This is a genomic window from Haloplanus aerogenes (assembly GCF_003856835.1).
GTDB lineage: Archaea > Halobacteriota > Halobacteria > Halobacteriales > Haloferacaceae > Haloplanus > Haloplanus aerogenes.
The window spans coordinates 769,518-998,350 of record NZ_CP034145.1; the positions used below are offsets into that span (position 1 = coordinate 769,518).

Sequence of the window (228,833 nt, forward strand, 5' to 3'; positions counted from 1 at the left end):
ACACTACTCTCGGTGAAACTATTGGTACATCGGTCGTGTGTAGTCACCGTTACACCGGTGAGATAGTTATTAGTCGTTCGTCGTCTAATTGAGAGATATGATACTCCCCCTTCAAACAGGGATTCAAAGTGGACCTGAACCGTGGACCAGCCTCGTCATGTTCATTGGAGTCTTTGTCGTGGTGTACCTTCTTGGCCGGTTCACGCTCCTTCGCGTAACCAATTCCTTTACCGCTAAGTATGCACCATGGACAGGAGATATGAGTAATCTTGCCAGCCGAGTATTCCTTATCCTGTTAGCCCTTTCGGCTGGTCTTATGGGTGCTGGTTGGTACTCGGCTCGTTTCCTGCTAATACTGCTTGGTGTCCTACTCGTTGGAATCCTTCTCGGTGGTGTCGTTTGGTTTGAGTCCCTACTTGGCCGCAACAATATGAACACGCAATAGGTCTTTCACCTGCATCTACCAATTAGAGTGATCGGTCAATGTTATGAGTAAAACAGGCGATAGTGAGTTCCCGAAACTGTTTCCACCAGTGCCTTGAGCGGACGAATGCCCCGTATTTCCGTTTGAGCCGGGAGTTTACCGTCTCGTTCTGACTACGCTGACCGTAGAGATCAGCATCCATCCGAGCATTCCACGCTTTGTGAAGTGACGAGAACTCTCGGTGTTTGATAAGCGGACGAAGATTCTCCTCACGGGCTAACGCGCGAATCTTCTGGTCGTCATATCCCTTGTCACCGAGGAGAATAGCCACTTCACCAATATTCCGCTTGATGAGCGACGGCGCGATTTTCGAGTCGTGTTTTCTGGTCGTCGTCACGTGGAGATCAAGGATAGCATTCGCTCTCGTGTCCACGAGAAGTGTGACTTTCAACTGCTGAATCGTCAACTTCGTTCGCTTCGTGTAGTGTTTCGAGGCGTGACTCCGGTCGAAACCGGATGCATCGATACCGACGACACCGTTGGTTGGAAGGAGTGCAACCGAGAGGTTGAGCAGTACGCGCCATACGGTCATATCAAGCTGATTGAACGCCTTGCACAACGTCGAAGGGGACGGGAGTTCCTCCAAATCGAGGGCACTCCGAATCCGGGGCATCTCGATAAGTTCGTCGAGAAGCGTCCGATACGTCGTATTCTTCCGAACTTTGAGGCAGAGCAGGGCAATGTGTTGATGGAGTGTGTACCGCCGTTTCGAGAACTTCGAGGAGTAGCGAGCAACCGCTCGCCGGGCTAAGTGCATTGCTTGTTCGACGAACCGGAGTAATCGTGACTTCGGGAGGGCCTGCATTCGGTCACACTACCGGGCGAACCTGTAACTCTCTGAGGATTTCAACAGAGCCGATCGTCCTACAATCGCATGGATTTCACTCCCGCTCGTCACCGCAAGAGCATGTTCGTCAACGACGATAACACCGGTCAAATAGTCATAGAACACACATCATGCGACGATTCACCACACACGCTCTGTTGATCGTGGTCGGTCTCATCAGTGGGTTGCTCACCGTTGCCGCTGGGCCACGAATCGGAGATAGTCCGCCTGAGCAGCTGGCGATCGTTTGTACGCTTCTCGCTAGTGGTGCCTTGCTCATTACGGGCGGAGTTTGGTTCGTCGATCGAGAGTCGGATACAGAACGATATATTCGGGTCCCCGCAACGATGCTCCTTCTACTCGGGGGCGGCGTAATCGTCGTTGCAATCGTGGCATCGCAACCGCTCCAAGGAGGGATAACGCAGGGACTCAGAGCCATTCTCATGGGGCTAGTGGTTCTCGCGGGGGGCAGCGTCGCCTTTGTGGGCTGGCGGTGGCTTCAGCGACGGAACATTCGATATCCGCTCGCTCTCCACACGGTCGTGCTGGGACTCGGACTGAGTTATGTGCTGTTCAAACTGGTTGATCAGGCTATTGCACCAATCCCGACACCTGTGCTCATCCTCATTCCGCTCGGTGCCGTTGCCCTTGGGCTGGGGGTGCTGTTTCGGTTCCCTGTTCAATCCAAACCCAGTGAATAGGCCGTTCGAAAGTTCATTATAGAGGTGGCGGGTATCACATCGTGAAAGAAGGAAACAAAGAATGCCCACAAAGCAGTTAATGCGACATCACCTGTAATTTAACGTGAATAAGCAAGCCTTCGTATTATCGAGCGTAGGTCTTGTACTTTTGTGTGTTTCTATTGCTATGGGAGGTCTTTCTACAGGTTATGGAAAGGGAGCAATCCCGATATTACTCCGAATCGGTGTTGGATACACCGTACTCGGCGTTCTGACCGCTCTTTTGCAGCCAATCTCCGTACGGAAAGGATATTTGAATGCGTTGGGGACAGTAATTGTTCTCTTCGTCGTCGGTGTTGGAGTCATGTACTATGATTTGGGGATACAACCGCCCGAATATGGTACTCCACTGACGATACCTCTATTGGTGGGGAATCAAATTCAATTATCCCTCATTATGCTCCCAATTCCAGCAGGCTATATCTCAGGGAGACTCATTAGTGAAGAAAAACACTCGATGTCAATGCTCCTCCTTTCGAGCGCAATTGTGGTAGGCGCGCTTGGAAGTACAAAAGTCGCGTTAGCGCAAGGGTCTGCACCCGGATTCACCACCGTGTATTTCTTCGTATCTACGCTCGCTGTAGGGATATTTTCGCTACTCCCACTAAGTGTGATGTCGCGGTTCGACCCGAACAGCACAGTCTTTGAGCGAGACAGTTGAGCCACCAGCCTGAATATTTGATTACAGATTGAATCAGTAGATTCGCACATCTACTGAGCGGCTGTTGCACGCTATGTTATGTCTGAAGAATAGGATTTCCACAGAACCGGCGAGTTTACATTCATCAACAAGGTTCCGGCTTACGCACCTACACCTGGGGAAAATAGGGGCACAAAGTAGGTGAAGGGACACTACGTTTCACTCTGGCTGTGAAGTAGGTCGTCTATACTTAGCGTTCAGGGGTTCGTCTTCACTCACTAGTCTCTTCGGCTTGATCGTCCGTGATGGGCTCAAGAGATTCTTCCATCCGTTCGAACTTGGCTTCACGGCGCGCTTCCTCTGACGGCTCTTTCTGCACGAGAGATGCACCCTCTGGCAGGTCTACGTCCATGTCCTCCAAGGGGTCCATGTCGAGGACCATCTTGCGGATCTCCATATCCCGACTGAGTTTTCCGACCATTTGCTCGAATGTTGTCTCTCGCTCGTGGCGCACACGCCGCAACTCTCTGACTTTCCGGTCAAACTCCGTCTTCTGTGCCCAATCATAGATCCGACGCCCAAGCAGCGTCAGCTCATACCGCTTTTCCGTTCCGTGCTCAGTTGGCCGATGACTCACCACAAAAATATCGTGTTCGACACCTTCTGAGAGCCGTGAGGACACCGTCGACCCGCTCACTGAAACCGCATCATCGAGAGCGTTGAATGTCGCTGTTCCCGTCCCGATCTCCGTGATTAGTTCGGGCGCACCCTTTTTCCGCAGAAACGCCTCGAGTTCGTCCAAGCCCATCGTACTCCCGGTTCGCCCCACATCACTATAAACCCAACTGAAATTTGACTCAAACTGATTCTTGATCTATATCGAATTGAAGCTACAACCGATTCTCTAACTACAGCACGCATACCACTTGATATGTCGCCCGGTACAAGCTTAGAGCAGATAATCGACGATAATGCTCAACTATATTTCCACTCTACTCTATACTGTTCTTCGCTCCTACTCAGCAGATATATCTATACAGAATCACTCCAGTATTGGGTCGATCACGACTCAGAAGCGGAGTGGTTCGCCCTGGAGGTGGCTCAATGGCGACTGATCCATCGGCTGTCGCTGACTCAATCATTGTCCACGCGGAGACGCTCTGTGAACGTGAAGACCACCTCTGGGACGTTATTCGTCAGCTATCGATCCCCGTCGCCAACCTCGGGGATACCCGCGATCAGAACCGCGTAACCTTTGGAACTGACGAGATGTTCCGCACGCTCCTGTTCAGAGGAATTCGAGGCATCTCACAGAACGAATTAGCGCAACGGCTCGGTCGGGAGCCGAGCTTAGTCAAGAGCTTCCACCTCGACATTACCGATCTCTCGAATACGCCCACCCAGCAACAACTCTCGTACACGCACGCGCAGTTCAGCGAGGACACTCAGGAAGTCCTCAATCGGACGGTTGCTGGCGTCCGGCAAGTGGCTCTTGATAATGATGTTCTCACGGAAGGCCTTGTTCCGTCAGTCTCCGTAGAAACCGAGGAAGGGTCACAAAGTGCGAATGAGTACAAAAAGGAGAAGGCCCAGAAGACACTAACGCTTGCTCGAAAGCACGTCATCCCTGAGTTCGACACCCACCGAGCGGCCCACAAGACGTACTCCGACGAGGTGATGCTGGATATGTTTGCGAGTATCTGCGCGAACAACGGCAGTGCCCACTCAGAAGCCGAGTACGGCTGGCTCACCGACGACGAACTCATCTGTGACGACTCGACGTTCCTACGCACAATCAAGAAGATTGCGACGCCCGAAGCGTCCGACGGGCAGCTCACGTTCGAAGATTTCGAGGACGATGATTCGATGCCCGAGATCGACCAGATTCGGGACGCGATTATGACGGCGTTTAACGCCGCGACGGAAAACATCATCAACTCGATCCGTGGTGACGATCCCTTCGACTCTCGTGAGACCGTTGCAGCCATCGACATCACCCACGAGCAGTTTCACGTCTGGCCGTGGGAGGACAAGGAGGCGGGGATCGCGAAGCCAGACTACCCGAAGATGGTGAGCGGGTACAAGAAAGACGGCGAGTACAAGCGTGGGTACAAGTACGCTACTATCACGCTGGTTGGCGACCATGCACCGATCGTCCTCGGTATTGAGCCGGTCAAAGAAGACTCTACGTGGGAGCGCGACGGTTCGCCGTCGTACTCGAAAGCTGACCTGGTGAGTCGATTGCTCGACCGAGCAGAGCAGTTCGTTGACCTGGACATAGTGATGTTCGACCGTGGGTTCTACGCCAATCGTGTGTACGCGAACGTTCACGAGCGTGGGCTCACGTATCTCTCCCCAGTGCCGACGTACGAAGATGACTTGGCGGCGATTCAGGATATCCAAGCGCATCCGACGGCGGACAAGGCCGTCAAACACGATGTCCCGCTAGGGATCGACGGCGAAATCCATCACGAGGCGGAGTTCCTCTACACGCCGAGTACGAGCGACGATGCTGACGGGAAGTACGCGGTGTTCGTGACCAACGAGGACCACGTCGAACCCAAGGAGATTGCGAGCGTGGTGAACAGCTACAGTCGGCGGTGGGACATCGAGAACCAGTACAAGTCGATCAAGGACTTCCTGCCGAAGACCTCGTCGACGGACTACCGGCTGCGCCTGTGTAACTTCGCGCTGTCGACGCTGATCTATAATCTGTGGCGGCTCACAGACTATTTGATCAAGGTCGCGCTCGATAAGCCGATTCGGTCGCCGCCAGTGATCACGGCGAAGACGTTCGTGCGAGCGTTGGGCGACTTCCTGCGTGAGTTCGGGTAACGCTTTTCTCACGCCGGGTCCACTGATTCGGTAGCGGCTGCGCTATTCTTTTTCGCGTGTTTTCGAGGTATCTGTCAGTAGATAAAGCAATAGTCAGTCGGTGAGTCGATCCCGCTCGGTATTCGCGCCGGTTGTGGACTCACCAGCTCCCAGAATTTCCAGTTTCGTTTGTAGCCTTAAAAGAACGCGAAGAATGTGACGCCTGTCGACGGTGCTCGTCGCTGGGACATCCCTCGTAGACGTGCGTACTCCCGTCGTGTGGCTCTCGATGTCGTCCCAGTCGTACTCGACGCCCAGTCCGGGGCCCTCGGGTATGCGCACCCGCCCGTCGTCGTCGACGCCGACGTTGTCGAGCGGATACTGGGACTCTGTACTCTCGATCCGCGTGATCTGCGGTGCCATCCCTGTCGGTCCAGAGAAGACGGAACGGCTACCGCCCGGCGCGGTACTCGCCGTGTTTCATCCCGAGGACGAAGGCGACGACGGCGAAGACGATCATCGACGGCAGCACCATCATGAAGACGGTTCCGGGTGCCATCATCCCGCTCCCGGCGAGGCCGACGGTAGCGAGGGCCGTGACGGCGACCAGTATCCCCACCGACCGGACGAAGTCGAAGTCCATGTGTAGACGACGGCACCGCGCGGCAAAAAGGACGGCGGGTGCGACGGGTGTGTTTCGTTTAGTAGCGATTGGTCCCGAGAATGCGGGGGCTTTCTGGCTATCAGCACGCTGATTCTCTCAACTAGATACACCGTGCGACGACCGACAAACGATTAGTGCGCGGAGCGTCGACTCCTACCCATGCACCGTACGACCACCGCGGCTACCCGGCGGGCCAGCCCGCCAGCGGAGGTGTAGCGTGCCCGACCTACCGCCCGTCTACGGTGGGCGTATCCTCCACGTCCACCTCGATACCGGCGAGTCCGAAATCGAATCCATCGACCCCGACGACACCCGTCGATTCCTCGGGGGTAATGGCTTCGCGGCGAAGGCGGTCCACGACCACGTGCCGCCCGACGCCGACCCGTTCGACCCCGAGAACGTCCTGACCTTCGCCGTCGGGCCGATGAACGGCACGCCCTTCCAGTCGACGAGTCGGGGTGTGGTCGGCTTCGTCAGCCCACAGACGAACGGCTTCTTCGACAGTACCTTCGGCGGCACCTTCCCGCGTGCCCAGAAGACGACTGGCTTCGAGTTGATCGTCCTCCACGGCGCCGCGGACGACCTCTCGTACGTCCACGTAGACGAGGACGGCGCGAGTGTCGAACCCGCGGCCGACCTCGCGGGGATGGACACCTACGAGACGTGCGCCGAAGTCGAGGACCGCGCCGGCGACGACGCCGCAAACGACGTACACGTGATTGCCGCGGGTCCGGCAGGCGAGAATCAGGTGCGCTTCGCCTGCCTGCTTCACGACTCCGAGATGCGCGAGGGGGTCGCCGGCCGCGGCGGCGCGGGCGCCGTCCTCGGCTCGAAGAACGTGAAGGCGGTAGCAATCGAGGAAGGTGACTTCCGCCCGGAACCCGCCGCAGACGGTGATCTACGGGATCTCGTCGGGAGTCGGATGAAACCCCTGATGGAGGAGACGCAGATGCTCCAGAACTACGGCACCAGCGGCCTCGTGGGGCCGATCAACGAGATGGGGAAACTCGGCCGGCAGAACAACCGGGTCGAACAGGCGCCGGACGACCTGGCCGAGGCGATCAGCGGCGAACGCATCCGCGAGGAGTTCGTCACCGAGGACACGACGTGTGCGAACTGCGCCGTCGCCTGCGGCAAACACGTCACCGTGGAGAGCGAGGGCGTCACCGACGGGAAGATTCCCGAGTTCGAGAGTCTGTTCGGCACCGCGACCATGACCGACACCTTCGACGCCGAGCGGGTGATGAAGGCCAACGACCTCTGTGACCGCCTCGGCATGGACACCATCTCGTGGGGTGTCTCCGTCGCCTTCGCGCGCGAGTGTTACGACGAGGGGCTCCTGACCGACGACGACTCGCCACACCTCGCGTTCGGCGACGCCGATGGCCTCGTCGAACTCGCGCGTCTGACCGCCCACCGCGAGGGCTTCGGCGACCGCCTCGCGGAGGGGTCGTTCCGTCTCGCGGACGAACTCGGTGACGAGGCCGACCGGTATCTCCACGGCACCAAGGGGCTGGAGTACGCGGCCCACTCCCCGCGCGGCCTGAAGGGCATGAGCATCGGCTACGCCACCGGGACCCGCGGTGGCTCCCACCACGACACCCGCCCGACGCTCCAGTACGAGGGTGAACACGCCGAGACGACGGCGGGGACGCCGGCGTTCGCCGCGCGCACCCAGCATTTCACCGCGCTCGGCGACTCGCTCACACAGTGTCGGTTCGTGAGCGAGGCCGGGTGGGGCAAGCGCGTCACCGACCGCTACCGCGACGCCATCAACGCAGCGACGGGGTGGGATCTCTCGACCGACGAAGTCGAGCGCATCGGCGAACGGATCTACAACCTCGAACGCCTCATCAACGTCGAGCGCGGCGTCGCCCGCCGCGAGACGGACACCCTCTCCCACCGGGTGATGCACGAACCCATCCCCGAGGGGCCGAGCGAGGGGATGTACTGCCCGCCGGACGAACTGTCGTCGATGCTGGACGAGTACTACGACTTCCGCGGGTGGGACGACGACGGGATTCCGACGCCGGAACGGCTGGACGCGCTGGATATGGCGGAACTGGCGGACTAGCTCGCCCCGGCGTCGCGGTAGCCGGCGACGAACCACGCGCCGAGGGCGACGACGGCGGCGACGATGACGAACACCCAGAACGCGACCCACGCGGCGACGGCGACGTTCCCGACGTAGATGCCGGTGGCGACGACAGCGACGCCGGCGGCGACGAACGGCGTCAGGAAGGGCAGATCGGTCCACGACCCGCCGGTGTTGTAGTATTCGACTGCGTACCCCCACACGTTGCCGACGGTGAACTGGAAGACGACGAGGCCGAAGAGGCCGGACAGGACAGCGCGTAGTATCGCACCGCCAGTGACGGTGCCGGCGCGCAGGAGGGCGAGTCCCGTCCCGGCGACGAAGACGACGAGCATCACGCCGTGCCAGGGGCGGAGGCGGTTGTGGAGGGCCATAGCCGTGACTCGTCGGGTAGGGTAAAGAGACCGGCGACGTACTGGTGGGATGTATCGAAGTGCCCGATACACGTCAGTTGCATCCCTGGACCCGATAGAGGATGTACGTTCCCCCTCCTCGATCGGTTCCCTTCGGAAATCGGCTCACTTCGGTGAGAGTGAGCTCGGATTCGACATCGCGGACGTACCCTTGGGGATCAAGAATGTACGCGACGTTTCTCTCACAGATGTAGTCACTGATCTCGCCGCGTTCGTTGGCTCGATAAGTGGCCGGATTCATAACTCCGTCCAGATTTATCACGTCGTGGTTCGGGGTGTAATACTGATAGATGCCGGTGTTGAACGATCCGACAGTCGCCTCGCGAGGTATCTCATTCTCGATATAGTTCGCTCCTTCCCATTTCGTGACTTCTTGCGGATACGTTCCCCCCGGGTAGTGGGCAACTCCTGAGGCGACGAACAGGCCGCTGAACAGAAGCACGACTACCGCAGCCCGTGGGATAGACACCGATTTCGGAGGCGATACGTTCACCAGCTCGGCCAGCGCGATGCCCAACAATATCGACAGTATCGACAGCGTAAACAGACTGTACCACGGCCGCATGCCCAGTTCGTAGAACCAGTAAAACGGATAGTACAGCAGACTGCCGACGATCAAGAAATCCAGTCGAACGACGAGCGTCCTGACCTGTTCACCCCGGACCAGCACCAAGAGAATACCTCCCAGAATGAGGAGGGCAACCAGCGGTCCGAACGCGAACAGGTCGTAAAAGAAGTAGTTCCAGACGAAACGGCCGGTGTCTCGCATCGCTTCCCAGACCAGGATCGAGTAGGGCGTACTGCCTTCCAGCCGTATCACTCGAAGCGCTGCACCACTAACCGGCGTGAGCCGTCCCACGGTCAGCACACTCCAGAGGAGCCACGGGGCCACGAGAACACTCGCTACGACTCCGCTCTTGAACACCGGTCGGAGGCGAGTCAACAGGTTCATCGGATTGCCGAAGTCGTCCGTATCTTCGAGTATACGGAGCGCGAGAGCGCCGAAAACGCCGATACCGGCGAGTACGCTACTCATCCTGCTCATGAACGCCAGTGCGACGAGTGCTCCCACGACCACTGCCTGTCGATGTGTCGGGATCGGCCGATTTACTCGCGCTACCAGATACCAGATTAGCGTGGCGATAAACAGCATCTGTAGCGGCGATTCGAGTCCGCTGAGTGAGACGAACAGGATGTACGGGTTAAAAAGCCAGAGAAACGCCGTCAGCACCCCTGCAGTCGTCGAATGTAATTCATCTCCGATTCCGTACAGTGGGACGGCTGTCGATACGGTAACTACCGAGAGGACGATCAGTGACGCGTACACCGGCACGTTGACGCCGAAGGAGTAGCCAACTTCGAATATCGGCACGAGCAGTGCCGCGTAGAGCGGGTGGAACCCGTTCGTCGGCACACCCTGATTAAATACTACTCCATGTCCGTGTGAAATATTCCGTGCCAGGGCGTAGTAGTAGAAAGCGTCGTCCGCAAGGAACTTGTGGAGCAGTATTTCGATGGGCTGGAAAATCAGGACGAGTCGCATTCCCAGTGAGACCGCGAGCAGCCCGATCAGCAGTCGATGCGGGCGCGAGATTGACCGTCGCACGAATTGCATCATTGCTCGACGCTCAGAACTGCTGCAACGCGGCCTTCGCGATGCGAAGCATGCCTTGGTCCCGGGCGACGCGGTGATCCTTGGCGTCGTCCCACAGTGGCAACGCCGCCGCGGTGTGTACGACCGCGTCGGCATCGGCTCGTTCGAATATCTCGGCGCCCGCGTCTTCGTTGCGGACGGCCGCCTCGATGAAGTCGACGCCCTCCGTGTCGTCGGACGGCTTCGGGTTGAGGGCCGCCACGCCCCAACTTCGTTTGAATAATTGATGATATGTATGCAGTCCGACTAATTACGGTGCCGCTCGCCACGACCACGAAATCGTGTTCACTTCCCTGCGGAGTCTCTCGTTTCGATCCGCCCATAGCACTGAACAGGTTAACGAAGTGTCTTTATTGTTCCTCTCTTCGTCTCGTCGTACTGGAATAACCACATGGCACGACACGTCGTATTCACGAGTGAGAAACGCTTCTCGGTTGGAACTGTGCTCTTGGAATAACCCTCCCCTCGACAATGATCGAGATTTCCGTCGCTGTCGGTATCGATATTCGACTGGGGCGATATCTGGTGGGACGTGCTGGTTGCGTTCCCTCATGACGGTGCTCCGGTCACCCTTCGGCCAGTGAGTCGGGACCGGGCCTGCAGCACTCTTGCAATCGACGCTCCACTGACCGCGAACACGAGACGGATACGTGTCGGCTTTCGAGTCGACAGTCGAACCACCGGTAATGACTTACAATAACCGTATGAATGGGCGGGATCTCCAGTTCGATCGATCCAGTAATACTGTCCGGGGTTACTCTACGTAATTCCTCCCTAGGAGTGGTACAAACGGGGTGTAATCTCCTGAACGTCGGCGCGTGGATCTCCCCTCTCATCGGCACCGTCGCGTTCACGGCCGTCGCACGCGCGCCCTACATTTCTCAACGATCTGGGGGCGGATCGAGATCACCCCGAAAAACAGCACCGATCTCTCGCCAGCGGACGGGTGTCAGTCCCCATCATTGTCGTCTTCGGTTAGCGTCCTCGGCGTCGTCGGCCTCGCTGCGGCGTACGGCCTCGTCCCACTCTTCCTCACTGTTCTTCTCGCTGATTTCGGTCAGAACGCTCCTACTCGCTCTATCTCAAACAGGTCATCCTCGTCGACATCTTGGTCGTTGCGAGCGGGTTCGTCCTCCGCTCGATCGCAGGGGTCGTCGCGGTCGGCGTGCTGTACGGCATTCCGAAACTCGCACTGCAGGTGATCGGGTGATGTACGACTCGTAAGCGCGTGCCGGCACCGTTGCGGGCTGCATCGGTCGATACTGGCGAGAGACGATCCGCGAGTATCGCTCGAGGGACCGGCTACGAACCCTCTCGCTGCAGTGGTTCGTCGAACTCTGCTCGAGGGGCCCACACATTTCGTATCGCGATATGCAGTTCATCGTGGTTCGGTACGCCGACGCACGGACAACGCGGATTTATCCGCCTCGACCTCCGAGCATCGAGTATGAGTGGACTCTCGCTGGACGCCACGCAACTGGACCGCTACTCCCGGCACATCATCATGGACGACGTCGGGCCGGAGGGGCAGAAGCGCCTGCTGGATTCGAGTGCACTCGTCGTCGGCGCTGGCGGCCTCGGGGCACCCGTCATCCAGTATCTTGCGGCCGCGGGCGTGGGCACTCTCGGCGTCGTCGACGACGACGTAGTCGAGCGTTCGAACCTGCAACGACAGGTCATCCACGGCGACGACGACGTGGGTCGACCCAAAGTCGACAGCGCGGCGGAGTTCGTCGCCGGCCTCAACCCCGACGTGGACGTGGAGACCTACGAGACGCGACTCGACCGCGACAACGCCGATATCCTGACCGACTACGACATCGTCGTCGACGCTTCCGACAACTTCCCGACACGCTATCTCGTCAACGACACCTGCCGTCTCGCCGGAATTCCCGTCTCCCACGGCGCCATCTACAAATTCGAGGGACAGGTGACGACGCTCCACCCAGACGGCCCCTGTTATCGGTGCCTGTTCCGCGAGGCGCCCGAACCCGGTACCGTTCCGGACTGCGCGACGACGGGCGTCCTCGGCGTCCTCCCCGGCACCGTCGGCTGTATTCAGGCGACTGAGGCCGTGAAACTCCTCCTCGACGCCGGCGAGCCGCTGATCGGCCGCCTGCTCTTCTACGACGCGATGGATATGACGTTCGAGACGGTGCCGTACGCCAAAGATCCCGACTGCCCCGTCTGTGGCGACGACCCCATCGACTCCATCGACGAGATCGAGTACACCGACGGGTGTGCGATCGACGCGGACTGACCGAACGAAATCCTTTAGCGCCCGCGAGGTGCAGATGAGGGTGCGGGACCGTGGGTTAGCCTGGTATACTTCGGGCCTTGGGTGCCCGTGACCCCGGTTCGAATCCGGGCGGTCCCATTTCTGTGCGACGAGCGTACGCGAGGAGCCAGAAATGAACAGCGACCGGATTCGAAGCAGGGAGTGGAGCGACCGTGGTACGAATCCGGGCGGTCCCATACCCACTTTTTGCTCGGTCGTTTCACTCTCTCGCAAAAACTTGGGGAAAAACCGCAGGGACGGATTCGAACCCGGCGAGACTGGGCGTGACGAGGGTCTTGACACGAGTCACGCTCGGGGACGCCGGAACGATGCTCCGCGCTCACCACGGTAAGGGCGACAAGTACGTGAGACTCGTGACTTGGCGATAGCCATCTGCACGGTCGATCGGCTGTAGCTGACAAAACTACTCACCGCTGAATTCACGATGAATTCGCATGAGTCGAACGTCGATCCCGGTCGATTCGTCGACGAAGGATCTGCTCGACGACCTGAAGCGTGACGACGAGACGTGGGACGAGTTCCTGACGCGTATCGCTGCCGACGAGGAACCGATCAAGGCTGGCGCGTGGTCGACTGACGAGGCCGAACAGGCGAAAGAGCGGGTCCGCGAGTCCCGGAAGAACTGGGACGACCGATGACGTTTCTCGACTCGTCGGCAACCATCGACTACCTACGCGGCGTCGACACCGTCATCGACTACCTCGACGTCGGGAACCGTTCTTCACCTCGACGCTCGAAGCGGCGCGACTCCAGGACCGGACGATGAGCGACGGCGTTCGGCTCTCGACGCCCGACGCCCTGGTCGCCGCGACCGCCCGCTCGACGAGCGACGAACTCGTCGTTGCTGACGGCGATTTCGAGACGGACGTGCTCGAATCCTACCTTCGGGTGACGAACTTGCGGTGAGACTCACCCGTCCGACCCACTAATCGAACCGCACCTCCCCGGTTAGCGTCGCTGGCCTGCGGGGACGCCTCGGATGGCTCGCAAACGCCCCGCGACGCGCTTCGCTCGTTGCGAACCGATCGCTTCGAACTGATCCTCGACCCACGATAAACCACTATCAGCGATATCGTTTTCATCCGCCCGGCGCGCGTCGTCGGTTATCGCACCACGACGAGGTTCCCTTCGATATCGGTCACGTAGCAGCAGTCGCCGGCGACGGCGAGCGTTCGGGGAACGAGCCCGACATCGTGGCGCCACTGTACTGTCTCGGTGTCTGCGTCGAGGGCGACGAGGTACCCCGCATCGGGTACCGGGAGCTGGCTGAACGTCCACTCCGGAGCGACGCCGACGTAGACGGTCCCGTCGGCGACGGCGGGCGCCGTGAGCGCGGGCGCTACGCCGTCGAGGTTCTCCGCGACGGCGATGTCGACTTCGTGATTCCAGCGCCGGCTGCCGTCTGCGATGTCGACGGCGAACACCGTCGCGCGCTGGGTCGTCGTCTCGTCGGGCGAGACGAGTTCGCACACGTGGGCGTGGCCGTCGGCGACGGCCGGTTCCGTGACGTACGTACATCCCGGTGTCGACCCCGCGGTGGCCGTCGAACTGCCACGCTGGCTCGGCGGTGTCCGAGGCCGACGTATCGTCGGCGACGGTGAAGCTGTCGGGGTCGTAGGCCGCCATCGTGTACGCCGGTCGATCGGCCATCTGTCCGCCAGCCGTCACGAGGATGCGGCCGTCGTCCAGTGCGGCCATCGCGGGGAAACCGATTTCCGGAAGCGGGAGCATCGAGACGCCGGCAGCGGTGAGCCGATAGACCACTTCGCCGACGACCGTCCAGACGGCGTCCGGCCCGACTGCGGCGCCGAGGAGGATGCTCCGATACCCCTCCGGAAACGCAACGCGCCACTGTTCGGTGCCGTCGGTCGCGGCGAGCCCGTGGAACCCGTAGTCGCTCAGCACGTACACCGTCCCCGCCGTGGGGACGAGTCGGACGTCGAAGGCGCTCCGCTCGCCGGGCAGGTACGCGCTCCCGACGGACCCGGACAGGTGGCCGTAGAGGTCGGTCCGCCACCGTTCGTCGCCGTCGACGCCGAGGGCGGTGATCCGTCCGTCCTGCTCGACGTAGAGTCGGCCGCCGGTCGCCACGGACGGATCGCCGGCAAAGTCGTGGTGCCACTGCTCCACCCAGTCGGCCGTCGCGAACGCTCGGACCGTCGCCGCGCCGCGCTTCTCGCTCTCGTGGACGACGTACGCGGTGTCCGGGGTCGCGGCGACGACGGAGCGGGCCGTGTCGTACTCCGGGTCGGTGTCGGCACGCCGGAACGCGATTGCCGGCGCGCCGGTCGCCCCCGCCGCATCCACCGTGCGTCGGCGTCGCGGACCGCCGCCCGACAGCGCCCACGTTCCGGCGGGCGGGTGCCAGTCGCTCCCGACGGTTGACGGCGGGTGCTCGTTCGCGTCCCGGCCGAGGATGCCGGTGCACCCGGCTAGCGCGGTGCTGGCGCCGACGAGCGTCGAGAGGACAGTTCTACGAGGGAGTGGCGACATAGCCGTTCTCGGTAGGGTGCTGGAATCGTTTTTGTGGCTCTGCTGTCACGAACCTCCTCCGATCCGGATCCCAGACGATTCGACGATTGGACGACGATTCGACGCTTGGACGCGAACGCACTACTGTACGATCGTCGTCGATTCGACCGTGATGTCCCCGAGTGACGGTATCGCGTTCGGAATCGACCGCTTGACCGAGACGACCGACGGGGGTGACTGACCGTGCGCTCCCCTCTTCCGACCAATCGCCTCGTGGCGTTCGCTCTGGCCGGGGCGCTGGTGACGGCAGTCGTCGCCGTCGGCCTCGCCGTCCCCGGAATCGGTCTCGCGTCGCTTTCGGACGACGACGCCACTCCGCCGACCGATGGATCGGCGTCAGTCGCGGCCGACGCACCGACGCCCAACCCGAACTTCACGCCGGCCGTCCAGACGCAGTCCGGGTACGAGGAGGAAGCACACGAGGAACACGAGAGAGACGACGGCGAGGATGGCAACGACGACCATGCGGAGTACGACGACGACGACCACGACGACGATGAGGACGACGACTACGGCGACGACGACGACCACGAGGAGGACGACTGATGATTTCGTCGGCGTACGAACGACTCGGCGACGCCAGACGCGAGTTCCGCTGCTGTGATACAGCGTTCGTCGTCCGGGCGACGGGTGTGCGGGCCGACACGGCCGCCTGCCGCGCCCGACGGACGGCCGAGACGCTCGAAGCCCAACTGAACGCCTTCGACGACGCGAGCGCCGTGGCTCGCCTCAACCGCACGGGCGAAGTCACGAACGAACACGTCGCGCGGCTGGTTCGTCGCGGTCACGAGTACCGCGACCGGACCGACGGCGTCTTCGACATCCGGCAGGGGCGAACCGAACACGCCCTCAAGGAGTTCCTGCGCGGTGAGACGGACGCGCCCCCGGGCGCGTTCGAGGCCGGCGAGGTTCGGACGGACGGCGACCGGGTCACCGCCGACGCGGCCGTAGATCTGAACGGCCTCGCCAAGGGCTACATCGTCGACCGGGCGGCCGCCTCCCTCGCGGGCCCCGGGCGGCGCGGATTCGTCAGCGGCGGTGGCGACATGTCACCCCCGACCGGCCCCATCGCCGTCGAGAGCCCGTACGGCGACGAGACGCCGCTGAAGGTGCTCGACACCGACTGGAACGTGGCCACCTCCGGCGGCTACCGGCGCACGCGGGCGGGCGTGGATCACGTCTACGACCCGACCGCCGAGCGGTTCGGCGCGCGCCACGAGTCGGTGACGGTCGTCGCCCGCCGCGACTGCACGGAGGCCGACGCCCTCGCGACGACGCTCGCGGCCCTCCCACTCGACGACGTCCTCGCTCTCGCCGAGGACTGGGGCGGCCTCGAAGCGTTGCTCGTCCACGGCGGCGTCTTCCACACGACCACGGGGTTCGACGCCCATGTCCGAAACTGACCGACGGATTACGGTCGTCGCCGTCGTCGTCCTCGTCGTGGCCGTGCCCCTGCTCTGGGGGGTCGCCGACGTGCGCACGGCACAGGCGGCGGACGCGAAGCAGGCCGATCTGGTCGAGACGACGGTGTCGACGCGACAGGCGCCGGCCGACTACGACGGTGACGGCGTCTCGGATTCGACCGACCGGTGTCCGACGCGCCCCGAGACGACGAACGGGTTTCAGGACGGTGACGGCTGTCCGGACGTGGTCGAGACGACGGGGGCGTCCTGATGGAAGTCGTCTGGTATCTCGACCGCGCGGCCGCCCTCGTCGCCTACCCGTCCCTCTATCTGGCGACTCTGACCGGCATTCTCGCCACGACGGACGCCTTCGGCGTTCTCCACGACGCGGCGAGGCGGATTCACGTCGAGATTTCCGTCTTCGCACTGTTGCTCACGCTGTTGCACGCCGGCCTCGGCGTCCTCGACGCGTGGCTCGTCGTCTCCGGGCAGGTGCCCCAGCCCGCGTACTCGCAGTCGTATTTCCTCGCGGGGCTCGTCGTCGGCGTCGGGGCGCTGTTCTTGCTCGTCGTCGCGGTGCTCGGCTTCCTCGACGCGCGACGCTTCGAACGCCCCTGGGGGCCGCGGGTCGTCCACGCCTTCGCCTACGGTGGCTTCGCGTTCGCGACGGTCCACGCCGCCGCCGTCGGCACGGATATCGTGGGCCTGATCCGGCCGCTCGTGGGGCCGACGACCGCCTTCCTTGCTTACCTCCTCCTGTTGCGGCTGCTGATCCAGCGGGGGGTCCTCACCGACGGGTCAGTATCCGTCCCAGAGGCCGAGTAAGCGGTCCACGACCCGGTCGGTGAACGTCCGCTGGTGGACGGTGTAGAGGTACTTCACGCGCTCGGGATTGACGAGTTCGTATCGCACGCTCCGGCCGTCGCGCTCTTTCGTGACGAGTCCGGCGTCTTCGAGCCGCGAGAGGTGCCACGAAATCGTCGAGGTTGCCTTGTCGATCCGGTCGCCGAGTTCCGTCGTCGACAGCGGGCCGTCGGCGAGGAGGTGCGCGAGGATCCGTCGGCCGTACGTTCGACGCAGCGCGTTCATCGCCGTCCGATCCACGTCGTCGAACGTCTCGGCGGGGTAGTAGCGCGTGAACTTGCCGTCGTCGGAGACGTCGACGAACCCCTCGTCGGCGAGCCAGCGGAGGTGGTACTGGAGCGTCCCCTGTGCGTAGTCGAGGTCGTCGAGGAGGGCGCGAAAGTGGATGCCGGGTTCGTCGCTGACGCGCTGGAAGATGCGCCGGCGCGACTCCAACTCGAGTTCCGGGCCCGACATCACTCTCGGGTGAGGGCGAGGAAGAACACGACGAGGCCGCCGAGGATGAGCAGTGCTGCCCCGTGTTCGAGCATCTCCACGACCGGGTAGGTGAGATACGGGAGCAGGGCGTACTCCAGAAAGACGATCAGCCCGTACATCGCGAACAGCGCGTAACCGCTCGTCACGACGAGCATCCGACGGTCGCGCTCCCGACGCCACGCGAGGTAACTGAACCCCGCGAGCGCCGTGGCGACGACGAAGATGCCGAGGCTGACGTACTGTTCGAGCAGTTGGGCGGTCGTCGCGAGCGTCATGAGGCGACCGGGAGTGGGTGACCCTGCGTCCTCCAAGCCATACGGCCGTATCGTCGGCGTAGCGGCGAAAAAGGGTTGTCGTCCAACCATCGAATCCGCCGGCGGCGGACGACCGTCCGCCGCACCGAGACGTAACCGCTTAGTGACCCGCTTCCGACCGCACAGTCGATGCCCTCCACCAGACTGCTCGCCGGTAGCCTGAGCGCCCTCGCCGCGTGCTCGTTCGCCGGTGTCGCCGTCGCACAGTCCCCGATGGCCGACTCCGAGTTGGGCCTCGCGACTCGCGTCGCCCTCCGGTTCGGCGTCGTCCTGCTCATCAACCTCGTCCTCGGCGGGGGACTCTACCTCCTCGCCCCCGAGTACGCCCGGCGGATGGTGGCGGAGATCCGTGACGACGCCGGGTCCGCGTTCCTGTGGGGCCTGCTCGTCGGGATCGCTCTCCCCATCGCCCTCGTCTTGCTCGCCATCACGATCATCGGCCTGCTGATCACGATTCCGGGCCTGATCGCGCTGTTTTTCGTCGGCCTCGTCGGCAACGCGGTCACGATCTGCTGGCTCGGCACGGTCCTGACGGGGAACCGCGAGCCCAGCGGATCGGCCGTCGGCATCGGCGCGCTGGTACTGGCACTCGTCGGCGCCATCCCGCTCCTCGGCAACCTCGTCACGACGATCCTCGGCTTCTTCGGCCTCGGCGTCGTCGGGCACGACCTCTACACGTCGTGGCAGGGGTAGGGTGCCGCGGAGGTTTTTGTGGCCTGCGCTCCACCGACGCGTATGCGAACACGGACGGTCACCGGCGGCGACGGGGTCGAGATTCACGTCGAGGAGCGCGGGCCGGCCGACGCCCACCCGCTCCTCCTGATCCACGGCTTCTCGCAGTCCCGCCTCGCGTGGACGCCGCAGTACGACTCCGCCCTCACTGACGACTACCGCCTCGTGGCGATGGACCTTCGGGGCCACGGCGCCTCCGGCACGCCAAGCGATCCGGACGCTTACCGCGACTCGACGCTGTGGGCCGACGACGTGCGGGCGGTAATCGAAGGGCTGAATCTCGACGCTCCCACGCTCGTCGGCTGGTCGTACGGCGGCCTCGTCGTCTCGGACTACCTCGCCACTCACGGCGGCGACGCGGTGTCGGGTATCGTCCTCGTCGGCGCCATCACGGAGAAGGGGACCGACGACGCCGACCGCTTCGCGGGCGACGAGTTTGTCGCGCTCGATTCGGGGTTCCGGTCGACCGACGTGGAGGAGAGCGTCGATACCCTCGCCCAGTTCGTCCGTCTCTGTGTCGAGGAGTCGCTCGACGACGCCGACTTCTACCGCGCGCTCGGCTACAACGTCGCGGTGCCGCCCTTTGTCCGCGCGGCGATGCAGGACCGGGCCGTCGAACACGAGACGGCGCTCGCCGGCGTCGAGACGCCGATCCTCCTCGTCCACGGCGAAGACGATCCGGTCGTTCGCTCGGACGCGGCGGCAAAACACGCCGACCTGTTCCCGAACGCCGAGCTAGAACTCTACGCCGACGTGGGTCACTCACCCTTCTTCGAGGCGCCGGACCGCTTCGAGGCGGATCTGCGCGCGTTCCTCGGTTAAGGAGCGGCGCGGAGTCCGGGGTGGCCGTCGACGACGGCGGCTCCGAGTGTGCGGGGGTCGTCGCCGTCGTCCGTGTAGAACGCCTCGAACGCGGCGACGAACTCGCGGGCGCGTTCCCGTGGCGGGCCGCGGGGCACGGCTTCGACGATGGGGTCCGAACCGGCGAGGAGGCGCAGGCGCGGATCGGAATCGGTCGGGGGCGTCGTCTCGACGCGCAGGTCGTCGTCGGTCCGGTCGAAGACGGCCGCGGTGGCCGACGGCGTGTGGGTCCACGACGCCGGCAGGTCGACGCTCGCGTGCAGGTCACCGAGGAAGGTGGCGAACACGTCTTCACAGCCGCGACAGAGCGGGTAGGTTCCCTGCGAGACGACGCGGTCGTCGACGATACTCGCGAGGGCGACTACTCCCGTCTCGTCGGCGGGGCGGTCACAGAAACCGCAGGCGTCGGTTCCCGGTTCCCGTGGCTGCCAGTGTCGGGTTAGCTCCACCACTTCCGGCCGACAGCCGTCACAGACGAACGCCGTGTCGGGGAGCCGCATGCCTGACCCCACCGTCCGACGCACCCGTATCCGACCGTGGCGACGGTCCGGCGACGGGCGGAAGTGACTCCCGCAGACGTGACAGCGCCGGATGGGACACATACTCGAAACTCGCGTCCTGACGAGCATAACCGTTTCCCGGATCGTCGGACGGGCGTCGGACGGGAGCAAACGTGAAGTGACCGGCACGGGTCCGGGGAGACGAATGACTGACCAAGCCACGGAGTTCACGCCCGAGGCAGCCATCGCCCACCTTCAGGCGCAGGGCGTCGTCCCCGCGGACGCCGACGCGACGGCGCGGTCGCTCGGCGGCGGCGTCTCGAATCACGTCTACCAGGTCACCTGGGACGACGACTGTCTCGTCGTGAAACGCCCACTTCCGAACCTCGCGGTCGAAGACGACTGGCCGGCGGACGTGGACCGCGTCCACAACGAGGCCGACGCTATCCGCGCCTACGACACCGTCCTCCGGGAGACGAGCGTCGCGGCGCGGGTGCCGCGTGTCGTTCACGAGACGCGAGACCCGGATCACGTCGTCGCCATCGAGTGCGCGCCCGCGGACGCGGAGATGTGGAAGACGGACCTGCTCGCCGGCCGTGTCGACGCCGGCGTCGCCGCCACCGTCGGCGAAGTGCTCGGCGTCGTCCACGACGCCACTGCGACCGACGACGATGTACGGGAACGCTTCGCCAGCAAGCGTCCCTTCGATCAACTTCGCGTCGATCCCTACCACCGCACGACGGCGGAGCGAAACCCGGACGTGGCCGACGCCATCCACGACGAGATCGACCGCCTCATGGACACCTCCCGCGCCCTCGTCCACGGCGACTACAGCCCAAAGAACGTCCTCGTCGGCCGCGATTCCGTCCCGTGGATTCTCGATTTCGAGGTGGCTCACTGGGGCGACCCCGCCTTCGACACCGCGTTCATGCTGAATCACCTGTTCATCAAGTCCATCTACAACCACGGGAAGCACGCGGCCTACGCCGACGCAGCCGACCGGTTCTGGACGGCCTACGACCGCGCGGTCGACTGGGACATCGAGCGCGAGACGGTGGCCGAACTCGCCGTCTTGATGCTCGCGCGGGTCGACGGCAAGTCGCCCGTCGAGTACGTCGAACGCGAGGCCGTGGCCGAGGCGCTCCGCCGCGTGGCGAAACGGACGCTCCGCGGCGACGCCGACACGCTCGACGACTTCGCGGCGCTCGCCCGCGAGGAGGCCGAGGCGCTATGACCGACATCACCGCTGTCGATGCGTGGGAAGTCCTCGACTCGCGCGGCAATCCCACGGTCCGGGTTCGCGTGGACGCGGGCGACGCGACCGGCCAGTTCACCGTCCCCGCCGGGGCCAGTACGGGTGCACACGAGGCCGTCGAGCGCCGCGACGGCGGCGACCGCTACGGCGGACGCGGGGTGCGCGAGGCCTGCGCGGCCGTCCGCGACGACCTCGCCCCCGTCGTCGTGGGCTGGTCGGTGACGGATCAGGTGGGCGTCGACGAGGCGCTGGTCGACTGCGACGGCACGGAGAACCTGTCGACCCTCGGTGCCAACGCGGTCCTCGGCGTCTCGGGGGCCGTCGCCCACGCCGCGGCCGACGCGACCGACCGCCCGCTCTACGACGTGCTGGCACCCGATTCGGGACCGGGCGCGATGCCGATGCCCATGATCAACGTGCTGAGCGGCGGCCTCCACGCCGCGGCCGACCTACCGATTCAGGACTTCCTCGCCGTACCTGTCGGAGCCGACACGTATCCCGAGGCGCTGGAGACGGTGTGGGAGGTGCGGCGGGCGGCCGGCGCCCGGATCGGTTCGGGTGAGCACCCGCCACCGGTCGCCGACGAAGGTGGCTTCATCCCGCCCGTCGCCGACGCGGACGCGGCGTTCGAACTGCTGGTCGACGCCATCCGCGACGCGGGCTACGACCCCGGTCGGGAGGTCGCTATCGCCGTCGACGTGGCGGCGACACACTTCTACGACGCCGACCGCGACCGGTACGACCTCGCCGGCGAGACGCTGGATCGGGCGGCGATGATCGACCGTGTGGTCGAGTGGGTCGACGCCTATCCCGTCCGATCGGTCGAGGACCCGCTTGCAGAGGACGACTGGACGGGGTGGGAGCGACTGGCCGACCGCATCGGCGACCGGGTCCAGTTGCTGGGCGACGACCTGTTGGCGACGAACGCCGGGCGACTGGACCGCGCCGTCGACGCCGGCGCCGCGAACGCCGCGCTCATCAAGCCGAATCAGGCAGGAACGATCACCCGGACGCGGCGAGTCGTCGACGCCGCCCAAGCGGCGGACTGGGCGCCCGTCGTGTCGGCACGCTCGGGCGAGACCTGTGATGCCACCATCGCGGATCTGGCGGTCGGCCTCGACGCGGGCCAGATCAAGATCGGATCGCTCGCGCGTTCGGAACGCCTCGCAAAATACAACCGGCTACTCGGGATCGACCGCGCCTACGACGGCGATTTCGCCGGGTGCGACGCGCTCGCGCCGTGGTGAACGACGCCCCCAGATACCGGGCGCGTCGCGGCCCGACGCCCCCCCGGGAGACGCGGTCGATCCGGACCGCTTGTGGCGGTCCGTCCGAGGCACCCCATCGCCGCCACCGGATCACGTCCGGTGGCACGAGGAACGTCGTTCCTCGCTGAGCCGCGACGCACGTGCCGTCCGTCGCGGGCGTCGTCCCCCTGTACACCGCGAGTGCGGTGTACATATCAAATCAGCCGCCGACGGTAATTGAGTATTTGTACGTTACTTACGTTACAACCGTTACGTAATTCCGCTCGCCGCGCGATAGGGTGGGTGTGAACGTCGCCGAACGCGTCCACGTGATGCCGCTGGGGTTCGAACACGACCGGATCGTCGAGCCCGCGCGGGAGTACCGGGCCGACCGGGTGATCCTGCTGGACTGGCTCGCCGACGACATCGAGCGGCCGGCGTACCACGACGACGTGCTAGCAGATCTCGACGCGGCCGGAATCGACGCCGAGCGGCGCGACTGCGATCTGTTCGACCTGTACGACTCTATCGCGGTTATCGCCGAAATCGTGACCGACGAAGCGACGCCCGACGACGCGGACGACGTGGCAAACGACGTGTACGTGAACCTCGCCACGGGGAGCAAGATCACCGCCATCGGCGGGATGATCGCCTGTATGGTCACGGGTGCGGCGACGCCCTACTACGTCCGCGCCGAGCGCTACGCCTCGGGGACGGAGCCAGTCGGGTACGGGATGGAACTCGCCATCGACCTCCCGACGTATCCGATGGATCGCCCCGACTACCAGCAGATCGCCGTCCTCGACCGACTGGCCGACGAGGGGCCGTGTTCGAAGAAAGAACTGATCCGGTTCGGCGCCGAGTGGGAGCTTCCGTTCGTCGACGACTGCGACCGGCCGTTCGACGCCGCGGGCAAGCCGACCAAGCAGTCCTACGCCCGGCTCCGCCGGCACGTCGTCGAACCGCTCGAAGAGCGCGGCTTCGTCACGGTCGAATCGGTCGGCACGACGCGGCAGGTCCGGGCAACCGAGGCCGGTCGGAACGCTCGCACTGCGTTCGGGTACGTGCTCGATTAGAGTCGTTCGTCGTCCTCGATTAGAGCCGGTCGAGCAACTGTTCGAGCCGTTCGTCGTCGTCGAACGCCTTGAGCAGCGTCGTCCGGTCGAGCGCCGGTTCGTACTCCGGTCGACCCTTGCCAACGGGGGAGTCGCTTCCGTCGGTCGCCATCCGGACGAGACCCTCGGCCTCGAGTTCGTTGAGCGCACGCGTGGTTGCCGCTTCGGAGACCGAGCCAATCACGTCGGCGTCGACATCGTCGACTCGCCGGGAACAGGCGCGAGCAATCTCGCCAGCGTGGGCCGGTGTCTCCCCGTCGGTCGCCAGTTGGGTCACACTGATCAACGTGAGCCGCTGCGTGAGCGTCGTCGACTCGAGGTCAGCCATACTGGTAGTTCAACGCCCATCCCTCAAAATCGTACCTGATTTGATCGCTCGCTTACGAGTCTCGTCGTCGCGACGCCGCCCACGTAACGACCAGCCGAATCCCGTCCTCGTCGTCGGAATCGAGCGCCGCGTCCCAGCCGTGGACCTGGGCGAGCGTCCGGACCATGGGGAGGGCGGTCCCGCTCGTCGCGTTGGAGACGGCGTCGCCGTAGTCGAAGTAGCGCTCCGGATCGCCCGCCGGTGGCTCCCCGTCGCCGGTGATCGTGACGCCGTCGTCGCGGCGCTCTACGACCACCGTCGACGCGCCGCTATCGAGTACGAACTCGAACGCGCGGGTGAAGAGGAGCTCGAACCGGGCGGGGTCGGCCTCGACCGATCCCGAGCCGTCGACGGTGAGGGTGGCGTCAGCGTCGTCGGGCCAGGCGGCGTCCACCACCTCCCGAAATTCGACTGGTGTGGAGTCGGTTACCGTTCGACCGTACTGCGCCAGCGTCGCGAAGTCGTTCATCAGGCGCGTGGTCCGGTCGGTCGTGTCGGTCGCCTTCCGGAGCGCGCTCCGGGCGTCATTCACGTTCCCCGCTTCGAGTTGCTCGATCGCCCAGCGGACGTTGCCGCGGATGATCGTCACGGCGTTGCGGAGTTCGTGGCGCATACCGTCTGAGAGGTTCTCTAACTGCTGGTTGTGGCGTTCGAGTTCCCGCCGCTGGTGTTCGAGCTGTGTCACGTCCAAGAACACGACGATCCGGCCGAGCGTCCCCTGTCCGATCTCGAACGCGTTCTCGCTCACCACGTAGTGACGCCGTTCCCCATCGACGGTGACCGTGACTGTCTCCTCGTCGTCGGCCAGTACCGCGGCCAGTTCTGGCACGGTGTCGGCGGGATCGCCGACCGCGTCGTCGAGGCCGGGAAACAGGCGGCGGGCCGCGTGGTTGTACTCTCGGATTCGTCCACTGTCGTCGAGGAAGATGGTCGGCCCCTCGACGCCCTCGGTGAGCTGAATGGCGAGAAATCGATTCTCGAAGACGAAGAGGACGCCGAGGGTGAAGGCGGCCACGCCGAGTGGCGCGTGGATCATGTCGAGCAACAGCGGTGTCGCGTAGCCGACGACGTCGAAGACGACCGGGAGGCCGGCGAGTCCGACCAGCACCGCGAGCGGCGTCGCGTCGTACTCGGAGTTGGCGAACATCTCGAAGAGGGCGAACATCCCCACGGCCGCGAGGGTGTAGGAGAGGCCGGTGACGACCCAGTGGAACAGCCCCTGCCGGATCGCCAGGTGGGGAAACGGCGTCGAGACCATCGCGGTGGTGAAATAGAGGTGGTGGATCGGGTTGGTGACTTTCACCGCGACGACGAGCAGGTACAGGGCGACCGCGGCCCGCCGGTAGGCCGGCCGCCGGTGGTACTGCCGGCCGGTGTACGCCGAGCAGAAGTAGAGCCAGGCGAAGACGGTGCTGAATCCGAGGATCAGCCCGACGAGATAGACGGCCGTCTTCAGCTCCGTCGAGGGAACGAGGAGGAGGACGGCGTGGGTGATGGCCCAACTGCCGCTCGTCGCGAGAAGCGCGACCAGTCCGCGACGGGTGTCGGCGTCCTCGATCAGGCGGGCGTGGACCGTCCCGACGGCACAGACACCTCCGGCCAGCGCGAACGCCAGCGCGTACGCGACGGCGGGCGACAGTATCGGCACGTACCCACGGCGTCATCACGAGTGCTAACCAATGCTTCGATCCGTGGTCCGGAGCGGCCGATCGACGGCCCGAATCGGCCGCCCACGCCGCATTCGACGACCAGTGTGGCGTGAGCGTCCCCATCACGGAAGCCTTATCCGTCGAGGGGGCCTCTGTTCAAGTGCAATGGCAACTGGTACGGTTGATTTCTTCAACGACACTGGCGGTTACGGCTTTATCGAAACTGAGGACGCGGACGACGACGTGTTCTTCCACATGGAAGACGTGGGCGGCCCGGACCTCGAAGAAGGACAGGAACTCGAATTCGAAATCGAGGACTCTCCCAAGGGTCCCCGCGCGACGAACGTCGTTCGCCTTTAAAACGGCGAGCGTTTTTCGTTAGCGATTTTTCCCGGCGCATCGACCTCGTAGCGGCGGCTATCCGATTCTCAGCACTGAGAAGGTAGCCCACATCTTGAAACCTCGTGGCGACGCAGGGGTGGGTAATGGACTCGACCGTCGTCCGGTTCGTGTGTGTGGCGCTCCTTGTGGCGGCGGTCGCGCCCACCGGAACCGCCGCGACGCCGCCGGCGATCACCCTCACCGTCGACGGGACGACGGTCGACGACGGCGGCGCCACGCTCGTCGAATCCGATCCGACCGTCGACGTGCAGGTGGACGCCGACCGCTCGATCCGAGTCGTCTCCGTCCGCCTCGACGGGACGACCGTCCGGCGGGCTACGCCGAACGCCACGACGTTCGACGAGTCGTTCGACCTCGACGTCGCGAGCGGCGAGCACACGGTCACGGTCGTCGTCAAGACTGACCGCGTCACCACCCACGAGGTGACGGTGACGAAAGACGCCGAACGGCCGTACGTTCAGTACACCGCGCCGTTCGAGACCGACACGTACGCCCCGCCGCCGGAGTCGGCGTCCGTGAACCGCTCCCGGATCGTCCTCGCGGGCAACTTCACCGACGTGACCGGCGTCTCACACCTCCGGATCGTCCGCCGAACCGAGTTCTCGGTTGGCTCGGACACGCGGACCGACCGCGAAATCTACACCGCCTCGGGACTCGACGGCTCGTTCTCACAGCCACTTTTCCTCGGTGTCGGCCGGAACAACGTCACGGCGCAGTACTACGACGAACTCGGCCACGTCCGGAAACACAACTTCCAGATCGTCGTCGAGGATACCGCACCGCCGACGCTGTCGAACCTCTCGGCGATTCGGACCTCGCCGTCGACGCTTCGCCTCCGTGGCCGTGCAATCGATAACGGGCAGATCCAGAGCGTCTCGATCCGCCCGGCGACCGGGTCGAGCACCACGTATCTCGTCGAACCGGGGCTCGGTCGGCCCGATCCGACGCGCGGCCACGTCTCGTTCGAGATGAACCGCACCCTCTACCCCGGCGCCACGGCCGTCGTCGTCGAGGCGACCGACACGGCTGGCAACTCCGTCGAGCGGACCGTCACCGTCCGCCGGACCGTCGCTCCCGACCTCCGTCTCGACCCCACCGGCACGCAGTACGTGAACGAGTCGACGGTCGTCGTCCGGGGGCGCGCGACCGACGGCGAGATCGCGTCCGCGAGCGTCGAGACAGTCGTTGACGGCGACGTGGTCGACATCACCACCGTCCACGACGGCGGCATCGTGACCGACCTCGCCGTCGAGGGTCGCCTCGACGCGCCCGACGGGCGGGACGTGACCGTCCGCCTGCGCGTCATCGACTCTGCCGGCACCGAACACGTCGTCTCGCTCGATCGGCGGCTGACGGTCGACACGCCGACGGCGACGGCGACGCCCGAACCGACGGCGACACCGGCGGCTACTTCGACACCGGCGCCCGGACCGACGGCGACACCCGTCACGCCGACCCCGGCGCCAGACCCCGAATCGAGTGGGTTGACGATCCCGCTGATCGGCGTGACGATTCCCGTGCCCTCGGTGCTCGGTACCTCGGTCTCCCTCCCGGTGCCTATCGTCGGGCCGTTCGATGTCCCGGTCGTCCCCGTCGTGGGTATCGTCGTCCTCGGCCTGGGGGCCGTCGCCCGCGCACGATGATGGCCGCTGCCACAGGCGTTAATTGTCGGGACTAACTACGATACGCGAGGTGATGGTATCCCGCCAGACGCCCTCCCGGTGAGTACGCTCCACCTCACCGAGAGGCGGACTGCGATCGGGGCTCGACAGTGTGCTCGCGCCGTCCCCGAACCGAATGGGGCGGACGTGCTCGTCGTCGCCTTCGCCGGCTCACCAGCCCGGTGGCTCGACGGCTGGCAGGCCGCTGTCGGCGCTCCCCCGCGGGCAACGTTCGTCGTGAACGACGCTGCCTTGTGGATCGCCGGCGACCCACGGGAACGGATCGAGTCGGTCGCTGCTCCCGACACTGCCGTTCGAACCGAACTCGTCGATTCGCCCGGCAACCTCACCGATCTCGGCGTCACGCTGACGGAGGCGCTGGAGGCACACGCGGCGCGTGATCGCCGGACAGTTCTCTGTCTCCAGTCGTTGACTGTCCTCCTGCAGTACTCGCCGCTCGAGCAAGTGTGTCAGTTTCTGCACACGCTCGTCGGCCATCTGAAGCAGTTCGACGCCACGGGTCACTTCCACCTTCACGAACACGCCCACGACGAGGAGGCGGTCGCCACCCTGCGCTCGATGTTCGACCGGATTCAGTGACGCCTATCCGAGCGCCGTGTAGCCGAAGTAGAGGCCGAGGAGGAGACACCCGCCGCCGAGCGCCTGCACTAGCCGCCGCCAGCGTCCCGGCACGGCGTCGGTGCCGTACTCGCCGCCGTGGCCGTCGGGTCGTCGGCCGACCGTCTGCGTGCGGACGACAGCCTCGGGCGCGAGCAGACAGAGGAGGCCGAGGAGGACGCCGAGCACTGCGGCCAGCAGCGTCCGGGTGTCGGTCATCGACTCCGGAGGCGTTCGATCCGCTTCTCGACCGGCGGGTGCGTCGAGAGGAGGTTGGCGAGGCCGCCGCGGTCGTCGAAGATACACAGCGCGTTCACCTGCGTGTCGACCTCACCCTCCCGGCGCTGGGCACCCCGACTGATCTTCTCCAGTGCGCGGGCGAGGGGTTCGCCGCTTCCGATTTCGTCCGCCGCGTCGCTGTCCGCGACGTACTCGCGGTAGCGCGAGATGGCGAAGACGAAAAGCATCACCAGCATCTGGGTGAGTTGGCCGACGACGATGGCGAGGAAGAAGTCCGCGATGTCGTTGTCGCCGGTCAGGAGGACGGCCCACTGGGCGACGATGGCGACGATGGAGGCGACGCCCTGCCCGAGTACCATCATCACCACGTCGCGGTTGCGGATGTGGGCGAGTTCGTGGGCGAGGACCCCCTCGACTTCGTCGTCGTCGAGGGTCCGCAGGAGTTCCTCGCTCACGACGACCGTCCCCGCGCCCTTGCGGCCGACGGCGAAGGCGTTCGGGACGCCCATCCGGGCGATCATGAGTCGGGGTTTGTCGATGCCCATGTCGCGGGCGAGCGATTCGACGCGGCGGTGCAGGTCGGGCGCGCGCTCTTCGGGCAGGTCTTCGGCGCCGACGCTCCGAAGCGCCATCCACTTGCCGATCTTGTACTGGACGCCGACGAAGAGGACGCTCCCGAGCAGAACGAGTGCGAGCGGCCACTGGAAGACACCCATCACGACGACCGCGGCGACCGCGTAGAACGCGAAGAGGATCGATCCGACGACCGCCATCCGGGCTTTGAGTCCGACGTGGCGCATGGGCGAGACTGGGGCGTCGAGACACTAAGGGTCGGCGGTTCGCGGTGAGACGAACGCACGTGGGTACTGTGCCCCTCGTCACACCACGACCGAGCGTTCGAGCAACCAGAATTGAGTGCGCTGTTGCGTCGCAGTGATCGCGTCGGCAGACAGCGGGCTAAAATTCGCTGAGCTGCCTATTGTGCAGAATCTCGACTAGACACTGGAGTTTTGGCATTCCGGAATCCGCACACATCTCTTCGACCTGTTGCAGCGAAAAGATGTTCCCGTACTTTCCGATCGCCTCACCCAGGTTGTATGTGTAGTAATACTCGGCCGTTTTCTCCCGTTCTACGTATTCGACCGAGCCGCTGTCGTCCCTTTGGAACGTTCCGGATTTTGTGTGTCGGCCGAGACATCCCTCTTTAACGAGCGTCTCTAACGTTCGTCTGAACGTTTCCAAATTCTCGTACGCTGGATGGTCTTCGACCCACTCGGCCTCCCGTTCTACGAATGCGTCGTGAATCTCGTGCGCGTGAAAATCGACGCCGTCGATCCAGTCCTCGTACGTCATATCGTATAAGAAGTCGTGAACGAATCTCTCCTCCTCGCCCGACGGATACGATGACGGGCCGTCTTCGTTCCCCACCGCAATACGGAGGGCTTCCGACAACACGGGATACGGTTCCTCGTCTACACTTGCTCGATCCACCACCGTCAGTTCGGTCGACCCCATACCATTCGCATTATATGTCGGATACTTAATTTCTTCTGAGCGGGCACGTTTCGTCCCGTACTCACGGGTGGTTCGCCGGGCCGTCGTGGCGAACCGTCGTTACCGACGCCGTACTGGTGGCCGAACTCCTCCACGACCTGGTGAATGTCTGACGTACCTTTATAGGTCCGGGGCTACCCCATAGAGCTATGAGCAACAGGGTGGAGGAGCTCGAATCCCAGGTCGCGGAACTGCAGGCCGCCGTCGACGGCCTCACCGAGGAACTCGTCGAGACGCGGGAACGCCTCCGACAGCTAGAGGAAAACGAAGGCGTCGACAACTCGCGAGCGCCCGCACCCCGCGATTCGGCCCACGCCGAGGTCGAACACGCGGACGCCGAATCGGACGCCGACCCGGCGTCCGAGGCGGACGCTGACGTCGACGCTGAGGCCGAGGCAGCAGAAGCCGACGCCGAAGCAGAAGCGGAAGACGACGACGGCTCCGACGGGAACGACATCATCGTCGCCTGATCGGGGTCACCACCCCCATGCACATCTCAGAGCTGGTACTGGACGACTTCAAGAGCTTCGGCCGGAAGACGCGCATCCCCTTCTACGAGGACTTCACGGTCATCACCGGCCCGAACGGCTCCGGCAAGAGCAACATCATCGACGGCGTCCTCTTCGCCCTCGGCCTCGCGCGTACTCGCGGCATCCGCGCGGAGAAACTGACCGACCTCATCTACAACCCCGGGCACGAGGACGGATCGGAGCGCTCCGGTCCTCGCGAGGCGAGCGTCACCGTCGTCCTCGACAACGCCGACGGTACCCTCGACCGCTCGCAGGTCGTCAACGCCGCCGGCACCGAGGACGTGGGCGACGTGGACGAGATTTCGGTCAAGCGCCGCGTCAAGGAAACCGAGGAGAACTACTACTCCTACTACTACCTCAACGGTCGCTCGGTCAACCTCTCCGACATCCGTGATCTGCTCGCGCAGGCCGGCGTGACGCCGGAGGGGTACAACGTCGTCATGCAGGGCGACGTGACCGAGATCATCAACATGTCGGCGGGCCAGCGCCGCACGATCATCGACGAGATCGCGGGCGTGGCCGAGTTCGACGCGAAGAAGGAAGACGCCTACGAGGAACTGGAGACCGTCGAGGAGCGTATCGACGAGGCCGACCTCCGCATCGAGGAGAAGGAGGACCGCCTCGACCAGTTGGAAGACGAACGCGAGACGGCGCTGGAGTACCAGTCGCTCCGCGAGGAAAAGGAGGAGTACGAGAGCTACCTCAAGGCCGCCGAGCTGGAGGAGAAGCGGACGGCGCTGGAGCGGACGCGGAAACATATCGGGGCCAAAGAGCAGGAACTCGCCGACCGGCAGGCGACGTTGGACGAGAAGGAAGCCGCCGTCGACGAGTTGGAGGACGAACTCGACGACCTCACCCGCGAAATCGAGCGGAAAGGTGAGGACGAGCAACTGCGGATCAAGGGCGAAATCGAGGAGATCAAGGGCGAGATCGGTCGGCTGGAGGCGACCATCGAGAATCAGGAGGAGAAGATCGAGGACGCCGAACAGGAACGCCGCGAGGCGTTCGTCACGCTCGATCGCAAGACCGAGGAACTCGACGACCTCGAAGACGAGATTCGCTCGATCAAAGTCGAGAAGGCGTCGGTGAAAAGCGACATCGAGCAAAAAGAGCGGGAACTCGCCGACGTCGAGGAAGAGATCGAGAGCGTCGACACCGAGTTCGACGAACTCAAAGACGAACTCGCGGAGCAGAAGGGCGCGTTAGAGGAGAAAAAGACCAAGCGAAACGACGCCCAGCGCGAGAAAGACCGCCTGCTCGACGAGGCGCGGCGTCGCTCGAACCGGATCAGCGAGGCCCAGGAAGAACTGGAGGCGGCCCACGACCGGGTGCCCGATCTGAAGGCCGACCTCTCGGATCTGCACGGCGAACTCGACCGTGCCGAGAAGAATCGGGAGAAGATCGAGTCGGCCATCGAGGATCTGCGCGAGGAGAAGGCGGACCTGCAAGACGAGTTGGACGAAATCGAGGACGACCTCCGCGCGAAACAGAACGAGTACGCCGAACTGGAGGCGCGTGCCAGCCGCGACGGCGACGACTCGTGGCCTCGCTCGGTGACGACGGTCCTCAACGCCGGTATCGACGGCGTTCACGGCGCAGTCGGGCAGTTGGGGAGTGTCGACGCCGAGTACGCCACCGCCTGTGAGACCGCCGCGGGCGGCCGACTGGCGAACGTCGTCGTCGACGACGACGGCGTCGGGGCGAGCTGTATCGATTACCTCAAATCCCGCAACGCCGGCCGGGCAACCTTCCTCCCCATCACCGAGATGGACCGCCGTGGCCTGCCGAGCAAGCCCGCGCATCCCGGCGTCGTCGACTTCGCGCGCAACCTCGTCGACTACGAGGATCGCTACGCCGGCGTCTTCTCCTACGTCCTCGGCTCGACGCTCGTCGTCGAGGACATGGACACCGCCCGCGACCTGATGGGCGATTACCGCCTCGTGACGCTCGACGGCGATCTGGTGGAGAAGAGTGGCGCGATGACTGGCGGCTCCGGCGGCGGGTCGCGTTACTCCTTCACCAAGAGCGGGAAGGGGCGGCTCGAACGCCTCGCGGAGGAGATCGAGAGTCTGGAGGACGACCGCCGACGCGTCCGCGAGGAGATTCGGGACGTGGAGTCCCGCCTCGACGACGCCCGCGACCGCAAGAGCGACGCGACCGACCGCGTCCGCGACCTCGAATCGGAGATCGAGGACGTGCAGGGCGAGGTCGAGGCGGCCTCGACCGAGATAACGGAACTGGAGGAGGAACTCGACGACCTCCGTGCCGAACGCGACGAGGTGGACGCGGAGATGACCGAGTTGGAGGAGCAGATCACCGCTCTCGACGCCGAGATCGAGGCGATCGAGGGTGAGATCGCGGAGTTAGAGGAAGAACTCGCGGACTCTCGCGTCCCCGAACTCACGGCGAAAAAGGAGGAGATCGAGGGCGAGATCGAGGAGTTGGAGGATCGGATGGACGACCTCGACGCCCGTCTCAACGAGCGGCAACTCGAAGTCGAGTACGCCGAGGAGTCCATCGACGACCTCGAATCGACCATCGAGGCGGCCCAGAATCGGAAGGCCGAGGCCGAGGAGCGCATCGAGGAGGTGCGGGCCGAAATCGAGGATCACGAGGCCACGCTGGAGGAGAAACACGCCGCCATCGAGGATCTGGAAGACGAACTCGCGGACCTCAAGGCGGAGCGCCGCGACCTCCAGTCGGACCTGCGCGAGGCGCGGGAGGCGCGCGACACCGCCCGCGAGCGCGTGGCCGCGGTGGAGTCGAAGATCGACGACCTCGACGAGAAAGCCGAGCGGCTGGAGTGGGAGATCAGCGAACTCGAAGGAGAGGTCGGGGAGTACGACCCCGAGGAGATTCCGGACCACGACGAGGTGGAAGCGAACGTCGAACGGCTCGAATCCGAGATGCAGGAGTTAGAGCCGGTCAACATGCTCGCCATCGACGAGTACGACGAGGTGGAGGCGGCGCTGGAGGACTTACAGGAGCGCCGCGACACCCTCGTCGACGAACGCGACGCCATCGCGGAGCGGATCGAGGGCTACGAGGCGCGGAAGAAGGAGACGTTCATGGAGGCGTTCGACGCCATCGACGCCCACTTCCAGGACATCTTCGAACGCCTGTCCGCCGGGACAGGCGAGTTGCACCTGGAGAACGAGGACGACCCGTTCGACGGTGGGCTGACGATGAAGGCCCAGCCGGGCGACAAGCCGATCCAGCGACTGGACGCCATGAGCGGCGGCGAGAAGTCGCTGACGGCGCTCGCCTTCATCTTCGCCATCCAGCGGCACAACCCGGCGCCGTTCTACGCGCTGGACGAGGTGGACGCCTTCCTCGACGCCGCCAACGCCGAGCGGGTGGGCGAGATGGTCGACGATCTCGCCGGCGAGGCGCAGTTCGTCGTCGTCTCGCACCGCTCGGCCCTGCTGGACCGCTCGGAGCGCGCCATCGGCGTCACCATGCAGGGCGACAACGTGAGCGCCGTGACCGGTATCCGGCTGGACGGCGAACCGGAGGTGCCAGCCGATGACTGACCGCGTTCCCGACGACGTGAGCCTGCCCGGCACCGACGACGACGAGGTGGAACCGGTCGAAGTGCTGGTCCAACTGGCGGAGGACGGCGAAATCGACCCGTGGGACATCGACATCGTCGACGTGACCGACGCGTTCCTCGACCGCCTCGACGAGACGGACCTCCGCACGTCGGGGCGGGCGCTCTTCTACGCGAGCGTGCTCCTGCGGATGAAAAGCGACGTGCTCCTCGACGACGGCCCGGACGAACCGGAACCGGAGCCGTGGGAGGTGGCGATGGAGGGTGGCGATCCGGATGCGATGGCGAACGGGCACGACCCCATCGACGCGCTGGACGCCGAACTCGACCGGCGGCTGGACCGGAAACACGCCCGGGGGTCGCCGGAGACGCTGGACGAGTTGGTTCGGGAACTCCGCGAGGCCGAGCGCGACTCGTGGTGGAAGGAGTCGCGGTCGTACGACACCTCGCGGTCGCCCAAGGGGTACGACCGCGGGACACAGACCCTCGACTACCACGCCGCGGACGACTTCCGCGAGGGCGGTGAACCGACCGAGGGCGACGTGACGGGCACCACCCACACCGAGGACATCGAGACGACTATCGACGCGGTGCGGGAGACGGTGCGCACCCACTACGACGCCGGGCGCGCAGAGGTGCTGTTCGCGGAGGTGCGCGAGTCGGGCGGCGCGCCGGTCGACACGTTCCTCGCCCTGCTTTTTCTGGCCCACCGCGGCGAAATCAAACTCCGACAGGACGACCTGTTCGGGGATCTGTGGATTCGTGATCCGTCGGCGCCGACGGTCGGCGACGAAGCGGTGGCAGATTGAGGCCGTCTCGCAACTCGCGAGACGGCCGAGGAGACCCACCGGTTCGTCGTCGTTGGGCGACGAAGCCGTGGCAGATTGAGGGTGCCTCGCAACTCGCGAGACGGCCGAGGAGACCCCCCGGTTCGGCGTCGTTGGGCGACGAAGCCGTGGCGGATTGAGTCCGTTTCGCGAACCGCGCCCTCAGCCGAGGATTCCCAGTATCCACCGGAGGACTTCGGAGCCGGCGAACAGCGCCCCTTCCGGGCGTGAGAGTTGCCGTTTCGTCCAGAGGGCGGCCACCATCAGCACGGTGACGACCGCCAGCCACGCCAGTGTCTCCAGCGCCGTCCCGCTCACGGCGAGCGGTCGGACGAGCGCTGCGACGCCCAGGATTCCCGTGATGTTGTAGACGTTGCTCCCGACGACGTTGCCAACGGAGACGCCGAGGCTGCCCTGGCGGATCGCCACCAGCGAGACGGCGAACTCCGGCGTGGAGGTTCCGGCGGCGACGATGGTGCCGCCGATGACCCACTCCGAGATACCCGCGTCCCGTGCCAGTTCGGACGCCGCGAGCACCATGTAGTCGCCGCTGACGAGCACTATCGCCAGCCCACCGACGAGGAGGGCGGCGTCCCGGCCGTAGAATCGCACTCGCTCCGTAACCGTCGTTGTCACCGCATCCGCTGCGGACGGGTCGCTCGTCGACGCAGGCGATGGGGACTGTGAGCTCCGAAGCAGGTACGCGGTGTAGACGACGAACAGGCCCGCGATGATGCCGCCTTCCAGCCGACTGACGGTCAGATCTGCGAGGACGAGGCCGGCGACGACCGTACTCGCGAGCAGTGCTGCCCCGTCCCGGTGAACCAGTGACTCGGCGATGGGAATCACCCTGATCAGCGAGATGATCCCGAGGATGAACGCCAGGTTGTAGATGTTCGACCCGAGGACGTTGGCGACGGCGATATCACCGAGCCCTTTCAGCGTGGCATCGACGGAGACGGCGAGTTCCGGCGTCGACGTGCCCATCGCCACGATAGTGAGTCCGATCGTGAGATCGGAGAGGCCGAACCGTCTGGCGAGTCGCACGACTGCGTCGACTAGGGCGCGAGCACCGATCCACAGTCCCAGAATCGTCGCTACGATTACGCCGAGCTGGACGGCTGGGCCGCCCTGTACCATTCTACGCGGACCGTTCGAGTGACTACGGCATGGTTCTTTCGGGGAGAACGGTGACGGCGTGCCATGGTTCGGATTCGCGTTCGCGCGGTCACCGCGTCGGCACGTTGTCCGTGACGACGAGCAAGATAGCGAGACCCAAGACGGCGAGCAGAACCACCGCGACCCGGATATCGAGCAACAGATTCGCGGCGGCGACGATGCCGGTCTCGTGGGCGATTTCGACCGTCTCACGCTTGGCGACCTCGTACGGTGGGATGTGGACGGCCGCCAGAATCGCGACGACGACGACGAGCAGATAGTCGAGACCGTCTCTCTGTCGCATCTCCCGAGGCTCTGTCGCGGGGTGGCTTAAGCGTCGTGGCCCGATTATCAGGCGTGGTTCACGTGGCCGGTCGTTCGTCCAGCAGGAGTCGCAGGCCGAAGCCGATCAGGACGCTCCCGCTCACGTACTGCACCACGCGCTGCGCACGCCCCGAGTCGAGCAAGACGTGTCGCACGCGCCCGGCGAACAGCGCGACGCCGGCGAGATAGACGAGACTCAGTCCGGCGTAAATCAGCCCGAGGATCGACATCTGAACGGGGGCGTCCGCCGCGGCGGGGACGAACTGCGGGAAAAAGGCGAGGACGAACACCGCGACTTTCGGGTTGGTGACGTTGATGGTGACGGCGCGGCGGTACGAATCGGCGAGCGACTGCGATGTCGTGTCCGCCACGTCGAACGTCTCGTCGCTCCGGAGGAGTCGCACGCCGAGATAGCAGAGGTAGGCGGCGCCGACGTACTTGACGAGGGTGTAGGCAGTCGCGCTCGCGCGCAGGAGCGCGGACAGGCCGGCCACTGCGGCGGCGGTGTGGATCAGGACGCCCGTCGCCGTCCCGGTGGCGGCGACGACGCCCGCGGTACGGCCGTCACCGAGGCTCCGCGTCACGGTGTACATCGTGTCGGGGCCGGGGGCGAGGACGATGAGGGCGGCGGCGGAGACGAAGGCGGCGAGGGTCGCGGGCTCCAGCATTCGATCCGAGGTGTCGGCGGGAGTAGGTAAAGGCTGTCGCCAGCGCTCAGACCAGAATCCCCGACTCCAGCACGGCGATGAGCACGGTCAGCACGGGCACGCTCAGGAGCGTCGTCACGAGGACGGTCGTGCTGACGTACTCCGCGACGGAGAGGCCGCTATCGCCGGCGGATTCGCCGCCGAACTCGACGACGAGGAGGAGTGGCGTGATGGCGGCCGGCGTCGCGCATTCGAGGACGAACGTCCGCCCGACGGTGGGGTTCTCGAAGCCGACGAGGAGGGCGATGCCGGCGCCGACGAGGGGGGCGACGGCCATCTTCAGGACAGTCGGAATCCCCACTTTCGAGAGCGCCGTCCCGTAGTCGGTGTCGGCAAGCTGGATGCCGAGGATCAGGAGCATCACGGGGATGGAGGCGTTGCCGACGAGTTCGAGCGTCGTCATCGCGGTGCTGCCGGCGGGGGGGACGAAGCCGAGGTAGCGGGCGAGGAGCGCGGCGACGACGGCGTAGACCAGCGGGATCTTGAGCGCGCGTTTCATGCCGCCGAAGCCACGGGTTCCGCCACTGCGCTGGGCGACGTAGATGCCGCCAGTGTAGAGCAGGACGGCCTGCACGGTCAGGTAGACGACGGCCGTGCTCCGCCCCTCGGGGCCGAACGCGAACTCCGAGAGCGGGATGCCGTAGTTGCCGGAGTTGGGGAAGGCGCTCACGAGGACGAGCGCGCTCAGGATGGGTTCGCTCTGGCCGAGCAAGCGGCCCACTACCTCGGCGACGACGACCATCGTGAGCAGGTAGGCCGCGGTGGCGACGCCGATGCGAACGAGCGTCGCGCCGCCGAAGGACGCGGTGGCGATGCTGTGGAAGATGAGCGCCGGGACGAGGACGTAGACGGTGACGGTGTTGAGCGGGCCGATGTCGACGTCGCGGAAGCGTCCCAGCGTGAACCCGACGCCAGCGAGGGTGATGATGGGGAGGATGGCCGTCGCGAAGATGGAGAGCAGGGAGGTCACGCTCCGCCTCCACGCGAGACTCGGCGGGGCCGCTCGCCCGTCGTTGCGGTAGTTCGGAACACGTTACGCGAGTCGCCAGTTGTCGGTGCCGGCCGGTTCGATCACGTCACGACGCTCCATCTCCGTGAGGACTTCGTCGAGGCGGTCGGGCTGGGCGATCTCCATCTCGATACGCTGGATGTCGTGTTCGGCGGCGAGACGTTTGCGGATCGTCTCGCGGTCGAACGTCTCGGCGTCCGCCCGCTCCATGACGCCCGCGATCAGGTCGATCATGTCCTCGATGAAGTTCCACGGGTAGACGATCCACGCCCACTCGTCGAGGCGTTCGCCCACGAAATCGGGTTCGAACTCGCTGGTGTGGAGCAGTTGGAGCGTGGCCGTCCGCACTTCGTCGGCGTCGCGGTCGGTGACGTACTCGTAGGCGTGGTGGAGGGATTCGCCGGTGTCGGCGATGTCGTCGACGATCAGCACGTCCTTCCCCTCGACGCTCCCCTCGGGCATCGGGTAGCGGACTTCGGGGTCTGCTCCTTTCGCGGCCGTCCCCACGTAGTGTTCCATCTTGAGGCTGGTGAGGTCGTCGAGGCCGAGGAAGTCACAGCAACAGCGGCCGGCGAACCAGCCGCCGCGGGCGAGGGCGACGATCACGTCGGGGTCGAACTCCGCGGCGTGCACCTCGTCGGCCACGTCCCGGCAGAGCCCGTAGATGTACTCCCAGTTGGTGATCGTGCAGGTAAAATCGTCCGGGAGGTCGCTCATGACCGCGACTCCGACGGCCGACGGGTAAGGGCTTACGGGTTCGGGCGGGACGGCCCCCACGTCTATAGGCCCCCTTCCCCTCCAACGGTCTATGGACGACTCCGACACGCGACGCACGCTCCTCGTCGACGCGTTCGCGGACGAACCGCTCGCGGGCAACGCCGCGGGCGTCGTCCCCGACGCCGACGGCCTCGACGCCGAGCGGATGGGCAAGATCGCGCGCGAACTCAACGCGAGCGAGACGGCCTTCCTCTTTCCGGACGACGAGGTGGACCGCCGCATCCGCTATTTCACGCCGGCACAGGAGGTCGATCTCTGCGGACACGCCACCATCGCCAGCCTCGTCCACCTCCACGACGAGGGCGAACTCGACGCGGGCGAGGGTCGACTGCGGACGAACGCGGGCGTCATCGACGTCGAGGTGACCGACGAGGGTGTCGCGTGGATGGGGACCGGCGAGCCGAGCGTCGAGGTGGTCGACCTCGACTACGAGCGCGTGGGGGCGGCGCTGGGAATCGACCCCGCGGCGATGCAGGACGTGGGTGCGGACGTGCCGGCCGCCGTCGCGACGGTCGGGCTTCCCTTCCTGATCGTCCCGGTCAACTTCCTCGAACGGCTGGGTGAGGCGGAGCCGGATATGGACGCCGTCGAGGAACTGGCAGCCGAGTACGGTGCGACCGGCGTCTACGCCTTCACCTTCGACGCGCTGGACGCGGCGTCGACGCTCCACGCGCGGATGTGGGCGCCGGGTGCGGGCGTGCCGGAAGACCCCGTGACGGGGACCGCGAGCGGCGCCTGTGGCGCGTATCTCCACGCGGTCGACGCCTTCGACGACCCGCCCCGCGAGATGCAGTTCGAACAGGGGCACTTCGTCGACCGGCCGGGGGTGGTCCGGGTCGCGGTCGAGGGAAGCGAGGAGCCACGCTCCTCGGACAACCGGTCGGAGACCGGTGATGTCGACGTGCGCATCGGGGGCCGGGCGGTGACGGCGCTCGATGGCTCACTCGCCGTCCCGCCGGCCGACGACGACGACATCCTCGAAGCCTGATGGGGGCGTACGTTCCACCCGATCCAACCCACTTAGCTCACGCGAGGGAGTTTGCGGCGTTCGTTCGTTCGTTCCGCCGGCTCTCTCACGACCGCGCAGCTGTTTCTGGACGAGACGACCCGCGATTCGACGTCCGCCGGGATCGATACCTCCTCCTCGTCGATCAGACAGGGGAGTAGCTGATCGACGATGAACCGCCACGCGTTTTTCCCGTCCTTCAGCGAGAAGTGGGGCTCACTGTCCCAGTAGAAGCTCAGCAGGCCGACGTCGAAGAAATCGAGGATGTCGGGGCGGAACATCACGTTCTGGAAGCCGTCGTGCTCGCAGTGACACAGGCCCAGATAGTGGCCAATCTCGTGAGCCAACACGTACTTGAAGATATACTCGGGGTAGACGTCACGGTAGATGACGCCCGAACTCCGTCGCCAGTCGATGGTGTTGCAACATCGGTCCGTTCTGTTCGGGGTCGAACAGTCGTCCGGGAAATCCTCGCACTCTCGAATGTCACGCCCCGCCACGCGCCCGAAGTTGTCGAGTTTGAAGCCGGCGAGCGCGACCAGCGTGCAGTTCACCCCCGGCGGACGGTCGTACTCGGGCTGACCGAGGAGCGTCTCGAGTTGTCCCGAGGGGAAGTCGTACTCGATTCCGGCGATTTCTTGGGTCGTCTCCGCCCGAAACCCGTCGAATTCGTCGCCGTCGTTCCAGTCGAGGATGACACCGATTTCGTCGAGTTTCCGGGACGTAAGCGCCTGTCGTTCGACGGCGACGCGGTGGGACATGGCGTAGACGCGCAACCGCTTTGCCTCGCCGTTGCTTTCGAGATATTTGGATATCGTCCAGCGGGTGACCGGCCACCAGTTATCCGTCCCGTCGTCGCCGACGGATTTGACGACGGTGTTCGGATGGTCGCTCCCGAGCGCGAACGAATCGAAGCTCAACAGTCCCGCCATCGCGTAGAGGTCGAGTTCCTCGTCCTCGTGCATGCGCCACAGGTCGACGTCCTCGGAGTCCATCACGCACACGCGGTGTTCGGCCGGCAACTGAAACCCGAAGCGCCCGCCGTCCAGACCGATTTTACTGCGGACCTCGGCGAGACGGTCCGGATCGTCGCCGAAGCGCTCGGTGACGAGCCGGTCGACGAACCGGATGAGGGCGGAGCGTTTGAACTTTTTGACGATGCCACCGACGATGTACCCACCGGTGGCCATGCGGACGAAATCGATGCCGAAATCGAAGATACTGATGAATAGGTCTCCCAATCCCTTCAGTACGCCCGGGAAATCGAGCCGCAGGAGCGATCCGACGATGCCGAACACGTCCCTGAGGATGTTGAAGTAATCGTTCAGGAGGTCCTGAAATCCCTGTAGAACCCCGTCCAACACGCCGCCGAAGAAGTTCCCGACCGCGCAGCCGACTACCCCGCCGTGTTTGCACAACCAATCGGTCGCGGACCCGATACCGTCCTGTACCGTATCGACGACGCCGTCGACGACGTCCTCGACCCCGTCAATGACGGTGTTCGCCGCCCCTTCCACGGCGTCCCCCACGGCACTCGCTGCCGAGGAGACGGCGTCACCGATGTCGCTGAGCCATCCCATAGGCTACCCAATGACGCACATGTGAATAAATAATCATGTTCATTCAATAGCGGGTCAATCGCGGGTTTTCTCGGGATGGTCCGTCGAGCGAAAGCCGGTGGGACGCCAGTCCACGGCGCTCAGGTGGTGTCCGTCGGTGACGTCGGCTCCACGTTGTGATTCAGCCGGAACAGATTCTCCGGGTCCCAGGTGTCTTTGATTTCGACCAACCGGTCGTAGTTCTCGCGGTAGGCCGCCTGCTGATCGCCGACTTCCTCCGGGACGAAGTTGGCGTAGACGCCGCCGGTCGCATGGGGTGTCATCGCTTCGTGCACCTCGCGGGCCCACGCGATGCACTCCTCGTCCCGTTCGGCGTCTTCCCACTGGGTGTGAAGGACCATCGTGAACTCGGCGTCGCGGTGGGGATAGGCCGTCGCGTCGACCGGCCGGTCGTTTATCGCTCCGCCGAGTTGGGCGCAGGCGATCTCCGTGTGTTCGGTGGGGATCGTCTCGCCGTACTCGACGAAGGTGTCGATCATGCCGTCGGTCATCTCGACGAAGTTGTGGGACTTCCAGTAGTTCCGGTTTCCGGCCGGGGCTAGCCCGTCGAACGCGCCTTGCCAGCCGGCGTACGGATGTGGTCCAACCGCGTCGGCGATTGGTTCTCCGATGTCGCGTAACGGCTGGAGCACTTGCTCGCCCTCGCTCATCTCGCCGACGTAGAACGCCGCGAGGATGAGGACCTTCCGACCGTGCCACTCCTCGGGAATGAACGGGAGCGGGGGTGCGTGCCGGATGACGAACCACACCGTTGCGTCGTTCGGTGCCTCCGCGGTGAACTCCCGGTACGCCGAAAGGACCGCCGCGGCGTCCTCGAACGGATGGACGATCGGTCCGGACAGTACCGTCGGGCCGACCTCGTGCAGTTCGAACTCGAAGGACGTGACGATCCCGAAGTTGCCGCCGCCGCCTCTGAGCCCCCAGAAGAGGTCCTCGTTTTCCGTCTCGCTCGCGTGGACGAGTTCGCCCTCGGCGGTGACGACGTCGGCCGAGACGAGGTTGTCGACGGTCAATCCGAACTTTCGCGAGAGCCATCCCCAGCCACCGCCGAGCGTCAGTCCGGCGATGCCGGTCGTCGAGTTGTACCCCACGGGCGTCGCGAGGCCGAACGCCTGCGTCTCGTGGTCCAGTTCGCTGAGGACGACGCCCGGTTCGACGCGGGCCGTCTTCGCGTCGGGATCGACCCGAATCGAGTTCATCGGCGACAGATCGATCATGAGAGCGTCGTCTTCGACGGCCCTGCCTGCGATGTTGTGGCCGCCGTCTTTCACCGAGATGGGCACGTCCTGTTCTTCGCGAACGCGACTGCGTCGATGACGTCCGCGACGCCCGCGCATCGGACGACGAGCGCGGGACGTTTGTCTATCGTCGCGTTCCAGACCGTCCGTGCCTCGTCGTACCCCTCGTCGTCCGGCCGAAGGAGGGTGCCACGAAGTGTTCCTGCGAAGTCTGCGATCGCTTCGTCGTCCGTCGATATTATTCCAGATGACATTTCGTTAGTATGATTCCCTAACCCTGCGAATACACTTATATTATTGACATTTTCACGGGGCGCATATGTGTTGAGTATCCGAGTGACTGGCGTCGATGATTCTACCACCAGGCGTACGCAGTCCCCCGATCTGATGGATGATCCGACCCCACACGCGGATGGCCGTAGTTGCGCGCTTCGAAACCTTCTTTATCGTACTGGTGGGATTCGTGCGTACGAAATGGCTGTAGCTTGGCTGGAGGACGTACGTTCTGCCGATCTGGGGACGGTCGGTGGTAAGGCGGCTTCGCTCGGCGAACTCACGGGGGCGGGACTCCCCGTCCCTCCGGGATTCGTCGTGACGGCCGGCACCTACCGGACGTTCATCGAGGAGGCGGGTATCGACGAGGAACTGTTCTCGGCTGTCGACGTCGACTCCGAGGACTCCGAGGCGCTCGAAGCGGCCCACGAGCGCGCGCACGAACTCATCGTCGAGACGGAGGTCCCCGAGAACGTACGTGAGGAAATCCTCGAGGCGTACCGGTCGATGGGCGACGGCAAGACGTTCGTCGCCGTCCGCTCCTCCGCGACGGCGGAGGACCTGCCGGACGCGTCCTTCGCCGGCCAGCAGGAAACGTTCCTCAACGTCACCGAGGACGACCTCGTGGACCGCGTGCAGGAGTGCTGGGCGTCCCTGTTCTCTCAGCGAGCCATCTACTACCGCAATCAGAAGGGCTTCCCGCACGACGAGGTCGACATCGCGGTCGTCGTCCAGACGATGGTCGACGCCGAGAAAAGTGGCGTGATGTTCACGAGCCACCCGTCGACGGGCGACCCGCGCATCATCATCGAGGCGGCGTGGGGCCTCGGCGAGGCGGTCGTCTCCGGCGCCGTCTCCCCCGACAACTACGTCGTCGACCGCACGACGGGCGAGGTCGAACAGGCCACCGTCGCGACGAAGAAAGTGATGCACGTCAAGGACGACGAGACGGGCGAAACCGTCGAGCGCGAGGTGCCCGAGGACAAGCGGGACCAGCGCGTGCTCACGCAGGAAGAGATCGACCGCCTGATCGAACTCGGGCGGAAGGTCGAGGATCACTACGGCGAACCGCAGGACGTGGAGTGGGCCGTCGCGGGCGGCGAGGTGTACATGCTCCAGTCCCGGCCGATCACGACCATCGACGACGGGGCGAGCGGGAGCGAGAGTGACAGCGAGAGCGAGGAAGACGACGGCGACAACGAACACCTCCTCTCCGGTCTCGGTGCGAGTCCGGGAATCGCCTCCGGCGAGGTCCGCATCGTCACCAAACTCGACCACCTCGACCAGGTGAGCGAGGGCGACGTGATCGTCACCGAGATGACGATGCCCGACATGGTGCCCGCGATGAAGCGCGCGGCTGCCATCGTCACCGACGAGGGGGGGATGACCTCCCACGCGGCTATCGTCTCGCGCGAACTCGGCGTGCCCGCCGTCGTCGGCTGTGGCGGCGCGACCCACACGCTGGAGAACGGACAGATCGTCACCGTCGACGGCGAGATGGGGACGGTCCGCGAGGGACGGGTCGCGGTCGACGAACCCGCCGCCAACCCCAGCGCAGACGACAGCGCGCCGGTCGGCTCGCGGCCCAAGCCGGTCACTGCGACCGAGGTGAAGGTGAACGTCTCCATCCCGGACGCGGCCGAGCGCGCCGCCAACACCGGCGCCGACGGCGTCGGCCTCCTGCGGATCGAACACCTCGTCCTCTCGCTGAACAAGACGCCCGAACGGTACATCAAGGACGAAGGCGCCGAGGCCTACATCAAGGAGATCATGAGCGGCGTCCGCAAGGTGGCCGAGGAGTTCTACCCCCGGCCGGTTCGCGTGCGCACGCTCGACGCCCCCACCGACGAGTTCCGACAACTGGAGGGCGGCGACGAGGAACCCAACGAACACAACCCGATGCTCGGGTATCGCGGCATCCGCCGCAGTCTCGACCGGCCGGAGGTGTTCAAACACGAACTCGAGGCGTTCAAGCGCCTCTACGAGCAGGGGTACGAGAACCTCGAGATCATGTTCCCGCTCGTGACCGACGGCGACGACGTGGCCGCGGCGCGTGATCACATGGAATCGGTCGGTATCGACCCCGAGAAGCGCGAGTGGGGTGTCATGATCGAGACGCCGGCCAGCGCGTTCGGCGTCGAGGACATCATCGACGAGGACGTCGACTTCGTCTCCTTCGGGACGAACGACCTCACGCAGTACGTCCTCGCTGTCGACCGCAACAACGAGCACGTCTCGGACCGGTTCGACGAACTTCACCCCGCCGTCCTCGACATCATGGGCGACACCATCGACGCGTGCCGCGAGGCTGGCGTCGACACGAGTATCTGCGGGCAGGCCGGCTCGCACCCCAAGATGGTCGATTTCCTCGTTCGCAAGGGAATCACCTCGATCAGCGCCAACATCGACGCCGTGGCGGACGTGTTCGAAGAGGTCGACCGCATCGAGGAACGACTGATCCTCGATTCGGTGCGCTAGTCGGAACGCAACGGCTAAACCGACCCGTCGGTTCTGTGGGGACATGGAGCCGGCGGTCCCCCAGCCGCAGACGTTCGACCGCGTGCTCTCCAGCATGTGTACCCGGCCCCACCCCGCTGCGCGGGCGGCGGCCGAGCGGTTTCTCGCGACGAATCCCGGCGACCCGGAGACGTATCGCTCGGTCGCCGGACTGGAGCAGGACGTGGTCGACCGGCTGGGCGAGGTGACGGGGCTCGATTCGCCCCACGGGTACGTCGCCAGCGGAGGGACCGAGGCCAACATTCAGGCGATGCGGGCGGCGCGCAACCGCACCGAAGCCGCCGATCCGAACGTCGTCGCCCCCGAGAGCGTCCACTTCAGTTTTCAGAAGGCCGCGGAAGTCTTGGGCGTCGACCTCCGGATCACGCCGGTCGACACCGACCGCCGGGCCGACCCGGACGCGATGGCCGACGTTGTCGACGCGGACACCGCGCTGATCGTCGGTATCGCGGGGACGACGGAGTACGGCCGGGTCGACCCGATTCCGGCGCTCGCGGATCTCGCCGCGGACGCCGACGCCCTCCTCCACGTCGACGCCGCGTGGGGTGGGTTCGCGCTTCCGTTCACCGATCACGAGTGGAACTTTTCGCACGCCGCCGTCGACACGATGACCATCGACCCGCACAAACTCGGGCAGGCGGCCGTGCCAGCTGGCGGCTTCCTCGCCCGCGAGGGGGCGACGATGGACGCGCTGGCGGTGGAGACACCGTATCTGGAATCCACGTCGCAGGCGACGCTCACGGGCACCCGGAGCGGCGCCGGGGTGGCGAGCGCCGCGGCGGCACTGGACGAACTCTGGCCGGCGGGATACCGGCAGGCGTACGAGCGCGCGCAGGCGAACGCCGAGTGGGTCGCGGCCGCACTCACTGATCGCGGCTTCGACGTGATCGACCCCGTCCTGCCCCTCGTGGCGGTCGACCTCCCCGAACCCCTGTTCGACGCGCTGACCGAACGCGGGTGGCGACTCGCTCGGACCGCACGGGGCGAACTCCGGATCGTCTGTATGCCCCACGTCACCCGCGAGATGCTGACTGCCTTCGTCCGTGACCTCGACGACTGCCGATCGGCGGTCGACGGAACCTGAAAGACTTACGTCGCCCCCGTCAGAGGGAGGTGGTGTGGAGACACTGGTCCCCCTCCTCGTGCTCGACCTTCCCGGACTCGAGTGGCTGACGCGCCTCGTCGAGACGGCGACGGGATGGTGGGGACTGGTCATCATCTTCGTCTACTCCTTCCTCATCGCGTTCGCCCTCCCCGGTGTCAGCGAGGTGGTTCTCCTCGCACCACTGGATCTCGGCCTCTCGACCGAGTTGCGACTGGCGGTGATCATCCTCACCTCCGCGGCCGGCAAGGCCGCCGGGAGCGTCTTCGCGTTCCACATCGGGCAGGAGGCCAAGGAGGCGGGACCGATCATCAAGGCGCTCCGGCGCTCCCGGTTCGACGTGATCGGCTGGTCGGAGCGCCGCACCGTCGAAATCGCGCGTCGGTGGGGGTACGCGGGGCTCGCGCTCGCGCTCTCGGTTCCCTTTTTCCCCGACACGCTCTCCATCTACGCCTTTGCCGTGCTGGAGGAGGATTACTATCGATTCGCCGCTGCGACGTTCGCCGGGAGCGTCGGGCGGTTGCTGGTCACGTTGGGGCTGAGTGCGGGCGTGCTGGCGGTGCTGTAGCCTGCCTCGGTACCGGCCATCTCGCGCTCATCCGAATTTGGTGCCACACTTCGGACAGTACTCTTCCGACGAATGCTGTCGGTGACCACAGACGTCACACTCCTCTTGGATCGCGGTGCCGCACTCCGGACAGTACGGCTCGTCGGTCACGCCGCGCCCACAGACTGGACACTGTCTGAACAGGGCGGTCCCGCACGCCGCACAGAACTGCTGGTCGCTCTCGACGGCCGCGCCGCAGACGGGGCAGTCGTCGACTTCGATTTCGATTTCGACTTCGTCTTCCTCTTCGGGTTCGGTCTCCTCCACTTCGGGCTCCGGTTCGGGGACCGACACGGTGTCTCCGGTGAACAGCGCTTCCTCCGTGGGCACGTCGGGCACGCGTGACTGCTCGACGTACGTCGCGAGCCAGTCCTCGAGCCCGTGACCGACGACGTTTCGGATCGCTGTTTTGAGCTTGCCGTGAGTCAGCGACCCGTCGACGCGGTTGATCCGTCGGAACACGTCCTCGAACGTCTTCGATCCACCCGTCTCACGACGGATTTTGGCGTCGAGTGCGGCCGTGACCCGACGGCCTTTGGTGTAGTACGCGTTCGGTGAGGTCCACCGACCCGGATCGACGAGTACCGAGTTGGCGTGCCGGTCGGTTTCGAGATACCTGTGAAACGCCGAAAACGAGACTCGTCCGTCGAGAAACGTCAGTAACGCGGCGTAGTAGTTCGTCGTTCCCTCGATGAGCCACCGCGTCGACTGGTCCCGGTCCCACTCTTGACGCGTGTGGACGTACTCGTGTATCCACGTGTTGTTGGCGTGGTCGACGTAACTCGAATCGACCGCCCAGAAACCGTTGACGCCGCTCTGTAAGCCACCCCAGCCCCAGTTGATGTTCGACGGCGCGACGACGACGATCACCTCGTCGTTCTTGCCGCCCACGTCGAGATTCTCGGCGGCGAAACTCAACGACGCGCAGACGTCGGCGAGCGAAGCTCGAAGTGACGCGTTCGTCGGGATCGCTATCCGAAATCGCTGGCCGCCCGCCCGAAACGATTCCTCCCGGTGCGGCCCGAGATAGACGATACTCCCGTCGGAACTCACGATGCCGTCCTGTCTGATATCGTACTGTCGGTCGAGTTCGACACGTCCGCCGGTGTACTTCCACGAGGTGTTGATCGGGGGGTATTTGAGTAGCGCCCAGCTTCCCGTGTCGACGAACTCGTATCCGCCGGCGTTCGTCCGGTTCACGTCGTACCGAAACCGAATCCACGGGTTCTGTGTCGCTCCGTCCCATTCGCACTGGTGTCGCTGTGACTGCGAGAACCCCCGTAACTCCTCCGCACCGAGGTAGTCGGGAAACGAGAGTGTGATCGACCGCAGATTCGAGTGCAGAGAGAATTCGGCGTAGAGGTGGACGAGGCCTTCGGCTGTAGGATCGAGTTCCGCAGAGAGTTTCTGCGTGAACGTACGCGCCATCGGTATCCTATCACGGCGGGATGTATTTATGTCATGCGATCGGACATACTTGTCTCGGCGTCGACCCGTCATCGTGGTTGCCGATGCGATGGTTCTCCTACAGACGTATCGAGATTGGAGCGGTCACGTCTTGCGAACTGCGCGTGTTTCTCGGCAGCCTCGTCTGCGGAAAAACACATCAAATAATCTTCATACCCTAACGTAGATTATAAGTGTGAAACGTGTGAGCGTTTCAACCACGATGGCCCGATTACCGAACTCACTCAGTCGGACGAGTCAGCTCGCACTGCTGCTCGTCGTGCTCTTGACCGCAAGTGCCGGCGTCGCCTCGGCAGCGGTTGCCGGTGACTTCACCAGCAGTTACGATGGCTACAACGACGACAGCGATACGAGCGTCCCCGGGCACGAAATCCAGGTATCGGGCTCACTCGAATTCAGTGGCGAGAACGCAGTCGACGCACGGATCGTCGTCTACTCGTCACAACACACCGTCCTCGAGGACTCGTCCGTAGAACTGCTCCAGCCCGGAGCATCGTCGGTCGACTTCACCCGGGATTACGTGAACCGAGGCGTTCGGTACTCCGCGGACGAGGTGCCGTCCGGTACGCGTCTCGAACTCGAATTCGTCGTCTACCCCGTCTCGGGATTGACGCAGTCGGAGCTCACGAGCGCCGAAGTGGTGGTTCGATACGACACGCCGGCCGGGGACCAAGAAGAGTCGCGGATGGAAGTTACCACGGCGATGAGCAACACGCCGGCACAGGTGATCAATAGCCAAGGGAACGATCAGCAAGTCCACATCGCCGTCTGGGTCTTCGCCGGTATCGGGGCGCTCGCCGTGGCGCTCGTCGTTCTCATGGCGCTTTACTCGGTGATCGGTGGTGGCGGCGGCGGTCCCCCGAAAAGCTGAGGCGCCGACGGCCCTCGCTCGATCTGTCAGAATTGTGTTCTTCTTCCCGCTCGGACGAGCCAACCGTCGCCGAACCGTAACTGTCGCCATGTCGATGTGTCGGGCCATCGGAACCAATTCATTCGGAGCGAGTCCCCGACGAGTCGTCGGCCGGTCTCGAAAAAAGACGTATTAGCTGGTTGACTCTCTGGTTCTCTCACACCGCTGAACCATCCCGTACAAATAAGTGTATCTCTGGCAAGTAGAAATTATGGGTGCCGAAGACAGCCTGACACATCCGACGTACATCATCGGGGTGGGACAAGCGGGGATCAACGTGATGAACACGCTTCACGAAGTGGCCCAGGAGAACGACGACGGGCACAAGTTCCAGTTCGCGGCGATAGACACCGACGTCGACGCGCTCAGTTCGACGCCGCGGGAAGCGCTCAACTTCCAGCTCGAAATCGAGGACGACTTCATCGACGAGGATCGGGCGAACTACCCGTATCTCACGGGCCGGATGAACCTCGAAGACAAGGGGGCACGGCGGCAACGGCCGGTCGGCCGGTACAAACTCGACAACAAGAACGAGTTCGAGAGCACGTTCGAGCAGATCTGGTCCGAAATCGAGTCACACTACGAGGACCACTCGGCCGATCTGGGGCCGCAACAGGCGTCGTTCGACATCTTTCTGATCCACTCGCTCGGCGGCGGGACGGGGAGCGGGACGTTCCCCCTCCTGTTGATGATGTTGGACATGATCGCCGAGGATCTCGACAGTGACTACGTGTACACGGCCGGGATGGGCGTCGTCCCCGAAATCCCGATGAACGAGGACGGGCAGGGGCCGATTCCGCTTCCCGGCTCGCCGATCTACTACCCGAACGCGCACGCCGCGCTCCACGACCTCGAGAAGTTCGAACTGCTCGAAATCATCAACAACACGAGCTACGACCGGCACATGCCGAGCGACGTGGTCGAGGAGAACCGCACCCTCGAACTCCCGGTGCATTCCTCGCGGCTGCAGGGAGCAGGGCCACGGTCGCACGTCACCCAGTTCTCGCTGGACGGTGGACCGCCGTTCGACGACTACTGGCTGATGGGCGTCGACGAGGGGGACATCGACGGTCGGATCGCCGGCCAGACCGGACCGGAGACGTATCGGCAGGAAGTCAATCAGATCATGGCTCGGTCCCTGTACGCCATCACGCAGTTCAGCAGTGGCGCGGAAAACTGGACGCAGGGGAAGTCGGTGCTGGGGACCCCCGATCAGGCCGAAGTGTACGTCGCGAACGACGAGGTGGAGGCGTACGCGGAGCTGAAAGCGGAGAAAGAGGCGAAAGAACGGCGCAAGAACGAGGAGATCCCCGAAGAGATCGAGGAGTTGGAGGCGCAGATCGAGTCGCTGAAAACGCGGAAGTCGAACCTCAACCTCGACGACATCGACGACGAGGAGCTGATTCGGGAGATTCGGAACTACCTCGGCAAGGAGGGCTTCCGGAAAGGATCGGCCATCGTCGAGAGCAAGTCACAGTCCGACATCGAGGCGATTCTGGACGAGGTCGCGGACGATTACGACATCGAGGGACAGATCATCGCGGTCGACGTCCTCGACGAGAAACTGAGTCAGCAGGAAGGGGGCGCACCCGAAGTCGAGGAAGAACACAAGGACATCGTTCAGGACATCTGGTCGACGTACAACCTGCAGACGCTTCCGGGTAACAGCGGGATCAAGACGACCACCGGGAAGGCACAGGAAGCGCGAGCGTATCTGGACGACGAGATCAGCGAGTACAAGGAGATCAAAGAGGAGTGGGACCCGGACCTGCTCGGCCAGATTCAAGATACGCTCCCCCCGCTTATCGGCATCTTCGAGAGCGAGCGGGAGAACGCGGAGGCGTGGCTCGCTGCCCTCCAGTCCGACTACGACGACCTCGAACGCATCATGGGAACGTGGGGTCGGGTGACGTCGATGCAGCAGGCCATCTCCGACCGGCGGAGCGACATCCGCAGTCAGATCACGGCCAAGATGAACGAGCTAGAGCAGGAGATCGACTCCCTGCGCGACGAGCAGGACGAATTGGCCGACCAGATTCGATCGAAAGAGCGGGAGATGTCGTCGAAAATCGAGACGCTCACGACCGCTCAGACGTCCATGCGGCAGGTCGATCTTCCGCTCGTTCAGTCGGAACTGCGGGACATCGACCTCGACCTGGTGCAGAACCACCTCAACAGCCTCGCAGACTACGTCGACGAAGGACTGATCGACGAGACGAAGGTCCGCCGCGCGCTCTCTCAGCGCATCGACTTCGCCGCTTCGTGGAAGAACAACGTCATCGACGGCGACACCAACAAAACCGAAATTCCGGTGTACGCCGACGACACGGACGAGTTCTGGTATCTCTACCACCCGGACAACCGCGAATTGCTCGATCTGATCGACAAAGCGACGGACGCAGACGAGCAGAAGGAACCGGGCGGCGAACTCGAATATCTGGACGATCCGTACCGCATCGAGTACGTCACCTTCACCCGTCGGGGGCCGGTGTCGCGGCTCAAACTCTACCAGATGCTCAACAACCTCGCCGACAACGGTCGGCTCGAACGGCTGGGGGCCCAGTACGAGAACTACCTGCAGGCCTTCGCGTACGTCGAGTGGTACGGCCGAGAGGTGAAAAACGCCTTCGACGCCGACCTGCGCGTCACCGTTTCCCGTCCACCGGAGATGGACCACACCCGGGTCGACAAGCCGGAGCTCTCGGAAGGCGAACTGAAGAACTTCGTCAAGGTCAGCGGTCTGGACAGCTACATCTGGCAGGGAATGATGTGGGACGCCTACGAGCCGACGGACCAGCGATTCACGGGGTGGGAGAAGAAACTGCGCCGTGAGGGGATCGGCTGGAACCAGCTCCAGACGTCGACGCCAGATTCGGATCTGAAGGCGCAGTGGCTCGCCGGACAGGCCGACTGGGAGGATATCGTCGACGCCTACCAGCAGAACCTGATCGAGAAGACGGGCATCAAGGTCCAGTTCGAGGACGACTGAGCCGTCGGGGGTGTGTCGACCCCCCGTCGTCCGGCGGAAACGCTAAATGTCGCCTCCGAAACAGTGTTCGTATGCCCGGGGTTCCGACCTTCGTCGTCGGCGCCGGTGCGGCGGGGGTCGACGTCGTGTGTCGGCTGGCCGCCCGCGGCGAGCGACGTGGCGCCACCCATCTCGGCTATCTCGCCGTCGATTCCGATCCCGAGACGCTCGATCGGGCCGCGGACGCGGTGCCGACGCTCCACCTCGCGAGCGATTCGGGCGTCGTCGGCGACGGGCGCGACGCCTATCCGTATCTCGCGACCGACGTGACGATCCCCGACGCGGGCGCGAACCGGCTGCGACACGTCGGCCGATACAAACTGGACAACGCCGTCTCGCCAGATTTCCTGACCCACTACAACGACATCCGGGACCGGGTGACGGCGTTCTACGACGATCGACAGGCGAGTCTGGACGCCCGGCTCGGCCGATACAACCTCGTCGTCGTCAGCTCCCTCGCAGGGGGTACTGGAAGCGGTGTCTTCCCGCTCCTCACGGCGCTGTTGACCCACGTGGCGACCCACTCGCTGGCAGACGCCGACGTGCGTCTGCTCGGTGTCGGTATCGTCCCGCCGTTACACATCGATCCCACGTACAGCGCCCCCCCCGTCGAACCGGTCGCGTATCCGAACACGTACGGCGCGCTCCGGAACCTCGCGACGCTTCTCGACGGGTCGGTTCGCATCCCCACGTACGCCATGTCGGACTCGCTGGTGGAGACGACCGACGACGACAGCGAACGGCCGATTTCCTTCGAACTGGACGACGCCCCGTTCGATAGCTACTGGCTCGTGGGCACGGACCACGCGGACGACAGCCACTCCCCCGAGACGGTCGCCGAGATGGTCGCGGACGCGCTGTACGCGACGACCGCGTACGTCTCCCCGACACACCGCGCCTCGCGTCCGGCACCGATCTCGCCGCTTGGCACGATCGGCTACGCCGCCGTCGCGGTCCCCCATCGGTCGCTACGCCGGTTTTGCGAGCGAAAACGCGACCGCGCTCGTGCGAAATCGCGCCTCGAGGAGATGGTCGCCCCGAAAATCGAGGAGCGACGAAACACGCGTGACGATCTGTCGTCGATACTGAACGATGTGGCCGACGAGTCGGCGTCGGCACGTATCGAGCGGCTCGAACGGGTTCGCGACCGCCTCGACGGACGGACCGATCTCGATGCGGGATTCGTGACCGAAAACGAGCCGCGGGAGATCGGTGAGGTACTCGAAACCATCGCGACCGACGAGGATCTGGAGTCGTGTCTGGCCGCCGCAAGAGCCGTCGAGTGGGCCCTCGCGGACGGTCCCGTTGGAACCGACCTCCGGCAGGACCTCGAACGGACGTGGACGGAGATTCACGACAGCTACGAATTTCCGGTCGTCGCCGACGGTGTCGGCGATGCGGCACCGCTCGCTCGCCGACTCGACGCTCTCCATCGAGGGCTGACCGACCGTCTCGACTACTTCCAGGGGGACTACACGGAGACCGATCCGAGCGTTCGTGACATCTTCCCACCCACCCACGACCTCTTCACCAGCGAGCGTGAACGGCTCGCGCAGTTGATCGACCGTCTCGACGCGGACGTGGATCGGGTTTCGACGGCTATCGACCGCCTCGACACCCTTCGCGCCGCCGAGTCGCTCGTGGACGAGTACGTACAGGCCGCCCGCGAAGAGATTCACTCTCGTCTCGACGACGTGAAAGCGGAGCTCGCGCTCTTCCGGCGCGAGCGTGACGATCTCACGGACCGGATTCGGGAACTCGACCGCGAGGTGGCCGATCTGCGTGACTCGCTCACTCAGCCGTCGGACGACGGCCCGGTCTTTTGGCTCCCGCTCGACTGGGAGGCGCTCGACGGTCTGACGCTCGACGACGTGGATCGGCACCTGACGAGCCTCGACGACTACGCGGACCGTGATCTCCTCGCCGTCGACGATCGGGGCATCGAGCGAATCCTCCAGCGTGGCTACGACTACAGTCGGGCGTGGCCCGACGGCATCGCGCGACACGACGTGTCGGTGTCGTCCGCGGCGTCCCACGACGACGTGGTGGTTCTCTCCCACCGTGCCAACACCGCTCGGACGGCGGCGTTCGTCGAATCGCTGACGGGACCGGACACGCTCTACACTGCCGGCGACGGCTCGTACACGCACACTGACGACCCCTATCGGATCGAATTCGTGTCGCGGTCTCACGGCGGAACGTCCGACTCCCTCGCTGGTTTCCAGCGGTTAGCCGAGATGGCCCAAGACGGAACGCTCGACGCGATGGCGGGGCCGTATCGGGATTTCCGGCGAGCGCTCGCCTATCCCGAGTGGTACGACGAGTCCGTTCGCGAGTCGTTCTAGTGCGTCGGATGCCGTGTCTCGTCGGAGTCGTCGCCCTACTGTAGCGCCTCGGGCGGCCCGCCCGGTAACCGGTCCCGGTCGTGGCCCTCCGTGAAGTCGATGTCGGGGCCGGTCGGCACCAGTCGTTTGGGGTTCAGGTCGGCGTGGCTCACGTAGTAGTGGCGGACGATGTGGTCCATATTCACGGTGCGCTCGATTCCGGGCGTGGTGTAGAGGTCCTTCGTGTACTCCCAGAGGTTGTCGTACTCGTGGATGGCCCGGCGGTTACATTTGAAATGGGTGTGGTAGACGTGATCGAACCGCACCAACGTCGCGAACATAGCGAGGTCGGCCTCGGTGAGTCGGTCGCCCGCGAGGTAGCGCTGGTCCGCGAGCAGGTCGTCGTAGTGATCCAGCGCGTCGAAGAGGTCGTCGACGGCACGGTCGTAGGCCCCCTGTGACTCCGCGAAGCCGGCGCGATAGACGCCGTTGTTGATTGGCTCGTAGATGTCGTCGATCAGCCGATCAACCTCGTCGCGATAGCCCTCCGGGTAGAGGTCCACGTCGCGGGTGGCGAGTTCGTGGCCTGCCACGTCCAGCATTCGCATGATCTCCTCGGATTCGTTGTTGACGATACGCTCCGTCTCGCGGTCCCAGAGGACGGGCACGGTCGGCCGCCCGGTCACGTCGGGGTCGGCGCGGACGTAGAGTTCGCGCAGGTAGTCGGCACCGTACAGGGGGTCGGGATGCGCGTCCGAGAACTCCCAGCCCTCGCCGTAGCGCTCGGGTTGGACGATCGAGAGCGAGATAGCGTCGTCCAGCCCTTTGAGCGCGCGCGTCATGGCGACGCGGTGGGCCCACGGACACGCCCGCGAGATGTAGATGTGGTAGCGGCCGGCCTCGACGGGGAAGTCACCGTCCGGGCCGATCCGGTCGCGGAACGCTTGCTCCTGCCGCTGGAACTCGCCCTCGTCGTCCGTCTCCAGATCGGCATCTGCGACCCACTCGCCCTCGACGAGTCGACTCACTGCCCGCTCACCTCGTGCATACCGTTCGGTGGGCACCGACGGCGAAAAGCCTTCGCCGGTGTGGCGCAAGCTATATCAACTACTCAGTAGTAACACTGAGTGGTATGTCTTCATTCGGTGAATTCAGCCAGGTCGGCGAAGCGGACGTAACGCGCGCAATCGGGCAGGAGTGGACCGAGGAGTTCATGGACTTCTCGGACTCGGACGTACTGATCGTCGGCGGCGGCCCTTCGGGGCTGATGGCGGCGAAGGAACTCTCCGAGCGTGGCGTGAAGACGATGGTCGTCGAGAAGAACAACTACCTCGGCGGCGGCTTCTGGCTCGGCGGCTTCCTGATGAACAAGGTGACGGTCCGGGACCCCGCCCAGGACGTACTGGAGGATCTGGAGGTGGACTACAAGCCCGCTTCTGACACGGAGGGGCTGTACGTCGCCAACGGGCCGGAGGCGTGTTCCGGCCTCATCAAGGCCGCCTGTGACGCGGGCGCGAAGATCCAGAACATGACGGAGTTCACGGACATCGTGATCCGCGAGGACCACCGTGTCGGCGGCATCGTGATGAACTGGACGCCGGTCCACGCGCTGCCCCGCGAGATCACCTGCGTCGACCCCATCGCCGTCGAGGCGGACCTCGTCATCGACGCGACGGGCCACGACGCCGTCGCGGTCACCAAACTCGACGAGCGCGGCGTCCTCGACGCGCCGGGCATCCAGCACGCCAAAGAGCACAACACGGGCATGGACAAGACGGACGACGACTCCTACGGCGCGCCCGGTCACGACTCACCCGGTCACGACTCGATGTGGGTCGGCGAGAGCGAGGACGCCGTCGTCGAACACACGGGCCTCGTCCACGACGGCCTGATCGCGACGGGCATGGCCGTCGCTACCACGTACGGCCTGCCGCGGATGGGGCCGACCTTCGGCGCCATGCTCGTCTCGGGCAAGCGCGCCGCGCAGGTCGCCATCGACGAACTCGGCGTCGACGCCTCGGACGTGGAACTCACGTCGCGGGCGCCGGCGGACGACTGATCGTGATCGTCGTGACGAATCACCGGATCGGCCGCCCCGTTCCGGGCGGTCGATCCGCCACCGACTCACGACTATCACGATGAGCGACATGGTCGAGACGGTCACCCTCTATCGCGCGCCCACGTCGGTCGCGGACGCGGACGCCCTCGCCGCGTGGCTCCGCGACCGGATCGACGCCGAGGTGCGGGTGTGTGACCGGCTGCTGGGGGGTCTGACCGACGACGAGGAACGACGTTCCTCGGGGAGTCGGACCGGGTCCGACTCCCTCGCCGAGGAACTGGCCGCCGCCCGCGTCACCGACCCGTACGACCCCGACACGGGCAACACGATGCTCGGCATCGTCCGCTACGAGGAGCGAGCGCTCGAGAATCCGGAACGCGCTGGCGGCGTCGTCTACGACGGGCAGGCCGTCCAGCGAGCGCTGAATGCGCGCTTGCCCGACACGCAGGGACTCGACCACCTCCACGTCCCCTTGCTCGACCGTGTGATCGGCACTTGGGGCGACCACGACGGCCGCTGGCACAAGCGGGTGGCTGTCCTCGGCCAACCCACACTGGTCTCCGTGCCGGGATTGTACGAGGCGCCGGCCAAGCCCGAGGCGTACTACGAGGCCAAGAGCAAACACGCGCTGCTGACGGGCGACGCACCGCCCCGGGAGGTGCTGGAGGCCGAAATCGAGGGCGACTTCCTCGTCGCCGACGACCCGCGGACGACCGACGCCCTGAAGGGGTACCTCCTCGCCGCCGTCGACTTTCTGGAGACGGGGACGGCCTTCTGTGACGACGAGGGGTGTCGGCTGTACGACGCACACCGACAGTCCGGGGTGGTGCGGGCGCAGTTGCGCGACCCCGAATTTTGCGAGGCGCACGCCGAGCGGTACGGGTAGCTACCGTCGTCCGGCGCTCAGGTAGGCGAACCCCCCGGCACGCGTCTCGTGGGTCGTCGTCGTACACGCGTCCAGCACCGCTCGGTGTGCCGCGGCGACCCGCCGGTCGAGGACGTGCGTCGGCGATTCGCCGTGATGATCACTCGTTCCCGGTGGCGCCGACGCACGGACGGCGAGTCGAAAGAGCGGGTTGAGTGGTCGCCCCGGGAGTCGGTGGCTCCGCGCGAGATCGAGCAGCGCGATCCGATCGGGGTCGAGGCCGTCGAACCACTCCCGAACCGTCGCCGTGGGGTCGGGGAGCATCCCCATCAGGAACGTGGCGACGACGGCGTCGGCGTCGGTCAGGGGGAGTCGGGTGGCGTCGCCGCGACAGACGATCACGTTCTTCCAGCCCGCGCGGTCGACGCGCCCGTGGGCGCGCGAGACTGCGCCGGGGGCGAAGTCGACGCCGACGACCGTCCCGCCCGGGCCGACACGCTCGCGGAGATACGGGAGCGTCGCACCCGTCCCGCATCCCACGTCGACGACGGTGTCGCCCGGCGCGGGGTCGAGCGTGTCGACGAGGTCGGTCCGGAGGCGGCGAATGCCGGGAGCGTGACGCGCGAGGTAGTCGTAGCCGGGCGCCCACCGCGAGTAGAAATCGCGCGCGGCGGCCGCGCGGTCGGGGTCGGGTGTCGTCATCCGACGAGGTCGCGGACGATCCGGGCGACCGTCGACGCGTCCGATCCGAGGACGTAGGTGATCGCTTCGATGCCGAAGCCGCCGGTCTGGTAGAGGACGAAGGGTGGGTCGGGGTCGGCGTCGCGAACGGCGTCGACGATGGTCGGCCGGGTGGCGTCGTGGCCCTCTGCGTCGCGGTCCACGTCGAACTCGACGGTCGGATAGCCCGCGTCGCGCAGACCGTCGACGAGGGCGGGATCGTAGCGGACGTTCACGGCGCCGCGGACGGGGACGCCGGCGGCGCGGGCCGACAGGAGGACGGACGCGACGTGTGCGCTGACGCCGAACTCGGGGTCGGAGGGTACCGTCGCCGTCCCGCGCACGTCGAAGATGCGGCCGGGGATGCCGGCCACGTCCTCCACGTCGGTCGCGTCCGGCAAGCACTCGACGAGGTTGGATCCGACGTTGGGAACGAGATCGGCGAAGCCCGAGGTGTTGCGGAGGATGCGCAGGCCCCGCCGGACCGACGAACGGACCTGTTCGGTCGTGCGTGCGCCGCTCTCGGGGTCGTGTACGTCGAAGGAGGCGTCGTACTCGCGGAGTTCGGGCATGAGTTCGCGGTGGCGCTCGGCGAGCAGGTCGCCGTCCTCCAGTTGGCGGATCAGCACCTCGATCTCGATGAGTGCCTGCACGCGGCTCATATCGCCCGTCGCTAGCCCGTCGCCGATCCGCTCGACGAGCGCCTGGACGCGGTCGTCCTCGCTGATGGCGTCGCTGGTCGCCACCTCGCCGTGGGCGTACTTCGAGACGGCGGACTGGGAGATACCGAGTGCGTCGGCCACCTCGCGCTGGGTGAAATCGCGCTCGCGGAGATCCGCCGCAAGCATCGACCGGACGGTCGGGAGGAACTCCTCGACTACGATCTCCTCGACGAACTTCATGACTCGAACTCGGGGTCGTCCCCGATTCGGGAGGCCTGCGGACCGTGCTGGTCTTGGTACTTCGAGCCGCGCTCGGTCCCGTAGGGGCGGTCGGCGGGCGAGGAGAGTTCGGTGAAGACGAGTTGGGAGACGCGCATCCCGGGCGTGAGCGCGACGGGGGCGGTGCCGAGGTTGGAGAGTTCGAGCGTCACCTGCCCGCGGTAGCCGGGGTCGACGAAGCCGGCGGTGGCGTGGACGACGACGGCGAGGCGGCCGAGCGAGGAGCGACCCTCGACGTTGGCGACGAGGTCGGCGGGCATCTCGACGCGTTCTTTCGTGGTGCCGAGGACGAAGTCGCCGGGGTGGAGGATGAACTCCCCGCCTTCCTCGACGACGGTTTCCTCGATGTACTCGCTGACCTCCCGTTCCCGTGTGGGGTGGATGCAGGAGATGTTGGTACGCTGGAACTCCAGAAATTCGGTGCCGAGCCGGAGATCGACGCTTGCCGGCTGGACTTGTTGATCGACGTCGTCGAGGGGGTCGATCACGAGATCACCCTCACGGAGGCGCGCGAGGATGTCGGTGTCCGACAGGATCATACCTAGGCGGGGGGTGTCGAGGGGTAAAATCCCCCCGGTCGTCGTCGTGACGTGGTGAATCCCCCGTCTCCTGTCGAATCGTCGATTCGTCGTCCGTTGTGACGAGAGGATGAGTAGAACGGCAACGCTTTTTTGAGACGGTCCGAAATCGATACGATATGTCTGATGAGGTCAAGCGGGGGCTGGAGGGTGTCGTAGTCTCCGAGTCCCGGCTGAGCTACATCGACGGCGACGCCGGCGAGTTGGGCTACCGCGGGTACGCCATCGAGGACTTCGCGCGCGAGGCGAGCTTCGAGGAGGTGCTGTCGCTGCTCTGGAACGGTGAGTGGCCGACGCCCGACGAACACGACGAGTTCGCCGCTCGACTGGCTGCCGAGCGTGACCTCGACACCGCCGTCTACGACCTCATCGAGGAACTCGCCGCCCAGGACGAGAACCCGATGGCGATGATGCGGACGGTCACCTCCGCCCTCTCGGCGTACGACGAGGACGTTGACGCCGACCCCGACGACCGCGAGGCGAATCTGGCCAAAGGCTGTCGCATCACGGCGAAACTCCCGACGGCGCTGGCGGCGTTCGACCGCCTGCGTCGGGGTGACGGCCCCGTCGCGCCGCGCGAGGACCTCGGCCACGCCGAGAACTTCCTCTACATGCTGAACGGGGAGTTGCCCGACGACGTGGCGGCCGAGGCGTTCGACACCGCCCTCGTCCTCCACGCCGACCACGGCCTGAACGCCTCGACGTTCTCGGCGATGGTGACCACGTCGACGCTCTCGGATCTCCACAGCGGCGTCACGAGCGCCATCGGCACCCTCGCCGGCGGCCTCCACGGCGGCGCCAACCAGAACGTCATGCGGATGCTGAAAGAGATAGACGAGAGCGAGCGGGGACCGGACGAGTGGATCGAGGAGGCGGTAGCCGAGGGCCGACGCATCCCCGGCTTCGGCCACCGCGTCTACAACGTCCGCGACCCCCGCGCGGCCATCCTCGCCTCCTACTCGGAGCAACTCGGCGAGACGTCCGGCGAGCGCAAGTGGTACGACTACTCCGTCGCCATCGAGGAGCACATGGCCGAGGAGACGAAGTTCGCGCCCAACGTCGACTTCTACTCCGCCTCGATGTACTACCAGATGGGCATCCCGATGGACATCTACACGCCCATCTTCTCACTGTCGCGGGTCGGCGGCTGGATCGCCCACATGCTCGAACAGTACGAGGACAACCGACTCATCCGCCCCCGTGCCCGCTACGTCGGGGAACGTGGCCGCGAATTCGTTCCCCTCGACGAGCGGTAAGATAAACACCACGGCGACCCCACGGGTCCTATGGACGTCTTCGTCTACGGGACGCTCACCGAACCCGAACGCGTGTCGGCGGTGGTCGACTCCTTCGTCTTCGTCGGTGCCGCGGTACTAGAGGGCTGTCACCCCGTCACCGGCCGGTATCCGACGCTCGCGCCCGGCGGCGAGACGGCCGGTCGCCTCCTCCGCACGGACGACATCGAGGCCCTCGACGCCTACGAGGGTGTCGATTCAGGCCTCTACGTCCGTGTCTCGGCCCAGCGCACCGACGGCGGGACGGCGGCCGTCTACGTCGGTGATCCCGACCGGCTCGACACCGACGAGTCGGTCGAGTGGCCCGGTGACGGTCCCTTCCCCGCCCGTGTCCGCCGCTACTTCGACGCCGGACCGGCGGTCGTTCGGCCGGAACACTCTTGATGGCTCGCCGTCACCCCGGTCACCACCTCGACGCTGTCGTCTACTTTCACTTTCACCGCGCCTTCATGACGTTTATATCCCTCCACTACAATCGGATAGACGCACGTCACACGCGTGCATTCCCCCTTCCTCACACTCCGGAGCCGTAGCGCTGCGCCGGACTACATAAACCGTTAACAGCCACCGACGGGTATGGGTGGTATGATCTCGTACGAGGACGTACTCGACGCCCGAGACCGGGTCGCGGGCGTCGCGCGTCACACACCACTGGAGTATTCGTTCGCCTTCTCGGAGATGACCGGGGCGGAGGTCCACCTCAAACTGGAGAACTTTCAGCGCACGGGCGCGTTCAAGATCCGCGGCGCGATCAACCGGATCGAGACGCTCTCCGACGAGGCGAAGGCGGCGGGCGTCGTCACCGCGAGCGCCGGCAACCACGCGCAGGGCGTCGCGCTCGCGGCCACGCGGGCGGGTGTCGATTCGAAGATCGTCATGCCCGAACACGCGCCGGTGTCGAAGGTGAAAGCCACCGAGCGCTACGGGGGCGAGGTCGTCCTCCACGGAGCGGACTACAGCGAGGCGCAGGCGGAAGCCCACCGGATCGAACGCGAGGAGGGGCGCACGTACGTCCACGCCTTCGACGACGAGATGGTGATGGCCGGGCAGGGGACCATCGGCCTCGAAATCGTCGAGGACTGCCCCGAAGTGGACACCGTCATCGTCCCCATCGGCGGCGGCGGCCTGATCTCGGGTATCGCGACGGCGGTGAAGGCTCACGATCCGGACGTGCGCGTGATCGGCGTACAGGCCGAGGGCGCCTCCAGCGCCGCCGAATCGCTGCGGAAAGGCGAGATCTACGAGCGCGAGAGCGTCGACACCATCGCGGACGGTATCGCCACCCGGCGCATCGGTGATCGCACGTTCGAGGTGATCAAAGAGCGCGTCGACGAGGTGGTGACCATCGACGACGAGTCCATCGCCATCGCGCTGACTTACCTGCTCGAACGCGAGAAGGCGCTCGCGGAGGGTGCAGGGGCGATTTCGCTCGCCGCTCTCCTGTCTGGCGCCATCGAGTACGAGGAGGGCGAGGTCATCGTCCCCGCGCTCTGTGGCGGGAACATCGACCTCAACGTGCTGACGACGGTGGTGATGCGCGGGCTGGTGGCAACGGGCCGCTACCTCCGCTTCCGTACCATCCTGAAAGATCAGCCGGGCGCGCTGGTCGAACTCGGCACGATCATCGCGGACCTCCGCGCGAACATCACGGCCTTCCACCACGACCGCACGTCGCGGGACGTGGCGATGAACGACGCGCGGGTCGAACTCGAAGTCGAGACGCGGGGGCCGGAGCACGTCGACGAACTCCTCTCCGCACTCCGGGACGCGGGCTACGAGGTCGAAATCGTCAACGGCTACCAGATGTCGGTCTGATACGGATTATTGCAACTGTTTACCGGTAGTTCGCCGAGACGGTCCGTCGAACTACCGGTACTGACTTACAGTAAACCGTATGAGTCGGACACCACGCTTAATCCTCCACCGACTCACCTTCGACCATGGCCGCCGGCATCGAAGCCGAACTGCTGGATCTGCTCGGCGTGTTCATTCTCGCGGCAGGTGTCGGCGTCGGCGTCGCCAAAGTCGGGAAGTTCCCCTACACCATCGCGCTCCTGCTCGCGGGACTCACCGCCTCGGTGCTCGGCGTCGAATTCGGCATCGCACTCTCACACGACATCATCCTCTTCGTTCTCCTGCCGCCGCTGTTGTTCGAGGGCGCTGCCACGACCGACCTCGAACAGTTCCGGACGAACCTCTCGCCGATCCTCGCGCTCGCCGTCGTCGGGCTGATTCTCTCGGTGCTCGTACTGGGCTACGTCGGCCAGTACGCGTTCGGGTTCCCGCTGCTCGTCTCGCTCCTGTTCGCCGCGATGGTGTTGCCGACGGACCCGGTGTCGGTGCTCGCGCTGTTCGACGAACTGGGCGCGCCGGATCGCCTCGCGACGCTCGTCGAGGGTGAGAGCCTGCTGAACGACGGGGTCGGCGTCGTCGTCTTCTCGGCGCTTCTGGCGCTCGTTCAGGAGGCAGGCGGCGGCGCCGTCGCGTTCACACCCGGCCTGATCGTCGAGGTGAGCGTCGGTATCGTCGTCGCCAGCGCCGGAGGGACGGTCGTGGGCCTCGCCGCCGGCTACCTCGTCTACCGGGTGATGATCAACCTCGACGAGCACATGACCGAAATCGTCCTCACGGCGATTCTCGCGTACGGGAGTTTCCTGGTGGCCGAACACTACCTCGGCGTTTCGGGCGTCATCGCCACCGTCGTCGCGGGGCTGTTCATCGGCAATCGGGGCGCGGAGTACGCGATGACCCCCCGGACCAAGATTTCGGTCTTCAACACGTGGGAGACGGCGGCCTTCATCGTCAACACGTTCATCTTCGTGGCTATCGGGACGACGACGCCGGTCCAGCAACTCCTCGCCCACGGTCGGTTAATCGCGCTCGCCGCCGTCCTCGTCCTCGTGGTCCGTGCGCTGGCGGTCTATCCGATCACGGCGCTCGTGAACTGGCTCCGGCCAATCGACGTATCTCTCGACTACCAGCACGTGATGGTCTGGGGCGGCCTCCACGCCTCCATCCCCATCGCGCTCGTCCTCGGCCTGCCGCGGACGCTGCCGTCCGGCGCGCCCTTCCCCTACCGCGAGGAGTTGCGCGCCATGGTGTTCGGCGTCGCCGCGTTCAGCCTCGTCGTGCAGGGGCTCTCGATGGGGCGGCTACTCGACCGGCTGGGTATCGTCACGCGCGCCCCGGCGACCGAGGTGTACGAACTGCTGGTCGGGCGGTCGAAAGCCGTTTCCGGCGCGCTCGACGCCGCCGAGGAACTCTACGGCTTGGGCCAGCTCTCCCGAACGACCTACGAGGACTTCACCGCGGAGTACGAGCGCGAACGGGGGGACCTCGACGAGGCGATCCAGAAACTCCTGAACGAGTACCCCGAACTCAGGCACGAGGAGTATCTCACGGGCGAGCGTCAGGTGCTTCAGCGGGAGAAAAGCGCCGTCATGGACGCGGTACGATCGGGGGCCATCGCCGACGACGTGGGGGACCGCCTCATCGACGAAGTCGACCTCAAACTCGATCGGGTGCGGTCGGGTGAATCCACCGTCGGCGAGGACGAAGAAGCCTACGAGGAGTTCTGGCGGACCCGCGCGGCGGAGTTCGGCCTCGACGTGGCTGAACTCGACGACGAGGACGCGGACGAGGCGTAGGCCGTGCGTACCGACCGCCAGACGAACGAATCGACCGACGGCGATGGCGACTACGGCAGGAATTCCGCGGACCTGTGCTTTTAAACGCGTCCCCCGCGACCGACTCACCGTGAAACGAACCATCAGCACCGACGACGCTCCCGCCGCGGTCGGCGCGTACAGTCAGGCAACCACGAACGGCTCGCTGCTCTTCACCGCGGGACAGCTCCCGCTGACGACGGACGGCGACCTCCTCGACGACGAGAGCGTCGCCACCCAGACCGAGCAGTCCCTCGACAATGTGATGGCGATTCTCGCCGAGGAGGGTGCGGACGCGAGCGACCTCCTGAAGGTGACCATCTTCCTCGACGACATCGAGGACTTCGACGAGATGAACGAGACGTACGCGACGTATTTCGACGACGAGCCACCGGCCCGGAGCGCCGTCGAGGTAGGTAACGTCCCGAAGGGCGCGGCGCTCGAAATCGAAGCCATCGCCGACGTGGAGTGAACCTGTCGGCGGTCGCTGTTTCGGGATAGTCGTTATCCCAAGACGACTATCGGTATCGACTTACAGCCGGCAGTCCGAACGACCGGCAGGTAAATCCCCGATGAACGCGCGACACAAATCCAGCCTCCTGTGGGGGCTCGTTGGTACGCTCGCTTTCCTCGTGCTCGTACAGGGCTACCACCTGCTCGTCGCGCCACTGGCCGTCCGTGCCACGATTATCGGTGGTCTCGCGCTCCTCGTCGGCGCGGTGGCGGCCGGGGTCACCCACGTCCTCGAACCGCGACTAAACGGAAGGAGTTAAAAGGTCGAGCGGTTAGTCGTAACTGCGAGCCGGGATGGCCGAGTGGTAAGGCGCACGCCTGGAAAGCGTGTTCCCTCAGGGATCCAGGGTTCAAATCCCTGTCCCGGCGCTTCTCTCGCGAACTGATGCCGGATAGCCGTGGCTCCCGGTGCGACGCTAACTCATCGCGTCTCTGGGCATGATCAGGTGACCGCCGCAGGCCGGACAGCGGTCCAGCGACCCCGTCACGCCCGTCGTCGTCCGGAACTCGTCGTAGTCGCAGTCGGTACAGACCCACTCGGCAACGTGTTTCTCGATCGGACTCGGGGCTGGTTCCACGGCAGGGTCGGTGCGGCCCTCTTTGAGGGACATGGTAACGCCTCTCACTCCACCTACTTAACACACACGCCAATTATAGTCGAAAAGGTGCCTCATCGGATGAAATTGGGGCAAATAGTGAAATACATCGCCGATAAGTGATGTATCGAGTGATTGTTCACTCGATTATCTTCTCGTCGACGTTCACACCCCGACCCGTTTCCGTCTGCCGATACTGTTCACGCCGCTGAGAATCGGAGAAAGGTTCATGTGTCGGGCGCGCGTGGGTTTGCGTGACAATGCCTGACACGAAAAGTGGCCGCGAGCGGAACGGCAAGAACAAGCGCCAACAGCTACGCCAGCGGCTGTACGAGCAGGAAATGGAATCCCTCAACGAGGACGCGGACCTGCCGGAGTTCGGCGAGGGTGAGGAGGACCTCGCGACCGACGAAGTGTAGTAGTCCTCGACCGCCCGACTGCAGTCCACCCACCGCGCGGTCGGCGCTCTTATCACGGCCCCGCCCGAATCCGTCGGTCGTGCCACTCCGTGCGAACTACGCGACGATGTACGTCGGCGCGCAACTCGCGCCGGAGACGCGGGAACTCGACCTCGATTGGGCCACCAACGTCGGCGACGAGACCGAACTCCACGAGTTCGACGTGCCGACCGACGACGCCACCGACGGCTACGTCGGGATTCAGGCGTTCGACGTGGGTGAGTACGGCCACGAGATCCTAGTCAACGGTGAACCGATGAGCGGGTTCGACATCCCACCGAACGACGGCTGGCAGTACTGGGTCGACACGTTCGGCGACAGCGTCGGCCTCGTCGAAGGCGCCAACACCCTCCAGATCGTCCGCGACACCGACACCCGCGACGCCTTCGCCGTCGGCACCGTCACCGTCCACTGGAAGGAACCCGACGGCGCCTGATCGATTACTTAAACCCGTCCGACGCCCGATTCGTTTTCGTCGTCTCGGTTCGTGATAACAGTTGACAATCGACTCGACGAGGCGCTCACGTCTGGGGATTCTTCGGAACTGCGCGCGCTCTGTGCCTGCTCCCTCCGGGCCCGACATCACTTACTTTTATATAGAAGGACAAACAATCGTTCGGTGAACTATGAGTCAGCGAATGCAGCAGGGTCAGCCGATGATCATCATGGGCGAGGACGCCCAGCGCGTCAAGGACAAGGACGCACAGGAGTACAACATCTCGGCGGCCCGTGCCGTGGCGGAGTCGGTACGCTCGACGCTCGGCCCCAAGGGGATGGACAAGATGCTCGTCGACTCGATGGGGACCGTCACCATCACCAACGACGGGGTGACCATCCTGCAGGAGATGGACATCGACAACCCGACGGCCGAGATGATCGTCGAGGTTGCCGAGACACAGGAGGACGAGGCCGGCGACGGCACCACCACCGCGGTCGCCATCGCGGGTGAACTCCTGAAAAACGCCGAGGACCTCCTCGAACAGGATATCCACCCGACGGCGATCATCAAAGGCTTCAATATGGCCTCGGAGCAGGCCCGCGCAGAGATCGACGACATCGCCACTCGCGTCGACCCCACCGACGAGGACCTCCTCCGGAAGGTCGCCGAAACGTCGATGACGGGCAAGAGCTCCGAACTCGACAAGGAACTGCTCGCGCAGCTCGTCGTCGACGCGGTGCAGGCCGTCACCATCGAGGCCGACGACGGCTCCCACGTCGTCGACCTCGAATTCGTCGAGATCGAGACCCAGACGGGACAGTCCGCCTCGGAGTCCGAACTCCTCCACGGCGCCGTCGTCGACAAGGACCCCGTCAACGACGACATGCCTGTCGACTTCGACGACGCGGACGTGCTCCTCCTCAACGAGCCCATCGAGGTCGAGGAGACCGACGCGGACACGTCGGTCAGCATCGACAGCCCCGACCAGCTCCAGCAGTTCCTCGACAGCGAGGAACGCCAGCTCCGCGAGAAGGTCGATCAGATCGTCGCGACGGGTGCCGATGTCGTCTTCTGCCAGAAGGGCATCGACGACCTCGCGCAGTACCTCCTCGCCAAGGAGGGCATCCTCGCCGTCCGCCGGACGAAGAAGTCCGACATGGGCTTCCTGCAGGAGATTCTGGGCGCCGAAATCGTCTCGGATCTCGACTCTGCGACCGACGCCCACCTCGGCCACGGCTCGATCAGCCGTGACGCCGACGCGGGCCTGTTCTACGTCGAAGGCGAGAACTCCCACGGCGTGACCATCCTCCTGCGCGGCTCGACCGAACACGTCGTCGACGAACTCGAACGCGGCATTCAGGACGCGCTTGACGTGGTGTCGGCCACCGCGTCCGACGGCCGCGTCCTCGCCGGCGGCGGCGCCATCGAGGTCGAAGTCGCCAGCCGCCTGCGCGACTACGCCGACGACATCAGCGGGCGCGAACAGCTCGCCATCAACGCCTTCGCCGACGCCGTCGAGATCGTGCCGCGCGTCCTCGCCAGCAACGCCGGTCTCGACAGCATCGACACGCTGGTCGCGCTCCGTGCGGCCCACGAGGACGGCGACATCCACGCCGGCCTGAACGTCTTCTCGGGCGACGTGGTCGACACCTACGAGGCGGGCGTCGTCGAACCCGCCCACTCCAAGGAGCAGGCACTCTCCTCGGCCACCGAGGCCGCGAACCTGGTCCTGAAAATCGACGACATCATCGCCGCGGGCGACCTCTCGACCTCCGGTGACGGGGACGAGGGCGGCCCCGGCGGCGCTGGCGGCATGGGCGGCATGGGCGGCATGGGCGGCATGGGCGGCGCGATGTAAGTTCGGCCACACACGCTCTCTCTCTCCCGAATCGACACAAAGCCCTTATTTTTGCCGGCGGTACGACGTGCCATGCCCTCCAGCAGACGCGCCCTCCTGACCAGCGTCGGCGCCGCCCTGACCGGACTGGCCGGGTGTCTCGACGGGTCCGACGATGGGCCGACGGATTCGACGGCGACGACGACACCGACACCAACGTCGACGGCAACGCCGGACTCGACGCCAACAGACACGCCCGCCGGCGAACGTCTCACGCTCGGCGAGTCCCTGTCGCTCGACGGGGTGACGCTCACCGTCTCCGACCTCGTGACTGCTCACTCGGCCCGCTACCTGACCGCACCCGACGCCATGGGAGTGGCCACCACGAGAAGCAACCAGTTCGTCTTCGTCGATGTGTCGGCCCGCGGCGAGGGTCTGCCACCCGCGCCACACCGGTTCGCGCTCGTCGCCGACGGCGACTACTACGGCTCCGGCATCGCGTTCATTGGCCCCGCCCGCGTCGACGCGCCCGTGACCGGCCGCCGGTACACCGACTCGAACCCGGATGGCCACGTCGGCTTCCGCGTCCCCTCTCCTCTCGACGCCGAGTCGGTGGCGGTGATCCTCGGTGGGGGCCCGGAGGTGACCGATATGCAGCCGGACGACGGCACCGTTCGCGCCCGGTGGCAGATCCCCGAATCGGCGCTCGCCCCCCTCCGTTCCCCACCCCCCACGTTCGAGACGACGATCACCGTCCCCGACAGCGTCGCCGCCGACGAGACGATCACCGTCCGCCTCGACGTGACGAACACGGGCGACGGCGACGGCACCTTCTACGGCGCGCTCAACCACCAGGGGCCGCTCTACGCCGCCGATCCGTTCACGTTCTCGCTCCCGGCCGGCGAGTCGACGACACACGAAATCCCGGTCGGTTACTACCGCGGCAGCGACTTGCCGCCCGAACGCGTGCAGTTCAGTGTCGTCGGGTACGCCCTCTCGGAGTCCTTCGACGTGCGGATCGAGGGTGGTGGGACGCCCGACGGGACGACGACGGACGTTCCCGGATAAGCCTGTTGCATAACTGATACCTTCGTCGAGGGGCTAGTCGCTCGTATGGAGACCCTGCTCCTCGACGCCGACGTGGTGGCGTCGCACACCCCGATGACGGCCGTCGTCGACGCCGTCGAGACGGCGTTCGCGGCCCACGCCCGCGGCGACGCGGTGATGCCGCCGAAGTCGTACGTCGATCTCCCGCAGTACGACGGCGACTTCCGGTCGATGCCGGCGTATCTGCAGGCAGCGGACTGGGACGCGGCGGGCGTGAAGTGGGTGAACTCCCACCCGAACAATCGGGCACGCTACGCCCTCCCGACGGTCATGGGGACGATGATCTACTCCGACCCCGAGACGGCGTTTCCGCTGGCCATCATGGACGGGACGACGCTGACGACCCGGCGGACGGGCGCGGCGGCGGCCGTCGCCACCGACCACCTCGCCGTTCGGGATGCCAGCACGCTCGGCTTGGTCGGCGCGGGCGTCCAGTCGCACGCCCAACTCGACGCCATCCTGACGGTCCGGCCCATCGAGACGGTGGTCGTGGCCGATGCCGACGCCGACCGTGCCCGGGAGTTCGTCGAGGCGGTCAGTGACCGGGTGACGGCGCGTGTCGGCTCCATTCCCGAGGCGGCCGCCTGCGACATCCTCTCCACCGTCACGCCCGTCGAGGAGCCGATCGTCGACGCCGACGTGGTCGGCGAGCACACGCACGTCAACGCCATCGGCGCCGACGCTGCGGGCAAACACGAACTCGCCGACGACCTGCTGGCCGCCGCGAAAATCGTCGTCGACGACCGGGAACAGTGCACTCACTCCGGCGAGATCAACGTCCCCTACCGCGAGGGACGGCTCACCGACGACGACATTCACGCCACGCTGGGCGAGGTGGTCGTCGGCGAGGCGACGGGGCGAACCGACGCGGACGGCGTGACCGTCTTCGACAGCACCGGCCTCGCGATTCAGGACGTGGCGGCCGCCCACGTCGCCTACGAACGCGCCGCCGCGGCCGGGGCGGGCGTGTCGTTCGACCTCCTCGGGCTCTAGTCCGCCGCGACCAGGTGCTCTCGCATCCAGTCGGCCGCCCGCGGCCGGTAGCGGGTGACGCGGTTCTTGCAGACGTGGTCGCCGTCGGGGTAGTACAGCAGTTCCCCGTTCGGCGCCCGTTCGGCGATGCGCCGGGTCTGCTCCGGCGGGACGACGGTGTCGTTGCCGCCGGCGATCATCAGCGCCGGCGCGGTCAGGTTCTCGATGTCACCCCGCAGCGTCATCTGCTCCGTAATCTCGTCGGCCTCGACGAACGAGTCCGTGTGGCAGGCGTGGAGGAAGCCGTCGCGCATCGACACCGAACTGTACAGCGAGGCGGGGCCGACGCTGAACGGGCCGGCGAGGCCGACGCAGGCGTCGAACCGGTCGTCGTTCGCGGCGACGTGCGGGGCGTAGAACCCGCCGATAGAGACGCCGTAGATGCCCAGACGCGTGGCATCGACCCCGTCCGTGCCCTGCATGTGGTCGACGACGGCCGAGATGGCCTCGTGGTAATCCGGCGTCATCGGCCGATCGTACCACATCTCGCCCTGCCCGGGGCCGTCGACGGCGAGGGTGGCGATGCCGCGAGCGTGGAAGTCCGACGCCCGCGTGTGCTGTTCTTCCTTCGTCGAATCCAGCCCGGACAGCACGAGGACCAGCGGTGACTCGTCGAGGCCGTCCGGGGTCGCGTCGGGCACGCGCAGGTAGCCGGGGATGTCGCTCCCGCCGGGGAACGGCACTTCGATGCGCTCCGCCGGTGGGTCGAGATGCGGTGCGGCCTTCCCCCACAGTTCGACGGCCCGGCGGTGGGCCTGCTCCCGTCGGCTCTCGTCGGCGAACCACGCGAACGAGCCGAAGTGGCAGTACATGGATGCGCGCAGGAAGTGTTCGCCGGCGCTCGTCGAGTTACCCGCTGCCTCGGCCTCGTGACCGAGTTCGGCGTGGTCCTCCCCTACCGCGGCGAAGGCGTCACACCACTCGTCCCACGTCTCGATCTCTGCCCGCAGGTTCTGCAGATCGTATCGGTCCAGCCCCTTCGCGAGGAAGCGCGTCCACCAGCGGTCGAATCGATCTTCGACGAACTCGCGGCCGCGGTCGTCGTCGGTCATCGGTTCCTCCGGTCGCAGTCTCTTGGTCGAATTCGCGACGCTACCGCCGTCCTCGTCTCCTGTCGGGCGTACACGTTGATCGCACAGTTGGAGACGATTCTGTTAAACGTTTCTCCGGAACGATTATACGATACCCGCGGCGGTTCAGTCTTCCGTCGGTGCGACGGCGTCGAGCACTTTCGTCACTAGCCAGATCAGGAGCAGAAACGGCATCAGCGGGAGCAGGAGGATCATCATGCCCAGAAAGATGCTCCAGCCGATAGCGTCCATCTCGGCGTCGGCGTGCGCCCGAAACGGCTTGCCGAGGGTGCGATAGACCGTCTTCGCAGGATCGAGTGCCGGTTCGTCGGCCGATTCGGCGTCGCTCATGCGCCGTACGTACGGCCCCGACTGCAATAACTGTTGGCTGGACAACTATTCGATGTGGATCGCCGGCCGGAAGGGGACGGCGTTGCCGGCGCGGTCGCCGGGATCCGGCGGGTCGGCGTCCTCGGCGTACACCTCGACCGTGGCGTCGAACTCGCGTTCGAGGAAGGGGACGGCCGCCTCGTAGACGGCGAGTTCGTCCAACTCCTCCAGCGTGTCGACCGTCTCGTCGTCGAGGTCGCGCACGAGTTCGACGAGGTCGCCCACGAGGTCGTTGACCGCCTCGCCGCGTTCGCGCAGGTCGGGATCGCTCATCGCCTCGCTCATCGCCGCGCCGACATCCGGCCCGGCCTCGACGACGGCGTCGAACACCTGCCGTTTCCAGTCGGCGGCGACGTACACCCGGATCGTCTCGGGATCGGTCCCCGTCACGTCGACGATGTCGTTCACGTCCTCGGTGAGGCGTTCGATCTGTCGCTCCTGCACCTCGACGGCGGGTCGTTCGAGGGCGGGGTCGGCCTCGGGCCACGGGGCGTCCTCCGCTGGTGTCCCCGTCAACGTCTCGTGGAGTTCGTTCGTCATGAAGGGGACGAAGGGCGCGAGCAGTCGCAGGCGCGTCTCCAGCGCGTGCCGGAGGGTCCACTGTGCGCCCGGTCGACTCCGGTCGGTCCGGCGGCGGTACCACCGGAGCGCCTCCTCGAAGCCGTAGAAGGCGGTCTGGCTCGCCCCGCGCGTCTCCGAGTTCTCCATCGCCTCGGTCACCTCACGAATCGACCCCTGCAGTTTCGAGAGGAGCCACCGGTCGACGTGTTCGAGGTCCTGCGACTCGGGGTCGTCGTCGAACGTCGATCCCGGTTCGTCGGGGAGCAACTCCTGTGCCCGGTTCCAGAACCGCTCTAGCTGGTTGCGGACGCTCTCGACCTGTCCCGCCCGCCAGTCGTAGTCCTGCCACGGCTCCGCGGAGTTGAGCAGGAAGAAGCGCACGGTGTCGGCGCCGTAGCGCTCGATGGCCTCGCCCGGCAGGACGACGTGGCCCTTCGAGGACGACATCTTCTCGCCTTCCAGCAGCCCCATGCCCATGATGACGATGCCCGCTGGCCACTGGGGCTGGTCGAACAGTTCCGCGTGGTGGAACAGGTAGAAGGTGAGGTGGTTGGAGATGAGGTCGTTCGCGGAGAAGCGGTAGTCGACGGGGTACCAGTAGAGCCACTCCTCGCGCAGGTCGAGGGCGCGCGGATCGGGGTCGTCGACCGCGCCGGGGCCGTAGAAGAGGGCGTCGAAGAAGTCGCGGTCGAGATCCTCGACCGGAATCTCGCGCAGGCGGGGCGCGATGGTGTAGTACGCCATGTAGATGGTCGAGTCCGAGAGGGGTTCGATGACGAAGTCGTCGTCCCACGGCAGGCGCGTCCCCAGCCCGTAGTTGCGGATACAGGGCCACTCGTTCAGCCAGTCGATGGTGTGGTCGTACTCGTCGCGGGTGTTCTCGGGGATACACTCCATGTTCTCGACGACCCGCTTCGTCGCTTCCTTCCAGTCCTCGTCGTTGTACCGGAGGAACCACGTGTCCTGTTCGGCCACCTCGACGTCGCCACCACACCGGCAGACGACCTCCTCGGAGAACTCGTACATCGTCCCGAAGTGCCCGGCGTCGACGCCCTGATCGCGGTAGGCCTCGCGGATGTCCTCGATGACTTCGCCCGCGAACTCGCCGTACGCGTCGTGGAGGCGGCCTGCGTGGAACTCACGGTTGTAGAGTTCCTTCGTCACTTCCTCCAGTTCGGGATCGTTCGAGGACGTGACGCCCGCCCGCTCGACGGCGTCTTTCGCCGGCACCTCGCCGTAGTCCTCGATGTCGAGGATCGGCACGGGTTCGATCCGGTCGACGACCGCGGGGTCGACGCCGTAGCGCTCCATCCGCTCGTCGTCGGCTTTCGCCTCCTGCAAGGCGAGGTAGTCGTCCGGCGAGTGAGCCGGCACCGACATGACGACGCCGGTGGCGTTGTCGGGGTCGACGAACGTCGCGGGCAGGATGGGCACCTCGTCGCCGGTGACGGGGTTGGTGACCGACTCGCCGACGAGATCAGCTCCTACGAACGTCTCCTCGACAGTCACGTCGTGGGCTTGCAGGCGGAGCTTCTCGGTCGCCTGCTCCGAGACGATCCACGTCTCGCCGTCGACGGTGGCGCGGGCGTACGTGCCCTCGGGATCGACGTAGGCGTTGGTGACGCCGCGCACCGTCTCGGGGCGGAGCGTCGCCATCGGAACCACCGCGTCGTCGAGGCCGAATCGGATCAGGGTGTACTCCTGATACTCGGCCTCCTCGCCCTCCAGCAGATCGTGGGTCGTGACCGGCTGTTCTTCGTTCGTACAGTATTTGACAGGGTGGAGACCCTTCTCTAGCCGGTCCCGCTCCCGCAGCGTCTCGTACTGCCACGTGATGAACTTCGAGTAGCGGTCGTCGTTGGTAGTGAACTCGCGGCGCCAGTCGATCGAGAGGCCCAGCGACTTCATCCCCCGCTTGTAGTGTTCCTCGATGAAGTAGCGGGCGTACCCCATCGGCGTCTCCAGATCCTGAAGGGTCTCCTCTGGCACCTCGTAGGTGTCCCGAAGGACCGAGAGCTGTTCTTCCTCGCCTTTCTTCAGGCGCTCGACGGCGCCGATGATCGGCGTGCCGGTGACGTGCCAGGCGATGGGAAAGAGGACGTTGTCCCCCCGCTGTCGGCGGTAGCGGGCGTACACGTCCGGTACCGTGTACGTCCGGGCGTGGCCGATGTGCATCCCGCCGCTCGGGTAGGGGTACGGGACGGTGATGAACGTCACGTCCTCGTCGTCGGACGCTGAGGTGCCGGGATCGGCCTCGTACTGGCCCGTCTCGGCCCAGCGCTCCCGCCAGCGCTCCTCGATGTCCTGCGGGTCGTAGTCCATATCCCGGGACAGGGATTCCCGACCTAAAATAACTCCTATCCCGCCGGCAGAGCCACGATTATCGCCGCTGATCACCGCCGATAAGGGCTCATTATCCACCGACCGCGCCCCGGTAAGGAACCATTATATATGCCTCTCCGGATCTACTTGCCCTGGTGAGCATATCGTGAGGGTATCGTCGCTCGGTCGCCTGATCGGCACGGCCGTCGTCGGTGGGCTCGGCGTCGCGTTGATGGCGGTCTGGTACGCCGAGATCAGTGGCCAGCCGTGGTGGTCCCCGGTTACCGTCGCCCCCTTCGGGCTCGCCGTCCTCCTCCTCGCTGCCGCCGTCTGGCTCTTCCGGAGCGACCTCGACGGCCGGATCGCGCTTCGCGTTCCCCTGACGACCGTCGTCGGCATGCTCGTCTTCGGCTCGTTCGGCGTGTTCGTCGCGTTCGACCTCCTCTCCACCGTGACCGACGTTCGGTCCACGCTGGTCGTGTTGCACTTCGTCAGCGTCGGCGGCGCTGTCGGCGTACTCGTCGGCCTGTTCGCAGCGAAACAGGCGACGACGATCCGGACGCTCCGCACCCGTGAGGTGTCCCTCCGTCGATCCCGCGACGAGTACCAGGACCTCTTCGACGGGATCGGGGATACGGTGCTCGTCCACGACACGGACGGCGTCATCATCGCCGCCAACGACACGGCACACGACCGGTTGGGATACGACGCCGGCCAGCTCGTCGGCCGCCGGATCGATGTGGTCGAAAACGGGAGCGTCGACGAGACGGACGCGGACGATGCCGATTCCGGAGACGAGGCCGACGTGGACGACCGCCCGACCGCCGACCGTCTCGTCTACGAGACGGTCCATACGACTGCCGACGGCGACACGATTCCGGTCGAGGTGAGTGCCACGTTCATCCGTTACGACGGTGCGCCGGCGGTGCTCTCGGTCGCCCGCGACATCGCCCAGCGTCGCGCGTCCGAACGAGAACTGGAACGCAAGCGCGATCAGCTTCGGGCGCTCAACCGCGTCCTCCGCCACGACATCCGCAACGACATGCAGATCGTCCTCGGTCTGGGGCGCCTCCTCCACGACCACGTCGACGACGAGGGCGAGGAGTATCTCCGGACGATCATCGACACCGGCGAACACGTCGTCGAACTCACGCGGAGTTCGCGTGACCTCGCGCGGACGGTCGCCGGCGAGACGGAACTCCCGCTGGAGTCGGTTTCACTGGCCGACACGCTGCAGGCAGAGATCGACCGCCGACAGGAGGCGTTCGGTCACGCCACCATCTCGCTCGAGGGCGACGTTCCGGACGTGAACGTGCAGGCGAACGATCTACTGGCGTCGGTGTTCCGGAACCTGCTGAACAACGCCATCCAGCACAGCGACCGGGACGAACCGGAGGTGGAGGTCACCGCCGACATCACGCGTGGTGACCACACGGCCATCGTTCGCGTCGCCGACAACGGTCCGGGAATCGTCGCCGATCGGCAGGAGACGGTGTTCGGCAAGGGGGAGAAAGGCATCGAGAGCGAAGGGACTGGTCTCGGCCTCTATCTCGTCCAGTCGCTGATCGACCACTACGGGGGCGAGGTGTGGATCGAGGACAACGAGCCACGGGGAACCGTGGTGGTCGTCGAACTACCGATTGCGGAGGAGTAGCGGAACCGGAACGGGAGGGAAAATACAGCAACGCGACAGATCGTGGCGCAGTCGCTTACTCGACGTCGATGTGGCGCACGTCCACGTCGGCTTCGACGGGGATCGACACCGTCAGCACGCCGTTGCGGTAGATCGCGTTTGCGCCTTCACCGTCGACGTCGGCGGGGAGACGGATCGTGCGGCGCATCGTGTGGTGGCGGCGCTCGCGGCGGACGTACGCGTCCTCGTCGACGCTCGACTCCACGTCGGACTCGGCGCGGATCGTCAGGAGGTCGCCGTCGACGGAGATGTCGAAGTCCTCCTTCTCGAAGCCGGGTACGTCGGCCGTCACGACGATCTCGTCGTCGTGGTGCGCGATGTCGACCGCGAAGTCGGCCTCGCCGGACTCGTAGCCGGGCCGGTTGTATCGCCCGAGGACACCCCATCGGTCCTGAGTCATGCGGTCGAAGAGGTCGTCGAAGTCACTGAAGTAGTTGTTCGGTTGCATTGGTAATCGCCACTTCCATAGAGGCTCGCTGAGGAGATAAATAGCGCTGGATCTGAGTTAGCTATTTGCACGGTAGCGGAACCGAGCAACCAGTATTCGGCGATTCAGACGACGTGACGTGTGTCGTAGGACCCGAGGCGACGCACCCAGCCGTCGGCGGCAATCGCCTCTACCTCCTCGACGGCCTCGCGGGCGGGGCGCTCGTAGAGTCCCGCCTCGAAGTCGATGTGGAAGAGATAGTCACCGAGGCGGTCGCCGGTCGGCCGGGATTCCACGCGCGAGAGGTTGATGTCGCGGTCCGCGAACGCCTCCAGCAGTTCCAAGAGGAGGCCGGGGTAGTTCGCGTTCGGGTTGACGATGATCGTCGACTTCCCGCCGGCGTCGGAGCGTTCATCGGCGGGCGAGATGGCGAAGAATCGGGTGGCGTTGGAGTCGCGGTCCTGAATGTCCTCCGCGAGCACCCGGAGGTCGTCGCCCGCGTTGTCCGGGTGGGCGATGGCGGCGACGGACGGGTCTTCGCGGGCGTGTTCGACGCCACGGGCCGTGCTCGCGACGGCTTCCAGCGTCACGTCCGGATATTCGGCTTCGAGGAAGGAGCGACACTGGGCGAGCGCCTGCGAGTGGCTCGCGACCACGTCGAACTCCTCGGACTGGGCGATCAGTGCGTGGCGGATCGGGGTGACGACCTCCTCGACGACGCCCACGTCGTAGTTCGCGAGGGCGTCGAGCGTCTCCGTCACACTCCCCTCGATGCTGTTCTCGATGGGGACGACACCACGGCGATACTCGCCGTTCGCGACCGCCTCGACGATAGTGGTCACGGACTCGCTGAAGGTCACCTCGTCGGCAACCGACCGCGCGGCGCGGTGGGAGTACGTCCCTGCCGGGCCGAGCGTGATGGCTTCCATGCCACCCGGTTGCGCGGAGAGGGGCAAAAGCGCGTCGGGTTACCGGCGGACGGTCGCCGGTCTCACGCGAGTCGGAGGCGGACGTTGAACACGCTCCCCCGTGGCTCGTTGTCGTTGATCCAGACGGCCCCGCCGTAGTGGTCGACGAGCGTGTACACCAGATAGAGGCCGAGGCCAGTCCCCTCGCTGTCGATGCCTTTCTTCCCCTTGCCGAACACCGTCTCCCGCCGGCCGGGGTCGATGCCCGGCCCGTCGTCGGCCACCTGAACCAGCACCCAGCCGTCCTCGACCTCGGCGGACACCTCGACGGTGGGTTCGTCCCGGTCGTGGTGCTGGATGGCGTTGTTCAGCAGGTTCCGGAACACCGACCGGAGCATGTCGTTCGCCGTCACCTCGACCAGCGGGACGTTCCCTCGGGTTCGGATCGTCGCGTCCGGGTAACTGGACGACGCCTCCCGAACCTCGCGGTCGAGGACGAACGACAGGTTCGTCGGTTCGAGGTCGTCGTCCGCCTCCGAGACCAGCGCGTCCATCAACTCGTCCATCAGATCGGTGAGTTCGACGACGTGTTCGACTCGCGTCTTGATCGTCTCCAAGTGCGGTTGCTCCGCGTCGTCCGAGAGGTCGTCCAGCAGGTCGGTCATCCCCTGTACGAGCTGCATATCGTTGCGGATGTCGTGTCTCACGATCCGGTTGAGGAGTTCCAGCCGCTCGTTCTGTTCTTCCAGCACCTGCTGGTACTCCCGCGTCTCGGTCACGTCCTTGATCGCGCCGTCGAGATACGTCTCGCCATCGGTCCCCTCGAAGCGACAGACGGTGATCAGCCCCCAGAACGTGTCGCCGGTCAGCGTCCGAAGGCGGATCTTCTCGGTCACCATGTCCCGTTCGGCCAGCGCGTCGAAAAACGCCCGGAAGTCGTCCGCGTCGTCGTAGATCTCCTCCACGGGCGTCGACAGCAGGTCGACCTTCGCGTCGGCGTCGAACAGGTCGACCATGGTCGGGTTGGCCTCGACGAACGTGCCGTCCCGTTTCGCCCGGAAGATACCCGTCGGGACGTGTTCGACCAGTTCCTCGAACCGGCCGAGTTCGTCCCGGCGGCGCTTGCGCTCGGTCACGTCACGGACGGTCGTCAGCACGCACTCCTCGTCGCCGAGTTCGGCCAGCGACGCGGAGAGTTCCACCCAGAACGGCTCCCCGTCCCGCCGTCGGAGTCGCCACTCGACGGTCGCGCCGTCGTCGCGGGCGGTCGCAACCAGTTCCCGCATCGCCGCGTCCGGCTGCCACCCGTCGCTCAGCAGGTTGCCGACGTGCCGTCCGACGAGGGTGCCGTGGTCGAAGCCGCTCATCGACGCGAACCGATCGTTGGCGTCCCGGACGGTGCCCGTTTCCGGATCGAACACGAGCAATCCGTCCGAGACGTGTTCGAAGAGGGCACGGTATCCCGGTCCGGCGTCGACCGTGGCCCGGTTGTTCACGTTGGGCGTGAGATGGAGGGGAGTATAAACGTACGCCCCCGGTTATCAGTTCGTATAACAGATGTCGACGAAGTTGCGGAGGATCGTCAGTCCCGTCTCGCCGCTCTTCTCGGGGTGGAACTGCGTGCCGAACACGAGGCCATCCTCACTCGCGATAACGGCGGGGAAAGTGCGGCCGTGGTCGGCCGTGGCGACGACCGCCTCGTCGTCGTCGGGGACGGCGTAGTAGGAGTGAACGAAGTAGGCGTACTCGCCGTCGACGGAGCCACCGCTCCCGTCCTCGCGCTCCGGTGCCGCCGCCGGGTCGACGCCCGAGACGAGCGGGTGTTCCCGCTCGACGGCCAACTGGTTCCAGCCCATGTGCGGCACTTTCTGCCCCTCGTCGAAGCGGACGTTCCGGCCGGGGACGAAATCGAGGCCGACGACTTCGCCCTCGCCAGCGTGGTCGGCCTCCTCGCTCGACGTGAGGAGCATCTGCATTCCGAGACAGATGCCGAAAACTGGCTGACCGCGGTCGACTGCCTCCGCGAGGGCCTCGCGGTACGGGCCGGCGTTCTCCATCCCTTCGCGGAACGCGCCGACGCCCGGGAGGACGATGCCGTCGGCGGCGGCGAAGTCGGCCGGGTCGTCCGTGATCGTCACGCTCGCGCCGGCGCGTTCGAGGCCGCGCGTGGCCGATCGGAGGTTACCGAGGCCGTAATCGACGATGACCACGTCCGCCAGCGCCTCCGATGGCGGTTGGGACAGGCTCATACGTGTAGTCGGACGGCGGGGTGCAAGTGGTTTTCCGTTGCAGTCAATAGTCGCCGAGTCGCGACTGTCCGCCGCCGTCCGCCGAGGCGCCTCCCAGATCGGCCGCCTTCGCTATCGCGTCCTCGAACCCATCGCGCTGACTCCGGTCGTACAGCGTCGCCGCCGGGTGGACACAGATCAGAACGCGCCGCGACTCGCCGCCGAGGCGGGCGTCGACGACCGATCCGGCTTCCTTCGTGACCGCCACCGACCGATCCAGCAGGCGTTCGCCCGGCACCTTTCCGAGTGTGACGATCAGATCCGGATCGACGTGGGCGATTTCGGCCTCCAGAAACTCGGCACAGTTGTCGAGTTCGTCGGCGTGCGGGTCGCGGTTCTCCGGCGGCCGACACCGCACGCAGTTGGTGATGCGAACGTCCGCGCGGGCGAGGCCAGCGTCCCGCAAGGCATCGTCCAGCACCGACCCCGACCGTCCCACGAACGGTTCGCCCTCCTCGTCCTCCTGGGCACCGGGCGCCTCGCCGACGAACAGGAGAGCGGCGTCGTCGGGGCCGACGCCGTTGACGATACGACTCCGTGACTCCACGAGCGCCGGGCAGCGCTCGCAGGCACACACGTCCGGCCCGTCGGTTTCGACCATGGGGGAAGGGCGGGAGCCGGAGGCTTAAACGTCTCCGTCCGCCCCGCCAGCCCGGAAGCGCCGCGCCGCACGGGCCGCCAGTCGCGCCACCCGGAGCGGTTCGGGTCGGCCACCCTCGGGTGTGTACGCTCGGACGATCCGTTCGGCTTGGTCGGCGTCGACGCCGACCGCCCGCACCCACACGTCGTCGCCGTCGACGGCGAGGCGGCGGCGGGGTGGCTGGGCGCGGTACGTTCGCAGGCGCTCGTCGAGCGCGTCACCCGAAAACTGGTCCCGGAGTGCGGATTCGAGGCCGGGGCTCGATTCGAAGGAGACGGAGAGGACGGGGCGGTCGACCGCCGCCGTCAGGTCGTGCAGGTCGACGACGTTGAACCACGCGGGAGCGATGCCAGCGAGTAGCAGATACTGCACGTCCTCGCGATCCAAGTCGAAAAACAGGGTCTCGATGGCGGCGGTGGCGTCGGTGCCGCCCACGGCGCACGACTCGAAGGCGAACCCGTCGGCGGTCCGGTCGGCCCGGAGGACCGCCCCACAGAGGACGCTTCGGTCGTCGCCGTCGGCGAACGACTCGGCAACGCCGAGTGCGCGTGTGCCCGGTTTCATCGCGAGTCACCACCGAGGCGACCGCACGCAGGCAGGCGGTCGCACACGGCGAGCAGTCACGACTACTCGTCTTTGATATCCTGGAGCCGATCCAGTAGTTCGTCGTTCGACGCGCCGATTTCGAACTCGACTGATCCGCGGTGGTCGTTCTGAGACGTTTCGACCCCCTCGTTGTCGTCGAGGTCGGCGTCTAACTCCTGGTTCTCCTGTTCGGATTCGTCGTAGCTCCCGAAGCCCATACATGTCGTGATAGCCGACCCACAACCAAAAAACATTTGCCGGACGTGACCGAGAATCGGCGGCCGATTCTGCGGCGTGTTGTACCCGGTTCCCGGCCGTCGTCGCTACCCGTGGCCGGCGACGGTCGGAACTGACGGACAACAGCCCGTATCACCACCCCGGTTTTTGTCGTCGGGGAGCGACGCCCCACCATGGACGTGATCAACGTCACCGCGGACGCGGAGGAGTTCACGTGTAACGCCTATCTGGTCACGGGTGAGCACCCGACGCTGGTCGACGCCGGAACCATGCCGGGCGTCGAGGACGTGGTCGCCGATCACGTCGACCGGTTGGATCGGGTGGTGCTCACCCACCAGCATCAGGACCACGTCGGCGAACTCGACGCCGTCCTCGATACGTTCGACGCCGACTGCTACGCCTACGTCGACCACCCGCGGCGAACCCACGTCCTGTCGGACGGCGACACCGTGGCCATGGGCGACGAGTCGTTCGACGTGGTGTACACGCCGGGCCACGCCGACGACCACGTCTCCCTCGTGAGCGACCGTACCCTCTTCAGCGGTGACGTGGTCGTCTACAACGACGGCGCCTTCGACGACGGGAGCTTCGGCCGGACCGACATGCCCGGGCAGTCCCGGGAGCGGCTGATCGAGAGTCTGGAGACACTACTGGCTCGACTGCCGGACTCGGTGGCAGCGATGTACGCCGGGCACGGTGATCCGTTCCACGCGAACGGCGAGAGCGTCCGAGAAGTGATCGAGCGGGCGCTCTCGCGGGCCGAACGGCGTGAGCCGAAATATTAGGCGCTACGGCGCTCTTTCGCCTTGGGGCGGAGCTTCTTGTAGCCGCACTTGCGGCAGCGCTTGGCGCGGGCCGCGTTACGCGCGTTACACCGCATACAGATCTGTTTGTCGAGCATCCGCTTTTCCGCTTCCTCGAAGCTAGCCATACGCCCCGATTTCCGGTCGACAGCCATAACGCTTGCGAGTGTCGGCGCGGGAGGTCGGTACAACGCAAGCGTTTAGACGGGTCGTGGAGTAGACGAAGACATGGCGAACTGTCCACTCGCCGACGACTGCCCCAGTTTCTCGGAACGCATTCAGGGGATGGGGTGTCAGCACTACGGCGATCGCGGGGGTGCCGAGTGGTGTAACCACTACGACATGCCCATCTCCGACCTGAAACAGCAGCCGGTGAAACCCGGCGAGGAGCTCGTCGTCGAGGTGACCGACATCCACGAGAGCGGGTCGGGCGTCGGCCGCACCGAAGACGGCTTCATCGTCCTCGTCGACGGGACGCTCCCACCGGCCCGGGCGCGCGTCCGTATCGACCGCGTGAAGGCGAACCACGCCACCGCGGAGGAAGTCGAACGCCTGCCGATGGAGGACGAGGAGGAGGAAGACGACGAGTCGGCGGCGGACGACGACACGGGCAGTGAGTCGGGCACCCGAGACTCGGGACGGCCCGAACAGCTAGGCAGCCGAGACAACTTCTGGGGCGGGTAGTCGACGCCGTTCCGGCGGCGTCGACGGTGGACAGTCGGACCTGAACCGTTTTTTCTCGTGCCGGCTCTCGGCGCGGTGAACGCTACATAGTTTTTAGGTGGCGAAGGCGTATCCCCGGAGTATGGAAGACGATCCGGACGCGGACGCACTGCTCGAACGCGCCGGTTTCGACCCCGAAAAGAGCGTCCTGACGCGTCGACAGGCCGAAGTGCTCGCCCTCCGCGAGCGGAACGTACGGCAGTCCACCATCGCCGACCTCCTCGGTACGTCGCGGGCGAACGTCTCGAGTATCGAATCGAGCGCGCGGGACAACGTGGCGAAAGCCCGCGAGACCGTCGCCTTCGCGGAGGCGCTGACGGCGCCAGTCCGGGTCGAAGTCGACGAGGAGACCGACCTCTACAACGTGCCGAAACTCGTCTACGATGCCTGCGACGCCGCCGGCGTCAAGGTGAACCACACGGCGCCGGACCTGATGAAACTCGTCAGTGACGAGGCTGGCGAGGCGGTCCAGGGCCGCGAGATTCAGGCACCGCTGCTGGTCGGCGTCACCACCGACGGCACCGTCCGCGTCAGACAGTCCGCGTCGAAATCGACGTAGTCAGAACTCGCCTCGCTCTTTCAGTGTCGCCACCAAGTCGCGCACGCGTTGTGCCTCCTCGGTCGGCACCACGAGCACCCGGTCGTCGTACGCGACGACGGCTAGCCCCTCGACCCCGACCAGCGACACGTGTACGTCGTCGCTCGCGACCACGTTGTTCTCGGCGTCCACACTCACCACCTCGGCGTCGCCCGCGACGACCGTCCCGTCCTCGTCCGCCGGCAGGAGTCGCTGGAGCGCGTCCCACGAGCCCAGGTCGTCCCACGCCACGTCGAGGGGGACGGTCACCACGTCGGTGGCGCGTTCTAGTACGGCGTAGTCGACGCTCACCGGATCGACCGCGTCGAATCCTCCGTCGGCGTCGCCAGCATCGAGCGCGTCGAGTAGCGGTCCGAGCGGCGTCCCTTCTGCTGCTTCCCGGAACGCCCGGGGCGTCCACGTGAAGATGCCGGCGTTCCAGTAGTAGCCCCGCGCCACGTACGACTCCGCCGTCTCGGCGTCCGGTTTCTCGTGGAACGCGGCTACCTCGGCGTAGTCGCCGTGGTCCGACCCGGGTTCGATGTAGCCGTAGCCCGTCTCCGGCCGATCCGGTTCGACGCCGAACGTGACGAGTGCGTCCGTTTCGGCGGCGACGCGTGCCCCCCTTCGGGCGGTCGGCTCGAAGTCCCCGTCGACGTAGTGGTCGCTCGGGAGCGCGAGGACGACGGGGTCGTCGAAGCGCTCCTCGATCCGGTGGGTCGCGTAGGCGAGGGCGGGGCCGGTGTCCTTGCCCGCCGGTTCGACGAGGACGGACGCCTCGGGCACCGTCTCCCGGACGGCGTCGACGAACGCGGGGCGGGTCACGACGACCACCGCGTCCGCGAAGGCGACGCGGTCCACGGTGCGTTCGAGGAGGGTGTCCTCGCCTGCGAGCGAGAGCAACTGTTTCGGGCGATGGCTCCGACTCGCGGGGTAGAGCCGGGAGCCGATTCCGCCCGCTAGCACCGTCGCAACGAGCGGTCGGTCGGTGTCCGGCACGGCACTCACCACGTCTCCACGATGCCCTCGCGCACGTCTTCCAGACACCCCTCGCAGTCGGGATGGCCGGCCTCGTAACACGCCGGTCGATTCTCCGCGTCGAGTTCGACGGCGCGGCGTTCGGCTTCCCGTCGACAGACGATGCGGACGCGCCCCTCGTCGTCGCGGGGCAGGTCCACGGTGTCCCGCCCCTCGCGGTAGGCCTTCCGCGCCTCGGCGTAGCGGCGGCCGGCCGAGCGGAAGGTGGTCCGTACGAACCGTTCCAGCCGGTCGTCCATATCCTCCCTTGCGCCGGCGGGGGCAAAGGTTCGTCGGCATCCCCGCGTCGAATGCCTCCCACTCACGCCACTCGATTCCACTTTCACTCCGCTCGCGGAAGTTTTTATACTGTCGCGCACCAACCAGCGTGTGCCTCCCCACGAGAACAACACGGAGGCGAGTGAGACCATGACCGATTTGCATACCCACGCGGAGGATATCGTAGCGCAGTTCTCGGACCATCTGGACCTGACCGTCGACGAGGTCGAGGAGCGACTGGACAACCTCGTCAACGAGTACCGGGTGCCGGTGGACGAGGCGCGCCGGAGCGTCGTGAACAGCTACCTCGACGAGGCAGATCTGGAGCGCGAGGCGCTCGGTGGCGGCGGCAACGCCTCGGTCGGCCTCGCCGAAATCGACCAGGACGAACAGTGGCTCGACGTGACCGCCAAGGTCGTCGAACTCTGGGAGCCCCGGAGCGACTCCGTCGCGCAGGTCGGCCTGCTCGGCGACGAGACGGGGACGACCAAGTTCGTCGCGTTCGAAACCTCGGAGCTCCCCGAACTCGAGGAGGGCGCGGTCTACCGGCTGGAGAACCTCGTCACCGACGAGTACCAGGGCAACTTCTCGGTGAAGCTCAACCGGACGACGACCATCACCGAAGTCGACGAGGAGATCGAAGTCGGCGACGACGCCGAGACCGTCGAGGGCGCGCTGGTGGACATCCAGAGCGGCAGCGGCCTCATCAAGCGCTGTCCCGAGGAGGACTGCACGCGCGTCCTCCAGAACGGCCGGTGTTCCGAACACGGCGACGTCGACGGCGAATTCGACCTGCGGATCAAGGGCGTTCTCGACGACGGCGAGGCGGTCCACGAGGTGATCTTCGACCGCGAGTCGACCGAGGAACTCACCGGGACGACCTTGGAGGAGGCGAAGGACATGGCGATGGACGCGCTCGACACGACCGTCGTCGCCGACGAGATGCGTACGGGGACGCTCGGCCGGTACTACCGGGTGAGCGGCCCGCAGTTCGGCCGGTACGTGCTGGTCGACGAGTTCGAACGACTGGACGATCCGGTCGATGCCGAAGCGGCCCTCATCGAAGCGAGGTCGATCTAACATGAGCCAGGCACCCACCCGCGAAGTCGCGCGCCGCGTCTTCGCCCGCGAGTTCAACGACGCGAGTCACACGTTCAAGGAGTCGGACGACGAACGCGCCCCGGTTTACCTCCTCCTCCCGACGGGCGAACGCGCCAACCGCGTGTTCCTCGTCGGCACCCTGACCGAGAAGGAGGACGTGGGCGAGGACGACGAGTACTGGCGGGGTCGCATCGTCGACCCGACGGGGACCTTCTTCGTCTACGCCGGGCAGTACCAGCCCGACGCGGCCTCGACGCTCCGGGAACTCGAACCTCCGGCGTACGTCGCCGTCGTTGGGAAGCCCCGGACCTACGAGACCGACGACGGGAGTGTCAACGTCTCCGTCCGCCCCGAATCCATCACCGCCGTCGACTCCACGACCCGGGATCGCTGGGTGGTCGAGGCGGCCCAGCGGACGCTCGAACGCGTCGCCACGTTCGAGGACGAGAGCAACGAGTACGCGCGGATGGCCCGCGAGGAGTACGACCTCGCCGTCGACGACTACCGGGCGATGGCGCTCGCGGCGCTCGAAGGGTTAGACGAGACGGACGAACTGGAGTCCGACGCCGAGACTGACCTCGACGCGCCGGCCGAGCACTAGCTCCCCCTCCCGTCTGACGAACTGTTAAGTGAACCGGGGCCCGATGTCGAGGAGACCATGGGCAACAAGAACAAAACCGTCTCGTTCCGCGTCAACGAGGACGCGTTCGAGACCCTGCGCGAAATCGCCGAGGAGCGCGACCTGTCGCTCTCCGCGGTGTTTCGCGACTACGTCGACATGCTCGTTGCCCACGACGGCCAGGTCGAAGTCGTCCCCGAGCACGAACTCGCCAGTCGCTCGGACGACGAACCCAGTTTCCCGCCGACGGTCGAAGTGCCCAAGAGCTTCGTCCGCGAGCACGAACGCCTCGAACTCGAGGCCGAACACCTGCGCGAGCAACTCGACGAGCACAAACGCTACGTCAACCACCTGCGGGAACAGCTAGAGGAAGAGGAAGACGTCATCCACCTCGAAGACCTGGACGGCGACGAGCGCGACGAACCCTACCAGCTGGGCTGATACGGGGCGGCGGAACGCCGTGGCAACCCGTCTAGCCCTTCGACAGCGCCCGCCGTGTCTCGGCGGCCCGACGCTCCATCTCCTGATCGCCTTCGACGGCGGCGAGCGATTCGACCGCTTCCAGTCGCCGCACCGCTTGATCGAGGAAAGAGAGCACGTCGCCGGGGTAGGCGTACAGCATGTAGTCGTCGGTCATCACGTCGACGATGGCGTCCGGTCCGAGTCCCTGTGCCCGGAGTTCGAGGAGGTAGCGGATGAACTGGCGTTCGGGGTAGCCGGTGTAGAGGTCGTCGGGATCCTCGCAGTCGAGGAAGTCGGTGGCGAAATCGAGCAGTCGATCACGGGTGGCGTCGTCGAGTTTGGTGAGGCCGTCGCCGCTGTAGAGCACCTCCATCGTCGCGCCCTTGAACGCCCCTTTGGGGATGGACGTATCTAGCTGGGAGACGATCTGGCGGTGGTTCTTCAGATAGATTTTGTCGGTGATGGCCACTGGAGCGAAGTACGTGACGGCGAGACTAAAGGCTCCCGACTTTCGCCGTGTGCCGGGGACGCACGCCGACTGCGAGTCGTAACCTACTTCACTCACAGCACAGTATCCAGACTCGTGTCCGGGTTGGGGTAGTGGTTATCCTTCAGCCTTGTGGAGGCTGAGACGCGGGTTCGATTCTCGCACCCGGACTTTCTGTCTGCGAACGCAGGTGAGCAGACGAACGTCTCCCGAGAATCGAATCGGGGAGGTCGCGCGCAGCGAAGCGAGCACGTCCGACCGTGGTTCGATTCTCGCACCCGGACTTTCTGTCTGCGAACGCAGGTGAGCAGACGAACGTCTCCCGAGAATCGAATCGGGGAGGTCGCGCGCAGCGAAGCGAGCACGTCCGACCGTGGTTCGATTCTCGCACCCGGACGTTTTCGACGACGACGGACGCGTCGCACGGACGGCGAGGACCGCCCGCCGGTCCCGACGGCGCCGTCACTTCGCCTCGCCCTCGTCGTCCTGTTTCTCACACGCGTCGGGGATGCCGTTGTTGTTACTGTCGGAACAGTCCGTCCCCGACGAGGTCCACACGGCGTTGACGTTGTTCGGCTCGCCGAACCGTTCACAACAGTCCTTGCTGACGGTCAGCACGCAGTCGGGGGTCACTCCGTTCTGTTTGATGGCGAGACAGCACGCTCCACAGTCGTCCGGGAAGAACGACTTCGTCACGATCACCGACGACGGGTTGGGACAGCCAGCACCCCGCGGTTCGTCGGCGGACTGGTCCTGCGGGACCAGTTTGATCCGGATGTCTTGGCACTTCTCGACGCAGGGATCGCCCTGCTCCGTGATATCGGAGAGACTGAAATCAGTCTGGTCGTCGGCGCCGGTCGCGTCGTACGAGGCGATATCCCTCCCAAGCCCCCCGCAGGGTCGTGCCTCGATGGCGACCTGATAGATCGGCACCGGGGAGTCCACGTCGAAATCGACCGTGGCACAGCAGTCGGTGCAGTCACCGACCTCACTCGGGTCGAAGTTCTCCACGGAGGGTGCGGTGCCTCCGGGATGGCACGGCTGGTCTTCGTGGAACTCGCAGTCTCCCTCGCCTGCACCGTCGATCCCCGCACAGATTTGCTTGCACTTGGCGATCGCCTCGGATCTGGCGTCGCCTTTGTTTCCGTTTTGGTCAGTTCCTTCGACTATCCGACACGTATACCGACGGAACGCCGACACGTTGTCGCCGGAGAGACAACACGCTCCCTCGACCTTCGCCGGACCGAGGGCGATGGACTGGAAGTCGTCGGCGGTGCCGCCGTCGCCGTCGGTCGGATCGAACTCCGGTGTGAAGGCGACACAGAGGTCGCCGCCGGCGGGCGATGCCTCGCCGTAGCAGACCCGGCCGGCGAACGAGAAGGGGTCCGACAGGCGGTCACGCGGCACCCGGACCACGAAGATACCGTCGACGACGCCGGTTTCGATGTCCGCTGGCACCGGCTGTTGGGGGCCCCACTGGCCCGCCTCGTCGTCCCACTCCTGGTAGTAGAAGTCGTCGAAGACGACACGGAAGTCGACGGTGCCGTCGTCGTCGGCGTCGAAGCGGAGTTCCCACCGGTCCCCTGCGTCCTTGTCGAGGGACTGAGGCACGTCCAGCGTGAACTCGATCGGATCGGCCGAGACGTCCACCTCGGTCACCATGAGTTCCGGGAACCCCACCTCGTCGAGCAGGCCGAATCGCTCGCCACTTTCGGTGTCGACACCCTCGCCGATTTCGAACGCCCGTCTCGCCGGAAGGGCCCGGTTGTGCCGGCACTGCTCGGTGTAGAGACCGAGGTCGAACGTCACGGCGTCGGTCTGAATCTCGTTGGCGTGGTCGACCGGGAGCCACCACGCGAACACCACGTTGTGGGCGGTGGCCGCGGAGAAGCAGTTTCCACCCTGGCCGCCGCCCTCCTCGGCCGGAATGTCGCCCGGAAGCAACAGTCCATCCTGGGCTGCTTCGACGTTGCCGAACTCGGCGGCGGGCGTGAGTACGTCGAGCACCTCGCGGAGCGTCCCGCTGAGAACGATTCGCTCCGTCGCCGCGCCGTCGGCGTCCTGCCAGTTGTCGCCGTCGTCGACCCAGAGTGCGGCCCTGACCGCGTCCAGCAGTTCGACGCCCGCGCCCTCGTCAGGGTCGTCGGCCTCCGGTTCGGTGAGTCCATTCTCCTCGGCGTCGACGAGGCGGCCGTTCGCCCACACGAATCCGGGGTTGTCACAAGGGGCGAACGTGATCGTCACCTCGCCGAAGTCACCGGGTTTCACGTCCGATAGCTGGATTACGGGACGGTCCCCCGAGGCCGCCAGCAGGCCGTCGCCGTCGTCGTCGCAGGCGATTTCGGTCCCGGTGTCGATCGATTCGAAACCGGTCGGGAACGACTCGGTCCGCGTGTTGTCGAGGAACTGATCGGCGTCGGCACCGTCCGCGACGGCGATCAGCGGCGACCCCTCGACCGACTCCTGTGTAGGCAGGCCGACTGCGGCGTCGTTGAGCGTCCCGCCGTCGAGGCCGTCCATCGACACGTCGCCAGCGAGGCCGTCGTTCTCGTCGGCGCTCCAGTCGGAGTAGTGTGTCTCGTACCCCACTCTGAGGTCCAGTTCGCCCGCGACCAGTCGGTTGTTCTCGAACGTCTCTTGGTCGCTGAAGAAGGCGCTCGTCCCCAGCCCTGCCCCAGCCGAGGCAGCGCCGATCGATCCCACTGCCGCGAGTATCTTTCGGCGTGAAAGCTCGAGTTCGTCGGGCATAGTCCCCCTTCCTCCTGTTGGAGGAAGCCCCACCAGTGGAGTCGAACCACTTCCCCTGCGCGCCCCCCCGTCGCGCATCCGTGAGACTAACCATGGTTCGGCCGCCGCCGCCATAATTAATCGCAAATTAGTCCGACAAAAATACATATAATTATAGATAATTTAATTTCCGAATCGGCGGAAGGCGCGGCGATGTCTCCGTTCGAACGGCGACCGAACCCGTTCGTGACCGGTCGTGCACTCGCGCGTCCGGACGAGACAGTCGGCGTCGCCGTCCCGGGGCTCCTGTCGCTACGGCAAGGACTTTCACAGAGCCACGTCCACACCCGACTGCAATGGACGAACGACGCGCAGTGGTCGCCCTGTTCGGCCTCGTCGTGGCCCTGGTCACCGCCTTCATCGCGTACCGTTTCATCGCCGCCCTCACCGTCGCCATCTTCCTCTACTACTCGACGCGCCGCTTCTACAAGGCGCTCGGACGGCTTCGGGTCCCGAAACGGGTGCGCGCGATGACAGTACTTCTCCTCCTCGCCGTCCCCTTACTCCTCCTGCTCAGCTACACGCTCGTGTTGCTCGTCACCGAGACGCGGAACTTCCTGGCGACGTATCCCGTCCTCGAAACCGCGGCCACGAACGTCCCGTGGCTCGAAGGGATCGACGACCTCCCCCAGCTCTCCTTCGAGGGGGTGATCGAGGCGTATCGCGCGGGCCAGTTCGACGCGATCATCGACTTCCTCGTCGAGAACGCCGCCGTCCTGACGAGCGCCATCACCGGCTTTTTCCTCAATCTCTTCATCGTCGTCGTCGTCACCTACTACCTCCTGATCGACGGCCACCGGTTCCACGACTGGCTCCTCCAGTTCGACGACGACGCCATCGTCCGCGAGTATCTGGTGGCAGCCGACCGGGAACTCGAGGCCATCCTCTTTGGCAACCTCCTGAACGTCATCGCCATCGCGCTCATCGCCGTCGGCTCGTTCAAGGGGTACAACGCCCTCGCGCCCGCCGCGGTCGAAGTGCCGTATCCAACGCTCGCGGGCGTCCTCACCGGCGTCGCGAGCCTCATCCCGGTCGTCGGGATGAAAATCGTCTACGTTCCCCTCGCCGGCACGATGGCGACGCCGATGGTCGTCAACTCCGAGTACTCGCTGATCGGCTACCTCGTCGCCTTCCTGTTCGTGGTCGTGATCGTCGTCGACACGATCCCCGACATCATCCTCCGCCCGTACCTCAGCGGCGAGCGGACCCACGTCGGCCTGTTGATGCTCGCGTACATCTTCGGCCCGGTCGTCTTCGGGTTCTACGGCCTGTTCTTTGCCCCTATCGTCCTCGCGCTCGGTATCACGTTCGCGCACACGGCGCTCCCGCGCCTCCTCGGGGGGGACGAGGAGCCCGATATCACGCCGCGTCTCCCGCCGGAGCAGCGGCGTCTCGACGAGTTCTGATACGGACCGTTGTAAGTCATCACCGGTGGTTCGCCAGGACAGGTCGGCGAACCACCGGCAAACAGTTACAACGATCCGTATGAGCTACGCCACCTCGACGCCGGTGATCTCGAAGCGGGCACCCCCCGTCTCGCCGGCGGAACACTCGATGTCCCAGCCGTGAGCCTCGACGATGTCTTTGACGATGCGGAGGCCGAATCCCGTCCCGCTGTCCCCCGTCGAGTACCCCGCCTCGAACACCCGCTCGCGCTCCGCGGGCGCGATGCCAGTACCGTCGTCCTCGACGTAGAACCCACGCGGTTCGCCGTCCGGTCCGCTGAGCGTCCCGACCGTGACGGTGAGGGTGTCGGTGTCGGTGTCGGCTCTGGGGCCGTGCTCGACCGAATCGCCGGACTGCGTCCGGCTGTCGTCGGCCGGAGGCCGACTGCCCGAGGGACCGTGTCCCTCGCTGTCCGTGGAGCCATGCTCCACGCTATCCCCGCGAGTGTTCGAGCGGGGGGCGGTCGAGCCGTGCTCGACCGAATTCCGAAACAGGTTCTCGAACACCTGCGCGAGGCGGCTCTCGTCGGCCATGATCGTCAGGTCGTCGACGAGGCGATAGTCGGCACCGGCCGTCTCGACGTTGGCCCAGCATCGCTCGACGACTCTCGATAGCGCGACCGGTTCGGTCTCGTCGACGGCTTGCCCCTCACGGGCGAGGGCGAGGACATCGTCGATGAGCGTCTCCATCCGCCCGAGCGCCTGCGCGGCGCTGTCGATGTGGGGACTGTCACACGTCTCGTGTGCGAGTTCGAGGTGGCCGCTCGCGACGTTGAGCGGATTCCGGAGGTCGTGGCTGACGAGACTGGCGAATTCGTCGAGCCGTTCGTTCTCGCGTTCGAGTTCGGCTTCACGCTGGCGCAACATCGTCTCGTGAGCGACGCGTTCGATGGCGGCGGTGACGTTCTCACAGAGCAACTGGACGAGGCGGTAGTCGTTCTCGTCGAACGCTTCCGGTTCGGTCGAGGCGACGAGGATGACGCCGTGTTCTCCGAGCGGGACGATACACTCACTCCGAATCGATGTCGACTCGTTGTGGAGTCCGTCGACGGCGTGGAGGTCGTCGTACCGCCGGCCGTCGTCGTTCTGGAACGTTTCCCAGGCGAGGCTCCCGGGACCCAGTGCGGGTGGTTCGCCGATCACGTCCTCGATCTCACTGGTCCACGCGACCGGGACGAGTGTCTCCTCCCGTGGGTCGTACCGGTGAACGGCTGCGTGGGTGAGCGTCAGAATATCGGCGAGGGCCTCGACGGTCAGCGTCGCGATCTCCCCGACCGAGTCGGCCCGCATCAGTTCCCGCGTCGTTCGGTGGAGTTCGTTCAGCGCCCGCTCGCGGTCCTTCCGGTCGGAGACGTCACGCCCGATGCCGACGATTCGGTACGGCTCGCCGTTCGCGTCGGTCAGCGCCCAGCTACAGAACTCGTACGTTCGGCGCGTTCCGTCCTCGGTGCGGAGGCGGAGTTCGCGCTCGTCGGACCCGGTGTCGAGCGTCTGCCGAATCCCTTCCTCGACCGCCTCGTGATCGGCCGGATCGAACAGTTCGTGGGGTTTCTTCCATTTGATCTCCTCCTCCTCCGAGAACCCCGTCACTGTCGGCTCGTTCACGTAGACGACGGTCCCGTCGGGGTTGAGGACGTAGAACACATCCCCGAGGGCGTCGAGGGCGTCCTCGAGGACGGGGTCGTCGATGGGGTGGTCCGACTCCTCCGCGCTCGCCGCGCGATCACGGATGATCCCCGCGAAGCCGTGGTGGTCGTCGACGGCCGTGAGGGTCGTGTGGGCGCGAACTCGACTCCCGTCTTTGCGGACATACGTCCCGTCGTCCTCGATCTCGCCCGCTTCTCTGGCTTCTCGAAGCAGGGTCGCCGGTCGCCCATCCTCGCGGTCGGTCTCGGTGTAAAATGTCGACACGTGATCCCCGAGAATCTCGCCTTCCGCGTAGCCGAACAACGCCTCGGCGCCGTCGTTCCACCCCGTGACACAGCCACTGTCGTCGAGCGTAACGGCGGCGTACTCCTCGACCGTGTCGACGAGGAGGGCCAGTCGCTGTCGGTCCCGGCGGAGCGCCTGGATCTCGCGTTGATCGTTGGAGAGGTCCTGCACCAGACAGATGATCGTGCCGTCGTCGGTGTACGCGAGCGCGTGGTTCGTCAGGATGCGCTCGCCGTCCGCCCGTTCGTACACCGTCTGCCCGCTCCATCGACCCTCCTCGGGCACGGTCGGCAGGATCTCGTCGTACACCCGGTCGACGTGAGCGTCGGGGTAGAGCAGTTCCCAGTGGCTGCCGACGAGCGTGGTCCGGTCGTATCCCGTGATGTCGGCGTAGGCCTGATTCACGTAGTGGAAGTAGCCGTCTTCGTCGAGGAGGGCGATGCCCTCGCGAGCGGTGTCCATCGCGCCGTACGCCCGACTGACCATGCGCTCGGCGTCGTGTTTCGTCACCGCGTTCTCGATACGGTTGGCGAGGATGGCGTACCGGTCCGTCCCCACTCCCTTCTGGAGATAGTCGGTGACCCCGGCGGAGATGGCCTCGCTCGCGATCTCCTCGCTCCCCTTGCCGGTGAAGAGGATGAACGGAAGTCCCGGCCACTCGTCCCGGACGGCGCGGAGGAGGTCGAGTCCGTCCATCTCCGGCATCTCGTAGTCGCTGACGACGCAGTCGATGTCGTCCGTTTCGATCCGAGTGAGCGCGGCGTCTGCGCTCGTCTCCGTCAGCACACGCAGCACCTCGCTGTGTCGTTCGAGGAAGGTAGCGGCGAGGTCGGCCAGATCGGCGTCGTCGTCGACGTGGAGGACGGTTATCGATTCCCGGCCGCACACGACGTGGGGGAGTTCTGCCGGATCGTCGATACTCATGGTCTCACCCGCCGTCGATCGACTGACGCGTCCTCGGACCGGCGTGCCAGCGACGGAGGACTGGGCTCACGCCTCGTGGTCGTCGACACGCTACCGCGGTCGATCACCGTCTGGCGAACTCCGGATCGGTCGAGAGGCGGTTCAGTCCCGATCCCGCTTCGGCTCCCGAGCCGCGGGTTCGGATGATGTTGAACGCGGTGACGAGGTCGGAGCGGGAGATGAGGCCGACGAATTCGCCCGTCTCGTCGACGACGGGGAGGCGGCCGACGCCCTCCTGTTGCATCAGCGAGATGGCGTCCATCGCGTCCGCGTCTGGCGCGATGGTCACCAGCTCGCTCGCCATCACGTCCTCGACGCGGTAGGCGTCCCGTTCGACTTCGCGGACCTCGCGAGTGTCGTCGAGCGTCACCATCCCGACGAGGTTCCCCTGCCGCAGGACGGGGTAGCCCGTGTGTCGTTCGCGGAACATGCGGTCGGTGAGCGCCGATATCGAGGTGTCGGCCGTGACGGTCTTCAGTTCCTCGGCGGGCGTCATGATGTCGCTGACGGTCACGTCCTGGAACGCCGCCTTCATCACTGTCTGCTGGGCTTCGCTGGAGGCACCGATGTAGATGAAGAAGGCGAGGGCGACCAGAAACAGGTTGGCGAAGAGGCCGACGATGGCGAGGACGACGGCGAACAGTTTGCCCACTTCCGCGGCGATCTGGGTCGCGCGGGCGTGGGGCCGAGTCCGCGCCAGCAACGCCCGAAGCACGCGCCCGCCGTCCATCGGGAATCCGGGGAGCATGTTGAACACGGCGAGCGCGACGTTCGTCAGGGCGAGGTAGGCGAGGACGAACTGCACGGTCGGGAGCGCGCCAGGTACGAGCCGGAAGGCGACGTAGGAGAGCACGCCGAGGGCGACGCTGACGATGGGGCCGGCGACGGCGATAGTGAACTCCTGTTTCCAGTCTTCCGGCATCTCGGTGAAGCGAGCGACGCCGCCGAACAGCCAGAGCGTGATCGATTCGATTTTGTATCCGTACCGCATGGCGACCAGCGAGTGACCGAACTCGTGGAGGAGGACACAGAAAAAGAGGCCCGTCGCGGCCACGCCGCCGAGGGCCCACCGTGTCGATCCCGCGGTGAGCGCGTCGACGGGCATCGTCGACCCGAACGCGTCGTTGAGGACGGTGACGAGGTTCGCCACGTCCGATCCGATCAACCACGCGAACAGCGGGAGGATCAAGAGAAAGGTGAGATCGAGCTTGATCGGAATGCCGAACGCGCTTCCGATGCGAATGCCGCGCATACCGAACCTAGCCGCGGGACCGACTTAACTCTTGCAAGCGGGTCCCCCGTCCCGAACACTTAGGCTCCGACCCGTACTACTGCCGTCCATGAGCGAGCAGTCACCCACTCCGGTCATCAAGCAGGGCGACGACATCGAGTACGAATCCGTCGGCGCCGCCGCCGGTCTGTCGAAGGGCGTCTTGCTGGACGAATCGGACGGCACGCCCACCTTCGCGATGCGCCGATTCACGCTCGACGCCGGCGCCGAGGTGCCGAAACACACCAACGAGGTCGAACACGAACAGTACGTGCTGGAAGGGGAGTACGTCGTCGGCATCGACGGCGAGGAACGAACCGTCTCCGCGGGCGACTCCATCTTCATCCCCGCGGGCGTCGTCCACTGGTACCGCAACGAGAGCGACCAGCCGGGGGCGTTCATCTGCGCCGTACCGAACGGCGACGACAGTATCGAACTCTGTGAATAGGACGGATCACTCCGTTAAACTTCCCATTTTCCGACAGGAGTAGCGTGCGAGATACAGAGTCTGAACGCAGTCGCCGGTCAGTACCCGTCTCACCTCGACGATAGGGGAACAGCTGTGCGAATCGATTCGTGAGGCCCCGGAACACTCGATGGGACGATCCACAAGAGTGTAACTCTGTTAATCAAAAAGATAGAAGTGTGTAATTTTGAGGCGTTTTTATAGTAGTATGGATTACATATGGTATGAGCAACACCGTAGAGAGAAACGCATATCAGCAACTACTCGAGGGGATAGCCGATCACGCACTGTTCATGCTCGACACCGAGGGGTGTATCTCCATGTGGCCCAAGACGGCCCAGCAATTCTACGGTTACGACTCCAGGGGTGCAGTTGGTCACCGACTGGACATGCTCTTTGCCGAGGAACAGGGGGAGCCACCTCCTCTCGAAGACCTCCTTGCCGAGGCGAAGGGTGGACCGGTCGAAATCGACAACTGGCACGATCGAGCCGACGGGTCGGTGTTCTGGGGAACCTGCACACTCTCGCCGCTGTCGAACGGGGAATTCGACGGCTACGCGGTCATTGTTCAGGACACGACCACGCGCAAACAGTATGAACGGATGCTTGAACGTCAGAATGACCGGCTGAAAGAGTTCACCGACATCCTCAGCCATGACCTCCGAAACCCGCTCAACATCCTCCGCGGCCACCTGAATCAGTACAAGCGGACCGGCGATGAGAAACACCTTGCGGTCATCGACTCGACGACTGATCGGATGGAGCGGCTCGTCGAGGATTTGCTCCGTGTCGCCCGACAGGGACAGGTGGTCGAGCATCCTGAACCAACCACCATCGGTAGCGTTCTCGACATCGCCAGCGAGGGTACGCTTCCCGTGACTGCGACGCTCCGATACGACTCGGTGCCGACGGTGATGGCCGACTCCGACCGACTAGTGCAAGTGTTCGAGAACCTCTTGCGGAACAGCGTCGAACACAGCGGTGACAACGTCATCGTCCGGGTAGGGCCGCTCCGCGACGGCTTCTACGTCGAAGACGATGGCCCCGGTATCCCCGACGGTGACCGTGAGCGGGTGTTCGACCACGGGTACACGACCCGCGAAGACGGCAATGGCTACGGTCTCTCGGTCGTTCGTTCCATCGTTGGCGCTCACGGCTGGGACGTTTCAGTAGTTGCCGCGGACCACGGCGGTGCCCGGTTCGAGATCACGGGCATCGAGTTCGTCGACGGCGAGTAGAACGGACTTCGGCCGTTATCTGCGGAGTCTGTAATGATCGGTCTTGCTCAGAAATTCTCTTTTACTGAATATGCGCCCTGTATGCAGCACGACTCCGGAAACCTATCGCCGGTTGAGGGTTTCAACAAGCCCTCATCTGTAGAAGTCAGGCTGGCGGCGTATCGGAGGTCTCCAGTCAGGATTCGACGGGTTCGGGCTCTTGGGCGGCGTACTCGACCTCGATGAGTTCCTTCATCGTCATCAGAGAGTTCCGGTACTGGCGGTTCATGTAGCGAGTGACAACGGGTCGAAGCGCTCGCTCGAACAGCGAGGTGCCGATTTCGATGTCGCCGTGCAGGCGGACGTGCGTCCCGGCCTCGGTTTCGGTGTGGTCGAAGAACAGTTCGCCGCTAAAGTCCTCGTCGTCGTACACTGAAGTAGTGCGGTAGTTCTCTTCGTCGGCCGTGTACAGTTCGTCGCTGGTAGTGGTACGCCCGAGTATCTTGAGCGTGTTCCGGTAGTGAGTCCCCTCGTCGGTCTCATCGATGACTTCGACGTTGATGAGGGCAGGGGGCGAACGCATCCAGTTCTCGGGGGTGGTCCCCCATTCGAAAACATACCTCGATAGGCGCTTCGATCCCGATTTCGTGGTCGAGGGACGTCATGTGTGTGTATCTCCATCGCTACATTCTCGTCGGTCGTTCAGGCACCCATGTTCGCAATCATCTCGGCGAACTCGGTGTGGAGATCGGCGTGGTGGTGGACGACTTTCCACTCGCCGTTCTCCTTCCGGTAGACGTTGGTCGCCCGGCCCTCCAGGGAGAGCTGCTCACCCGCAAGGGTCATCGACGCCGACTCGGTGCAGAGTTCGTATGCAAGGTCGCCGGTGACGCGGACGAGCTGGTCCGTGCGGGTGACCTCCCCACCCTCACTCATCGATGCGACTCCCTCCCAGGACCCTTTGACGGCGTCCCAGCCCTCCTCCCGTCCACCGATCGGGTGCATGGTCGTCACGTCGTCCTCGTGTGACCAGACGTCCGCCATGGAACTGGCATCGCCCTTCGCCATCTCGTCCAGTGCACTGTAGAACTGGTCGGATGCGTCTCGGACAGCGTCTGCTTCGGGATGTGATTGGCTCATGTGCTGGTCGCTCCAGAGGTCTCCGCCTCGGTCTCCTCGAGGATGTACACTTCCGGTTCGCTGATGACACCGAGTTCGCCCATCTTCTCCTTGACGTCAGATTCTTCCATGAACCGCTGGAATGCCTCCGCACTCTCCCACTCACCTACCATCACGATCTCGTTCGGGCTTCCAGTCTCGTGGAACAGGCGGTAGTCCTCGTGGGAGCCGTACTCTTCACGGGTGTTCGCGTGGTCGTCGAATCCTGCTTTCCACGAGTCGTAGTCCTCGACGGTGTGCTTGAGGAAGATTGTCGTCATTCATACTACTCACTATAATTATGGTTCTGAATCTACATATACTAGCAGTGACAGATGTTAACACTGTGATTATTTGACGATGCTCACACAGTAGCCGATACGCGCCCTGGATTCCAGCAGTGCCTTCGGCAACTACTCGATATCTGTCAATAGCGACGTGGCCGATACAGAGCGCGAGCCTTGTTTAGACGCGGTGCGGATCACTCTTCCCGATCGTTGTCTGAACAACGAAATTGGAAAGAGAGGCATTCACAGGCTAATTCTGTTCACCCGACATAGCCACTAACCTACGTCTTCAGGAGCGTCTAAACAAGGCCCAGGGGCGGATTCAGGAACTCAGCACATGCTTCAGTGAGACCGTGGGTAGCCAGTGCACGAGCTCGAATGGCGAAAGACGGTCACAGTTCCGCCTCGATGTACACCAGCTTTACTCGATTGTCGATGTCGATCAGTGTCTGCTCGATCTGCTGGACATCTTCGTCAATGTCGCCGGTCACGAGTTCCGGGTCGAAGCTCACGTCCGCGGTGACGAGTACCTTGCCAGTCCCCATGAACATTGTCCGGAAGTCATCGAGATGGACGACGCCGTCATGGGACTCGATGGCCGTGCGCAGTTTGCGCTCGACGTCTGCGGAGAGACTTTCTCCAATGATGAGCCGCTTGTTTTCGATCGCTAGTGCCACCGCAAACACCATCAGGAGAATCCCGATCACGACTGCGGCGGCGGCGTCGTAGGCGGGGTTACCGGTGATGCGTGTCGCAGCGATTCCGACAAGCGCGGCGAGGAGTCCCAGCAGTGCGACTGCATCCTCCGTGAAGGCAGTCAGCGTGGTGATGTCGCTCGTCTTGCTAAACGCCTGGCGATAGCCTGTCCAGTCGTAGACCTCCATCTGGTGTCGCAGTTCGGCGTTTGCCTTCGAGAAGGCGTACGTCTCGAAGACAACCGCTCCGAGCAGGATGGCGACCACGATGTAGAATGGGTCGACCGGTGCCTGCAGATCGATCGTGATTCCGAGAAACTCCGCGGGCCCCGCTTCGACTTCGTGCCCGCCGGCGCGCAGTTCGGAGATTCCGTGTGTGAGGCTTTTCCATCCTGCGGCTCCGAAGAGCAGCACCGAAACGAGAAACGCGTAGAAGAACTGGGACTTCCCGTGCCCGAAGGGGTGGGCCCTGGACGCCTGCTGTTTGCTGTTTCTGATTCCGATCAGAAGCAGCACCTGATTGCCCGTGTCGGAAATCGAGTGGTAGGTTTCGGCAAGCATCGCTGGACTCCCGGTCAGCAAGAACCCACCAAATTTCAACACCGTGATACCGGCGTTAGCGATTAATGCGGCGATAACGACGCCGGTACTCCCAGCAGCCATCTTCCAAAAGATGGGGCACGCTAACGTTTCAAGTCTTCACTTTTCACAGTGGATTTGGTTGTGATTATGTGAGACACGAATCCGCGGCCTTGGTGAAATTTTCGGTTACTGATAGGTTTCGGCGGCCGTGTTGCATACAGCGCGCGGGTCTTGCAACTGACCTCCTACCAGATGCAGATGATGCCGAGTTCGCGGCGTATCCGAGCCAACTCAGACGGGTATTCGAGAACTTGTATTGGAATGCTCTCGATCACGGGGATGCGACGTTGATCCGTGTCGGGACGCTGGACAGAGGCGGATTCTACGTCGAAGACGACGGCTCTGGCGTTCCTGCTGCCGAGCGGGACATCATTTTCGAAGCGTGGGCTCTGTTGAAGTCCTCAACCGGTGATATGTTCTTGGAGCCGTGCTGAATACAGCGCGCGTATCTCGCAAGGGATTTTTCCGGGAGCACTGGTATTCAGGGGATTCGTGTTTCGCTCGCATTCGTCGTTTATGGCCGCCGAGCTTATATACATGAGATGACAAATCCTGTTGTGAACAGGCGGCATCTCCTCTCTGCGTTGGCAGCACTTCCCGTCTGGGCGCCTGGGTGTCTCGGCCAACCGGATACGTCGGCCGACGGTGGCGCAGGGCAAAGCGGCTCGGGAGCGACGATTGACGATGCGAAGCTCCAGTTGGAGGGCTACCGGAACCACGAGAAGGCGATCGACGATGGCTATCGAAATACCGGAACCTGTATCGAGGGGCTGGGTACTCCGTTCGTGAGAGACGATATCACCCAGGTATCCTACGACGTTCCGGACGTGCTCCTGTATGAACGAACAGACACCGATCAGTACGAACTAATGGGGGCCGAGTGGTTCGTCCCTGCGAGCGAGGTCGAGGAGCCTCCTGTACTCTTTGCTGGTGATGACCGGCACATGTTTCGTGGACCGATGGAGGACCATTATTCAGGACAGCCTACGCACTATGGACTCCACGTCTGGTTGTTCACCGAGAACCCGAGCGGACGGTTCTCGGATTCCAATCCGAATCTGACTTGCTCGGACTGAAAGCGGTAGCGCCCCAGTGAACATGGCCTCTGTATCGGTCACGCCGTTACTGACAGATATCGAGTAGTTGCCGAAGGCACTGCTGGATACACAGCGCGTATCCATCATCCCGGCCCAAGAATCTCCCGTCCATCGGAGTTCGTAGCCGACCGATCCGTATCATGCAGTCGCATTTCACAGCATCGGCGCTCTCTCAACAGCAGTGCCTGTTGGGACATGAATTACTGTACATCAGAAATTCCAACCATAGAAAACCATCTGATGGTATTGAATGGTATTCAGGGGTAGAGTTATACGTGTGCGTCCCCTCTGTTCAACTACAATGAGCGAACCCAACTCTCCCGTCAGTGCCGTATTCGCCCTCCAGCGAAACGCGATCGAGCAGACACACGAAGCCGTCAAACGCGGTGTCGAAACCCAGCAGGAATTCGGCGAGGCATTCGTCGACTTCGGCCCCGCAAAGCAGGCAAACGAGCGCGGCTACGACGCCGTCCGTACGGTCGTCGATGTGTACTTCGACGCCGTCGAGTCCACGACGCCCGGTCAAGAGGACCTACTCGATGACTTCCGCACTACCGTCGACGAACAACTCGACGCTCTCGAAGCCAACCAGGTCGAAGCCATCGAGGCCATCGAGGCGAACGCGCAGGAAGGCAGCGAGTCCGTCGACGAACTCTTCGAGAGGGTCATCGAGGTTCTCAACGAGCAGTTCGAGGCGGTTCTGGACGCCCACGCGGATGTCCAAGGGCAGACCGTCGAGGCCGTCGAAGACCTCGAAGGCAACCTTGAGGAGCTTCAGGCCGAGTTCGAGACCCAGTTCGCGCAGTTCGAAGAGCAGGCCACCGAACTCCAACAGCACGTCGAGGACATGCACGACGATATCGCCGAGATAGCGGACCAACAGGTAGAGGTACAAGTCGAATCGCTCGACACCATCAAAGGCATCGGCTCGACGTACGTCGACCGACTCCAGGACCAGGGCATCGAGTCCTTCGAAGCCCTTGCCGAGGCCAGCACCGACACGGTCGCCGAGACGGCGGAAGTATCCCGAGAGCAGGCCAACGAGTGGATCGAAGCGGCGCAGCTCCAGGCGTGATTTTTGCCGACCTAGTGTTTTGCTTTGCATCACACGGTCGACCGGATAGCCCGTCGGATACGTAGTCGGCAGAACCATGTGGTCGAAACGGGTCAAGAGTGTGTACGGCCGACCCTGTCTCGCTTCCTTATTTTGCCAGAGAGCAGCCAGCATGCTGGATGCAACCTCTGTATTCAGCACGACCGCTGAAACCTATCACCGTTTGAGTTTCAACAAGGCCGTTCTTTTATAATTGCCCGAACACGGGCTACGCTTTTTCTGGAGGTGGTGTCCGCCGAAGGGTTCCCCGCCACGTCCGAAGTCATATTTTGAGGGTGCTGTCGAGGTGGAACTTCCAGGGACCGTTTTGTGTTGACGACAACAGCGTGCAGTCGCGCACAGCACCGACCCCTCAGTCCCGGAGTTCTGCGATTCGCCCACCGAGCGTCGATCGGATCGCCGAGAGGTCGCCCCCGATGCGGACGATTTGGTAGCCGGCGTCGACCGCGGCCTGCGCTTCCGCGACGCTGTTGCGAATCCGCCCGACGGGCACACCAGCGTCGAGACAGGCCTCGAGCGTTCGGTCGATTGCCGCCGTCACCTGATCGGGGCTCTTCTCCAGGGGATCGCCACCGGACATCGACATCGCCATGTCCGCGGGTCCGATGAAGGCAAAGCCCAGTCGCGGTACTGCGAGGATATCCTCGATATTCTGAACGGCTCGCTCGTTCTCTATCATGGTCCCGACGAGCACCTGGCTGTCCTCGCCGCCGACGAAACTATCGACGTACCCCTCCCAGTTGCCCGACCGGCCGACGCCGACCCCCCTGTCGCCGACGTCGCCGTCGTAGGCAAAGTACGCTGCCTCGACGCCACGCTGGAGTTCCGCGGCCGTCTCGATGCGCGGGAGCAGAATCGTCCGCACACCGGCGTCGATGACCTTCCGCACGAGTGGCGGTTCTGGTTTGGGCAGTCGGACCAGCAGTTCGATGTCGGCGACCTCGGCGGCCCGTGTCAGCTCCTCGAAGACGGTGCTGTCGTAGGGGCTTGGCCCACTGTGTTCGAAGTCCAGCCAGACGAAGTCCAGACCGATAGTGCCCAACGTCTCGACTACCGTGGGCGAGAACGTCGCTGCGCTGGCCCCGAACACCGTTTCGCCGTTCTCTATCGCGCGGCGGAGCCCGTTTTGGGTCCTCATACGTCACCCTCCGTCAACTCGGCACGGTTCACTGTGGACGGGGGTAGCTCCCCCTCGTAGACGGTGCGGACGTTCGCCGCCGCCCGCTGGCTCATCCGGGCGAGTGCCTCGTCGGTCACTCCCCCAACGTGGGGCGTCAGAAGAACCTCGTCTCGATCGTAGAGCGGGTGGTCCTCGCTAGGCGGCTCCGCCGCGAACGTGTCGAGACCCGCACCCGCCACGGTGCCTGTCTCCAGTGCCTCGACTAGCGCCTCTCCGTCGACGATCGCCCCCCGCGACGTATTGATGAGGATGCCACGCTCACCGAGTGCAGCCAGTTCCTCCGTCGAAACGGCGCCACGTGTCTCCGAGGTCAACGGCGCGTGGATACTCACCGCATCCGAGCCGGCGAACAGTTCCGAAAGCTTCCTCACTCGCCTGAACCGGGATGGCACGTCGTCGTCCACGACGTACGGGTCGTAGACGAGGACTGTCTGTCCCATCCCGTCTGCGAGGTCCGCCGTTTCCCTTGCGATGGCCCCGAAGCCGAGCAGTCCGAGCGTATCGCCGGTGAGTTCGTGGCCGGTGAACGCACCCCGATCCCCCCCGACCGGACGTGTCTATCGGCAGTCCGGAGGTTGCGACGGACGGCAAGCAGCAATGCGACCGCGTGTTCCGCGACGGACCGTGCGTTCGCACCCGGGGTGTTGCAGACCACGATACCACGGTTCGACTTCGCCTCAGTGTCGACGTTATCGAGTCCGGCCCCGTGTTTGGCGATGACTTTCAGGCGATCGCCCCGGGCGATAACGTCCGCATCGAGGGATGCAACCCTGACAATGACGGCGTCGTACCGGTCGATCTCGCCGAGTGCCGCTTCGGTGCTGTCGTACTCGTCCATTCCGGTACACGTTGCGAAATCCGCGATGGATTCCGGCCCCGACTGATCGATTTCGTTCGGAAGTAGAACGTTCCACGTACTGGACACAGCTAGACCTCACACGACGACGTGAAAAGTGTATATCAAACGAACACTTTCTACGGCGGATCAGAGAAAAATAGATTTCGCCGGGATCTCCCGGCCCAGGTTAGCTGTAACGTCCGCAGCGACCAACTTTGTCACTGTGGTGATACGCTCGCCCTCTGTCTTCAGCACGACCGCCGGAATATATTATCTCTTGCGGGGTTCGACAGGGCCAACTCAACAGAACAAGCGATCAATAGTGGAGTAGTTCACACGTCGAATCCGTTCCGCCTGAGTGCCTCTGCCAACTCACCGTCGGGATCAGCCGAAAACTCAACCAATGATGACTCTGGTCTCGTTGTCGTATATAGTTCAGAGTCAATATTGTCAGGGATTTCGTTCGTGTGTGACTTGTCTACAACTGCAACTGAGATTTTTGGCCTCGTGGCCGTGTCTTCTGACTCGCTCATTAACTGATGGTACGGGAGATCGACGGTTGGCCTTTGGCATTCGAGTATACACTGCTCTTTACGACAAGAGCATTTGAGGGGGGAACGTATCACAACCGCACAATACACGCATAATCTGTAGTGAGTGATCTCAATCGGGACACATCGTCGTGCTGAATTCATCCTCTGTATTCAGCAACTAGTTCCTGTCAGAATCTGAGAATTTCAACAGAGCCGAAGCGGGGTATTCGACGAGCGAGAACGGCACAGGATACGCGCTGCACATCGTCAAGAGTCTCGTCGAGATGCACGACCGGACCATCTCGGTTACCGAGAGCGACGATGGCGGTTCCCGTTTCGAGATCAGCGGTGTCACGCTCACCGAGCGCGATCCCTGACTGAATCGGCCCAAATATTAGTTTGTTGTACTCTCCGATCTAGTCGAATATGGCGATGATTCTGTGCGAGATACGCGCCCTGTATTCAGCACTAACTAAACCGATCCCTTGGGTTCTGTCAGTATCAACGTGCCCGATACAGAGGGTGGGTTCAGCAATCAGTCTCGGAATTGCCGTCATCATCGCCAGCGAACATAATCCTCCTCGTGATCACTGCCTTTGGGGAATGACGGAAAGGTTATCTCTAACCGCGTTGTATGGTAGCCATTGGCATGGAGTTCGCCTGGCAGTCCTTCAACGAACCTGACCCGGAATCCGAACTCCGGGGTGTCGTCGGATATCTGCACCCTTCGGGGTATCTGACCGTGTCAAAAGTTCTCTGGCACACCCGGAAGATAGAAGCGCAACTTTCCGAATCGACCGGGCTGGTCGGCTATGCTCTGCGCGCCAAATTAGCCCAGAGGAAGTTCTGGGCGGTTGCTGCTTGGGAGAGTGACGAGTCGCTCCAAAACTTCGTGGAGAGCGATCCACACGCGGGGATCAGAGCGGCGCTCAAACGAGAGATGGAGGAGAGTTGGTTCAAAAGGTTCGACGTGAACGGTGAGGAAGTCCCGCTGGACATTGACGGGGCTCTCGACCGAGTCTGAAAGCGCTTCGTAGGACTGTTTGGCGGGATAGCAGAGAAATAGCCGAGCTGAGTCAGTTTCGGCGGCCGCCCGGAGATATGAAATGCTGTCGTCCGATATCCGGGCAACACAGAGAAGGATTCATTGAGGAGCTTTCGAGGTGCTGGCTCCACATCATTGAACCGCTGAATACGCGCGGTGTATACAGCAACACCTGCGTCACCTACTTGATCCCTGTCAGTAACACCGTGACCGATACAGAGGATAGGTTCAGCACGAGCATTGCGCATGCGGTTCAGGTTGGAGGTATGCATTGACCAAATTTTAGTAAGAGAGCGACTGTATGTGTAATGATAACATGACTTGGAGAGCAAGCATAGACGGAAATCACGAGGACTTGAAACTCTTAGAGAGAACGTTTAACGACGACCCTCGGGTTGTCTCTGATCCAGAGTATGGCAAGTTCTTTCTCGAATCCAGTAGGTTTGATCAACTAAGTGGAGGTGATTCTGATGAGGTCTGGCGACAAGCTCAGGAGATACTTCAGACACTTAGTGGTGTGATTGAAATGAATCACGGTTTATTTGAGGAACTCAGAGTGGCTGGGCTCTACAAGGAAGATGGTGAGACTCATGTTTTTGATCGTCCAGATCCCGTACGGGTGCATGCAACATCGGAGGCGCGTGACGCGTTAGGATTGACCAATAGAGACATATTCGATGACCAGGAGTTCTTTCAGTTGGTCGAACGTAATGGGGCTGTATTTGAGTTGGCGATGTTATGGCAAAGAGGTGATGGATGGATGAACTTGTGCAAGATTCTTGAGCATATTGAAGCACAACTGGGGGAAAAGGTCCATGAGATAGGATGGATTTCGAAGGATGAACGGAAGAATTTTCGGCGGACAGCGAACGACAAAAAAGCCCTTGGGCTTGATGCACGACATGCTAACCCGGAAATATCAAGTTCACCACCGCAACCGATGGCCCATTCTGATGCGAGAAAGTTGATTCGCACCGTCTCAATAAAATGGTTGAAACAGGAACGAGATGATCACAGAGAAGAGTGAGTTGCCGAGATACGCGCGGTGTATCATCGCAGCACCTTCTCGAGTTACCGGGCAACTGTCAGTATCGGCGTGACCGATACAGAGCGTGTAGTCAGTACGACGGATGTATTTATTTCACGGTGAGACTGCTGAACCAGCCGCTCAGCAAGACTGCGTATTGCATATTCTCCTGTCCTCCGTCTGCGTATCGTTCACTCATTTAACGAAAACAAATCATGGAGTTAAAAAGCGACCAATTAATGTCAATAATACAAGAATAAGGGTATGGGGGAAGCCAATCGCGCTTCCCAGAGGAAACCATGCGAAAACAGGAACTCGTACACCTTCACGGCTTACTCGTCGAAGTTACGCAGTCTCTGGTCGATGAGGGCACAATCTCAGCCGAGATCAAGAACGAATACGTAGCGCTCGATACAAACGCATACTCTATTCACGAATCAAAAAGCGATCACGAGGAGGCGGTCCTATTCCTCGCTGCCACCCTCAGTGCGACACTCGAAGAGCTGACAGAAGAGCAGTCTGCGATATCGGCTCCGTAATCCACAGCGTTGAATATACGTTCTGTAGTGATTATCTGAGTAAAAATTGCTCACAGTTTCCGACAGGAGCCCCACAGACAAGTATGGAACGTACAGTGAAAGCGGGCCAATCGACGAGTTCTACCCTCTTGTGTGCTGTCGCTGAGGTTGAAAGATGTGCACCCACTGATCTTCCTCCACTTCATGACACGTTGGATGTGGATGCATTTGATGCGTTGTTTTCCTCAGAGGCAGACAAATCTCCGCAATTTGCAGGCAATCTCGTGTTCGAATACAGTGATTCCTTTGTTTCGGTCTGGAGTGATCGGTCAGTCACTATCTCGATTCCCTCGTGACATAGCGACCGAATCAAAGCGGGGTCTCATCACGCTTAGTAGGTCTGGTGCACTGATCGATCTGCTCACTCGAAAACTGGAGGTGCCGCCGTGAAAGATACGCGCGCTCTATACAGCACGGCCACTGGAACGTGTCCGGATTCTGATAGAACCGCTGTGCGAGATACAGAGTATAGATCTCGCAAAACAAACCGATTGGAGAACCGACGAAAGAGAGTGTGTTCGTTAACCAGTGCTCGGGAATGGATACGCCAAAAGCTCCGCTGCCCGGATCACGATCACGGTGTTTTTCGCCATGGGCGGCCACGCGGGGATTCCACGAGAGGAGCCTGGCCAGGGTGATGGGTAGCGTGTATCGAATCAGTCGGTGTTACTTGACGACAGTGACCGGAACGGTAGTACGCTCAACTACGTCTCGTGCCACGCTGCCCAGGAACTCGATAGTTCGTTCCGACCGGCCCCGGTGACCAACGTAGAGCGTTTCGAACTCCCCTTTCTCGGCGTATTCGGATATCACCTTCGCCGGTTGGCCGTAGAGTAGTTCTCCAGACACGGTTTGCCCCCGCTCCGATGCAAACTCGATCGCCTCGTCTACAATCGCTCGACCCTGCTCCTCTGCGGCGTCAAGACTATCGATGACTAGCCGGTCCCTGCGGTCGGACGGGGATATCGGCTCCCCACCACCAGCGTCATAGACATCCGGTTCGATCACGTGGATCAGCGTGATCGATCCGTCGGTCGCGTTAGCGATGTCCGTTGCGTACGCAAGCGCTCGATCGCTCTCTTCTGAGCCATCAACTGCGACAAGTAATTCCATACCAAACCTTCGGCGCCGGACCGGTTAAATCGACCGTCCCGTCCGACAACCCGAGAAGCAATTGTTTCAACCGACACGCCCGTGTTTCTTCGATATGTCTCCCGGAGTCTCACTTACCGAAAAGTGCGAGAACAAGTACGAACAGGTCGCCCTTGATACCCCGTATCGGCTCTGTTGAAACCCTCAACAGCTGATAGGAGCCGCGTGCTGAATACAGAGGGTGTATTCAGCAGATAGAGATACGAAACCCTCATGATCCGAACGAGCGGCCGACCGTTTTATTCACTTCACTCCCGTAGCTGTCTCATGATCTCACGAATTCTCGTGCCGATGGACAACTCGGAAATGGCCCTGCAGGCGCTCGAGTACGCTCTCGAGAACCATCCTGACGCGGATATTACCGTCTTGCACGTCGTGGGCGGACCGTCACCGTGGGGGGGAACAGCCACGTCACTTGCTCTCGAGGAGAATCTCGAAGAGGCCGCCGAGGAGCGCGCGGAGGAGGTATTCGATGACGCCCGGAAACTCGCCGCCGAGTTCGACATCGAAATCACCACTGAGGTTCAGCTGGGGCATCCGGCTCGGGCGATTTTGAACAGCGCCGATAACTTCGATGCGGTCGTCATCGGAACTCACGGCGGCTCGTTGGTCGATCGACTGGTCATCGGGAACGTCGCCCAGAAAGTGTTCCGCAACTCGCCCGTCCCTGTAATTGTTGCTCGGTGAGTGGCTTCCACGAAGATCGCTGGAAAGACGGGCTCGGGCACAGTTAACGGTGTACGACTGATCAGTCCGACTACTATTTGTACCACCGAGATCCAGTTCCGTCCCAGCGGTTGGGATGCTCTCTTAGATGAGAAGTGAAAACAGGAGGTACGCACCCACGACCGAAATCGTCGGCGTAATCACCCAGAGCGCCACGATGCGAGCCGTCGCCGCGGGATCGAACAGGCTTTCGGCGGACAGTTCCTCGGGCTCTTCTTCGCCGACCCGTGGTACGCGGTTCAGAGACGCCTGCTGTGTGTCTGGATCAGGCGTCTCACCCTCAGCGAGGTCGCCGACCGTCGGGCTCGCGGCGACATCCGGAGCGCTCTCAGCCGGCGGCGCCTTGAGTGCGCCGGTCGTGAGTACCGGACCGGACTCGCCACCAGGAGACGGTGTGGCTATTTCTGCGAGCGTTCGTGCCCGGCTCGCTCGGCCCCATCCGAGCCCGATAATACAACTGGTCGTACTCACCGCGAGACTGGCTGGAATCCCGAGCCACGACAGGACCGTGATGATCGTCGCTCCCACGGTTGAGACGATGAGCGCAGCCAGAATCGGTAAGTCAGTGATGTCATCGCCAACGGTCGCCAGCGTCCGTCGGGCGATCGTGAACCCGCCGAGGCTGATCGCCCCGACCGCCAGAAGAATCGCCGGGCTGGGATCGATAGCTCCGTTGCCGACGAGGGGGGCGACTGCGTTCGCGGCGTTCGAGGCTCCAGCGCTGAACCCCATATAGCAGGCAATCACCACCACGAGTGCCGAGCCGCCTATATCCCGGGGAGACACGTTCTCGTTGACCGAGAGCCGCGGAATCGTCTTCCGGGTATCGATGGCAATCAACGGGTTCGTGAGGCGACCGAACGCGAAGGTGGCGTCGAGGTAGGGATACAGGTACCGGCCGATGAGCGCGCCCGTAGAGAGGGCAATCAGCGGAGCGACGATCCACGCCGACAGGATGGTAAACATCAGCGCGGCGTTGAGTGTCCCCGTTGCTAACCCCAGTCCGACGATTGCCCCGACGGCCGTCATCGAGGTCGACGCCGGGACGCCATAGAGGTTCGATATCAGGAGCGCGAGACCGGTGAAAAAGAGGACGCCGACGCTCGCCGCGGGCGTGAAGGCTGCTGCATCGACGATTTGACTACTCATCGTCGTGATGACGTTGCGACCGATCGTCCACGCGCCGAGGAACGCGAACACGGTAAACAGCGCTCCGGCAGTGACCTTCCTGACGATCCGGCTGCCGACCGCCGGGCCGAACGCAACGCCGGTCGATGATCCCCCGATATTGAAGCCGACGAACACCGCCACTATCACTCCCACGAGAATCAGTAGTTCCGCCACGGGGCTCTTTCAGGCCGCCTGCGACGAAATTGTTGTGTTTTTGTATCGTCTCCCGGCGCCATCATCCGCATTGACGGTCAATTCGATCGGGAAGATCTTTCGATGCGGAATCTGCGCCCTGTATTCAGCACGACTGTCGGAACGTATCAGTAGCCAAGCACCCCGCGTCCAACCGGGGGGCCTTCGCTTCGCTCGGCCGCTGGCTCGACTCCGGTTGAGTCGCTTCGACCCGGAGTCGAACGCCTGAAATACTCGGTTCCCGTACCCGCAATCGTGTCACGGCAGGTCGGACGGATCGAGACGCTCTTCCTCCACGAACGCGACGGCGACTACCTCGTCGCCGTCACCCGCGACGGTGACCGGGTGTTTCGGGCCGTCCTCGAACTCAAGGAGACGGACGCCGGCCCCCGCCCCGCCCGATTTCGGGTCCTCAGGGGATCGAGCGAGGAGCCACGCGACCCGAGCCAGTTCGTCGAACTCGCGCGCCGCGCCGAGCGCATCCGCATCTCCCAGCAGACCTCTCCCGAGGGCCGCGAACGGGTGCAGGAGATGCTCGACGGCTACCAACTCGACGCCCTGACGGTCCGCACCTGCCGCTACTGCGCCTCCGAGGGGCGCTACTCGCCCATCACGGAGGACACCGCGATCAAGGCCGACCGGGATTACATCTGCCCCGACTGCGCGAAACGCGAACTCGACACGGAACTCGCGTACGCGGGGGGGTTGACCGGCGCCGCGGAGGACCGACTGGAAGACCTCCTGCTCGAAGTGCAGGACCTCGACCGGATCACCAACCTCCTGCAGGGGGAACTCGACCCTGACCTCACGAAGTTCGACGAAATCGGGGCGACCGTCGAGGACGTGGACCCCGTCCAGACGGCCGACCTCGACCTCCACCCAGACCTGAAGAACCAGCTCACGAACCGCTTCGACTCTCTCCTGCCGGTCCAGAGTCTTTCCGTCCGGAACGGTCTCCTCGATGGCGACGACCAACTGGTCGTCAGCGCGACGGCGACGGGCAAGACGCTCGTGGGCGAACTCGCCGGTATCGACCGCGCGCTGAAGGGGAAGGGGAAGCTGCTCTTTCTCGTCCCTCTCGTCGCCCTCGCCAACCAGAAAGAGGAGAATTTCAAGGATCGGTACGGCGACCTCGTCGACGTGACGATCCGGGTCGGCGGCAGTCGCGTCACCGACGACGGCGCGCGGTTCGACCCCTCCGCCGACGTGGTCGTCGGTACCTACGAGGGCATCGACCACGCCCTGCGGACGGGGAAGGATCTCGGCGACGTGGGGACCGTCGTCATCGACGAGATTCACACCCTGAAAGAGGGGGAGCGCGGCCATCGCCTCGACGGGATGATCTCGCGGCTGAAACACTACTGCGAGCGCCGCGAGGGGTCGAACGGCTATTCGGGCGCCCAGTGGATCTACCTCTCCGCGACGGTGGGTAATCCCGAGTGGCTGGCGAAGAACTTGCGCGCGACACTCATCGAGTTCGAGGAGCGCCCCGTCCCCATCGAGCGCCACCTCACCTTCGCGGACGCACAGGAGAAGACGCGCATCGAGAACCGCCTCGTGCGCCGGGAGTTCGACAGCAAGTCCTCGAAGGGGTATCGCGGTCAGACCATCATCTTCACCAACTCCCGGCGGCGCTGTCACGAGATTTCCCGAAAGCTAGAGTACGACTCCGCGCCGTATCACGCCGGCCTCGATTACGGTCGGCGCAAGCAGGTCGAACGCCAGTTCGGGAATCAGGACCTCGCTGCGGTGGTGACGACGGCGGCACTCGCCGCTGGCGTCGACTTTCCCGCCTCGCAGGTCGTCTTCGACACGCTGGCGATGGGTATCGAGTGGCTGTCGGTGCAGGAGTTCGAGCAGATGCTCGGCCGCGCCGGTCGTCCCGACTACCACGATCAGGGGACCGTCTACCTGCTGGTCGAACCCGACTGCACCTACCACAATAGCATGGAGATGACGGAAGACGAGGTGGCCTTCAAGCTGTTGAAAGGGGAGATGGAGGACGTGCGCACGGTCTACGACCTTTCGGCGGCCGCGGAGGAGACGCTGGCGAACATCACCGTCGCGGGTAAGGCGGCCAAGCGCCTCAACGACCGGATGCTCGGTGACGTGCCGACGACGCAGGCGGTCGGCAAACTGCTGGAGTGGGAGTTCATCGACGGCCTCGAACCGACGCCGCTCGGCCGCGCGGTCACCCGACATTTCCTCTCGCCGGACGACGCCTTCGCCATCCTCGACTGCATCCGGAAGGGGATGGACCCTTACGATCTGGTGGCGGAACTCGAACTGCGCGAAGACGACGGTTAGGACCGGAGCGACTCCATCTTCTCGACCCACGCCTCGGGGAGCGGCCGCGACCCACCCTCCTCGGGATCGACGTAGACCTGCGTCGTCTCCGCGGTGGCGGCCACCTGCCCCCCGGCCCGCATCTCGTACGCGACGGTGACGCTCGACCGACCGATATCGCGGACGCCCATCGCAATCGTCACCGTCTCGTCGTCGAGTTTCACTTCGTGGCGGTAGTCGATCTGGAGGTTCACGAGGACGGTGTCGATGTCGTCGAGGCCGACGCCCAGTATCTCGTCGTAGTAGTCGACGCGCGCCTGTTCGAGGTAGGTGGCGTAGACGGCGTTGTTGACGTGGCCCATCGCGTCCAGGTCGCGGAAGCGGACCTGCAACTCGGTTTCGTACTCGAAGTCGGTCATACCGGTGGGTGAACGACCGGACAGTTGTGCCTACCGGAGGGGGCAACCCTCGGTGGACGGTCCGCTGGTGTGACCGCCGGTCACCGGTCGCCCAGATAGAGGGGCGAGTCCTCGGCCGTACACTCCGGGCGGCCACAGACGCCCGCCTCACGCCCGGCGCGTTCGACGCCGGCGTCGAGACGGTGGAGGTCCCACGTCGCTTCGTGACCAGTTTCGTCGCGGTGTGTCTCGATGAACGAGCGTGCCGTCGCGAGTTTGTCGAACGTCTCGCGCCGGTCGCAGTCCGGACAGGTTACCGTCGCTCGCTTCTCGGCCATCGTCCGAATCGACGCCCGGAGCGTATTTAACCTCGCGGGTTACCCCGTCGCCGCACACCGGAGCGGAGATTTATGCGCCCCACCGCCGACTGTGTGGCCATGTCTTCGACCACGCCATCGACGCCGTCGGCCGTCGCCGTCGTCGGCGCCGGCACGATGGGCCACGGCCTCGCGCTCCAGTTCGCCCGCCACGGTGCGGGCGTGACGCTCGTCGACCACCGCGAGTCGAACCTCGACGACGCCCGTCGCGGCATCGACGACGCCCTCGACTTCCTCGATTCGGAGGGATGGCTCGACGCCGACCCCGACGCCGTCCGCACCCGCATCGACTACACGCTCGACACCGCGGCCGCCGTCGCCGACGTGGACCTCGTGATCGAAACCGTCTCCGAGGACCTCGCGGTGAAAGAAGACGTGTTCGGGACGCTGGCGGCGGCCGCGCCGGACGACGCCGTCCTCGCGACCAACACCTCGGGCATCCCGATCACGGATATCGCGGCGACGGTGCCGGAGGCGGCCGACCGGGTCGTCGGCTGTCACTGGTGGAATCCGCCCTACCTGCTGCCGACTGTCGAGGTGGTGCGGGGCACGGAGACGAGCGACGAGACGGTCGACCGCACGGCGGCGTTCGTCGAGGCGGTCGACCGCCAGCCGATCCGGGTCGAACGCGACGTGCCCGGCTTCGTCTGGAACCGCATCCAGTTCGCCGTGCTCCGGGAGTGTACGCATCTGGTGGCGGAGGGTGTCGCCTCGTTAGAAGACGTCGAGCGGGCGGTCCGCGATGGCTACGCCCTGCGGACGGCGGTCGTCGGGCCGTTCGAGACGGCGGATCTCGCCGGTCTCGAACTCTTTCGGGACATCGCAGCGAACCTCTATCCACACCTGAGCGACGCGGACGAACCGGGACCGGTGTTCGAGGAGCGACTGGACGCGGGGCGGGGCGGCGTCGACGACGGCGCGGGTTTCCACGAGTACGACGAATCGCCGTCGGACGTGATCCGGCGGCGCAACGAGCGGGTGGTGGCGATTATGCGGGCGCTGGACTAGCGCATCTCGTCGAGGTGGTGGAACGCGTCGGCGTCGGCGGTCAACCAGTGGGTGAGGCGTTCCGTCTCCGTCGCCTCGGGCGGGTAGAGCGTCTGCCGGTCGGGCGTCCCCTCGTAAGTGACGACGACGGAGCGGAGGCGGCCGTCGTCGTTCGTGTCGTGGACGGCCGGGACGTCGTCGGGCGTTGAGGTGTTCGACATGACCCACCAGTCGCTCGTTCACGGAGACGTTTAGTGCCTGCTATGTTGAGTACGGCGCCGTCGATATCTCCGGTGTCGCTCCCTGCGACAACTGTTCACAATGTAGACTACCCAATCATTTCGACTGGAGATTACGGCCGCTTGCGCGCGAGGACGGTGCGGTCGAACTCGCAGACCAGCCGATCCTCGACGAACGCCTCGACGTGCATGGTGACGACACCGCGTTCGCCGTCGCTCGTCTCGCGTTTGTCGGTGACGGTCGTCCGCGCGCGGAGGGTGTCGCCGTGGTAGACGGGTGCGGGGTGTTCCACGTCGTCGTACGCGAGGTTGGCGACGATGGTGCCGTCGGTGGTGTCCGGGACGGACAGCCCCACCGCGAGGCTCATGGTGTAGAGGCCGTTGACGATCCGCTCCCCAAACTCCGTCTCCGCGGCGAATTCGGCGTCGAGGTGGAGTGGCTGTTGGTTCATCGTCATGTCGCAGAAGCGCTGGTTGTCGCTCTCGGTGATCGTCCGGCGCTTGTCGTGGTCGTACGTCTCCCCCACCTCGAATTCCTCGTAGTAGAGCCCGGTCATCGGTGTATCCATTCGGCGGAACGACAAGACCGTTCCCCCGTTCTTCGCCGCGTGGCCGATGGAGTCGCCGGAGCGTCGGCCGACGCCGATATATAATTCGGCCGAAAAGAATGTTCGATTTTCATATGTATTGGTGAAATGATCGGATGGACTTAAGTGATCGTGGCTAATCCCGAAATTACGGTGGTTAATAGTGATAAACAACGTGGACGTGGACCGGCTGGGGTCGCTGGCTGAGAAGGTGCAGACTGACCCCGAGACGGGGAAGTTGACGTTCGAGGCGGAGACGGAACTGGTGAGTGGGCTCGAATGCCGGACGGCGATAGACAACGCCAGCGGGGAGAGTCCGGAGTTCCTGGTCACCTCGGACGAACCGGAGCAGTTGCTGGGAGAGCGGAAGGGGCCGAATCCGGTAGAGTACGTTCTCGCCGCGCTCGGCTCGTGTCTGGCTATCGGTTACTCCGCGCACGGAGCCGCGATGGGCGTCGAAATCAACGAAATGCGGTTCGAACTCGAGGGTGATCTCGACCTCCGGGGCTTCCTGGGTGTCGACGAGGACGTACGCGGTGGCTACGACGAAATCCGGTGTACGATGCATCTCGACGCCGACGGTCCCGAGGAGAAAATCGAGGAACTCCGTGATGTCGGCGAAGCGATTTCGCCCGTGCTTGACATCATCCGAAACGAGGTGGACGTCAAGACGGAGATCGAGACGTAGCCATAGCGACTAGAGGATCGTCCCGTGTTTCTTGTCGGGCAGATCCTTCTCCATCGTCTCGTAGAAGTCGAACCGCGAGACGAGTTCGTCGCGGAGCGTGCTGGGTGGCACGATTTCGTCGATGACCACCTCGCTCGCCATGCGATGCACGTCGATGTCGCGACGGTACTCCTCGCGGAGGCGGTCTTCCTCCCGTGCCCGCTCCTCGGGGTCGTCGATGGCAGCGAGTTTTCGGGCGTAGACGGCGTTGATCGCCGCCTCCGGGCCCATGATCGCGATTTCACCGCCCGGGAGCGCGAGCGTCGAATCGGGTTCGTACGCCGGTCCCGACATGGCGTAGATGCCCGCGCCGTAGGCCTTCCGCACGACGACGCACTGTTTGGGTACCGTCGCCGACGCCGCCGCGTAGATCATCTTTTTCCCCTTCTCCAGAATCCCCTCCGTCTCGACCTGTGAGCCAGCCATGAATCCGGGCGTATCACAGAGATAGAGCAGGGGAATCCCGTAGGCGTCACAGGTCCAGACGAACTCCGCCGCCTTCTCGGCCGAGTCGGGGAAGATAGCGCCCGCGCGGGTCGCGGGCTGATTGGCGACGATGCCCACCGGCCGGCCGTCGAGGCGAGCGAACGCCGTGACGATCTCCGCGCCGTACTCCGGTTTCAGTTCGAACAGGGAGCCGGCGTCGACGATCCGTTCGATCAGGTCGCGCACGTCGTACCCCTTTCGCGGGGATTCGGGGACGACCGAGTCGATGCCGTCCGGCGACTTCGCGGGTGCCACCCCCTCGGTCCGTGGCGGGTCGGCGTCGGCGTTGTCGGGCAGGTACGAGAGCAGGCGCGCGACGAGTTCGCGGGCGTGTTCCTCGTCGCGGGCGACGAGGTCGGCGCTCCCCGATTCGGCGGCGTGGACGGCGGGGCCGCCCAACTCGTCCAGCGTGATGTCCTCGCCCGTCACCATCTCGACCATCCGGGGCGAGGCGATAGCCATGGCCGACCCCTCGACCATGATCGTGAAGTCGGCGAAGATGGGGGTGTAGGCCGCGCCGGCGATACACGGGCCGTAGAGGACGCAGATCTGCGGGACGCGTCCGGAGAGCATCGAGTGGTTGTAGTACACCTTCCCGATCCCCTCGCGGTTGGCGAAGAAGCCGGTCTGCTGGTCGATCCGGCCGCCAGAGGAGTCCATCAGGTAGAGTGCCGGTTTGCCGTTCTTGAGCGCGCGTTGCTGGAGGCGGAGCAGTTTCTCGACGCCCCGTCGGGCCATCGACCCCGCCTTGACCGTGTAGTCGTTGGCCATGACGTGGACCGCGCGCCCCTCGAACGTCGCCGCACCGGTGATCAGGCCGTCGGCAGGGAGGCGGTCCGACTTGTCGGCGTCCGGTGCGTTCGGATGCCACGCGTCGAAGTTCGCGAACTTGCCGTCCTCGAAGGTTAGCCCCTCGAACCACAGATCGAGGCGGTCGCGGACGAACAGTTTGCTCGCCTCCTCCTGTCGCTCGCGGTACTTCTCCGGGCCGCCCTGCAGGATGTCCTCGATTTCGTCCCAGAGGCGGTCTTCGCGGTCGGTCGGCCCGGCGTCGGTATCGGCGGTGTCGTCCTCGCTCGGCCGCCCGCTCACGCCGCCCTCGGGCGGGTCGCCCTCGGCAATCGGGTCGTCGCCGTCCTCGTCGAACACCCGGACCCGCTCCCCGAACCGGACGGCGAGGGCGCGGGCGATGGCCTCCGCCTCCTCCGCCGTGGGATCGGGGACGCGTACGTCCCGCGTCATCAGTAGGACCTCGGGAACCCCATCGACTGGGCGATGTGGTTGTACGCCATCTGCTGGGTGACGGGTGCGAGACGGGTGAGGTTGATCTCGCGCCACCAGCGCTCCACGTCGTACTCCTTCGCGTACCCCCACCCGCCGAACGCCTGCATGGCGTGGTAGACGGCGTCGATGCCCGCCTCCACCGCGGCGGCCTTCGCGACGTTCGTCTCGTAGCCACACTCGCGCCCCTCGTCGAACAGCCACGCCGCCTTCTGGCGCATCAGGCGCGCCGTCTCGACGTTCGTGTACGCCTGCGTGATGGGGAACGAGACGGCCTGATGCGTGCCGATGGGGGCGTCGAACACCTCGCGGTCGTTGGTGTAGGCGACGGCTTTCGACACCGCGAGTTCCGCGATGCCCGTCGCCGCGGCGGCGAACCCGACGCGTTCGGGGTTGAGCGTCTCGACGAGGTGCCACCAGCCCTCGCCCTCCTCGCCGAGGAGGGCGGATTCGGGGACGCGCACGTCCTCGATGAACACCTCACACGACTTGGAGTAGTTCATCGCGTGTTTCGGGATGGGCGATACCTCGATGCCGGGGCCGTCCATGTCGACGACGAAGAGGCTCAGGCCGTTGGTCGGCTTCTCCACTTCGTCCCGGGGCGTCGTGCGCGTGACGAGGATCATGTCGTCGGCGCGGTCCGCGAACGTGATCCACGCCTTCTTGCCGTTCAGGACGTACTCGTCGCCGTCGCGTTCGGCGCGAGTGCCGACGTTCAGCGTGTTCGTGCCCGCCTCGGGTTCCGTGATGGCAAAGGAGAAGACGCGGTCGCCGGTGGCGATGTCGCGCAGGTACTCCTCCTTTTGCTCCTCCGTGCCCGATTCGCGGAGGGCGATGGCGGCCATGCCCGCGGTGACGACGAGATACCACGTCCCGGCCATGCCACACCCCTCGGCACACAGCGTCTCCATCGCGAGACCCATCTCCTGCAGGCCCATGCCGGCGCCGTCGTACTCCTCGGGAATCAACAGGCCGTGAAAGCCGGCCTCGCCGAGTTCGTCCCAGAAGTCGCCTGCGAACTCGCCCGCTTCTTCCCGTTCGCGCCAGTACTCGGGACCGTACTCGGACGCGATGTCCTCGGCCGTCGACCGGATCAGCGCGTGTTCGGGTGGCGCGTCGAACTCCATACTCCCTCTCCGTGGCGCGGGCACGTATATGTGCGGCTCGTTCACACACCAATCGGCCGGGGCTTTTTGCGCCGGCCGCTCCCAGCAAGCCCATGGCCGACGGTGACGCTACCGACGACCGGCCGAGCGACCAGTTGCGCGCTCGCGCCGCCGAGAGCCGAACGAAGCTCTGGCTCTATCTGGAGGCCGACCGCCGTCTCGTCGTCACTGGCCTCGTCGTCGCGGTGTTTCTGGTCCTGCTGGCGGCCGGGCTCTCGCTCCCGGCCGCGGCGGCGAAACTCCGGGGCGGTGACTCTATCGGCACGCTGTTTCAGGGGTTCCTCACCGCCACCATCACCGGCGTGACGCTGGTGTTGACGCTCAACCAGCTCGTCCTCTCGCAGGAACTCGGTGCCGTCGGGGACCAGCGCGAGCGGATGAGCGGCGCGCTCGAATTTCGGGAGGATGCCGCGGACCTGCTCGACGTGCCCGTCAGCCCCGCGCGCCCCTCGCAGTTCCTCCGGGCGCTCGTCCAGATCGCCAGCCGGCACGCACAGGACTTGCGCGACGCCGTCGGCGCGGACCACGAGGAGGTGGCGGAGCTAACCGAGAGCCTGATCGGCAACGCCGACCGTGTGGCCGGCGACCTCGACGGCGCGCAGTTCGGCGAGTTCGACGTGCTCTCCGCGGCGCTGAACTTCAACTACTCGTGGAAGATTTTCGCGGCGAAGCGCATCCGCGAGACGGACTCGCTCGGCGAGGACGCCGAGGCGGCGCTCGACCGACTCATCGACACGCTCGAACTCTTCGGCCCTGCACGAGAACACTTCAAGACGCTCTACTTCCAGTGGGAGCTCATCAACCTCTCGCGGGGCATCCTCGCGGCGGCGTTCCCGGCCCTCTTCGTCGCGATCTGCATGATCGCTTTCTTCGATCCCGCGGGGCCGATCAGCCGGACGTTCGGCGTCGTCCCCGTCGTCGCGCTCACCTCCACGGTGTCGGTGCTGCCCTTCCTCGTCCTCCTCGTCTACGTCCTGCGGATCGCGACGGTGACGAAACACACCCTCTCCATCGGACCCTTCATCCTCCGGGAGACGGAGCAGGTGGAGGAAGTGACGTGGGACGACGGCGAGTCCCGTTAGCCTTTAGCCATCGGCCGTATAAGCCCGCGCAATGACTGCGCAGGCGCTCCAGCAACGTGATCTCGCGGTCGTCATCGGGCTGGAGGTTCACGTCCAGCTCGAGACCGACACGAAGATCTTCTGTGGCTGTTCGACCGAGGCGGCCGACGACGAGGAGCCGAACACCCGGACCTGTCCCGTCTGTCTGGGACTGCCGGGGGCGCTCCCCGTCCTCAACGAGGCCGCCGTCGAAGCGGCGGTGAAGGTTGGGAAGGCCCTCGACGCCGACATCGCGGAGGACACCCGCTTCCACCGGAAGAATTACTACTACCCCGACCTGCCGAAGAACTTCCAGATCACGCAGTACGACGCCCCGATCTGTGCCGACGGCTCGCTCGAAGTGAGCGTCGAGGACGAACGCCGCGAGATCGGTATCGGGCGCGCGCATCTGGAGGAAGACCCCGGGAGCCTCCAGCACGAGGGCGGCAACATCGAGACGGCGGACTACTCGCTCGTCGACTACAACCGCGCGGGCACGCCCCTGATGGAGATCGTCACCGACCCCGACTTCCGCGGGCCGGGCGAAGTGCGCACCTTCCTCGCCAAACTGGAGGAGGTACTGGAGTATCTCGGCGTCTTCGACGCCTCCCGGGACGGCAGCCTCCGCATCGACGCCAACATCTCGCTCGTCCCCGCCGACGAGGTGGGTGAGGACGGCGCCATCGACGACGAGGCCCTCGCCGAGGCCAACCGGACCGAGGTGAAGAACATCTCCAGCCACAAGGGCGCCGAGAAGGCGCTGGCCTACGAGGTGACCCGCCAGAAGAACGCGGTGAAGCGCGGCCGCGAAGTCGAACAGGAGACGCGCCACTGGGACGAGAGCCGGGGAATCACCGTCTCCATGCGCTCGAAAGAGGAGGAGAAGGACTACCGCTACTTCCGCGAGGCGGACCTCCCGCCCCTGCAGGTGGCGGACTGGAAGGAGCGCATCCCGATCCCCGAACTCCCCGACGCCCGCCGCGAGCGCTTCCGCGAGGAGTACGGCCTCGACGCCGAGGCGGCGTCGAAACTCACCTCCACCAAGGAAGTCGCGGACTTCTTCGAGGACGTGGCTGATCGGTTCGACGCCGACCTCGCCGCGACGTGGGTGGCCGACGACCTGCTCGGCGAACTCAACTACCGCGACATGACGATCACGGACGTATCGGACCGCCTCGACGAGTTCGCCCGGCTGATCGAACTCGTCGACGGCGACGAGATCACCGAGAAAAACGCCCGCGAGGTCGTCCTGCGGACGATGCTCGACGAGGGGCTGACCCCCGACGAGGTGGTCGAACGCGAAGGCCTCGGGAAGGCCGGTGACGACGCCGTCGCCGCCGCCGTCGAGGAAGCCATCGAGGAGAACCCCGACGCGGTGGAGGATTACCACGCCGGCGAGGGCGGCGCCCTCAACTTCCTCGTCGGACAGGTGATGAGCAAGACCGGCGGGAGCGCCGATCCGGGAACCGTCAACGGACTGCTTCGGGAACGGCTCGACGAGTAGGAGGGGGATCGTCCCCGTCGACGGATTCTCGTCGGGACGGTCCGGTGAGAACGTCTTAGCGGTTCAGAATAGGCGCTTTGAGCGCGGCCACCTCGCCCATGATCGTCTCGACGTGTTCTTCCGGGACGCCGTTCTCCTCCAGCGCTTCTTCGAGGTAGCGCCCGACGAGGTCGAAGTCCGCTTCCTCGATACCGAGGTGGTCGTGTGCCTCGCGCATGTCGCCGCCGCTGTACTCGACGGGACCGCCGGCGACGGCGCTGATGAACTGGATCTGGTGCGTGCGGAGATCCGCCATATCCGTGTCCTCGAAGTACGGCGTCAGTTGGTCGTCGTCGAGTACGCGCTCGTAGAAGTCGTCGACGACTGCTTCGACTGCGTCTCGGCCACCGATATCCTGATAGATAGTCTGCGACATTGCGACACGAGATGATCGGCGCGGCGTGGGGATACGACCACCGACTAGGATGCTCGGGCTTTTTTAAGCCCCCGTGGCGGCGACACCGGGTCAGTTCGAGATGATCTGATCGAACAGTTTCGTCTGCGCCACCGACAGGTGTTCGACGAACGTGGAGACGGAGACGCCGAGTTCGTCCGCCACGGCGCCCGATTTCGCGCTCTTGGGCGAGTCGAAGTAGCCCATCTCGTGAGCCGTCTTGAGCACCTCGTACTGGCGGTCGGTGAACGCGTTCCGGTCCGCGACGAGCAAGGCGGGTCCGTCTTCGCCTGCTCCCGTGCGGACGAGTCGCCGGACCGTCACGTCGGCACAGCAGGATTCGAGGTCGGACGCGATGGCACGCAGGGTGTCGAGGTCGGGTGTGATGAACGTGAGACGGAGACAGCCACCGTCCGCCCGGAGGCCGCGGATCGGACAGCCGTGACTCGGCACGCGCGAACACGGACAGTCCTCGTCGTGGGTGTACCGGTACACCGACTGTGAGCCGTCCTCGAATACGGCCTCGGCAGCGTCGACGTTCACGCGTTCCCCGTCGTGCTCTACCGTCACCTCGCCGACGACGGCCGATTCCGCCGTCCCACCCTGGTCGACGGTCACCGACTCGACGGCGACATCCTTGCTCAGCGACGACGCGGGACACCCAGTCACGCCGCGGAGTTCGAACTGGACGTGGATTCCGGACGCCATACCGTCGGGAACCACGCGTCGAATATAAGCGGCGTCGTTCCCGCCAGTCGTGCCGAGGTCCTGTTGTTCTACTAAACAGTTAAGACGGTTCCTCGCGTCCCGGTCCCCGGAGATTCTAATGGCAGATCCCGTCAACAACATCGTCAAGGAGATACCGTTCGCCGAACTCGTCCGCAAGGCTGCGCTGGCGGTGGCCGACGGGCAGACGGCACTCGACCTCAACTCCGTCCAGACGGCACAGACGCTCGCGGATATGGAACTCGACGCCGGCGCCGTCATTCTCGGCATCGTCGAGGAGACGGACGCCGACGGCAACGTCACGAACGTCTCGACGCTGACGAACGATCAGCCGCTCTCACTCTTGGCCTACGGCGTCACGCCCACGTTCTACGAGTTCAGCGAGACGGAGATCGACCTCAAATTCTGGGTGCGGTGGCACACCCGAAGCACGCACGTCGAGAGCGACTCGACGTTCTCGCGGGATCTGCGCACGTCCTACGAGCAGTCGCGCAAGAAGTACGGTGGCGGCGGCGGCGTCGGCCTCAACCTCGGCTTCTTCTCCATCGGGGGCAAGGGCGGCTACCAGAAACAGGAGGTCAAGGGTGAACGCGAGGTGGAACTCGACGTGCGGGCACACAGCGAGTACGACAGCAAGGTGTACGGGCTGGACGCGAGCGCGGCCTGCCGGCTGAAGACGACGCTGGTGCCCAAGCCCGCCCCGGACCGCTCGGTGCCCGAAATCATCACGCGCCCGGCCGAGGGTGGATCGCCGTGAGCCAGTCGCTCGATTCCTGGACTGCGCGGCCGCTGGGCGAACTGGTCTCCGGCGTCGCCCGGGCGGTGGCGGAGGGGCAGACGGAACTCGACCGCGCGTCGCTCTCGACGCGACGGGACATCCAGCGAGCGGTCGAAGACGGAGATCTGGAGATGCCCATCGAGACGCCGTGGTTCCGCTTCGCGGGCGTCGAGGCCGACCTGAACGTGTCGCTGTCGATGCGCGGCCGGCCGGAGCGCGACGCCGACGGCGAGATTCGCGCGTATCGGCCGACGCTCGTCGCCGCACCCACCGATCCCGCGTTCACGACCCGCACCGACTACGACGTGGCGGCGTCGAGTCGCGTCCGCCTCGACATCGTCCCCGTCCCCGGCACCGAGTGAGATGCCGGGCGACGACTTCCAATTCACGACGGCACTCGCCACCCTCGACGCCTCGAAACTCGATCGGGCGGAGAAACGCGAGGTCGAGGGGCTCTACCGGGCCAAGGAATATCTCACCACCGCGTTGCGCGAGCAACTGATCGAGGTGGAGAGCGAGCGCGACCTCCTCCGGACGAAAGTCGACCGCTTGCAGGCGGAGCGCGACGCGATCCGTGACCGGCTGGACGGCCTCGAAGCCGACCGCGGCACCGTCGCCCCCGACCGACTGGTCGCGTCGCTGGGTGACGCCCTCGCCACCGCCCGCGACGACCTCTCCGAGGCCGACTACGCCATCGGTCGGATCGAGGTCGACCTGAAGGCGAACGTCGTGGGCGGCGCGGACGGCCCGCAGTTCCAGCTTCCCGACCTCGCCGAGTCGGTGAACCGCGAGGCGCTGAGCACGCTCCGATTCGACCTTCGGCCGGCCACGCGGGACGAGACGGTTACCTACGACCCGATTCCCGACGTGCGCGACCGGTCGCTCGACGAGGCACGGGAGGCGATCCGGCGCGCGGGCTTCGCCGTGGGCGAGGTGGCGACCGAACCCGGCGACGCCGACGACGTGGTCCTCGACCAGTTCCCGTCGCCTCGATCCGTCGCGGAACCGGGGACGGCAGTGGATCTCACCGTCTCCGAACGCCGCGAAATCGACGTACCGGCCGTGATCGGCCACGATCTGACGGACGCGACGGCGGCGCTCTCGGCGGCCGACCTCGCGGTCGGGGAAATCGACGCCGAGACGCGCGACGAACCGCCGGACGTGGTGGTCGGCCAGACGCCGCCGGCGGGGGACGCAGTGCCCGTCGGAACGGCGGTCGATCTGACCGTCTCGGCCGGTCCGCCCGACGAGGGAACCGAGAGCGCGGATGAACAGGACGGGAACGTGAACGAACGGGCGAGCGAGTCGGACGCTGGGCCCGCCCTCGAAGCCGTCGACGGCATCGGCCCGACCTACGCCGACCGCCTGCGCGAGGCGGGCATCACCGACCTGTCGGCGCTTCTCGACCGGGAGCCGGCAGCGGTGGCCGACATCACCCGCGCCTCGACGAGTCGCGTCGAGGACTGGTTCGGCCACGCGAAACGCCTGCTGGAGGGCGAATGACCGGCACCCATCTGGTCGCGTTCGACCCGTCGAGCGACGAGGCGACGATCCAGCGGGTGCTCGGCCGCGTCGTCGCCGGCGGTGGCGAACTGGTCTTCGTCGCTGGCGGCGGGGTGATCGTCCGCGCGCCCGAGGTGGTCGTGGAGGCGCTTGGTGCCGACCCCGCGGTGCGCCACGTTGGCGGGGTGACGCTGCCCGACAGGGCACCTGCGCGCATCCGTCGACCGGCGTCGGAGTGAGCCGCCGCGGCGCCGTCTGGCGGCGCGTGTGCCCCGTTCACACCCGCCACGTCCGTCGATTACGGCCACGAAAGCTTTAGGCGGGTGGTCGGCCTACGAGTCGGCGATGAAACGCGGCCCCGAACTGATCATCACGGAGAAGGACAACGCCGCCCGCCGGATCGCTGACATTCTGAGCGGCGGGAGCGCGGAGAGTGACCGCGTCAACGGCGTCAACGTCTACAAGTGGGGCGGCAAGCGGTGTATCGGGCTCTCGGGCCACGTCGTCGGTGTGGACTTCCCGCCGGAGTACAGCGACTGGCGCGACGTGGAGCCGGTCGAACTCATCTCCGCGGACATCGAGAAGCGGCCGACCCAGGAGAACATCGTCGCCGCCCTCCGCCGTCTGGCGCGCAACGCCTCGCACATCCACATCGCCACCGACTACGACCGCGAGGGTGAACTCATCGGCAAGGAGGCGTACGAACTCGTCCGCGAGGTGAACGAGGAGGCACCGGTCGACCGCGTCCGCTTCTCCTCTATCACCGACCGCGAAGTGACCGAGGCGTTCGCGGACCCCGACGACCTCGACTTCGACCTCGCGGCGGCCGGCGAGGCCCGTCAGATCGTCGATCTGATGTGGGGCGCGTCGCTCACCCGATTCCTCTCGCTCTCCGCCCGCCAACTCGGCGACGACTTCATCTCCGTCGGCCGGGTGCAGGGACCGACGCTGAAACTCATCGTCGACCGCGAGCGCGAAATCGACGCGTTCGACCCCGAGGACTACTGGGAACTGTTCGCCGACCTCGTCAAAGACGACGAGGCGTTCGAGGCGCAGTACTTCTACCTCGACGAGGACGATACGGAGGCGGACCGCGTCTGGGACGAGGAGATGGCGGAAGCCGTCTACGCCGTCCTCGCCGACGCGTCGGCGGCGACGGTCGAGGAGGTGCGCCGGCGCACCCGGACCGACGACCCGCCGGCGCCGTTCAACACGACGCAGTTCATCCGCGCCGCCAGCGGCATCGGCTACTCCGCCCAGCGCGCCATGAGCATCGCGGAGGACCTCTACACCGCGGGCTACATCACGTACCCGCGGACGGACAACACGGTCTACCCCGAGGATCTGGAGCCGCGGGAGTTGCTGGACGCCCTCTCGTCCGGTCGGCGCTTCGGCGACGACGCCGCCTCCCTCCTCGACGCCGACGATATCGAACCCACCGCTGGCGACGAGGAGACGACCGACCACCCGCCGATTCACCCGACGGACGAACTCCCCTCGCCGTCCGACCTCTCGGAGGACGAGTGGGAGGTGTACGAACTCGTCGTGCGGCGGTTCCTCGCCACCGTCGCCGACGCGGCGACGTGGGAACATCTGCGCGTGGTGGCGACGGTCAGCGGCGACGAGATGGACCCCTCGCTGAAGGCGAACGGGAAACGGCTGGTCGACCCCGGCTACCACGCCGTCTACCCCTACCGCTCGACGAGCGAGAACTTCGTTCCCGACGTGGAAGAGGGCGAGGAACTCGCGGTGACGGACGCACGGCTGGAGGACAAGCAGACCCAGCCACCCCGCCGGTACGGCCAGTCCCGCCTCATCGAGACGATGGAGGACATGGGCATCGGAACGAAGGCGACCCGGCACGACGTGATCCAGAAACTCTACGACCGGGGGTACATCGAGGGCGACCCGCCCCGTCCCACGCGTCTCGCCCGCGGTGTCGTCGAGGCGTCCGAGGAGTTCGCCGACCTGATCGTCAGCGAAGAGATGACGGCGCAGTTGGAGGCGGACATGCAGGCCATCGCGCGCGGCGAGGCGACACTGGAGGACGTGACCGACGAGTCCCGCGAGATGCTCGAACGCGTCTTCGACCGTCTGACCGAGTCGCGGGAGGAACTCGGCGACCACCTCCGCGACTCGCTGAAGGCCGACAAGACCGTCGGCCCGTGCCCCGAGTGTGGTGAGGACCTCGTCATCCGCCGGAGTCGCCGCGGTTCCTACTTCGTCGGCTGCGACGGCTACCCCGACTGCGAGTACACCCTGCCGCTCCCGTCGACGGGCAAACCGATCCTGCTTGACGAGACGTGTCCGGATCACGGCCTCCACGACGTGAAGATGCTGGCCGGCCGCAAGACGTTCGTCCACGGTTGCCCGCTGTGTGCGGCGGAGGCAGCCGACGAGGAGCCCGACCTGATCGTCGGGCCGTGTCCCGAGTGTGGGGAGGAGGAGGGTGGCGAACTCGCCATCAAGCGCCTCCGGTCGGGTGGTCGGCTGGTCGGCTGTACGCGCTACCCCGACTGCGACTACTCCCTGCCGATGCCCCGCCGTGGCGAGGCCGAACTCACGGACGAGACGTGTGACGAACACGGCCTGCCGGGCATCCGCATCACCTACGAGGACGAGGACCGCGAACCCTGGGATCTGGGCTGTCCCATCTGCAACTACCGGGAGTATCAGGCCCGACAGGAGGGGACGGAACTGGAGACCATCGACGGCATCGGCGAGAAGACGGCGGAGAAACTGAAAGACGCAGGCGTGGAGGACGTGGCTGGGTTGAAGGCCGCCGAACCGGACGCGCTCGCGGACGAGATCGACGGCGTCGGGCCGGACACGGTACGGAACTGGCAGGCGGACGCGGATTGATAGGTTGTTGATAGACGCTCCCGACAGAACGGCGTGTGGCTGCATCGACGAACGATGCAGCCGAGATGAGTCGGACCCTTTTTATCAGATCCACGAAGTAGAGTGTCTCAATGACTACGCCGTGGGACGACTGGGATCACGTCCTCAAGGTTGATCCCGACAAGGAACTCGTGGACGGTGAGACGTTCGAGGACGTCTGTGCCACCGGTACCGACGCCATCGAGATCGGTGGCACGACCGGGATGACCAAAGAGAAGATGGAGACGGTGGTGGAGGCCTGTTCCAAGTACGGCGTCCCGCTGTATCAGGAGCCGTCGAACCCGGCGGTCGTCATCGAGGACGACGCGCTGGACGGCTACCTGATTCCGACGGTGTTCAACGCCGGCGACAGTTTCTGGGTCACCGGCGCTCACAAGGAGTGGGTGCGCATCGAGAACGGTCTCGACTGGAGTCGCACGCACACCGAGGCGTACATCGTCCTCAATCCGGACTCGTCGGTCGCGGAGTACACCGACGCCAACTGCGACCAGTCGGCGGACGACGTGGCCGCCTACGCCGCCGTCGCGGAGAAACTGTTCGGGCAGGAGATCGTCTACATCGAATATTCGGGGACGTTCGGCGATCCCGAGGTCGTGCAGACGGCGGCCGACGCCCTCGAAGAGACGACCCTGTTCTACGGCGGCGGCATCGGTGACTACGACTCCGCCTACGAGATGGGTCAGCACGCCGACGTGGTCGTGGTCGGTGACCTCCTTCACGACGAGGGCTGTGACGCCGTCCGTGAGACGGTGGAGGGCGTCAAAGACGCCCACGCGGCCGACTGATACACTACGGCCAGTTCTGCGGAATCTCGTCCCTGTTGTCGTTCATCAACGTGAGGAACGGTTCGATCTCTCCGAAGCGTGGACCACGTGTGAGCGTCTCCGCCTCCGGGTCCCAGTCGACGAGTCCGTGGTCGTCCAGTTTCGGAAAGTGGTTGTGGGACAGTGCGAGCTGGAGGACATCCGGTTCGCCGTCGAATTCGGTGAATCGGGCCGTCCTGATCGTCGCGTCGGCACACGCGTCGGGGTGGGCGAGTCCCCAGAGGATCTGACGGCGGTACTCGTGGCTGAGTATCTCGAACAGCTCGCTCAATGAGGCATCTCTGACGCCGCTGGATTTTTGTGTCATGTTCGGGATCGAAGTTGCGGAACGCAACACCCTGTGATGCGTTCCGCGCGGTCGTCGCGCGAAGAGAATCGGGTGACTCGGATAGCTTGGTTCACGTGTGCCCCACGTCGGAGCCTGAACGCACAGTGTATGCGGTGTTCCGTAGTGTTCACTAGCGGCCGACCGGATGTAACGATATTTTCACCCACCTGTGGGTGACACTCCTCGCCTCCGTGAGAGTGCCCGATCACCGTTTGGCACCGGGCTTTTTCCTCCCGCCTTCCGAAGCGGAGACGATGGAGATTACCGACGTACGCGTCGAACGGATCGAGGTGCCGCTGGATCGACCGCTTGGCGTCTCCCGCGACCGCTCGATGAGCGCCCGCGGTGCGGCCTTCGTCGTCGTCGAGACGGACGCGGGCATCACCGGTATCGGCGAGGGCGTGGGGCCGGAGTCCTACATCGTCGAACGCATCGTCGAGGAGAAGTACGCCCCGAAACTGATCGGCGAGGATCCGCTGGACATCGAGCGCCACTGGCAGTCGATGGTGACCGACACGGTGTATCAGGACCGGAAGGGGCAGGGCCTCTCGGCGGCCAGCGGCGTCGACATCGCGCTCTGGGATATCGCGGGCAAACACCACGGCGTGCCCGTCTACCGCCTCCTCGGCGGTCCGGTCGAAGGCTCGCTCAAGCCGTACGCGAGCGACCTGTTCTGGCAGGACCCGGAGACGATGGCCGAGCGCGCGGCGTCGTACGTCGACCGCGGGTTCGAGGGCGTGAAGACCCACCTCGGCCGGGGCCTCGACGCCGACGAGGAGCGCGTGGCGGCGATGCGCGACGCCATCGGCCCCGACACGGCGCTGATGGTCGACATGAACTGCGGCTACGACCGCCCCGAAGCCCGGCGCGTCGGGCGGATGCTGGAGGAGTACGACGTGTACTGGTACGAGGAACCGCTCACGCCGTACGACGTGGACGGACTCGCCGCCCTGCGCCGGGAACTCGACGTACCCATCGCGTCCGGCGAGAACGAGTTCACGAAGTGGGGCTTTCACGACCTGTTCGAGGCGGACGCGGTGGACTACGCGATGCCCGACGTGATGCGCTGTGGCGGCATCACGGAGGCGACGAAAATCTGTGCGCTCGCGGAGACGTACAACACCGTCTGCTCCCCCCACTGTTTCACCACCGGCGTCGGCCTCGCGGCGACGATGCACGTGATGGCGGCGTCGCCAGCCTGCGAGTGGCTGGAGTTCGACCCGACCGACTTCGAGGTGTACGAGCCGCTGTTCAAGACACCGCCGACGCTTTCGGATGGGCGGATCGCGCTCCCCGAGGAGCCCGGACTGGGCGTCCATCTCGACGAGGACGTGATCGGCGAGTTCCGCGTGGACTGAAACGGTCGCGTTTAAGGCGCGGGATACACACGAACGGATATGGAAAACCGAACCCACGCGGCCGACGTCGCGGCCGGCGAGACGGCCACGGTCGCCGGCTGGGTCCACGAGATTCGGGACCTCGGCGGCATCGCCTTCCTGATCCTTCGGGACAAGACGGGTAAGCTCCAGATCAAGTTCGAGAAAGACGAGATGGACGACGACCTCGTCGAGACGGGACTCGGCGTCCACCGCGAGAGCGTCGTCGCCGTCACCGGCGCCGTCGAGGAGGAACCGCGCGCACCGACGGGGCTGGAGATGGTGCCCGACTCCGTCGACGTGTTGGCCGAGGCCGACCCCGAACTCCCGCTCGACCCGTCGGGGAAAGTCGACGCCGAACTGCCGACGCGGCTGAACAACCGGACGCTCGACCTCCGCAAGCCCGAAGTGAAGGCCATCTTCGAGATTCGAGCCGAGATTCTGCGCTCGGTTCGCGAGTACTTCCGTTCGGTCGGCTCCACGGAGATCAACACGCCGAAAATCGTCGCCACAGGGACGGAGGGCGGCACGGAGCTCTTCCCGATCACCTACTTCGGCAAGGAGGCGTTCATGAACCAGTCGCCACAGCTGTTCAAACAGCTGATGGTCGGCTCCGGGCTGGAGCGGGTGTTCGAGATCGGCCCCATCTTCCGCGCGGAGGAGCACAACACGCCCCGCCACCTCAACGAGGCGACGATGATCGACTTCGAGTCGGCCTTCGTCGACCACCACGAGGCGATGGACGTGTGCGAGGGGACGCTCAAAGCCGCCTACGAGGGTGTCGCCGAGAACTGTCAGGAACAGTTGGAACTCCTCGGCTACGACGACTTCGAGGCGCCGAGCGACGACTTCCCGCGGCTCACCTACGAGGAGGCCATCGAGCGGATCAACGCGACGGGCGAACTCGACACGCAGTTGGTGTGGGGAGACGACCTCTCGACCGAGGCCGAGAAGGCCCTCGGCGACGACGTGGGCGGCCACTACTTCATCACCGACTGGCCCTCCGAGATCAAGCCGTTCTACATCCAGGACTACGACGACGATCCGCAGTTGTCGAAGGGCTTCGACCTGATGCACCCGCGGATGGAACTCGTCTCGGGCGGGCAGCGTGAACACCGCTACGACGAACTCGTCGCCGGGTTCGAACAGCAGGGGCTCGACCCCGAGCAGTTCGACTACTACACCCGGATGTTCAAGTACGGGATGCCGCCCCACGCCGGGTGGGCCTACGGCGTCGAACGCCTCGTGATGACGATGCTGGATCTGGACAACATCCGCGAGGCCGTCCTCTTCCCGCGGGACCGGCAGCGGCTGAGCCCGTGACGCCGTCGGGCACGGCTCCAGCGCACCGATGACCGACCCGTCGACCGCGTTCGTCCCCGGCCACGTCACCGGCTTCTTCAGCCCCTGCCCCGCCGACGATCCGGCGCGGGCGGGGTCGCGCGGCGCCGGCCTCACCCTCACCGACGGCGTTCGGGTGACGGTCCGCGAGGCGGCGGACGCCGACGACGGGCCACTCATCACACTCGACGGCGATCCCCTCTCGATGCCGCCGGTCGAGGCGGTTCTGGGGGGGTTGGACGTGAGCGACCGCGCGCGCGTCGTCGCCGAGAGCGACCTACCGCTGGGGACGGGGTTCGGCGTCTCGGGCGCGATGGCGCTCGGGACGGCGCTGGCCGCCAACGACCGATTCGGCTGTGAGCGCTCCGTGAACGACCTCGTGACGCTCGCTCACTGCGCGGAGGTGGAGGCGGGGACCGGTCTCGGCGACGTGGTGGCGCAGGCCCGCGGCGGCGTCCCGATTCGGCTCGATCCCGGTGCGCCGGGCCACGGCCGCCTCGATGGGGTGCCCGCGGCCCGGCGCGTCGAGTACCTCACTTTCGGTGACCTCTCGACGGCGGAGGTGCTCGCGGGCGACACCGACCCGCTCGTCTCGGCCGGTGCCGAGGCGCTCGACCGACTGGTCGACCGCCCGACGCTCCCGACGCTGGTCGCGGCGTCGCGTCGATTCGCCCGCGACGCGGGCCTGCTCACCGACCGGGTGTGCGAGGTGGTCGATGCCGTCACCGCGGCGGACGGCGAGGCGTCGATGGTCATGCTCGGGGAGACGGTGTTCGCACTCGACTTGGGGCTCTCGGACGCCGGGTTCGACGCCGACGCGTGTCGGACGTGTGACGCCGGGGCGCACCTCGTGGACTGATCGGCGCGCTTTTTTAGGGATTATCGGAAGTCATCGTAGATTCTCGCCGTGACGGTTCGGCGAGAATCTATGGACAGTTACGATAAGCCCTATTAGCCGCCACCGCCACCGATCCGGCATGGTTGAGGGCGACATTCCCGCGGACCACCCCCGCCACGACTCGCTGGTGACGCGCCACCGCATCGAGGACGGCGTCGACGCCGGCATCACCAGCAAGCAGGGCCTCATCGCGGAGGGCCGTGGCGAGGCGTTCGACTACCTGCTCGGCGAGCGCACGCTCCCGTCGGCGGACGAGGCGGCGCGGGCGGCAGCCGCGCACCTCCTCCTCGCCCGGCATCCCGTCATCTCCGTCAACGGGAACGCGGCGGCGCTGGTGCCCGACGAACTCGTCGCCCTCGCGGACGCCGTCGGCGCGGATCTGGAAGTGAACCTGTTCAATCGCACCGACGAGCGGATGCAGGCTATCGCCGACCACCTCCGCGACCACGGCGCGCACGAGGTGAAGGGGCTGAACGCCGACGCGCGCATCCCCGGCCTCGATCACGAGCGTGCGAAAGTCGACGCGGACGGCATCGCCGACGCCGACGTGGTGCTGGTTCCGCTGGAGGACGGCGACCGCGCCGCGGCGCTCTCCGACCTCGGCAAGGTCGAACTCGTCGTCGACCTCAATCCCCTCTCGCGGTCGGCGCAGGTGGCCGACGTGCCCATCGTCGACAACATCCTCCGAGCGATTCCGAACATTACTGCCCACGCCCGCGAGTTGGCGGACGCGGACCGCGCCACCCTCGTCCGGATCGTGCAGGCGTTCGATCCCGAGGCGGCACTGGAGGACGCCGAACGCGCCATCCGGTCGGGCGACCTCTAGCGCCTCACCGCGTGGACGCCGCTGTCGGCGCGCCTACCGTGCGTCGTCGATGGCGCGTTCGATGCGGTCGAAGCCGGCGTCGAGGCGATCCAGCCCGTTGGCGAAGCTGAGACGGAGCCAGCCAGCCCCGGCCTCGCCGAAGCCGTCGCCCGGCGCGAGGACGACGCCGTACTCGCGGAGCAGGCGTTCGGCCATCTCGAGGCTCGACCCCGGCAGGTCGGGGTCGAGGAAGGCGTAGAACGCGCCCTCCGGCCGGGGACAGGTCAGGCCGTCGATGTCGGCGACGCGGTCGACCACGTAGTCGCGGCGCTCGCGGAAGGCGTCGTACATCTCGGCGGCCGCGTCGTCGGCGCCGGTCAGCGCCGCGAGCGCGGCGTGTTGACTCACGCTCGGCGCACAGGAGGTGGTCGACTCCCGAATCTTCGTCGCCTGATCGACGATGTCGGCCGTGCCGGCGAGCCATCCGACGCGCCAGCCCGTCATCGCGTACCGCTTGGAACAGGAGTTGACGGTGAGGACGTGTTCGGGGTGGCCGGTGATAGCGGCGACACCCTCGGGGTCGCGGTCGTAGGCGAGGCCGAGATACACCTCGTCGGCGACGACGTAGGCGTCGTGGTCGGCGGCGGCGTCGACGACGGCGCGGATGGCGTCGGGGTCGAACGTCCGGCCCGTCGGGTTGTTGGGCGAGCAGAGGAGCACCAGCGCGGTGTCGGGACCGATGGCGTCGACGAGGCGGTCGGCGTCGAGGGCGAAGCCGTCTTCGGCGGGCATGGGGACGGGCGTGGGCATGCCCTCCGCCATCCGCGCCTGCACCCAGTAGTTGGGGAAGGCGGGGGTGGGGAACACGACGTCGTCGCCGGGGTCGACGGTACAGAGGGCGGCGAGGTGGAGCGCCTCCATTCCGCCGGTGGTGACGAGGATTTCGTCGGCGTCGACCCGGACGCCGTAGTCGCGGGCCATGTGATCGCCGATGGCCTCGCGGAGCGCCGGGAGGCCGGCGTTCGAGGTGTAGCCGGTGTGGCCGGAGCGCGCGGCGTCGCAGGCCGCCTCGGTGACGTGCGCGGGCGTGTCGAAGTCGGGTTCGCCCACCTCCAGTCGGACGAGGTCACCTCCGACCTCCTCCGCGAGGTCGAACATGTAGCGGATGCTGGAGCGCTCGACGGCACGGACGCGGTCGGTCGGACCGAGGGTCATATCCGCCGGTCGCGCGGCGGGACGAAAAGGGGTTCGGTCCCGTCAGCTACATGGCCCACGGCGACGACGATATGGCCGTGACGCGCACGTGGCCCACGATAGTAGCCTTTGTAAGTCATCGCACACCTGATCGCATGTCGTCTGGCGATCAGGTGTGCAAACAGTTCCAAACGCTACTATACTGCTTCGGCGTCTACCACTGGCGCGAGCGACTGCGGCGGATCGTCGTCTCGACGCTCCTGTTCGCGGCGTCCGTCGTGACGTTCCGCCGTGGTCGGCGCTGGCTCCGACTCGCCGCCGTCGCCGTCGCAGGCGGCGCACTCTATCGCGGCGCCGACGCGGCCCGTCGCCTCGTGTCGCCGGCCCCGTGGGCACTCGACCGTGCGAAGTACGACGGACTGGCGTCGATTCTGCCGCTCGACGACGTGGACCGCGCGCTCGACGTGGGGTGTGGCTCCGGGCGGTCGCTGGTGGGGTTGGCGCCGCACTTGCCCGACGGCTGTGACGTGATCGGCCTCGACGTGTTCGACGACCGCGTCATCCTCGGCAACGGCCCGCAGTTGGCGAAGCGGAACGGTTCCCGCGCGGGTATCGACGTGTCGCCGGTCGCGGGCGACGCCTCGCGGCTCCCCTTCGCGGACGGCAGTTTCGGCCTCGTGACGGCCTGCCGGGTCGCCCACGACATCCCCGAGGATCGGCGGGCGGCGGCCTTCGACGAACTCCGGCGGGTGTGTGCCGACGACGGAACGGTGGGGTTGCTGGAACTCCCGATCACACCCGACGGCGTCGGCGATTACGAGGCGTACTGGCGGCGGTGTCTGGCGGACGCCGGGCTGGAAGTCGAGCGAGTGACGACGATCGAACGGACACGGCGACCGGGGGAGCCGTACGTCGCCATCGCGGCGACGCCGGAGTGATCGGCGCACGCCGAATCGGCGGGCTTTAGGGTCGCATCCTCCAGTGAACACGTATGAGCCACGAGGAGTTCCCCACGGAGCGGCCAGCGGTGGTGACCTGTGGGTTGCCCTACGCCAACGGCAACCTCCACATCGGTCACCTGCGAACGTACGTCGGCGGCGACGTGTACGCCCGCGCCCTGCGCAAACTCGGACAGGAGACGGCCTTCGTCTCCGGGTCGGACATGCACGGAACGCCCGTCGCGGTCAACGCCGAACAGGAGGGCGTCTCGCCCGAGGCGTTCGCCCTCGATTGGCACGAGATCTACGAATCGACGTTCCCGAAATTCGACGTCGATTTCGACAACTACGGCCACACCCACGACGCGACGAACGTCGAGATAACGACCGAGATCGTGCAGGCGCTGGAGGACAACGGCCACGTCTACGAGAAGGAGATCATGGTGGCCTACGACCCCGAGGAGGAGCAGTCGCTCCCGGACCGCTACGTCGAGGGGACCTGTCCCTACTGCGGCGAACGCGCCCGCGGTGACGAGTGTGACGAGGGCTGTGGCCGCCATCTCGAACCCGGCGAGATCGAAGATCCCGTGAGTACGATCACGGGCAACCCCGCCGAATATCGGGAACAGACCCACAAGTTCTTCCGCGTCTCGGCGTTCCAGGACTACCTCTCGGAGTTCATCGACCGGTTGGAGGGGACGCCCAACGCCCGCAACCAGCCCCGGGAGTGGATCGAGGGGGAACTCCGCGACTGGTGTATCACCCGCGACATGGACTGGGGCATCGACTACCCCGAGGGCGAGGGCGCGGACGACCTCGTCCTCTACGTCTGGGTGGACGCCCCGATCGAGTATATCTCCTCGACGAAACAGTACAGCGAGCGGGTCGGCGCCGACGCGTACGATTGGGAGGAGACGTGGCGTGAGGACGGTGAAATCGTCCACGTCATCGGTCGCGACATCATCCAGCACCACACGGTGTTCTGGCCCGCCATGTTGCGGGGTGCCGACTACAGCGAACCCCGCGCCGTGATGGCGAGCGGGTTCATCACGCTGAACGGCAAGGGGTTCTCCACCTCCCGCAACCGCGCGGTGTGGGCTGACGAGTATCTCGACGAGGGGTTCGATCCCGACCTCCTGCGCTACTACCTCGCCACCAACGGCGGCTTCCAGCAGGACGTGGACTTCTCGTGGGAGCGCTTCCGCGAACGCGTCAACAACGAACTCGTGGGGACGGTCGGCAACTTCGCGTACCGCGCGCTCCTCTTTGCCCACCGGGAGTTCGAGGGGACGCCGGACGCGGACCTCTCGGACGAGGTTCGGGAGCGCATCGAGACGGCAATCGACGACTTCGCGGCCGCCGTCAACGACTACTCGATCCGGGACGCAGGCGACGCCGCCGTCGCCCTCGCGGGATTCGGCAACGAGTACATCCAGCGCAACGAGCCGTGGAACCTCGTCGACGACGACCCGGAGCGCGCCGCACAGGTGATCCGCGACTGCATTCAGATCGCGAAGGCGGTCGCCGTCCTCTTCGCCCCCGTCGCGCCCGGCACCTGCGAGCGCCTGTGGTCGCAGGTGGGCGGCGAGGGTTCGGTCCACGACGTGACGGTCGACGCCGCGCTCGAACCCCCCGCGGCGGACCTCGACGAACCGGACGAACTCTACGAGAAGATCCCCGAGGAGCGAGTGGAAGAACTGAACGCGAAGCTAGAGGAGCGGGTAGCGGACGCGGAAGCAGAGACGGAATCCGACGACGAGAGTGATTCAGCAATGACCGACACCGACTTCGACCCCATCGAATCCGACCGTATCGACTTCGACACGTTCCAGGACCTCGACATCCGTGTCGGGGAGATTCTGGAGGCAGAAGGCATCGAGGGCGCGGACAAACTCGCGCGCCTCGTCGTCGACATCGGCGTCGAGGAGCGCCAGATCGTCGCGGGCATCAAACAGCTTCACGACCTCGACGAACTGCCGGGGACGCGCGTGATCGTCCTCGCCAATCTGGAGAAGGCCGAACTGTTCGGCATGGAGTCGAACGGGATGGTGCTGGCCGCGGGTGAGGAGGCCGACCTGCTGACGACGGTCGGAGACGCGGTGCCGGGCGAGCGGGTTCGATAACGCCCCGCTGGTCCTTCATCAACGTTTCTCGCCGCCGACCGCTTTTTTACTGCCTCCCGTCGAAGGGGCGGTATGCGACGAGCGAAGATCGTCTGTACGTTGGGCCCCGCCTCCGACGACCGGCAGACCATCCGCGAACTCGCGGACGCCGGCATGGCCGTGGCCCGACTCAACGCGAGTCACGGCACCCACGAGGACCGCGCAGAGTTGATCGACCGCATTCAGGACGTGGACGCGGCCATTGACGACCCGCTCTCCGCGATGCTCGACCTGCAGGGGCCGGAGGTGCGGACGGCCGCAATCGACGACCCTATCGATCTGCCGACCGACTCCACGGTCCGGTTCGTCGAGGGCGATACGGTGACGACGGAGGAGGTCGGCCTCTCCTACGCTATCTCCGCCGTCGATCCCGGCGACACCGTTCTCCTCGACGACGGTCGGATCGAGACGACCGTCGAGTCGGTCGAGGGCGAGACCGTCACCGCCCGCGTCGTCTCCGGCGGCGAGTTGGGGAGTCGCAAGGGCGTGAACATCCCCGGCGTCGATCTGGATCTCGACGTGGTAACCGACCGCGACCGCCGCGACATCGAGGTGGCGGTCGAGCACGACGCGGATTTCGTCGCGGCGAGTTTCGTCCGCGACGCCGACGACGTGTACGAGGTCACCGACGCCATCGAGAACGCGGGCGGGGACATCCCGGTCATCTCGAAGATCGAGCGGGCAGGCGCGGTCGATCACATCGACGAAATCGTCGAGGCGTCCTACGGCGTGATGGTCGCGCGCGGCGATCTCGGGGTGGAGTGCCCGCTCGAACACGTTCCGATGGTACAAAAGCAGATCATCCACAGCGCGCAGGACGCGGGCGTGCCCGTCATCACGGCGACGGAGATGCTGGACTCGATGGTCCACTCCCGGCGGCCGACACGGGCGGAGGCCTCGGACGTGGCCAACGCCGTGTTGGACGGGACGGACGCGGTGATGCTCTCTGGCGAGACAGCTATCGGTGACCACCCGGTGCGTGTCGTCGAGACGATGGATCGCATCGTCCGCGAGGTGGAGGGGAGCGACGAGTACGACGAGACGCGGGAGGGACGGGTGCCGCCAGCCGCGGAGGGCTCCCAGACCGAGGCGCTGGCACGGGCGGCCCGGTATCTCGCCCGTGACCTCGGCGCCGCGGCCATCGTCGCCGTCTCCGAATCGGGGTACACGGCGCGAGCGACGGCGAAGTTCCGGCCGGGTGTCCCCGTCGTGGCGACGACGCCCCGGGATCGGGTCCGCCGCCAACTCGCCCTCTCGTGGGGCGTCGACGCCCAGTACGCCGCCTACCGCGAGGACATCGATCAGATGATCGACGCCGCGGTCGACGCCGCCATCGACGCCGGTGCGGCCGAGAGCGGCGACACCGTCGTCGTCCTCTCGGGGATGATGACCGAGTTGGAGGGGACCAACACGACGAACATGCTGAAAGTCCACATCGCGTCGGAGACGGTGGCGACGGGGCGGAGCGTCGCACGCGGTCGGGTCACCGGTCCAGTGTTCCGGTGTTCGGACGGCGACCTCTCGGACGCGCCGGCGGGCGCTATCGTCGTCCTCCCGGCGACGTTCGACGGGGAGTTCGCCGGCGACACGGGGAAGATCGCGGGCATCGTCGACGCCCGGCCGGGGATGACGAGTTACGCGGCGCTGGTCGCGCGGGAGCGTGGCGTGCCGATGATCAGCGGCGCGCCCCTGCCGGACGAGGTGGCAGACGGGACGACGGTGACGCTGCACGCCGACCGCGGCGTCGTCTACGAGGGCGACGTGACGCCGCGCGAACATCAGCGGTAGGCCGGTACCCCTTTCCGTCACTACCTGCTACTCCTCCCTATGAGTGCGCTGTCCGACGACGACCGCGACGACGACGAGTCGCCGTGGCGGTTCGCTGTCGACGAAGTCGGCGAAGACGCTCCCGAGCCGGAGACCATCGAACCCGAATCGCCCGAACTGGAGAACGTCGTGTTCGTTCTGCTCGGCGTGGCGCTCTCCGGATTCATCTTCTACGCCGCCCTCGGCAGTTTGTAGGGTCGCTGATGCCCCGAGTGGTCGAACTGATTGCGGGCGAGCCGACGACCGCCCAGACCTAAAACACATCTAGAGGAATATGTACGACACTACTATACGCGCGGAGGCAGAGCGTACTGTAGCATGTTAGCACGTGACGTAACGTACGTCGAGAAAGCGTGTGCCTACATCACCAGAGACGGATCGGAGGTGCTGGTGTTCAGGGGACCGGGCCACGACGGGTTCCAGATTCCGAAAGGGACCGTTGAACCGGGTGAAACACCGCGAGACGCCGTGTACCGCGAGGCAATCGAGGAGAGCGGGCTGGCGACCTTCGAGCGGGTCGACCACCTCGTCACCGACGTGTGGACGCGGCGGGAGTCGCCGCCGAAGCGGTACGTGCGCCACTTCTACCACGCCCCGGTCCACGAACCCCGAGATTCGTGGACCCACACCGTCACGGGCACCGGCGACGAACGTGGTGCGGAGTTCGAGTTCTCGTGGCTCGACCTGTCGGCCGACGCGCCCTTCGCCCTCGATCTCGACGACTATCTGCACACGCTGACGGGGGTCGACGGCCCAGTCGTGTCGGAAGTAGTCGCCGATTGATCGCGTCACACCGATCCACGCGCACGACGGGACCGACTGAAACGCTTCGGTCACTGCCGAAGACGGCGTCGACACGTTATCAGTACTGATGTGGAGAGACGAATCCGATGGCAGGCAGACGACGGCGCTCCATCGGGAACGCGAATCAGCCCCATCGAAACGCCATTAGACGGCTATTCTCTCCACGTATCCGCTCGTCATCGGGACTCGAAGTGCCGCGACTGCCGAGTGACCTGGTGGGGCTTGGGATCGGCATCGAGAGTCCGGATCGGGGACCGCTATGGCTCGCGCCCGACCCGAACGAGCGACAGGGCGAGAACCGTTCCGATCGTCGAGAACGCCGCGAGTACGACGAACATCAGCGACACGGACGCGTAGGTGAGGACCGTCCCGGCGACCGCCGCCCCGAGGGCACCGACGCCGAAGATGGCGAGGTAGGTGTAGCCGAACGAGAGTCCCCTCGATTCGGGAAGCGAGTACTTCGCGATGGTCGCCTGCGTGAGCGGTTGCGTGGCGAACAGAGCGAATCCGAGCGCGAAGCTCGCGACCAACAGCCCCGTGAGACCTAGCTGTGCCGCGGGGACGAACGCCAGTGCGATGACCGTGAGGACCGTCAGCACCAAGATCAAGGCGCGGTCCGGTTCGATCAGTTCCGTGAGTCGCCCGCTCAGATACTGGCCGCCGATGCCGACGGTCAACAGACCCGTGTAGAGATACTGGGCGAGGTCGAACTCCTCGGCGACCGGACTGTCGGGGTCGAATATGCCGGGGCGAACGTCGCCGACAGCTGCCATCAGGAAGTCCCCGAGCAGATCCGGAAGGAACGTGAGGACGCCACGATAGTAGAGGCCGTTGAATGCGACGATCACGCAGATCAGCAGGAAGCCGAGGGTGAACAGGCGACGCGTCTCGCCGACGAACTCGGCGAGTGAGGTTGGCGAGTGCTCCCGGGATCCACCGTCGGTCGCCTCCACGGCGGCCACGGGATCGAACCGGATGGTCAGGCCGACGAGCGTGGCCACCAGCGCCGGAACAGCGAGGATCACCACGGCGATCCGCCAGTCGAAGGCGAGCAACAGGAGCGCGGTCACCAGCGGCCCGCCCGCGATACCGACGTTCCCCGCCATCCCGTGGTAGGCGAAGCCTCGTCCGCGCTCCTCGATGCCGTTGCTGATGAGTGTCAGCCCGGCGGGGTGGTAGACACTGGCGGCGATCCCCCAGACCGCCAGTGCGAGCGTCACGCCCACGACACCGGGGGCGAGACTCAACAGCAAAAACGAGAGTCCCATGCCGGCCAGACAGGCACTGATCAGCACGCGCGAGCCGAATCTATCGACCAGCAACCCGCCCGGCAGTGCCCCGATACCGAACAGTCCGTAGCCGACCGCGGCCGCGACCCCAAGCACCGCCGCAGTGGTCGAGAACTCCAACAGCCACACCGTCATCAGGATCGGTATCGACAGTTCGTAGGTGTGCACCATCGCGTGCCCGACCATGACGAACCCGACGATAGATCGATCGTTGTCGTCCACAGCCACCGATACGTGGACCGTTCAGTTACTTGTTCTCGTCGACCAGCGCTACTCGCGCGGCGCTTTCGCTACGCCATCACGAATATATGAACTCAGATATAGCTACGTCGGACGGTCCTTGGATCGGACAGTCGAACAGTGCCACCTGCCGACACACCGACCGACAGCGACGTTCGTGCAACGCCAGAGTGGACTGGGGAGACGGCCGTCCGAGACGTTTATCACTCCGCGCCCACTCGTTTTCTGGGGATATGGACGACTTACGCACGGGATTGAGCTACGGGGACGTGTTGCTGGTCCCGAAGCGGTCGCCGGTCGACAGCCGCGACGAGGTCGACCTCTCGACGGTACTCACACCCTCGATCCGGCTGGACACGCCGCTGGTCTCCGCGGCGATGGACACCGTAACCGAGGCCGAGATGGCGATCGAACTCGGACGAGCCGGTGGGTTCGGCGTCGTCCACCGCTTTCTGACGCCTGTGGAACAGGCTGTGCAGGTCGAACGGGTGACGGCCGCGGGCGAGCAGGTGGGTGCGGCCGTCGGGATCAACGAGGACTACGTCGCCCGGAGCGCCGCCCTCGTCGAGGCCGGCGTCGACGCCCTCGTCGTCGACGTGGCGCACGGGCACCTCGAACGGACGCTCGACGCCGTCGCGGCGCTCGCGGCGGAGTTTCCCGACACTGACCTCGTCGCCGGCAACGTCGCGACCCCCGCGGGCGTCGAGGATCTCGCCGCCGCGGGGGCGGACTGCGTGAAAGTCGGGATCGGGCCGGGGTCTCACTGCACCACCCGGAAGGTCGCCGGCGCGGGTGTGCCACAACTGACCGCCGTCGACGACTGCGCGGCGGTGGCCGAGGAGGTCGGCGTGACCATCTGTGCCGACGGTGGCATCCGTACCTCCGGCGACGCAGTGAAGGCGCTGATGGCCGGCGCGGACACCGTCATGCTCGGCAGTCTCTTCGCCGGCACCGACGAGGCCCCCGGCGCAGTCGTCGACGTCGACGGCACGCAGTACAAGCGCTCGCGGGGGATGGCGACGACGGCCGCGGCCGAGGACCGCGACGACAAGGGCGGCGACGTGACCGCCGACGAGGGCGTCGAAGCGCTGACGCCCTACAAGGGGTCGGTGCGGAGCGTGGCCGAGGAGTTCTGTGCCGGCATCCGGTCGGGCCTGTCCTACTGTGGCGGCCACACCATCCCGGCCGCCCGCGACCGGGCCGAGTTCATCCGCGTCGCCGACAGCGCGCGCGAACGCGAGGGCTTCCACGCGGACCACGACTGGGAGGGCGTGAGCGTGGACAGCAAGACCGAGGGGGCGTCGGGCGCCGAGCCGGCCGCCGAGAGCGACGATTGACGGTGGAATAAAACGGTTCGCGTGTCCATCGACGCGTATGCCCTCCCAACGCGCCGCGGCGAGTCTCCTCGTCGGCTGCTGTCACGCCGTGGGCCTCCTGTTCGTCGCCCACCACCTCGGCTACGCCGTCGGACCGGCGGCGTACACCGTCGTCGGCGCCGGCTGGCGGTACGCCGGCCTCGTCGTCGTGGCTGCGGTGCCGGTCTGGCTCGCACTCCGCTACCGATTCGTCGCGCCACTCGCCGCCCTCCTCGTGACCACCGGCTACGTTCTCGGGATGGAACTCACACCCCCCGGGCCGACGTTCCACGACGTGGCCGAGTTCGAACGCCTGTCCGAACCAACCGGCCTCACCGTCGTCGAGAACGGCCTCTACATCGTCCGATACATGGTGAACGCGTCCGTCTGGACGCTCGGCTTCGGCCTCCTCGGCGTCGTCGAGGACGCGATGCGGACCGACTGGCACTGGCTCCCGTCGGTGTCGCCCTCACCGCTGTCGCGGCCGGCCGCGCAGCGACAGGCCGCCGAATTCGCCGCCGTCGGCGGCGTCGTCCACGCCGTCGTGATGACGTGGTTCGCGGTCCGTCTCGGCCTGACGGTCACTGGTGGTCTCGGGTGGGTGCTGTATCCTCTCAGCGTGGTCGGGATGTGGCTTCTCGCCGCCGTGCCGCTGTATCTCCTCGTCCGTCGGCGGCTGATCGCGCCGGCAACACTCCTGACGGCGTTCGTCCTCCTCGATGCACGCGCCGAGTTCGCCGCGAGCGTCGACGACCCGCACGCGCTGTACTTCGGCGGCTGGTTTCTCTCTCTGGCCCTCCTCCTCGTCGCCGGTGGCGTCGAGTACGGGGGTCGGCAGCTCGCCCTGGGACGACGGCTGGCGTCGTTGCGGTGACCGCGCGGTCGCTCGAACGGGACCGCACCGAGTACGTGGACGGCAGCGCTTCAGTCGAACGTGTACCGCCGATACCGCCGGAGTGCGTACCGATACGAGCCGTACGACACGCCCCCGGTCAGCGCGAGATAGACGCCGAGCCCCGCGAGCAGGAGGGGCGTGAGGACGAGATGGCCGGTGAGGACGTACCACGTGACGACCAACCCGATTACCGTCCCGCCGCCCACGACGAAGATGTACCCCATCATCACGAGCGTCGACGGAACGACCGTTTCGGTCCCCCAGAACTCCCGCTCCTCGTAGATGGGGTAGGCGGCGCCGAGGCCGACGGCGAAGGCCGCGGCTGCGAGGCACATGAGACTCCCCGCCGCCGCGAAGCCGACAGCGTGGGCCGGAGCCGTCCCGACGAGAACCGACGCGAGGGGCACGAGGACGGCGACCGGAACGCCGACGGCGAGGCCCGCCAGCGACCGCCCCCGGACGAGGGTGCGAGTGTCAGTCGCGGTCAGCAAGAGGAGCGGCATCTGCGGCCGGTCGTCGCCGAGCGGGTTCAACCCGAAGGTTGCGCCGGCGAGATACGTCCCGAAGCCGGCGCCGGCGGCGGCGACGAGCGGGCCGAGCGCGTCGCTCGACGACTGGGCGACTGTCGTGCCCAGCGGACCGAGGAAGAAGAGGATCATCACGAGGTGGGCGAGTTCCTGCGGGTGGCGCCGTGCGCGGAGGAGAAACGCCCACGCGACGCGGCCGGTCTTCCGCCACGCGAACGGTGCGGGGGCCGCGAGCCAGCCCGACGACGTGCGGGGCTGGCGGGTGCCGGCCCGTCCCGGTGCGTCGGTGAACCAGAGCCGGGACGCCTGCCGTGTCGCGACGACGAGGCCGACGGGCGTGAGCGCGAGTAGCCCGACGAGGACGATCACGGCGCGGAGCGATAGCGGCCGGGCCAGCGGCGTCCCGACGAACGCGAGCGCGACGTAGTCGACGACCGGCGCGACCGTGAGCGCCGAGACGAATTCGTCGACCGAGGTGCCCTCCCGGACGAGATACTGACCGACGAACTGTGACGCCACGACGACGACGGCCACCGTGAGGAGGCCGCCGATCTTCAGGGCGCGGCGGGCGCTCGGGAGACGACGGAAGAGGCGCAGGGTACCTATCCCGAGGGCGTACCCCCAGATGGCGGCCCAGCAGACGAGCGGGACGGCGACGAGCGCCGCCGAGAGGAGGAGCGACGGGGCACCGAGGCCCAGCGTGAACGCCGTCGCAAAGGCTGTCACGGGGATACCGAACCACAGCGCCAGACGCCCGATTTCGGCACTGACGAGGCCGAGGACGACGGCACGGGGATGGACGGTCGTCAGCACGAGGTCCGCGGCGTCGATCTGCCCGATCCGTTCGAGCGTCCGGAGGGTCGCGAGCGCCACGAGGAGGACCGGACCCGCCGTCGCGGCGGGGGCGAAGTACGGAATCGCGTCGGCCGACCGCGCCGACAGGCCGAGGACGTACGCCGTCGGGAGTGCGAAGAGGAAGTTACCGCCGAAAAAGAGGAGGGCGACGGCGAGGCCGGCGAGGCGGCGCTTGTTCCGGAGGTAGCCGCGGACGCTCCGAACGAACTCGGCGCGGGCGATTCGGCGGCCGTGACGCAGGTCGTGGCGGAGACTCATCAGCCGTCGGCCGCCGTGACATCGTCTGCATGCTCGCTCTCGCCGTCGCCCGCACCTGCCCCCTCACTCGTGACCGCGAGGAAGGCGTCTTCGAGCGAGCTGTGTTCGTCCATCTCGGCCCGGGCTTTCACCTCCGAGGGCGTCCCCTCGGCCACGAGGCGCCCCTCGAACAGGACGCCGATCTCGTCGGCGACGGCGTCGACGACCGGGAGGATGTGTGTCGAGAGGAAGATGGTCGTGCCGGTGTCTGCGAACTCGGTGACGAACTCGCGGATGCGGCGGGCCGCACGCGGGTCCAACCCCGACGTGGGTTCGTCCAGAAAGAGGACGTCGGGGTCGTGCAGAACGCTCTGAACGAACGCCGTCTTCTGGCGCATTCCTTTCGAGTACGACTCGATCCGCCTGTCGGCGTCGTCGGCGAGGTCGAAGCGGTCGAGGTAGTCGTCGATGCGCTCGCGGGCCCGATTCGGCGGAATGTCGCGGAGGTCGGCGACGTAGTCGAGTTGCTCGCGCGCGCTGAACTCGTCGTACAGCGGCGGCGTCTCGGGCAGGTAGCCGACGTGGGCGGCGAGGGCGCGCCGGTCGTCGACGGGGGTGCCACTGACGCGGACGGCACCCGACGTGGGCTGGGAGAGCCCGGTCAGGAGGCGCATCGTCGTCGTCTTCCCCGCGCCGTTCGGCCCGAGGAAGCCGTAGACGGTGCCGGCGGAGATGGAAAACGAGACGCCGTCGAGGGCGACTTCCGACCCGTAGGTCTTCCGGAGGTCGGTCGCCTCGATGGCGATGTCGGTGGAGGGCATCGCCCGGCCGTTCCGGCCGACGCTCCCTAATCGTTGCGGAGGCGTCAGTGACTCACGACTGAAGTCGTGGCTTGTCAGTGGACTCCCCTTCTGCCGTCGTGTTGACGGAGGCGTGGAACTCGCCGTTCAGGTTCAGCGTCCCTGACGATAGCGCACACTGACAGGGTGCGCCTCCACCCGAAGACTTCTGCCCCGAATGGAGACTTTTGAGCAATTTGCGAGCTATATTCTTGCTCGCGTTGTAATCGGCGTTCAGTTGGTATGCACACTTCTGACACACGAACTGGTGTTTCGACCGCCGATTGTTCTCGTGAGTAAACCCACACGACGAACACCGCTGGCTCGTGTACGCCGGACTCACCTGTGCAACCTCGATACCGGACATCTCGGCCTTGTATTCGACGTACTGGCAGAGGCGACGGAAGGCCCATGCGTGGAATCGCTTTGCACCAGCCATTCGATTACGAATATCGGTCAGGTTCTCGAACGCGACGTGCGTGCAGTCGTGGTCGCGTGCTTCGTCAAGAATCCGATTCGAGGCGCGGTGGAGTTCGTCCTGCATCCAGCGATGTTCACGGTCATTCATCGACTGTATCGACAGATGCGCCGAGCGCGTGCCTGTCTGTTGCATCGATCCGCGAGTCTTCTCGAATTCACGGCGTCGATGATTCATCTCGTCGGCGTTTCCGATGAACGCACCGGTCGAAGTTACGGCGAGCGAGCCGTCCACGTTCAGGTCAATGCCAAGGACTGTTCTGTGCTTGGCATCGGAAGAATCAGTCGTGGACTGCTCTTGCTCGTCACGTTCGACTCGACGCATTCGAGCGTGAAGGTAAAACGACTCTGTTGGCCGGTCGTACTGTACCGTTGACATACGGAACTCGTAGTCCTCGTTCAGCAGGTACTCACCAATCGGCGTTCCCGCAGTATCGTCGGGTATTATGTAGTCACACTCGACGCGACCGTTCACGGTCGACAGCGATACGTGGTCCCGGTGGAACGTCGCAGAACGTTTGTCGTAGACGATGCTCCAGGCATCGAAGTGCGGTTGACTCGTGTTCTCGCCGTTTTTGAGTCGAGCGACCCCACTTTTCGTGGCCTCGATAGCACGTCGAATCCCTTTCTGAACAAGGTTCGCCGTTAACTCTGTCTCGCCACGGAGTTGATCGTACAGGGCGCTCTCGGCTTTCTGTTTCGAGGTTATGGAGTAGACATTCTGACATCCCCATGCCCATTCCGCAGTAGTATTGGCACAGTAGAGGAACTGGTCTTTCGTCCGATGGAGGTCATCGCACCGCTCGTCGGGTACGTTGAGTTTGACTTGGACAGTGCGAATCATATCCCCCATCCGTGTTTTATATATCGACGTATTCCTTCATAATCATTGAGGTTAGCAAGGGGAAGAAGTCGCCCAGCGTGGATCAACTGCATCACAGGCTCGAAATTGGCGTCAACTGCCGTTCAAAGCACCTTTCGACCAGAACGAGCAGAACGTTCTCAGCTCACCCTGTGAGGGAAATCCCCTCATTCTAGCGTTCATGGTTGCACATTCAACAGCCTCACCGAGTATGCTGAATTTAGCACTTCGAGATTGTAAAATCATGATTAATGAAATCAGGATTTAGATAATTGCCAGAATCCCTCAAGTGAATCCGGAAACAGGAAATAGGCAAGCGATGGGTTGTCCGCGACGAGTACGATTACGGCTCGCTCAAACACAACATGACCGCCAAACTCACCAGCGTCGAGGCGACGCTTCCCATCGGACCCCTCGAACTACAGATTACCTACAAACTCTATCTGGGTGCGCCGAAGGACTTCGAAGATGCAGTACATCTCTATGCGATGTTCAAGGAAACGCTTAGCACCCCAGAACTCGAACGGTGGGTGACGAAACTCAACGTCGAGGACGACTATGACCGACTCGAACGCGCGTGATTCACTCGAGGCGACGCACGAACGGAACCGCGAGCAACGCCTCACTGGCATCAAACGCTGGGTTGACTACATCAAATCCCACGAGCCAGACGACTGGGGCGCACAGCAGAACCGTCTCGTCGACTCACAGCTCGAATCGGCCCGTCAGTCCGACATCGATATCGAACACCGCCAGCGCGTAGACCGGGCCGGTCGTGAACGTTCCCGCTAGCTGGTCGTCCGTGGGGCCCTCTCTGCCGAACGAAGCCGTCGATTCCGCCACTGTTCCACTGCTCGTTCTCCGGTGGAGCATCGCGATGATCGTCCCCGTCAGCAAGCGTCCGTCTCCGAATACATCCTCCGTCGCTAGCTGACGCTCGGCCGTCGTGGTGACGGTGCCATCATCCCGACCAGCCGCCGCGGATGTCGTCGGCGATTCGCTGGCGCCAGACGCTATACCCCCCGTCACACGCCTCACTCTCGTCGAGGTGGCGCACGAAGCCCTCGCCGGGCGACGGGAGTTCCTGACCGCAGAACGGGCACTGGTTTGGGTCTGTCCACGTTTCGCTCGCTGCCATACACGCACGGTCGCGTTGTAGGACTAAAAATGTATGTTCTAGCTGTTTTTGTGTGATATTAGTCCGATTATAACAGCTAATATGGCCAATATTCTTGTTGTCTCGTTTGTCTATTCCCCATTTCAGTGGAATTACTCAAATTCCCGTAGGTTGGGACGATGCGTTTCCGACTGTCGAGCGGCTGCGTCGGAGCCGCACGTGCAAGTTCATAATCGAGCCCCGCAAGGAACCGTCGGATTCCACCCACGGCTTTCGCCGTAAATAACTCACTCTGGGTGGACAGTCAGCGAGGGAAAATACGTCTCGTAAAAGTCACTATCGAAGCTGATCAGTGACTCAGCGTCGACGACAGCATGACCGCCGATGAGGAAGTCAGCGGCAATATGCTGGCCTGGCGCTAAGTCTTCCCCGCACTCCTCGCACACAACCTGTTGTTTGCGCCCGCAGGTCGGGCATTGAAGTCCGTCTGGTCGGTGTGACGTGTAGCGTTGAAACTGTTGGCCGGCCCGAAACAGTGCGTCGCAAGATGGCTCTCCCAGCTGGATACTGAAATCGGCGAGGAACTCGTTCAATTCGGATTCGGTGTTGAAATGGCCGTCAGCGGCAAGTTCGGCATAGACGATCGGCGCGATCACGAGTTTGCCCTCCTGATAGGCCTGCCGGAGGGTTGTCTCGCTCGCGTCAGTATGCGTATCTTCGTACAGGATCGCGAGCAGCGTGTTCGTATCGACTGCCGTGATCACGCGTCAGTCTCCCCCTCGACGTCGCTCTCTGCCTCCGAACCGATGTCACGGGGGTACTCCCCTCGAAGTCGCCGCATCCGCTCGGGCATCGTCTCGTCACTCTCAGCGCTCCCCCGGTACTTTTCGAAAGGGTCCCCACCCTCTGCCGTTGTCGGTTCGTGCTTCCGGATCGTATAGCCGGTGTCGGTCTCTTCGAACACGATCTCGTCGCCGGGCTCGATGCCGAGTGTCTCGCGGATTTCCTTCGGGATCGTAACCTGGCCCTTGGTCGTAACGCGTGGCATCCTCCGCCCAGCATATGAAGTAATACATAATAGGTATTACGGGTATTTTCGAACTTCGATACGTCGACACGCTCAGTCTCTCCAGAACGCACGCTGGCGGTCTTCAATCCCGTCCCCAGAACGCAAAGCGTTCTGGTGGGTGAACGAGACGATTCGCGTCTCGTCAACACCGTAAACAGCGAGATTCTCTCCTTGTAGGAAGATGGCTACGCTTCGAAACGCTGGAGCAATTGCGTGACGTAGGGGCTGTTCTCTCAACTACGGTGCAGGCTGATCGTCGTGATCAGTGTGCTCGCTTCCGCCCGGGTCATATGCCCGTTGCGGGCGTAATTGATGATCAGCCGTGGCGTCGGGACGATCCGCAGCCCCTGAAGCACAGCATGGATGAATGGAAAGTTCGTCCCGCCGAACTCGTCGGTCAGAAAGCCGTCAACATCGAGCGTGTTCGCGAGGACGATCCCGTCGGTTTCACCGTCATCGAGGCCGAACGTCGGCCGGGTGTCTGGGGTGTCGTCGCGCTCGCAGGGATCGTCGACCGTGTAGTGGCTGCGGGCTCGAGGACGTTGCTCGCAACGGCGGCGTGGATGTCCTGATACTGCGTAATGTCGCGGAGCTCCGCAACAACTTCCGGTGGCAGGAACACGTCACACGACGTGAGAAGATACTGAAACAGGGCCGGAACGTCGGTATTGACGGCCGCGTCGGCACGGGGAACAGCGAGGCTGACGAGCGCGCTGGTGTCGGCGACGACCGGCGCGAGCCGTTCCGGTCCCGGCCGACGAATCTCGACCAGGGCCACGAGGCCGAGCGCGGGGGCGAGCGGAACGAGCAGGAGCGGCGCAGCCTCCCACGCGAGCGCTTGGGCCGCGACCGCGACGGCGAGCGCACCCGACGCGAGCCACGTCCGGCGGTCACGCTCACTTCGTGCGAGCAGTTCGATGACTGCCAGCGCCGTGAGCGCGAGCCACACGTAGTCGAAGGCGTGGTGGTCGGCCACCCCGGGGGCAGTCCGGTAGGCGTGAGCCGGCGTGACGGCCAGGAGTCCAGCCGCCGCGAGGCCGACGCGCACGTCGCCGGTGAGTCGCGCGGCGGCGCCGTAGACGAAGGCGGCCGTCAGCACCGCCGCGACCACGGGATACCACGCGACGACAAATCCCGATCCCCACGTCCCCGCGCCGAACGGCCACGCCGCCACGGAAAGCGCCGCGACGAGGAGCGGTTCGCCCTGGACCGCCCGGTCGGGGAGCGACGGAAGCGGTCCGTTCAACAGCGCCTGATCGACCAGGTAGCGGTAGAGATAGGGGTCGTTCGAAGCGAGGACGATCCAATCGTCGCGGAACACTTCCTGAATCGTCGGGAGGCGAACGAGGACAACGAGCGCGAGGGCGAGCAAGAGGGCCGTCCGGACGGGGATGCGACGTTGTCGGTCTGCCCGATCCGCTGGCTCGTCGGACCACTTGGCTTCGCTCATCTCTTCCTCCACTCAAAATAGTCTGGTTCCTTCACCGCCATTCGACCGGACAGTGGGGATGCAGATACATATAGCCGCTCGTCTACCGAGATATGCCCGCGCACGATCACGTATCGCATAAGACGGAGCGCGTCAACGAATACCATCCAGAGCTGCCGGATGTACGCCACGTCGTACCGAAGTTTCCCGTCGGGCTCGGTACTCGTCACGTTGTTTATCTGTGCGAGGCCAGTCAGCCCGGGTTTGACGAACCACCGCTGACACCACGAGCTAACTTCGGATTCGATTTCGACCACCTCGTCGACCCACACTGCACGCGGGCCAACGACGCTCATCCGGCCGCTAAGGATCGTCAGCAACTGCGGGATTTCGTCGAGATGCGTCTTGCGGAGGATCCGCCCGACTCGAGTGATGCGGTCGTTTTGCTTGTCGTCGATAGGTGTCACGGACTCGCCTTCGGGAATCATCGTCCGGAACTTATAGACGGTGAACGTGTAGCCGAACTCAGCCGTCCGCTACTCCGCGTAGAAGACCGGCCCGCCATCGTCGAGTTTGATCGCGATAGCAATGAGGAACATGACCGGCACGAGGAGGAGGCCGACGAATGCGAACGCGATGTCGAACGCGCGCTTGAGAACGTGGCTCTGCCAGTCCCACAGTTCGACGTCAATGTCGACCAGTTCACCCGTTTCGAGGCCCGTCGTGAGGACCGTATCGGCGTGGCAGTGGTGGACTTTGGCGTTGACCCTCATGCGATGACACGTATCAAGCGACCCGAAACTCCTCCTGGTCCGGGTACTCGAAGGCGAAGACGACGGTGTCGATATCGCGGTCGATGAGTACGTCCTCGAGGCGAGCGAGACCGCCGAGACACTTCGACAGCACAATCAAAATCTTACTGGTCTGTTTGCTTTTCAATTAGTCGAAGGCAACCGGATGTGAGTATAGGGCAAAGAGTCCCCACCAAATCCACTGCTTCAGCGACGATTCGCTGATGACTTGAGGATGGTTTCGCCGGGCGCGGTCGTGGTACCGCCTGCAAGAACCACACCAGCGTTCAGACTCGTGTTGATACCGGTTTTCACGCCATCACCACACACAACACCGAACTTGCGTCGGCCCGTGGAAACACGTTCGCCTTTTACAGTACAGGTGACTGGTTCCTCGTCGTGTCGCAGATTGGCGACCGTCGTACCTGCACCGAAATTTACGTCACGACCGAGGATGCTATCCCCGACATACGAGAGATGACCAACGGTTGCGCCACGCATGAGTACGCTATTTTTCATCTCAACGGAATGGCCAACTGTTGTGTCGGGACCGAGTAGCGTTGTCCCCCGAACATACGCGTTTGGCCCGACAGTTTCCCCCTCTTGCAGGACTGCTGGACCCTCAATAACGACCCCCGAATCGACAGTGGCTCCTGATTCAAACAATGGGACCCCGAAGATCTGCATCTGCATGGACCTCTCCATGGATCTGTCGCTGACATTCTTCGAGTTTCCACTCATTCGCACAAATCCTACGCATTCTATGAGTTTCTTCCACCGAAAGAAACACGGCGTCTCCTTGAGAAGCTAGAGTTCTATTTCACGCCCAAGCACGGCAGCTGGCTCAATATGGTCGAAATTGAGTCCAGCGCACTCACTACTGAATGTCTCGATCGTCGTATTCCCGACGCAGCGACCCTCCGTGCGGAGGTCGCTGCGTGGGAGCGCACTCGAAATGAGGATGAGTCAGCTATCGACTGGCAGTTCACTGCCGAGGATGCACGTATCAAACTCCGTCAGTTATATCCCACAAATCACGCTTGAAGCGGCACTAGCGCTCGGTCAGCACACTATCCAGAGTATCGGGGTACGGTTCTCACGTTAGAGTGAAGACTACCTGTGCCGTGTCTCGAAAGTCATAGTGCAGAAAGTCCACTGTCACAACTGTTCGTAGGTCTTTTTGTCACACCGTTGGCTGCCACTCATACGATGGAAATCACCTCCTCATTGTGCGTGTAGTGAGGGTTGTCGTACTCCAAGGCACGCACTGGTGCATCGGTCAAGGTCAGTATAATTTTCACTCTATCGTATTTCTTTTATAATACGGGACTGAATCACTGAGTAATGAATGAAACCGACCATACGTCGGTAGGCCGGCGCGATCAACTTCATGCACTTCTACGGGTTGCCAGATACCGGCCGCAATTCACTATAGGGATTATTTTCGGAGGCGTCTTTGCGGCACTCTTAGAGGGTATCGGAATCGGATTCATTCTGCCCATCGTCGAAATCGTGCAATCATCGGGTGACCCGGCACAGCAGGCAGACGGGATCATACGAGTGTTCGTGTCCGTGTATCAGTTTTTTGGACTCCCGTTCAGTTTAGGATTCGTCGTTGCTGGCGTGAGTGCTGTCCTAATTGTTCGGTGGACGTTGACATTCTTCGTCCGATGGATGTGGAGCGCGCTAGCTATTGATTACACGCGATATCTTCAGCGTGAATCGTTCGACAATGCACTTGACGCACGTATCGAGTACTTCGATCAAGAAGGTTCAGACGACATTTTAAACGCAATTGTCACGCAGTCAGAGTACGCGGGCCGGACGATTCGATTCGTTATTAATTTCATCGAACAGGGATTCCTGACGCTGATGTATCTCGTGGTCGCATTTGCTATTGCACCGGTACTTGCGCTCGTTACTCTAATATTCCTCGGCGGCATTGCGGTGCTGTTTCGATATGTTATCGAACCAGGATACGAACTCGGAGATAAGGTCGCCGACGCGAACGAGCGGGTCCAGCAAGCCGCTCAAGCAGGGACACAAGGGATTCGCGATACGAAACTGTTCGGTCTGAAAAATGAACTCTTTGACGACTTCCGCGATAGTGTCAACCAGTACGCTGAGTCAAAGATCAGGCTACGACGAAACGAACAGGCGATACAAAACTTCTACAACCTCTTGACCGCAGTCTCCGTATTTATTCTTATTTACCTCGCACTCACGTTCGCGAACCTCTCACTTGGTGCATTGGGGGTATTCCTGTTTGCAATGTTCCGACTCGGACCAAAGGCAAGCGGCTTGAATTCAAGACTCTACCGGATTGAGAATAACCTCCCGCATCTCGTCCGAACGCAGAAATTCATTGACGAACTCGAACAAAATGCTGAACCAATGATTAATTCAGAGCCTGTACCAAACGAGATTCAAACTGTTGATTTCGATGATGTGTACTTCTCCTATGAGGGGCAGGAAGACGAAGCACTCGCAGGAGTATCCTTCAAGTTCCAAAAAAGTGAGTTTATTGGACTCATCGGACGTTCTGGAGCCGGAAAGTCCACAATCATCTCATTGCTTGTCCGTATGTACGAACCAGACTCCGGCGAGATTCGGGCGAACAATCGACCGATTCACGAGATGGACATTGACGAGTGGCGCTCACAAATTGCCGTAGTGCGACAAGATCCGTTCATCTTCAACCATACGTTGCGATACAACCTCACCATCGGAAATAGGAGCGTTTCCGAGAAGGAACTTGACCGCGTCGCCCAGATCGCTAGGATCGATGAGTTTTTCGACGACCTACCGAACGGGTATGAGACGCAACTCGGGGACGACGGCGTTAGGTTATCAGGTGGACAGCGACAGCGCGTCGCACTGGCTCGAGCACTGTTGAAAGACGCGGACATATTAGTGCTCGATGAGGCAACGAGCAACCTTGATTCGAATCTGGAAGAAGAAGTACAGACCGCTATTGAGAACATGAATCGCGATTACGCCATAGTAGGGATCGCGCATCGACTCTCGACCGTGAGGAACGCTGACCGAATTTATTCAGTGGATGATGGGAAGATCGTCGAGATGGGACAGCATGAGGAGTTGATCGACAACGACGGACAGTATGCTGAACTATACGGTATTCAGTCACAGGATGGTGGTACAAGAGATCAGTGATCCAGAGCAAGAGATGCTTTGAGGAGGATTCTCCACCTAAATACCAACATTGTCACCAGTCTATTCGGAAAATCTCAATTCGGCTCGATACAATCGAATAATTGTGTGATATTATCTATTTCTTTTTTGATATTATATTTTTGTTCAACAGCACGACGGCCATTTTTGCCCATTAGACAACGCTGAGACGGTTCATTGTACAATCGAACTACTGTTTCCGCAAATGACTCTGGTGAATGTTCAAATGTGATTCCGGCTTCTGTTTCGTTCAAAATACGCTTCATAGTCATGAGGTTAGATGATAGAACGGGAGTTTCAAACGCCATAGATTGAAATAGTTTGTTAGGAAGAGCTCGTTGCGACTCAGGATCATCAACAAAAGGAACAATTGTTAAATCGGATACATTGTAAAAGGAAGCAACCCGTTCGAAATCAACCCACCCAACAAATTCGACTGTATCCACAACTCCCTCCTTTAGTGCGGTCTGATGTAAGGATTGGACGTATTCATCTTGGCCGTCTCCAACCAAGACTAGCTTAACCTGTGGTATCTTTTCCTTAATCAAAGACATTGCTTTGATTGGGATTTCAAGTCCTTTCTGTGGGGAGAATCCCCCGATATACGAGATAATAAATTCATCCTCATACCCTAATGGTTCTACTGGCATATTGTCAAGACGATCTAGATCTGGAACATTCCTAACTACTTTTGCCGGCAAATCTCGCTTATTATATTTATTTAAATAATAGTCTAAAATTTCCTCACTCACAGTCACTAAACCATCCGTATAAGTGACTACATATTCCTCCATTCGTCTGAAACGCCACGCGGGCCGGAGAAAAATACCTGGCTTCAACTTCTGCTTATACGAATAATCCTCTTGCCAGACATCAACGGCGAAAGAATATATTTCATGTAGATCAGCAATAGTTCTAAGATTGTGCCACTTCGCCAATCTTATTGCAAGTTTCGCATGATGAACATCATGAAAATATATGAAGTCGTAATCATCATCATGTAATAGGTTATGCAGTTCACGGAGCCAGATGGGATCATACCATGTTGTTAAATACACGCCTTTAGATAGATACCAAGTTAGTTTTGAATCTGTACCTATTCGAGTTATTTGAACAGAATTCAAGGATTCATGCTGTTGTGATTGGCTCCCGCGACTACAGACCACGTGAACACTATGGCCCTTAGAGACTAGTCCCTCTGCTTCACGCCGAACACGGATATCATCCTTATACTCCCCCTCAAGAATCATCAAGATATGCATACCACAGACCCGAAACAACAAAGAATAAATCTTGCGGATATTATAATAACGTGTTCGCTCAGGGGAAGCACATTGACTCTATGAAAATCCTGCTACTAAGCCCCTGGCGCGTGAATCACCAAACAGGGGCTGAGTGAGATCGTGCACCAACAAGTGCAGTAAGCACGTTAGATTGACCGATCCAAGCACCGTGAAAGGATGAAGAAAATTGTGCCATAGAGCACGCATAGGTGTCTCTCTGATTCACGCGCAAGCAGCCCCAACGGAGGCGTTGTATGTACCTCGGAATCGACACCCACAAACGGTACTCGCAGGTTGCCGTCGTCGACGGCGACGGCAACCTGCAAGACGAGATTCGCTTGCCAAACGACCGCCTTGACGAACTCGCCGAGCAGTACACCGGTGCTGAAGCTGCTATCGAAGCATCCGGTCACTACCGCCCGATCTACGAGATGCTCGACGAGCATCTCGATGTTACCCTCGTTAACCCATCAAAGAATCGGATCATTGCTGATGCGGCAGTCAAAACCGATCGCGTCGATGCGAAACGACTCGCACAGATGCTTCGGGCGGGTATGCTCGCTGAGAGCTACGTGCCACCGGACGAGATCCGCGTTCTGCGGGATCTCGTCCGGACTCGGAAGTCCCTCGTCGAAGCGCGGACAGCTGAGAAAAACCGCGTCAGAGCTGTCCTTACACGCACCGACAACACCTACGACAGCGAGTTGTTCGGGCCGACTGGTCGAGAGTTCCTAGCGGAACTCTCTCTCAGCGACGTGGATCGAGCAATTCTCGAGGCTCACCTCTCCATCATTGATGAGTACGACCAGCAAATCGAGAGGCTGGAAGAGAAGGTCGAACGGAGAGTACTGGAATCGCCAGCAGCCCAGCGGCTGCTGACGATTCCTGGCGTTGGGCAGTATACAGCCGCCGTAATCGCCGCTGAAGTCGGTGAAATAGAGCGATTTGACGAAGACAAGCAACTCGTGAGTTACGCTGGGCTTGATCCAGTCATCCACCAGTCTGGTGACAAAGAGATACGTGGAAGCATCAGCAAAGAGGGCTCAGCGCCGTTGCGCTGGGCCCTCGTCCAGTGTGCCAACATAGCTGTTCGATGTGACGAGTATCTCGGGAATTTCTACACACGGTTGAAACAGCGGAAGAACCACCAAATCGCAATCGTCGCAACGGCTCGGAAGATGCTGGTCTCGATCTTCCATATGCTCACGCGGAAAGAACCATACGATCCACCGGGGGTGAGTGCCTGAGCGATCGGTCCGATCGCTCAGGCACAGGCTCACTTTCCGTCCGCACAGCGACCGCTACAGCACTCACGTGTCCCCGCCCTACCAGGTGACGAACCCGTCGCAGATCACCGTAATCTGGTGATTTGCAGCAATGTATTCGGGTGAGCCAAGGCTCACCCAAATAATTATCAACAGTCACCCGCTATTTCTCGGTGCAGGATTTTCATAGGTGGTAATTAGAGCGCAGTTTCGAGGATGGTTTTGAGCGCTTCTTTCCCCGGTTTTCGGTAGACACGACGACGAAGTTGAAGCGCTCTGAGATACGGCGTAATCTTGTCCTTGGAGACGCCTCGATGGGGCGAGAGCCAGGATCGCGCCAGCGATCCGTGGCTCTCGCAGGTATCGACGTGAACGTCTCCATCGGCGTATTCGCCGTCGCCGTGGACGACGTATTCGCGGTCGAATGCGTCGTCCTCATCAAGCGGTTCGTACGCTCGAAAGCCGTCGGTGTAAACGGTCAGCGACTCCTCTTTGCGGTTCGCAAGCAGGAGTCGAATCGTCGATTCGTCGGCGGCTTTCGCTGGCAGAACGTAGCGGTCGCCAGTGCCGCGATCAGCCAGAATGAACACGGGTAGCTTGTCCTGTTCGTACGATCCTCGTCCACGCGTGGAGAGCCCACGCGAGCGCGACGGTCGGTCGCGCTCGCGGCCTTTGAGCCCGGCTTTCACGTACAGTTCGTCGATCTCAACTGGCCCTTCGAGTTGTGGTCGAGGCGCGTCCAGCGCTTCCTCCGGGCGCTGGACGCGCCGGTACACCGTTTTGTAGGAGACATCGATTTCCACGTCTAACTGCCGAAGACTGGTGTTGAAGCGGATGTACGTGTAGACCGCGAGAAACCACTTCCTGAGTTCGACCGCTGAGTGTTCGAAGACGGTGCCAGTTTGATCGTTGAATGTGCGGTCACAATTCTTACAGCAGTATCGCTGGAACACTCGATAGCTGCCGTACCGAATCACGGATTCGGCACGGCAGCGTGGGCAATAGACGCCGTCACGCCAGCGAACCTGTGCCAGCAGGTTCGCGGCGCGACGCTCCGAGACGAACGTCTTGAGTGGAATCATGCTTTCGTCGGGTGGCGCGGACGCGCCACCCTTGCCCGCTACGACTTTCAGCTACAGCTGCGGCCTGACCAACAATCCTCTACCCATGAGCGATAGTATTAGACTGACTCGGGATTGCTTGACAACTTATAGCGAATCCTAGAGCTATCCATATAATATGCATACCCCAAAATGCATTACTCGGTGCGAAGCCTGCAATTAAAAACGAAACCAACGTCAAAAATAATGGCAAAGCAATTTCATTTTTGCCAGAAAACCAGTGATAGGCGAGGACATCAATCGATTTCCCGATCACGATAATCGCAAATAAAGCGCCAACAATGCCAAGCTCGGCAAGGAGTTGGAAGGCCCAATTATGTGGCGAGAAAACACCAGAAGTAGCAATAGGAATCTTCGCCACAGTTGGTGGGATATTGCCGATCCCCACACCCATTGGCCATGACATCAACAGAGTGGGGGTTAACGTCAATAGTTGCCACCGAATCCATAGACTTGAACCGTATAAAAAAGGATTCTCCAACAGAGGCACACAAATCACACCGAAGAGAATCGCAATTACGCTTAGAGTGCCGAATCGATAAACACGAAATGTGTGTCGAGTTGAAGAGCGCTGCTTGATAGCCGCAACGTAGAGGAGGCAAGACAAGACAAGAGCAAGAAATGCGCTTCTCGTTCCATTATATGCTATAATTGTTGCTACAATTAGTACTACCAGTGCGCTTAATAAGTGATCAAATATGTTCGCATGTCTGACTTTGTAAATGACAATTGGAGTCGAAAGTGCAAGAAAATAACTGAAGTCATTCCTATTATGCCATAGCGCCGTTGTTCCCCGAACTGTCGAGAAGTTATCCAACGCCAGTCGACTAAAGCCAAAATGTGTCCCCGTAGCTAATTCCCAAGTTGCCACCAATAGCGTGATCGCAACAGTCAATGGAATTATCCAGAGAGTTCGTTCCAGTTCAAGACGGGTGCGTAACATAAGAACAATCACAGCAAATTCGACTAGATGCTGCCCCATCTCAACAAGTACCGGGGTTTGCAATCCCGCTGGGGAAGCTATTACTGAAACAGACGAAGAATAAAGAAAGATTCCAATCGGTGCGAAAGATAACAATGACAAGCGAATACGAGGATTGCGAGATAGATGGACGCAAATGATGAGCGCCGCACCCACATAATTCCAAAATCCGAACAATTTGAATCCGATTAGGACCCAATCAGGAATTATAGGTTCAACTAACGCAGAGAGAAGAAATGCACTGACGAAAAGTGGGACGATCAGTGTCCGATTTTTGTGTTCGTTCATTAGAGCTGGTCGCGATAGATGTTGATCAGTTGTTTTGCGACTTGCGCCTGATCGTGATGTTGTTCCACATAGTCACGACTTTGGCGTCCAATTTCGTTACGGAGATCTGGATCACCAATCAACGTAAGCAAATCCTCTTTAAGTGAATCTAAATTTGTGTTGACGATCGGGATGTTATCGGGATACCGACTCATCAAGTCGCCGCGGACGTAAGCCATGACCGGCTTACCCAGTGCCCAACCCTCTAACGCGACAACTCCATACCAGCCCTGACGAAGAGCGTCAACGATGATATCTGCTTTGCTGAGTCGGTCCAGCGCTTCAGTATGCGACACTCCTTCAATTATGTCTAGTATCACCTCACCAGTTCTAAATGAACTGACAATTTCAATTAGTTCGTTTGTTCCCTTAAGATAACGATTGGTTGGGGCGTGAGCAATTCGAATTGGCCCTTTAGACTCGGGATAACATGGCTGAATAGACTGGGTATCGACTGCCCGCGGCACGCGTTCAACTGTATCAAAATATGGCGCAATATAATCTTCGAGTTCATAGTACTGAATCAGCGCAACATCAATCACATCAGATAATTGTTTCAACCGGCTCTTCCGTCGAGCGTCTGTAATAGAGCTGGGATAGCGCTTTGAATCTAGATATGGATTCTTATCTGCACAATCGGCAATAATCCGAGATGAACTTCCCGTAAAGGACATCACACGCAATTTGTTTAGCTTGCCTGCCAACCTCAGATCAAGATAGTTCGCGAAAATTGATTTTGAAGAAAAATAATGAAATACATCAAATTTTGGCAGTATTTTCAGGGTTGTCATTAATCGATCCATGCGGGACTTCCATAAATTTGAACATTCCCCGTTCGGCCAAATTACGATGTCATATTCATACTCAAATTCGTGCTCTGTTTTTGATAATGTCGAAACAGAGATGCCATGTTTGGTCAAGCCATCGGCATAGGCAACCAATTGCCCAGCAACACCCTCTGGGCCTAAAAGAACTCTCATTAGAAGAATAGTCTTCACTGATCTATCTAACAGTTGTGGTCTGTAAAGAAGATGCTAACTGGTTACAGCTTCATTTGATCATGTCGTAATGCCTCTGTGAACTTGTCCAAATCTGATCGACGCTGGATGGAGACACTATTTGAATTTCTATCGATCACAAAATTGATGATCCACAGAAAGAAATTTACTAAGTGGCATTGAAGAATAGAATGAATATTTATGCACAGTCTGCACCTGACAACAGCACATACGCCGACGGACGTTCGTATCTTCAATAAGGAGGCAATTAGTCTTGCAAACGAAGGATTCGATGTCGGTATCCTCGCTCATGACGCTCCAGCCCAAGATCAAAACAGAATCCAATTCTTCGATCTTGGATCGTCTCAAACACGCGTTGACCGGTGGAAGAACATCCCGAAGGTCGCTCAAATCGCGAAACGTCTCGACCCGTCAATCTACCACTTCCATGACCCGGAGCTGATCCCGGTCGGACTCTATCTCTCCCGAACGACGGATTCGGCCGTAGTGTACGATGTCCACGAGGATTACGGGCATATTGCTACGACACGAGAGTGGATTCCAAATCCTGTATCGGGACCGCTATCGTACATACTCCCCAAAATTGAAGGGGCCACAGCAGAGCGCTTCGACGCGATCGTAGCAGTTTCCGATTGGATCGCCACTCCGTTCCGCGATCGGGGGATCCCTGTTACGGTTGCACACAACTTTCCACGGACGGAATCGTTACCACCAGCTAACAATCTGGTAGAACGAGATCGGGAATATGTTCTCTGTTATGTTGGTGGGCTCCAAGAGTTGCGCGGGATCTATCGAATGCTTGAACTCCTTGAAACGTTATTGGAGCGTAACATCGATGTCGAGTTATGGGCACTCGGGAAATGGTCACCGGACGAGAATCATGCACGCGTGGATCGATTTATCCAACAACGGAATCTCAAGCGATACGTTCGATTTCCCGGGTATCTTGCGTACGATGAGATGTTCCAGCACCTCCATTCGGCTGATGTGGGGCTCGCATTGCTTGACGTTGAACACTATAAGAAAGGTGTTCCGACAAAATTCTTCGAATATCTCTATGCCGGATTACCGATCGTCACCACACCTGTCGACGCAGTAGACGCATTTATGCCGGAACAGTACTGCCACGTCGTTCCGCAAGGAGACACGGAGGCTACGGCAGATGCCGTCGAAACGGCCTTAGAACGAGATTACGATCCTGTTCAAATGCGCTCACTTGTCGAGGCAGAATATAGCTGGGAAACTGAAGCTGAGAAACTCGTTAACCTATATGAAGACCTACTCGGATGATTTATTCAATACTTCCACGATCTTTTTACTTGCAGTTCCATCCCCGTACGGCTCGGAGTTTGAAGATAATTGAGGAGGATTCGCTAGTGCCTCACGAATCGCGCCGGCATCTGCTCCGACTAGAAGGTTTCCACCTGCCTCAATCGTCTCCGGCCACTCTGTCTCCTCACGTAATGTAATACAGGGGACATCAAGGAAGAACGCTTCCTTCTGGATCCCACCGGAGTCCGTTACGATGACCTCTGCACCGGCCTGAAGTGAGACAAAGTCCAGATAGCTGACTGGGTCGATGAGCGTAAGCTCTTCCTCCGTCATCGCCAGCAAATCATATCGCTTCAGCCGATCGATCGTCCGTGGATGTGCCGGGAACACGACGCGACGCTGATCAATAGCGAGACTCGTGATGATCGTTTTAAGTCGCTCCCGATCGTCGGTATTCCGAGGCCGATGCACCGTCGCAAGGAGATACTCCTCGTTCGCAACACCGAGATCCTCACGAATAGTCGAGCGATTCTTAGCTTCTTCGCGTGCCCACAGAAGTGAATCATACATCACATCGCCGACATTGTATACCTTCTCTGTGATTCCCTCGCTTTGGAGATGATCAACAGCGCGTTCGCTTGGCGCAAACAGGATATCTGACGCGTGATCTGTCAGAATTCGATTTATTTCTTCGGGCATCCCGCGGTTGAAGCTTCGGAGTCCTGCCTCCACATGTGCCAATTCCAAATCAAACTTCGATGCAACGATGGCAGCTGCAAGTGTTGAGTTTGTGTCTCCGTAACAGAGCAGGATATCTGGTGCATACTCCTCGACCACCTCTTCCAGTCCAATCATCATCCGCGCAGTTTGGGTCGCGTGACTCTCGGAACCGATTCCGAGGTCGTAATCCGGTTCCGGAATCCCCAGTTCTTCAAAGAATATGTCCGACAACTCTTCATCATAATGCTGTCCGGTGTGAACGAGAACTTCGTCGTGTGTAGCCCGCAATTCGCGTGAGACTACGAATGCCTTGATGAATTGTGGTCGAGCACCGACGACGGAAAGTACATCCATAATAGGTAGCATTAACCGCAGCGGCCAATTATATTATCCGATATGGTTATCTCGTTCCATTTGAGGCAGGTCATTTTGAGTTGTTCAAAGGGATTCCTGGTAGACCGTATATGATTGCAGCTATCCTACCGGAATATTGCCGTTGATCCGTCACATATATTTGGCTTAAAAAGAGATATGCTCCCAACCTGCCAAATATATCTGAGTGCCAAAAATACCATCCATAACATGAACCACACGATAATTGGGTACGAATACACGGAAGATTCCGACGAGCCACACATTGGATCTGACCCGACGATTCGAGCCGGGACGATCATCTACAACGATGTCGCCATCGGCGACCACTTCTCAACGGGCCACTATGCGCTTGTCAGAGAATTGACTGAGATCGGCGACGACGTCCTCGTTGGAACCAAGGCCGTCATTGACGGCCGCACGACTGTCGGATCAAACGTGAGTCTACAGACTGGCGTATACGTCCCATCCCACACGACGATCAAGGATCACGTCTTTCTCGGTCCACACGCCGTGTTGACCAACGATCCCTATCCAATTCGAGGGGATGCCGACCTCGCTGGACCGAAAATCGAAGAACACGCGTCTATTGGCGCGAACGCGACTATTCTCTCAGACGTGACGGTCGGAACCAAATCATTTGTTGCGGCTGGTTCCGTTGTCGTTGATGACGTACCGCCGGAAACTCTCGCGATTGGTGCACCCGCGGAACACCGATCGCTACCCGAAGAGGTCCCGCAGAGAAACAAGCTATGACGATACCAATCGCCAACCCGACGATAAGTGAGAAGGCGAAAGCGCGTGTTGAGGCCGTCCTCGACAGCGGAATGATTGCGGACGGACCGGAAGTCCGCAAGTTCGAAGACGAATTCGCTGACTACTGCGAAGTCGAATATGGAGTCGCGACGGCAAATGGAACCGCCGCACTCCACGCTGCCCTCGAAGCACTCGGAATTGGCGAGGGAGATACTGTGTTGACAACTCCCCTTTCCTTTGTCGCCACCGCGAATGCAATCCGCTTTACCGGAGCAAAACCGGTATTCGCCGACATCAACCCGGAGACATACAACCTTGATCCCGACGCAGCTACGACAGTTGCACGCAAACACGATGTCGACGCGATCATGCCGGTTCACCTCTACGGACTGCCAGTAGCCATGAACCCGATCCAGGATCTCGCGAGCGACCTTGACATACCAATCGTTGAGGACGCAGCTCAGGCACATGGCGCGACCTATGGTGGCGATCCAGTAGGATCGCTTGGGGACGTGGCGTGCTTTTCGTTTTACCCGACGAAGAACATGACTACAGGAGAAGGCGGGATGATCGTCACCAATCGCGACGATATCTTCGAGGCAGCTTCCCAATTCGTCAATCATGGTCGGACCGAGTCGTATGAACATGCAATGCTCGGTCACAACTTCCGAATGACGAGTATGGCGGCGGCCATCGGACGTGTCCAGCTAGACCGCCTTCCCGAGTTCATTGAGACACGCCGAGAGAACGCCGCCAAACTGACTGAAGGTCTTACCGAAACAAGCGTCGCCACTCCAACTGAACCGGACGGGCTGAAACACGTATATCACCAGTACACAATTCGTACCGACAGCAGAGATGAATTACAAGATCACCTAGACGATCATGGGGTTGGAAACAACGTGTACTATCCGAAATGTATTCATGAGCAACCGGCTTATGATGGTATCAAGGTGACTGCACCCAAAGGCGAGGCTGCCGCGATGGAAGTTCTCTCACTTCCCGTTCATCCCTCCGTCTCGGCTGACGATCGCAATTGGATTATCGAGTCAATCCAAGACTATGACACGGAATAGAACTGATGTTGGCGTGATCGGCGTGGGGTCGATGGGCCAGCACCATGCACGCGTATATCGTGAGCTGAATGACGTGAACCTCGTCGGGGTTGCCGACGCTGATGCGGGGCGCGCGAGTGCGGTTGCCGAGAATCACAACACCGAGGCGATGGAAACGAAGGCTCTGTTGGAGCACGTGGACGCCGCCTCGGTTGTCGTCCCGACTCAGTATCACTACGAGATGGTGACAAGGTGTCTAGACCAGAGTGTTGCGACCTTCGTCGAAAAGCCGGTTTTAGGGTCGCTTGAGCGTGCCAACGATCTCCTTAGCCAAGTTGAAAGGGCAGACGTGCCTCTCCAAGTAGGTCACATCGAGAGGTTCAATCCTGCCGTAATCGCTCTCTCTGAGATTGTCGAGGATCTGTCTCTCATCAGTGTTCGCGCTCGGCGACTCGGTCCAGAACCGGATCGGAAGATCAAGGATAACGCAGTGATCGATCTGATGATACACGACATCGATATTGCGCTGTTTTTGTTTGGCGAGACACCTATCTCAGTTTCTGGATCCAGTACTCGTGGGGGCCGCCATGCAAGTGCACTTCTTGAGTTTGATAACGACCGGGTGGCGTCACTTACTGCGAGTCGGAAGACGCAACGAAAAGTTCGAATGCTTGAAATCACCGCTGAAGAGTGTTTCATTGAGGTAGACTACCTCGACCAGTCAATTGAGATCCATCGAAACTCGATCCCGAGGTACATCGAAAAAGATGGCGATGTCCGGTTCAAACACGAGAGTATCATCGAGAGACCGGTCGTACAGAACGGAGAACCGTTACGGAAGGAACTCGAATCATTCATAGAGGTCGTCGAGACAGGAACGACGCCGGAGGTGACAATCAAAGACGGACTTGATGCGCTTTCAGTCGCACTGGAGATTGAGCAGAAAACTGGCCTCAAATCGCAGAGTGCCTCGACTGATGACTGACGCCAACAGCTCTCGAGAGGGCTTCGGATCACTATACGGAGCGTCCACAGATGAGGGCGCTCAAAAGGAAGCATTCACGAGTGGAAAATTTCCAGTTGCAGTCTACGGTCTCGGCAAAATGGGGCTTCCGCTGGCAGCTGTGTTCGCGGAGATTTGTGGGAATGTCATAGGGGTAGATATCGATCCCGATGTCGTTTCCAGTCTTCAGAACGGGGATTGTCATATTAAGCAGGAACCTGGTCTCGGTTCGCTCGTCGCCGATCTTGTTAATAATGATTCGCTCCAAGCGACGACGGAGCCGCGTGAGGCAGCTCGAGATGCATCGATTCACGTCGTTATCGTTCCAACACCAATCACTGAACAAAAAGAGCCAGATCTTGCAATCCTTGATACGGTGATCGCAGATATCGCAACCGGATTGACCGAAGGCGATATCGTGCTCGTCGAGTGTACAGTTCCTCCCAAGACCACTGAGACGCGTGTTTTCGAGCGACTTCTCGGCGAATCGGATCTTAACCGAGGCGAATTCGGTGTCGCATTCTGTCCGGAGCGAACCTCTTCAGGACGAGCGCTTGAAGACATCCGCGGTGCGTATCCGAAAGTTGTTGGTGGGATAGATGATGAGAGTACTCGCGCCGCGAGCGTAATTTACGATACGATCAATTCGGAGGGAGTACTCACGGTGTCAGATGCGACGACTGCAGAGGCAGTGAAACTATTTGAAGGACTCTACCGAGATGTCAATATAGCGCTCGCAAACGAACTGGGACAGTTTACTGACGAATTAGGTATTGATGTTCGCGAAGCGATCGATATCGCCAACACACAGCCATTCTGTCACATACACAATCCGGGGCCTGGCGTCGGCGGACACTGTATCCCGTATTATCCGTATTTCTTGATCAAACCGTTCGAAACGCCTGCACCACTCCTCTCCGCCGCACGAGAAGTAAACGATTCGATGCCGTCGTTTACCGTCGCCAAAGTTCGGGAAGGCCTAGAGTCTCAAGGGATCGCGATTGAAGATGCGAAAATCGTAATTCTGGGCTTAACATATCGTCCTGGCGTCAAGGAAATTCGGGCTTCTCCAGCAATCTCCATTAGTCAGGAACTATCGGCTTTGGATGCTGAAGTGTTTGGAATTGATCCATTACTTGATTCATTTGAGGAGTTTGATATCCAACCGATTGAACAGGACAAACTCTATGAACTTAGCGTAGACGGCCTTATCCTTGTGACACCACATGAAGAATTCGAACAAATTCAGTGGACAGAACTTGATGATCCGGCCGTAATTATTGATGGGCGGGCATCACTAGAGAATCTAGAAACAGATTCCTGGGTATACACGATTGGTAGGGGAAAGCAGATTGGGAAATATTCGTAAAGTTGTAATTCCTGCCGTGTTGAATAGCGATCTAATCGGCTCATATCACGGAGTAGAAGGACGAAGCCGAGGAAATCGATTCTGTCTATGGAAGTCGATCTCCTCGACTTCGTTGAGCAGTGTCGGCACCTAGCCAAACAAGCGTTGGGAAAGCACGCGGGCGAGCCCGCCAGCGGCGGGTTCGCCCGCTGGAAGCACGTCGTTCTCCACTGTTTCCGGCTTGAAGACGGCCACAGCTACCGTGAAACACCGAATCGGCTACAGTATATGACCGAGATTTGTGATGCACTTGGTCTAGATCCGGACGATCTGCCTGACTTCACCACCCTCTACAAATCGTTCGACCGGCTGGAAATGTGGGTCTGGCGGGCGCGTTGCTGCGCGTTTCAGCGCAGCAACACCCGCAGTCTGGCCACGCTGCACTCGACAGCACGTTCTTCGACTGTCGCTCGGCCTCGTCGTATTACCGCCAGCGGTCGGGAAGTAACGTCCAAACGCTGAAAGTGACGACGTTAACCGATAGAGAATCTCTTGTTGTCCTTGACGTACACATCTCTGCTCGGTGGAAACACGATACGAAGACCGGGCCGCAGGTCGTCCGCCGGAACGCGGACGACCTGCTATCGGTGGCCGCCGACAAAGCCTTCCACAGCTGGATCACGAAATACGAGTTCTACGCCCTCGGTGTCGAGCCACTCATCTTACAGCGTGGATCGAGACCGTTGACGCTAGGTCATAACGCGCTCATCCGGGCAAAAGGCTACTCTCAGCGCTGGATGGCCGAAACGTCGTATTCGACAACGAAGCGCTCGCTCGGCGATGCCGTGCGAGCGCTCGGCTGGTATCGACAGTTCCGTGAGATCGTCCTCATGTTCGCCATCTCCAACATAGAACCGCTGTGTGACCCACTCTAACCGTGACTCAGCATCTATTCGACACGGCAGTAATCCTGCCCTGTTGAATAGCGGTGCTGGCGTGGATGGTTAGAATTTGAGGTGGCTGGTGAGAGGTTGATGCCAGCGATCTCAAAATCGGCGCTGCTTCACCTCAGCTCGGAGGTAGCTATTCAAGACGGTAGCATTTGCAACAGCACAGAATTCATAAAAAAGCCAAATCAATTCAAAGTCATGCGTGCCACGCGGCTGAATGAGTTAGATGTAGATCCGGGTGCAATCTCAACAAACTTTAGTCATATCGATCACATGTATTCGGGCCGCCTATCTGAGTATTATTATGCTAGATTTGACCAAGCGCTGAATCAATCAGATCTCGCTCCAGATGATTCCGTTTTGGAGGTTGGAGGAGGCACAGGGGTTTTTTTATTGTCACTTCTGGGTATGGTTAATGAAGTACATTTCTCCGATATATCGCGAGAAAACCCTCACTTTTCAACACCTTCAGGATTGCTTGATATTGCTGGAAAAGACCCTAAAAAGGTGAGATTTACTGTTTCAGACGCAACAAAATTGCCATATTCAAGTAATTCATTTGATAAGGTATTTGCACTTGATGTTCTAGAGCATATTCCCGAAGAGCAAGTTGCTATCCATGAATTAGGTCGGGTCACTGCTCCCAACGGCAGAGCCATCATCTCTGCTCCTATCGAAGTTGGACCGCCAGTATTGGTTCGGGAGGTATACCGTTTTCTGGATGGAAACCGGCGTCAAACAGAATCGATCAAGGAACTCTTAGCAGCAGCATTCGGGAGCCCAATCCACGAAAGGAATGAAAACCATCGAGGATATGATTATAAACAAACAATTAGGTGGCTAAATAAGGAATTTACACGGGTTTCCGTAGAATACTGCCCATATCCAAAGTTGGGTCGGCTGAATCCAACAGCAATAATCACGGCATTTTTGTGACATCGTCAAGGGAGATACCAACGCTTATCAGCGTATAGATTGGTTAGGTCCCGTCGGAGCCCAACGATGCAAGTATCGTTCGCCACGGAGGCACCTAATCTGAGCTATTCATCTTTCCAGTGTTGTCAAGTCTGTCGAAAATAGCAGAGTAGGAGTTGAAGTCGTTCTTAATACCACGGCTAAACACACCACTAACCGTCATTAAGAGATCCTATTAGTTCGTCACCTCCGAAGATGATAAGTTGCTAAGAGCGAGTCATAACCTATGGTAGATGAAGTTCCATTTGTAGACATCACAATCGATGACGAGATGATATCTGAGGCTGTAAACGTACTAGAAAGCGGACGTCTTGTAAAGGGCCCCGAATGCGAGGCTCTTGAAAATGCATTTGCTGATCTATGCTCAACCGATCATGCAATTGGTGTCTCGAACGGGACTGCAGCTCTTCTGTTGTCAATGAAGGCACTTGACATCAATCCGAGGGATCAAGTGTTTGTTCCGGGGCATACGTACTTTGCGACGGTTAGTCCTGTCCTTGAACTCGGGGCAGACCCCGTTTTTGTTGATGTTGATCCTGACCGCTACACGATGGATCCTGAGCTGTTGAAAGACGCCATAGATGAAGCTACGAATCCGGAGGCAATCGTCGTCACACATATGCACGGTCAACCGGCGGAAATGGATGCAATTCTTGAGATCGCTGATGAATATGGGCTTACAGTTATTGAGGACGCAGCCCAAGCGCATAGGGCGATATATGATGGTCAGCCAGTCGGATCATTCGGTGATGTTGGTTGTTTTTCTTTTTATCCCACGAAGAATATGACCGTTGGCGGTGATGGTGGCATGATTACGACGGATGATCCCGAACTCGCGGCTGAAGCCCGTGCTCTCAGAAATCATGGTCGCGATGAGAGCGGAAAGCACACTCATCTCGGATTAAATTACAGGCTAGATGAGGTCAAGGCAGCCATTGGTCGAGAACAACTCACACGTCTTCCTGACTGGATACAGGCTCGTAGAGAGGCAGCTTCACAGTATAATGAACGACTACAAGATATTAAGGAGGTCATCCTTCCAGAAACATATCCTCAGTCAAAACACGTGTATCATCACTATCCAGTATTAGTACCCGCAAGCGAACGGGCGGGGTTCAGAACACACCTTGACGAACACAGGATCGGTACCGGGATCCACTACGAGGAGGCAGTTCACCAACATAAAGCCGTTCGTGATCGGGTCAAGAACACTACCCTGCCAGTCGCGGAAGATATCTGCGCGCGGACCGTCTCTCTCCCCATGCATCCACAGTTGAGCGAACCAGAGGTTAAGTACGTCTGTAACCGAGTGGGGGGGTATTTCCAATGAAACTTGGAGTGATCGGTACAGGGTATTGGGGGTCGAACCACGCACGCGTCGCCGTGGAACTTGAGGAAGATGGCCTCATAGAAGAGGTCATCTTTTGCGATCTTGATGAGGATCGCGTTACAGAACTCGCTTCTAATTATGGGGTTGAATTCGTCACCGATTATCGAGAATTGATCTCAAGAGTGGATGCTGCTGTTATTGCCACTCCATCGCATACCCATAGAGACATAGCTATAACGCTACTCTCAAACGGCGTAGATTGTCTTGTAGAGAAGCCATTAGCGATTCACAGTGATACAGCATGGGAAATCGTTGAGACCGCGAATCAAAATAATCGGACACTTGCCGTTGGACATATTTTTAGATATCATCCTGCGTTACAAGCTGTCAAAGAGCGGATCGATCGAGGAGAACTCGGTCATATCAAATATCTTCATACGAATCGGTATTCCTTCCGTGTTCCCCGGGAATCAAGTGGAGTCCTACATCAACTAGCAGTTCACGATGTCGACATTTATCGCTATCTTTTGGGAGGCCATCCCGATCGGATATTCTGCGCTACGAACTCTTGGATCCGGGACGATATTGAGGAGACAGCGACGCTAACACTCAACTATGAAAATACCATCGGCACGATTAATGAGTCGTGGCAAGTCCCCGTATTCGGAAAGAAGCGCGAACTTATTGTTATCGGCACGGAGAGATCAGCCTATATTGATTACTTGAAAGATACCGAATTCGAGATATTTGACTCCCGAATTCGGCGTGAAGATGGTGAGTACCGTGCGATGGAAGAAGGTCAGACAACTCATGAGACACGAAACGCGGAGCCTCTTCGAGAGGAAGTTACAGACTTTCTTATGGCAATTGAGAATGACCGATCACCTCTTGCCAGTGGGCAGGTTGGAGCTGAAGCGATCTCGCTTTTGGAGCGGGCCGCTGAATCAGAGCGGACGAATAGCGCCGTCTCTGTTGGAGCGGATCAATTCCGTATGAGTGAATAATATCAGCAGTTCAGTCCCGATAGTCGATAATCTTCGCTGGATTGCCCGCTACAACAGCGTTTGGTGGGACATCGTCAACGACGACCGCCCCTGCCCCAACCATTGCGTTCTCTCCAATGTCAACAGGCATGATCACAGCACCGGTTCCAAGCGACGCTCCTTGACGGACCGTCGTTGATTCCCAAGCGTCTGAATTGCCACTTGGAGGGTACCGGTCATTAACAAATTTAACGCCATGGCTAACGAAGACATTCTCTTCTATTTCAACTTTTGAGCAAATGAATGCGTGTGATTGTATCCGCGTTTCTCGCCCGATTATTGCATTTTCCTGGATCTCTACTAAACTCCCGACCATACACTCTGAACCGATCTTGCAACCATACATATTGACGAATCGCCAAATTCGGCAGTTAGACCCAATCTCTGAGTCTTTGATTGAAACGAAATCGCCAATCTCTGTCCCCTCTCCAATATCACAGTTTTTGATCTGTTTTGTCTCCATATCTATTTGTCTAACAGGATGGAACATATACGTTCGTACTCAGAGAGATCATCAGGTGCAGCAGACTCACTACAGATTCCCTAAAAGAGGAAACCTGATTATCTGTGGGAGAAGATGCTCCACCGAACCAATATATTTATATTCAAAAAACGATCCTATCGATTGATGACTACCGATAACTCTAAAATAACTTCGGTTTCAATTATTATTCCCACACATAATGAAGAACAGACTATCGAAAGCTGTTTGGATGCGTTAATTTCTGCAGATTGTGAAAGTCACAAAGAAATTTTAGTTGTTGACGGTCAAAGCGAAGACCGGACTCGAGAGCAGATTTCATCGTATGAGCAGGCCCATCAGTGTGTGTCATTATATGATAATCCTCAACAAACAACACCACACGGCATAAATATTGGTCTTGAAAACGCGACTGGTGAGGTCGTTTCTTTTATTAGTGGCCACAGCATCGTTTCCGAGCAATTTTTCAATCACATAATGACCGCATTTGATCGTGCGCCTGATGCTGATGTGGTTGGTGGTCGAATGGTTCCCTCCCCGGAGACCTACTTTGAACACTCAGTGGCAGCCGCACTCATCTCTCGATTAGGAGCAAGTAGTTCACGGTTCCGGCCTGTAGAAGGCTATGTTGAGACGGTGAACTTCGGGGCTTACCGACGTGAAGTTATTGAGACCGTTGGAAAAATGGATACTGACCTCCCACGGGCACAAGATTATGAGTATAACAAGCGAGTTCGTGCCGCTGGCTTCCGTCTCTATCAGTATCCAGAGTTACAAATTAGCTATGTCCCCAGATCAACTCCATTAGCACTTGCAAAACAGTATTATGGCAACGGGTACTGGAAAGCCAACGTCTTCAATAAATTAGACGAATATCCGCTTCCACCACGTGTTTGTGGCTTAGCTATGATCATACTTGGTAGCGTCACTATTCCGTTGTGGCCACTGATGCTCGGAAGTTACCTTATCATTATTAATTTTGTAGCTATCTCATCGATTAGAACGTCGAAAGTAGGGACAGATATGAAGCATATTCCCGGAGCTGTACTCGCATTGTTCATAATGCACTCCAGTTTTGCTTTAGGAATCCTGCACGGCTCGATTTCTCCATAGAAGCTATATGAATTTTAACTATTTCTATAACGGTGAGGAATAACGGGGGCAACAGGAAATTATGAATCATTTCAGAAAACAATGCCCAATTTGTAAGCTGCTCACTGTTCGTTCAGCGACATTCTCAAGCAACTTTCCGGGAAGTCCCGTCAATCGTGGAGACTATACCGTATCCACAAAGACAAACCTAAACGTGCAGACGACCAGTCAGGCAACACTCGTGAATAGCCACCTTGTCTTCATTTAGACTGTCAATGAAAAAATGCATTTCGATGGGTGCGTATCATTCATCCGCAAATCACCTTCCTCTCTTGAGTCGGTAGTTTTTCCTATCGCCTGTGCAAGGCACTCCGGACTCCATTGTCCTACTCACGGAATGCCCTGTCGCTACGGAATCAGGGGTGTTCCTTTCGCAGTTATCACCGGTGATCTCAGTATCGGGATAAATTCCAAACCGGCTTAATCAACAGTGTCAATACAGAATTCTTATCGGCCCTGGAAAAAGAATTCGAGATCATGAAAGCCGTTGTACTCGCGGCTGGGAAAGGCACGCGCCTCCGGCCGCTAACTGAAGATAAGCCCAAGGGAATGGTCGAAGTCAATGGGAAGCCACTCATCACTCACTGTTTCGACAAGTTGATTGAACTTGGTGCGGACGAACTCATCGCCGTTGTCGGCTATATGAAGGAGGTCATCATCGATCACTACGGCGACGAGTACGATGGCATCCCGATTACCTACACCCACCAGCGAGAGCAGAGGGGACTCGCCCATGCCCTCCTGACAGTCGAAGAGTACATCGATGACGATTTCATGTTGATGCTCGGCGACAACATCTTCCGGGCGAATCTCCAGGACGTGGTCCGCCGACAGCACGAAGACCGTACGGACGCCGCTTTTCTCGTCGAGGAAGTGCCGTGGGAGGAGGCCTCCCGCTACGGCGTGTGTGACACCAACCCGTATGGAGAGATCACAGATGTAGTGGAGAAACCGGAAGATCCACCGAGCAACTTAGTGATGACTGGATTCTATACCTTCTCGCCAGCAATCTTCCACGCGTGTCACCTCGTTCAACCATCGGAGCGCAACGAGTACGAAATATCCGATGCCATTGACCTTCTCATCCAGTCGGGGCGGACTATCGACGCTATTGGCCTCGACGGCTGGCGGATCGACATTGGGTACCCTGAAGACCGCGAGGAGGCTGAACGACGCCTCTCAAGTAGTGCGGACTCCAACGCCGTGACGACGACTAAGACAGCTGATCCAGCGGTTGAGACGGGAGAATAATACGCCGGATCATCTATTCTATCTTAAACCTGTGTTGCGATTTCTGTAGACTCTCTGCCAAAGGTCTATATCTCGTGGCGGAAACCAGTGCGTATGAAAGCAGTCGTACTCGCAGCGGGGAAGGGACGGCGACTCTGGCCGCTCACAGAGAACCGGCCAAAGCCAATGCTCCCTGTCGCAAACCGACCAATTCTTGAGCATATCATCGACGCCCTTGTGCAGACAGAGATCACCGAGGTGATTTTAGTTGTCGGCTCGAATCGAGATCGGATTCAAAGTCACTTCGAAGACATCTACGCCGGCTTGGATATCTCGTATGTTGTCCAAGAAACACAGTTAGGAACCGGACATGCGCTGCTACAGGCAGAATCACGACTCGGTGAATATTTTATAGCATTAAATGGCGACCGGATCATCGATACGGCAGTTATTGATGCAGTCATCGATCGCCGGGAAGAGACAAACAGGCCAGTAATGGCGATCACCCGCATTGAACGACCGAGTCGATACGGGGTCGTGGAACTTGAGGGCCAAACCGTCGTTGGGCTGGAAGAACAGCCACATCCCGACCTCACAAAATCAGATTACATCAACGCTGGCGTCTATGCCTTTGGTCCCGAAATCTTCGCTGGCATCCGTCGCATTGAGACGCACGGCGAACAGGCACTGACAGATGCGCTGGCCACATTTATTGACGACCGACGACTTGAAGCAGTTCGCTACCAAGGAACGTGGCTAGATGTCTCGGAACCGTGGGATTTACTCACAGTCAATAATGCGCTTCTTAGGGACCGATCAGAAGACGCTATCTCTGAGAGTGCTACGATCGACACCTCGGCAGTAGTCAGAAATCCAGTAGCTATTGGGGAGAATACGGTTATTCATCCACAGGCAGTCGTGTTGGATGGCGTCAGTCTTGGTGACAACGTTAGTATCGGCGCCGGTTCGATCTTAAAAAACACGATTATTTTATCTGATGTGACAATCAAGAGTGGAACTGTCATGACAGATTGTATCGTTGGGGCAAATACGACACTCGGTCCAAACACGACAGTTGAGGGGGGACATGCTGACGTTGTCCTGTCGGATACAGTGCATCACGATGTCACACTTGGGGGCCTAATTGGCGATAACGTGGCTGGGGGAGGCAATGTTACCATTACCCCGGGGACGATCGTCGGGAACACCACCACACTCGACAGCGGGACCTACGTATCGGGCCGGATTGACGATGGCAGTCACGTACAACGGGGATAATCGCATGTGTGGAATTATTGGTTACATCGGCCCAGATAACACGGGACGGATCGTCCATCAGGGACTCAAAAATCTCGAATATCGAGGGTACGACTCAGCGGGAATCGCACTCACCGGCGAGACGCTTACGCTCGCCAAAACAGAGGGAGAAGTTGACGAACTCACAGCACCACAGTCAGCTGACGCCACGATCGGGATTGGCCACACGCGGTGGAGTACGCATGGCGAGCCGACCGAAACAAACGCCCACCCACACACAGACTGTACTGGCGAGATCGCGGTCGTCCATAATGGGATCATCGAAAACTACGATGCCCTTAAACGGGAACTCAGCGAGCAACATGTCTTTCAGAGTGAGACCGACACCGAAGTGATTCCGCATCTCATCGAGACACATCTTGCTGACGGTATCTCCTTACTGAGCGCGGTTCAGCGAACGACCAAACAACTTGAGGGAAGCTACGCGATCGCTGCAACAGCAGCTGGTCACGATGGAATCGTCGTTGCACGCGAAGATAGTCCCCTGCTGATCGGGCACAGCGATAGCGCGACGTTCATCGGGAGTGACGCCACCGCGTTCATTGAGCATACGAATCGGGTTACCTACCTCGAATCAGGTGACATCGCTCACCTGACTACGGATGACATCGCGATCTATAACGACGGGGAACCCGTTGAACGACCGACCGACACCCTGGACTGGGATGCCGAAGCCGCGGGCAAGAGTGGCTATGAGCATTATATGCTCAAAGAAATCCACGAACAGCCGCGCGCGCTTCGGCAGGCAATCTCCGGTCGAATCGACGACCTAGCTACGAGTGTTGACCTCGAAGTTGATCTCCCGACGGAGTATCTTCAGTCCATCGAAGAGATTCAGATTATCGCCTGTGGAACCTCATATCACGCCGGCCTCTATGCGAAAGAACTCCTCGAAACGCACGCCGAAGTCCCGGTTACTGTCCACATCGCCAGCGAATACGAGTTCAGGGGGGACCGCGATCCGTGGCGGACACTGGTGCTTGCCATCACGCAGAGTGGTGAGACAGCAGATACGCTCTCGGCACTCCGCGAGGCCATTCGGGCAGGCGCACGAACACTCGCACTCACCAACACGCTTGGGAGTACGGTGACCCGGGAAGCTGACGATACGATCTTTATTCGCGCCGGGCCGGAGATTGGCGTCGCAGCAACCAAGACCTTCGTCTCCCAAGTCGCGACCGCCACACTACTCACGGTATATTTAGGACAGGTTCGAGAGACGCTGACATCGCAAGCAGCGACGGAGTTTCTCGAAAGTCTCCGTGATCTTCCTGGGGCTGTCCAACAGGTGTTAGACCAAGAACCGACCATCAAACGCGCCGCCAAAACCTACGCAGACAGTAAGGCGTTCTTCTATGTTGGCCGGAAAACAGGCTACCCAGTGGCGCTTGAAAGCGCCCTCAAACTCAAAGAGATCTCCTACGATCACGCAGAAGGCTTCGCCGCTGGCGAACTGAAACACGGACCACTCGCGCTAGTGACACCTGATACACCCGTTATCGCAATCCTTACTGACCAAGCGGCAGCCGAGAAGACCGTCAACAACGTCAAGGAGGTCGAATCCCGTGGTGCGGCAGTCATCGGCGTAGCTAGCGACCCAGCAATAACAACCAATGTCGATACTATGTTCGAGATTCCAGCCTGTGGGCCGTTAGAGCCAGTCGTTGCGAATGTCGCTCTCCAACTATTTGCGTACCATGTCGCAAACAAAAAAGGACGGCCGATCGACAAACCGCGCAATCTCGCAAAGAGCGTGACCGTTGAGTAAGGGCACTCTGTTCAACGGTTCTAAATGACTGTCTCGTGGAGGCCCGCAGGCTTACCTCACTGTCACTCGCTAATCGGAGATGTTCGTGATCACGGGAGGTCTCGCCTCTCGAACGATCTCATTGGCCGGGCTACAGTCCTATACAGGGAATAAAACGAGCGTTTCACCAGCGTATCTCTGATGGCTTGGGACGAGTTGAATCTTGAACACCACTTTCGGTGGAAACTTCCAGAGCAGGATTTCACGGCGTGGCCATTTTAGTAGAGGTTACCGTCCGACTCTTTGGGAATCCAATTTCCGAAATGGTTTAGTCGCTCTGTTAGCCACTATCGGGCAACATGCGTACTGGTGGGTGCGATGTCATTGATTGATGACGACGGGAATCTATTTGGCGTTATTAATGTTATTGACGCACTCGTTGTACTCTTCGTCCTCGCCGTTATCGCTGCAGGGGCCGCGTTCCTACTGCAACCGGCTGACTCAGGGCCAGATCGCAGCTCAACCCATGTGACGCTTGAGTTAGGGACACAGCCAGACTATCTAATTGCTGCGATCAACGAGGGAGACACATACAGTCCGAATGGAAACACCCAACTCACAGTCACTGATGTCCATCTCACGCCGGCGGATGACGGCACACGGGTCATCGTCCGCGCGGAACTCCAAGGCCCGATGACCGAGGGGGGGGTCGTCTACGCCGATGCCCCACCGCGCTTAGGACGGAGCCTCGACATTCGAACGAATCGATACGTCGTGAGTGGACAGATACGGGCGATCGGTGAACGCGATACGCTTGCGGTCGACACAGCGACGGTTGTCCTCCGAGATACGATGCCAGCCTCCGATGCCCGAGAAGTCGCGGTCGGTGATGAGATCCGCATCGCTGGCCGTACGGTCGCGACGATCAACGATGTTGCCGCCTATGCGACTGGCAATACTACCGAGCGGATGGTGTTCGTAGAAGCCACCCTGCAAACGCATCAAGAACAGGGGCAGGCCCAATTTGGTGGAACGCCACTCCGGCGTGGGCAAGTCGTTCCGCTCCCAACGGAGGACTACATGTACAACGGCCGTGTTGAACGCGTTGGTGAGGGATTCGGCCGGGGGAGCGAAGACGTGTTACTTGAAACGGTTGTAGACGTTGAGACGGCCAACCGCATTGCCGAGGGAGATGTTGCCACCGTCGCGGGGCACCGAACAGCAGAGGTTGAGAGTGTCATGACCTATGCCACGCAGAATCCGGATCGAAAACGAGTATTCGTGGGCGTCTCGCTGAGGACACTCGGATATGGCGAGCGCGAACAGTTTGGGTCGACACCGATCCAACGGGGTAATACTATCAGTCTCGAGGCGGAGAGCTACCAGCTATCGAGTTCTATCGAACGTGTTGGGGCGGTTGAACCCCGGGGCACATCGACAACTCGCACCGTTGTCCTCCGGATGAACGAGGTTCGCGAAGAGTTTGCAGAGTCGATCCGACCAGGGATGACCGAGCGTGCAAATGGAAAGACGATTGCGAGGATTACCGATGTCAATGTGGATCCCTCACTCATTATCACCACCGGCCAAAACGGCTCGGTAAACGTTGTTGATCATCCCATTAACCGTGATGTGATGATCACTGCTGAACTCCGCGTCCGTGAGACGACCAGTGGCATCCGCTTCAAGGGCCAGAGTATCCGGCAACGATCACAAATCGTCATCGACTTGGGAACAATAACGATTGAGGCGACGGTCATCTCTGCGTAGGATAGTATGCCGGCCCACGATTCAGACACGACACCGAAGTCCGATTTGCTGGCTGGTTCCAAGACCGTGGCTCTCTTGCAGTCGGTCCATGAGACGGCCGCCCCTCGACTCTCCACGCTGGGGTCGTGGACGGGAAGCATTATCCGCAACTCTTTGATCTATCGCTGGTTGACCACGGAACCTGAGCCCGAAGTCATTGTCATTGATCTCCAAAACACGCACACGATAGGACCGTTTATTACTCTCTTGGACAGTATTGTCGATGCGTTGGTTCCCTATTTTGAAGAATCGCACCTGAAATCCAGTATCGATGTCCTCGCTACTTGGGCAACTACGGTTGCTGACAGCCGTATCGGTCACCTGCTTGTGAGATTCTTTGAACCGCCAGCAGCTCCTGACCAGACAGAGCAGACGAATCACCACGACGATTCAGAGAGAAACTGACATCCTCCCACGACTGAACAGTAGGTGCCGAAGTAACTGAGTCGTCGTTTTCGTCGTCGGTGACCGACCAGCAGTATGATCCACGTAACCGAGACGAAACAGCTGTCTCGTGCTGCTTCTTCGCTGCTATTCACGGGGCTCAACTTGACCACGAAACCGAACGGACAGTATCCGAGCGAGGACTTCGAGAAAGTCCTCGCTCGGAGCATCTTCGACGATGAATTCGTCTATACGACCGCGAAAGAGCTTCAACTTGCTCGGTGTGAACACATCGATCACCAGCACCGCAGTCCCCTCGCGAAATCGCTTCTCTACCACCTTCGGAACCTCAGCCCGGACGCCATCGACGCTCAGTTCGATGGCGTCCGGGCAGCAACGTTCGCTCACGACCACCCTCAGCGGGCGTTCGCTCGGCCAGTCGACGTTGCACTCAACATTCACGAGTGGCTCTACTACGGCTCGGCCAACACACCGTACGTCTGCGCAATTAATCCAGACCGCAGAACGAATCTCGCCTACGCGTTCGTCACGCTCTGTATCGTCGATCCGGCTGTTCGGTTTACACTCGCGTGGGAGTCGATCGAGACGGATGACTCCCGCACGCTGCGGGAGTCCATCCCCCAAGTCATTACCACTGCACGGCAGTTCGTTCGAATTGTCTGGTGACCAACCGTGATGTCTCGGTAGAATTCGCCGAACCGCTTGCGGAGGCGTACCGGCGTCGCTGCGGAATAGAGACGTCATACCGGAAAATCGGAGAGTTCCTTCCGCGAACGTCGTTGAGTGGTTAGCGTAACATCTGACCACTTGGGATGAACGTATCGATCCAGCCAACAGCGAAGCTCAGTCGGTAGCTCAACCGGAGGAACGTCTCGGTGAGGAACTCTCTGAAGTGATCTTTGTCCTCGAAGATCGTAGGTGAAATCTCGCGCTTGATATCCTTCCACAGCGGTTCGATTGCGTTCAACGTCGGCGAATACGGTGGGATGAAGACGAACTTGATGCCGAGTTCGTCGGCCCGTTCCTGTGTGACCCGCGCGTGATGGGAGCCGTAGTTGTCCGCCACGAGCAGAATCCGCCCCACCGGGTTCTGCTCGCGAATCTCCTTGAGTGCCACCACAATCGTCTCCTTCACCAACCGCTTTTTGAACGTGATCACGCTTTGGCCAGTCAGCGCGTAGAATCCGATCGACCGCCATGGAAACGTAACCAACGGCTTCTCAATCGTTACAGTCCGGTCGAACGACCACATTCGTTGAGAATTCTCGAACGGTTGCAGCCACGACTCATCGAAAAAATCCGAAGACGACAGGCACCTCCTCGGCTTCATCGTCGTCCTCGCCGAGCGCCTGCACGAGGCGCTCGGCGAGCATCTCCTCTGCATGGTCGGGACGCTGGGTCCAGCGGACGTGGCTTTGCGTACTTCATCCCGGCACCCCGAAGCTTCCGGCTGAGGTGTGCCGGATGATACGTGACGCCGTAGCGTTCCTCGATGAGCGCGTGAATCAATCGCGGCGTCCAGGGTTGGCCTGCCTCGAGAATCCCACAGAGTTCCTCGAATTGTGCTGCGGTGAGCTTCGGCGGCGGCCGGCCGCCGAAGCTCGGCCACAACCCGTCGACACCACCGTCATTCCACGCGTGTGCCCACCTGTGCGTCATGGATCAGGAGATCCCGACGCGCTTGCCAGCCTCCTCGCGCGTATCGCCTTGGTAGAGGTTCTTGACGTAGCACAACCGCCGGACGAGACAAGTCTCGCCCGCCTTCTGTGCGTCCGTGATCGCCTGTTCGAGCTCTTCCTCCGACAGGTGCTTCACCAACTGCCCTCGCCGACTACTCTTCATCGGGAGATAGCCGCTCTCTCAAAGCTCAACTCTTTCGCAGATCACTCACCGACGTTCGCGGTACGGTTGTTCGAGGGCCTCTGACCGTCTGACGAACGTGTGTGCATAGGGAGCGAACGCCGGTTGATCGAGCTCGCTTCACTCTTCCCCGTTGGTGATCGATCAAATCCGTTCCGAACTTCGGCACCTACTGTGAAGCCAGGAGGTTCACCCACTGGGTAGTATTCAGGCAAACTCTGGGTGAATAAGCCCTTGGTGGGGTTGTCTTGACTGGAAGCCCCGAGTGAAGAGTTTTAGCTTAAATCGAAGCCACTGAACTCAACAGTGCCTTTCGTATCTGTGGAATAACTCCCTCGAACGAAGACACCAACGTCTTGTGTTGCCTGCGCATCAGGGATCGATACCGTATCGACTGTCGTCCAAGTAGCGCCACCATCAATCGAGTACTCCCCGGTGAATTCGGATCCAGATTTAGTCAGTCTGAGCTCCGCGGGATACATGGTTGAGTCAATATTCGTACTACTTTCAATGAACCCATCACCGTCATTGTCCCATTGGAGTGCATAGCCATTCTCCGGCGTTGTTGCGAGAATGAGATCACCTTTCGAAGAGCCATCAGCCGTGATATCGTTTGCTACCATTATTCCAGCTTTAGCCCACAGCCACGTATTCTCCTGACTCTCGACAGTGACCTGTGCGACCACGTCCCCGGACACACTCTCTTCATACACTGCCGCATAATCGTCGTCGTACTTCCAGACATCCATCCCACCTGCCTCAATCGTGTAGTCACCATTCCCGCCAGAGAACGTCGCATCTCCAGCCGCCGTCGTGTCTACTGTGGGACGATTGAGTGACTGTACTGCCACATCGAAGCCACTAAACTCAACAGTACCTTTCGTATCGGTGGAATAGCTACCACGGACAAATGGTCCAATATCCTGTGTCGTCTGTGCCTCAGGAATGGAAACTGTATCGATAGTCGTCCAAGTAGACCCGCCATCGGTCGAGTATTCTCCAGAGAACTCAGATCCAGACTTGGTGAGCCGTAATTCTGCAGGGTAGGAGGTGGAATCAATATTCGTACTACTTTCAATGAACCCATCACCGTCATTGTCCCATTGGAGTGCATAGCCATTCTCCGGCGTTGTTGCGAGAATGAGATCACCTTTCGAAGAGCCATCAGCCGTGATATCGTTTGCTACCATTATTCCAGCTTTAGCCCACAGCCACGTATTCTCCTGACTCTCGACAGTGACCTGTGCGACCACGTCCCCGGACACACTCTCTTCATACACTGCCGCATAATCGTCGTCGTACTTCCAGACATCCATCCCACCTGCCTCAATCGTGTAGTCACCATTCCCGCCAGAGAACGTCGCATCTCCAGCCGCTGTCGTATCCACTGTAGGATTGGCCAAGATAGAAACGGTGATTGACAAACTGTGAGCGGATTCAGTCCCTGAGCTATCGACAGCAGTCACGGAGAACTCGTACGACGTCCCACTTGATAATCCACTTACGGTGGCTGACGTACTGCTCGCTTCAGTCTCCTTCGAGCCGTCAAGGTATACGTTGTAGTGAGTCACGCCAGTCCCATCGTCGGTGGGTGCGTCCCAAGTCAGATCAGCCGTTGAATCAGTCGTACTGAGTCGTGTCAGATTCGTCGGTGCTGAAGGGACGGTCGTCCCGACAGTTGCTTCTGCATCCAGCAACCCACTCCCACTATCCGATCCCGACAGTCCGATGTCTTCCGTATTATTCTGCAACGCCGCCCGTGCCTCTGAACCAGTATATCCGTTCGCCATCAGCAGTCCACCGACCCCACTCACGTGCGGACACGCCATCGACGTCCCGGAGTAGTACGCGTAGCCGCCCGGAATCGTCGATCGGATTGACGAGCCGGGCGCCGCGATGTCGATCTCCGGCCCGGTCGACGAAAAGGACGCCAGATCGTCCGAACTGTCGGTCGCGCTCACGGCGACGACCGAACTGTACTTCGCAGGGTAGGACACACAGTCCGAACAGGGGCCGTCGTTACCCGCGGCAGCGACGACCAGCACGCCCTGATCCGCGGCGTACTGACACGCGTCCTTGAGCGTCGAGTAGTCCGACGAGGAGCCGAGACTCATGCTCGCTACGTCCCAGCCCTGATTCGCCGTATATTCGACGCCGGCGGCGATGTCGGAGAGATAGCCCATCCCGTCGCAGCCGAGGGCCTTGACCGCGTGGAGTGTCACGCCCGGCGCGACGCCAACGACGCCCTCGCTGTTGTCGACGCCGGCAGCGGTGCCCGCGCAGTGGGTGCCGTGGTCGTTGTCGTCGTCCCAGGGTTCGTGGTACGTGTTGCCGTTGCCGCTACAGCTACTCCCGTCGGCGTTCATGCCGGCCTCCACGTACGCCTTGCCCGACCCGAGGTTGTCGTCGAGGTCGGGGTGGTCGCTGTCGATGCCCGTATCGATGATCGCGACGTGCGCGCCGTCGCCGGTGGTGCCGTTATCGTGGACGACATCCGCGTCGATGCGGTCGACGCCCCAGGGGAGCGTCTCGGCGATGGCCTCGAACGTCGCGTCGGGTTCGACGTAGCGGACGTCCGGTCGCTTTTCGAGGCCCTTCCGTGCTTGCTCGGGGAACCGGCCCGCGACAGCCTTGCCCTTGTCGCCGAAGTCGAACCGGTGGCGGACCTCCCGTGCCTGCCGTGCCGCTTCGTCGGCCGCGGCCTTCGTCTTCGTCCCGACGATGACCTGATCCGGCGGCCCGCGGCCCTGGCCGACGCGGTCGTTGTTGCCCGCGGCGCGGTCGTTCCCGACGCCCTCGTTGTTGCCGGCGTGCGACGGCGGTCCGCGTGCCGTCGCCGCGGCGCCGAGCCCGAGCGCGCCGGTGCCGGTCGTGAGTCCGATGAGTAGTCCGCGCCGCGTCGTTCCGAGACGCGACGAGCTGTCGTCAGAATCGACCGACACCTCGTCGCCTGCGTCGCCAGAATTCGTGCCCGATGTATTGGGTGCCTCTGATCCCATACACTACTCAATCGAGAGCGAGGTTTAGAGATGACGGCCCAACTCTCAACCGTGATAACCCGTTCACAGGTTGGGCCTGAAACGGCGATACTGTGTGGCAGTCTGTCATACACTCCAATTCTCACGAAATATGATTCAGAGCATCTCACGCCGGTGATTCGGGCGCAACAGGCAGGGTCTGAGAGTGTCGATTGGCGTCGAAGGGGGTGCCAGAAACGGGGCGTGAGTGGCGATGGGGACGGCGGTCCGATGGGGCTCTCCAGTGCCACGACGATCGGGGATGGCGATCGGTTCACGACGCCGTTCGGACCCCGAAATGTCGGTTGGCGACGGGCACCCATGTCGGCCGACAGTCGACGATCGGAGTGAGCGCCCGATCGGGCCCCACGCTGAACCGATGACCTGCGCCACGACAGTGTCACTAACGTTCTGATTGACTGACCGAATCGGCTCACTGTCGAGATGGGTCTACGGTTAAACGTGAGACACGGATGCACACGAATACGTGCGCCCGTCCACACTGATTGCATCGGCGTGAACAATAGCATCGGTTGTTGCTGGATCACGATGGCTCTCACGTCCCGAGTTCCGTGGCCAGTCGGCCTCCTCAATCTCATGCACCTCGCAGAGCAGTTCGTTGAGTCAGAGGAGTGAGAACGGTGACTAGACGCGTCAACCGCACCAATCAGGTTGGGGGACCAGTAGCAACGTGAAGGAGTTCTTCGCAGATCTACTTATCAACGCGTTCAGTCAGTTCTACATCGAAAATACCTATCTTGTAAATAGTTCTCTGACACCCTCTCTAATGGCGGTATTCATAATAGCAACCTGTCCCAGAGAGGTAATGACGGAGCGTCTCGGGCTGTTCGTGCCCGCCGAACGGGGTTCATAATCAGGATTCAACCCCGGAAACGAGAGTAGAGGAGCCAAAACAGGGGCAACTAGGAAGAGCGACGCCAGTGGGAACGGGGTCACCGCAGTCGCGAAAACGAGAGGAACAAGGCCACAGGGAGAGGGAAGACAGTGAACCAGCTTCCCAAAGGCCTCACCCAGTCAACCAGCGAAGAATCATAAACGGTTCTCGTCTGCTGATTTTGAGTGGAAGGCAGTGTGTACCTGTTAATCCTGCGCTGAATCGACTATCGAAATCTGCCGCTACAGTGCCTGAACAGCCCCTCTTGGACATATTACCAATAGCGATGATCCCACACGAGTTGGTTTCATACTCGCTCCTCGATCACAGTCATACGCCACCTTGCGGGACTCTGAGCCGATTATGACTCTCAAACGAACTCCCTGTCACTTCCAAGCGACGCTCTCCTCACCGGAACTCGCGCTATGCTGACTATGACTCTTCCAGCCGGTCTCGTAACCACTCGGCGGGATACATGGCGGTCAAGCCTGGCGTCTGGATTCGGAACTGTTGCGGGGGCGTGGTTCCTGCATAGGTCTTCGTAACGCGCGGCTCTCCATCAGGGGGATTGTTCAGCGCCTGTAACACGTCATGCCCGGCAGATTGCGTCATCACCACCCAGATTGCCTCCTCCACGTCACAGGAAGCGATTTTATCGAAATCTTCGGGGACTGCGCGTAACACGTCGTGATTAACCCGCTCTGCCTCGACGGCGACGACAATGTCACCCTCGGCGTCCAGCCCCGCAACATCGAGTCGATGCTGATCGTCGAGATCGTAGTACGGAATCACGGTATCAACGCGTGAATCCGGATCTGCGACATATTCTTGTTCGAGATACTGCCGCGCCACCTCGACGGCGAACACATGCTGACTCGATTCTTCGAGATCACCAGCGCCATGACCGTAATCGACGCCCTGCCGATAACTCTCGCCGATAAGCTGTCGACCGTCGGGTGTCACCGTGTAGAGCCGATGGGGATGATCCGTATCGTGGCGTAACACATCCGCATCGACGAGGTCTTGCACGGCTGCAGCATCGATGCCGACGTATTCCTGCAGTCGGATCATCGAATCGTAGAGCAAGTCGTATTCGAGGGGGTCGTACCGCAATTGCTGGGCGTTATAGACGGCTTGAAGGAAGAGCAGCTGGCGGTCGGACCAGTCGGAGACGACCCGTTCCTCAGCAGTCAGCTTCAGATTCAAGTCACAGACCGGAATATCATCGCGATCCGTCTCGGCCAATGACGAACAGCACGCTATGGCGCGCTTCATCCCCGTGATATCCGGATCGTAGCGATTCTGGCACGTCGCACAGCGAAGCGCGTGGAGTGAGGCCACGTACTGCACCGTGGGCGGCAGCCGTTTCGTGTGGGGGAGAGCAGAATCGACGCGGAGGGCGGGCGGCTCCACCTCCTCGTCGGTCTCGGCTTCGTCTCGCTGCGCAACCGTCGGTTCCCCCAGTGTCAATCCAGCGGTGACCATCGTTCGCTCTCGAGCGGCAACCAGTGTCTCGTCAAACGCCTGTTGCTCAGCCGGTGAGAGCGGCCGGTCGCCAGCTGGGTCACCGGGGGGGAGTGGTGCCGACCGGAGGAGAAACGGCCGCGGTTCGGGGCTATCGAAGCCGGCTGGCAGGCTGACGAACCACTGCCCGCGGCGGAGCGCCCGAAGACGATTGCCAACCAGCTGTGGACTCATATCGGTCGTGGCCAGGCGCTCGGCCAGCCGAGGATCGATCGGGACGTTTCCCGTCAGGAAGGTCGAAATATTGTTCAACACCTCCTCGTAGAGATCGGACCCATAGCTTCGCAACTGTGCGGGAAATTGCATCGAGAGCGTGATTGAGCAATCGAAGCCACGCGACTGGGCAAGGAGTTGTTTCAGTAATGCCGAGACAGCGATGCTCGCGGCCTCCTCGATGTAGAGATTCACCAGCGGTTGGGTCCCCTCCGAACGCCGTGTGCGACGACGAAGGGCCGTCCACAGGTTCGAGAGGATGACCAGCGTCAGCACCCGTTGTGCCTCCGTGCGGAGGGACCCCGTATCGAAGACGATCACGACATCCTCATTGAGGTAGTCGGCAAGGTCGAAGTGTGGATCGTCACCCTCAGGCACGTGATTGAAGATACGGGCCAATCGCTGATCGACGGGAATTTTCTCGATGCGATTGGCCACTCCCTGCATGATCTCGTCGAACGAGCGGGCACGATTGGCGACCACACCAGCCAGCATCCGTTCGAGATCCGAATCCGCGACGACGGGTGCAGTCTGGCGTTCATGCATCGTCCGCACAGCCGTGTGGAGATCGCGATGTGAGAAGGCCTCGTACCCACTGACTGGGTCGAACATCGCCTTCACGAGATAGCGGATGACATCCGGCGACCGCACGGCCTGCTCGAAGCGCTCCCGCCCCATGATCTGGGTGAGGATCTCGAGATAGTGATCGACCGTATCCTCGACCGCCGTCTGCCGCGGAACGCCTGCCGCCAGTTCATCACGAATATCGAAGAAGCCGAACGCCGGCAACACAGTCGCACAGTCGAAATACAGGACATTGTCTAGCGTGCCATATCGTGCATAGTGGGCGCGAAGGTACTCCGTGGCCATCCCGTCGCCTTTCGGATCGATCAGGATATCCGCACCTGCAGTCGCCGTGTGATTGGTGAGGATGGCGTTGACCAGACTGGTTGACTTCCCCGACCCCGTCTTGCCAAACCACGCGACATGGAGCGGCTGGAGGGCTGGTGGGAGTACCAGCGGGTCTGCGGCAGGTGTGCCGTCCTGAGTGAGCGGCGTCCCAAGGAGCAACCCCTTACCACGATAGTGCGTGAGCTGTTCGAACGGTGGCCGCGGGAGTGCTGTGCGCTCACCAGGTGTGGGAGCGAGTGCGCGTGCCCCTGCCGCGGTGAGTACATCGCCACCGAGGAGACAGAAATTCGGCGCTTCCGCAGTATCTGCGACGATCCCTCGACTGCGGTTTCTCGTCCACGGAAGATATGCCCGGAGTCCGGTGTAGGACGGCGGATGAATCGTTCGTGAACGGATCTCGTGCGAGAGATTTTCTGCTCTCCCGTTACGGTGCAGTCCCGTGATCTCGTAGCAGGTATGACTGACGCCAGCGAAGGTAGCGGCGAGTTCGCTGACCGCTCGCTCAGCCTGATCAGCGGATGTTTCGGCGTCAGCAATCGCTATGACGCGGGCATTCACGGTGAACGAGTGGCGTGTATCACGAAGCGCAATCTCGTCGAGTCGAGACTCATCTGCCGGAGCGAGGTGCTGGTCGTGATCCGTCGAGGAGCCATAGATGGCCGTTGCCACCTGATCGCTGAGTGTGTCCTGCTTCGCGGCTATCGCGGCACTTCGAGTCGCTGCGTGCGGTGACCAATCTGGATGAGGCTGGAGCAGTGCCTGGTACACCATCGGACAATCAGCAGTCGACATGACCTCAACGACAGCGGCCAGCGGGACGCGCCCGCTATCGGCAGCCTGAAAGTCGCTGAATGGAGTGAGGCGTGTCTGCCAATCACGCCGCCGAGTGACCTGCCCGTAGAATTCAACGGCTGCAATCTGTTCATCAGCCGATTGCGAGAGGAGATCCAGGTCGGGAGCGCGCCGAATTCGCTCAAGTTCGTACGTGTCAGGAAACAATCCGCGGAGAATGCGTTCGAAGGCGTCGAACGCCTCGGTATCAGTTAGTCCGAACAGATACTCGACGGAGCAAGTAGCCTCACCTGTGGAAATAAGCAGGCACTCGATCGTTGGTGGTGGCTGGTTGTTCAGCAGCCGGCCGAAGAACGTCGATGAAGCATCTGCCTCAAGTTGGTGCAGTTGGCGGAAATGTGTCTGCACGACTTCGGGCGAGAGTGGTTCGTCCGTTGGGCGAACACGAAGGTAGGTTCGTGTCGGGTCGGTAGGAACCGGCAGGGACGATCGATCAACATCCGGAGACTGGTCGGCGGCCGGCATGGTGGCGGGCAGGCACCGCCCTGACAGGACGGTGTGTGCTGGCTCTCAATTCGAATCAACAATAATAAATCATAATTATCTAAAATTGACTAGTTAGCTCCCCTCAACTATCGAGACTAAATACACTCACCTGCAAAATCGGATCATCCTGCGGTGGGAATCAGCAATCAGACAGCGAGTAGTTACAGCTGTACGAGAACGCGGTCGCACGACAGGCGACAACGACGCCACGTTGTGTGTCCGTGACGGGACGGACTGGACTCTGTGGAGAGAGCGTGTCGAACGGCGGGGGCACCGTCTATGGCGATATTACTATAGGCCGGTGGACTGCTCGATTCGAGCGTATGACCGACATCCCGCAGAGCCATCGCAAGTTCAGCGATGAGTGATACACACACTCTACCTGACGATCCCGTCGAAGCGGTTCGCGCTCGGGTGCGTGGTAACCTCCATGTCCCCGAGACAGATCACGGCCGACGCATCGTTCACGAACCCAGTGGCACCGAACTTGTCTCTGGTCGACGATTCGAACCGACGAAGTGGATCGATCGACGCTCACAGTTCGGTAATCCCTTCACACTTACCGAGGATGGAGGCGACGTTGACTCGCGTGAACGGGCGATCGCACTCTACAAAGGCTGGTTTCGAGGACAGCTTGCCGAGAACAGTGACTTTGCCCACGCGGTCCACGACCTCTACGGCGAGCGGTTGGGCTGTTGGTGTCTCCCGAGGAAATGCCACGGCGAGGTGATTCTCGAGCATCTCGCGACAGCGTATGGTTCACAGTAGATCGCCAGATCGAGACTCGTCCGTGAAAGGGTCCATACCAGCGGCGGTGCCGACATATGCTCCACGTCCGTCGTCTCGGCGCTCACGGTCAGTATGGTCTACACTTGTGAGGCCTCACCGGTATGCGCAGGGCGCGGCTCGGCACCCAGCACGCGCGGGTTCCCACCACCATCGTCAATCTAGAACAAACGCTCAGAGTAGATGGTGCAAGCAGTCACAAGTCGGCCACTGGCTCAACGCATTCTAGCGGAAACGATTAAGCGGCCTGCACCCAGGTTGGTTCACTCACGCTCGTTTCCCCAAGATCGGTCTGGGTATACCGGTACGCCAGTGTCCCGTTTGCGTATGTGACGGTCGTTTCGATTTCGAGAATACGGCCGCTCTCGGCGACAACAATATGTCCGGTGGCGTTGGTTGCCGCACCGTAGGACTGCGAAACCGCATTCGGGTAGACGCCGGTAACTATGTACACAAGCGCTGTCCGCCCCTGCTGTGTTCGGGTTGCGGTGTGTTCGAGCTTGTACGTCAACAGTTGCGATTTGAGAACGCGACTATCGAACGATTGAGCAACGCGGATGAACGACGCCTCTGATTGGCCAACGAGTGTCTGATTCTGCACACTCCACGTCGAGAGCGTTCCATCAGCGAAATAGAATTCGCGATGAGCTGTCTTCCCATCAATAGCGGCGTACACGTGTTGCTCGCCCGTATCGACCGCCATATCCAGCGTGGTGTTCGTCCGCGGCTCCGTGGATTCAATTACGCGAGACTGATAGGCAATCGTCGCCGATGGCCCGGTTAGTAGTGTGCGATAGTGAGACTGGAACGCAACGGTCGTATTCTCGACTCCCCGTTCCGACCAGCCTGCAGGATAGGCTGCCCCCTCAGAAGTGGAGGGTGACGTTGCAGTGGGAGTGGTAGCTCCTGTCGATGAAGGAGCCGGAGACCCGGTTGAGGTTGGTGTCTCTTGATTGGCTCCTGTGAAGCCAGCACACCCCGCGGTGAACAGGAGGACGGCGATCGCGACAGAGATCCACAGCCGCTGAGCCATAGGAAAACACGATGAAGCAGCCATATCAGAATCACGATTCAGGCTCGTCGTGCTTCTGGAGAGGACCAGTCTGAAACGACGGTTAGTCGCCGGTGAGCTGGCAGCCTCACCGATGTCGATACATGTCGCACCGACAGCGAGCGGCAGATGCACGAAAGCCTGCCCCCCCTAGAGGCAGGCTCGCAAAACATGACAGACTATACTGTCTGTCTGGCAGCGACTGCTGCCAGTGAAGTTTCGAGCGTCGACAAGATAAACATTGATGCCACGGTCAGACGGAATTGTCCCGAGGAGAGCGACCAGAGGGAAGATATCTTGAAAGCCCCCGCGCGCTCGCCACCTGCGACTCGCTGTGCTCCTCACTGCGTTGCGGTGCTTGCATCGTCACCAGAACGCTTCGCGTTCTGGTTGGCTCACGAGAGCTCCGCTCTCGTGAACGTCTCGGCTGGCGAGCGTGCGGCCCCTTTCAGTCCCACCCAGCAGCGACTGACCGGCCAACCGATGCGGGAGGGACTGGAAGGGCGTCTCGCTGGAGGAAAGCGACCGACGTACGCACCGCAGGCCGAAGGCCGAGGAGCACAACGAGACCCCCGACTTCAGCGAGGCGGGGTGATCAAGGTGGTGCCAGTTTCGCCGGCGTATCTGAACATCAGTTGGTCAGACATCCCAGTACGATCTTGACGGTAAACGACCTCATCCCCCCACTCACGGCTGAATCTCCGATCCGTGAAAGGGGCTACCTGTTTCTATCGCGCACTATGCAGAATACAGGTGTATCCACAGGGAGGGTAGTCTCCGCAGGCGTGGACGAATCACTCTGCCGTGCGTTCGCACTCAAAACGCTTCGATTTCTGGGATGTTGCTTCGGAGTAAACCACTGCAATGTCTTCAGGATCGCGAAAGAGGCTGTTCCACACAGTGTTCGCATCGCTATCCGTGTCACAGTTACCTGACGCTCGGCGCTCAGGTAGAGTCGACCCATAATGCTGGTCAATCTCGTATCTGCGGTCGACGGGGGAGCCGTCCGCTCACATCGTGGTTTGTGTGGAGCTATACCGAACGCCCCGCTCGCCGCTGCTCACCGTCTGCTCGCTCGCCCGTTTGGGACGCCAGCGGGTGAGTCGGGTGGTTCCTGCGCGCCTGTCGGTGCTCGGAACCCACCAGACTCACTCCGCTGGCCGCTCGCTCCAGGTGGCGACGGCGCGCGTGGCTCTTTTCTCGGGTCCATCGGCACGCGCCGCTCGCGCCCAGGGGCGCTCGCGAAGGCGCGAGCGGCGCGTGCAGCAGTCACTGTCGGAGCGTGAACGCAGAAAACCGCGAGGACCAGTCGCGGTTGTCGGGCGTCGTGAAACGCCTGTGGAGTGGTATGCCCCAATGTCAACTAAGACCCCATTCGGAGAAGAAGTTTCGGGAGCGGAACAGGAACCGAACAAACACGAAGAGCGCTGGAGCGTCGAGGAAAGTCCCGACCTGCGACCCTCGGTCGAACAGGAAATTCAGGCGACGGTGGATACGAATCACCCGGATGCAACCCCAAGTGGGTTAACACTCGCGGAAGAAGAGCGGTGGAATGCCTGGGAGTGGGAGATCGAGCGAACGCGGGCACGATTCGACCGACGACAGGACTCGGATCGAGAAGCGCGGTCACGGCGGGCGGCAACCCAGATGAGCAGTGAGTGGCAGCGAACGTTCGCCAAGCGGCGGGCAAGCGTCGATCCGTGGGCCGATCCAGACAGAATCGATCCTCGAGAGCAGTTATCCCGTGCAGAACTGGGCGCGGTGAACCGGGAAGCAATGCGATTGGCTGAGCAATTGCCGCGGTGGTCGCGGTCGAAGCTCAGTCGGCGGCTGGCTGAGCGGGTCGTCGACGGGAACGATGTGGCGAGTGCAGTCATCGGGGTATTTGAGGAATTACGGTGGGCGCCCGGACAGGTGATTCCGATTGCAGCGGTCGGAGAGGTGTCTCGGCGCGAGGTCGATATCTGCGGAGAGATCGCCGTGCTGTGGGAACCGTCGCATCCAGCTATCGCGCAAGTGGGGCTGATCGAAGACGAAACGGGACAAACGCGGTTCACAGCGTGGAAGCGATCCGGAGTGCCATCGGTCAGGGAGGGCGAACAAGTGGTGTTCCGAACCGTCGCGACGAACTGGTATCAGGGACGCGTCTCAGTGGCGCTGACGGGGCGCTCAACAATCGCGTTCCCCGAGCGCGAGCGCTGGTGGGCGGAGTAGCGACTCACGCGGTCTTTTTTGATTGTGAAAGTGACGGCGGTCCATCTGGCGGGGAGTGAAGCGTAACGATTTCCCTCCCCGACCGACGGCGCCTCCGCGTCGCTCCGGCCCCGCCCCTCGCGCGGTCTCGGTGTCCGAAGACACCGACTCCTCGCATGCCACGTTCGCGTCTGGGGAGTGTTTATCTGCCCCAAAGGGAGTGCGGGGCATCTTTGACAGCCCCCCGCACACCATGGCCGACCCACACCCACTCACCCAGTTAGATGTATCGACGCGCGTCCTGAAGCGGGCGCAGTACGAAGCCTTCGAGTTCACACTTGAGCCTGACGGAGTGCGCGTCAGAAACGGGAGCTACGCCGATCCCGAGAATCACGAATATCTCGTGCGTGTTGCCGACGGGCTGCCAATCTCGTGTACGTGTCCAGCCGATGCGCGCTTTGCAGGGGCCTGCAAACATCGGCTCGCCGTGGCGATCCGACGCCCAATTCTCACCGCAGCACTGAATGACGCTGGCAGGTCTCGCGATGACAGCAAGACTGACCGGACAGTTGACACGGAGAAGTCCGTCACACCAACCAGCGGAGCAGATACGTAGTGCGAGTGCATACTAGCGTCTGCAGACATGGAGCAAGGTGAACTACCGGCGATAGTTACGACGTGATACCATCCGAGACGTTGCTAGGCGTCGCTAAACTTCCCAGCTGAGAGTTCACCGGTTCCGATTAATCCATCGGCAGAATTCCTTGAAATCCTTGGCGCCCGCGTCGTCAGCGATGTCATGGAGCGTCCCAATACTCACGCTATCATGATATGGGACTGAAACAGTGCGGGATTCGACATCTGCGCCATCTGGGTGTTCCCACTTGAGAATGTAGTGATCGCCAGCAATCCGATCAACCCAGAAATTCCCCTTGTTGCAGAGGACCTTGACGATCTCCTCCCCGGAGAAATCCCGCGTGACCATTCGAATTACGTCAACTACCCCACCCTACTTTGCTCACCCTGACGGGGTCGCTCGTGGAGGGTGGGACTTGTCCGTGAACTCGGCCTCGAACCCTTCCGGGTGGGCGGTGAATCCACCACTCGGCGTCATTGTTCCAGACTTCAGGGCAAGCTGACTATTGCCCGTCCGCCGAGACGACTGTTGGCCCCGACGGACGTACCGCAGTCCGATGTTCTTCGCGGCGTTGTAGTCCGCGTTCGCTTCCGACTCGCACTTCACACACCGGAAGTCGTTGCGAGTCGGGCGATTCTCGTCTGCCGTGAACCCACACTCTGCGCATCGCTTCGACGTGCACGCCGAACCCACCTGCTTCACCGAGACACCGACCGATTCGGCTTTGTACTCCACCTGCTCGTACAGCGTTCGGAACGCCCACTTGTGCCCCCACGACGCTCCCGTGCGGTCACGGATATTGGTTAAGTCCTCGAACGCGATTACGTCACAGCCGTAGCGGAGTGCTTCATCCACAATTGCGTTCGACGCTCGGTGGAGCACATCCCGGACGTAGCGAAGCTCGCGGCCACTCGACTGTTCGAGCGTCCGGTGGGCGCTTCGGGTGCCGGTCTGTTGGAGTCCGGCGCGAACCGTCTCGAACTCGCGGAGGTTGTGGGTCAACTCCCGCCCGCTGAAGAAGTAGGCGGTGCTCGTGACGGCGAGGTTTTCGACACCGAGGTCAACCCCGAGAACCGTTCCGTCCTCGGCGGTGTTCCGTTCGGTGTCAGTCTTGTGTCTGCGGAAGCCGATGTGCAAGAAGTAGTCGCCGTCACGAGCGGTGAGCGTGCTTTCCGTGACGCTCCACGTGTCTGAATCAAGGTACTGCCGCTGGTAGCCATCGTCGGCGTCGGGGAGGGCAAGGTCACATCGGATTCGACTCTCTGTGGTGGAGAGCGACACCGTGTCGTCATCGAACAGCGTCATGGTCCGGATGTCGTACTTCACCGTGGGTGCGGTGAAGGTGGGCTTGCTCACCTTCTTGCCGTTGGACCGGCGTTCGATACAGCCGGTGATGGCCTGAGCAGCCTGGTGGGTGGCGAGAATCGCGTGCTGACTCCCGAGGTCGGTCTGCTCGCGCACGGTATCGTAGGCGAGGGGTTGCACGTCGCTTTTCGCGTTGTACTTGCCCCACGCCATGTCGGTGGCGAGTTGGCAACCACGCTTCCACTCGGAGATAGTGTCTTCGAGGAGGTCGCGTTGCTCGTCCGTGACTTCAAGACGAGTGATTGCCGTCCGACGCACGTAGTCGTCTGCCACACTTCAATGTGATTGAGGGGCTATTTATAGATTGATATTTGTGCCCTGCTTCGCCACGCGCTCCTCCCCTCCCTACCGCTCGCTTCGCTCGCGCTTGAGGAAGGGGACTCCGCGCTACCGCTTTACTTGAGAACGTCCGGCAGCTCGCCACGTCCGAGTGTGTTCTCGTCGGGATCGATTCCGAGGTCTTGCAGCTCCTCAGCAGTGGGTTCACGCCCACCGTCATGTTCGAGCGCGTCGACGACAGCATCAAGATTTTCGAGGGCTTCGTCTCGCGTCTCGCCTTGAGCGGACACCTCGACTTCGAGGTCTCGGGCGGTCCAGGTCCCGTCCTCGTTGTGGGTTAGAGTGATCCGCGGTTCCCGGCCAGCTTCTTGCTCGGAATCGATGCTCATGCCCACAGTACATGTGGAGAACGGATAAATTCTCTCTCCTCTGTAATTCGTGTGGTGTCGGTATTCTAAGCGTGATCCCTCCGGGTTCGACATGGATGTAGTCACTACCGTCGGGGTATGCACGGTTCAGCCGTTGCAAGATGGATCACCATCCAGATGACGATGTCGTCCGACGCCTGCTCCCCAGTGCTGAATGAATTCTGTGTATTCCACACCGTACTCCGATCACGTCTTGAGGTTTCAATTGTTACCTTCCACGAGGCTTATTGGTACACACAGCCAACTATAGGGAATGACACAGTCCGACTCTCGCGGGCTGTTACTCGATCAGTCACAGGACAAAATTTCTCTGATAGACGAACACGGTACATTTACGTATGTCAATGGTGCCGTGCGCCGCATCCTCGGATTCGATCCTGCCGACCTCGTCGGTGAGACTGCCTTCGAGTATATCCATCCCGACGACGTAGAGACGATTCGCCGCGTTTTCGAGCGGACGCTTCGAAGTGAGTCGTTCACCGAAGCAACGGTCGAATATCGGTTTCGTGCGGCTGACGACTCGTGGGTGTGGCTCGAGAGTCGGATGTCGAATCTCACGGATACCGAACTTGACGGGTTCGTCGTCAGCTCCCGAGATGTGACTGACCGGGTTCGAGCCGAACACGAATACGCTGAGACGGCGAGCCGCTTGGAAGAAATCGCCGCTGCCTCCGGGGATGCGCTCTGGATGTTCAATGCCGATTGGTCCGAATTGCTGTTCATGAATCCTGCCTACGAGGAAATTTACGGAATGCCTGTCGAGGAAGTGAAAGCGTCGCCCGAGGCATTTCTGGAGACAATCCATCCAGACGATGTCGTCGCTGTAGAGGACGCTATGGAGTGCCTCTCGGCGGGGAACGCCGTCGATATCGAGTATCGCGTGAATCCCCAGGAACACTACAAACGCTGGGTCTGGGTGCAGGGGCAACCCATCACGCAGGACGGTGAAATCGTTCGGATCGCGGGCTTTACCCGGGATATCACGGATCGGAAGCGGCGGGAGCGGCAATTGTTCGTGATGGACAATCTCCTTCGACACAATCTCCGAAACGATCTGAATGTCATCCTTGGGACGGCGGACCTCATTGAGGGGACCGTGCCGGAGGTAGACGACCAAACGGCGATCATCCGTCGGACGGCCGAGAATCTCCTGCGGAGCGCCCAGAAACAACGTGAGATCATCGAGCTCGTCACGGGACAGGAGCGACGTGAACGGATCGACCTTCAGGAAGTCGTCTCAGAGAGCATCGCAACCGTTCGCGATCGGTATCCGACTGCGACGGTCTCCGTCACGACGTTCGACGCCGTTACCGTGCGAGGCCGACCGGAACTAAAAGCGGCTGTGATCGAACTCCTCGAGAACGCGATTCAGAATTCTGAAGCTGTGAACCCAACGGTGATGGTTCGGTTACAGCAAGTGGGCCACCATGCAGAGCTGAGCGTTGAAGACGAAGCAACACCGATTCCACCGATTGAAGCGGCTGTACTCAAGGGCGAACACGAGATGACCGACGTGTATCACAGCAGTGGACTCGGCTTCTGGCTGGTCTACTGGAGCGTCGAACTCTCGAACGGCACCATTTCCGTTCACTCCGAAGATGGACGAGGTAATCGCATTACTGTCTCGCTCCCCCGAGCAATGGAGTGACAGCACCCGCTACGCGCTCCAGCAACTATCGCAGTGCGGCATTCTCCGTTCATTTAGCCATCTCTGGTAGCTTCGGAGAATTCCATAGCATTCCTCAACAACAATACCCGGTGCTGCGAATAGTCGACATATCCGTGGGGAACACGGAACGGTCCCTGGCGAGTGGAAGGAGAGATGGTGGCACCCGCTAATTCTTGGCAGTTGCTTCGTAAACAGGTGCTATGTCGACCTATCGGACCGCGATCCTCGTCTTGCTACTCGTCTTCGCGGGCTGTAGCGGCACGGGCGGCGATACCGGCAGTCAGTCCGTTGATTCGACCACTGCCACGGACACACCGCCTCCAGCAGCGACGACCACCGCAACAGAGACATCGGAGACGCCGTCCGGGACGCTTGAGATTCATTTCATCAACGTCGATCAATCGGTCAGTACGCTCATTATCGCGCCCTCAGGAGAGACGATGCTCATCGATACCGGCGATTTCAACGACGATGGGGAGTATGTCCTTCAGTATCTCCAGCGTCACGATATCAGGCGAATCGATCATCTGGTCGTGAGCCACAACGACGCCGACCACATCGGCGGGAATGCCGCCGTGATCGACTACTTCGAAACGCAAGCCGATGGGATCGGCGTGATTCACGACCCCGGCATCGCAGCGAGTACGCAAACCTATACCGAGTACCTCGATGCCGTCGAAGCACACGATGTTCGACTCGTCGAGACGCGTGAAGGAGACACGCTGTCGTTCGGTGGCGACGCGGTTGGAGTGCAGGTTCTCGGCCCACCAGATCCATACCTCGAAAATAGCGCCCGCAACGAGAACAGTATCATCCTCCGGTTTACGTTCGGCTCAACGAGCTTCCTGTCTACCGGTGATGCCGAGGACGATCAAGAAGCGTACCTTGTCGATCAGTACGGGACACAGCTCCGCGCTACGGTCCTGAAAGCCGGTCACCACGGGAGCAAAACGAGCACGAGTGGTGCCCTCCTAGACACCGTCAAGCCCGAGACAGTCGTTATTTCGAGTGCGTATGACTCGCGATACGACCATCCAAGCGAGGAGACACTCCAGCGGTTGGCCGAGCGGTCGATACCCACCTACTGGACGGCGACCCACGGCGATATCGTTGTTGTCAGCGACGGTCGCGGTATCTCGGTTCGCACCCAGCAGGCGGCCCCGACCGATCCGCTCGCGCTCCGAGGTGGGAGTGCGGTTGCGCCTGGGACCTCGAACCCGGTCACTGAGCGGGCACGCTTCGGTGGCAGTCCGGTCGCCGAGACGACGGCGACTCCCGACGGTCGTACGTCCTCGACGGCGACCACGACGATGACTGACGGCGGAGCAGCTCCGGGCGAGGCGATCGCCCTCGTCGATATCAACGCCGATGCCGACGGCAACGATAACGAGCATCTGAACGACGAGTACATTATCCTCGAAAACACGGGCGACACAGCTGTCGACCTGTCGGGGTGGACGCTCGCGGATGCAGCGGGCCACACTTATACGTTCCCCGATGGAGTTACCCTCCCCGCTGGCGGACAGGTCACGATACACACTGGGAGCGGAATCGACACTGACACCGATCTTTACTGGGGGCAGGGGTCGGCCGTCTGGAACAACGGTGGCGATACAGTCACTGTTCGGACTGCTGATGGAACTATTGTGCTTGAGGAGGAATACTGACTATGGTCACCGATGGCACCTACACCGCAGTCCTTGATCGGTTCGAGGATGACGTGGCAGTGTTAGTGCTTGAATCGGATGACGAAACACTTGGGCAAGTAGTGGTCGACGCCGAAACGATTCCTGCGGAGGGCCAGCATCAAGACGCACTCTTCACTGTCGTGATGTGTGGGGGTGAACTTGCAGAGGTGACGTACCACCCGGACCAAACTGAAGAACGCCGGGAGACCGCACAGTCTCGATTCGATCGGCTTTCGGAGCGATCCGACTCGGACAAGTAAGCGTCGGTGTCTGGCAGGAAGTGGATTCAACCGGCCTTGTTTGGCCAACGACAGGCTCTAGTGACTATATCAGACTCAGACACACACTCTAGTCACCATACAATCACTTTCGCTTATTAAGAATCTCGACAGGGCCTCCCTCAACACGGAGATAGTCAAAATACGCGAATACAGCCGCGCTAAAGTTTCACTACAAATACACCTTGTGGATGGGTGCTGAATCAGCCGGTACTCGACGACCACTCCCGCTCCCACTCCTTGATCAACGGGCCGTATTTGAAACTGATATGCTGGGGACTGGCTAGACGACGATTGAATCCCTGCCCACTGAACCAGCGCCTGTATTCACCGAACCCCGAACGGGAGATATCGCAAGTCGGTGGGGCGAGGTTCGAGCCAACGAGACAGAAATCAAAACCTCGGTGGCAGTGCAAAACGAGAACGACGAGGCCTTTACCGATCTGCTATCGCTCAATATCCAACAGGAAACCTCTATCGCGGGTGTCACAGTCGCCACAGGCATGAGTCGGATAGCGGAACTCCCAACCGGCGAAGGACAAATCGAGGTCACAGCGACCAAATCGCATGCGCTCGTCCCGAACTGGTGGGCTGCACATCTCCGAAACGGCGAGCGCTCAGTGATTCACACGGAACTGAATGCTGAGGCTGATCTCTCCGTGACGACGCTTCCGTTAGTCCTCGATGATCGGGTCAGCACCGTTGAAACCACGCTACTCACAGATCTCAATACGACATCACGACAGGCAGTCACCGACGATACAACAGGGCAGTCCCTATTTATCAGCCACAAAACGAGTGCTGAGTGGATTGACCCGACACCCACAGAGGCAACGGTACTGATCAGAGCTGATGTTGAAAACATTCGCCCAGTGCCGCTGACGCTACGAGAGTTCAATGTTCAGGTCGAACTTAATGATGTGGCGCTGACGGATGCGCGCTTATCCGAAGAATATGTGTTCATTCTTGGCGAGCGTAAATCAATCACGCTCAGATTCCCTGTTGACAATTCACAAATGGCCGCTTGGTGGCCAACACACATCCGGAACGGAGAGCGATCCACCTTGGATAGCCACGTAACTGCAACAGTAAGCAGCAGGAACATCCGCGGACGACAACCATTGGAATTCCTGTCGGCGACTGGTGAGATCACAACCAATCTCTTAGACGGGTGACCTCAATCCACCCATTTAAGTTCGAACTCGATACTCAACGCATCGGGTTCGCCCGTCGGCCCTCTCACGTTCGGCTTTGACCTCGTGCGGGGGGAAGCGCCGCAGCTGTCTGGATTTACTCACCGTCATCATCACCGCATTCCGATCACCGCACACTGATTTCACCGGGACCACTTCGATTGACCAGTGGGCAACGACACCCCCGATCAGCGGGGAAGGGGAGGGAAGGTATGGCGACGACGATCGTCTCGCAGGGACCGTGGGTGCTGGACGATACAGCCGTGGTATGTGCCCTGTCGCGGGCATGTATTGATATGCCTAGTGACATTATAAAATTTCGTCAGACAGGCGTCAGCGTACAGTTGAAACAGTGGGATGAGGTGGTGCTTGAACTCAAGAGATACATTCGGAGTGATCACCCGTCAGCACACACCGCGAGATCTCCCCGGGCATCTGCTACGAATCGTACGCTCCGGCGAGATGCTCGAGGATCACCTCGCCGTGGCGCTGCTGCGGCAGGCACCAACACCCCAGCCGTTCGCCGTACAACTTTTCGACAGCCTTGGCGAACTCATTGTTCTCGACGAGATTCCCACGGAACCAGCCCTCATACAGTGCGACCGACTGCTAGTGAGCGTCGACCTCACCACCGCCCTCAACGAGTGTGAACGGATTCCCGAATCGTGAGCGACGGTCGATCCATCGGGTCGGATCGAATCGGCGCCCCGAAACAAGTTCGGTGCCGCTGGGTTCGTGGACGATGCGCCGGCCACGATCGGCCTCGGGGACGTGGAGATCACCACAGACGCGGGCCCGGACCGCGTTGAGTTGGTTCTCGGTCGGTTCAGGAGTCTCACTCATCGGCAGCTTCCTGCATGACTATCTTGAGTGGTCGTACCCGGTACTCGCCCGTTTCAGTCTGCTGTTCGAGGACTACCTGCTCGGTCTCTGCCGGGGTTGTGATCATCGGGCCTGGGATCTTCGTCCGCTCGATAACCTCGCAGAACTGCCAGTAGCCCGAGTCAGACATCGCTGCCCTCTCGGTGAGACTCGTCTCTCTGCTGGCGCTTTGTGTGCTCGACGAGGTCGGTTAGGGTCCCTGGATGGGTGGATTCGACGTTGTCGTCCGTGAGGGGAAACAGCATATCTCAGTAGTCCCTGGTGGCGAACTTAGCATTCTCGGCGACTACCGGACGGTCTGTTCACTCTCCGTACAGATTCCAAATCGCCGCACTACGGGCCGCTCGAGACTCATCACTAAGATGGACTGGTCGCCCGGTGCCCGGTGTAAGAGTGCGTCGTGCTACTTGACGACCAACCGATCGACGGCCTGCGCCATATACTCCCGTGCGGGCCCAAGCGTCGTGTCGCCCTTCTTCGCAGCTGTCTTCGCTGTTCCGAGCGGCGCACGCTGCACCCCAGCGGCCACGACGTAGTCGTCGACCGTGACACGGGCGACATGGACGGCGACCCACCACGGCCCGTTCTCACCACTGACGACGCCCTGGAAGCTCTCCAGTTGAGTTTTCTCCTCGAGGAGTGTGATCTCTATCTCGCCTTGGATGTCGGAGACTGCCGTCGGTCCGGAGATCCATTCCACCTCGTCGGCGTCGGTGACACCGGCTCGCCTGAGCATTCGCCGAGTCTCCTCACGCTGGAGCAACGCTTTCGTTTCGACCCCGACCAACGGGTTGGCCGACTCCCCGGCGACCGAAGCATTCGGCGTCGACAGGACACCCATCCCGAAGGTAGCACCACCCAGTGGAGCCGGCTGGCCAGCGTCGAACAGTTCGGCAGGGACGAATGGTTGCCCGAGAGTGATCGCGACGAACCGATTTCCAGAGATCCCAACTAGGAAGGGGTTGTTCCCCGTGTCGAACGGATTGTTCCCTGTGTTGAACGGGTTATTTCCCGTATCGAATGGATTGTTCCCCGTGTCGGCAGCACTGAACACCTCCGCCGGCTCTTGGTCCCCGACCGCGAGCAGCACTTTTCCCTCCCCCTCATACATCGAGGAGGAGTCGTACCGCTTCGGCCACCAGCGTTCGCTCGGTTCGAACGGGGTGTCTTGGTGGAGCCAGGTTCGATAGGGGAAAAACGAGGAGACAGGGCCCTCATAGAACGAGCCCTCGTTGACGGAAATCTCGTCGCTACGGGACCCAGATCCAGGGACGAGTACCAGCAGGTCGCCGGGGTCAACCTCACCGTCGCCGCGGATGCCAGCGGGTGCGAGGATACTCACCTGCTCCCCTGGGACTGGGCCGAACCCTTCTAGAAACGGCAGTTCGACTTCCTCAAGACCGAGATCATCTCCGTAGGCAACAACTGCGCCCTCGCTGATGGCACCGCCGTTGACCCGCTCGGTGAACCACCCGATGGGAGTGCGGAGCGGACCGTGTCTGTCGGGCATCTCACTGCCCACCGATCCCGTTCGCGCGTTTGTGGATGCTAGTGTGATTCGTTAATTCGACTTTACTGCCGCCCGGGCCGCTCCGCGTGATGGTCTGCGAGTCTCGTCTCGTCTCAGCGAGTCTCACCGCTTCCTGATCGCTGTCCGGTAGTATCACCGGTGACGCCGCAAACGACTGGCTGGTCACACCCGAACAGCCTGCAAGGGCGACTCCCGTAGTCGTCCCTGCGACCGTGAGGAGACGGCGACGGCTCCAGCCTTCGTCATTGCTGGATAAGAACTCCGATCCTATCATTAGGCTGGTATTCAGCTGGAATATAATAAAAGTCAGGGTGCTGATGTCCTCTTTTTCCGCTTCAGTGCGGAATAAGCGCTTTGTATTCAGCCGGACTCTGAAAATTATCAGAAATATATGGTTTTCAACAGGGCCGCTTAGTTATAGACATAATGGACTCTGCGTCGGGCTGCGGACAGTGATGCCTGGCTCATTCGATAACCTCTGTCGGCTCCTGGAAATCGAGGACATATAGGTCGGCGCCACACTTGCCACAGCCTGGCCACGCTTCCACGAGATCGTCCAGGACATCGTCGTCGACGGAGGTCTCGTAGTCTCCCTTGATGCGGAGATGCTCCTCCGGCGTCTCGTTGAGGTTCGGACACTCCGCGATGATCATGCCGTCGACTCGGTCACGGTGATGGTACCACAGGCGGCGACATCACTATCTTCCCCACCGCTGTACGACCAGACTTTCACTTGCGGATCGTAGGTTCTTGGTTCGGCGTACGAGACCGACCACGAACTCTGGCTCGTGAACTCGCCGAACGAGCCGCCACCGTACTTGTCGTATTGGTAGTCGTCGGCATTTGCCGATTCCGAAGCGTCGATCGTCACCGACTCGCCAACTTGGATGCTCGTCTCCGAGACTGTACACCGGGCGACGGGATCGGTGTTCGTGGCGAACACCAGATTCAGCCCCCCATCGCCACTATACAGCGTATTGCTCGTCGCACCCGCACCGACGGCAGGGCTCGCGCCGAACATGGTGACGCCGATCAGCGTCAGCAAAACGAGGGCAATCCCCCAGTAGCGGCGTGTCGAGTGACTGCTCGACGTTGACCCGTCACGGTGAGTACACTCCTCTGTCTCGTCGTCAGTCGGTGGATTCATTAGTGGTCACTATGTCCGAATCCCGCCCAATCACCCGTCGCTCACCAAAAAACCGCATCTGGACGCTGTCTGTGTCGGGTGCTGTCATGGCGGCCCTGTCTGCCGACCGTCGACCGTTCAGGTTCTCGCGAGCGAACCGATGCGGTCGACTCACCTACTTACCGTCGGTCGTTATGACGGGATCATTGTACACTGATAAAAATACCACTGTTACGTGTCATGAGTATACTATTATGGTGGAGGTAGCTGATTTTCCGTCTCCTAAAACCAGCGTGGAATTCACACAGGAGTCCTCGGCTTCCTGAACGACCGATTCATTTTTTCGCCCCCTGAAGGGTGCGGGGCGACTCCAAACCGAGTGCCTCGCGTGTTCTATGGCCAAGACAGCAATCTACGAGCGTAGTTTCGATGAAGAGAGTGGCAAGACAATTGCGACGAAGACCTGTCCGGAATGTGCAGGCACCCTCGTCACGGAGAGTGCGGAAGTCAGTTGTGCGGACTGTGGACTCGTTATCGACGAGTATCTCCTCGATCACCGACCTGACTGGAACGTATTCGACCGCGATACTGATTCCGAGCGAACGGGTGCACCACTAACACCGACCCGTCACGACTGGGGCCTCTCGAGTGAGATTGGCTACGGTGGTGATGCACAGGGAACGCCACTATCGGGAGCGAAGCGTCGGCAGATTGCCCGGCTACGACAACAGCATCAGCGGGCACAGTGGCAAACCACAGCAGAGCGGAACCTCGCCTACGCCTGCAGCGAAATCAGGCGGATGGCGGGTGCCCTTGATCTTCCGAGATCCGTATGTGAGGAAGCCAGTCTCCTCTATCGGAGGGCACAGCGAAAGCGACTCATCCGCGGTCGATCAATCGAGATGCTGGCGGCAGGCAGCCTGTACGCGACCTGTCGCTGCCGAGGCTATCCGCGCACGATTGCCGAAGTCGCGGAGGTGACCCACTGTGACCAGCCACGTGTCGCACGTAGTTACCGGGTACTGAACACCGAACTCGGGCTAGACGCTCAACTCGTTACGCCAATGAAGCAACTCTCACGATTCGCGGCCGAATGTGAGGCCTCAGCGGATGTCCGGCATCGAGCCCGTGAACTCGCATGCCTGGCGGAGGAACACGGGCTTGCCAATGGCCGGCATCCAGCAGGTGTCGCCGCAGCGTGTCTGTACGTCGCCGGTCTGGACTGTCACGTCAACTACACACAGGTAGAACTCGCAGAGATTGCAGGCGTGACTCCAGTAACCCTTCGCGACCGCTATTATGAACTCCGAGACGTACTCAGTGCGGAACCAACAGACGGGACTACTTCTTCGTGAGGGTGTTCGGATGTTTCCCGGCAAGAGTCGGTATCGGACTGCTAGATCGATCCGACTGGATCGGTGCGCGCGTGGGTACGATCGGGCGTACACTACACCGACGGGGTTTCCAGCGAGCAAGCCAGTGTCTCGGGGAGCGACGCCGAGACGGTTCACGGGAGACCGAGCCTGCCAATTTTTGTGCGCCCTGACGGGTGCGGGCGCAACCACGGAATGCCCGTAGACAACCATGACACCGCCAGAGCAAACAATCATATTCGCCGGTGTGGACGGCCGAACACGCACCGCCTTTCCAGCGTGGTACGCCCAACGACACTCAGATGCCGACCCCGTCTCGTTCGCGGAAGCGATCCGGGCCCTGCCACGAGCTGTTGACACGAAAATTGCGTACAACAACCCCTATACGGACGAGTGGATCCCGACCGACCGATTCAACGCAATCGTGGATCCCGAGCGACTCGAACGCCAAGCTGCGGGCGATACTGACACCGACCCGCTCTTTCACGTCCCGACAGACTCGTATGCCGTCATTACGCCGACAGACGTGTACGCACCGCTTGAAGAGGTCCTCCGAGCGGAAACCCACGAGGGACGCACGCTCGGCGAACTCGTCTTTGGCGAGATTCGACAGTACCGTGGCGGTGGCGAGATCCATATGGACATCTTGTTCGATGGACTCTCCGTCACCCTTCCTGAACGAAATGAGCCGATCACGATGGGCGTCACCTCGGGCTATGACTTCTTCGGTGGGCATGCGGTGTACGTCGAAGGCTTCGCCCGCGATAGCTACTGTGCGAACTCGATTCGCCAGCTGACTGATCGGCAGACCGTGAAACACGTCGGGGAAGTGGGCGACTTTCGGAGTTGGTGGGAGACCGTACTCGCACAGCTCGGTCTCATTGCCGACGATCTCGCGGCGTTCATCGACGATGCCAGTGAGATTACGGTTGACTTCACGCAGGTGCCATTCGATGTGACGGAATTCTACGAGCTGCTTGAGTTCCCTACCTATCTCGCCACCCAAGCGGCGAGCGATGCGCGGGCAGCGGCGACGACACCGACCGAAATCGATCTGTGGACACTCCACTCAGGAGCAACCTACGCCCTGACGCACTTCTTCAACGGAAAGGAAGGAGCCGCACTGGATCGGTACGTCCGGCGAGCCAACGACATTCTGTTCAATCCCGAAGCGACCGTGAACGCCGTCACGCAGACGTACGAACAGCAGGCAGTAGACGCAACGACACATGACGGGCAGACGGGGCTGGATAGCCAGGTGGCACTCGCACAACTTGACCGCGTCGGACAAGAAGTTCGTGCGAAAGCTACCCGATTCGAACGACGCGAGGCAGCCCTCCGGGCGCGACTATCTACGATTACCGAGTAGCCGTTCTCCGATTCCTCTACTTCTTGCGGAGCCGAGCGAAGCCAAGAGATATTTATAATACACTGTCTCAACCGACTACTGATGGATGTTACAGAGGAAGTGTCTCAATTTGAGTTCGATCTGTCTACAGTGCGGCCGAGTGTTGCGGTAGTCGAAGCGCTTGCTGACGCAGAACACGTCGATTCAGCGGAACTCTTCAAGGAGGGAACCACGCTCTACGAGTATATCAATCCGGACGCCCTCAATAGACTGTTCACAGGCCCGCAGTCGGATACTGTCGACGTATCCTTTACCATCAACAAAATCGATGTACAGATACGGGGAGACGGAACCATCGAAATTGAAAAGACGCGCTAACTCTGGGATCTTATCCTACCACCACTCTTCGCGTTTCAGTCACGTCTCGGCCGCATCACGCCCCCACAATGAAAACAGACACCCCCTCTCGGTGAGTTCCATGAACAGTCTGGTGGAGATGCCGATCTACACGTCGCACCTAGTGATACGCTGGATGGATGCTCTACAGATTTAGCTGAGTCAGCGGCGGTGTCTCGGCTGTCATAATCTCTTTACTCATGGCCGAAAATGGGTGACCGATGAATCGCGTTCCTGCTCCGCTGCTGCCGGCATGGACACGCTGGGGGAGCGTACTCGCTGTAGCCGGAATCATTGGCTATTTTTCGGTCGTGGCAACCGCACCAGCCCCACCCCAACCAGGATCGCTCTGGGACAAGAAGCTGCATTTTGTGGCTTATGCAGGGCTCGCGCTGACACTGGCCTATGCGACGGCACCGCCTCACTCACGTGGATTCAAACGGGCGGGACTTGTCCTTGTCACGGCCATCGGCTATGGGGTGCTGGTCGAGTTGATTCAGGCCCCTCTCTCCAACCGCTACTTTGCACTCCTCGATGTACTTGCTAATATCGTCGGGGCACTCCTTGGGATGATCTGGTTCGGTATTGAACGGCGACTCCGATACATCCCTGTCCCGGATGCCAATCTCTGACGAGGCAGTGCTTGCAGACGCCGAATACTCGATCAACTGCTTCCGCTTAAGACAAGCGGACTCAGTTTTGTCTAGCAACAGATGCTATCGCGTACTATGTCCCGAACGTGCGAAATAAAACTACCCACACTGTGCCAGCCTTGTTTAGACGCGATGTAGATCGCCTTCCCCGGTCAATATTTGAACGACAAAATCAGCTTGAGAGGCACTCACGGGATGATTCTGTTCACCGAGTATTGCCACTAACTCGCGCCTTCAGGAGCGTCTAAACAAGGCCCACTGTGCCGAGGCACAACTCCCATCCACAGACATCGACGAGTGTCGACGATTCCACTCATCGATCCCCGAAAGAAGCCACAAAATCTGATGCGAAACCAGTACGCCAGCACGCCTTCGGTCGGCCGTACCCGCCCTAGTTCTGGATGGAAGACCCACCAGCTTAGAACGCTGCCTGAAAAAGTATGTAAGAATACATAATATTTATACATGATTAATGCGCTCAGGACATCGGATACAATCGCTCACACTCATCGCCTCTCCTTGCCAGAGACACGCGTCCGATGTGCTGACCGAGTATCCTCAAAGATATGGATAAATCTGCCAACCCGGATTCAGACCCGGAACGATCCAGCCGTATCGCGTTCGTGACCAACAGTTTCCGTACGCCGCTCTGTGTCACCCTTCTTTTACTCCTCTTCGCGACTGGGCCGGTTACCGCGCAGTCAGTCGGACCCGCCTTCTGTACCTCAGATATGGCGGAGACGATCAAGAACCTCTTCACACTCATTCAGTTCGGAGGGCCACTGCTCGGTGGGGTGATCGCCCTGGGAGCAACAGTTGTACTCCCAACGGTTCGCCGCGTAGATATGAAGCGCGAACTCAAAGAGATGCGCAATCAGGCCGTCCTGTGGGGGGTGATCGTCGCTCCACTCGGAACCGCAATCGTCGGATTCCTGCTCAATAACGTTGTGGCAGGAGGCGCAAGTTGCGGCTTCTGAGCACCGTTGGAGGCACGCTCATCTGGCTGGTCGCCATGCTCGCTCTCACCGCAAGCGCGACACAGGCAACCGCCCATCCACCCCCGTCACCGGAGCATGGCGTGAACGAGACGACATACTGCACCCTCTGGGCAGGGGATACCGACGCAACAAACACGTCGACACTCCACGCCCGAACCGCGAACACGACGAGAGGCGTCTGTGTAGTGGCTGCGGGAACAGACATCCCACTCAATGCCCCACCGGCTGCGGTCGAGCAGTGGAATCGCGGCGACCTCCACGACTTCCCCATAACAGATTCCGATCAGGCCATCGCGCCACCTACGGCGCCGCTCAGTCACGGCCGCTTCATTAAGGATGCCTACACCGCTATCTTCGCAGTACAACCCTCGACGCGAGCCCGGCTCTCACCAGCCGCACAGCCGTTGTACGTCGCCTCGAACGGAACACTACTCGGGACTGTCGATTCCCGCGTGGCCGTTCCTCCAGACGACACGACTGGTTCGCGACGCGTCTATTGGAGCCTCGTCGCCCACGACATCCGAGAGACACGGGTTCGAGTCGCGGGGACCATGATCTCGAATGCGAGCGGGAATCACACACCTACGTTGCCCTACGCGCTCCAAAGCAGTGGCAGCCGGTCACAGGAACTCATTCTCGAAGCCGATATCACAGCCACCTTACGCAAACGCGTCGAGACCTGCATCGCCCGCGATGTCGATGGCAACTGCATCAAGTGGGAGAACACGATAACCTACCCAACGGAGACACTGACTGTCCAGGATCAGCTCGAAGTCGTACCATACGACCTCACGATTTCCGGCTATCGGGCAGCGTATCCGAATGGCGACCTTGGCCTCGTGATCTACAAGAATCAGCCCTGGCTGGGCTATTCCCTCCCGAACGGTGACGTCCACGGTGTCTGGCGCTTCTACGTCGCGCGGAACGAAGACTGGGACACACTTGTGGTGCGGACGGAATCGGGTGAGACTGTACAGGATTCGCCACTCCATCCATTGCAGATCGCGGCGTATCCCATCGAACCCGGGCCGACCGCCTCGCGGCGAACCGTGACCATACTGGAGGCGTATGGCGTCACCACAACGCCACCGACGTTGCCGCCGACAGTGCTGTTGGACATCCTGACGGACCCATATACGTCGAGTTATGGCCTTGCGACTCGCACCAAGACGACCAATCACAACCTTGCCGCGGTGACCGCCTACGGCATCGTCCGCGGGGTCGATGTTGATGCCAAGCCATCTGACTTTGCGGAGATTCCCATCAATCAGAGCGATCTCACTGTGACAGTCCGACAGACCACCCCTGAAACGATGACCGTGCGAGTGCAGGTACAGGATGCGCAGACAGGTGCGCCAATCAACACCGCCGGACGTGAGGGGTATGTCGTTCTGGCGGACACGCGCGTAAACACGAGCGGTAACGGGACTGTGACGACGACACTGCCGCGAACGTCCGGTGGGATTGCGGCGCGATACGAGCCGGGGCGATGGTGGACTGCCAGTCCCGGGTATACCGGCGATTCTGATGTCGCGTACGTACACGGAACGGTACTGCAGGCACTCAGCGTGCTGTATCAACTGGCAATCCCTGTGTCGCTCTTCCTGGTCGGTGTGTTTCTTATCGATCGGATTACCGGCTGGCGCGTCTGGCCACCCTGGAGGCGAGTGTGATGAATCCGAAGACACTCCTCTCACGGCGGTCCCTCCTCCGGTCGACACTGGCGATCGGACTCAGCACGACAGCCGGCTGTTCGGGAGCAGGATCTCCGCAACGAACGGAAACTGACTCACGTGTTCGCACGGCACCGGTGGTCCAGCGTATCGCCTACGAGAGTGCTGAGATGGTGGTTACACTGCGTGAAGCCCATGATGTCTCACAGCTCAATCTGATCGCTCCCGATGGGAGCCTGTTTGCCCAGACACCCGTCGCGACTGGTGCAACCTCGGCGAGGATACAGATTCTTGATATCAAACCCGGAATCGGCGGTTATGAACACTACGAACCGGGGCGCTACGAACTGGTCGCAATACAGGAGTCTGGTTCCCAGTCGATCACTCTAGAACTACGACCGAACGTACAAATCGTCGATATTCGTCAATATCTGGAGGGAGAGAAGGCAGTCGACCTCGGCAACCTTGTAATAACGGTTGAAAATATAGGAACGGCACCAACATGGATATATGATATAACATATCGAGAAGCACCAAATACGGCGGTGAATCGACCTCTTGTTGAGGGAGCTGGCGTACCCCAAATAACGGTGCCAAAATCGGCGGAGAATCTGATACTAGCGCCTCACCAAAAACGGCGATATGTTGGGTCAACCTCGCCCCTTCTTCTTGCTAATCAAAAAAGACAGAATTGTAATGAGTCAGTTTCAATGGATGTTATCGTAGGAGTCGCCGCTGGTGCTCCACTGCAAGAGCGAATTGTGGTGATGTTCGGGGGCGAGGCTCATTCAGCAGGCCTCCTCGGCGAGTATGTTTGCAGTGATATCTCTGTCGTGGTTACGGAGAACAGTAATCTAGAGAGTAGTAAGCAACGCAAGAGGGGCGCTCTATGAGCGCACTCGGCGATGTTATAGTTGATTCGCTTCAAGAGCTTCTTAGAGTATTATTTACTCCGATCACTAATCTCATTCAAACTCATGCGAACTCCTTGGTCAGTCTCATAGTTGGAACTCCACATCCAAATGCAGTCTTCAGCCGACCTACGAACGGCGCGTGGCCGAATATCTATGACTACTATTGGGATGGGATCGTTCCGCTCGCCTTATTCCTCTGGGCATTAGCTATCGGGCTTGTCATCTTTCTCGAGTCGACGAGTCACCTCTTCAGCAGCTATCACCGATCCAAACTCAAGAAACGTGCCCTCTCCGGCCTGCTCGGCATCTTGGCATGGTGGTGGATTGCCGCCCTCTCACTCCGCTTCATCGAGGCACTTACCGGGTATATCGTTCCCGACCTTTCGTCGATCACGCTCTTTCAGACGCTCTCGTTCGCAGCGATGGGAGTACTGGGCCTCGTCATTGCCCTCGCGTCTGACTTTCTCCTGTTCGTTCTGCTCATCATACTCTACTTCACACGACACCTCGTGCTCTATCTGTTCGTCCTGCTGATGCCGCTCCTCATCGTCTTCTGGATTCCAGGTGTCGGTCCCTTCTCGCTCGTCTCGCGATTTATGCGGCGACTTGCTGGCTTCTACGTCCCCTTTCTGTTCATGACCGTGCCAGTCGCCATCCTCTTCCGAGTCGGCGATCTCATGGGGCAGAGTTTCAGTCTCTCAATGGGTGGCTTCGGGGCGTGGCTAACCGCGCTAATCATGCCGATTGTGGCTGTCCTTTGCCCGCTGGTACTGTTCTGGCAGGCTGGCGCGATCTTCTTCGTCACAGATCGAGCCGCACGCCACGCCTCAACCCCGCGAGCACAGGATCGAACAGCGCGAGCGCGGGAGACAGGACAAGCGAGCGTCTTGGGCAGCCGCAATTTTCTCCGCGGCGCTGGTGGCAAACCCGCGATTCGGGGCAATGGACAGACGGTCCTCAACTCCGGGAATTCACGGGCACACGTGGCTGGTGCACGATTGAATGCCAGTGGCTCCCGTCTCCGCGACCGGTTTAAACGGCAGAATAGACGTGGCGGGAACGGCGGCACGGCTGCCACGGGATCAGAGCGTGCTGAATTCAGCCGGGCGGCAAACTTTGAGAACCTGCAAAATCGGACGGCAACGCGCACCTCGGACGGCACGTCTCGGGGCAGCCGCACCGACAGGGACGACGACCCACCACGATACATCCAGTAACTATGGCTACCAACGATCCAGCAAAACGCATCCCGAAATCACTCAGAACCGACGCAACACTCCTTGGAACATACACGCTTGCCGATATCGTGGTGGCCGTCTTGCCCGGCGTGATCGTGATCTTGCTCCTCCAAATCGTCGTCCCCACGCCGGTAATCATCGGTGGGTATCACCTCCAGACGATCACGCTTCCGCTCGCTGGTAGTGCAATCGTATGTGGGCTCCTATTCGTCTATCTCACGCCAGCCCATCTGAGTAGCCTAGAGTGGATTGAGACGGTCGTTCGATTTGCTCGACACCCGAAACGGGCCACGCACGAAGACGCGAAGCAGTATACGCAGATTGAGCGAGTATATCCGCGTCGCGACGCACTCGAGCGGACCGACGGGGCACTCCTCGGGATGGTGCAAGTGCAGCCACCGACGATGGCACTCGCAACCGATCACGAATGGCAGGCGAAAGCCGAGTCCTTCCAGAACTTCTGCAATACGGTCGTTGACTTTCCAATCCAGCTCTATGCAACGACCCAGCCATTCCCTGTCGAGAGGTATCTTGCCCAGTACGACTCACGGCTTGAGGCGGCAGATGTGCGCGCAAATCCACAGCTAGCCGCGCTCATTCGAGACTATCTCTCATGGTATGCGGACGAGCTTGACCAGCGACGAATGACGATCCGGGATCACTACATCGTCATCCCGGTCGCGCCTCATGAAGTCCGATTCGAACGCGAAAGCCTCCGGCAGAAACTCGCGCGGCTTCCAGTACTCGGGATCCTTCTCACAACCTGGTTCGACTCGCACGCCACGGCCCGACAGGCAGCAATGTTCGATGCGCTTGAGACCCGTCTCCGACGCGTTGAGGCAGGCATCGCCCAGATCGATGGCTGTACCGCTACGCGTGTGAGCGCCGAAGACGCCACCCAGCTTCTCGTCGACTTCTGGGCCGGTGAATCTCACGAATACGGCGACCTTAGATCAGTTCTCCGAACACGACCACTCGTCGGTGAGAGAACATGATCTGGGAGAGACTCGCCTTCTGGAAGCGATCCGCAACATCGGAGACCGATCCCGTCGTGACCGCTCAGCCGACGGATCGTCCACTCGGGACAGCCACAGATGTGCATCAGACGGTGATCACACCCTCGAGTATCGAACAGACGCCGAACGACGTTCGAACGGGTGGGCAGTGGGCACGGACGCTCTGGATTGGCGAATATCCAGACGCCCCGGCCGATGGCCTCTTTGAAACCCTCTATTCGAGCGCCGATACGCGAACCACGGATATCACGATCCATCTCGATCCGCGTGACACCGCACGGACACTCGACTCCCTCGGCAACAAAATCGAGGATTTGGAGGCGGATTACGAATATCTCGCCGCGAAACGGCGCGCCGGTGCACGCGCCGTGCAAAAAGATCTAGCGGACTATCAAGAACTGTACGATACGCTCCGGAACACCCCGATGACTGCCTTCGATATCTCGATGTACCTCACTGTCCGCGGCGCAGAGGCGACCGAGATCGATTCGGATGCTGTCGCTCGGACAGCGCGGCGCTCGCCCGCCAATCTTACCCCAGTGACGCCGCGCTGGGCACAGCTCGATGCATTGGTCTCTGCGAGTCCGATTGCACTCGATCACCTGAACGACGCCTACGACACGCGAACCCCGATGTTAGCCGGCGCCGTCGGCGCGATGTTCCCGTTTGTTGCGGGGGCCGTTGCCGAGCCTGGAATCGAATATGGAACCTATGCACTCACGGAGAGCCCGCTCATCCTCGACCGGTTCAACCGCGAGACTGGCTATTGCGCAATGGTGATCGGAAAACTCGGCACGGGCAAATCCTTCTCGACAAAGCTCCAGCTCCTTCGGCGGGCAATGTATGATGCAGACACGAGTCTCGTTATGCTCGACCCGCTGGGGAGTTTTGCTGGGGTGAACGCCGCACTCGATGGTGAGCGCATCACCGTCGGTGGGACACGCGGATTCAACCCGTTGGACCTCCAGCCAACGCCAGCGTCCGTCCTCGCGAACGTTCCCGATCTCGATCCGTGGAGTCAGCAGATTGCGTGGGTGCTGACGTTCTTCGAGTCGTTCTTTACCAGTGTTGCGACCAATCCCCTTGGCGAGCGCAAGCAGACCTTACGCCGAGCCGTACAGGAGGCCTATCGACAGCACGGGATCACACGTGATCCGGCGACGCATGGCCATCCATCACCGACGATTCGGGAAGTGATAGTCGCTCTTGAGGAGCTATTGGCCGATCCAACGGCGTTTGACTACGTGACCGATGGTGAGCAGGAAAGTGTACGCCGTGATGCCGAAGCGTTGCTAAAGGACCTCCGACCGTCGTTCCAAGCTGGCGGTGATCTGGCCAACCTCGCGAAGCCAACGGAATTCGAACTCGATGCACCCGTGATTTATCTCGACCTGCATCAGGAGGAGGGGACGCAAGGACGAGCAGAGACGAGTTTGATGATGCAGGTCCTGTTCAATGCGGTCTACGAGCGGGCCAAAAGCACGGCGAAGCGGGTGCTGTTTGCCATCGACGAAGCGCATTACCTGCTGTCAGATGCGGCCTCGCTCGACTTTCTCGAAACAGCTGTTCGCCATAGCCGACATTACGACCTCTCATTACAATTTATCACGCAAACCGGCGGTGAGTTCGCCTTGACACCGGAGACGCGAACAATCGCGAATCTCTGTTCGATAACACTGATCCATCGGGTGCAGGAGGACGCGACCAAACTCGCGGAGTGGTTTGGATTGAGTGACCGTGAAGTGAACTGGGTTCGCACCGCAAAGGCAGGCAACGACGCGGATGGGTATTCAGAAGCACTCCTCGGGGTCGATGAAGAAGGCTGGTTCCCACTCCGCGTTCGCGCCAGCCCGTTCGAAGCCGCGGTCATCACGAACGGCCCTTCCGAGACGGGAATTCCGCAGTCTGAGACCCTCGCTCAGAAGTCAGACCCAGACACACAGGCGACCCCCACACGGTCGGCAGCCGTCACTGAGCGATCCGCAGTCCGGGATGAACGGAATCCCAGATAATGAATCCGAACGCCCTCCCGATCTCACTTCGAGATCGTCAGCAGTGGGTCTGTTGGGCCTCCCACGAACGGCAGGGCAAACAGACGAAAGTCCCCCTCGATCCAACAACGGGAGAATTCGCATCGACTGCCGATCCGGAGACCTGGAGTACGTTCGAAGCTGCGCTTGGTCGCGCGAGAGACCCGGCAGTGTCGGGGATCGGCTTCGTCTTCACGAGGGAGGATCCCTACGTTGGTATTGACCTCGATGACTGCCGAAATCCCGAGACGGGTGCACTCACGGATGCAGTCATACCCATGCTCCACAGACTCCACTCCTATACAGAGATCTCACCGTCGGGCACTGGTCTCCACATCATTGTCCGGGGTACACTCCCAGCCGGCCAACGACGGCGAGGATCCGTTGAGATGTACGACCACGGACGATTCTTCACTATGACCGGTGATCGATTACCAACACTCCCCGAATCAGTGTGTGAGCGCGCTGCGGCGCTCGCGTCGGTCTATCAGACTGTTGTCGCTCGCTCTACACAACCAGAGCAACCTGCGGTTACCCCATCAACGGACCGCCAACTCGCGTTTGAGTCGCGCTTAGATGACCAGCAGGTGCTGGAAAGCGCGCAATCCGCTTCGAATGGGGAGAAGTTCACCAGTCTCTGGAACGGCACAATCAGTCCTTATGACAGCCACTCCGAAGCGGATGTGGCGCTCTGTTGTTTGCTCGCGTTCTGGACGGGGGGAGAATCGACCCAGATAGACCGACTCTTTCGACAGTCTGGACTAATCCGACCGAAATGGGATGAGGTTCATTATGCGGATGGAGCGACCTATGGCGAACGAACGATCGAACGAGCGTGTTCTCATGTTACAAAGACATACACCGGCGAGTCTTAGCTCGCTATTTCGCCTTCTGCGGAAGGTGTCATCGACACCTCTCGACAAACACGGCCGAACTCCGTAGCGCTATTACGTCGTAAGATGTCCGAGCGGAGCAATATTACCAGTCAACTGGGCCGACATCCGTCTGGCAACGCACCAACGCTGATAGTGTGACCACTAATGAACACGATGACGGAGGACTTAAGCGCTCAATCACGAACCATATAGAGTGATGAAGGGCTGGCGGTACCGTAGTTTTGCCGTTGGCGGCGTCGCCTTACTCTCCGGCAGTGCCGTTCTTCTCATTAACAATGGAACCGTCCAAGCGCTAGCAAGCACCCTCCCGGTGGTATCGCAATTACCTGTGGAGCCACCGGGCACCGCTGAATTTACGTGGGAGGTGTTGACGACCGTCGCGGTCTTCATCGCGGCGTTTCTCCCGCTCTATCGACCCCGCCCCCGCCGGACGATAGATACCCTCTCTCTCGCCGCAAAACGCGTGGTTCTGGGACTGCTGATGCTCACGGCGATTGGCTATTTCGACTACACCTATCGTATTCCGCGTCTGTCCCTCCTCATGCTGACCCCGCTTCTTTTGGGCGGGTTGCCAGCGTGGTTCGTATGGATTGGACAGCGGCCTACTGGACGGCCCGACCGAAGCCTCATCGTGGGAGACAATCCGCGGACGATCGAAGAGGTTATTCGACAGCTTGACCTGCCAGTCGTGGGGTATCTCTGTCCAACCAGCCCCTTCCGAATCGCGACCGACACGCCGACGGAAGCGATTCCGGATGGTGGCACCACCCTCGCAGGTGTCGAGCGGCTAGGTGGACTGTCGCGGATTGAGGACGTTCTTGTGAGCCACAATATCGATACCGTCGTCCTCGCATTCGAACACCCGGATCGGGCTGAATTCTTCGGGGCATTGGATGCCTGCTACGAACACGGGGTTGCGGCCAAAGTCCATCCAGAACACACGGATAGCGTCTTGATCTCCGGAGAGAGTACCGACCGACTGGTCGATATCGAACTCGAACCGTGGGATATCCAAGATTACGTGATGAAGCGGGGCTTCGACATCATCTTTTCAGTCTGTGGCTTACTTGTGTTGAGCCCCGTCATCATCGGAATCGCAGCTGCGATCAAACTCGATGATGGCGGTTCGATTCTATACACGCAAGAACGGACCGCCATCTTCGGCGAAACCTTCGACGTGTACAAGTTCCGGAGCATGATGCCGGCAGGAGAATCCGCAACACCGATCGATGACGCCGACAACGACCGTATCACTGACGTGGGACACTTCCTCCGACGGACGCATCTCGATGAAATTCCACAACTCTGGTCAGTCTTAGTGGGCGATATGAGTGTAGTTGGGCCGCGAGCCGTGTGGACGGCGGAAGAATCGCTGTTGGAGGCCGAAACCCAGTCATGGCGCCAACGGTGGTTCGTCAAGCCAGGACTGACGGGGCTTGCGCAAGTGAATGGCGTGACGAGTACGAATCCGACCGAAAAGCTTCGGTTGGACTTGCAGTATGTCCGTCAGCAATCGTTCCGCTTCGATATGAAATTAGTCGCTCAACAGGTCTGGATGGTGTTGGAAGACGTGCTGAGAACACTGAAAGAGAAAGAAGAAAGCCAGTAGCACGCTCACTCCGAACACCCCACTCGATCTCGTTTCAGCGGGCGAACCAACCGACGTGCTTTGCAGCTTGACCTGAATAGGTTTCACCCCGTATGAGATATCGCAATTTCGGCTCACCTGAGGAGTAGGAGATATGACTCTGGCGTCCTTAGAGTTCAGCCCTACGACCAGCGACCCTCTTGGTTCGTAAGTCGCAGATACTAATGGCTGACTAGCTCTTGGCTCAGGAGAGCGCCACCGTCTCATTCTGCATGACTGCGGATTCTGAAACATGCACAGGATTTCCATTGACAGTATAATTCCCGGGATAGGGTACCGTAACGGCATAGCGGCCAGCAGCGGAGGATTCCACGGTTCGTGAATAGGTGAATTGCTGACCACTAACCGACTGTGTCGTCGTAATTGAGATCTCGGTAGATGGTGGAGCAGTGCCAACGAGCCGGGCGCCGGAGACAAGTGCAAACGCCTTCACGGAGCCATCTGGACTCACGTAGATTGCACGGTAGTGCGAAAGAGCAGGAGCGGATCTCGTCTCACTTCCATAGTGTGTCTGCAGACGGGTTTGAAGGGATCGTTCGTCAAATTCTGCAATCTCTGGTGAAAACTCAACTGTGACAACGAAGCCAGCACGGTCACGAAGTGTCCGATACCATTTCTCGCCATTTGTCGCGACAAGAAAGTCCCCATAATTCGACTGGGCATAGCTATAGGATCTAGCCTGTCCGTTGACGAAGTAATTGTACATTCGGTTGCGATCCCACTGACTGAACACGTAATTCTCGGGATACTCCCAGCCCTGCTCAGCGGCGAATCCCTCCATCTGTTGTGCCGCCTGATACTGACTATCGGAGATAGCAAGCTGGTTTGATTTAATCGGGATCTGAACGAAGCTCATACTCCCCAGCAAGAGAAAAATGACGAGTAGTGAGACAGTCGTGTGTCTGTCTGGAAGCTGCGGAGAGAGAACAGTCGATTGCTGTCGATCATGCGCTTCGGGACGAGAGGCGTCTTCTCCGTAGGATAAGGGACGAGCAATATCGACGCGAGACGCGAGATGAACAAATCCAACGCCCGCAACCACAGCAATCGGGATTGCTAATTCGCCCGCGAAGCGGAGCTGAATCACTGCTAACACAAGCAAAAACCATCCATACACGACCGGGACAAGGATGGCCGAATCGTGATCCCGGTAAGCCCGGAACGACAACCAGCCGAGGTAGGGGAGTGCCAAGAATAGAACCCATCCAAAGAGGAACGCCGGCCCGAAAATAGAGCCAAGCCGTCCACTAATGAGCGAGGCAGTCTCTGCGATACCCTCAGTCTCCAAGAGAAAATCGATCCCCCGATTCAGTCCGACCGCCAACGCGGGGAATATCTCGGGCAATATAATGAACAATACACCAACGGTGCCGAGTTCCACGCCACCCAAGAGCCGAGCGGAGATTCCGATTCGGCTTGCAATGAGGCTCAGCACGAGGAGGCCGGCACTGCCGACAAAGAGCAACAACGGTGCCGAGGCCACGACAAGCGTGTGCCATCCCAAGCTCTGATGGACCAGATAGGTGAGTAGGGAACCAAGGGCAAGACCGCTCACCAGCGGCAGCTCAGCCCGAAGCAGCGAACGCTTTGCGTGAAGAGTGATCAGCGAGCGGACAAAGATATAGAATCCGAGTGGGAGCAAGAGGAGTGGGCCCGCCTCCCACGCCAACGTCTGCCCGGCCACAGCAATCCCAAGTCCTGCAGACGCGATCCATGTCGACCGGTTACGGAAATCGTTGTCTTCAGCGAGCACCACCAGCGCCAGCATCGTCAGTGCCAGCCAGACGTAATCGAATGCGTGATGGTCCGCAAAGCCAAGGGCAGTGCGCAATACGTGCATCGGGGTGATTGCGAGCATACCGACTGCTGCCAATCCAACGCGCCGATCAGCGAAGAGTCGCGTGCCGAGTACGTACAGAATAGCCCCGACGCTAACTGCTGACACAACAGGATACCACGCAAGCACAGTCCCAGCAGCGACGCTATCGCCACCGAGAAGGCGAGAACCGAGCCAGAGCGTCGCTAGCAGGAGTGGTTCGCCCTTGCTGATCGTCTCCGGGAATGAAGAGAGAATCTCGAGTGTCGTGACCCCATTGGACTGTGTAAGCAACTGCTCCAGCCAATAGCGATAGTAGTATGGATCGTTCGCGAGTAGGACGATATCATCACCGCGAAACACGTGTGAATACGGCAGTAGGCGGAGTACGACGAGAAATAGTAACGCACCGAAGACCATACTGGTACTCTCTATGTCTACGTCCGGGATCGTTATCCGGGGACTCGTAGTTTCCTCGGTCGGTGTCGTAGGGGCTGACTCACCGCTGAGAGCGGCCTTAACAGCCTGTCGATCAGAGAGTTGATAGCCATTGTCTGATTGCTCGGCAATCCCCCGAGACACAAGCTCACCAAATAACCCCGAGTCAAATGGAATCTCCTCAAATGTCCATTCGCCTCGCTGATCTATTTCAAGAAGCGTCTGGAGATCTTCCTCAGCATCAGGATGGTCGTCCAGAAAGGACGCCGTCGCCTCACGCGCGCCAGACATTACTCACGGAGATAATAGAATCGAGCGCATAAAACCCGCGGCATTCCCCACGACTGACACAGCTCCGCCTCATCTACACCAGTCCACCAACTTCGTGAACCGCTCTGCATCTCGGCCACACTCTCCGCGAACTATGGTGATAGGAGTTGTGGGTAAGAGACAGGTCTTTAGGCGCGGGAGGAGGCCAAACGGAGAAAATGCCCGCTTGCCAAGCCATCGATTCATCATGGCCACTCGAAGGCGAGTGAGAAATGAGTCAAAGTAGCCCCGTAAGACTCTTAGACGCATATATCCTAATATATCGTATGGTCAAAACCATTCGAGTCTCGGAGGAGTACCACAAGTGGCTCAGCGCCCACAAGGAGGGCGACGAGACGATGGAGGAAACGCTGCGCCGGATGACGCGCGGCCCTCACCCTGGCGACGTTGCCGGCCTCTTGACCGAGGAGGAAGCCGAGGACGCCAAGGAAGCGGTGAACCGCCTGCGCGGGCGTGACCGCGACCGCTTCGATACCGCCCGCAGCGCATTTGAAAGCGAGGGCACAGACGAATGATCATCGATTCCTCGTATCTCTTCGACCTGATGGCTGAGGACCCGGATGCATTCTCGAAGGGTGCGGAACTCGTCGAGGACGGCGAGATGCAGTGGTTGCCAACTCCGGTGGTCGCTGAGGCCTACTACGGCGTCTTTACGGCCCGCAGCAATACCACCAAGAAGGAGGTGCGGAATCGCATCCTCGGGTACCCGCGCATCGACGTTGACGAAGAGATTGCGCGGAAAGCCGGGGAACTACTCGCGGCGGCAGACGACCGTGTGGGAGGGAACGCCAGCGTTGGGGCGAACGATGGGTACATCGCCGCGATGGCCGACGTCCTTGACGACGCGGTCCTGACAGACAACGTCGAAGATTTCGAAGCGTTGGGTGTGCCAGTCGAGACCTACTAAGTTCTAACTGTTTTCAGACGCTAAGTCCCCTTCCTCAAGGAGCAACGCAGGCCGAAGGCCGAGTAGCGCAGTAGGGAGGGGATACAGCGTCATCATCGTTTTCCAGACACTCCGCGACGACCGGCCCACAGGCCCACGTCAACTACAACTATTATTTACACATGTTGTGTAAAAGAAGAAATCACGACTTCATCGGGGGATGGCTGACGAGGTTCACAGCGATAATCAAGATCATTCAATGCCAAACAGAATCTCACGTGAACACGGCCAACGATGACCGTTGTCACTGGTGGAGTAATCTCAATAAAAGAAACCGCAATCGGATGACCGCTTTCGGCGGTCAGTCGTAGTTAGCTTAGTTGTCGCGCCGGGCGGCCAGCAGCGCAGCCGCGATGAGCGCGATGACCGCGACGATGGCACCGAAGCCGGGGCCGCCGCCTTCAGTCGTCTCCGTCGGCGTGGCCGTGTCCGTCGGCGTCGGTTCCGGCGTCGGTTCCGGCGTCGGTTCCGGCGTCGGTTCCGGCGTCGGTTCCGGCGTCGCGGTGTCCGTCGGCGTCGGTTCCGGCGTCTCCGTCGGTTCCGGCGTCGCCGTCTGGACGTTCTGGACGATCTCTACCTCGATGAGGTCCGTACCCTCGCCGTCGTCGGCTTCGAGGTTATACGTGCCCGTCTGCACGTCTTCGAGCTCGAGTTCGACTTGCCACGTGCCGTCATACGACCACTCGTCGGTCGTCGTCAGCGCAATCGAGTCACCGTCCTGCGTTTGCAGTTCGGTGGTGATCGCGTTGTCGTCCGGACGCAGGTTCGTCGTTCCTTCAATGACCATCGTGTCATCAACGCCCACCGGGTTCACGCCGGAGGCTTCCATGCCCTCGGGGTAGACCGAGTCGATGCTCGTCCGAGCATCCGAGAGCTGGAAGTTCGCCGTGACCATCCGGTCGTCACTCGCGACAGCTTCGGTCGTCTGGTCCGTAAGCCGCGCACGGACCTGCGAACCGGTCAGGTCTGCATCGCCAAGGTCAGTGACGAATTCCGAGATGGATTCATCATCCGGCAGACCCTCACCGTAGGTGTCGTCACGACCGTTCGTGAGCACGTGGACGCTCACTTGGCCTTCGGACAGGTCGCCGAGATTGACCTCGTCCTCTTCGAACGTGTTGTCGTCGTCGACACTGATCTGTTCGTAGCCAGTGTTACCGCGCTCGTCGACGAACACGACATCAACGTTCTGGGAGCCAAGCGCCACACCCGACACGTTCACAACGTTATCGGTGGTCGAGACCTGGCCGCCAACGGTTTGGATTTGCGCAGTCAGTTCAGTATCGACCACGCGAAGGGATGTCTGTACACTCGTTCCAGTGTTGAACTCAGACACCTCCACGTCTTCTTCGATGCTGCCAGTACCACCGACATCTGCGGCGTCAATGGCACCGAAGCGGTACGTACCAGGCAGCGAGAGGATATCGTTGCCGGGGCCGTTACCGCCGCCGGGACCCAGCTGAACGTCTTCGACTTCGTAGGTGTCGTCTGCGTCGACGTTCACCGAATCTTCACCGTCGATCTGGACGAGTTCGAACTCGCCTTCACGACGAGCGTAGAAGGCAACATCCTCGATCCCTTCGTCAGCGGTCCCGTTGAGATCGATTTCGCTACCGACGACGTAGGTGTCGTCCGGCGAATTGATCGTGATTTCGCCTTCCTCGATAGTGAGCGTCGGATCGTCTTCTAATCGATCCTCGTTGTCGAGGAAGTTCGAGACCTCACCTTCCGTGATTTCGCCATCAGAGCCATTGTAGAGTTCGACATCGACATCAGTCGTGTCGAGGCTGGAGGTGTCGATCTGGCCGACACCAACGCCCGTGTCGTCGTCAATCTCAACGACGGCCCAGGCGTAGTCGTCACTCGAACCGCGGTGAGCGACATCACCGACGTTCCGGAAGATGCGCTCTGCCGCCTCATCGTCGACCTCCACACCATCGCGGAAGTCGCCGCTCTCGATACCGACGACGTGGAAGTCACCGGCGTTCGAACCACGGATCGTGTAAGTCACGTCCTGACCGCGCGTGGTCGTGTCCTCTTCAAGGTCGAGCGTAGCGTCATCGTCACCAGTGACGGTGACGGTCGTGCTCTGGGAAGCCTGACCGAAGTCGAGATTCTCGACACCAGCCACTTCGAACGTGTAGGTGCCGGTGTTGAGATCGGAGAGGTCCACATCCCACTCGACTTCACCGTCATCGATATCCCCTTCAGATCGGACAGCGTCGCCCTCGACCGCATCGCCGGTCACTTCGAGGCCGTCATCATTCTCGACGGTCAGTTCGATGTTTTCGGCTTCCTCATAGTTCCACGTGGCCACAGCGGTGAGCGCACCAGCGCCACTTTCATCGTCACCCTGCGGAACCGAGCCGCCAGCGATATCGGCTCCGTTCTCGTTCAGGACTTCGAAGTTCGTCACGCGCGGCGTGATGACCGTAACGGAATACGGATCACCGTCGGGCGCTGTGGAGTCGTTTACAGTGTAGGTCCCCGTCGGTTGATCATCTTCAACCGGGAAGGTCAGGGGTACACCCTCCTCGTCACCACCCGTTTTCACGGGGGTTTGATCGCTCCATTCGTCGCTGTATTGAATATCCTCTTCACCTTGGAAGATCGTGTCACCGGGCTCAATATAGCCGATGTCTTCCTTTGACGTGTCGAATTCTCCGTCACCATTAGCAAGATCTGATCGGGCCAGAGCGTTCCCGGAGAGCGCCATGGTACCGGCGAAGATCGACAGTACCATGAGCGCCGCCAGGGTAATGGCGCGGATTTTGTCGTTTGTCGTTGTCATAGTTGTCTGTATGTTCGCAGTGGCAATCCAGTTGAACACTTTCATGCCGAGTTTGCGGGAGGGCCATTGCAGCCTCCGCTGGTAGGGGCATTAGGGATGTACCTCGCTCGTTATAAGTGTCTTGTGGTGCCGGAGTACCGTATGACCCTTGTCAGACGTACACACAGTGGCCATATTGGGTGTTTTGCAGTGAGCGGCCAATGATAGGAGAATAGTGTCATTAGAGATTCACTACCGCGGGTCCTGACTTCAACCACTGGTTTACGCATGTCTGTTTTCACCGAGTTGAGTCTGCTGAACTCTGGCGAAATATCTCGACGATGACGCAATCATTCTCATTGATGGCCCATCTTGGTTGCAAGTAGTTGAGCATCACTTAGGGCCGAATCCCAGCATGCCACACAGATATCAAAATGTAATTGAACGACTTTCTGCGAAGAAAGAGCGTCATTACGTGGTCCAAATGGCTTTCACGTCGCCTTCTGGGAGTGATTGTTGCCACTCCACTGTGAGGTCAGCTGCCTCGGTCTCCGCCGGAACGGAGTATACGAGGTCTCCCCGACGTACAGTCCGTCCGGCAAGCTCAGCACCTTCGTATGGATCAGTACTGATTTCTTGATGCTGTGGCCGGCGTTCACCGTCAAGCTTAAGAACGAAATCCGAGGCTGGTGGGGCGGCCTGAGGGTTCTCTAGCCGATTCCGAACCTCAACACGCATGACTACCCATCTGTCGCCGTCTGAAGGAGTCATAGGCGTCGGCGTGGCCGTCTGGTCTGTTGCGGCACTGTTGGATGAGGATGGGTACTCGGACTGGAACGAGCCACCGAGTACATTGAGATAGAAGCCTGTCGGTGTGGCGTAAAAATTCCCAAATGTAAGCCGTTTCGGACGGACTTCAATGGTCCACTGAGATGAAAAGGCTGCCAGTCGAAACTGAACGTTCCCTAAATACCTTGGAGAAAACTCGGGACTAGTCCATGCTTTTGTCTCTCCAGCGGGGATCGACAGTTGAAGAGTCCCTCGCTCTTTCCACGGCCCGTCGTTAGTCCGCATACTAACAGCGGACTCAAACGTACGGTTGGAGGATCCAAGATTCCGAATACGTATCGTGAAGGTCTGCGGAACGTTCAACATCGTTGAGTCTGGCGAGT

Annotated in this window: 216 protein-coding genes, 3 tRNA genes and 8 pseudogenes; 129 read left to right on the top strand and 98 right to left on the bottom strand. The window is 61.8% G+C overall.

Annotation, left to right across the window (positions count from 1 at the left end; genetic code table 11):
* Positions 1–97 precede the first annotated feature (97 nt).
* On the top strand, positions 98–445 hold the full coding sequence (locus tag DU502_RS04055; RefSeq protein ID WP_124897011.1) for a hypothetical protein: 348 nt from the start codon (positions 98–100) through the stop codon (positions 443–445).
* Positions 446–467: 22 nt separating this feature from the next.
* Here DU502_RS04055 and DU502_RS04060 read toward each other — a convergent pair whose 3' ends face one another.
* Positions 468–1,289: an IS5 family transposase gene (locus DU502_RS04060; RefSeq protein ID WP_121919657.1), complete on the bottom strand. Its 822-nt coding sequence runs from the start codon at positions 1,287–1,289 to the stop codon at positions 468–470.
* A gap of 825 nt (positions 1,290–2,114) precedes the next feature.
* Between DU502_RS04060 and DU502_RS04070 the strand changes: the two genes are divergently transcribed.
* Positions 2,115–2,711: a hypothetical protein gene (locus DU502_RS04070; RefSeq protein WP_124897013.1), complete on the top strand. Its 597-nt coding sequence runs from the start codon at positions 2,115–2,117 to the stop codon at positions 2,709–2,711.
* A gap of 250 nt (positions 2,712–2,961) precedes the next feature.
* Here DU502_RS04070 and DU502_RS04075 read toward each other — a convergent pair whose 3' ends face one another.
* Positions 2,962–3,498 (bottom strand): hypothetical protein, encoded by a 537-nt coding sequence (locus DU502_RS04075; protein ID WP_121919655.1) that lies wholly within the window; start codon positions 3,496–3,498, stop codon positions 2,962–2,964.
* A gap of 296 nt (positions 3,499–3,794) precedes the next feature.
* On the opposite strand from DU502_RS04075, the gene DU502_RS04080 reads away from it, so the two are divergent.
* Positions 3,795–5,525 carry a transposase gene (locus DU502_RS04080; protein ID WP_121919654.1) on the top strand — a complete coding sequence of 577 codons (1,731 nt, stop codon included), beginning with the start codon at positions 3,795–3,797 and terminating at the stop codon, positions 5,523–5,525.
* Between the two features lie 232 nt (positions 5,526–5,757).
* Here DU502_RS04080 and DU502_RS19020 read toward each other — a convergent pair.
* Both DU502_RS19020 and DU502_RS04090 read right to left on the bottom strand, forming a co-directional pair.
* Positions 5,758–5,864, bottom strand: a pseudogene (locus DU502_RS19020) (mandelate racemase); the annotation flags it as partial.
* 91 nt (positions 5,865–5,955) lie between these two features.
* Positions 5,956–6,147 carry a DUF7333 family protein gene (locus DU502_RS04090; RefSeq protein ID WP_121919653.1) on the bottom strand — a complete coding sequence of 64 codons (192 nt, stop codon included), beginning with the start codon at positions 6,145–6,147 and terminating at the stop codon, positions 5,956–5,958.
* A gap of 238 nt (positions 6,148–6,385) precedes the next feature.
* On the opposite strand from DU502_RS04090, the gene DU502_RS04095 reads away from it, so the two are divergent.
* Positions 6,386–8,242 carry an aldehyde ferredoxin oxidoreductase family protein gene (locus tag DU502_RS04095; RefSeq protein WP_121919652.1) on the top strand — a complete coding sequence of 619 codons (1,857 nt, stop codon included), beginning with the start codon at positions 6,386–6,388 and terminating at the stop codon, positions 8,240–8,242.
* Here the strand turns inward: DU502_RS04095 and DU502_RS04100 are convergent.
* From DU502_RS04100 to DU502_RS04110, 3 genes are all read right to left on the bottom strand, one after another.
* The gene (locus tag DU502_RS04100) at positions 8,239–8,637 is read right to left on the bottom strand and encodes a hypothetical protein (protein ID WP_121919651.1); all 399 of its coding nucleotides are present in this window, start codon (positions 8,635–8,637) and stop codon (positions 8,239–8,241) included. The genes DU502_RS04095 and DU502_RS04100 overlap by 4 nt on opposite strands.
* A 73-nt stretch (positions 8,638–8,710) precedes the next feature.
* Entirely contained in the window at positions 8,711–10,219 is a 1,509-nt protein-coding gene (locus DU502_RS04105) for an ArnT family glycosyltransferase (protein ID WP_158601144.1), read from the bottom strand.
* A gap of 85 nt (positions 10,220–10,304) precedes the next feature.
* Positions 10,305–10,571 (bottom strand): NAD-dependent epimerase/dehydratase family protein, encoded by a 267-nt coding sequence (locus tag DU502_RS04110; RefSeq protein WP_121919649.1) that lies wholly within the window; start codon positions 10,569–10,571, stop codon positions 10,305–10,307.
* A 1,206-nt stretch (positions 10,572–11,777) separates the two neighbouring features.
* Between DU502_RS04110 and ubaA the strand changes: the two genes are divergently transcribed.
* The 4 genes from ubaA to DU502_RS18610 all read left to right on the top strand — a co-directional run bounded on the left by ubaA (position 11,778) and on the right by DU502_RS18610 (position 13,535).
* Entirely contained in the window at positions 11,778–12,590 is an 813-nt protein-coding gene (gene ubaA / locus DU502_RS04115; RefSeq protein WP_121919648.1) for an SAMP-activating enzyme E1, read from the top strand.
* A gap of 44 nt (positions 12,591–12,634) precedes the next feature.
* Positions 12,635–12,707 (top strand) — tRNA-Pro (locus DU502_RS04120).
* Positions 12,708–13,063: 356 nt separating this feature from the next.
* Entirely contained in the window at positions 13,064–13,267 is a 204-nt protein-coding gene (locus DU502_RS04125; RefSeq protein ID WP_121919647.1) for a hypothetical protein, read from the top strand.
* Between the two features lie 124 nt (positions 13,268–13,391).
* Complete coding sequence (locus DU502_RS18610; protein WP_241966783.1) at positions 13,392–13,535, top strand: PIN domain-containing protein; 144 nt, start codon at positions 13,392–13,394, stop codon at positions 13,533–13,535.
* Positions 13,536–13,732: 197 nt separating this feature from the next.
* Here DU502_RS18610 and DU502_RS04135 read toward each other — a convergent pair whose 3' ends face one another.
* Positions 13,733–14,101 (bottom strand): outer membrane protein assembly factor BamB family protein, encoded by a 369-nt coding sequence (locus DU502_RS04135; RefSeq protein WP_158601143.1) that lies wholly within the window; start codon positions 14,099–14,101, stop codon positions 13,733–13,735.
* A gap of 31 nt (positions 14,102–14,132) precedes the next feature.
* Between DU502_RS04135 and DU502_RS18130 the strand changes: the two genes are divergently transcribed.
* The 5 genes from DU502_RS18130 to DU502_RS04155 all read left to right on the top strand — a co-directional run bounded on the left by DU502_RS18130 (position 14,133) and on the right by DU502_RS04155 (position 17,389).
* On the top strand, positions 14,133–15,014 hold the full coding sequence (locus DU502_RS18130) for a hypothetical protein (protein ID WP_158601142.1): 882 nt from the start codon (positions 14,133–14,135) through the stop codon (positions 15,012–15,014).
* 330 nt (positions 15,015–15,344) lie between these two features.
* Positions 15,345–15,707, top strand: coding sequence for a hypothetical protein (locus DU502_RS04140; RefSeq protein ID WP_121919644.1), 363 nt, complete (start codon positions 15,345–15,347; stop codon positions 15,705–15,707).
* Positions 15,707–16,564, top strand: coding sequence for an FAD:protein FMN transferase (locus DU502_RS04145; protein WP_121919643.1), 858 nt, complete (start codon positions 15,707–15,709; stop codon positions 16,562–16,564). Before DU502_RS04140 ends, DU502_RS04145 begins: the two co-directional genes overlap by 1 nt.
* Positions 16,551–16,835 (top strand): thrombospondin type 3 repeat-containing protein, encoded by a 285-nt coding sequence (locus tag DU502_RS04150; protein WP_121919642.1) that lies wholly within the window; start codon positions 16,551–16,553, stop codon positions 16,833–16,835. Before DU502_RS04145 ends, DU502_RS04150 begins: the two co-directional genes overlap by 14 nt.
* On the top strand, positions 16,835–17,389 hold the full coding sequence (locus tag DU502_RS04155) for a hypothetical protein (protein ID WP_121919641.1): 555 nt from the start codon (positions 16,835–16,837) through the stop codon (positions 17,387–17,389). The genes DU502_RS04150 and DU502_RS04155 overlap by 1 nt, the downstream gene beginning before the upstream one ends.
* On the opposite strand, the gene DU502_RS04160 is transcribed toward DU502_RS04155, so the two are convergent.
* Together DU502_RS04160 and DU502_RS04165 are read right to left on the bottom strand one after the other, a co-directional pair.
* On the bottom strand, positions 17,363–17,884 hold the full coding sequence (locus DU502_RS04160; protein WP_121919640.1) for a winged helix-turn-helix transcriptional regulator: 522 nt from the start codon (positions 17,882–17,884) through the stop codon (positions 17,363–17,365). The two genes, DU502_RS04155 and DU502_RS04160, sit on opposite strands and share 27 nt — an antisense overlap.
* Positions 17,884–18,180 (bottom strand): hypothetical protein, encoded by a 297-nt coding sequence (locus DU502_RS04165; RefSeq protein WP_121919639.1) that lies wholly within the window; start codon positions 18,178–18,180, stop codon positions 17,884–17,886. The genes DU502_RS04160 and DU502_RS04165 overlap by 1 nt, the downstream gene beginning before the upstream one ends.
* A 168-nt stretch (positions 18,181–18,348) precedes the next feature.
* Between DU502_RS04165 and DU502_RS04170 the strand changes: the two genes are divergently transcribed.
* Together DU502_RS04170 and DU502_RS04175 are read left to right on the top strand one after the other, a co-directional pair.
* Positions 18,349–18,912 carry a hypothetical protein gene (locus DU502_RS04170; RefSeq protein ID WP_121919638.1) on the top strand — a complete coding sequence of 188 codons (564 nt, stop codon included), beginning with the start codon at positions 18,349–18,351 and terminating at the stop codon, positions 18,910–18,912.
* A 42-nt stretch (positions 18,913–18,954) separates the two neighbouring features.
* Positions 18,955–19,773, top strand: coding sequence for an alpha/beta fold hydrolase (locus tag DU502_RS04175; protein WP_121919637.1), 819 nt, complete (start codon positions 18,955–18,957; stop codon positions 19,771–19,773).
* Here DU502_RS04175 and DU502_RS04180 read toward each other — a convergent pair.
* A complete protein-coding gene (locus tag DU502_RS04180) occupies positions 19,770–20,312 on the bottom strand; it encodes a hypothetical protein (RefSeq protein WP_121919636.1) in 543 nt (180 codons plus the stop codon). The two genes, DU502_RS04175 and DU502_RS04180, sit on opposite strands and share 4 nt — an antisense overlap.
* A 205-nt stretch (positions 20,313–20,517) precedes the next feature.
* Between DU502_RS04180 and DU502_RS04185 the strand changes: the two genes are divergently transcribed.
* The 3 genes from DU502_RS04185 to DU502_RS04195 all read left to right on the top strand — a co-directional run bounded on the left by DU502_RS04185 (position 20,518) and on the right by DU502_RS04195 (position 23,890).
* Positions 20,518–21,546, top strand: a complete 1,029-nt coding sequence (locus DU502_RS04185; protein ID WP_158601141.1) for a phosphotransferase family protein — start codon at positions 20,518–20,520, stop codon at positions 21,544–21,546.
* Positions 21,543–22,814 carry a phosphopyruvate hydratase gene (gene eno, locus DU502_RS04190; RefSeq protein WP_121919634.1) on the top strand — a complete coding sequence of 424 codons (1,272 nt, stop codon included), beginning with the start codon at positions 21,543–21,545 and terminating at the stop codon, positions 22,812–22,814. The genes DU502_RS04185 and eno overlap by 4 nt, the downstream gene beginning before the upstream one ends.
* 305 nt (positions 22,815–23,119) lie before the next feature.
* Entirely contained in the window at positions 23,120–23,890 is a 771-nt protein-coding gene (locus DU502_RS04195; RefSeq protein WP_121920113.1) for an HFX_2341 family transcriptional regulator domain-containing protein, read from the top strand.
* 19 nt (positions 23,891–23,909) lie between these two features.
* On the opposite strand, the gene DU502_RS04200 is transcribed toward DU502_RS04195, so the two are convergent.
* A complete protein-coding gene (locus tag DU502_RS04200) occupies positions 23,910–24,257 on the bottom strand; it encodes a hypothetical protein (protein WP_121919633.1) in 348 nt (115 codons plus the stop codon).
* 52 nt (positions 24,258–24,309) lie between these two features.
* The gene (locus DU502_RS04205; protein ID WP_121919632.1) at positions 24,310–25,944 is read right to left on the bottom strand and encodes a histidine kinase N-terminal 7TM domain-containing protein; all 1,635 of its coding nucleotides are present in this window, start codon (positions 25,942–25,944) and stop codon (positions 24,310–24,312) included.
* Between the two features lie 166 nt (positions 25,945–26,110).
* On the opposite strand from DU502_RS04205, the gene DU502_RS04210 reads away from it, so the two are divergent.
* From DU502_RS04210 to DU502_RS04220, 3 genes are all read left to right on the top strand, one after another.
* Positions 26,111–26,305 (top strand): cold-shock protein, encoded by a 195-nt coding sequence (locus tag DU502_RS04210; protein WP_049935367.1) that lies wholly within the window; start codon positions 26,111–26,113, stop codon positions 26,303–26,305.
* Positions 26,306–26,430: 125 nt separating this feature from the next.
* On the top strand, positions 26,431–27,990 hold the full coding sequence (locus tag DU502_RS04215; RefSeq protein WP_121919631.1) for a hypothetical protein: 1,560 nt from the start codon (positions 26,431–26,433) through the stop codon (positions 27,988–27,990).
* A gap of 78 nt (positions 27,991–28,068) precedes the next feature.
* A complete protein-coding gene (locus tag DU502_RS04220; protein WP_121919630.1) occupies positions 28,069–28,608 on the top strand; it encodes a DUF7504 family protein in 540 nt (179 codons plus the stop codon).
* A 3-nt stretch (positions 28,609–28,611) separates the two neighbouring features.
* Here DU502_RS04220 and DU502_RS04225 read toward each other — a convergent pair whose 3' ends face one another.
* The 3 genes from DU502_RS04225 to DU502_RS04235 form a co-directional block, all read right to left on the bottom strand.
* On the bottom strand, positions 28,612–28,845 hold the full coding sequence (locus DU502_RS04225; protein ID WP_121919629.1) for a hypothetical protein: 234 nt from the start codon (positions 28,843–28,845) through the stop codon (positions 28,612–28,614).
* Positions 28,842–29,666, bottom strand: coding sequence for a M48 family metallopeptidase (locus tag DU502_RS04230; RefSeq protein WP_121919628.1), 825 nt, complete (start codon positions 29,664–29,666; stop codon positions 28,842–28,844). Before DU502_RS04230 ends, DU502_RS04225 begins: the two co-directional genes overlap by 4 nt.
* A gap of 157 nt (positions 29,667–29,823) precedes the next feature.
* Complete coding sequence (locus DU502_RS04235; protein WP_121919627.1) at positions 29,824–30,381, bottom strand: hypothetical protein; 558 nt, start codon at positions 30,379–30,381, stop codon at positions 29,824–29,826.
* Between the two features lie 188 nt (positions 30,382–30,569).
* Between DU502_RS04235 and DU502_RS04240 the strand changes: the two genes are divergently transcribed.
* From DU502_RS04240 to DU502_RS04250, 3 genes are read left to right on the top strand one after another with little or no spacing between them, the layout of a single operon-like run.
* A complete protein-coding gene (locus DU502_RS04240) occupies positions 30,570–30,890 on the top strand; it encodes a DUF7518 family protein (protein WP_121919626.1) in 321 nt (106 codons plus the stop codon).
* 17 nt (positions 30,891–30,907) lie between these two features.
* Positions 30,908–34,483, top strand: coding sequence for a chromosome segregation protein SMC (gene smc, locus DU502_RS04245; protein ID WP_124897016.1), 3,576 nt, complete (start codon positions 30,908–30,910; stop codon positions 34,481–34,483).
* Positions 34,476–35,309, top strand: coding sequence for a segregation and condensation protein A (locus tag DU502_RS04250; RefSeq protein ID WP_121919624.1), 834 nt, complete (start codon positions 34,476–34,478; stop codon positions 35,307–35,309). The genes smc and DU502_RS04250 overlap by 8 nt, the downstream gene beginning before the upstream one ends.
* A gap of 180 nt (positions 35,310–35,489) precedes the next feature.
* Here the strand turns inward: DU502_RS04250 and DU502_RS04255 are convergent, their stop codons facing one another.
* The 5 genes from DU502_RS04255 to DU502_RS04275 all read right to left on the bottom strand — a co-directional run bounded on the left by DU502_RS04255 (position 35,490) and on the right by DU502_RS04275 (position 39,242).
* On the bottom strand, positions 35,490–36,467 hold the full coding sequence (locus DU502_RS04255; RefSeq protein ID WP_121919623.1) for a calcium/sodium antiporter: 978 nt from the start codon (positions 36,465–36,467) through the stop codon (positions 35,490–35,492).
* 88 nt (positions 36,468–36,555) lie between these two features.
* Positions 36,556–36,789 (bottom strand): hypothetical protein, encoded by a 234-nt coding sequence (locus DU502_RS04260; RefSeq protein ID WP_121919622.1) that lies wholly within the window; start codon positions 36,787–36,789, stop codon positions 36,556–36,558.
* Between the two features lie 58 nt (positions 36,790–36,847).
* Positions 36,848–37,477, bottom strand: coding sequence for a LysE family translocator (locus tag DU502_RS04265; RefSeq protein WP_121919621.1), 630 nt, complete (start codon positions 37,475–37,477; stop codon positions 36,848–36,850).
* Between the two features lie 46 nt (positions 37,478–37,523).
* The gene (locus tag DU502_RS04270; RefSeq protein ID WP_121919620.1) at positions 37,524–38,486 is read right to left on the bottom strand and encodes an AEC family transporter; all 963 of its coding nucleotides are present in this window, start codon (positions 38,484–38,486) and stop codon (positions 37,524–37,526) included.
* A 63-nt stretch (positions 38,487–38,549) separates the two neighbouring features.
* Positions 38,550–39,242 carry a phosphoribosyltransferase gene (locus DU502_RS04275; RefSeq protein WP_121919619.1) on the bottom strand — a complete coding sequence of 231 codons (693 nt, stop codon included), beginning with the start codon at positions 39,240–39,242 and terminating at the stop codon, positions 38,550–38,552.
* A gap of 91 nt (positions 39,243–39,333) precedes the next feature.
* Here DU502_RS04275 and DU502_RS04280 point away from each other — a divergent pair, with 91 nt between their 5' ends.
* On the top strand, positions 39,334–40,290 hold the full coding sequence (locus DU502_RS04280; RefSeq protein WP_121919618.1) for a PhzF family phenazine biosynthesis protein: 957 nt from the start codon (positions 39,334–39,336) through the stop codon (positions 40,288–40,290).
* Between the two features lie 32 nt (positions 40,291–40,322).
* Here the strand turns inward: DU502_RS04280 and DU502_RS04285 are convergent, their stop codons facing one another.
* Together DU502_RS04285 and DU502_RS04290 are read right to left on the bottom strand one after the other, a co-directional pair.
* A complete protein-coding gene (locus DU502_RS04285) occupies positions 40,323–41,888 on the bottom strand; it encodes a hypothetical protein (RefSeq protein WP_121919617.1) in 1,566 nt (521 codons plus the stop codon).
* A 119-nt stretch (positions 41,889–42,007) separates the two neighbouring features.
* Positions 42,008–43,419 (bottom strand): annotated as a pseudogene (locus DU502_RS04290) (FAD-binding oxidoreductase).
* A 220-nt stretch (positions 43,420–43,639) separates the two neighbouring features.
* Here DU502_RS04290 and ppsA point away from each other — a divergent pair.
* The 3 genes from ppsA to DU502_RS04305 are packed head-to-tail and all read left to right on the top strand — an operon-like array spanning position 43,640 to position 47,625.
* Positions 43,640–45,916, top strand: a complete 2,277-nt coding sequence (gene ppsA / locus DU502_RS04295) for a phosphoenolpyruvate synthase (protein WP_121919616.1) — start codon at positions 43,640–43,642, stop codon at positions 45,914–45,916.
* A 43-nt stretch (positions 45,917–45,959) separates the two neighbouring features.
* Positions 45,960–47,039 (top strand): tyrosine decarboxylase MfnA, encoded by a 1,080-nt coding sequence (gene mfnA, locus DU502_RS04300; RefSeq protein WP_121919615.1) that lies wholly within the window; start codon positions 45,960–45,962, stop codon positions 47,037–47,039.
* Positions 47,040–47,073: 34 nt separating this feature from the next.
* Complete coding sequence (locus DU502_RS04305) at positions 47,074–47,625, top strand: YqaA family protein (protein WP_121919614.1); 552 nt, start codon at positions 47,074–47,076, stop codon at positions 47,623–47,625.
* A 27-nt stretch (positions 47,626–47,652) separates the two neighbouring features.
* On the opposite strand, the gene DU502_RS04310 is transcribed toward DU502_RS04305, so the two are convergent.
* On the bottom strand, positions 47,653–49,092 hold the full coding sequence (locus DU502_RS04310) for a zinc ribbon domain-containing protein (protein ID WP_158601140.1): 1,440 nt from the start codon (positions 49,090–49,092) through the stop codon (positions 47,653–47,655).
* Positions 49,093–49,333: 241 nt separating this feature from the next.
* On the opposite strand from DU502_RS04310, the gene DU502_RS04315 reads away from it, so the two are divergent.
* The 3 genes from DU502_RS04315 (at position 49,334) to DU502_RS04325 (ending at position 55,414) form a co-directional block, all read left to right on the top strand.
* On the top strand, positions 49,334–50,002 hold the full coding sequence (locus DU502_RS04315; protein ID WP_121919612.1) for a hypothetical protein: 669 nt from the start codon (positions 49,334–49,336) through the stop codon (positions 50,000–50,002).
* 250 nt (positions 50,003–50,252) lie between these two features.
* Entirely contained in the window at positions 50,253–53,030 is a 2,778-nt protein-coding gene (locus DU502_RS04320; protein ID WP_121919611.1) for a tubulin-like doman-containing protein, read from the top strand.
* A gap of 71 nt (positions 53,031–53,101) precedes the next feature.
* Positions 53,102–55,414 (top strand): tubulin-like doman-containing protein, encoded by a 2,313-nt coding sequence (locus DU502_RS04325; RefSeq protein WP_121919610.1) that lies wholly within the window; start codon positions 53,102–53,104, stop codon positions 55,412–55,414.
* A 35-nt stretch (positions 55,415–55,449) separates the two neighbouring features.
* Here the strand turns inward: DU502_RS04325 and DU502_RS04330 are convergent, their stop codons facing one another.
* Positions 55,450–56,421, bottom strand: a complete 972-nt coding sequence (locus DU502_RS04330) for a glutathione S-transferase family protein (protein WP_121919609.1) — start codon at positions 56,419–56,421, stop codon at positions 55,450–55,452.
* Positions 56,422–56,525: 104 nt separating this feature from the next.
* Here DU502_RS04330 and DU502_RS04335 point away from each other — a divergent pair, with 104 nt between their 5' ends.
* Together DU502_RS04335 and DU502_RS04340 are read left to right on the top strand one after the other, a co-directional pair.
* Entirely contained in the window at positions 56,526–57,452 is a 927-nt protein-coding gene (locus DU502_RS04335; RefSeq protein WP_121919608.1) for a sulfide-dependent adenosine diphosphate thiazole synthase, read from the top strand.
* Positions 57,453–57,540: 88 nt separating this feature from the next.
* Positions 57,541–58,338 carry a DUF7001 family protein gene (locus DU502_RS04340; protein ID WP_121920112.1) on the top strand — a complete coding sequence of 266 codons (798 nt, stop codon included), beginning with the start codon at positions 57,541–57,543 and terminating at the stop codon, positions 58,336–58,338.
* On the opposite strand, the gene DU502_RS04345 is transcribed toward DU502_RS04340, so the two are convergent.
* Genes DU502_RS04345 through dcd form a run of 3 tightly spaced genes read right to left on the bottom strand, consistent with a single transcriptional unit; the run spans position 58,339 to position 60,517 of the window.
* A complete protein-coding gene (locus DU502_RS04345; RefSeq protein WP_121919607.1) occupies positions 58,339–59,019 on the bottom strand; it encodes a class I SAM-dependent methyltransferase in 681 nt (226 codons plus the stop codon).
* Positions 59,016–59,939 carry a thiamine-phosphate synthase family protein gene (locus DU502_RS04350; RefSeq protein WP_121919606.1) on the bottom strand — a complete coding sequence of 308 codons (924 nt, stop codon included), beginning with the start codon at positions 59,937–59,939 and terminating at the stop codon, positions 59,016–59,018. The genes DU502_RS04345 and DU502_RS04350 overlap by 4 nt, the downstream gene beginning before the upstream one ends.
* Entirely contained in the window at positions 59,936–60,517 is a 582-nt protein-coding gene (gene dcd, locus DU502_RS04355) for a dCTP deaminase (RefSeq protein WP_121919605.1), read from the bottom strand. Before dcd ends, DU502_RS04350 begins: the two co-directional genes overlap by 4 nt.
* 158 nt (positions 60,518–60,675) lie before the next feature.
* Between dcd and citZ the strand changes: the two genes are divergently transcribed.
* From citZ to DU502_RS04390, 7 genes are all read left to right on the top strand, one after another.
* A complete protein-coding gene (gene citZ / locus DU502_RS04360; protein ID WP_121919604.1) occupies positions 60,676–61,812 on the top strand; it encodes a citrate synthase in 1,137 nt (378 codons plus the stop codon).
* Positions 61,813–61,842: 30 nt separating this feature from the next.
* On the top strand, positions 61,843–62,235 hold the full coding sequence (locus DU502_RS04365) for a gamma-glutamylcyclotransferase family protein (protein WP_121919603.1): 393 nt from the start codon (positions 61,843–61,845) through the stop codon (positions 62,233–62,235).
* A 201-nt stretch (positions 62,236–62,436) separates the two neighbouring features.
* Positions 62,437–63,666: a threonine ammonia-lyase gene (gene ilvA / locus DU502_RS04370; RefSeq protein ID WP_121919602.1), complete on the top strand. Its 1,230-nt coding sequence runs from the start codon at positions 62,437–62,439 to the stop codon at positions 63,664–63,666.
* A 125-nt stretch (positions 63,667–63,791) separates the two neighbouring features.
* Positions 63,792–65,498, top strand: a complete 1,707-nt coding sequence (locus DU502_RS04375; protein ID WP_121919601.1) for a Na+/H+ antiporter — start codon at positions 63,792–63,794, stop codon at positions 65,496–65,498.
* 109 nt (positions 65,499–65,607) lie between these two features.
* Positions 65,608–65,988, top strand: a complete 381-nt coding sequence (locus tag DU502_RS04380; RefSeq protein WP_121919600.1) for a Rid family detoxifying hydrolase — start codon at positions 65,608–65,610, stop codon at positions 65,986–65,988.
* 100 nt (positions 65,989–66,088) lie between these two features.
* Positions 66,089–66,289 (top strand): hypothetical protein, encoded by a 201-nt coding sequence (locus DU502_RS04385; protein WP_121919599.1) that lies wholly within the window; start codon positions 66,089–66,091, stop codon positions 66,287–66,289.
* Between the two features lie 28 nt (positions 66,290–66,317).
* Positions 66,318–66,398 (top strand) — tRNA-Ser (locus DU502_RS04390).
* 47 nt (positions 66,399–66,445) lie between these two features.
* Here the strand turns inward: DU502_RS04390 and DU502_RS04395 are convergent.
* The gene (locus DU502_RS04395; RefSeq protein WP_121919598.1) at positions 66,446–66,640 is read right to left on the bottom strand and encodes a hypothetical protein; all 195 of its coding nucleotides are present in this window, start codon (positions 66,638–66,640) and stop codon (positions 66,446–66,448) included.
* A gap of 245 nt (positions 66,641–66,885) precedes the next feature.
* Between DU502_RS04395 and DU502_RS18135 the strand changes: the two genes are divergently transcribed.
* The 5 genes from DU502_RS18135 (at position 66,886) to DU502_RS04415 (ending at position 71,459) form a co-directional block, all read left to right on the top strand.
* Positions 66,886–67,044 (top strand): hypothetical protein, encoded by a 159-nt coding sequence (locus DU502_RS18135; RefSeq protein WP_166033626.1) that lies wholly within the window; start codon positions 66,886–66,888, stop codon positions 67,042–67,044.
* Between the two features lie 79 nt (positions 67,045–67,123).
* A complete protein-coding gene (locus tag DU502_RS04400) occupies positions 67,124–67,519 on the top strand; it encodes a DUF7383 domain-containing protein (RefSeq protein ID WP_121919597.1) in 396 nt (131 codons plus the stop codon).
* A 220-nt stretch (positions 67,520–67,739) separates the two neighbouring features.
* Positions 67,740–69,380, top strand: coding sequence for a thermosome subunit beta (gene thsB / locus DU502_RS04405; RefSeq protein WP_199722691.1), 1,641 nt, complete (start codon positions 67,740–67,742; stop codon positions 69,378–69,380).
* 72 nt (positions 69,381–69,452) lie between these two features.
* The gene (locus tag DU502_RS04410; RefSeq protein ID WP_121919595.1) at positions 69,453–70,427 is read left to right on the top strand and encodes a hypothetical protein; all 975 of its coding nucleotides are present in this window, start codon (positions 69,453–69,455) and stop codon (positions 70,425–70,427) included.
* A gap of 45 nt (positions 70,428–70,472) precedes the next feature.
* Positions 70,473–71,459: an ornithine cyclodeaminase family protein gene (locus DU502_RS04415; protein WP_121919594.1), complete on the top strand. Its 987-nt coding sequence runs from the start codon at positions 70,473–70,475 to the stop codon at positions 71,457–71,459.
* Here DU502_RS04415 and DU502_RS04420 read toward each other — a convergent pair.
* The 3 genes from DU502_RS04420 to leuS all read right to left on the bottom strand — a co-directional run bounded on the left by DU502_RS04420 (position 71,456) and on the right by leuS (position 75,841).
* A complete protein-coding gene (locus DU502_RS04420) occupies positions 71,456–72,550 on the bottom strand; it encodes an alpha/beta hydrolase family protein (RefSeq protein ID WP_121919593.1) in 1,095 nt (364 codons plus the stop codon). The genes DU502_RS04415 and DU502_RS04420 overlap by 4 nt on opposite strands.
* 144 nt (positions 72,551–72,694) lie before the next feature.
* On the bottom strand, positions 72,695–72,919 hold the full coding sequence (locus tag DU502_RS04425; RefSeq protein WP_121919592.1) for a DUF7535 family protein: 225 nt from the start codon (positions 72,917–72,919) through the stop codon (positions 72,695–72,697).
* 45 nt (positions 72,920–72,964) lie between these two features.
* Entirely contained in the window at positions 72,965–75,841 is a 2,877-nt protein-coding gene (leuS, locus tag DU502_RS04430; RefSeq protein ID WP_121919591.1) for a leucine--tRNA ligase, read from the bottom strand.
* 166 nt (positions 75,842–76,007) lie between these two features.
* Here leuS and DU502_RS04435 point away from each other — a divergent pair, with 166 nt between their 5' ends.
* The gene (locus tag DU502_RS04435) at positions 76,008–77,495 is read left to right on the top strand and encodes a two-component system sensor histidine kinase NtrB (protein ID WP_121919590.1); all 1,488 of its coding nucleotides are present in this window, start codon (positions 76,008–76,010) and stop codon (positions 77,493–77,495) included.
* Positions 77,496–77,550: 55 nt separating this feature from the next.
* On the opposite strand, the gene DU502_RS04440 is transcribed toward DU502_RS04435, so the two are convergent.
* The 7 genes from DU502_RS04440 to DU502_RS04470 all read right to left on the bottom strand — a co-directional run bounded on the left by DU502_RS04440 (position 77,551) and on the right by DU502_RS04470 (position 82,600).
* Complete coding sequence (locus tag DU502_RS04440) at positions 77,551–77,982, bottom strand: Hsp20/alpha crystallin family protein (RefSeq protein ID WP_121919589.1); 432 nt, start codon at positions 77,980–77,982, stop codon at positions 77,551–77,553.
* 104 nt (positions 77,983–78,086) lie between these two features.
* Positions 78,087–78,890 (bottom strand): prephenate dehydratase, encoded by an 804-nt coding sequence (pheA, locus tag DU502_RS04445; protein ID WP_121919588.1) that lies wholly within the window; start codon positions 78,888–78,890, stop codon positions 78,087–78,089.
* A 62-nt stretch (positions 78,891–78,952) separates the two neighbouring features.
* Entirely contained in the window at positions 78,953–80,365 is a 1,413-nt protein-coding gene (locus DU502_RS04450; protein ID WP_121919587.1) for a PAS domain S-box protein, read from the bottom strand.
* Positions 80,366–80,410: 45 nt separating this feature from the next.
* Positions 80,411–81,118, bottom strand: coding sequence for an imidazole glycerol phosphate synthase subunit HisH (hisH, locus tag DU502_RS04455; RefSeq protein WP_121919586.1), 708 nt, complete (start codon positions 81,116–81,118; stop codon positions 80,411–80,413).
* A 43-nt stretch (positions 81,119–81,161) separates the two neighbouring features.
* Positions 81,162–81,758, bottom strand: a complete 597-nt coding sequence (locus tag DU502_RS04460; RefSeq protein ID WP_121919585.1) for a uracil-DNA glycosylase — start codon at positions 81,756–81,758, stop codon at positions 81,162–81,164.
* Between the two features lie 24 nt (positions 81,759–81,782).
* Entirely contained in the window at positions 81,783–82,361 is a 579-nt protein-coding gene (locus tag DU502_RS04465) for an endonuclease dU (RefSeq protein WP_121919584.1), read from the bottom strand.
* Positions 82,362–82,423: 62 nt separating this feature from the next.
* Positions 82,424–82,600: a DUF5786 family protein gene (locus DU502_RS04470; RefSeq protein WP_121919583.1), complete on the bottom strand. Its 177-nt coding sequence runs from the start codon at positions 82,598–82,600 to the stop codon at positions 82,424–82,426.
* A 192-nt stretch (positions 82,601–82,792) separates the two neighbouring features.
* Here DU502_RS04470 and DU502_RS04475 point away from each other — a divergent pair, with 192 nt between their 5' ends.
* Complete coding sequence (locus DU502_RS04475; protein ID WP_121919582.1) at positions 82,793–83,404, top strand: MBL fold metallo-hydrolase; 612 nt, start codon at positions 82,793–82,795, stop codon at positions 83,402–83,404.
* Here DU502_RS04475 and DU502_RS04480 read toward each other — a convergent pair.
* Complete coding sequence (locus DU502_RS04480; protein ID WP_121919581.1) at positions 83,401–83,550, bottom strand: 50S ribosomal protein L40e; 150 nt, start codon at positions 83,548–83,550, stop codon at positions 83,401–83,403. The genes DU502_RS04475 and DU502_RS04480 overlap by 4 nt on opposite strands.
* 100 nt (positions 83,551–83,650) lie before the next feature.
* Here DU502_RS04480 and DU502_RS04485 point away from each other — a divergent pair, with 100 nt between their 5' ends.
* Both DU502_RS04485 and DU502_RS04490 read left to right on the top strand, forming a co-directional pair.
* Positions 83,651–84,106: a TRAM domain-containing protein gene (locus DU502_RS04485; RefSeq protein WP_121919580.1), complete on the top strand. Its 456-nt coding sequence runs from the start codon at positions 83,651–83,653 to the stop codon at positions 84,104–84,106.
* 121 nt (positions 84,107–84,227) lie between these two features.
* The gene (locus DU502_RS04490; RefSeq protein WP_121919579.1) at positions 84,228–84,704 is read left to right on the top strand and encodes a Tfx family DNA-binding protein; all 477 of its coding nucleotides are present in this window, start codon (positions 84,228–84,230) and stop codon (positions 84,702–84,704) included.
* Here the strand turns inward: DU502_RS04490 and DU502_RS04495 are convergent, their stop codons facing one another.
* Together DU502_RS04495 and DU502_RS18615 are read right to left on the bottom strand one after the other, a co-directional pair.
* The gene (locus DU502_RS04495) at positions 84,705–85,733 is read right to left on the bottom strand and encodes a mannose-1-phosphate guanylyltransferase (protein ID WP_241966782.1); all 1,029 of its coding nucleotides are present in this window, start codon (positions 85,731–85,733) and stop codon (positions 84,705–84,707) included. It abuts the gene before it with no gap.
* On the bottom strand, positions 85,727–85,999 hold the full coding sequence (locus tag DU502_RS18615; protein WP_241966781.1) for a DUF7091 family protein: 273 nt from the start codon (positions 85,997–85,999) through the stop codon (positions 85,727–85,729). Before DU502_RS18615 ends, DU502_RS04495 begins: the two co-directional genes overlap by 7 nt.
* 169 nt (positions 86,000–86,168) lie before the next feature.
* On the opposite strand from DU502_RS18615, the gene DU502_RS04500 reads away from it, so the two are divergent.
* Genes DU502_RS04500 through DU502_RS04510 form a run of 3 tightly spaced genes read left to right on the top strand, consistent with a single transcriptional unit; the run spans position 86,169 to position 88,179 of the window.
* Positions 86,169–87,098, top strand: coding sequence for a replication factor A (locus tag DU502_RS04500; protein WP_121920111.1), 930 nt, complete (start codon positions 86,169–86,171; stop codon positions 87,096–87,098).
* Between the two features lies 1 nt (position 87,099).
* Positions 87,100–87,720 carry an RPA family protein gene (locus DU502_RS04505; protein WP_121919577.1) on the top strand — a complete coding sequence of 207 codons (621 nt, stop codon included), beginning with the start codon at positions 87,100–87,102 and terminating at the stop codon, positions 87,718–87,720.
* Between the two features lie 57 nt (positions 87,721–87,777).
* Positions 87,778–88,179: a ribbon-helix-helix protein, CopG family gene (locus DU502_RS04510; protein WP_121919576.1), complete on the top strand. Its 402-nt coding sequence runs from the start codon at positions 87,778–87,780 to the stop codon at positions 88,177–88,179.
* Positions 88,180–88,210: 31 nt separating this feature from the next.
* Here the strand turns inward: DU502_RS04510 and DU502_RS04515 are convergent, their stop codons facing one another.
* Complete coding sequence (locus tag DU502_RS04515; protein ID WP_121919575.1) at positions 88,211–88,669, bottom strand: DUF5814 domain-containing protein; 459 nt, start codon at positions 88,667–88,669, stop codon at positions 88,211–88,213.
* A gap of 117 nt (positions 88,670–88,786) precedes the next feature.
* Here DU502_RS04515 and DU502_RS04520 point away from each other — a divergent pair.
* Positions 88,787–88,858 (top strand) — tRNA-His (locus DU502_RS04520).
* A 291-nt stretch (positions 88,859–89,149) separates the two neighbouring features.
* Here the strand turns inward: DU502_RS04520 and DU502_RS04525 are convergent.
* On the bottom strand, positions 89,150–91,435 hold the full coding sequence (locus DU502_RS04525; protein WP_121919574.1) for a SipW-dependent-type signal peptide-containing protein: 2,286 nt from the start codon (positions 91,433–91,435) through the stop codon (positions 89,150–89,152).
* A 335-nt stretch (positions 91,436–91,770) separates the two neighbouring features.
* Here DU502_RS04525 and DU502_RS04530 point away from each other — a divergent pair, with 335 nt between their 5' ends.
* Positions 91,771–92,880: an AI-2E family transporter gene (locus DU502_RS04530; protein WP_121919573.1), complete on the top strand. Its 1,110-nt coding sequence runs from the start codon at positions 91,771–91,773 to the stop codon at positions 92,878–92,880.
* Between the two features lie 84 nt (positions 92,881–92,964).
* On the opposite strand, the gene DU502_RS04535 is transcribed toward DU502_RS04530, so the two are convergent.
* Both DU502_RS04535 and DU502_RS04540 read right to left on the bottom strand, forming a co-directional pair.
* On the bottom strand, positions 92,965–95,775 hold the full coding sequence (locus DU502_RS04535; RefSeq protein ID WP_121919572.1) for a PAS domain S-box protein: 2,811 nt from the start codon (positions 95,773–95,775) through the stop codon (positions 92,965–92,967).
* Positions 95,776–95,878: 103 nt separating this feature from the next.
* Positions 95,879–97,066 (bottom strand): CBS domain-containing protein, encoded by a 1,188-nt coding sequence (locus DU502_RS04540; protein ID WP_121919571.1) that lies wholly within the window; start codon positions 97,064–97,066, stop codon positions 95,879–95,881.
* 88 nt (positions 97,067–97,154) lie between these two features.
* On the opposite strand from DU502_RS04540, the gene DU502_RS04545 reads away from it, so the two are divergent.
* The gene (locus DU502_RS04545) at positions 97,155–97,532 is read left to right on the top strand and encodes a cupin domain-containing protein (protein ID WP_121919570.1); all 378 of its coding nucleotides are present in this window, start codon (positions 97,155–97,157) and stop codon (positions 97,530–97,532) included.
* A gap of 242 nt (positions 97,533–97,774) precedes the next feature.
* Positions 97,775–98,788: a two-component system sensor histidine kinase NtrB gene (locus tag DU502_RS04550; protein ID WP_121919569.1), complete on the top strand. Its 1,014-nt coding sequence runs from the start codon at positions 97,775–97,777 to the stop codon at positions 98,786–98,788.
* Positions 98,789–98,963: 175 nt separating this feature from the next.
* On the opposite strand, the pseudogene DU502_RS04555 reads toward DU502_RS04550, so the two are convergent.
* The 4 genes and pseudogenes from DU502_RS04555 to DU502_RS04570 form a co-directional block, all read right to left on the bottom strand.
* Positions 98,964–99,371 (bottom strand): annotated as a pseudogene (locus DU502_RS04555) (SRPBCC family protein); the annotation flags it as partial.
* Between the two features lie 98 nt (positions 99,372–99,469).
* Positions 99,470–99,907, bottom strand: a complete 438-nt coding sequence (locus DU502_RS04560; RefSeq protein WP_121919567.1) for a YybH family protein — start codon at positions 99,905–99,907, stop codon at positions 99,470–99,472.
* Positions 99,904–100,206, bottom strand: a complete 303-nt coding sequence (locus tag DU502_RS04565) for an antibiotic biosynthesis monooxygenase (protein ID WP_121919566.1) — start codon at positions 100,204–100,206, stop codon at positions 99,904–99,906. The genes DU502_RS04560 and DU502_RS04565 overlap by 4 nt, the downstream gene beginning before the upstream one ends.
* A gap of 398 nt (positions 100,207–100,604) precedes the next feature.
* Positions 100,605–101,570: a cation diffusion facilitator family transporter gene (locus tag DU502_RS04570; RefSeq protein WP_121919565.1), complete on the bottom strand. Its 966-nt coding sequence runs from the start codon at positions 101,568–101,570 to the stop codon at positions 100,605–100,607.
* A 68-nt stretch (positions 101,571–101,638) separates the two neighbouring features.
* On the opposite strand from DU502_RS04570, the gene DU502_RS04575 reads away from it, so the two are divergent.
* From DU502_RS04575 to DU502_RS04585, 3 genes are all read left to right on the top strand, one after another.
* The gene (locus tag DU502_RS04575) at positions 101,639–101,983 is read left to right on the top strand and encodes an ATP-binding protein (RefSeq protein ID WP_121919564.1); all 345 of its coding nucleotides are present in this window, start codon (positions 101,639–101,641) and stop codon (positions 101,981–101,983) included.
* 108 nt (positions 101,984–102,091) lie between these two features.
* On the top strand, positions 102,092–102,625 hold the full coding sequence (locus tag DU502_RS04580) for a hypothetical protein (RefSeq protein WP_121919563.1): 534 nt from the start codon (positions 102,092–102,094) through the stop codon (positions 102,623–102,625).
* Between the two features lie 322 nt (positions 102,626–102,947).
* A complete protein-coding gene (locus DU502_RS04585) occupies positions 102,948–103,721 on the top strand; it encodes a helix-hairpin-helix domain-containing protein (RefSeq protein ID WP_158601139.1) in 774 nt (257 codons plus the stop codon).
* Between the two features lie 391 nt (positions 103,722–104,112).
* Here DU502_RS04585 and DU502_RS04590 read toward each other — a convergent pair whose 3' ends face one another.
* From DU502_RS04590 to DU502_RS18530, 3 genes are read right to left on the bottom strand one after another with little or no spacing between them, the layout of a single operon-like run.
* Positions 104,113–104,898, bottom strand: coding sequence for an HpcH/HpaI aldolase family protein (locus DU502_RS04590; RefSeq protein ID WP_121919561.1), 786 nt, complete (start codon positions 104,896–104,898; stop codon positions 104,113–104,115).
* Complete coding sequence (locus DU502_RS18525) at positions 104,895–105,413, bottom strand: NAD(P)-dependent oxidoreductase (RefSeq protein WP_243695928.1); 519 nt, start codon at positions 105,411–105,413, stop codon at positions 104,895–104,897. The genes DU502_RS04590 and DU502_RS18525 overlap by 4 nt, the downstream gene beginning before the upstream one ends.
* Entirely contained in the window at positions 105,308–105,778 is a 471-nt protein-coding gene (locus DU502_RS18530) for a Rossmann-fold NAD(P)-binding domain-containing protein (RefSeq protein WP_208020323.1), read from the bottom strand. Before DU502_RS18530 ends, DU502_RS18525 begins: the two co-directional genes overlap by 106 nt.
* A gap of 718 nt (positions 105,779–106,496) precedes the next feature.
* Here DU502_RS18530 and DU502_RS18840 point away from each other — a divergent pair.
* The 5 genes from DU502_RS18840 (at position 106,497) to DU502_RS19025 (ending at position 109,257) form a co-directional block, all read left to right on the top strand.
* Positions 106,497–106,688 carry an ATP-binding protein gene (locus DU502_RS18840; protein ID WP_121919559.1) on the top strand — a complete coding sequence of 64 codons (192 nt, stop codon included), beginning with the start codon at positions 106,497–106,499 and terminating at the stop codon, positions 106,686–106,688.
* Between the two features lie 272 nt (positions 106,689–106,960).
* The gene (locus tag DU502_RS04610) at positions 106,961–107,335 is read left to right on the top strand and encodes a hypothetical protein (RefSeq protein ID WP_124897017.1); all 375 of its coding nucleotides are present in this window, start codon (positions 106,961–106,963) and stop codon (positions 107,333–107,335) included.
* A 337-nt stretch (positions 107,336–107,672) separates the two neighbouring features.
* Entirely contained in the window at positions 107,673–108,383 is a 711-nt protein-coding gene (locus DU502_RS04615; RefSeq protein WP_124897018.1) for a hypothetical protein, read from the top strand.
* 299 nt (positions 108,384–108,682) lie between these two features.
* Positions 108,683–108,922, top strand: coding sequence for a UPF0058 family protein (locus tag DU502_RS04620; protein WP_121919557.1), 240 nt, complete (start codon positions 108,683–108,685; stop codon positions 108,920–108,922).
* Positions 108,923–109,005: 83 nt separating this feature from the next.
* Positions 109,006–109,257, top strand: coding sequence for a HalOD1 output domain-containing protein (locus tag DU502_RS19025; RefSeq protein WP_158601138.1), 252 nt, complete (start codon positions 109,006–109,008; stop codon positions 109,255–109,257).
* Positions 109,258–109,627: 370 nt separating this feature from the next.
* On the opposite strand, the gene DU502_RS04625 is transcribed toward DU502_RS19025, so the two are convergent.
* Positions 109,628–110,074: a universal stress protein gene (locus tag DU502_RS04625; RefSeq protein WP_121919556.1), complete on the bottom strand. Its 447-nt coding sequence runs from the start codon at positions 110,072–110,074 to the stop codon at positions 109,628–109,630.
* Between the two features lie 306 nt (positions 110,075–110,380).
* Here DU502_RS04625 and DU502_RS04630 point away from each other — a divergent pair, with 306 nt between their 5' ends.
* Positions 110,381–110,800, top strand: a complete 420-nt coding sequence (locus tag DU502_RS04630) for a universal stress protein (protein WP_121919555.1) — start codon at positions 110,381–110,383, stop codon at positions 110,798–110,800.
* A 123-nt stretch (positions 110,801–110,923) separates the two neighbouring features.
* On the opposite strand, the gene DU502_RS04635 is transcribed toward DU502_RS04630, so the two are convergent.
* Positions 110,924–112,183, bottom strand: a complete 1,260-nt coding sequence (locus tag DU502_RS04635) for an inorganic phosphate transporter (protein WP_121919554.1) — start codon at positions 112,181–112,183, stop codon at positions 110,924–110,926.
* Positions 112,184–112,456: 273 nt separating this feature from the next.
* On the opposite strand from DU502_RS04635, the gene DU502_RS04640 reads away from it, so the two are divergent.
* Positions 112,457–114,508 carry a DEAD/DEAH box helicase gene (locus DU502_RS04640; protein ID WP_121919553.1) on the top strand — a complete coding sequence of 684 codons (2,052 nt, stop codon included), beginning with the start codon at positions 112,457–112,459 and terminating at the stop codon, positions 114,506–114,508.
* On the opposite strand, the gene DU502_RS04645 is transcribed toward DU502_RS04640, so the two are convergent.
* Together DU502_RS04645 and DU502_RS04650 are read right to left on the bottom strand one after the other, a co-directional pair.
* Positions 114,505–114,906, bottom strand: coding sequence for an acyl-CoA thioesterase (locus DU502_RS04645; protein ID WP_121919552.1), 402 nt, complete (start codon positions 114,904–114,906; stop codon positions 114,505–114,507). The two genes, DU502_RS04640 and DU502_RS04645, sit on opposite strands and share 4 nt — an antisense overlap.
* A gap of 80 nt (positions 114,907–114,986) precedes the next feature.
* Positions 114,987–115,223, bottom strand: coding sequence for a DUF7542 family protein (locus DU502_RS04650; RefSeq protein ID WP_121919551.1), 237 nt, complete (start codon positions 115,221–115,223; stop codon positions 114,987–114,989).
* Between the two features lie 99 nt (positions 115,224–115,322).
* Between DU502_RS04650 and DU502_RS04655 the strand changes: the two genes are divergently transcribed.
* Positions 115,323–116,270, top strand: a complete 948-nt coding sequence (locus tag DU502_RS04655; RefSeq protein WP_121919550.1) for a 3-hydroxyacyl-CoA dehydrogenase family protein — start codon at positions 115,323–115,325, stop codon at positions 116,268–116,270.
* On the opposite strand, the gene DU502_RS04660 is transcribed toward DU502_RS04655, so the two are convergent.
* On the bottom strand, positions 116,267–116,470 hold the full coding sequence (locus DU502_RS04660) for a DUF7511 domain-containing protein (RefSeq protein WP_199722673.1): 204 nt from the start codon (positions 116,468–116,470) through the stop codon (positions 116,267–116,269). The two genes, DU502_RS04655 and DU502_RS04660, sit on opposite strands and share 4 nt — an antisense overlap.
* A gap of 131 nt (positions 116,471–116,601) precedes the next feature.
* Complete coding sequence (locus tag DU502_RS04665; RefSeq protein WP_338418621.1) at positions 116,602–117,057, bottom strand: MaoC family dehydratase; 456 nt, start codon at positions 117,055–117,057, stop codon at positions 116,602–116,604.
* Positions 117,058–117,238: 181 nt separating this feature from the next.
* Here DU502_RS04665 and DU502_RS04670 point away from each other — a divergent pair, with 181 nt between their 5' ends.
* Positions 117,239–117,763 carry an OsmC family protein gene (locus DU502_RS04670; RefSeq protein ID WP_241966780.1) on the top strand — a complete coding sequence of 175 codons (525 nt, stop codon included), beginning with the start codon at positions 117,239–117,241 and terminating at the stop codon, positions 117,761–117,763.
* Positions 117,764–117,772: 9 nt separating this feature from the next.
* Here DU502_RS04670 and DU502_RS04675 read toward each other — a convergent pair whose 3' ends face one another.
* Both DU502_RS04675 and DU502_RS04680 read right to left on the bottom strand, forming a co-directional pair.
* The gene (locus tag DU502_RS04675) at positions 117,773–119,530 is read right to left on the bottom strand and encodes an acyl-CoA carboxylase subunit beta (protein WP_121919548.1); all 1,758 of its coding nucleotides are present in this window, start codon (positions 119,528–119,530) and stop codon (positions 117,773–117,775) included.
* Positions 119,530–120,696, bottom strand: coding sequence for an acyl-CoA dehydrogenase family protein (locus DU502_RS04680; RefSeq protein ID WP_121919547.1), 1,167 nt, complete (start codon positions 120,694–120,696; stop codon positions 119,530–119,532). The genes DU502_RS04675 and DU502_RS04680 overlap by 1 nt, the downstream gene beginning before the upstream one ends.
* Positions 120,697–120,788: 92 nt before the next feature.
* Between DU502_RS04680 and DU502_RS04685 the strand changes: the two genes are divergently transcribed.
* Positions 120,789–121,817 carry a hypothetical protein gene (locus DU502_RS04685; protein WP_121919546.1) on the top strand — a complete coding sequence of 343 codons (1,029 nt, stop codon included), beginning with the start codon at positions 120,789–120,791 and terminating at the stop codon, positions 121,815–121,817.
* 31 nt (positions 121,818–121,848) lie between these two features.
* The gene (gene gatB / locus DU502_RS04690; RefSeq protein WP_121919545.1) at positions 121,849–123,339 is read left to right on the top strand and encodes an Asp-tRNA(Asn)/Glu-tRNA(Gln) amidotransferase subunit GatB; all 1,491 of its coding nucleotides are present in this window, start codon (positions 121,849–121,851) and stop codon (positions 123,337–123,339) included.
* Positions 123,340–123,394: 55 nt separating this feature from the next.
* On the opposite strand, the gene DU502_RS04695 is transcribed toward gatB, so the two are convergent.
* Positions 123,395–123,754: a group I truncated hemoglobin gene (locus DU502_RS04695; RefSeq protein WP_121919544.1), complete on the bottom strand. Its 360-nt coding sequence runs from the start codon at positions 123,752–123,754 to the stop codon at positions 123,395–123,397.
* A 90-nt stretch (positions 123,755–123,844) separates the two neighbouring features.
* A complete protein-coding gene (locus tag DU502_RS04700) occupies positions 123,845–124,480 on the bottom strand; it encodes a helix-turn-helix domain-containing protein (protein ID WP_121919543.1) in 636 nt (211 codons plus the stop codon).
* A gap of 118 nt (positions 124,481–124,598) precedes the next feature.
* Here DU502_RS04700 and DU502_RS04705 point away from each other — a divergent pair, with 118 nt between their 5' ends.
* The 6 genes from DU502_RS04705 (at position 124,599) to DU502_RS04730 (ending at position 130,465) form a co-directional block, all read left to right on the top strand.
* The gene (locus tag DU502_RS04705; RefSeq protein ID WP_121919542.1) at positions 124,599–125,255 is read left to right on the top strand and encodes a hypothetical protein; all 657 of its coding nucleotides are present in this window, start codon (positions 124,599–124,601) and stop codon (positions 125,253–125,255) included.
* The gene (locus tag DU502_RS04710; protein WP_121919541.1) at positions 125,252–125,638 is read left to right on the top strand and encodes a hypothetical protein; all 387 of its coding nucleotides are present in this window, start codon (positions 125,252–125,254) and stop codon (positions 125,636–125,638) included. Before DU502_RS04705 ends, DU502_RS04710 begins: the two co-directional genes overlap by 4 nt.
* A 1-nt stretch (position 125,639) precedes the next feature.
* On the top strand, positions 125,640–126,779 hold the full coding sequence (locus DU502_RS04715; RefSeq protein ID WP_121919540.1) for a PASTA domain-containing protein: 1,140 nt from the start codon (positions 125,640–125,642) through the stop codon (positions 126,777–126,779).
* Positions 126,776–127,018, top strand: coding sequence for a hypothetical protein (locus tag DU502_RS04720; RefSeq protein ID WP_121919539.1), 243 nt, complete (start codon positions 126,776–126,778; stop codon positions 127,016–127,018). The genes DU502_RS04715 and DU502_RS04720 overlap by 4 nt, the downstream gene beginning before the upstream one ends.
* 106 nt (positions 127,019–127,124) lie before the next feature.
* Positions 127,125–129,641: a DNA topoisomerase I gene (locus DU502_RS04725; RefSeq protein ID WP_121919538.1), complete on the top strand. Its 2,517-nt coding sequence runs from the start codon at positions 127,125–127,127 to the stop codon at positions 129,639–129,641.
* A 110-nt stretch (positions 129,642–129,751) separates the two neighbouring features.
* Positions 129,752–130,465: a phosphoglycerol geranylgeranyltransferase gene (locus tag DU502_RS04730; protein ID WP_121919537.1), complete on the top strand. Its 714-nt coding sequence runs from the start codon at positions 129,752–129,754 to the stop codon at positions 130,463–130,465.
* 4 nt (positions 130,466–130,469) lie between these two features.
* Here the strand turns inward: DU502_RS04730 and DU502_RS04735 are convergent, their stop codons facing one another.
* Entirely contained in the window at positions 130,470–130,811 is a 342-nt protein-coding gene (locus DU502_RS04735; RefSeq protein WP_124897019.1) for a DUF7344 domain-containing protein, read from the bottom strand.
* 275 nt (positions 130,812–131,086) lie between these two features.
* Between DU502_RS04735 and DU502_RS04740 the strand changes: the two genes are divergently transcribed.
* The 4 genes from DU502_RS04740 to DU502_RS04755 all read left to right on the top strand — a co-directional run bounded on the left by DU502_RS04740 (position 131,087) and on the right by DU502_RS04755 (position 135,273).
* The gene (locus tag DU502_RS04740; RefSeq protein ID WP_121919535.1) at positions 131,087–132,190 is read left to right on the top strand and encodes a mandelate racemase/muconate lactonizing enzyme family protein; all 1,104 of its coding nucleotides are present in this window, start codon (positions 131,087–131,089) and stop codon (positions 132,188–132,190) included.
* 39 nt (positions 132,191–132,229) lie between these two features.
* Positions 132,230–133,531, top strand: a complete 1,302-nt coding sequence (aspS, locus tag DU502_RS04745) for an aspartate--tRNA(Asn) ligase (protein ID WP_121919534.1) — start codon at positions 132,230–132,232, stop codon at positions 133,529–133,531.
* A 28-nt stretch (positions 133,532–133,559) separates the two neighbouring features.
* Positions 133,560–134,408 (top strand): pantoate kinase, encoded by an 849-nt coding sequence (locus tag DU502_RS04750; protein WP_121919533.1) that lies wholly within the window; start codon positions 133,560–133,562, stop codon positions 134,406–134,408.
* A gap of 118 nt (positions 134,409–134,526) precedes the next feature.
* Complete coding sequence (locus DU502_RS04755; protein WP_121919532.1) at positions 134,527–135,273, top strand: 4-phosphopantoate--beta-alanine ligase; 747 nt, start codon at positions 134,527–134,529, stop codon at positions 135,271–135,273.
* Positions 135,274–135,306: 33 nt separating this feature from the next.
* Here DU502_RS04755 and DU502_RS04760 read toward each other — a convergent pair whose 3' ends face one another.
* Positions 135,307–136,467, bottom strand: coding sequence for a pyridoxal phosphate-dependent aminotransferase (locus DU502_RS04760; RefSeq protein WP_199722672.1), 1,161 nt, complete (start codon positions 136,465–136,467; stop codon positions 135,307–135,309).
* 134 nt (positions 136,468–136,601) lie between these two features.
* Between DU502_RS04760 and DU502_RS04765 the strand changes: the two genes are divergently transcribed.
* The 5 genes from DU502_RS04765 (at position 136,602) to DU502_RS04785 (ending at position 142,156) form a co-directional block, all read left to right on the top strand.
* A complete protein-coding gene (locus DU502_RS04765; protein WP_121919531.1) occupies positions 136,602–137,384 on the top strand; it encodes a class I SAM-dependent methyltransferase in 783 nt (260 codons plus the stop codon).
* 53 nt (positions 137,385–137,437) lie between these two features.
* On the top strand, positions 137,438–139,507 hold the full coding sequence (gene metG, locus DU502_RS04770) for a methionine--tRNA ligase (RefSeq protein WP_121919530.1): 2,070 nt from the start codon (positions 137,438–137,440) through the stop codon (positions 139,505–139,507).
* A gap of 72 nt (positions 139,508–139,579) precedes the next feature.
* Positions 139,580–141,334 (top strand): pyruvate kinase, encoded by a 1,755-nt coding sequence (gene pyk, locus DU502_RS04775; RefSeq protein ID WP_121919529.1) that lies wholly within the window; start codon positions 139,580–139,582, stop codon positions 141,332–141,334.
* A gap of 39 nt (positions 141,335–141,373) precedes the next feature.
* Positions 141,374–141,568 carry a DUF7312 domain-containing protein gene (locus DU502_RS04780; RefSeq protein WP_121919528.1) on the top strand — a complete coding sequence of 65 codons (195 nt, stop codon included), beginning with the start codon at positions 141,374–141,376 and terminating at the stop codon, positions 141,566–141,568.
* 123 nt (positions 141,569–141,691) lie between these two features.
* Complete coding sequence (locus DU502_RS04785) at positions 141,692–142,156, top strand: NUDIX hydrolase (protein WP_121919527.1); 465 nt, start codon at positions 141,692–141,694, stop codon at positions 142,154–142,156.
* Positions 142,157–142,434: 278 nt separating this feature from the next.
* Here DU502_RS04785 and DU502_RS04790 read toward each other — a convergent pair whose 3' ends face one another.
* Positions 142,435–143,688, bottom strand: coding sequence for an MFS transporter (locus DU502_RS04790; RefSeq protein ID WP_394338920.1), 1,254 nt, complete (start codon positions 143,686–143,688; stop codon positions 142,435–142,437).
* Between the two features lie 251 nt (positions 143,689–143,939).
* Here DU502_RS04790 and DU502_RS04795 point away from each other — a divergent pair, with 251 nt between their 5' ends.
* A complete protein-coding gene (locus DU502_RS04795; RefSeq protein ID WP_121919526.1) occupies positions 143,940–145,043 on the top strand; it encodes a guanosine monophosphate reductase in 1,104 nt (367 codons plus the stop codon).
* Positions 145,044–145,080: 37 nt separating this feature from the next.
* Positions 145,081–145,935 carry a hypothetical protein gene (locus DU502_RS04800; protein ID WP_121919525.1) on the top strand — a complete coding sequence of 285 codons (855 nt, stop codon included), beginning with the start codon at positions 145,081–145,083 and terminating at the stop codon, positions 145,933–145,935.
* Positions 145,936–145,985: 50 nt separating this feature from the next.
* Here the strand turns inward: DU502_RS04800 and DU502_RS04805 are convergent, their stop codons facing one another.
* From DU502_RS04805 to DU502_RS04815, 3 genes are read right to left on the bottom strand one after another with little or no spacing between them, the layout of a single operon-like run.
* Positions 145,986–147,596 (bottom strand): hypothetical protein, encoded by a 1,611-nt coding sequence (locus DU502_RS04805; RefSeq protein WP_121919524.1) that lies wholly within the window; start codon positions 147,594–147,596, stop codon positions 145,986–145,988.
* Positions 147,596–148,396: an ABC transporter ATP-binding protein gene (locus DU502_RS04810; RefSeq protein WP_121919523.1), complete on the bottom strand. Its 801-nt coding sequence runs from the start codon at positions 148,394–148,396 to the stop codon at positions 147,596–147,598. Before DU502_RS04810 ends, DU502_RS04805 begins: the two co-directional genes overlap by 1 nt.
* A gap of 52 nt (positions 148,397–148,448) precedes the next feature.
* Positions 148,449–149,744 carry an RNA-guided endonuclease InsQ/TnpB family protein gene (locus DU502_RS04815; protein ID WP_121919522.1) on the bottom strand — a complete coding sequence of 432 codons (1,296 nt, stop codon included), beginning with the start codon at positions 149,742–149,744 and terminating at the stop codon, positions 148,449–148,451.
* Positions 149,745–150,118: 374 nt separating this feature from the next.
* On the opposite strand from DU502_RS04815, the gene DU502_RS04820 reads away from it, so the two are divergent.
* Entirely contained in the window at positions 150,119–150,334 is a 216-nt protein-coding gene (locus DU502_RS04820; protein ID WP_121919521.1) for a hypothetical protein, read from the top strand.
* Positions 150,312–150,545, top strand: coding sequence for a hypothetical protein (locus tag DU502_RS04825; protein WP_121919520.1), 234 nt, complete (start codon positions 150,312–150,314; stop codon positions 150,543–150,545). Before DU502_RS04820 ends, DU502_RS04825 begins: the two co-directional genes overlap by 23 nt.
* Before the next feature lie 169 nt (positions 150,546–150,714).
* Here the strand turns inward: DU502_RS04825 and DU502_RS18145 are convergent, their stop codons facing one another.
* The 7 genes and pseudogenes from DU502_RS18145 to DU502_RS04855 all read right to left on the bottom strand — a co-directional run.
* On the bottom strand, positions 150,715–150,891 hold the full coding sequence (locus DU502_RS18145; RefSeq protein WP_166033629.1) for a DUF7501 family protein: 177 nt from the start codon (positions 150,889–150,891) through the stop codon (positions 150,715–150,717).
* Between the two features lie 266 nt (positions 150,892–151,157).
* Positions 151,158–151,634, bottom strand: a complete 477-nt coding sequence (locus DU502_RS04830; protein ID WP_121919519.1) for a PIN domain-containing protein — start codon at positions 151,632–151,634, stop codon at positions 151,158–151,160.
* Complete coding sequence (locus tag DU502_RS04835; RefSeq protein ID WP_121919518.1) at positions 151,631–151,918, bottom strand: AbrB/MazE/SpoVT family DNA-binding domain-containing protein; 288 nt, start codon at positions 151,916–151,918, stop codon at positions 151,631–151,633. Before DU502_RS04835 ends, DU502_RS04830 begins: the two co-directional genes overlap by 4 nt.
* A gap of 254 nt (positions 151,919–152,172) precedes the next feature.
* Positions 152,173–152,702: pseudogene (locus tag DU502_RS18955) on the bottom strand (hypothetical protein).
* A 42-nt stretch (positions 152,703–152,744) separates the two neighbouring features.
* Positions 152,745–153,389: pseudogene (locus tag DU502_RS18960) on the bottom strand (STT3 domain-containing protein); the annotation flags it as partial.
* Between the two features lie 116 nt (positions 153,390–153,505).
* Positions 153,506–154,259 (bottom strand): annotated as a pseudogene (locus tag DU502_RS18635) (sugar transferase); the annotation flags it as partial.
* Between the two features lie 107 nt (positions 154,260–154,366).
* Positions 154,367–154,904 (bottom strand): annotated as a pseudogene (locus tag DU502_RS04855) (bifunctional sugar-1-phosphate nucleotidylyltransferase/acetyltransferase); the annotation flags it as partial.
* Here DU502_RS04855 and DU502_RS04860 point away from each other — a divergent pair.
* A complete protein-coding gene (locus tag DU502_RS04860) occupies positions 154,880–155,203 on the top strand; it encodes a transposase (RefSeq protein ID WP_241966790.1) in 324 nt (107 codons plus the stop codon). The pseudogene DU502_RS04855 and the gene DU502_RS04860 sit on opposite strands and share 25 nt — an antisense overlap.
* A 300-nt stretch (positions 155,204–155,503) precedes the next feature.
* Positions 155,504–157,333 carry an ABC transporter ATP-binding protein gene (locus tag DU502_RS04865; protein ID WP_121919517.1) on the top strand — a complete coding sequence of 610 codons (1,830 nt, stop codon included), beginning with the start codon at positions 155,504–155,506 and terminating at the stop codon, positions 157,331–157,333.
* A 74-nt stretch (positions 157,334–157,407) separates the two neighbouring features.
* Here DU502_RS04865 and DU502_RS04870 read toward each other — a convergent pair whose 3' ends face one another.
* Positions 157,408–158,613, bottom strand: a complete 1,206-nt coding sequence (locus DU502_RS04870; RefSeq protein WP_121919516.1) for a glycosyltransferase family 4 protein — start codon at positions 158,611–158,613, stop codon at positions 157,408–157,410.
* Positions 158,614–158,888: 275 nt separating this feature from the next.
* Here DU502_RS04870 and DU502_RS04875 point away from each other — a divergent pair, with 275 nt between their 5' ends.
* Positions 158,889–159,881: an IS110 family RNA-guided transposase gene (locus tag DU502_RS04875; protein ID WP_121919515.1), complete on the top strand. Its 993-nt coding sequence runs from the start codon at positions 158,889–158,891 to the stop codon at positions 159,879–159,881.
* Positions 159,882–160,096: 215 nt separating this feature from the next.
* Here the strand turns inward: DU502_RS04875 and DU502_RS04880 are convergent, their stop codons facing one another.
* The 3 genes from DU502_RS04880 to DU502_RS04890 all read right to left on the bottom strand — a co-directional run bounded on the left by DU502_RS04880 (position 160,097) and on the right by DU502_RS04890 (position 163,327).
* Positions 160,097–160,981, bottom strand: coding sequence for an IS1595 family transposase (locus DU502_RS04880; protein WP_121919514.1), 885 nt, complete (start codon positions 160,979–160,981; stop codon positions 160,097–160,099).
* Between the two features lie 79 nt (positions 160,982–161,060).
* Complete coding sequence (locus DU502_RS04885; protein ID WP_124897020.1) at positions 161,061–162,290, bottom strand: O-antigen ligase family protein; 1,230 nt, start codon at positions 162,288–162,290, stop codon at positions 161,061–161,063.
* Positions 162,290–163,327, bottom strand: coding sequence for a glycosyltransferase family protein (locus DU502_RS04890; protein ID WP_124897021.1), 1,038 nt, complete (start codon positions 163,325–163,327; stop codon positions 162,290–162,292). Before DU502_RS04890 ends, DU502_RS04885 begins: the two co-directional genes overlap by 1 nt.
* A 201-nt stretch (positions 163,328–163,528) precedes the next feature.
* Between DU502_RS04890 and DU502_RS04895 the strand changes: the two genes are divergently transcribed.
* Complete coding sequence (locus tag DU502_RS04895; protein WP_121919513.1) at positions 163,529–164,638, top strand: glycosyltransferase family 4 protein; 1,110 nt, start codon at positions 163,529–163,531, stop codon at positions 164,636–164,638.
* Here DU502_RS04895 and wecB read toward each other — a convergent pair.
* Positions 164,627–165,694 (bottom strand): non-hydrolyzing UDP-N-acetylglucosamine 2-epimerase, encoded by a 1,068-nt coding sequence (gene wecB / locus DU502_RS04900; RefSeq protein ID WP_121919512.1) that lies wholly within the window; start codon positions 165,692–165,694, stop codon positions 164,627–164,629. The two genes, DU502_RS04895 and wecB, sit on opposite strands and share 12 nt — an antisense overlap.
* A gap of 228 nt (positions 165,695–165,922) precedes the next feature.
* On the opposite strand from wecB, the gene DU502_RS04905 reads away from it, so the two are divergent.
* From DU502_RS04905 to DU502_RS04940, 8 genes and pseudogenes are all read left to right on the top strand, one after another.
* Positions 165,923–166,468 (top strand): acyltransferase, encoded by a 546-nt coding sequence (locus tag DU502_RS04905; RefSeq protein ID WP_121919511.1) that lies wholly within the window; start codon positions 165,923–165,925, stop codon positions 166,466–166,468.
* The gene (locus tag DU502_RS04910) at positions 166,465–167,544 is read left to right on the top strand and encodes a DegT/DnrJ/EryC1/StrS family aminotransferase (protein WP_121919510.1); all 1,080 of its coding nucleotides are present in this window, start codon (positions 166,465–166,467) and stop codon (positions 167,542–167,544) included. Before DU502_RS04905 ends, DU502_RS04910 begins: the two co-directional genes overlap by 4 nt.
* The gene (locus DU502_RS04915) at positions 167,531–168,508 is read left to right on the top strand and encodes a Gfo/Idh/MocA family protein (protein ID WP_121919509.1); all 978 of its coding nucleotides are present in this window, start codon (positions 167,531–167,533) and stop codon (positions 168,506–168,508) included. Before DU502_RS04910 ends, DU502_RS04915 begins: the two co-directional genes overlap by 14 nt.
* The gene (locus tag DU502_RS04920) at positions 168,501–169,895 is read left to right on the top strand and encodes a nucleotide sugar dehydrogenase (protein ID WP_121919508.1); all 1,395 of its coding nucleotides are present in this window, start codon (positions 168,501–168,503) and stop codon (positions 169,893–169,895) included. Before DU502_RS04915 ends, DU502_RS04920 begins: the two co-directional genes overlap by 8 nt.
* A gap of 87 nt (positions 169,896–169,982) precedes the next feature.
* Positions 169,983–170,809: pseudogene (locus DU502_RS04925) on the top strand (IS5 family transposase).
* 99 nt (positions 170,810–170,908) lie between these two features.
* The gene (locus DU502_RS04930; protein WP_121919507.1) at positions 170,909–171,760 is read left to right on the top strand and encodes a class I SAM-dependent methyltransferase; all 852 of its coding nucleotides are present in this window, start codon (positions 170,909–170,911) and stop codon (positions 171,758–171,760) included.
* A 265-nt stretch (positions 171,761–172,025) separates the two neighbouring features.
* On the top strand, positions 172,026–173,129 hold the full coding sequence (locus DU502_RS04935) for a DegT/DnrJ/EryC1/StrS family aminotransferase (protein WP_121919506.1): 1,104 nt from the start codon (positions 172,026–172,028) through the stop codon (positions 173,127–173,129).
* Complete coding sequence (locus DU502_RS04940) at positions 173,126–174,133, top strand: Gfo/Idh/MocA family protein (protein ID WP_121919505.1); 1,008 nt, start codon at positions 173,126–173,128, stop codon at positions 174,131–174,133. Before DU502_RS04935 ends, DU502_RS04940 begins: the two co-directional genes overlap by 4 nt.
* A 10-nt stretch (positions 174,134–174,143) precedes the next feature.
* Here the strand turns inward: DU502_RS04940 and DU502_RS04945 are convergent, their stop codons facing one another.
* Complete coding sequence (locus DU502_RS04945; protein ID WP_121919504.1) at positions 174,144–174,635, bottom strand: acyltransferase; 492 nt, start codon at positions 174,633–174,635, stop codon at positions 174,144–174,146.
* Between the two features lie 165 nt (positions 174,636–174,800).
* On the opposite strand from DU502_RS04945, the gene DU502_RS04950 reads away from it, so the two are divergent.
* The 7 genes from DU502_RS04950 to DU502_RS18535 all read left to right on the top strand — a co-directional run bounded on the left by DU502_RS04950 (position 174,801) and on the right by DU502_RS18535 (position 182,979).
* Positions 174,801–175,766, top strand: coding sequence for a glycosyltransferase family 2 protein (locus DU502_RS04950; protein WP_158601137.1), 966 nt, complete (start codon positions 174,801–174,803; stop codon positions 175,764–175,766).
* A gap of 516 nt (positions 175,767–176,282) precedes the next feature.
* Positions 176,283–177,056, top strand: coding sequence for a UTP--glucose-1-phosphate uridylyltransferase AglF (gene aglF, locus DU502_RS04955; protein ID WP_121919502.1), 774 nt, complete (start codon positions 176,283–176,285; stop codon positions 177,054–177,056).
* Between the two features lie 93 nt (positions 177,057–177,149).
* Positions 177,150–178,313 (top strand): sugar phosphate nucleotidyltransferase, encoded by a 1,164-nt coding sequence (locus tag DU502_RS04960; RefSeq protein ID WP_121919501.1) that lies wholly within the window; start codon positions 177,150–177,152, stop codon positions 178,311–178,313.
* 4 nt (positions 178,314–178,317) lie between these two features.
* The gene (gene glmS, locus DU502_RS04965; protein WP_121919500.1) at positions 178,318–180,120 is read left to right on the top strand and encodes a glutamine--fructose-6-phosphate transaminase (isomerizing); all 1,803 of its coding nucleotides are present in this window, start codon (positions 178,318–178,320) and stop codon (positions 180,118–180,120) included.
* Between the two features lie 357 nt (positions 180,121–180,477).
* Positions 180,478–181,869, top strand: a complete 1,392-nt coding sequence (locus DU502_RS04970) for a DUF4330 family protein (protein WP_121920106.1) — start codon at positions 180,478–180,480, stop codon at positions 181,867–181,869.
* 6 nt (positions 181,870–181,875) lie between these two features.
* Complete coding sequence (locus tag DU502_RS04975; RefSeq protein WP_121919499.1) at positions 181,876–182,313, top strand: hypothetical protein; 438 nt, start codon at positions 181,876–181,878, stop codon at positions 182,311–182,313.
* A 144-nt stretch (positions 182,314–182,457) separates the two neighbouring features.
* Positions 182,458–182,979, top strand: coding sequence for a hypothetical protein (locus DU502_RS18535; RefSeq protein ID WP_199722670.1), 522 nt, complete (start codon positions 182,458–182,460; stop codon positions 182,977–182,979).
* A gap of 121 nt (positions 182,980–183,100) precedes the next feature.
* Here the strand turns inward: DU502_RS18535 and DU502_RS04990 are convergent, their stop codons facing one another.
* From DU502_RS04990 to DU502_RS05010, 5 genes are all read right to left on the bottom strand, one after another.
* Complete coding sequence (locus DU502_RS04990; protein WP_158601136.1) at positions 183,101–183,643, bottom strand: IS630 family transposase; 543 nt, start codon at positions 183,641–183,643, stop codon at positions 183,101–183,103.
* Complete coding sequence (locus DU502_RS19030; protein WP_121919497.1) at positions 183,640–183,972, bottom strand: helix-turn-helix domain-containing protein; 333 nt, start codon at positions 183,970–183,972, stop codon at positions 183,640–183,642. The genes DU502_RS04990 and DU502_RS19030 overlap by 4 nt, the downstream gene beginning before the upstream one ends.
* Positions 183,973–183,975: 3 nt before the next feature.
* Complete coding sequence (locus DU502_RS05000) at positions 183,976–184,128, bottom strand: hypothetical protein (RefSeq protein WP_166033631.1); 153 nt, start codon at positions 184,126–184,128, stop codon at positions 183,976–183,978.
* Between the two features lie 320 nt (positions 184,129–184,448).
* Positions 184,449–187,172 (bottom strand): S8 family serine peptidase, encoded by a 2,724-nt coding sequence (locus DU502_RS05005; RefSeq protein WP_124897022.1) that lies wholly within the window; start codon positions 187,170–187,172, stop codon positions 184,449–184,451.
* A 1,345-nt stretch (positions 187,173–188,517) separates the two neighbouring features.
* Positions 188,518–192,051, bottom strand: coding sequence for a type IV secretory system conjugative DNA transfer family protein (locus DU502_RS05010; RefSeq protein WP_241966870.1), 3,534 nt, complete (start codon positions 192,049–192,051; stop codon positions 188,518–188,520).
* A gap of 381 nt (positions 192,052–192,432) precedes the next feature.
* Between DU502_RS05010 and DU502_RS19035 the strand changes: the two genes are divergently transcribed.
* Positions 192,433–192,840, top strand: a complete 408-nt coding sequence (locus DU502_RS19035; RefSeq protein ID WP_121922050.1) for a DUF4326 domain-containing protein — start codon at positions 192,433–192,435, stop codon at positions 192,838–192,840.
* A gap of 256 nt (positions 192,841–193,096) precedes the next feature.
* On the opposite strand, the gene DU502_RS05020 is transcribed toward DU502_RS19035, so the two are convergent.
* Positions 193,097–193,561, bottom strand: a complete 465-nt coding sequence (locus tag DU502_RS05020; protein WP_121922051.1) for a hypothetical protein — start codon at positions 193,559–193,561, stop codon at positions 193,097–193,099.
* 1,704 nt (positions 193,562–195,265) lie between these two features.
* Here DU502_RS05020 and DU502_RS05025 point away from each other — a divergent pair.
* Together DU502_RS05025 and DU502_RS05030 are read left to right on the top strand one after the other, a co-directional pair.
* Positions 195,266–196,123 carry a DNA-binding protein gene (locus DU502_RS05025; protein WP_121922052.1) on the top strand — a complete coding sequence of 286 codons (858 nt, stop codon included), beginning with the start codon at positions 195,266–195,268 and terminating at the stop codon, positions 196,121–196,123.
* A gap of 232 nt (positions 196,124–196,355) precedes the next feature.
* A complete protein-coding gene (locus DU502_RS05030) occupies positions 196,356–196,718 on the top strand; it encodes an SWIM zinc finger family protein (RefSeq protein ID WP_121922102.1) in 363 nt (120 codons plus the stop codon).
* A gap of 114 nt (positions 196,719–196,832) precedes the next feature.
* On the opposite strand, the gene DU502_RS05035 is transcribed toward DU502_RS05030, so the two are convergent.
* The 3 genes from DU502_RS05035 to DU502_RS05045 all read right to left on the bottom strand — a co-directional run bounded on the left by DU502_RS05035 (position 196,833) and on the right by DU502_RS05045 (position 198,772).
* Entirely contained in the window at positions 196,833–197,087 is a 255-nt protein-coding gene (locus DU502_RS05035; RefSeq protein ID WP_121922053.1) for a type II toxin-antitoxin system HicA family toxin, read from the bottom strand.
* Between the two features lie 33 nt (positions 197,088–197,120).
* On the bottom strand, positions 197,121–198,377 hold the full coding sequence (locus DU502_RS05040; RefSeq protein ID WP_121922054.1) for an RNA-guided endonuclease InsQ/TnpB family protein: 1,257 nt from the start codon (positions 198,375–198,377) through the stop codon (positions 197,121–197,123).
* Between the two features lie 122 nt (positions 198,378–198,499).
* Positions 198,500–198,772: a type II toxin-antitoxin system HicB family antitoxin gene (locus DU502_RS05045; RefSeq protein WP_121922055.1), complete on the bottom strand. Its 273-nt coding sequence runs from the start codon at positions 198,770–198,772 to the stop codon at positions 198,500–198,502.
* Between the two features lie 292 nt (positions 198,773–199,064).
* On the opposite strand from DU502_RS05045, the gene DU502_RS05050 reads away from it, so the two are divergent.
* The 4 genes from DU502_RS05050 to DU502_RS05065 all read left to right on the top strand — a co-directional run bounded on the left by DU502_RS05050 (position 199,065) and on the right by DU502_RS05065 (position 203,621).
* Entirely contained in the window at positions 199,065–200,459 is a 1,395-nt protein-coding gene (locus DU502_RS05050) for a PAS domain-containing sensor histidine kinase (RefSeq protein ID WP_199722784.1), read from the top strand.
* Positions 200,460–200,680: 221 nt separating this feature from the next.
* On the top strand, positions 200,681–202,147 hold the full coding sequence (locus tag DU502_RS05055) for a lamin tail domain-containing protein (RefSeq protein ID WP_121922056.1): 1,467 nt from the start codon (positions 200,681–200,683) through the stop codon (positions 202,145–202,147).
* Positions 202,148–202,149: 2 nt separating this feature from the next.
* Positions 202,150–202,428 (top strand): DUF3006 domain-containing protein, encoded by a 279-nt coding sequence (locus DU502_RS05060; RefSeq protein WP_121922057.1) that lies wholly within the window; start codon positions 202,150–202,152, stop codon positions 202,426–202,428.
* 428 nt (positions 202,429–202,856) lie between these two features.
* Positions 202,857–203,621: a hypothetical protein gene (locus DU502_RS05065; RefSeq protein ID WP_124897023.1), complete on the top strand. Its 765-nt coding sequence runs from the start codon at positions 202,857–202,859 to the stop codon at positions 203,619–203,621.
* A gap of 456 nt (positions 203,622–204,077) precedes the next feature.
* Here the strand turns inward: DU502_RS05065 and DU502_RS19040 are convergent, their stop codons facing one another.
* From DU502_RS19040 to DU502_RS05090, 5 genes are all read right to left on the bottom strand, one after another.
* Positions 204,078–204,236, bottom strand: a complete 159-nt coding sequence (locus DU502_RS19040) for a DUF4326 domain-containing protein (RefSeq protein WP_121922058.1) — start codon at positions 204,234–204,236, stop codon at positions 204,078–204,080.
* Positions 204,237–204,474: 238 nt separating this feature from the next.
* The gene (locus DU502_RS18150; RefSeq protein WP_158601212.1) at positions 204,475–204,651 is read right to left on the bottom strand and encodes a hypothetical protein; all 177 of its coding nucleotides are present in this window, start codon (positions 204,649–204,651) and stop codon (positions 204,475–204,477) included.
* A 273-nt stretch (positions 204,652–204,924) separates the two neighbouring features.
* Entirely contained in the window at positions 204,925–206,031 is a 1,107-nt protein-coding gene (locus tag DU502_RS05080; RefSeq protein ID WP_124897024.1) for a DUF6517 family protein, read from the bottom strand.
* Between the two features lie 485 nt (positions 206,032–206,516).
* The gene (locus DU502_RS05085; protein ID WP_121922062.1) at positions 206,517–206,705 is read right to left on the bottom strand and encodes a hypothetical protein; all 189 of its coding nucleotides are present in this window, start codon (positions 206,703–206,705) and stop codon (positions 206,517–206,519) included.
* On the bottom strand, positions 206,702–207,199 hold the full coding sequence (locus tag DU502_RS05090; RefSeq protein WP_124897025.1) for a hypothetical protein: 498 nt from the start codon (positions 207,197–207,199) through the stop codon (positions 206,702–206,704). Before DU502_RS05090 ends, DU502_RS05085 begins: the two co-directional genes overlap by 4 nt.
* Before the next feature lie 374 nt (positions 207,200–207,573).
* Between DU502_RS05090 and DU502_RS05095 the strand changes: the two genes are divergently transcribed.
* The 12 genes from DU502_RS05095 (at position 207,574) to DU502_RS05145 (ending at position 221,322) form a co-directional block, all read left to right on the top strand.
* The gene (locus DU502_RS05095; protein WP_121922064.1) at positions 207,574–208,533 is read left to right on the top strand and encodes a transcription initiation factor IIB; all 960 of its coding nucleotides are present in this window, start codon (positions 207,574–207,576) and stop codon (positions 208,531–208,533) included.
* 229 nt (positions 208,534–208,762) lie between these two features.
* Positions 208,763–209,920: a hypothetical protein gene (locus tag DU502_RS05100; RefSeq protein ID WP_121922065.1), complete on the top strand. Its 1,158-nt coding sequence runs from the start codon at positions 208,763–208,765 to the stop codon at positions 209,918–209,920.
* An 81-nt stretch (positions 209,921–210,001) separates the two neighbouring features.
* Entirely contained in the window at positions 210,002–210,277 is a 276-nt protein-coding gene (locus DU502_RS05105; RefSeq protein ID WP_121922066.1) for a HalOD1 output domain-containing protein, read from the top strand.
* Positions 210,278–210,516: 239 nt separating this feature from the next.
* Positions 210,517–210,927 (top strand): VanZ family protein, encoded by a 411-nt coding sequence (locus DU502_RS05110; RefSeq protein ID WP_121922067.1) that lies wholly within the window; start codon positions 210,517–210,519, stop codon positions 210,925–210,927.
* Between the two features lie 587 nt (positions 210,928–211,514).
* A complete protein-coding gene (locus DU502_RS05115) occupies positions 211,515–211,925 on the top strand; it encodes a hypothetical protein (protein ID WP_208020324.1) in 411 nt (136 codons plus the stop codon).
* Between the two features lie 101 nt (positions 211,926–212,026).
* Complete coding sequence (locus DU502_RS05120; RefSeq protein WP_199722786.1) at positions 212,027–213,619, top strand: hypothetical protein; 1,593 nt, start codon at positions 212,027–212,029, stop codon at positions 213,617–213,619.
* Positions 213,619–214,512, top strand: coding sequence for a hypothetical protein (locus tag DU502_RS05125; protein WP_124897026.1), 894 nt, complete (start codon positions 213,619–213,621; stop codon positions 214,510–214,512). The genes DU502_RS05120 and DU502_RS05125 overlap by 1 nt, the downstream gene beginning before the upstream one ends.
* Complete coding sequence (locus tag DU502_RS05130; protein WP_121922068.1) at positions 214,509–215,750, top strand: hypothetical protein; 1,242 nt, start codon at positions 214,509–214,511, stop codon at positions 215,748–215,750. Before DU502_RS05125 ends, DU502_RS05130 begins: the two co-directional genes overlap by 4 nt.
* 2 nt (positions 215,751–215,752) lie before the next feature.
* Positions 215,753–216,766 carry a hypothetical protein gene (locus DU502_RS05135; RefSeq protein ID WP_121922069.1) on the top strand — a complete coding sequence of 338 codons (1,014 nt, stop codon included), beginning with the start codon at positions 215,753–215,755 and terminating at the stop codon, positions 216,764–216,766.
* Complete coding sequence (locus DU502_RS05140) at positions 216,763–218,799, top strand: VirB4 family type IV secretion system protein (RefSeq protein ID WP_199722787.1); 2,037 nt, start codon at positions 216,763–216,765, stop codon at positions 218,797–218,799. The genes DU502_RS05135 and DU502_RS05140 overlap by 4 nt, the downstream gene beginning before the upstream one ends.
* Before the next feature lie 434 nt (positions 218,800–219,233).
* Positions 219,234–219,692 (top strand): phage NrS-1 polymerase family protein, encoded by a 459-nt coding sequence (locus DU502_RS19045; protein WP_394338943.1) that lies wholly within the window; start codon positions 219,234–219,236, stop codon positions 219,690–219,692.
* 217 nt (positions 219,693–219,909) lie between these two features.
* Positions 219,910–221,322 carry a sugar transferase gene (locus DU502_RS05145; protein ID WP_394338942.1) on the top strand — a complete coding sequence of 471 codons (1,413 nt, stop codon included), beginning with the start codon at positions 219,910–219,912 and terminating at the stop codon, positions 221,320–221,322.
* A 223-nt stretch (positions 221,323–221,545) separates the two neighbouring features.
* On the opposite strand, the gene DU502_RS05150 is transcribed toward DU502_RS05145, so the two are convergent.
* Positions 221,546–223,906, bottom strand: coding sequence for an STT3 domain-containing protein (locus tag DU502_RS05150; RefSeq protein ID WP_121922071.1), 2,361 nt, complete (start codon positions 223,904–223,906; stop codon positions 221,546–221,548).
* Between the two features lie 305 nt (positions 223,907–224,211).
* Between DU502_RS05150 and DU502_RS05155 the strand changes: the two genes are divergently transcribed.
* Complete coding sequence (locus tag DU502_RS05155) at positions 224,212–224,460, top strand: hypothetical protein (protein ID WP_121922072.1); 249 nt, start codon at positions 224,212–224,214, stop codon at positions 224,458–224,460.
* The gene (locus DU502_RS05160) at positions 224,457–224,852 is read left to right on the top strand and encodes a PIN domain-containing protein (RefSeq protein WP_121922073.1); all 396 of its coding nucleotides are present in this window, start codon (positions 224,457–224,459) and stop codon (positions 224,850–224,852) included. Before DU502_RS05155 ends, DU502_RS05160 begins: the two co-directional genes overlap by 4 nt.
* A gap of 355 nt (positions 224,853–225,207) precedes the next feature.
* Here DU502_RS05160 and csg read toward each other — a convergent pair whose 3' ends face one another.
* Complete coding sequence (gene csg / locus DU502_RS05165; protein ID WP_121922074.1) at positions 225,208–227,727, bottom strand: HVO_2072 family ArtA-dependent S-layer glycoprotein; 2,520 nt, start codon at positions 227,725–227,727, stop codon at positions 225,208–225,210.
* Positions 227,728–228,833 lie beyond the last annotated feature (1,106 nt).

What these genes read in the sequence shown, in the direction of transcription:
- DU502_RS04055 (WP_124897011.1), top strand. Translation starts at nt 98, where the DNA reads ATGATACTCCCCCTTCAAACAGGGATTCAAAGTGGACCTGAACCGTGG.
- DU502_RS04060 (WP_121919657.1), bottom strand. Translation starts at nt 1,289, where the DNA reads ATGCAGGCCCTCCCGAAGTCACGATTACTCCGGTTCGTCGAACAAGCA.
- DU502_RS04075 (WP_121919655.1), bottom strand. Translation starts at nt 3,498, where the DNA reads ATGGGCTTGGACGAACTCGAGGCGTTTCTGCGGAAAAAGGGTGCGCCC.
- DU502_RS04080 (WP_121919654.1), top strand. Translation starts at nt 3,795, where the DNA reads ATGGCGACTGATCCATCGGCTGTCGCTGACTCAATCATTGTCCACGCG.
- DU502_RS04090 (WP_121919653.1), bottom strand. Translation starts at nt 6,147, where the DNA reads ATGGACTTCGACTTCGTCCGGTCGGTGGGGATACTGGTCGCCGTCACG.
- DU502_RS04100 (WP_121919651.1), bottom strand. Translation starts at nt 8,637, where the DNA reads ATGGCCCTCCACAACCGCCTCCGCCCCTGGCACGGCGTGATGCTCGTC.
- DU502_RS04105 (WP_158601144.1), bottom strand. Translation starts at nt 10,219, where the DNA reads ATGCGACTCGTCCTGATTTTCCAGCCCATCGAAATACTGCTCCACAAG.
- ubaA (WP_121919648.1), top strand. Translation starts at nt 11,778, where the DNA reads ATGAGTGGACTCTCGCTGGACGCCACGCAACTGGACCGCTACTCCCGG.
- DU502_RS04125 (WP_121919647.1), top strand. Translation starts at nt 13,064, where the DNA reads ATGAGTCGAACGTCGATCCCGGTCGATTCGTCGACGAAGGATCTGCTC.
- DU502_RS18610 (WP_241966783.1), top strand. Translation starts at nt 13,392, where the DNA reads ATGAGCGACGGCGTTCGGCTCTCGACGCCCGACGCCCTGGTCGCCGCG.
- DU502_RS04145 (WP_121919643.1), top strand. Translation starts at nt 15,707, where the DNA reads ATGATTTCGTCGGCGTACGAACGACTCGGCGACGCCAGACGCGAGTTC.
- DU502_RS04150 (WP_121919642.1), top strand. Translation starts at nt 16,551, where the DNA reads ATGTCCGAAACTGACCGACGGATTACGGTCGTCGCCGTCGTCGTCCTC.
- DU502_RS04155 (WP_121919641.1), top strand. Translation starts at nt 16,835, where the DNA reads ATGGAAGTCGTCTGGTATCTCGACCGCGCGGCCGCCCTCGTCGCCTAC.
- DU502_RS04160 (WP_121919640.1), bottom strand. Translation starts at nt 17,884, where the DNA reads ATGTCGGGCCCGGAACTCGAGTTGGAGTCGCGCCGGCGCATCTTCCAG.
- DU502_RS04165 (WP_121919639.1), bottom strand. Translation starts at nt 18,180, where the DNA reads ATGACGCTCGCGACGACCGCCCAACTGCTCGAACAGTACGTCAGCCTC.
- DU502_RS04170 (WP_121919638.1), top strand. Translation starts at nt 18,349, where the DNA reads ATGCCCTCCACCAGACTGCTCGCCGGTAGCCTGAGCGCCCTCGCCGCG.
- DU502_RS04175 (WP_121919637.1), top strand. Translation starts at nt 18,955, where the DNA reads ATGCGAACACGGACGGTCACCGGCGGCGACGGGGTCGAGATTCACGTC.
- DU502_RS04180 (WP_121919636.1), bottom strand. Translation starts at nt 20,312, where the DNA reads ATGCGGCTCCCCGACACGGCGTTCGTCTGTGACGGCTGTCGGCCGGAA.
- DU502_RS04185 (WP_158601141.1), top strand. Translation starts at nt 20,518, where the DNA reads ATGACTGACCAAGCCACGGAGTTCACGCCCGAGGCAGCCATCGCCCAC.
- eno (WP_121919634.1), top strand. Translation starts at nt 21,543, where the DNA reads ATGACCGACATCACCGCTGTCGATGCGTGGGAAGTCCTCGACTCGCGC.
- DU502_RS04200 (WP_121919633.1), bottom strand. Translation starts at nt 24,257, where the DNA reads ATGGCTGACCTCGAGTCGACGACGCTCACGCAGCGGCTCACGTTGATC.
- DU502_RS04210 (WP_049935367.1), top strand. Translation starts at nt 26,111, where the DNA reads ATGGCAACTGGTACGGTTGATTTCTTCAACGACACTGGCGGTTACGGC.
- DU502_RS04215 (WP_121919631.1), top strand. Translation starts at nt 26,431, where the DNA reads ATGGACTCGACCGTCGTCCGGTTCGTGTGTGTGGCGCTCCTTGTGGCG.
- DU502_RS04225 (WP_121919629.1), bottom strand. Translation starts at nt 28,845, where the DNA reads ATGACCGACACCCGGACGCTGCTGGCCGCAGTGCTCGGCGTCCTCCTC.
- DU502_RS04230 (WP_121919628.1), bottom strand. Translation starts at nt 29,666, where the DNA reads ATGCGCCACGTCGGACTCAAAGCCCGGATGGCGGTCGTCGGATCGATC.
- DU502_RS04235 (WP_121919627.1), bottom strand. Translation starts at nt 30,381, where the DNA reads ATGGGGTCGACCGAACTGACGGTGGTGGATCGAGCAAGTGTAGACGAG.
- DU502_RS04240 (WP_121919626.1), top strand. Translation starts at nt 30,570, where the DNA reads ATGAGCAACAGGGTGGAGGAGCTCGAATCCCAGGTCGCGGAACTGCAG.
- smc (WP_124897016.1), top strand. Translation starts at nt 30,908, where the DNA reads ATGCACATCTCAGAGCTGGTACTGGACGACTTCAAGAGCTTCGGCCGG.
- DU502_RS04250 (WP_121919624.1), top strand. Translation starts at nt 34,476, where the DNA reads ATGACTGACCGCGTTCCCGACGACGTGAGCCTGCCCGGCACCGACGAC.
- DU502_RS04255 (WP_121919623.1), bottom strand. Translation starts at nt 36,467, where the DNA reads ATGGTACAGGGCGGCCCAGCCGTCCAGCTCGGCGTAATCGTAGCGACG.
- DU502_RS04260 (WP_121919622.1), bottom strand. Translation starts at nt 36,789, where the DNA reads ATGCGACAGAGAGACGGTCTCGACTATCTGCTCGTCGTCGTCGTCGCG.
- DU502_RS04265 (WP_121919621.1), bottom strand. Translation starts at nt 37,477, where the DNA reads ATGCTGGAGCCCGCGACCCTCGCCGCCTTCGTCTCCGCCGCCGCCCTC.
- DU502_RS04275 (WP_121919619.1), bottom strand. Translation starts at nt 39,242, where the DNA reads ATGAGCGACCTCCCGGACGATTTTACCTGCACGATCACCAACTGGGAG.
- DU502_RS04280 (WP_121919618.1), top strand. Translation starts at nt 39,334, where the DNA reads ATGGACGACTCCGACACGCGACGCACGCTCCTCGTCGACGCGTTCGCG.
- DU502_RS04285 (WP_121919617.1), bottom strand. Translation starts at nt 41,888, where the DNA reads ATGGGATGGCTCAGCGACATCGGTGACGCCGTCTCCTCGGCAGCGAGT.
- ppsA (WP_121919616.1), top strand. Translation starts at nt 43,640, where the DNA reads ATGGCTGTAGCTTGGCTGGAGGACGTACGTTCTGCCGATCTGGGGACG.
- mfnA (WP_121919615.1), top strand. Translation starts at nt 45,960, where the DNA reads ATGGAGCCGGCGGTCCCCCAGCCGCAGACGTTCGACCGCGTGCTCTCC.
- DU502_RS04310 (WP_158601140.1), bottom strand. Translation starts at nt 49,092, where the DNA reads ATGGCGCGTACGTTCACGCAGAAACTCTCTGCGGAACTCGATCCTACA.
- DU502_RS04315 (WP_121919612.1), top strand. Translation starts at nt 49,334, where the DNA reads ATGGCCCGATTACCGAACTCACTCAGTCGGACGAGTCAGCTCGCACTG.
- DU502_RS04320 (WP_121919611.1), top strand. Translation starts at nt 50,253, where the DNA reads ATGGGTGCCGAAGACAGCCTGACACATCCGACGTACATCATCGGGGTG.
- DU502_RS04325 (WP_121919610.1), top strand. Translation starts at nt 53,102, where the DNA reads ATGCCCGGGGTTCCGACCTTCGTCGTCGGCGCCGGTGCGGCGGGGGTC.
- DU502_RS04335 (WP_121919608.1), top strand. Translation starts at nt 56,526, where the DNA reads ATGTCTTCATTCGGTGAATTCAGCCAGGTCGGCGAAGCGGACGTAACG.
- DU502_RS04340 (WP_121920112.1), top strand. Translation starts at nt 57,541, where the DNA reads ATGGTCGAGACGGTCACCCTCTATCGCGCGCCCACGTCGGTCGCGGAC.
- DU502_RS04345 (WP_121919607.1), bottom strand. Translation starts at nt 59,019, where the DNA reads ATGACGACACCCGACCCCGACCGCGCGGCCGCCGCGCGCGATTTCTAC.
- DU502_RS04350 (WP_121919606.1), bottom strand. Translation starts at nt 59,939, where the DNA reads ATGAAGTTCGTCGAGGAGATCGTAGTCGAGGAGTTCCTCCCGACCGTC.
- dcd (WP_121919605.1), bottom strand. Translation starts at nt 60,517, where the DNA reads ATGATCCTGTCGGACACCGACATCCTCGCGCGCCTCCGTGAGGGTGAT.
- citZ (WP_121919604.1), top strand. Translation starts at nt 60,676, where the DNA reads ATGTCTGATGAGGTCAAGCGGGGGCTGGAGGGTGTCGTAGTCTCCGAG.
- DU502_RS04365 (WP_121919603.1), top strand. Translation starts at nt 61,843, where the DNA reads ATGGACGTCTTCGTCTACGGGACGCTCACCGAACCCGAACGCGTGTCG.
- ilvA (WP_121919602.1), top strand. Translation starts at nt 62,437, where the DNA reads ATGATCTCGTACGAGGACGTACTCGACGCCCGAGACCGGGTCGCGGGC.
- DU502_RS04375 (WP_121919601.1), top strand. Translation starts at nt 63,792, where the DNA reads ATGGCCGCCGGCATCGAAGCCGAACTGCTGGATCTGCTCGGCGTGTTC.
- DU502_RS04385 (WP_121919599.1), top strand. Translation starts at nt 66,089, where the DNA reads ATGAACGCGCGACACAAATCCAGCCTCCTGTGGGGGCTCGTTGGTACG.
- DU502_RS04395 (WP_121919598.1), bottom strand. Translation starts at nt 66,640, where the DNA reads ATGTCCCTCAAAGAGGGCCGCACCGACCCTGCCGTGGAACCAGCCCCG.
- DU502_RS18135 (WP_166033626.1), top strand. Translation starts at nt 66,886, where the DNA reads ATGCCTGACACGAAAAGTGGCCGCGAGCGGAACGGCAAGAACAAGCGC.
- thsB (WP_199722691.1), top strand. Translation starts at nt 67,740, where the DNA reads ATGATCATCATGGGCGAGGACGCCCAGCGCGTCAAGGACAAGGACGCA.
- DU502_RS04410 (WP_121919595.1), top strand. Translation starts at nt 69,453, where the DNA reads ATGCCCTCCAGCAGACGCGCCCTCCTGACCAGCGTCGGCGCCGCCCTG.
- DU502_RS04415 (WP_121919594.1), top strand. Translation starts at nt 70,473, where the DNA reads ATGGAGACCCTGCTCCTCGACGCCGACGTGGTGGCGTCGCACACCCCG.
- DU502_RS04420 (WP_121919593.1), bottom strand. Translation starts at nt 72,550, where the DNA reads ATGACCGACGACGACCGCGGCCGCGAGTTCGTCGAAGATCGATTCGAC.
- DU502_RS04425 (WP_121919592.1), bottom strand. Translation starts at nt 72,919, where the DNA reads ATGAGCGACGCCGAATCGGCCGACGAACCGGCACTCGATCCTGCGAAG.
- leuS (WP_121919591.1), bottom strand. Translation starts at nt 75,841, where the DNA reads ATGGACTACGACCCGCAGGACATCGAGGAGCGCTGGCGGGAGCGCTGG.
- DU502_RS04440 (WP_121919589.1), bottom strand. Translation starts at nt 77,982, where the DNA reads ATGCAACCGAACAACTACTTCAGTGACTTCGACGACCTCTTCGACCGC.
- pheA (WP_121919588.1), bottom strand. Translation starts at nt 78,890, where the DNA reads ATGGAAGCCATCACGCTCGGCCCGGCAGGGACGTACTCCCACCGCGCC.
- hisH (WP_121919586.1), bottom strand. Translation starts at nt 81,118, where the DNA reads ATGAGCCTGTCCCAACCGCCATCGGAGGCGCTGGCGGACGTGGTCATC.
- DU502_RS04460 (WP_121919585.1), bottom strand. Translation starts at nt 81,758, where the DNA reads ATGGTCGAAACCGACGGGCCGGACGTGTGTGCCTGCGAGCGCTGCCCG.
- DU502_RS04465 (WP_121919584.1), bottom strand. Translation starts at nt 82,361, where the DNA reads ATGAAACCGGGCACACGCGCACTCGGCGTTGCCGAGTCGTTCGCCGAC.
- DU502_RS04470 (WP_121919583.1), bottom strand. Translation starts at nt 82,600, where the DNA reads ATGGGCTTCGGGAGCTACGACGAATCCGAACAGGAGAACCAGGAGTTA.
- DU502_RS04475 (WP_121919582.1), top strand. Translation starts at nt 82,793, where the DNA reads ATGGACGTGATCAACGTCACCGCGGACGCGGAGGAGTTCACGTGTAAC.
- DU502_RS04480 (WP_121919581.1), bottom strand. Translation starts at nt 83,550, where the DNA reads ATGGCTAGCTTCGAGGAAGCGGAAAAGCGGATGCTCGACAAACAGATC.
- DU502_RS04485 (WP_121919580.1), top strand. Translation starts at nt 83,651, where the DNA reads ATGGCGAACTGTCCACTCGCCGACGACTGCCCCAGTTTCTCGGAACGC.
- DU502_RS04490 (WP_121919579.1), top strand. Translation starts at nt 84,228, where the DNA reads ATGGAAGACGATCCGGACGCGGACGCACTGCTCGAACGCGCCGGTTTC.
- DU502_RS18615 (WP_241966781.1), bottom strand. Translation starts at nt 85,999, where the DNA reads ATGGACGACCGGCTGGAACGGTTCGTACGGACCACCTTCCGCTCGGCC.
- DU502_RS04500 (WP_121920111.1), top strand. Translation starts at nt 86,169, where the DNA reads ATGACCGATTTGCATACCCACGCGGAGGATATCGTAGCGCAGTTCTCG.
- DU502_RS04505 (WP_121919577.1), top strand. Translation starts at nt 87,100, where the DNA reads ATGAGCCAGGCACCCACCCGCGAAGTCGCGCGCCGCGTCTTCGCCCGC.
- DU502_RS04510 (WP_121919576.1), top strand. Translation starts at nt 87,778, where the DNA reads ATGGGCAACAAGAACAAAACCGTCTCGTTCCGCGTCAACGAGGACGCG.
- DU502_RS04525 (WP_121919574.1), bottom strand. Translation starts at nt 91,435, where the DNA reads ATGCCCGACGAACTCGAGCTTTCACGCCGAAAGATACTCGCGGCAGTG.
- DU502_RS04530 (WP_121919573.1), top strand. Translation starts at nt 91,771, where the DNA reads ATGGACGAACGACGCGCAGTGGTCGCCCTGTTCGGCCTCGTCGTGGCC.
- DU502_RS04535 (WP_121919572.1), bottom strand. Translation starts at nt 95,775, where the DNA reads ATGAGTATCGACGATCCGGCAGAACTCCCCCACGTCGTGTGCGGCCGG.
- DU502_RS04540 (WP_121919571.1), bottom strand. Translation starts at nt 97,066, where the DNA reads ATGCGCGGCATTCGCATCGGAAGCGCGTTCGGCATTCCGATCAAGCTC.
- DU502_RS04545 (WP_121919570.1), top strand. Translation starts at nt 97,155, where the DNA reads ATGAGCGAGCAGTCACCCACTCCGGTCATCAAGCAGGGCGACGACATC.
- DU502_RS04550 (WP_121919569.1), top strand. Translation starts at nt 97,775, where the DNA reads ATGAGCAACACCGTAGAGAGAAACGCATATCAGCAACTACTCGAGGGG.
- DU502_RS04560 (WP_121919567.1), bottom strand. Translation starts at nt 99,907, where the DNA reads ATGAGCCAATCACATCCCGAAGCAGACGCTGTCCGAGACGCATCCGAC.
- DU502_RS04565 (WP_121919566.1), bottom strand. Translation starts at nt 100,206, where the DNA reads ATGACGACAATCTTCCTCAAGCACACCGTCGAGGACTACGACTCGTGG.
- DU502_RS04570 (WP_121919565.1), bottom strand. Translation starts at nt 101,570, where the DNA reads ATGGCTGCTGGGAGTACCGGCGTCGTTATCGCCGCATTAATCGCTAAC.
- DU502_RS04580 (WP_121919563.1), top strand. Translation starts at nt 102,092, where the DNA reads ATGACAAATCCTGTTGTGAACAGGCGGCATCTCCTCTCTGCGTTGGCA.
- DU502_RS04585 (WP_158601139.1), top strand. Translation starts at nt 102,948, where the DNA reads ATGAGCGAACCCAACTCTCCCGTCAGTGCCGTATTCGCCCTCCAGCGA.
- DU502_RS04590 (WP_121919561.1), bottom strand. Translation starts at nt 104,898, where the DNA reads ATGAGGACCCAAAACGGGCTCCGCCGCGCGATAGAGAACGGCGAAACG.
- DU502_RS18530 (WP_208020323.1), bottom strand. Translation starts at nt 105,778, where the DNA reads ATGGACGAGTACGACAGCACCGAAGCGGCACTCGGCGAGATCGACCGG.
- DU502_RS04610 (WP_124897017.1), top strand. Translation starts at nt 106,961, where the DNA reads ATGGAGTTCGCCTGGCAGTCCTTCAACGAACCTGACCCGGAATCCGAA.
- DU502_RS04615 (WP_124897018.1), top strand. Translation starts at nt 107,673, where the DNA reads ATGACTTGGAGAGCAAGCATAGACGGAAATCACGAGGACTTGAAACTC.
- DU502_RS04620 (WP_121919557.1), top strand. Translation starts at nt 108,683, where the DNA reads ATGCGAAAACAGGAACTCGTACACCTTCACGGCTTACTCGTCGAAGTT.
- DU502_RS19025 (WP_158601138.1), top strand. Translation starts at nt 109,006, where the DNA reads ATGGAACGTACAGTGAAAGCGGGCCAATCGACGAGTTCTACCCTCTTG.
- DU502_RS04625 (WP_121919556.1), bottom strand. Translation starts at nt 110,074, where the DNA reads ATGGAATTACTTGTCGCAGTTGATGGCTCAGAAGAGAGCGATCGAGCG.
- DU502_RS04630 (WP_121919555.1), top strand. Translation starts at nt 110,381, where the DNA reads ATGATCTCACGAATTCTCGTGCCGATGGACAACTCGGAAATGGCCCTG.
- DU502_RS04645 (WP_121919552.1), bottom strand. Translation starts at nt 114,906, where the DNA reads ATGACCGACTTCGAGTACGAAACCGAGTTGCAGGTCCGCTTCCGCGAC.
- DU502_RS04650 (WP_121919551.1), bottom strand. Translation starts at nt 115,223, where the DNA reads ATGGCCGAGAAGCGAGCGACGGTAACCTGTCCGGACTGCGACCGGCGC.
- DU502_RS04655 (WP_121919550.1), top strand. Translation starts at nt 115,323, where the DNA reads ATGTCTTCGACCACGCCATCGACGCCGTCGGCCGTCGCCGTCGTCGGC.
- DU502_RS04660 (WP_199722673.1), bottom strand. Translation starts at nt 116,470, where the DNA reads ATGTCGAACACCTCAACGCCCGACGACGTCCCGGCCGTCCACGACACG.
- DU502_RS04665 (WP_338418621.1), bottom strand. Translation starts at nt 117,057, where the DNA reads ATGGATACACCGATGACCGGGCTCTACTACGAGGAATTCGAGGTGGGG.
- DU502_RS04675 (WP_121919548.1), bottom strand. Translation starts at nt 119,530, where the DNA reads ATGACGCGGGACGTACGCGTCCCCGATCCCACGGCGGAGGAGGCGGAG.
- DU502_RS04680 (WP_121919547.1), bottom strand. Translation starts at nt 120,696, where the DNA reads ATGGAGTTCGACGCGCCACCCGAACACGCGCTGATCCGGTCGACGGCC.
- DU502_RS04685 (WP_121919546.1), top strand. Translation starts at nt 120,789, where the DNA reads ATGGCCGACGGTGACGCTACCGACGACCGGCCGAGCGACCAGTTGCGC.
- gatB (WP_121919545.1), top strand. Translation starts at nt 121,849, where the DNA reads ATGACTGCGCAGGCGCTCCAGCAACGTGATCTCGCGGTCGTCATCGGG.
- DU502_RS04695 (WP_121919544.1), bottom strand. Translation starts at nt 123,754, where the DNA reads ATGTCGCAGACTATCTATCAGGATATCGGTGGCCGAGACGCAGTCGAA.
- DU502_RS04700 (WP_121919543.1), bottom strand. Translation starts at nt 124,480, where the DNA reads ATGGCGTCCGGAATCCACGTCCAGTTCGAACTCCGCGGCGTGACTGGG.
- DU502_RS04705 (WP_121919542.1), top strand. Translation starts at nt 124,599, where the DNA reads ATGGCAGATCCCGTCAACAACATCGTCAAGGAGATACCGTTCGCCGAA.
- DU502_RS04715 (WP_121919540.1), top strand. Translation starts at nt 125,640, where the DNA reads ATGCCGGGCGACGACTTCCAATTCACGACGGCACTCGCCACCCTCGAC.
- DU502_RS04720 (WP_121919539.1), top strand. Translation starts at nt 126,776, where the DNA reads ATGACCGGCACCCATCTGGTCGCGTTCGACCCGTCGAGCGACGAGGCG.
- DU502_RS04725 (WP_121919538.1), top strand. Translation starts at nt 127,125, where the DNA reads ATGAAACGCGGCCCCGAACTGATCATCACGGAGAAGGACAACGCCGCC.
- DU502_RS04730 (WP_121919537.1), top strand. Translation starts at nt 129,752, where the DNA reads ATGACTACGCCGTGGGACGACTGGGATCACGTCCTCAAGGTTGATCCC.
- DU502_RS04735 (WP_124897019.1), bottom strand. Translation starts at nt 130,811, where the DNA reads ATGACACAAAAATCCAGCGGCGTCAGAGATGCCTCATTGAGCGAGCTG.
- DU502_RS04740 (WP_121919535.1), top strand. Translation starts at nt 131,087, where the DNA reads ATGGAGATTACCGACGTACGCGTCGAACGGATCGAGGTGCCGCTGGAT.
- aspS (WP_121919534.1), top strand. Translation starts at nt 132,230, where the DNA reads ATGGAAAACCGAACCCACGCGGCCGACGTCGCGGCCGGCGAGACGGCC.
- DU502_RS04750 (WP_121919533.1), top strand. Translation starts at nt 133,560, where the DNA reads ATGACCGACCCGTCGACCGCGTTCGTCCCCGGCCACGTCACCGGCTTC.
- DU502_RS04755 (WP_121919532.1), top strand. Translation starts at nt 134,527, where the DNA reads ATGGTTGAGGGCGACATTCCCGCGGACCACCCCCGCCACGACTCGCTG.
- DU502_RS04760 (WP_199722672.1), bottom strand. Translation starts at nt 136,467, where the DNA reads ATGACCCTCGGTCCGACCGACCGCGTCCGTGCCGTCGAGCGCTCCAGC.
- DU502_RS04765 (WP_121919531.1), top strand. Translation starts at nt 136,602, where the DNA reads ATGTCGTCTGGCGATCAGGTGTGCAAACAGTTCCAAACGCTACTATAC.
- metG (WP_121919530.1), top strand. Translation starts at nt 137,438, where the DNA reads ATGAGCCACGAGGAGTTCCCCACGGAGCGGCCAGCGGTGGTGACCTGT.
- pyk (WP_121919529.1), top strand. Translation starts at nt 139,580, where the DNA reads ATGCGACGAGCGAAGATCGTCTGTACGTTGGGCCCCGCCTCCGACGAC.
- DU502_RS04780 (WP_121919528.1), top strand. Translation starts at nt 141,374, where the DNA reads ATGAGTGCGCTGTCCGACGACGACCGCGACGACGACGAGTCGCCGTGG.
- DU502_RS04785 (WP_121919527.1), top strand. Translation starts at nt 141,692, where the DNA reads ATGTTAGCACGTGACGTAACGTACGTCGAGAAAGCGTGTGCCTACATC.
- DU502_RS04795 (WP_121919526.1), top strand. Translation starts at nt 143,940, where the DNA reads ATGGACGACTTACGCACGGGATTGAGCTACGGGGACGTGTTGCTGGTC.
- DU502_RS04800 (WP_121919525.1), top strand. Translation starts at nt 145,081, where the DNA reads ATGCCCTCCCAACGCGCCGCGGCGAGTCTCCTCGTCGGCTGCTGTCAC.
- DU502_RS04805 (WP_121919524.1), bottom strand. Translation starts at nt 147,596, where the DNA reads ATGAGTCTCCGCCACGACCTGCGTCACGGCCGCCGAATCGCCCGCGCC.
- DU502_RS04810 (WP_121919523.1), bottom strand. Translation starts at nt 148,396, where the DNA reads ATGCCCTCCACCGACATCGCCATCGAGGCGACCGACCTCCGGAAGACC.
- DU502_RS04815 (WP_121919522.1), bottom strand. Translation starts at nt 149,744, where the DNA reads ATGGGGGATATGATTCGCACTGTCCAAGTCAAACTCAACGTACCCGAC.
- DU502_RS04820 (WP_121919521.1), top strand. Translation starts at nt 150,119, where the DNA reads ATGACCGCCAAACTCACCAGCGTCGAGGCGACGCTTCCCATCGGACCC.
- DU502_RS04825 (WP_121919520.1), top strand. Translation starts at nt 150,312, where the DNA reads ATGACCGACTCGAACGCGCGTGATTCACTCGAGGCGACGCACGAACGG.
- DU502_RS18145 (WP_166033629.1), bottom strand. Translation starts at nt 150,891, where the DNA reads ATGGCAGCGAGCGAAACGTGGACAGACCCAAACCAGTGCCCGTTCTGC.
- DU502_RS04835 (WP_121919518.1), bottom strand. Translation starts at nt 151,918, where the DNA reads ATGCCACGCGTTACGACCAAGGGCCAGGTTACGATCCCGAAGGAAATC.
- DU502_RS04865 (WP_121919517.1), top strand. Translation starts at nt 155,504, where the DNA reads ATGAATGAAACCGACCATACGTCGGTAGGCCGGCGCGATCAACTTCAT.
- DU502_RS04870 (WP_121919516.1), bottom strand. Translation starts at nt 158,613, where the DNA reads ATGCATATCTTGATGATTCTTGAGGGGGAGTATAAGGATGATATCCGT.
- DU502_RS04875 (WP_121919515.1), top strand. Translation starts at nt 158,889, where the DNA reads ATGTACCTCGGAATCGACACCCACAAACGGTACTCGCAGGTTGCCGTC.
- DU502_RS04880 (WP_121919514.1), bottom strand. Translation starts at nt 160,981, where the DNA reads ATGATTCCACTCAAGACGTTCGTCTCGGAGCGTCGCGCCGCGAACCTG.
- DU502_RS04885 (WP_124897020.1), bottom strand. Translation starts at nt 162,290, where the DNA reads ATGAACGAACACAAAAATCGGACACTGATCGTCCCACTTTTCGTCAGT.
- DU502_RS04895 (WP_121919513.1), top strand. Translation starts at nt 163,529, where the DNA reads ATGCACAGTCTGCACCTGACAACAGCACATACGCCGACGGACGTTCGT.
- wecB (WP_121919512.1), bottom strand. Translation starts at nt 165,694, where the DNA reads ATGGATGTACTTTCCGTCGTCGGTGCTCGACCACAATTCATCAAGGCA.
- DU502_RS04905 (WP_121919511.1), top strand. Translation starts at nt 165,923, where the DNA reads ATGAACCACACGATAATTGGGTACGAATACACGGAAGATTCCGACGAG.
- DU502_RS04910 (WP_121919510.1), top strand. Translation starts at nt 166,465, where the DNA reads ATGACGATACCAATCGCCAACCCGACGATAAGTGAGAAGGCGAAAGCG.
- DU502_RS04915 (WP_121919509.1), top strand. Translation starts at nt 167,531, where the DNA reads ATGACACGGAATAGAACTGATGTTGGCGTGATCGGCGTGGGGTCGATG.
- DU502_RS04920 (WP_121919508.1), top strand. Translation starts at nt 168,501, where the DNA reads ATGACTGACGCCAACAGCTCTCGAGAGGGCTTCGGATCACTATACGGA.
- DU502_RS04930 (WP_121919507.1), top strand. Translation starts at nt 170,909, where the DNA reads ATGCCAGCGATCTCAAAATCGGCGCTGCTTCACCTCAGCTCGGAGGTA.
- DU502_RS04935 (WP_121919506.1), top strand. Translation starts at nt 172,026, where the DNA reads ATGGTAGATGAAGTTCCATTTGTAGACATCACAATCGATGACGAGATG.
- DU502_RS04940 (WP_121919505.1), top strand. Translation starts at nt 173,126, where the DNA reads ATGAAACTTGGAGTGATCGGTACAGGGTATTGGGGGTCGAACCACGCA.
- DU502_RS04945 (WP_121919504.1), bottom strand. Translation starts at nt 174,635, where the DNA reads ATGGAGACAAAACAGATCAAAAACTGTGATATTGGAGAGGGGACAGAG.
- DU502_RS04950 (WP_158601137.1), top strand. Translation starts at nt 174,801, where the DNA reads ATGACTACCGATAACTCTAAAATAACTTCGGTTTCAATTATTATTCCC.
- aglF (WP_121919502.1), top strand. Translation starts at nt 176,283, where the DNA reads ATGAAAGCCGTTGTACTCGCGGCTGGGAAAGGCACGCGCCTCCGGCCG.
- DU502_RS04960 (WP_121919501.1), top strand. Translation starts at nt 177,150, where the DNA reads ATGAAAGCAGTCGTACTCGCAGCGGGGAAGGGACGGCGACTCTGGCCG.
- glmS (WP_121919500.1), top strand. Translation starts at nt 178,318, where the DNA reads ATGTGTGGAATTATTGGTTACATCGGCCCAGATAACACGGGACGGATC.
- DU502_RS04970 (WP_121920106.1), top strand. Translation starts at nt 180,478, where the DNA reads ATGTCATTGATTGATGACGACGGGAATCTATTTGGCGTTATTAATGTT.
- DU502_RS04975 (WP_121919499.1), top strand. Translation starts at nt 181,876, where the DNA reads ATGCCGGCCCACGATTCAGACACGACACCGAAGTCCGATTTGCTGGCT.
- DU502_RS04990 (WP_158601136.1), bottom strand. Translation starts at nt 183,643, where the DNA reads ATGAAGCCGAGGAGGTGCCTGTCGTCTTCGGATTTTTTCGATGAGTCG.
- DU502_RS19030 (WP_121919497.1), bottom strand. Translation starts at nt 183,972, where the DNA reads ATGACGCACAGGTGGGCACACGCGTGGAATGACGGTGGTGTCGACGGG.
- DU502_RS05005 (WP_124897022.1), bottom strand. Translation starts at nt 187,172, where the DNA reads ATGGGATCAGAGGCACCCAATACATCGGGCACGAATTCTGGCGACGCA.
- DU502_RS05010 (WP_241966870.1), bottom strand. Translation starts at nt 192,051, where the DNA reads ATGCCGGCCGCCGACCAGTCTCCGGATGTTGATCGATCGTCCCTGCCG.
- DU502_RS19035 (WP_121922050.1), top strand. Translation starts at nt 192,433, where the DNA reads ATGAGTGATACACACACTCTACCTGACGATCCCGTCGAAGCGGTTCGC.
- DU502_RS05020 (WP_121922051.1), bottom strand. Translation starts at nt 193,561, where the DNA reads ATGGCGGTCGATACGGGCGAGCAACACGTGTACGCCGCTATTGATGGG.
- DU502_RS05025 (WP_121922052.1), top strand. Translation starts at nt 195,266, where the DNA reads ATGTCAACTAAGACCCCATTCGGAGAAGAAGTTTCGGGAGCGGAACAG.
- DU502_RS05030 (WP_121922102.1), top strand. Translation starts at nt 196,356, where the DNA reads ATGGCCGACCCACACCCACTCACCCAGTTAGATGTATCGACGCGCGTC.
- DU502_RS05035 (WP_121922053.1), bottom strand. Translation starts at nt 197,087, where the DNA reads ATGGTCACGCGGGATTTCTCCGGGGAGGAGATCGTCAAGGTCCTCTGC.
- DU502_RS05045 (WP_121922055.1), bottom strand. Translation starts at nt 198,772, where the DNA reads ATGAGCATCGATTCCGAGCAAGAAGCTGGCCGGGAACCGCGGATCACT.
- DU502_RS05050 (WP_199722784.1), top strand. Translation starts at nt 199,065, where the DNA reads ATGACACAGTCCGACTCTCGCGGGCTGTTACTCGATCAGTCACAGGAC.
- DU502_RS05055 (WP_121922056.1), top strand. Translation starts at nt 200,681, where the DNA reads ATGTCGACCTATCGGACCGCGATCCTCGTCTTGCTACTCGTCTTCGCG.
- DU502_RS05060 (WP_121922057.1), top strand. Translation starts at nt 202,150, where the DNA reads ATGGTCACCGATGGCACCTACACCGCAGTCCTTGATCGGTTCGAGGAT.
- DU502_RS18150 (WP_158601212.1), bottom strand. Translation starts at nt 204,651, where the DNA reads ATGTCTGACTCGGGCTACTGGCAGTTCTGCGAGGTTATCGAGCGGACG.
- DU502_RS05080 (WP_124897024.1), bottom strand. Translation starts at nt 206,031, where the DNA reads ATGCCCGACAGACACGGTCCGCTCCGCACTCCCATCGGGTGGTTCACC.
- DU502_RS05085 (WP_121922062.1), bottom strand. Translation starts at nt 206,705, where the DNA reads ATGATCATCGCGGAGTGTCCGAACCTCAACGAGACGCCGGAGGAGCAT.
- DU502_RS05090 (WP_124897025.1), bottom strand. Translation starts at nt 207,199, where the DNA reads ATGAATCCACCGACTGACGACGAGACAGAGGAGTGTACTCACCGTGAC.
- DU502_RS05095 (WP_121922064.1), top strand. Translation starts at nt 207,574, where the DNA reads ATGGCCAAGACAGCAATCTACGAGCGTAGTTTCGATGAAGAGAGTGGC.
- DU502_RS05100 (WP_121922065.1), top strand. Translation starts at nt 208,763, where the DNA reads ATGACACCGCCAGAGCAAACAATCATATTCGCCGGTGTGGACGGCCGA.
- DU502_RS05105 (WP_121922066.1), top strand. Translation starts at nt 210,002, where the DNA reads ATGGATGTTACAGAGGAAGTGTCTCAATTTGAGTTCGATCTGTCTACA.
- DU502_RS05110 (WP_121922067.1), top strand. Translation starts at nt 210,517, where the DNA reads ATGAATCGCGTTCCTGCTCCGCTGCTGCCGGCATGGACACGCTGGGGG.
- DU502_RS05115 (WP_208020324.1), top strand. Translation starts at nt 211,515, where the DNA reads ATGGATAAATCTGCCAACCCGGATTCAGACCCGGAACGATCCAGCCGT.
- DU502_RS05125 (WP_124897026.1), top strand. Translation starts at nt 213,619, where the DNA reads ATGAATCCGAAGACACTCCTCTCACGGCGGTCCCTCCTCCGGTCGACA.
- DU502_RS05130 (WP_121922068.1), top strand. Translation starts at nt 214,509, where the DNA reads ATGAGCGCACTCGGCGATGTTATAGTTGATTCGCTTCAAGAGCTTCTT.
- DU502_RS05135 (WP_121922069.1), top strand. Translation starts at nt 215,753, where the DNA reads ATGGCTACCAACGATCCAGCAAAACGCATCCCGAAATCACTCAGAACC.
- DU502_RS05140 (WP_199722787.1), top strand. Translation starts at nt 216,763, where the DNA reads ATGATCTGGGAGAGACTCGCCTTCTGGAAGCGATCCGCAACATCGGAG.
- DU502_RS19045 (WP_394338943.1), top strand. Translation starts at nt 219,234, where the DNA reads ATGACCGGTGATCGATTACCAACACTCCCCGAATCAGTGTGTGAGCGC.
- DU502_RS05145 (WP_394338942.1), top strand. Translation starts at nt 219,910, where the DNA reads ATGAAGGGCTGGCGGTACCGTAGTTTTGCCGTTGGCGGCGTCGCCTTA.
- DU502_RS05150 (WP_121922071.1), bottom strand. Translation starts at nt 223,906, where the DNA reads ATGTCTGGCGCGCGTGAGGCGACGGCGTCCTTTCTGGACGACCATCCT.
- DU502_RS05155 (WP_121922072.1), top strand. Translation starts at nt 224,212, where the DNA reads ATGGTCAAAACCATTCGAGTCTCGGAGGAGTACCACAAGTGGCTCAGC.
- DU502_RS05160 (WP_121922073.1), top strand. Translation starts at nt 224,457, where the DNA reads ATGATCATCGATTCCTCGTATCTCTTCGACCTGATGGCTGAGGACCCG.
- csg (WP_121922074.1), bottom strand. Translation starts at nt 227,727, where the DNA reads ATGAAAGTGTTCAACTGGATTGCCACTGCGAACATACAGACAACTATG.